This is a genomic window from Pseudomonas sp. P1_C12, from assembly GCF_056406435.1.
Genome location: NZ_JBFUAE010000014.1, coordinates 1 through 184,374, shown reverse-complemented (window position 1 = coordinate 184,374; position 184,374 = coordinate 1). Strand labels below are relative to the sequence as shown.

The following is a 184,374-nucleotide window of genomic DNA, read 5'->3' as shown; positions in this document are numbered from 1 at the left end:
GTTTTTCGGCGGCAGCGGCGACTTTGCGGGTACCGGCAACGCGCTCGACAACACGCTCGTGGGCGGTGCGGGTAACGACGTCCTGATCGGTGGCGCAGGTGCCGACACGATGGTCGGCGGTGGCGGCAACGATGTCTACGAAGTCACCGAGCTTGGGGACGTGGTGAGCGAGCTCGCCGGTGGCGGCAGCGACACGGTCTGGACCTCGCTCGCAAGCTACACCCTGGGCGCCAACGTCGAGAATCTGTTTTTCGGCGGCAGCGGCAACTTCGCGGGCACCGGTAACGTGCTCGGCAATACGATCGCGGGCGGTGCGGGTAACGACGTCATCATCGGTGGCGCAGGTGCCGACACGATGGCCGGCGGTGCTGGCAGCGATATCTACGAAGCCACCGACCTTGGGGACGTGGTGATCGAGCTCGCCGGTGCCGGCAGCGACACGGTCTGGACCTCGCTCGCGAACTACAGCCTGGGTGCCAACGTCGAAAATCTGTTTTTCGGCGGCAGCGGCAACTTTGCGGGCTCCGGCAACGTGCTCGACAACACACTCGTGGGCGGTGCTGGTAACGACCTCCTCATCGGTGGCGCAGGTGCCGACACGATGGCCGGCGGTGCTGGCAACGATATCTACGAAGTCACCGACCTTGGGGACGTGGTAGGCGAGAACGCCGGTGGCGGCAACGACACGGTCTGGACCTCGCTCGCGAGCTACACCCTGGGTGCCAACGTCGAAAATCTGTTTTTCGGCGGCAGCGGCAACTTCGCGGGCACCGGCAACGTGCTCGGCAATAATATCGTGGGTGGTGCGGGTAACGACGTTCTCACCGGCGGTGGCGGTAACGACGTGATGAGTGGCGGCGTCGCCGGCAACGATACGTTCGTGTTTGCTGCCGCGGGTTTCGGCAACGATACGATCCTGAACTTCGGAGCCAATCCGGCCGGGCAGGACTTGCTCAATATCACGGCGCTGGGGATCAACAGCGCGACGTTCGCTGCCAACGTGACCATAACGGCTAACGGGGCGGACACGGTGGTAGGGATCGGGGCGGACACCATTCACCTTGTTGGTGTCAACAGCGCGGCCGTCGATCAGACGGACTTCATTCTGGCCACTTGAGGTCCTGGTCAGTACTGTCGCAAGGAGCGTGGACAGCGGAGGGGAGGGCAATGGATGCCCTCCCTTTCTCCTTCCATTCAATTGTCCACTGGCTATCGGGATGCCAGCAGCGTACTGGAACTCATCAAGGCAAGTTGGAACCGAACTGCGAAATCAAAGAAACAATGGAAAAAGGAAACCCGGCCTTGAACATTTCAGCCATCTGCCTCTTGAGCAGCCTATTGGTTGCGGTCGCGGCTTCTGCTACCGGGATCACTTCGGTCTTCGACCTGGGCTTCACCAGGTCAGCCACAGAAACGCTGAAAAAACTGGACATCAACGACGCTTTTATTATCGCCGTCTCAAGTCCTGCAGCGTTTACCTTCTGCCGCAAAGGTTCGTCAACGCTCTGGAAGTATCAGGTGTTGGATCTAGAGCAACAGGCGGCGATCCAGATTGGCCAAAAGCGGTCTTCGACGGACTATCAACTAATTACCGTTGCGCATGTCAATAGCATTGCCTGCGAACAGGATCACCTTGCACCATTGGTTAAACCGCCTGTCAGGCGTGGACTTGTCCTCGGCCTGATCACCCTGTTTCTGTTGGTCGGCCTCCGATATACCTACCGGGCAATCATGGATTGCCGTTATGACCAAACCGGGTTTTCCAAGCCCGGCTTACAGCGCTTGAGCGAATCCCGGTTACCGCACAATTCGACAGTCATGGCGTTGGCCGCATGGGGTATAGCGGCAGCCACGGCATTTGTTTACTTCGGGTTTTGAGCATGAGCGCAGAGACTTGATTTACACCCTTATTGTTTAAGTTAATCCTGCGTTGCCATCTGCCTGAAAGGGTGGCCGAATCAGGGTGGAATTCGCAATCGGAGTTTGCTCTGGATGAGAGTCGCTCGCTATTGCGCGCGTTGTCGGATGTATAACAACTAGCGGATCCAATATGCAGTTGTAAAACTGCATGTAATCAAGCAGGCCAGTTGTGGTGGGGCATAGCGCGAAAGTTGGCTCATTACTGTCGCTTCAGGCGCACTTGCGCTACGCACCGCTTGTCGGTGGTTTGTTCGAAAAGTGAACATTGGAGCGTCTGTGGCCTCTGATTCTCAAGCACGTCAGCCATGACCTGCCCCCGCAATCGCAAAAAAAGAAGTGGAAGTTGGATCTCAAATGCAGTGAGTGCAAATTGGGGTTTTTTATCTGAAGTTCAGGGAGGTGAAAAAAAAGCCGTTCATTGATTTGCCGAGCGAATCAATGAGGTTAACAGTGCCGGGTTCATGACTTGGCTTATCTTTTAGAAGTAAGGTCGCACAGGATATTTGAATAAGTAAAAATCCTGTCAAGTAGTCGATCTGTACTGTCGAATAAGGTGGAGAGAATACCGTGGCGATAAATACAATTATGAATCTGCTGGAAAATAAAGAATTCCTGGAGTTTTTGCGTCTGGGTGTTATTTACGTTCATTTAGTGGCGTGTTGTGTAGCCATTGGTCTGGTGTTGACCAGTGATGTCGCTATGGTTAGAGACCTGTTAAGGCGAAAGGTATTGACTGAGCATGATAATGCTCACATGGAAAGTCTTCAGAAGTCTGTCATCGTTGCACTAATAGCTCTTTGGGTAACGGGTGTCGCTGTCGTCGGTATTGATTACCTGGGTAAAGGTGTCGAATACTTTATGAATCCAAAGCTTCAAGCCAAAGTCATTATTGTCGCGCTGCTGAGTTACAACGGCGTCTTGTTGCATCGCCTGGTACTGCCGGCACTGCAAAAGGCAGGCTCGTTGCTCAATCTCGGATTCAGTGCACGGATGCTGGCGTTGGCCTGCGGCTCGTTGTCGGCCGTGTCCTGGATGTATGCCGCCATGCTGGGTGTCGGGCGCCCTTTGGCCTGGAAGTATTCCCTTTCCGAACTGTTGATGGCTTATCCGGTACTGATTGTGCTGGGGTTCCTGACGATGCTGGTGTTGACCCAGCGAGCGAAACAACAGGACGACTACGTTGCGCCTGCGCGGACGGTAGCAAGCGCATGCTAAGCCGGTTCCGCGCGTAAATCTTGCGGGCTTGTCCAGAGTCCGAAAGGTAGCGACCTTCCTGGAGCAGGTTTCAACCCGGACCTGCACCGGAAGGTCGTTTTGGTTTTGAGTTGTAGCTGCTCATTTCGATCAATAAGTTGTCAGTTACGGTCATTGAGCGACAGCGGCGTGACTCTTAGTCTGTCGAACATGACTGATGGGAGCCGAAGAGCTCCCGCACTTTCCGTGATTGTTCGATGTGGAGTTTCCGATGACCGCCGCTCATTACCCGCACCTGTTGGCTCCGCTGGACCTGGGTTTCACCACGCTGCGCAACCGCACCCTGATGGGGTCGATGCATACCGGTCTTGAAGAGAAGCCAGGTGGCTTCGAACGCATGGCGGCGTACTTTGCCGAACGTGCCCGTGGCGGTGTCGGCCTGATGGTCACCGGTGGTATCGGCCCGAACGATGAAGGCGGCGTGTATTCCGGTGCGGCCAAGCTGACCACCGAAGAGGAAGCGCTGAAACACCGCATCGTGACCCGTGCCGTGCATGATGCGGGCGGCAAGATCTGCATGCAGATCCTCCATGCCGGTCGTTATGCCTACAGCCCGAAACAGGTTGCACCTAGTGCGATCCAGGCGCCGATCAACCCGTTCAAGCCCAAGGAGCTGGACGAGGAAGGCATCGAGAAGCAGATCAGCGATTTCGTCACCTGCTCGGTACTGGCGCAAACCGCCGAGTACGACGGTGTGGAAATCATGGGCTCGGAGGGTTATTTCATTAACCAGTTCCTCGCCGCCCACACCAACCACCGCACCGACCGCTGGGGCGGCAGCTACGAAAATCGTATGCGCCTGCCGGTGGAAATCGTGCGTCGCGTGCGCGAAGCGGTAGGCCCGAACTTCATCATCATTTTCCGCCTGTCGATGCTCGACCTGGTCGAAGGCGGCAGCACCTGGGAAGAAATCGTGCAGTTGGCCAAGGCCATCGAGCAGGCCGGCGCGACCATCATCAACACCGGTATCGGCTGGCACGAAGCGCGGATTCCGACCATCGCCACCAAAGTGCCACGCGCGGCCTTCAGCAAGGTCACGGCCAAGCTGCGTGGTTCGGTCACTATTCCGCTGATCACCACCAACCGTATCAACACCCCGCAAGTGGCCGAGCAGATCCTGGCCGAAGGCGATGCCGACATGGTGTCCATGGCGCGGCCGTTCCTCGCCGACCCGGATTTCGTCAACAAGGCCGCTGAAGGTCGCGCCGATGAGATCAACACTTGCATCGGTTGCAACCAGGCCTGCCTCGATCACACCTTCGGCGGCAAGCTGACCAGCTGCCTGGTCAACCCGCGTGCCTGTCACGAAACCGAACTCAATTACCTGCCCGTGCAGCAACTGAAGAAAATCGCTGTGGTCGGTGCCGGCCCGGCTGGTTTGTCTGCCGCGACCGTGGCCGCCGAGCGTGGCCATCAGGTGACGCTGTTCGATTCGGCCAGCGAAATCGGCGGTCAGTTCAACATCGCCAAGCGCGTTCCGGGCAAGGAAGAGTTCTTTGAGACCATTCGCTACTTCAACCGCAAATTGCAGACCAGCAATGTCGAGGTGTGCCTGAACACCCGCGTCGACGTGGCCGGGCTGGTCGAGGGCGGCTATGACGAGATCATTCTGGCCACCGGCATTGCGCCGCGCCTGCCGGCCATTGCGGGGGTGGAAAACGCCAAGGTGCTGAGCTACCTGGACGTGATCCTGGAGCGCAAACCGGTCGGCAAGCGCGTCGCGGTGATTGGTGCCGGTGGTATCGGTTTCGACGTCTCCGAGTTCCTTGTGCATGAAGGCGTCGCCACCAGTCAGGATCGCTCCGCGTTCTGGAAGGAGTGGGGCATCGATACGCACCTTGAAGCGCGCGGCGGTGTCGCTGGTATAAAGGCCGCGCCCCATGCCCCGGCCCGCGAGGTGTTCCTGCTGCAACGCAAGAAATCCAAGGTCGGCGACGGCTTGGGCAAGACCACCGGCTGGATTCATCGCACCGGCCTGAAGAACAAACAGGTGCAGATGCTCAACAGCGTCGAATACCTGAAGATCGACGACGAAGGCCTGCACATCCGCATCGGCGAAACCGGCGAGCCGCAGGTGCTGCCAGTGGACAACATCGTGATCTGCGCCGGGCAGGATCCACTACGTGAGTTGCATGACGGTCTGGTGGCGGCGGGGCAGAGCGTGCACCTGATCGGTGGCGCGGATGTTGCGGCAGAGCTGGATGCCAAGCGGGCGATCAATCAGGGTTCGCGGTTGGCGGCGCAGTTGTAATCCACGTCCGACAAGCTCACTCGCCACAAAGGTGCTGCTAAGATGCCGGATCACTCCAATGATCCGGCATCATGCTTTCTCCTCCTGACAACTGGCTTCCTCAAGTCCCCCTCGACCCCCTTCACCTCGACTGGCTCACTCACGCCGGCATCGAAGTGGCGATCCTGCGCCTGGACCAGATCGACCCGCTGATCAGCGGCAACAAATGGTTCAAGCTCATCGAGCACCTGAAGATCGCCGAGCGCCTCGGTGCCGAAGGCATCATCAGTCTCGGTGGCGCGCACTCCAATCACCTCCACGCGTTAGCGGCGGCAGGCAAGCGTTTCGGCTTTTCCACCGTCGGCCTGCTGCGCGGGCATCCTCAGGAAACCCCGACGGTCAAAGACTTGCAGGCGTTCGGCATGCAGTTGCACTGGCTGGGTTACGCAGGCTATCGAGCGCGGCATGACGCGGGTTTCTGGCAACCCTGGCAAACCCGCTATCCGACGTTGTATCCGGTGCCTGAAGGGGGAGGTGGTTTGCCTGGCGCCCTGGGTTGCATGCAACTGCGGGCCAGCGTTTGCGCGCAACTGGAGGGCTTGGGCTGGAGCGATTACGACGGCTGGTGGCTGGCCTGCGGAACCGGCACGACCCTGGCCGGCCTGGTGCTGGGCGAAGCGGGGGATCATCCGGTGTACGGTGCCCTGGCGGTGCCTGGTGACCACGGGGTGGCTCAGCAGGTCGAGAGGATGGTGCAGGAATCGGGTGTGGTCGATGCGGTGTATGAGCTGTTCGAGGCCAGTCGCGGCGGGTTCGCCAAGGTTGATCCACTGCTGCTCGACTTTATCGAACAGACAGAGCAGGTAGGAAATATTCCACTGGAGCCGCTGTATACCGGCAAGGCACTGCTGGCACTCAAGCACCAAGTCGAAGCGGGCCGATTCGCCCAAGGTACGCGACTGATCTTCATCCACACCGGCGGCTTGCAGGGGCGGCGGGGATTGAGCTCAAAAAGCTGAGCGGCGCTGCGATCCAGTGTGGGAGCAAGCCCGCTCCCACATTGGAATTCATTGGTCTCAGGTATCGCGGTTTACCCGCTTGGGCATCATCCGCAGCAAGGTGTTATCGCCCACCACATAGTGGTGATACAACCCGGCCACGGCATGCAGGCCGATCAGCCAATAGCCGATAGTGCCGCCGAGCTCATGCCAGCCCTGGAGTTGTTTGGCCAGGTCCTTGTTTTCTGCTATCAGCATCGGCAGGTCGAAACCGTAAAACATCACCTGATTGCCTTTGGCGCTGGTGACCAGCCACCCGAGAATCGGCGTGACGATCATGAAAATGTACAGCGCCCAGTGCATCAGCCTGGCCAGCGTCGTTTGCCAGTGTGGCGAGGCCGGGAAGATCTGCGGCGCCGGGCCGAGACTGCGCGCGAACAATCGCACCCAGACCAGAACGAATACGGTCAGGCCGAGCAGGAAGTGTGATTCGACGATCAGCGTGCGCCCGCCACTGCCCTTGGGAAAGATCCCGCGAAACTCGATACAGGCGTAAACCAGCACCAACAGGACCAGCATCAACCAATGCAGCGCGATCGATACGGTGCTGTAGCGCGATTCGGAGTTTTGCCACGGCATACGGTATTCCTCAGAGGTCCGGTTTAAAGCCACCGCTCTTGTCCGACGGTGTGCGTTAACTGTAATCCTGTTTCACCGGGTTTGCCTGAGGCGATTGGTCGCTGGATGCGCAGGTTCGGGTAATAGGCAGAAAAACACATTCCCCTGTAGGAGCGAGCTTGCTCGCGAAGGTCGCCAACGATGACGCACACCCACTGGGTAACCGCGGCATACTTGAGACCATCGCGAGCAAGCTCGCTCCTACAGGGGGAGTTGCGATTTCTTAGCTCGATTGCGGCATTTCTCCATTGGCCAGACGCTTGTTGATGTCGGCGATCACTTCCGGCAGATCAGTGATGGTGTCGATCATGTAGTGCGGGCGCGAACCTTCGAACATTGCGTGGATGCGCTTGCGCTCGCTGTCCAGTTGGTCGCTGCCCAGCGCGCGATAACCTTCGTAGTCCAGGCCCAGGGCGTTGCCCGAGCAGATCAGCGCCACGGTCCACATGCCGGCGCGGCGACCTTCGAGAATGCCCGGCACCGTGTCATCGATCTTCACGCACGCGGCGACATCGTCGATGCCCAGGGCGATGACGTTGGCCAGTGCCTGGGCGGGCCATGGGCGGCCATTCGGGACTTCGTCGGTGGCGACCACGTGATCGGCGACGTAGCCGTTGGTGGCAGCCAGTTCGACTACTTTGTCCATGACCTGTTTCGGGTAGCCGGAGCAGGAGCCGATCTTGATCCCTTGCTGGCGCAGGTTGGCGATGGTCTCCAGCGCCCCCGGAATCAGCGCCGAGTGTTCGGCGATTTTTTCGATCTGCAGCGGCATGAAGCGTTGGTAGACGGCGGTCACGTCATCGTCGGTCGGCGTGCGGCCGAACACTTTGCGATAACGCTCGGCGACTTCCGGCAGATCGCACAGGGTGCGGATGTGATCCCACTTGCCCATGCCCATCGGGCCACGGGCCTCTTCGATGGACACCTGGACGTCGAACTCGGCGAAGGCCTCGACGAAAATCTGCGTCGGGGCGAAGGAGCCGAAGTCGACCACGGTGCCGGCCCAGTCGAGGATGGCGGCTTGCAGTTTGGTTGGGTTGGAGTAGTTCATGGTGATCTGAGTCCTGTAATAACTGGCTATTGGAGAGCAGCTTTACTGTAGGAGCGACGGTGCGGCGATCCGACTTGCTCGCGATGGTCTTTCATTCAACATGTGAGTCGACTGACCGGGCCTCTTCGCGAGCAAGCTCGCTCCTACAGGGGAATGTGGTGAGGTTTAGATCTCTAACACTTCCATCTCGCGCAACACTTCAGCAATCGCCGCCACGGCTTCGCGCATTTCGGCTGGCTGGACATGGCCGATGCAGCCGACGCGGAAGGTTTCGACCTGGGTCAGTTTGCCGGGATAGAGGATGTAGCCCTTGGCCTTGACCCGTTCGTAGAACTCTTTGAACTGGTAGCGAGGATCTTTCGGGGCATGAAAGGTGGCGATGATCGGCGCCTGAATAGCCGCCGGCAGGAAGCTGCGCAGCCCCAGTTTGCCCATCTCTTCCATCAACACCTGGCAGTTGGCGGCATAGCGTTCGTGCCGGGCCGGCAAGCCACCTTCTTCGTTGTATTGCAGCAGGGCTTCGTGCAGTGCGGCGACCACATGGGTCGGCGGGGTGAAGCGCCACTGGCCGGTCTTGGCCATGTAGGCGTGCTGGTCCTGCAGGTCCATGGCCAGCGAATGCGAGTTACCGGTGGCGTTGGCCAGGGATTCTTTGCGAGCGAAGACAAAACCCATGCCTGGCACGCCCTCCAGGCATTTGCCCGAGGCGGCGATCAGTGCGTCGAACGGCACTTGCTGCGCATCCACCGGCAGGGCACCGAAGGAACTCATGGCGTCGATGATCAGGCGCTTGCCGTGTTCTGCGACGACCTGGGCGATCTGCGGCAGTGGATTGAGGATGCCGGTGCTGGTTTCGCAGTGAATCAGGGCGACGTGGGTGATGCCGGTGTCGGCACGCAGCAGGCGGTCGACGTCGGCGGCGGTGGTCGGCTCGTCTTCGGCGGTTTCGAAGGTACTGTAGGCGCGGCCGAGCACATCACAGATTTTCGCCAGGCGTTTACCGTAGGCGCCGTTGATCAATACCAGAATCTTGCCGTCCCGAGGCACCAGCGTGCCGATCGCTGCCTCGACCGCGAAGGTGCCACTGCCTTGCAGGGGCACGCAGTGGTGAGTGGCGGCGCCGTTGATGATTGCCAGCAGTTGCTCGCAGAGGCTGGCGGTCAATTGATTGAAACGGTCATCCCATGAACCCCAGTCGATCATCATCGCCTGACGGGTGCGGGCCGACGTGGTCAACGGGCCGGGGGTGAGCAGGATGGGTTCGGCAGTACTCATTCTCGTGTCCTCGCAATCGATGGGATGAAGCTACGGGACCTAAATTGCAATTTGCCGTGTTATCAATCAAATTGTTTATTGTTATGCCAGCCATCAGTGAGGGTTATTCATGAACCTGTTTCAGCTGCGCGCATTCGATGCCGTGGCGCGGGAAGGCAGCTTTACCCGGGCGGCGGCGCGGCTGTTCATCAGCCAGCCGGCGGTTACCGGGCACATCAAGGCCCTGGAGGAGCACTACCAGATCACCTTGCTGCGCCGCACCGCCCGCCGAGTGGAACTGACGGAGGAGGGCACCAAACTGGCGGCCATCACCCGGGCGATGTTCGGCCTGGCCGAAGAGGCGCAGGTGATGCTCGAAGCCAACCGGCAATTGCTGACCGGGCGTCTGGAGGTGGCGGCGGACGGTCCGCACATGGTCATGCCGATGCTCGCCAGCCTGCGGGCGCGCTATCCGGGGATCACGGTGAACCTGCGCCTGGGCAACGCCCAGGAAACCCTGGCGGCGCTGCTGTCCGAACATGCCGACGTGGCGGTACTGACCGAGGTCGAGCCGCGCAAGGGCTTGCATCTGCAGGCGCTGAACGAATCACGGATTTGCGCGCTGGTGCCCGCCGGGCATCCTTGGGCGCAGAAGGCCAAAGGCGTGCAGCTCAAGGAACTGGATCAGGTGATCATGGTGCTGCGCGAACCGGGTTCGATTACCCGGCGCACCTTCGATGAGGCTTGCGCCCAGGCCAGGGTCAATCCGCGGGTGCTGCTGGAACTGGACAGCCGCGAAGCGGTGACTGAAGCGGTGGCCGCCGAACTGGGGGTGGGGGTGGTGTCGTCGGTGGAGGTCAGCCACGACCCGCGGGTGGCGGCGGTGCCGATTATTGGCGAGGGGCTGGTGAATCGGCACATGATCGGGTGCATGGAGCGGCGACGGGATTTGCGCTTGATTCAGGCGTTTTTCGGGTTGGCGCCAGCGTAAGGTGATGGGGTCAGTTCAGACTCTCGCGCACCATCTCAAGAAACGTCGCCACCACCCGCCGCGAGCTCTGCTCGCGCAGGCAAACCAGTGTTTCAGTCAGCCGTCGTTCGCAATCGGTAATCGGCAGTGCACAAACCCTGGAGTCGGCGCCAAACTCGGCAGCCGACACCACGCCCACCCCGATCCCGACCACCACCGCTTCCCGCGCCGCCTCCCGGCCTTCGACCTGAATCGCCGGGCGAATGCGGAACCCGGCGCGTTGCATTTCTTCTTCCAGGGTCTGCCGGGTCACCGAACCGATTTCCCGCAACACCAGCGGCGTGTCGTCGAGGTCCGCGAGGGTGATGGATTCGCGATCCGCCCACGGATGATTGCGCGACACGAACGCCACCATCGGGTCGTTACGCAGGGACAGGGAGATCAGGCGTTCATCGCTGACGTCACGGCCCAGTAACGCCAGGTCGGCCTGATAGTTGAACAGTCGAAACAGCGACTCATCGGTGTTGCCGGTTTCGATCTTCACGCTGATCCCGGGGTAGCGTTCGCAGAAGCGGGCAATCTGCGGCAGCACATGCACCGGTGCATCCACCGCCAGAATCAGGCTGCCGGTCTGCAAGGCCTGGGAATCCTGCAACAGCTCCTGCGCTTGCGCCTCAATCACAAAAAGCCGCTGGGTAACGCTCAGCAGGCGCTCGCCCAGATCGGTCAGGCGCACCGAGCGCTTGTTGCGGTGAAACAGCAAGACGCCGTAGCGCTCTTCGAGTTTGCGCACCTGGTCGGAAATCGCCGGCTGCGTCAGAAAAAGCCGCTCGGCGGCTTTGGTAAAGCTTCCATGGACCGCCACGGCATGGAAGGCTTTGAGCTGGGCGTGGGACACCGACATGGAAATCTCCAGTAACAAGCTGAGCTTATTTTTGAAATACGATAAATCGATTTCACTTATTAATCAGTAATTGTTTTTATCCACCTCAGCCCCGCTGACGGGTCAGTCGAACAGCAGCGGGAGCCATGAGCCTGGGCGTGCAAAAACAGGACTCATCTGACCGGTATCCGCCGTAGGGACAGGGCGATATCGCAGTGCTCAACAATAAAAAAACAGGCGTTTTCTTCCAATTCTGCCGGCACACTCACACCCTGAGGTCAGAACCACAATGAACAAGCACATCGGCACCATCAAGCGTTGGCGCATGCAGATCTTCGCGATCACCTGGCTCGCCTACGCCGCTTTCTACTTCACCCGCAAAGCCTTCTCGGTGGCCAAGCTCGGCATCGCCGAAGACCCGACCTTCATGCTCGACAAAATGGCCATGGCCAACCTCGACGCCATCTACTTGACGGCCTACGCCGTCGGCCAATTCACCTGGGGCATCCTTGCCGACCGCTTCGGGCCGCGGGTGGTGGTGCTGGGCGGGTTGCTGATTTCCGCCTGTGCGGCGCTGGTGATGGGCAACTTTGCAACGTTACCGATTTTCGCTACCTGCATGCTGATCCAAGGGCTGGCGCAGTCCACCGGTTGGTCGGGGCTGTGCAAGAATCTCGGCAGCTTCTTTCCCTCGGAGCAACGCGGGCGGGTACTGGGCCTGTGGAGTTCCTGCTACGCCTTTGGCGGTCTCGTGGCGTCGCCGTTTGCCGGTTGGTGGGCGTATACGCTCATCGGCACCTGGCATGCGGCGTTTGTTTCCAGTGCGGCGGTGGTTGGGCTGGTCGCCGTGCTGTTTTTTATTTTTCAACGTAACAAACCGGAGGACGTCGGCTTGCCGGCGGTGGAGCCGGAACCTGAGCTGACCGCCGAACAAGCTGACGCGCAAAGCAAAATCAGCATGTGGGAGCCTTTGAAGGAAATCCTGCGCAACCGCACGGTGCTGGTGCTCGGGCTGGCGTACTTCATGCTCAAACCGGCGCGCTACGCGATTCTGCTGTGGGGGCCGGTGATCGTTTTCGAACAGATGCCTTCGGTGGGTAAGGTCGGTGCAGCAATCATTCCGACCTCGTTCGAGCTGGCCGGATTGCTCGGACCGATCATGATCGGCCTGGCCTCGGACAAACTGTTCGGCGCCCGACGCATGCCGGCTTGCGTACTCAGCCTGTTGGCGCTGACCGTGTCTTTGGCACTGTTCATGGGCGCCTTGCATACCGGTAGCGTGGTCCTGGTGGTGGCGCTGCTGTTCGTCATGGGCCTGACCCTCTACGGACCGGACTCGATGATCAGCGGCGCGGCGGCCATCGATTTCGGTACTGCCAAGGCCGGCGCCACAGCAGCCGGTTTCGTTAACGGCTGCGGCTCGGTCGGGGCGATTCTCGGTGGCCTGCTGCCTGGCTACTTCGACACCGTTACCGTGTTCATTGTCTTCGCCGGCTGCGCCATGTTCTCGGCGCTGGTGCTGATCCCGCACTGGAACAGCCGCCCGGGCGGCCTGAAAACCAACTACCCGTTCGTGCCCAATCGGACGATGACCATCAAACCCCTGCGCACCTGAATCCTGTCCCTCGTCGCCTGCTGCGTCCGCGGCAGGCTGGCGTGTGGGCCATTGACTGGAGATTTCCCATGAGACCCTTTTGGCTGGACCAGGCCTTGAAGGCTGATGCGTCCGAAACCTGTCCGCCACTGCAAGGCGACAGCCGCGCCGACGTGTGCATCGTCGGCGGCGGTTATACCGGGTTGTGGACCGCGATCATGCTCAAGGAGCAGAACCCCGAGCTGGACGTGTTGCTGGTCGAAGCGGATATCTGCGGCGCCGGGGCCAGTGGACGCAATGGCGGTTGTGCGCTGTCGTGGTCGGCCAAGTATTTCACCCTTGAGCGTTTGTTCGGCGTCGAAGAGGCCGTGCGTCTGGTCAAGGAGTCCGAGCGCAGCATCCATGCCATCGGCGCCTTCTGCGAACAGTATGCGGTGGACGCCGATTACCGCCTCGACGGTACGCTCTACACCGCCACCAACCGTGCCCAATGCGGCTCGACCGATGCGGTCATCGCAGCACTGGAGCGCCACGGCATCAACTCGTTCACCCAGCGGCCGGTGGCCGATGTGCAGCGCATGGCTGGCTCCGGCAAACACCTGGAGGGCTGGTTTTCTCCGGCCGCGGCCAGTGTGCAGCCGGGCAAGCTGGTGCGCGGTCTGCGCCGGGTTGCCTTGCAGTTGGGCGTGAGGATTCACGAAAACACCGCGATGACCGGGCTGGAAGAGGGCAAGCCGGTGGGCATTCAAACCCCCAGCGGCACCGTCCGCGCCGACCGGGTGGTGCTGGCGATGAACGCCTGGATGGCCCGAGCGTTCCCGCTGTTCGAGCGCAGCGTGGCGATCGTTTCCAGCGACATGCTGATCACCGAGCCTCGGCCGGATTTGCTCGACGAAATCGGCCTGACCAGTGGCGTCACGGTGCTCGATTCACGGATTTTCGTGCACTACTACCACAACACCCCGGACGGCCGGATCATGCTTGGCAAGGGTGGCAATACCTTCGCTTACGGTGGACGCATGCTGCCGGTGTTCGATCAACCTTCGCCTTACGCCGGTTTGTTGCAGAGCAGCCTGGCGGATTTCTTCCCGGCGTTTGCCGACGTCAAGGTCGAAGCGACCTGGAATGGTCCGTCGGACCGTTCGGTGACCGGGCTGCCGTTTTTCGGGCAGATGAGCGCCAGTGGCAATGTGTTCTACGGTTTTGGCTACTCCGGCAGCGGTGTCGGGCCCTGCCATATGGGCGGGCAGATTCTGGCGTCGATGGTCCTGGGCCTGGACAACCCCTGGACCCGTTCGCCACTGGTCAACGGACCGCTGGGTTTTTTCCCGCCGGAACCGATTCGCTACATTGGCTCGCTGATGGTGCGCAACGCCATCCGCCGCAAGGAGCGTGCAGAGGATCACGGGCGTCGGCCGCGGCATCTGGATGTGCGATTGGCGAAGTTCGCCGCAGCAGCCGGCAAGGCTGACAAGGGCTGAGTGTCAGGGCGCAAGGTCCGAGCGGCTGAGCAGCCAGTCGAACAGCAGGCGGGTATCGCCACGGGGCTCACGCGGACGAGGGCCGCGAGGTTGTGGCCGTGAGCCCATGGCCGTACAGAGCACCGGGCGATCCGGGTCACTGTCGAGGAAAATCACCAGTACCTCGCTGCCGGCCAAGGGCAGGCGGGACGGATCGATCCAGTCCTCGGCGGTGGTCAGCGCCAGCGGCAGCCACAGGCCATCGGACGCCTCTGCGACTGCTTGTGTGACGGGCCAGAGGTTCACCTGAACCCGGCCATCCTCATCCACCGTTGGCGGTTGCCCGACCAGGCCGCACACCTGGCCGGGCTGATACCCGGGAATGCTCGGCCTGGGTTGTTTGAGCGAGGGCCTGAACACTGTCGACCAGGGGATGGCGCTGAATTGATTGCAGTAGCCCGGGGTGATGCCCGGTGAGTCGTCGAACAGAATCGATGAATGACGCCCCTCATGGCGGATTTCGGTGACCAGCCATTGGTCATTGAAACTCGCCAGCGGGTGCTCGGCCACCTGTACGATCCGGCCACTGCGTAGTGCACCCTGGTTACTTTGGCCGTGGATCTGCAGGTGTCGGCAACGCAGACGTTCCAGTTGTCGACGGCTGAGCTGATCGCGATGTTGTTGTTCGTGGGCGGGAAAGTGTCTCGTCGTGGCGAACGAGTGATTGGCTGCGTCGTCGCTGGTGTCCGCTGCACCAGGATTCCTGGCACCCGGGCGCACGGGGGAGAGCGTCGCGTCATGGCGCTGGAACAGTTCGCTGATCACAGGTTCGTGATGTTCGTCGAGGGCGCCGCTGCGCATCGGCATGAGCAGCGGTTCCTGGGGGAAACTCAGGCTGTCATCGGCCAACACCAGGACATGGCCATCGCGTTGATGCTCGAAGTGGTAGTGGATGCCTTCTTCCTCGCACAGTCGTTGCAGCAACGCCAGGTCGGTTTCATCGTATTGAATGCAAAAAGGTCGCAGGGGATAGTGCCCGGCTGCCAGTTCAAAGCGATAACTGCCGGCGGGCAACCCATGTTCCTCGAGCAATTGGCGCAGGATCATGGGCACGCTGGCGCGCTGGAAGACGCGTCGGCGTCGTTGCTGCTCCAGCACTTGGACACGGGACACCAGCACCAGCTTGTAAGCGACCCGGTGCCCGCTTCGATGTTCACTACTGGCGCTGTGTAGCACGCCATGAATGCCTTGATCGTGGCCGAAGTCGAGGAACACCGGTTGGCGCAGCAATCGCTCAAGGTTCAGGGCCGGTGCCAGCCCGATAACCTCGATATCGAATCGATAGGGCTGGTTGAGTGCTTCATGACCGCTGAACCGGACCACCTGGAAACTCAGGTCGTCGTCGAGAAGCGTCAGGGTGGTGGGACTTTCCTTGTCGTTGTGCATCGAACACGCTGCCGCCGTGAAGTAGGGTGCAAAGCGTACGAAACCCCAGCGCATTGCGGGCACGTTAAAGCGACATTTCCGAATCGCCCTACAACCGCTGGTGAAGATGTCGATGCAAGTCGGGATTTTTTGGTCGATTGCCAACTTTAGGCCGTATAAACTTGCACAAAGCGTCGACCAATAGATGTCTCGGCGCCACAGATGCCACAGATAAGAGAGTGAGAAATGGGCGCACAGTGGAAGGTTAAACACAAAGAAGCGGCAGCCAATGCCAAAGGCAAGATCTTCGGCAAACTGGTGAAGGAAATCACCATTGCTGCGCGCAACGGCGCTGATATTGCTACCAACGCGCACTTGCGCCTGGTGGTTGAACAGGCCAAGAAAGCTTCGATGCCCAAGGAAACACTGGATCGCGCCATCAAGAAGGGCGCGGGCCTGCTGGGCGAAACCGTGCAATACCATCGCGTGACGTATGAAGGGTTCGCCCCGCATCAGGTGCCGTTGATCGTTGAGTGCGTGACCGACAACATCAATCGCACCGTCGCCGAGATCCGCGTGGCATTCCGCAAGGGTCAACTGGGCGCTTCCGGTTCCGTGGCCTGGGACTTCAACCACGTCGGCATGATCGAAGCGTCGCCGGACACCCCGGACGCCGATCCGGAAATGGCCGCCATCGAAGCCGGTGCACAGGATTTCGAGCCGGGTGAAGAGGGTGCAACCCTGTTCCTGACCGAGCCGACCGACCTCGATGCGGTACAGAAAGCCCTGCCGGAACAAGGCTTCACCGTGCTGTCGGCCAAACTTGGCTACCAGCCGAAAAACCCGGTCAGCGGCCTGAGCGATGAGCAGATGGCGGAAGTCGAAGCGTTCCTCGAAGGCCTCGATAACCACGACGACGTGCAGGACATGTTTGTCGGGTTGGCGGGTTGATCGAACTGGCTTTGATCTGACCTGTGGCGAGGGGCTTGTCGGAACGCCGCCTCGCCACAGGTTCTGTATTTATATCTTGAGTCCAGCCAACTCCTGGACGATCTCCTCAAACCCCGGCCGCTCCAGCACCTGCGGCTGACAGCAACTCCGTTCTAAATCTTCCAGCACCCCACGCAGTTCATCGCTCAACCCCGAGTCGATTCGCGCCAGCAACTCCCCCAACAACACCCCGAACGCCCGCACCTCGATCCGCTGCAAGGCACGGCTTTCAAGGCTGTCGGAAATCGCGTGGAACGACGCCGCACCAAAGTCCCCCAGCAAGCAATCACCCTGTTCACTCCACAGAATATTGTGCCCATAGAGGTCGCCGTGGGTGATGCCATGACCGTGCAGGTGCTCGGCCACCGAGGCAATGCCCGAGGCAATGCGCAGCGCCACCGCGGCACTGAAACGCAAATCGTCGGGGTAAATGTCGCGGCTGCACGACGCCAGGCTCGGCAGTGCGGCGAGGTTGCGGTAGCTCGGTGCGATCAGTTGCATCACCAGCCCGGCGGTTTTCTGCGGGTGATCGACAATCCGCCCTTCGACGCGGATCAGGTTCGGGTGCAGGCCAGCGGTGATGCAGGCGTTCATCTCGTGCAATGGCGAACCGTCGCTGGTCATTTCGCCCTTGTAGAGCTTCACCGCAACGACCATGGGCGGCTGGTCGCCCGGTTGCCAGACGGCCTGATGAATCACCCCGGAGGCCCCTTCGCCGAGTTTTTTCTCCAGGCGCAATGCCGACCAGTCAATACGCGGTGTGGCGTCGAGGGCCGAGGCATCGGCTTCGGTTTCCAGCGGGTTACCGGCGTACGCCAGCCAGGTCAGGCTCGGCAGCTCCAGCAGCCATTGCGGCAACCCGGTCAACCGGTTGGCGGCGATGCGGATCAGTTCCAGCCGATGGCACTGGCGCAACGACTCCGGCAGCGCTTGCAAACGGTTGCCGGCGAGCATGAGCTTTTGCAGGAACGGGCGCTCTCCCAGTTCGGTCGGCAAGGTTTCGATGCAGTTGTCGGTCAGGATCAGCCAGCGCAGCAGCGGTGGGAGCGCCGCTGCGGGCACGTGGTCGATGCGGTTGGCCTTGAAGCCGATCATCGTCAGTGCGGTGCATTGGCCCAGGCAGGCCGGCAACTCGGTGAAACGGTTATCGGAACAGAACAGCACGCGCAAACGGCTCAGGCGATGCAAGTCCTCGGGCAGGGCGCTCAAGGCATTGCCGCTGAGGTTGAGCACTTCCAGCGAGTCCGCCAGATCGAAGATCTCCCGGGGGAATTCGGTCAGGCCGTCGACCAGATCCAGCCGCGTGATGCCCGACAACTCGCCGTTACGCAATTGAGCAAGGGTATGCATGAACAGATTCGCTATTGATCAAGGAATAGGCGCGTGGCACCGCAAATGCGCGACATGATAGCGGGAAAGATGTGGCGACTGTCAGGCCGCCTTCGTCGGAACGCCGCCCGGAGCAAGCCCGCACTCACAAGGTCATGCCGATGCCCACACAGCTGTGCGTTGCCAGTGACCTAGCGCTCGATACTGCGGCTCCACCGCGCATTCCATGCCGGACGTTGTTCGTTAACCTGATCCCAATCCAGGGCAATCGCCGTATCGAGGTAATGTTTCATGGCTTCGACCTGACCATGGGTTCGCTCGGTGGTTGGGGTGTTGGGGTTGGACGGAATCTGGTCGCCATCCTCGAGTGCGACGGCCTGGGCTTGCGGGGTCAGCAAGAAGGCGGCAAGTTTTTGCGCCAGCTCCGGTTGCGTGTTATTGGCGATTGCGCATTCGGCGACGTTGAGCACCACGGCGCCTTCCTTCGGCTGTGCGTATTCCACTGGCATGCCCTTGAGCTTCAGAGCCGTCACCTGGGTCGGCGTCAACGGGAACAGCGCCGCTTCGTCGGTCTGAAGCATTTCGGAGATCTTCGCCGAGCTCGGAATGTATTCCAGTACGTTACGCCCGACGGTGTTCGGCCAGGCCTTGAAACCAGGGTCGACATTGGTTTCGGTGCCGCCCTGGATCCGGTTGAACATCAGGAAACCGTGCAATCCGAACGTCGAAGAGGCCATCGACTGGAACACCAGTTTGTCCTTGAAGCGCGGGTCGGCCATGTCCATCCAGGAGGTCGGCGCGCTCCAGCCTTTTTCTTTGAACAAGCGGGTGTTGTATGCCAGCCCGGTGACCCCGAGGCTGACCGCCACGGCCTGGTCCTTGATCCGTCCCTTGGCCGGAATCTGTTCCAGCGTCGGGCTGTCTTCGAGTTTGTCGCACAGTCCCATGGAGATCGCGCGGTACATGATGCCGTCGTCGAGGAACATCACGTGCATCTGCGGGTTGCCCTTGCTGGCCTGAACCTTGGCCAGGATATCGGATGAGGTGCCCGGTACGATCACTACTTTGACGTTGTTGGCCTTCTCGAAAGCCGGCAGCACCTTGTCGGCATAGAGCCGCTCCATGGTCCCGCCGTTCATGCCCAGATAAAGTGTTGGCTCGGCCTGGGCCTGAGTGACCGTGAGCAGGGCGCCCACGCAAGAAAAACTTAGCCAAGAGAAACCGAGCAGTGCACTGCATTTGACGTTATTCATTGGCGCGACCTTCCTCTATCAAGCTACGGAGATGGAGTGAAACCGGGTGATGGAAAACGCATCCAGCGACGTCTTTGATGCGCCGCTACAGATGATTTCGGTGAGCGCCTGGCCCACCGCGGGACCGATCTGGAAACCGGCGCCGGCAAAGCCGAACGCGTGCAACAGACCGGGTTGGGTACCACTGTGGCCGATCACCGGTTGGCGATCGGGCAGATAACCTTCGGTGCCGCTCCAGGTACGAATCGCCTGGGCACCTTCAAGAAACGGGTAGAGCTCGACGGCCTGGCGGAGTATTTCCAGCACTGCGCCTTGACCGGGGCGGGCGCGGGTCTCGTCGAGGGCATAGCCCTGGCCGCCGCCCAGTACGCAATTTCCCCGAGTAACCTGACGGGCATAAATGCCACCGCCCTCGACGCCGGTGCTGGCATCCATCACCAGCGGCAACGGTTCGGTGACCAGCATCGCCGGGTGACCTGAATGCATCGGCACCGGTTCGCCGAACTGCGTGGCCAGGCTGCCGGCCCAGGCTCCGGCGCAGTTCAACAGCCAGGGTGCACGCCATTCCAGGCCAGTTTGCGTACGGACACGAAATCGTTGTCCGTCATGTTCTACAGCGCTCACCGCGCATTGTTCGTAAACCTGCGCGCTCTGTTGCCGCGCCGCCCGAGCGAACGCCGGAGACACCAGGCGCGGGTTGGCGTGACCATCGTCAGGGCAATAGGACGCGCCTGCCGCCACGTCTCCAACCCACGGAAAACGTGCGCGCAATTGGGTTCGGTCGAGCACTTGCAGATCGAGACCGAACCCCCGACTGCTATCGGCGTAGTCTCGCAGGGCTTGCAGATCGTTGAGACTGCGGGCCAGTTTAAGGTGACCGCTGCGCTGGTATTCGCCGTCGATGCCAATCAGTTGTGGCAACTGCGCCCAGATTTCGTGGGCCTTTTGCGACAGCGGCAATTGCGCCAGGTGACGACCCTGACGCCGCACGCCGCCGTAGTTCACGCCGCTGGAATGTGAGCCGCAAAAATCCCGTTCCAGCAGCGCCACGCGCCGACCGGCCCGACTGAGAAACAGGGCGGCGCTTGCACCGACAATGCCACCGCCAATGATGACTGCATCGACTTCGTTCAAAGCTCGATCTCCAGGCCAAACGGCAGCGGTTTGATCGGTGCCTGGGCGCGCAACCGGCCGATATCGGACACAGCGCGCTGGCTCTGGGAGGCAATGATTTCTGCTGCTGCGGCACCGCACATCCGACCCTGGCAACGCCCCATGCCGACACGACAATGAGCCTTTACCCGGTTGATTTCCCAATGACCTTCGCGCACCACGTCGCGAATATCCCCGGCGCGTACTTCTTCACAGCGACAGACCATCACGTCATCGGTAAGACCAGCGGCCCAGTTGTCGGGAAATGTAAAGGCGCGTTCGAGGCCCTGACGAAATTCGCTAATGCGTTCCAGGCGGTGTTCCAACTGGGCAGGGCGCTGCGCCGAAATCAGATGACCCATGTCGTCGAGCAGTGCCAATGCGGCGCGCTCACCGGCCATTTCCGCCGCGTCCGCACCCATGATGCCGGCACCGTCGCCCGCCAGATAAACCTCGGCGACACTGCTGCGGCCCGCACGGTCACGTTGCGGTAACCAGGCGCGATTGAGCGGGTTCCAGGCGAATTCACAGCCGAGCAGATCGGCCAGTTGGGTTTCACTGCGCAGGCCGTGAGCGAAGGCCACGGCGTCGCAGTCGAGTGAGTGGTTGCCCCTGGCGTTGGACCAGCGCAGCGATTGCACGCGTTGCTCGCCGTCGATGGCTGCCAGGGTCGCGCCTTGATGCACAGGGATGCCGTGCGCGGTCAGCCAGCCGCGGTAATAAATGCCTTTGGCCAACGTGGACGGTTGCGCCAGCAGGCCGGGCAGGGCTCGGGCCTGTGCGCTGAAGGGTGAGCTGTCGAGCACCGCGACCACGTTGGCCCCAGCCTTGGCGTATTGATAGGCGACCAGGTACAGCAGCGGGCCGCTGCCGGCGAACACCACGCGTTCGCCGATGGCGCAGCCCTGGAACTTCAAGGCGATTTGCGCCGCACCGAGACTGTAGACCCCCGGCAATGTCCAGCCCGGTACGGGCAGAATCCGGTCGGTGGCGCCGGTGGCGACGATCACTCGGGAGAACTCCAAGCGTGCTGCGCGGCCGTTCTGCAAGGTGTCGAGGGCGCCGTCTTCGGCATTCCACACCAGGGTTTCGGCGCGGTAATCGATTTGTTCGCGCAGTGCGTCAATCGTCTGATGCAGCGCATTGGCTTTGCGTGCTTCAAAGCCATACAGCTTGGCCGGCGAACGTTTGAAGTTGGCCGGTTGACGCCGATAAATCTGCCCGCCGCCGCGTGCGGCTTCGTCCAGCAGCACCGGACGCACGCCATGGGCAACCAGCGTTTGAGCCGCACGAATGCCCGCCGGACCGGCGCCGACGATGACCACAGACTTCATACTCTCACCCCTGTGGGATTCGGTTTCTACAGATGGAATGTTTATTCATAACGATCGCCCCGGTTCGCGGCAGACCTGCTGCCCGGCTTCGAGCAGCGTCGAGCAGGCGCGCACCCGGCGACCATCGCCCAGTCGCACCCAGCAATCCTGACAGGCCCCCATCAGGCAGAAGCCGGCGCGGGGTTCGGCACTGAAGTCGCTGCCGCGCAGGTGTTCGCTGCAAGTCAGCACGGCGGTCAGCACGGTATCGCCGAGCAAACCGCTGGCGCGATGGCCGTCGAGGGTAAAGTCCAGGGCCGGGCGGTCAGCTTCGGCCAGTCGTTTCAGCAGAGCCATGGCGCCCTCATTGTTTACCCACCAGAACCCGATCCAGGCCGTAGACCCGATCAAGCAGAATCATCGTCAGTGCGGTCAGCGCAATCACCAGTGCCGACACCGCCGCCATCATCGGATCGATGGACTCAGTGGCGTACACGTACATGCGCACCGGCAGGGTTTGTGTGGCCGGCGAGGTGACGAAAATCGACAGCGTGACTTCGTCGAAACTGTTGATGAACGCCAGTAGCCAGCCACCGGCCACCCCCGGCAGAATCATCGGCAGGGTGATCTGGCGGAACAGCGTGAAGCGCCCGGCGCCCAAGGATTGCGCGGCGTGTTCGGCGCTGCGATCCAGGCCAATGGCCGAGGCCAGCACCAGACGCAGCACATACGGTGTAATCACCAGCACATGGGCGAAAATCAGCCAGACGAAGCTGCCATTGACACCCAGCAACGCAAACAGGTGCAGCAACGCCACACCAAGTACCAGGTGCGGAATGATGATCGGCGACAGAAACAGGCCGTTGAGAAAGTCTCGACCGGGAAACTCGAACCTGGTGATCGCCAGCGCGGCGGGCACCGCAATCAGCGTCGCCAGGGTGGCTGCACCGAACGCCAGGATCAGGCTGTTGTAGAACGCATCGACAAAATCGGCACGCTCGAACACCGCGCGAAACCAGCGTAGAGAGAACTCCGTGGTCGGCAGGCTCAGGGTGTTTTCCGGGGTGAAGGCCACAAGGCAAACCACCACCAGCGGCGCCATCATGAACACCACCACCAGGGTATGAAACAGCAGGGCGAAAGGACCGTTCCTGGACATGACGAATTATCCCAATGACTTCTTGTAGCGGCCTTCGATCATGCGATTCCACGACAGCATGATCAGCAGGTTGATGAGCAGCAGAGCCACGGCAATAGTCGCGCCCATGGGCCAATTGAGCTCCGATAGGTACTGGTCGTAGATCAGCGTGGCAACCATCTTCAGCCGACGACCGCCGAGCAGGCCGGGGATCGCGAATGAGCTGGCGGCCAGGCCAAACACGATCAATGTGCCGGACAACACACCAGGCATGACCTGTGGCAGCACGACTTGGCGAATCACCGTGAAGTGACTGGCGCCCAGCGACTGCGCGGCTTGTTCGGCGGCGGGATCGAGTTTCTGCAGCGAGGTCCAGACCGGAATGATCATGAACGGCAGCATCACGTGGACCAGCGCAATCACCACCGCGAACGGCGTGTAGAGCAGCTTCATCGGCGAGCCGCCGAGGGCTTGCAGGGTCTGGTTGACCAGGCCGTCGGCGCCGAGCAACAGGCTCCAGCCGAAGGCGCGCACCACCACCGAAATCAACAGCGGAGTGAGGATCAGAATCAGGAAAATCGAGCGCCAGGGTGTGCCCATGCGACTGAGGATGTAGGCCTCGGGCACGCCGATCAGTACGCAGAGCAAAGTGGTCAGGGCGCTGATCCACAAGGTGCGCAGAAAGATCTCGTAGAAATATGGATCGCCCAGCAGGTTGCTGTAGTGCTCGACAGTGTAGGCGTCGCCGTTGATCCCCGAGCTGTAGTCGAAGACGTTGAACGACAGCACCAGGGTCAATCCCAGCGGGATGATCAACAAGCAGAGGTACAAGGCCAGGGCCGGTGCAGACAGCCAATACCCCTGGCGTCCCTGGTGGATGGCGGTGAGCGTACTCATGCTGGCACCTCGTCGACACTCAGCACTCGCAGCAGCGCCGCGTCCCAGTCCAGACCGACTGCAGTGCCTTCGTTCAACGGCGCAGAGCCATCGTTGCGGCGCACCACGCAGAGTTCGCCCAGGCTCGTCCCGACGCCGTACAGCCATTGGCTGCCGAGGAAAAACCGACTGACGATCTTGCCTTGTAAACGACCGTGGCCGGCATCGCGCAGATCGATTTTTTCCGGCCGCAGGCTCAGGGTCAGATCGCCTTTGCCAACACCGCACACCTGAACCACACCGGCACCATTGCGCTCGCCGGGCAGCAGATTGGCCTTGCCGACGAATCCGGAAATGAACTCGGTGCGCGGGTGTTCGTAGAGGGTGTAGGGCGCGTCGATCTGGGTGATGCGACCGGCCTGCATCACCACGACACGGTCGCTGATGGACAGCGCCTCCGACTGGTCGTGGGTGACCATCAGCGTGGTGATTGCAACTTCGCGCTGGATGCGGCGGATCTCGAATTGCATCTCTTCGCGCAGATTGGCGTCGAGGTTGGACAGTGGTTCATCCAGCAAAAGTACCGGCGGCTGAATCACCAGGGCGCGGGCCAGGGCGACGCGCTGGCGCTGGCCACCGGAAAGCTCCCGCGGGTAACGCTCGGCGTGCTGATTCAGGCGCACCAGTTTCAGAACCCGGTCGACTCGCTGCTGGATATCAGCGTTCGCCACCTTGCGCATGCGCAGGCCGAAAGCGACGTTGTCCTTGACGGTCATGTGCGGGAACAGCGCGTAGCTCTGGAATACCACCCCCAAACCGCGGCTGGCGGGTTTGGCGTGGGTGATGTCGCGGCCATCGAGCACGATGCGCCCGCTGGTGACTTCGACGAAGCCGGCAATCATTTGCAGAGTGGTGGTCTTGCCGCATCCCGAGGGGCCGAGCAAAGACACGAATTCACCTTTCTCGACCGAGAGGTCGGTGGCGACGACGGCGTCGATTTCGCCGTAGCGTTTGCAGAGTTTTTCAAGTTGCACAAAAGCCATGACTGCGCTCCACCTGAGATTGTTATGCGTCACCCAAAGGCGCGCTTTTTTGTATGGGCAGATACGAAAAGATGTTGCCGGGGTGCGTGGCGCTCGACTTGAGTCGGCTGCCGCTGTTGTTCGAATCGCCCCTGTCTGGACGCAGAGTAGGACGAAGACTAGGATGGGCTCAATGGCCTATTTCACTGAGGCGATGACTATTTTAAGTTTTATTCGATCAGTAAATTAATAATCGGAAAACAAGATGCAGGATTCCATTGAGCGGAATGAAAGCAAAAGTGAAGTCGGTGTCGGCGCGGTCTCAAGACTGTTTGCGGTACTGCGAACACTGGGTGATACCGTCGAGGGCGGCGAGCGGGTGACGCAACTGGCGCAGCGCATCGGCTTATCGCAACCGACGACGCATCGGTTGCTGCGCAGCCTGATGGACGAGGGCATGGTCGAGCAGGATGGGCGCAGTAAACGCTATCGCCTGAGCCTGGATTTTTTCGCGCTGGCGGCGCGTGCGGGCAACACCGGAAACTTGCGCGAACTGGCACGGCCGGCGCTGCTGCGACTCTCGGCTTCGCTGGGTGATTCGTTGTTTTTGCTGGCGCGCTGCGGCTTTGATGCGATCTGTCTGGACCGCAGCGAAGGGCCGTTCCCGATCCGTACCTTTACCGGGGATATCGGCGGGCGTGTGGCGTTGGGCGTGGGTCAGGGCAGCCTGGCGATTCTGGCGTTCCTGCCGGAGGAAGAGCGCGACACCGTCATCCATTACAACTTGCCGCGCCTGAAAGACTTCCACCTGTATGACGAGGTGTTCCTGCGCTCGGAAGTCGACAACGTGCGCGCCCTGGGTTACGCCGGGCGCAATACCGGCGTGCTGCAGGGCATGGCCGGGGTGGCCGTGCCGATTCTCGATCGTGAAGGTCGCGCGGTGGCGGCGTTGAGTGTGGCGACCGTGAGTGACCGATTGGGCCCGGATCGCCTGCCGACGGTGGTGGACATGCTCAAGCGCGAAGCGGCGCTGATCGGGCCGCGGATCAATCCGTTCGACCCGCTACTGCGCCGGCCTTCGCAGGTGTTTGGGCAAGGATGAAAAGATCGCAGCCTGCGGCAGCTCCTACAGGTTCATGTGTACATCTGTAGGAGCTGCCGCAGGCTGCGATCGTTTGATCTGTCAGAACTGAGTGGTCTGTTTGAGCATCCGCGCCGCGGGTGTATCCGCCGGGCTGACCATCGCATAGTTGTAGCCGCTTCCCGACCAGTACTCGGCCTGCAACTCGCCATCACTGCGACTGCCCCTCGGCAACATGTAGTTTTTCGGCCCTGGCGGGCGCACGTAGAAACTGACTTTCTGCCCGCCCTGGTTCTCGTAGACCACCATCGCCGCCGGGCCTTGCTCGGTGCTCAGCAGGCGCCCGCTGACCGGTTTGAAACCGGCATCGGAAAGGTCGGGCAGGCGATTGGCCTGAGTGAAATAACGGTCGAGCCAGCCTTGCATATCACCGTCCTCGCCGACGTTGTAATCGGCCGGGAGGATGCCTTGCTGGGCAATCAGGCGATAGGCCTGTATAGCGTCGGCCATCGGTGCCGGGGCGCTGGCCAGGGTCATTTCCCGTGCTTGCCAACCGCTGAAACCGCCGACACTGACTGCGATCAACAGCACCGCCGCGCTGGCCAGGTGCCGACGGGACTGGCGTTTCAGGTGTTGGCGAATCACGGCTGGATCGAGGTTCGGATTGACCGGTTGCTGCAAGGCGCCACCGAGGGCCGCGCGCAGTTGCTGGGCGTCCAGTTGCCAGGCGCGCACTTGTGCGGACATTTGCGGATTGCTCGCCAGAAAAGTCTCTACCAGGCGTCGGTCGGCGTCGCTCAGTTGGTGATCGACATAGGCGTGCAGGTCACGCTCGCTGGGGGGCATGCTGATCATTTGAGTCTCCGCAGGGAAGGGCGGTTGATTTCGCCATCACTGAGTTGGCGCAGGGCCTGGCGAGCCCGGGACAGGCGGGACATCACGGTGCCGGTGGGTACGTCGAGAATCCCGGCGACCTCTTTGTAGCTCAGGCCTTCCACCGACACCCAGAGCAGCAGCGCGCGTTGCTCGGTGGGCAATTGATCGAAAGCGCTGAGGGTCGATTGAGCGATAACGGTGCGCTCCACCGAGGGCTGGGCATCGTCACGCCCGGTGAAGAATTCGAGCATGCGCGCATAGCGCCGGGAGCGACGGTGCGCATCGAGAAACTGCCGGTAGACAATCGAGAACAGCCAGGCGCGCAAGTCGCCCTCGGCGCGTTTGCCGCTCCAACTCGACAATGCCCGCTCCAGGCTCGCCTGCACCAGGTCGTCAGCGCTGCTGGTGTTGCGCGTCAACGACACGGCGAACCGTCGCAATCTTGGAATGATTTCCCTCAGTTGTTCGTCGATATCGTTCATGAAGTTCTGACTGGTCGCTACGCTTGGGACTAGGAAGACGTCCGGTACTGGAGGTTATTCCACGTCAGAAAAAATAAACATCGCGCGTGGGAATAAACCTGCATGCGGTTCGTCTGCTTGATTCTTCTCACTTGTGGCCGATGGCCCTGGAGTCTTTCATGGTAGATCGATCATCACCGCCAACCCGGCCACCCTTGAGTGCGGCGAGCCTGACGTTGCGTCTGGCCGGCATTGCCGTGGTCGTTGCGGCCGTGGCTGGGGCGTTTGCCTACGTCAACGGTACCTTCGACCCACAGCGCCTGACCCCGAAGAAACTGATCAACGTGCTGGAAACCAATAACGGCGTGCATCAGGGTTTCCGTCGCAACCATTCCAAAGGCGTGTGCGTGATCGGGCATTTCGAGAGCAGCTTTGATGCGCGCAGCTATTCCACCGCTCAAGTGTTCAACGAAGCGCGGACGCCGGTGGTGGGGCGTTTCGCCTTGCCGGCCGGTAACCCTTACGCGCCGGACAGTGCTGTGCCGATCCGCAGCATGGCCTTGCGCTTCACCCAGGCCAACGGCCAGCAGTGGCGCACCGGGATGAACAGCATGCCGGTGTTTCCGGTGGGCACGCCCGAGGCGTTCTATCAACTGCAAAAAGCCCAGTCGCCAGACCCGACCACCGGCAAACCGGACCCCAAGGCGGTACCGGCGTTTTTTGCTTCGCACCCGGAAGCCGCACCGTTCCTGGCCTGGATCAAGACCGCCAAGCCGTCGGCCAGTTACGTGACCGAAAACTACAACAGCGTGAATGCGTTCTACCTGGTCAACGCGGCCGGCCAACGCCAGGCCGTGCGCTGGAACATGGTGCCACTGGCCCAGGACGCACCGGGGGGCACTGCACCGGAGGGCAATGATTTCCTGGAGAAAGACCTGGTTCAGCGAATCGCCGCCGGCCCGTTGCGCTGGCAGTTGAACATCACCCTGGCCAACCCCGGCGATCCGGTCAACGACGCCAGCAAGGCCTGGCCCGAAGGGCGCAAGGTGTTGAATGCTGGCACCCTGGTGCTTGAAAAGACTCAACCGCAACTCAACGGTGAATGCCGTGACATCAACTACGATCCGCTGGTGTTGCCTGCCGGGATCGAAGGTTCCGACGACCCGTTGCTCGCCGCCCGTTCAGCCGGTTACGCCAATTCCTACCTGCGTCGCACCAGCGAAGTAAGCCAGTTGCCCGCCGCCAAACAGGAGGGCCAGCAATGAGCAACCAACCGAACCACTTCGCCCCGCTGGCGCGCCTGCTGCACTGGCTGATGGCGCTGATGATCATCGCGATGCTGTTTATCGGCGCCGGCATGGTCGCCTCGGTGTCCGAGCGTCATGAATGGCTGATTCATCTGCACAAACCCTTGGGCATCGCGATTTTGCTGTTGGTGATCGTGCGCCTGGTGGTGCGTTTCTCCACCACACAGCCACCATTGCCGGCGGACTTGCCGGGTTGGCAGGTGCGGGCGGCCAAGGCGTCGCATGTGTTGCTGTACGCCTTGATGCTGGTTCTGCCGCTGCTGGGCTGGGCGATGATTTCGGCGTCGGGCGAGCCGGTCATGCTCAGCAGTTCGCTGCAACTACCGTCAATTGTGCCGGCGAACGCGCAGGTGTTTGCGTTTTTGCGCAAGGCGCACGGGTATCTGGCGTATCTGTTGTTTCTGACTGTGTTGCTGCATTTGGCGGCGGCGTTGTTTCACGGTTGGGTGCGTCGCGATGAGGTGCTGGACAGTATGTTGCGGGGTAAGGATCGCGGATAATAGCCGGGCGAAAAAAGATCGCAGCCTGCGGCAGCTCCTACAGGGAAACGCATTCCAATGTAGGAGCTGCCGCAGGCTGCGATCTTTTGATCTTGAAGGGCAATTAACGCAGGCTATCGACCATCTCGGCCACGGTGGTCAGCACATCCTTGCCCAATTGCTTCGAACGTTTGCCCGACCAACCGGTTTCCGCGTTCGGGTGGTCGTCGTGATCCTTGAACGGCATTTCCAGGGTCAACGACAGGCAGTCGTACTTCTGCCCGACGCTGTTACAGGCCAGCGTCATGTTGGCCCGGCCCGGTTCGTCGCGGGTGTAGCCGTACTTGGTCTGGAAGTCTTTGGTGGTGTGCTTCAGATGACTGCGGAAGTGCTCCTCGAGCTTTTCGATTCGCGGCGTGTAACCGGGGTTGCCTTCGCAACCGGCGGTGAATACGTGAGGGATTTCCTCGTCACCATGGGCGTCGAGGAACATGTCGACGCCGTACTTTTCCATCTGCTGCTGAACGAACAGGACTTCCGGGCTGATTTCCTGGCTGGCGCTCTGCCAGGCGCGGTTGAGGTCCTGGCCCATGGCGTTGGTGCGCAGGTGGCCGTGGAAAGCACCGTCCGGGTTCATGTTTGGCACCAGGTACAGGTCGGCGCTGGCCAGCAGTTTATTCAGCACAGGGTCGTCGTGTTTTTCCAGGCGTTCGATCACGCCTTCCATGAACCACTCGGCCATGTGCTCGCCCGGATGTTGCTGGGCAATCATCCATATCTTGCGTCGGCCTTCGGCCCCGGTGCCTTTGCGCAACAACTGAATGTCGCGACCTTCGACACTTTTGCCGGTGGCCAACAGTTCGGTGCCGGCCTTGGTCAGTGCCTGCTCGATCAGCCAGTCGTGGCGACCACGGCTGTAGGGTTCGAAGTAGGCGAACCAGGCGTGGGTTTGCTCGGCTTCAAGGCTGAAACGCAGGCAGTCGCCTTCGAAAATGGTCGGTACGCGGAACCAGTTGACGTGATCGTAGGACGCCACCGCCTGATAACCGGTCCAGGCTTTGTTATAGGAGGATTGGCTGGCATTGTTCAGGCGAAACCAGTGCTCCTGGCCAACATGCAGGCCGCTGGCCTTGAAGTGGAACCACTGGAAATGCGGACTGCGGGTGTCCGGGCGAATGGCCAGAAGCGGTTTGAGCGGGTCGCTGATGTCGATGACTTGGATGTTGCCGCTGTCGAAATTGGCACTGATGTCGAAAGAGGATTTAGCCACGCTCATAATCGGGTCCTGAATATGATTTTTATGGCGGCTACTTTACACGCAAGAGTGGGGTGAAACCGAGGGAAATTGCGGGGTGCAGGGGTGGGGGCGTCCTCCTTGACGCTGTCGCAGCTTAGAGGCTATGCGATTGATTCTCAAGTGCTATCTGCCACTGGTTTGAACCCATGATTCCGGGCTTCTCTTGCCAACTGGCATTCTTTTGATATCATCCGCGCCATCGAATTTGCGGCACCCAAAGACTTCATTAGCCTGAAGCCAAAAGCCAGAAAACTGGCAAAAAAAGACCCGGCAAAAAGCCGGGTCAAAAACCGTGATTAGCCTGATGAGGAGATAGTCCAGGAGACCGACCTAAGGTCACCTGGTCCATCGACTGATCTCGCGATCAGCTGATGCAATAATAATCATTCTCGTTTGCAAGTCAAACGTTTTTACCTGCGCGATAGGAAAATTCTTTCCTGTCCTCTCTAATCGCCTTTTCACCTCAACCGTTTTCATACTTCTCCAGCGATCGATCGACCATCGCCTTGGCCATGTCGATCATGTGCACCGTCGAAAATGCCAGGTCGCGGTTTGCGCCTTGCAGGTGATTGGCTGATTCGTACGCGGTGGCGGCAGCACAGCGCAACAGGTCCAAAGCATGGACCAGCGCCTCTTCGCCGCTGATGTTGCGGTTCACATCAAAAAAGCGCGGTTCGGTCACTTCCTCTGAAATAGCTGGTTTCAAGTAATAGTCCAGCGCGCGTTGTGCCGCCGCTGAGCCCTGGGGCGAGGTGAGGGTGGTGTCGATTTGCATGTCCGACAGGTCATTGGTGGGTGGGTTCATGGCGATGGCAAGCTCCGTGTTAGATTCAGATCCGTGAATTGATCCTAATACGTAATGTATTTGTGACGATAATTTAAATACTACAATATGTGTTTTGATGGCCGGAGTTGCCCACGTATCGTGCCGCACATGGATAAATGGATTGAATTGGTCAAGGCCAAGATGAGTGAACTCAAAATCACTCAAGAGATACTCGCCGAGCGCCTCGGGATGTCCCAGGGCGGCATTGGCCACTGGCTCAACAAACGTCGTGAACCCGGCATCGAAGACATGAACCGTGTCCTGCAGGCGCTGGGTCTTGAGTTTCTCGAAGTGGCGCTGGTAATCCGGGAACCGCAGGCGTCAACGGACGACGAAATCCCTTTGACACAGAAGTACAATCCGTACTTCCGCTACCCGGTCAGTGACTGGCGCGAACCTGTCGAAGTGCGCGATGGCGAGGTCGCGGTGTATGGGAAAGGGCACTTTGAATTGTCCGATTATCACGCGCAGGGACCGGCATTCTGGTTGAGAGTGTCAGGTGATGCGATGACCGCACCCACTGGCATCAGTATTGCGGAAGGCATGCTGATCCTGGTGGACCCGGCGGTGGACGCCGAGCCTGGCAAACTGGTCATTGCCCAGTGGCCGGGCAGCGCCGAAGCCACGTTCCGCAAGCTCATCGAGGAGGGCGGGCAGCGTTATCTGGTACCGCTCAATCCGACGTATCCGAAAGCCTTGTACGCCGAAGATTGTCGAATCATCGGCGTAGTGGTTCAGGCAACAGCCAGGTTCTGATCAGATCGGTCCTCGCGATGCGCAGGACCGATCTTCATTTCACGCTTCTTCCAGTTCAACCAGTGCACTGCCTTCGCTGACCATCTCGCCTTCCTGACAATACAGCGCCTTGATCACCCCGGCATGGGGCGCGCGAATGCTGTGCTCCATCTTCATCGCTTCCAGTACCACCAATTGCGCCCCGGCTTCGACCGATTGCCCGGCGTCCACCAGCACGCGCACGATGCTGCCGTTCATCGGTGCGGTCAGCCCGCCATGATGGCTGTGGCTGGCCTCGACGGCGCTGATCGGGTCGTAAGCCTCGATACGGTGCAATTCGCCATCCCACTGCAAATATACGTATTCGCCACGGCGTATAGCGCGGTGTTGACGACGCACGCCAGCATGCTCGGTCAACAGTTGCTCGCCCTTGAGCAGTGCGCTGTGGGCATCGACGTCGCCCAAGGTCAACGCACGGTCCTGGCCTTCACAACTCAAGTGCAGGGTGATTTCTCTCGGCAAACCGGCACGCAGCCCGTTACGCGCCGCCCACGGTGAACTCGGGTCATCGGCGCGGGTTGCAAGCGCCTGGCTCTGGGCAAACGCCTGGGCGGCGGCTTGCCAGAACTCATCGCTGAGGTCCGCTGGCACCGGCAGCAACTGTTCCTGGTAGCGCGGAATGAATCCGGTATCCAGTTCGGCAGCGGCAAATGCCGGGTGGCCGATGATGCGCCGCAGGAAGTTGATGTTGGTCTTCAGGCCGCCGATGGCGAATTCTTCGAGCATGCTCAGCAGGCGCAAGCGCGCCTGTTCACGATCTTCGCCCCAGGCAATCAGCTTGCCGAGCATCGGGTCGTAGAAGGGCGAAATTTCATCGCCCTCTTCAACGCCGCTGTCCACCCGACGCCCAGGCCCTTGGGCGGATTCGCGATATAGCTCCAGACGACCGGTCGCCGGCAGGAAATCATTGCCCGGATCTTCGGCATACAGTCGCACTTCGATCGCGTGCCCCACCAGCGGCACCTGGTCTTGCGTCATCGGCAACGCTTCGCCGCGTGCCACGCGAATCTGCCAGGCCACCAGGTCGAGGCCGGTGATGGCTTCGGTGACCGGGTGTTCCACTTGCAGGCGGGTGTTCATTTCCATGAAGAAGAACTCGCCCCGCGCATCCAGCAAAAACTCGACGGTGCCGGCACCGACATAACCGATGGCCTGCGCTGAACGCACAGCGGCTTCGCCCATGGCGCGTCGCAGCTCCGGGCTCAGGCCAGGTGCCGGCGCTTCTTCGACGACTTTCTGGTGACGGCGCTGAATCGAGCAGTCGCGTTCGTTGAGGTACAGGCAGTTGCCGTGCTGGTCGGCGAACACCTGGATTTCCACGTGACGTGGTTTAAGCAGGTACTTCTCCACCAGCATCCGCGAGTCGCCGAACGACGATTGTGCTTCGCGCTGGGCTGAGGCCAGGGCTTCGGCCAGTTGGCTGACGTCCTCGACCACTTTCATGCCTTTGCCGCCGCCACCCGCGGTGGCCTTGAGCAGCACCGGGTAGCCGATGCGTTCGCAGGCGGCGCGGAAGGTTTCCAGGTCCTGGGCTTCGCCGTGATAACCGGGCACCAGCGGCACGCCAGCGGTTTCCATCAAGGCTTTGGCCGCGGACTTGCTGCCCATGGCGTCGATGGCCGAGGCGGGCGGGCCGAGGAAGATCAGGCCGGCGTTTTCGATGGCGCGGGCGAAACCGGCGTTCTCCGACAAGAAGCCGTAGCCGGGGTGAATCGCCTGGGCGCCGCTGGCCTTGGCGGCGGCAATCAGTTTGTCGATCTGCAGATAGCTGTCGGCGGCTTTGCTGCCACCCAGGTCGACGCGAATATCGGCTTCGCGGCTGTGCCGGGCGTCACGGTCGGTGGCGCTGTGTACGGCCACGGTGGTCAGGCCCAGGGCCTTGGCGGTGCGCATCACCCGGCAAGCGATTTCGCCACGGTTGGCCACCAGCAGGGTGGTGAGGACAGGTGCGCTCATCAGCGGGGCTCCTTGGTGGATTCGGCTTGCCAGCTCGGCGGACGTTTTTGCAGGAAGGCACGCAAGCCTTCCTGGCCTTCAGGGCTGACGCGAATGCGGGCGATGGCGTTTTCGGTGTAGCGACGCAATGCCGGGGTCAGTGAGCCGTCGCCGACTTCGCGCAGCAGATCCTTGCTGGCGCGCATGGCCGCCGGGCTGTTGAGCAGCAGATTGTCGATCCACTGTTCGACTTTCTGTTCCAGCTCGGCACTTGCATAACTCTCCGACAACAAACCGATTTCCCGAGCCCGTTGCCCGCCGAAACGCTCAGCGGTCAAGGCATAGCGACGGGTAGCGCGTTCGCCAATGGCTTGCACCACGAACGGGCTGATCACCGCCGGTGCCAGGCCGATGCGTACTTCCGAGAGGCAGAACTGCGCGTCATCGGCACCGATGGCCATGTCGCAGCAACTGATCAGGCCCAGTGCGCCACCAAAGGCTGCGCCTTGCACCACCGCCAGGGTCGGGACTTTCAGCTTGGCCAGGTTGTACATCAACTCTGCCAGTTCCCGGGCGTCATCGAGGTTGGTGGCGTAATCGAGTTCGGCCGATTGCTGCATCCAGGCCAGGTCGGCGCCGGCGCTGAAATGCTTGCCGCGACCGCGCACGATCAGAAATCGCAGGCTGGCATCGCTCGCGACTTTGTCGAGGGCGAGGATCAGTTCACGGATCATTTCGGCGTTGAAGGCGTTGTTCTTTTCTTCACGGCTGAGCCACAGGGTGGCAAAACCCCGAGGATCGCTCAGCAGTTCGAGGGTGTTGAAGTCGCTCATGTTCTTCTCCCGATCACATCCGGAACACGCCGAAGCGGCTCGGTTCGATTGGCGCGTTCAACGACGCGGACAAGGCCAGGGCCAGTACGTCGCGGGTCTGGGCCGGGTCGATGACACCGTCGTCCCACAGGCGCGCGCTGGAATAGTAGGGGTGACCCTGTTCTTCGTACTGGTCGAGGATCGGTTGCTTGATCTCGGCTTCCTGCTCGGCGCTGAAACCCTGGCCACTGCGCTCGGCCTGCTCGCGCTTGACCTGCACCAGCACGCCGGCCGCCTGTTCGGCACCCATCACGCCAATACGCGCATTTGGCCACATCCACAAAAAGCGCGGATCGTAGGCGCGACCGCACATGCCGTAGTTACCGGCACCGAAGCTGCCGCCGATGATCACCGTGAATTTCGGCACCTTGGCGCAAGCCACCGCCGTCACCAGTTTCGCGCCGTGCTTGGCGATGCCGCCGGCCTCGTACTTCTGGCCGACCATGAAACCGGTGATGTTTTGCAGGAACAGCAGCGGGATGCCGCGTTGGCACGCCAGTTCGATGAAGTGCGCGCCTTTCTGCGCCGCTTCAGCGAAGAGAATGCCGTTGTTGGCGAGGATTGCGATCGGGTAACCGTGCAGGTAGGCAAAGCCGCAAACCAGCGTGGTCCCGAACAGCGCCTTGAACTCGTCGAACACCGAACCATCCACCAGCCGCGCAATCACTTCGCGCACGTCAAACGGTTGCTTGGCGTCGGCCGGGACCACGCCGTACAACTCGTCACTGCTGTAGAGCGGGGCGATCGGAGTGCGTTGCTGAACCTCACCTTGCTTGCGCCAGTTGAGGTTGGCGACGCTGCGTCGGGCGAGCGCGAGTGCGTGCTCATCGCTCTCGGCGTAATGGTCGGCCACCCCGGAAATCTTGCAGTGCACATCGGCCCCGCCGAGATCTTCGGCACTGACCACTTCACCGGTCGCGGCTTTCACCAGCGGCGGGCCGGCGAGGAAGATCGTCGCTTGTTCGCGGACCATGATCGCTTCGTCGGCCATCGCCGGTACATAGGCGCCACCAGCGGTGCAGGAACCCATGACCACGGCAATCTGCGGAATGCCCATGGCGCTCATGTTGGCCTGATTGAAGAAGATCCGCCCGAAATGCTCGCGGTCCGGGAACACTTCATCCTGACGCGGCAGGTTGGCACCGCCCGAATCCACCAGGTAGATACACGGCAGGCGATTTTGCTGAGCGATGGTTTGCGCGCGCAGGTGTTTTTTCACCGTCAGCGGGTAGTACGAGCCGCCTTTCACGGTGGCATCGTTGGCGACGATCATGCATTCGACGCCCTCCACACGGCCGATCCCGGCAATCACGCCAGCGGCGGGGACGTCTTCGCCATACACCTCGTACGCCGCCAGTTGGCTGATTTCGAGGAACGGCGAACCCGGATCGAGCAAGCGGTTGATGCGCTCACGGGGCAGCAGTTTGCCCCGCGAGGTGTGGCGTTCTTGCGCCTTCGGGCCACCACCTTGCGCCACTTGGGCGAGCAGGGTGTGCAACGCGTCGACCTGTTTGAGCATCGCCGCGCTGTTGGTGGCGAACTCCGCTGAACGGGGGTTGAGCTGGGTATGCAGGGTAGCCATGGGCAGCTCCGTTTAGCGGGTTTCGTTGAACAGTTCGCGACCGATCAGCATGCGTCGGATCTCACTGGTGCCGGCACCGATTTCGTACAGCTTGGCATCACGCAGCAGACGACCGGCCGGGAATTCGTTGATGTAGCCGTTGCCACCGAGAATCTGGATCGCGTCGAGGGCCATTTGTGTGGCGCGTTCGGCGCTGTAGAGGATTACCCCGGCGGCGTCCTTGCGCGTGGTTTCGCCGCGCTCGCAGGCCTGGGCCACGGCGTACAGATAGGCGCGGCTGGCGTTGAGTTGGGTGTACATGTCAGCGACCTTGCCCTGGATCAGCTGGAATTCGCCGATACTTTGGCCGAACTGCTTGCGGTCGTGGATGTACGGCACGATCAGGTCCATGCACGCCTGCATGATCCCGGTCGGGCCGCCGGAGAGCACGACGCGCTCATAGTCGAGGCCGCTCATCAGTACCTTCACGCCGCCGTTGAGTACGCCGAGGATGTTTTCTTCAGGCACTTCGACGTCATCGAAAAACAGTTCGCAGGTGTTCGAACCGCGCATGCCGAGCTTGTCGAACTTGTTGCTGCGGCTGAAGCCCTTCCAGTCGCGCTCGACGATGAAGGCGGTGATGCCGTGGGGGCCCTTTTCCAGGTCGGTCTTGGCGTAGATCACGTAAGTGTTGGCGTCCGGACCGTTGGTGATCCAGGTCTTGCTGCCGTTGAGCACGTAGTGATCGCCGCGCTTGTCGGCGCGCAGTTTCATCGACACCACGTCGGAACCGGCGTTCGGCTCGCTCATGGCCAGCGCGCCGATGTGCTCGCCGCTGATCAGCTTGGGCAGGTATTTCGATTTCTGTTCGTGGTTGCCGTTGCGGTTGATCTGGTTGACGCAGAGGTTGGAGTGGGCGCCGTAGGACAACGCCACCGAGGCCGAGCCACGGCTGATTTCTTCCATGGCCACCACGTGGGCCAGGTAACCAAGGCCGGCACCGCCGTACTCTTCCGGCACGGTAATGCCCAGCAGGCCCATGTCGCCGAACTTGCGCCACAGGTCGGCGGGGAACAGGTTGTCGATGTCGATCTGAGCGGCGCGCGGGGCGATCTCTTTGGCGACGAAGGACTGAACCTGATCGCGCAGCATGTCGATGGTTTCACCGAGGGCAAAGTTCAGGGATGGATAGCTCATGGGTCACCTTTTGGCTTTTTTGTCGGTTGGTGAGACTGTCAATGGGTTCTCACCTTTACGTTAACGTAAGCCTGTGACGAATGGCTGTCAATCACCCTTTACGTTAACGTCAACTTAGGTGATTCTGTAGGAGCGAGCTTGCTCGCGATGGACGTCAACGATAACGCGTGTTGTCTGGATAAACGCGGTGCCCTGACGTTCTTCGTCGGAACGCCGCCCGGAGCAAGCTCGCTCCTACAGAATAAAGACAATAGGGGTCGTCATGGATCAACCCAGTGCAAGCCCGCAACGCAGTTACACCCGTGGTTCACAGGACAAAGCCTTGCTGGCGATGACCATCGGCCAGGCGTTCGATAACACCGTCGCGCAATACCCGGACGGGGAGGCGCTGGTGGTGCGCCATCAACAGCTGCGTTTGAGCTGGCGGCAATTGGCCGAGGTCGCGGACCTGCACGCCAGAGCGTTGCTGGCGTTGGGGCTGCAGACGGGTGACCGCCTCGGCATCTGGGCGCCGAACTGTGCGCAATGGTGCATCAGCCAGATTGCCACGGCGAAAATCGGCGTGATCCTGGTCAATATCAATCCTGCGTATCGCAGTTCCGAACTCGAATACGTACTCAAGCAATCCGGTTGCCAATGGCTGGTGTGTGCCGGGGCCTTCAAGACCTCGAACTATCACGCGATGCTGCAAGGCCTGGTGCCGGAGTTGGCCGGGCAATCCATCGGCAAGTTGCAGAGTGAGCGGTTGCCGGAGTTGCGTGGCGTCATCAGCCTGGATGCGCAGCCGCCGAGCGGTTTCCTGCCGTGGTCGCAATTGGCCGGTCTGGCGGGCAGCGTGACGGTCGAGCAACTGCATGAGCGCCAGGACAGCCTGCATTTCGATCAACCGGTGAATATCCAGTACACCTCCGGCACCACCGGTTTCCCCAAGGGCGCGACCCTCAGTCACTACAACATTCTCAACAACGGCTACATGGTCGGCGAAAGCCTGGGCCTGACGGCGGCCGATCGGCTGGTGATCCCGGTGCCGCTGTATCACTGCTTCGGCATGGTCATGGGCAACCTCGGCTGCATCACCCATGGCAGCACGATGATTTATCCAAACGACGCGTTCGATCCATTGCTGACCCTCAGCACCGTGGCCGACGAAAAAGCCACGGCGCTGTACGGCGTGCCGACCATGTTCATCGCCATGCTCGATCAGCCTCAGCGTGCCAGGTTCGACCTGTCGAGCCTGCGCACCGGGATCATGGCGGGCGCAACCTGTCCTATCGAGGTGATGCGCCGGGTCATCAGCGAAATGCACATGAGCGAAGTGCAGATTGCCTACGGCATGACGGAAACCAGTCCGGTGTCATTGCAGACCGGTCCTTCAGATGACCTGGAGCTGCGCGTGACCACCGTCGGCCGCACCCAGCCACAACTCGAAAGCAAGATCATCGACGAAGCGGGCAACCTGGTGCCACGGGGCACCATCGGTGAGCTGTGCACCCGCGGTTACAGCGTGATGCTCGGCTATTGGAACAACCCCGAAGGCACGGCGGAAGCCATCGACCAGGCCGGCTGGATGCACACCGGCGACCTGGCGAGCATGAATGACGAGGGTTACGTGTGCATTGCCGGGCGCAACAAGGACATGATCATCCGCGGTGGTGAGAATGTTTACCCGCGGGAGCTGGAAGAATTTTTCTTCACTCATCCGGCCGTTGCGGATGTTCAGGTGATCGGTATTCCTTGCTCGCGCTACGGCGAAGAGATCGTCGCCTGGATCAAGTTCCACCCCGGCCACAGCGCCACCGAGCAAGAACTGCAAGCCTGGTGCAAGGAGCGCATCGCGCACTTCAAGACGCCGCGCTACTTCAAGTTCGTCGAGGAGTTTCCGATGACGGTGACTGGCAAGATCCAGAAATTCCGGATGCGCGAGATCAGTATCGAGGAGTTGCGTAGCAAGCAGGTCTGACGAAGGCCGACTGTAGGAGCGAGCTTGCTCGCGAAGAACGTCAACGATAACGCGTGCAGTCTGGAAATGCGCGGTGCCCTTGTGTTCTTCGCGAGCGAGCTCGCTCCTACAAAGGGCTGCGGAAATCTTAAATGCCAGACAGCACAAAGGGGAGCCGAAGCTCCCCTTTAATTTCGTTGCGCGTGCTCTTTTTTTATTATTGAGGGTCGGCCTGTTGTTGTTTTTGGCAACCGTTGCCCTTTACCGCTGTTTTTGGCGATCCCCATCCGGGATCAAGAGCAAACGTATTTTTTTGAGCGCTGATCTACTTTTTCGCTGAGCGATCCAACCAGTACGGGAGCTACCTGAAGGTAGTTTTATTATTCTCTGTCTGGTTGCGGGTAACTCCGAAAAGCACCCTGAAAAGCACATCTTCTCCAAAAAAATCTGTTAGCTGCGTCTCTGCCGTGTTGTTTTTGTTATGTCAGAGTCGTTACGTCTTGTTTTTATTAGGTTTGCCGCAATTTTTTTATTCTTGTTGTGCGATAGAGATAGCAGGAGCCATGCCAACTTTTTAAAAGCCTTTAAAATCAACGATTTGGAGAGTTGTGAGGTTTTTCGCTTCAGGCAAAACCCCACATTTTGTTTCCGTGTTACTCGCTTGCGCCCACGTTTCAGACACAGCGGTAACACCCGGACACACTCAGCACACTCACTGTGCGCTGCGAGCCTTGGCCACGCGGGAACCGGTAGGGCGACCCAGTACGGTACAAATCTGTTGACCGGCAACCATCAAGGCGTCGAGGTCGATTCCGGTGTCGATGCCCAGGCCGTTGAGCAGGTAAACCACGTCTTCGGTCGCGACGTTACCGCTGGCGCCCTTGGCATAGGGGCAGCCGCCCAGGCCGGCGATGGAGCTGTCGAACACCGAGATGCCCTCCAGCAGGCTGGCGTAGATGTTGGCCACAGCCTGACCGTAGGTGTCGTGGAAGTGCCCGGCGAGTTTTTCCCGGGGCACATCCTTTGCTACGGCTTCAAACATCTTGCGGGTTGCGCCAGCGGTGCCGGTGCCGATGGTGTCCCCCAGCGAGACCTCATAGCAGCCCATGGCATACAGTTCACGTGCGACCACGGCGACTTGCTCCGGGGCGACGTTACCTTCATAGGGGCAGCCCAGCACACAGGACACATAGCCGCGCACGGTAATTCCGTGTTGTCTGGCGGCGTCCATGATCGGCGCGAAACGCTCCAGGCTTTCGCTGATCGAGCAATTGATGTTGCGTTGGGAAAACGCCTCTGAAGCCGCCGCGAACACGGCCACTTCCTTGACCCCGGCGGCGAGGGCATCTTCGAAACCGCGCAAGTTGGGAGTGAGTGCGCCGTAGACCACACCCGGTTTGCGCTGGATCTGCGCGAAGACTTCGGCGGAGCCGGCCATCTGCGGTACCCACTTGGGCGACACAAAACTGCCGACTTCTATATAGCCAAGTCCGGCTGCGGTCAGTGCATCGACCAGTTGTACCTTGTCGGTAACACTGATGGGCCGGGCTTCGTTTTGCAGGCCGTCGCGTGGGCCGACTTCGACAATGCGTACGTGGGTGGGGAGGGGCATAAGGTTCGACCTGTGCTGATTGTCTGAATGTGCAGTGATCCCTGTAAGAGTGAGCCTGCTCGCGATGGCGGTAGCAAATTCAACGCTGATGTCGACTGCCCCGGCGCTATCGCGAGCAGGCTCACTCCTACAGGGGATTTTGTAGGCCTACTGAACTGATTCCTGGCTTTTGAGCGTCTGCTCCAGCGCCTGTACGCAGCGCTCCTCGGCAGTGTCCAGTTCCAGTTTCATCTGTTCGATGTCCAGCAACTGCTGTTCAAGCTGCTCACGGCGCTCGCTGATTTTCGCCAGCATGCTGTGCAACTGCTTGGTGTTACCGCTGGACGGGTCGTAGAGCTCGATCAGTTCGCGGCATTCAGCCAGCGAGAAACCGATGCGCTTGCCCCGCAGGATCAGCTTCAGGCTGACCTTGTCGCGGGGTGAGTAAATACGTTCCTGGCCACGACGCTCAGGGCTGAGCAGGCCTTGCTCTTCATAAAAGCGAATGGCCCGGGTGGTGATGTCGAGCTCGCGGGCGAGATCGGAAATGCTGTAGGTCTGGCTGCTCATGGACGCGCTCGCAAAAGGTCATGGCGCTAAGCTAATGGCAGGTTGACGTTTACGTCAAGGGAGAAAAGATCGCAGCCTGCGGCAGCTCCTCCCCGGGATTTGTATTCACCCTGTAGGAGCTGCCGCAGGCTGCGATCTTTTGATTTTTCTCAAACCGGTTGTTTATCCAGTTTTCTCTCCTGCGCCGTCACCTGCTGGCACAACTCGATCATCTGCTCGCGCATCCAGCGGTTCGCCGGGTCCTGGTCGGTGCTTTCGTGCCAGTAAAGGTGGGTTTCCACTGGCGGCACATCGTTGACCGGCAGATAAAAGGCGTGCAGGTCGTTACGCCGGGCGAAGCGTTCCGGCACGGTCATGACCATGTCCGTCTGTTGCAGCACTTGCGAAGCCATCAGGTAATGCTGGGAGCGCAGGGCGATCTTGCGCTGGATGCCCATCTTGCCCAACGCCAGGTCGACATAGCCGAGGCCGCTGCGGCGGCTGGAAATATGGATGTGGGTCAGGCCCAGGTAATCATCCAGGGTGAGTTTCTCCTTGCCCGCCAGCGGATGCCCCTTGCGCATGGCACACACGTAGCGGTCTTCCATCAATTTGACGTGGCGCACCTGCGGGTCGGTGTTGAGCGGTGCATCGACCGCGAAGTCGAGCCGACCGGCCGCCAGCTCCTTGGTGGTTTCACGGCGTTTGGACAGGAAGCTTTCGATGATCACCGTCGGCGCCAGGCGGCGCAGGCGCTGGAACAGCGGCGGCAGGATCACCGCTTCGGTGAGGTCGGTCATGCTGATGCGGTAGGTCTTGACCGCTTGCTGCGGGTTGAAAATGCGGCTTTCCTGCACCGATACGCGCAGCAGCGAGAGGGCGTTGCGCACCGGGCCGATGATGTTCTGCGCCATCGGCGTGGGCACCATGCCCTGGGCGGTGCGCACGAATAGCGGGTCGTTGAAGGTCTCGCGCAGACGCGCCAGCGCGTTCGACACCGCCGGTTGGGTGATGCCGACGATTTGCCCGGCGCGGGTCAGGTTGGCTTCGGTGTAGATCGCGTCGAAGACGATGAAAAGGTTGAGATCGACCTTGCTCAGATTCATTACGCGGCTCTCTTATTGTGTGGGCGGACTGACCTTGACGATCAGCCGATCATATATCGGTGATGAATGTTTATACACGCCGAGAATAGGCTAGGTAAATTATCAACGCTGTTCTAGCATCGATACATGACCTAAACAACCTCCCCCAAGAAGGTATCTTGCTCATGGATTTCGCTTATTCGCCCAAGGTTCAGGAACTGCGCGAGCGCGTGACTGCGTTCATGGACACCTACGTTTATCCCGCCGAAGCCGTGTTCGAGCGCCAGGTCGCCGAAGGCGATCGCTGGCAGCCGACCGCGATCATGGAAGAACTCAAACTCAAGGCCAAGGCCGAAGGCCTGTGGAATTTGTTTCTGCCTGAGTCCGAACTGGGTGCCGGCCTGACCAACCTCGAATACGCGCCGCTGGCGGAAATCATGGGCCGCTCGCTGCTGGGGCCAGAGCCGTTCAACTGCTCGGCACCGGACACCGGCAACATGGAAGTGCTGGTGCGTTACGCCAACGAAGAGCAGAAACAACGCTGGCTCGAACCATTGCTGCGCGGCGAGATCCGCTCGGCCTTCGCCATGACCGAACCGGACGTTGCGTCCTCCGACGCCACCAACATGGCTGCCCGTGCGGTGCGCGATGGCGACGAGTGGGTGATCAACGGCAAGAAATGGTGGACCTCGGGTGCTTGCGACCCGCGCTGCAAAATCCTGATTTTCATGGGGCTGAGCAATCCTGACGCGCCACGCCACGCCCAGCACTCGATGATTCTGGTGCCGGTGGATGCTCCCGGCGTGAAGATCGTGCGCCCGCTGCCGGTGTTCGGTTACGACGATGCACCTCATGGTCACGCCGAAGTGCATTTCGAAAACGTCCGGGTGCCGTACGAAAACGTCCTGTTGGGCGAAGGACGCGGCTTCGAAATTGCTCAAGGTCGCCTTGGCCCGGGCCGGATTCACCACTGCATGCGTTCGATCGGCATGGCCGAGCGCGCACTGGAACTGATGTGCAAGCGCTCGGTGAGCCGCACCGCATTCGGCAAACCCCTGGCGCGGCTGGGCGGTAACGTCGACAAGATCGCCGACTCGCGGATGGAAATCGACATGGCACGCCTGCTGACGTTGAAAGCGGCGTACATGATGGACACCGTCGGCAACAAAGTGGCCCGTAGCGAGATCGCGCAGATCAAGGTCGTCGCGCCAAACGTTGCGTTGCGAGTGATCGACCGGGCGATCCAGATTCATGGCGGGGCAGGGGTTTCCAACGATTTCCCGCTGGCCTACATGTACGCGATGCAGCGTACCCTGCGCCTGGCCGACGGCCCGGACGAAGTGCACCGAGCGGCGATCGGCAAGTTCGAAATCGGCAAGTATGTGCCGAAGGAGATGATGCGTAGCGGGCATTAAGAAAAGTTAAAAGATCGCAGCCTTCGGCAGCTCCTACAGGATACGCGTACATCTGAAGGAGCTGCCGAAGGCTGCGATCTTTTCAGTACACCCAAACCTCAACCCGCCGATTCCTGATCCTTCCCTCATCGGCGTTATTGGCCGCCACTGGCATTTCGGCACCGAATCCACGAATCTCGCGAAACACCACGCCGCTCTTCACCAACTCCCGCCGTACCGCCATGGCCCGCAGTTTCGACAACAGATCGGCACGCGTCGGGTCGCTCTTGGCATCGCCAAACCCTACCAGCGTCACTTGCCCAGACATTTTGTCTTGCTGCTTTATATAGTCGAGCACTCGCGTCAGGTCTTGCCGCGCCTTGTTGTCCAGGCTGGCACTGCCTTCTTCGAAGCGAAAATTCACCGACAATCGCTGGGCATGCCGACTCAGCGCCTGATACCCCTCGGGCATCAACGCATTGGGGGTGACGGCCATGGCCTGGACGGTTTGTGCAATAAAACCGTTGGCCGCGACGATGGCCTGGCCATTGCTGCTTTGAGCGAAGGCCACTAGCGCGTAGGCCCAGGGATTTTTGCCGTTGGGTGGCAGGTAGAAGAACAACCGGCGGGACAGCGGATAGTCTTCCGTGGCAATCAGGCTGTTGAGCGGCAACATGGCTTGCGATTGCCCGTCGACAATGGCCACGGCTTTGGCCTGGCGCACATAGGGTAATCCGATAAATCCGATGCCTTGCGGGTCGGCGCTGACCGCATCGGACAGTTGCTCGCTGGACTCGAAGCGTTTTGCCGTGCTGCTCAGAGTTTTCCCACGGCTACTGAGGACCAGTACCTTGAAAGTGTCGAAGGTCCCGGACTGATCATCCCGTGCATACAGATGAATCGGCCCGCCGCTGCTACCTATGTCTTCCCAGGTTTTCACCTCACCACTGAAAATGCGCGCCAGTTGCACGGTGTCGAGTTGGTTCAGCGGATTGTCCGGATGAAGGATGATCGCCAGGCCATCGATGGCGATGACCTGTTCGGCGCTCGGACTTTTCAGGTCACCGAGGGATTGCAGGCTGGCCAGTTCGCTGTCCCTGATCGGGCGCGACGAGGCGGCAAGATCGGCACTGGCGGTTTTTAGCGCGGTGAAACCGGTGCTGGAACCATGGGCCGCCACCTCCACCACGACCCGCCGGCCTTGAACGGTTTCACCGACAATGCGCAGTTCGTTGGCGGTGTCCGAGACTTCGCGGTGAATCCTGCGCAGGCCTTGTTCACTCATCAGGCCCTCGACCAGCGCCGGTCCCAATGCCGCGCCAATGGTGTTGGAACCCTGGATGCGCAGCACGGTGCCGTGTTCGGGTGTCGGCAAGTCGCCGGCCGGGGCCGCCTGCGGCAAGCCCATGCACAGCATCAACAGGAACAGCACGCGCAGCATCATGCCGGCACCTTACATAGCCAAAGGAGGTGCCGGGAGATTAAGTCAGTAAGGTTTCCGAAAAATGACAGGCAAAAGATCGCGGCCTGCGGCAGCTCCTACAGATATATGTAGGAGCTGCCGCAGGCTGCGATCTTGTGCTTTTTAGCTCAATTCAAGCCAGATCGGCGCATGGTCCGAAGGTTTTTCCATGCCGCGCAGTTCGTAGTCCACCCCTGCGGCTTTCACCCGTGGCAGCAAGCCGTGGGAGGCGAGGATCAGGTCGATGCGCAGGCCACGCTTGGGCTCGTCTTCGAAGCCACGGCTGCGGTAGTCGAACCAGCTGAAGGTGTCGCTCACTTTCGGGTTCAGGTGCCGGAAACTGTCCACCAGGCCCCAGTTCTTCAGGCGGGCCATCCACTCGCGCTCTTCCGGCAGGAAGCTGCATTTGCCGGTTTTCAGCCAGCGCTTCATGTTGTCCGGGCCGATGCCGATGTCGCAGTCTTCCGGGGAAATGTTCACATCGCCCATCACCACCAGCGGCTGGTCGTTCTTGAACTGGCTTTCCAGCAATTGCTGCAAGTCGCTGTAGAAACGTTCCTTGGCCGGGAATTTGGTCGGGTGGTCGCGGTTTTCGCCCTGTGGGAAATAACCGTTCATGATGGTCACCGGCGCACCATTGGCGTCGGCGAAGGTGCCCCAGATGAAGCGTCGTTGGGCGTCTTCTTCGTCGGTGGCGAAACCCTTGTGCAGGGCCAGCGGTTCCTGGCGCGAGAGCAGGGCGACGCCGTAATGCCCCTTTTGTCCGTGGAAATACACGTGGTAGCCCAGTGCTCTGACTTCATCGAGGGGAAACTGGTCGTCGTGGACCTTGGTTTCCTGCAAGCCGATCACGTCAGGCTGGTGTTTTTCGATCAGCGCCGCCAGCTGATGGGGGCGGGCGCGCAGCCCGTTGATGTTGAAGGAGACGATCTTCATGGTCGGCAGTCCTGGCAAAAGGGCGATGCTAGCTGACATGTGGGAATCGGGCCAGTGTGGGGTGAGGGGATTTAATGTGTTCTGTCAGATCTGCGTTGACCGTCCCAACTTGCTCGCGAAGGCGATTTCATTGCCTACACTCATTTCGGATCTGTAAGGAACTGTGTCAGCGCCGATCAGCTCGTAACAACAAGAGCGCAGCCACCCGAGCTGTGCCGGGGAGATCAACCGTCATGCCCGAAACCTCGACTGCCATCGCCGATATTCACATGCTCGACAGCGGCTACGCCCGCGAAGCGCGTTCGCTGCTGTACCAGGCTTATCGACACGAGCCGACTTTCGGCTATTTGTTTGAAGCCGAACGCCCCGGTTACGAACAGCGGGTTCGCGCCACCGTGCGCGAACTGGTGAGCCAGCATTTTCTCCAGGACCTGCCTGCCATCGGCCTGTTGGTCAACGACCGCCTGATCGGCATCGCTCTGATCGCGCCGCCGCAACGTCGTCTCGGTGTCACTGAAAGTTGGGCCTGGCGCCTGCGGATGCTGCTCAGCACGGGATTTCGCTGCACCCGTCGCTACCTCGAATATCACGCTGCCGTGGAGGCCTGCGTGCCGAATGACTCGGTGCATGTCTTGCCATTGCTGGGGGTTCATCCGCAGTTCCAGGGCAAGCATTTCGGCGAGCAACTGTTGCAAGCCGTGCACAACTGGTGCGCCGTGGATGAAAACTCACAGGGCGTGATCCTCGATACCGGGAATCCTCGCTATCTGGAGTTCTATAAGCGCCAGGGCTATGAGGAAATCGGTGAAGTTGCCGTAGGACCGATTCGCGAACATGTGTTTTTTCACCCCAATCCCCAGGTGTTACAAACAGCAACGGCTTGAACGGCGAACTTTCCGGGCATGTCAGGCTCTATCACGCTCTCAAGCTCGTGATAGCATCCGCGCCTATGAAGTTTCCAGGAAGAATTACCAGCGGTGTGCTGATGCTGATGACCAGCTGCACGGCGCTGGCTCAAAGTGAATTGGATGTACGGATCAAACCGTCCAATGATGAGCTGAAGGCCAATATAGAAGGCTATATCGGCAGCCTCGGCGATCGCGACGAGCAGGCGTTGCTGCGCTTCAGCCGTGGCGCTGAAGAACAGGCGCACAAGGCCGCCCAGGCCTTGGGCTACTACCAGCCGCACATCGACAGCGAGGTGAAGGGCGGCGAAAAGCCGCGCCTGGTGCTGAAAGTCGACCCCGGCGAGCCGGTGCACTTGCGTAACGTCACGGTGCGTGTCGACGGTCCGGCAGCCTCCCTCAAGTCCTTTCGAATCCCTAAAAGCGACGCGCTCAAGCCCGGCGCTGTGCTCAATCATGGGCATTACGAGGACGCCAAGCGCCTGATCCAGAATCAGGCTTCGCGCTATGGCTTTTTCAGCGGCCGATTCACCCGTTCAAAATTGTCGGTCGACCCGCGTGCCGGCGTCGCCGATATCGAACTGATCTATGAAAGTGGCCCGCGCTATACCTTGGGCAAGGTCAGTTTCGAGGGCGATACGCCGTTCGACGACGAGCTGCTGCAACGCATGGTGCCGTTCAAGGCCGGTACGCCGTATGACTCGGAACTGATCGCCGAACTCAATCAGAACCTGCAATCGAGCGGCTACTTCGAAGGCGTGCGCGTGGACGCGGCACCCGCGGCGTCCAAGGACGATGCGATCCCGGTGGACGTCAAGCTCGAAACCCGCAAGCCGCGGACCATGGGCCTGGGCCTGGGTTTCTCCACCGACGTCGGCCCACGTGCCAAGGCCAACTGGACCCGACACTGGGTCAACGCCCAAGGGCACAGTTATGGCTGGGAGACCGAAGTCTCGGCGCCGCGGCAAAACGTCGGGTTGTTCTACGACATTCCACTGGACCCGCCACTGACCGACAAGCTGCGTTTTGCCGGCGGCTATCAGAATGAGGACATTGCCGGCACCGACACCCACAGCAAGTTGCTGACCCTCGGCCCCGAATGGCACAGCAAATTGCCCAGCGGCTGGCAGCGGGTGGTGTCGCTCAAATGGCAACGCGAGGATTACCAACTCGGCGACGACTCCGGGCTCAGTAACCTGCTGATGCCCGGCGTGAATTATTCGTACCTGAAAAGCGACAACCGCATCGACCCGCATAACGGCTATCGGCTGCAATTCGAATCCAAAGTGGCCAAGGAAGGTCTGGGTTCCGACAGCAACCTGATCTACGGCACGGCGCTGGTCAAAGGCCTGACCACGGTGTTCGACAACCATCGTTTCCTCGGGCGGGTGCAGGTCGGCGGCAGTGCCACCAACGGCTTCAAATCGGTGCCGCCATCGCTGCGCTTCTTCGCCGGTGGCGATCAGAGCGTGCGCGGTTACGACTATCAGAGCCTGTCCCCGGAAAACTCCGACGGCGACCGCATCGGTGGCCGCTACATGGTCGCCGCCAGCGCGGAATATCAGTATTCCATCGCTGAAAAATGGCGGATCGCGACCTTTGTCGATCAGGGCAACTCCTTCAACACACTCGAACTGCCGAACCTCAAGACCGGGGTCGGTATCGGCGTGCGCTGGGTATCGCCGGTGGGGCCGATCCGCCTCGACCTGGCCCACGCGCTGGACGACGATGGCGGCATTCGACTGCACTTTTCCATGGGGCCTGAGCTGTGAAGCGTGGTTTGAAAGTAACGCTGCTGGCGATAGCGGCACTGTTGATGCTGGTTGTCCTGACGCTGGCCACAGTGCTGGGCACGGCGACGGGCAGCGGCTGGGCGTTGGGCTTCGTACCGGGGTTGACCCTGGACAACTTCCAGGGCCGGCTGGGCGGGCAGTGGAGTGCCGACCGGGTGTTGTGGCAACAGGCCAACAACCGGGTTGAGCTGAGCAAGGTGATTTTTGCCTGGTCGCCGTTGTGCCTGTCCCGCAGGGCCTTGTGCATCGAGCAATTGCAGGCCGATCAGGTCAGCCTGACGTTCCCGCCGGGTGCCGAAGAGCCAGACAGCGGCCCGATCACGCTCCCGGAGCTCAAGTTACCGTTGGCCCTCGAACTGGGGGAGATCAAGGTCGGTAGCCTGTTGTTCAACGGCAGCGAGGAGCTCAAGGGCTTGCAACTGGCGGCGCACTGGACGGCGGCCGGTTTGAGGATCGATTCGGTGGCGTTGCAGCGCGATGACCTGAGCCTGAACCTGTCCGGCCTGCTGCAACCCTCCGGTAACTGGCCCCTCAGTGCCGAAGGCAAGCTGACCCTGTTGTCGACGCCTGAGCCCTTGGCGCTGGCGCTGAAAGTCGACGGCGACCTGCTCAAGACTCTGAACCTGAAAGCCGACAGCAGCGGTTACCTCAACGGGCAACTGACCGGCGAACTGCAACCGCTGGTGGAAAACCTGCCGGCCAAGGTGCGGATCACCGCCGATGGCTTCAAGCCCGGTGCCGATCTGCCGGACACCCTGCAACTCAATCAGCTTGAGCTCACGGGTGCCGGCGACTTGATGAACGGCTACGCGCTGCTCGGCAAAGCCACGCTACCCTCCGAGCAAGGGCCAGTCGCCCTGGCGCTGCAAGGCAAGGTCGACGCCAAGGGTGCGCAGATCGCCGCGCTGGACCTGACCGCCAACGACAAGCAAAGCCTCAAGCTCACAGGGCTTGTGGATTGGAGCAAGGGCCTGAGCGCCGAGGCGAAGATTGACTGGCTGGACTTCCCGTGGCACAGGCTCTATCCGCTCATCGACGAACCGCAAGTAGCGCTTCGCACGTTCACTGGCGAAGTTTCTTACACCGACGGCAAGTACCTCGGGCATTTCGCCGCCGCGGCGGATGGTCCGGCCGGCGCTTTCACCCTGGCCAGCCCTTTCGCGGGCGACCTGACGAAAATCTACCTGCAACAGATTCAACTCCAGGCCGGGCAGGGCAAGGCTGAAGGGCACCTGAACCTGCAATTCGCCGACGGCATTGCCTGGGACACCGCGCTGGACCTGTCGGCGATCAACCCCGCGTACTGGGTCGCAGAGCTGCCGGGTACGCTGGCCGGGCCGTTGCGCAGCCAGGGCGAGATGAAGAACGAAATGCTCAGCCTCAATGCCGACCTGGACCTCAAGGGCAAACTGCGCGGTCAACCGGCGGTGATCCAGGCCAAGGCCGATGGCCGTGGTGAGCAGTGGAACCTCAACGCCCTGCAAATCCGCCTCGGTGACAACAGCATCACTGGCAAGGGCAGCCTGCAACAGAAACTCGCCGGGCAGATTGACCTCAAGTTGCCGAGCCTGGCCCAGCTCTGGCCAGAACTGCGCGGCCAGCTCAATGGCCGCGTGGATGTCGCCGGCACACTCAAGGCGCCCCAGGGCAAGCTTGACCTGCAAGGCTCGCAATTGGCTTTCCAGGACAATCGCCTGCAAAGCCTCAACCTGGACGCCACGCTGGACAGCGCGCAACGGGCGAAAATCGACCTCAAGGGCAGCGGCATCCAGGCCGGCGACACCTCACTGGGAACCCTGACCGCCAGCGGCCAGGGCGATATCAAGAACCAGAAGTTGAGCCTCGATCTGCAAGGGCCGAAGCTGAAACTGGCGCTGGGTCTGGACGGTGCGCTGGACAAAGGCAATTGGCGCGGACGCCTGGCCAGCGGTGATATCCAGGCCGGTGGCCAGGACTGGAAGCTGCAAGGGCCGGCGAAACTCGAACGCCTGGCGGATGGCAAAATCAACTTTGGCGCCCATTGCTGGGCATCCGGCCAGGCCAGCCTGTGCGGTGAAGACTCACGCCTGATGCCCGAGCCGAAACTGCGTTATCACCTCAAGCAATTCCCGATTGACAGCCTCGCGCAGTGGTTGCCGAAGGATTTCGCCTGGCAGGGCCGGCTCAACGCCGACCTGCAAATGGACCTGCCGGCCAGCGGCCCGAACGGCCAGGTCAGCGTCGATGCCGGCGGCGGCACGTTGCGCATCAAGGAAAAGGACCAGTGGCTGGACTTCCCGTACCAGACCCTGAAACTCACCAGCAAACTCACGCCCAAACGCATCGACACCGAGCTCAATTTCGTCGGTGGCAAACTCGGTGAACTGATGGTGCAGGCGCAGCTCAATCCGTTGCCGAAAAACAAACCGTTGAGTGGCTCGTTCCGCTTGAGCGGGCTGGACCTGTCGGTGGCGCGGCCGTTTGTGCCAATGGTCGAAAAGCTGGCCGGGCGCCTGAATGGCAGTGGCACGATTTCCGGTGGGCTGTTGGCGCCACAGGTCAATGGCAGTCTGCAACTGAGCGACGGCGTGATTGCCGGACCTGAGCTGCCGATGGAGCTGCAAAACCTGCACGTTCAAGCGCTCATCGCCGGAGAAAGCGTGCAATTGAACGGTGGCTGGAACAGCGGCAAGGCCGGGCAGGGCAGCCTGAACGGCAACATCGCCTGGGGCCAGGCGCTGGTGGTAGACCTGGCGCTCAAGGGCTCGCAGTTACCAGTCACCGTCGAGCCTTACGCCAAGCTTGAGGTCGCTCCGGACCTGAAAATCTCGATGAAGGATGACGAGTTGGCCATCGCTGGCAAAGTGCTGGTGCCCAGGGGCGAAATCACCATTCGCGAATTGCCGCCGTCGACGGTCAAGGTCTCCGATGACACGGTGATCGTCGGCCAGCAAACCGAGGAGGGTAAACCGCCGCTGGCGATGAAGATGGACATCGAAGTGCTGGTCGGCGAGGACAAGCTGAGCTTTGCAGGATTTGGCCTGACCGCGAATGTGCAGGGGCATGTGCACATCGGTGACAACATGGACACCCGTGGCGAGCTGTGGCTAAACGATGGCCGATACCGCGCCTACGGCCAGCGGCTTTCGGTGCGCCGGGCACGCTTGCTGTTTGCCGGGCCCATCGATCAGCCGTACCTGGACATCGAGGCCATTCGCAAGACCGACGATATCATCGCCGGCATTCGCCTGAGTGGCAGCGCCGAGCAGCCGACCACGCAGATTTTTTCCGAACCGGCCATGAGCCAGGAACAGGCCTTGTCCTATCTGGTGCTCGGGCGTCCGCTGAGCAGCAATGGCGAAGACAACAACATGCTCGCCCAGGCGGCCCTCGGTCTGGGCTTGATGGGCAGTTCCGGAGTGACCAGTGGCCTGGCCAAGAACCTGGGCATTCAGGACTTCCAGCTTGACACCCAGGGCAGCGGTACTGCCACCAGTGTGGTGGCCAGCGGCAATATTTCCGAGAAGCTCAGCCTGCGCTACGGTGTCGGCGTGTTCGAACCGGCCAACACCATTGCCTTGCGCTACAAGCTGAGCAAGAAGGTCTACCTCGAAGCCGCGGGTGGCGTGGCCAGTTCGCTGGACATCTTCTACAAGCGGGATTTCTAGTCCCTTCAAAATCAAAAGATCGCAGCCTTCGGCAGCTCCTACAGGGTTTTGTGTACACCTGTAGGAGCTGCCGAAGGCTGCGATCTTTTTGCTTATATCCGATGCCTTTAGTCAACTAAATACAAAGCTTCCTAACTATTACGTTGACATTCGCTGCTTAGGCAGTAATATCTCGACATACATTCACTGCCTAGGCAGCTAATTGGTGGTCAGATGAAACATTTCTCTCCAGACGATTTCCAGAATTGCCATCTCGGTTTGTTGCTCGGACGCGCCGCGCTGCTCAAGGACCGGATCATCGACACCCACATGGAACCCCACGGCATCACTGCCGCGCAGTTCAAGGTGTTGATCATCATGGCCCAGTTCGGCGTCGATTCGCCGGGAGAGTTGTGCCGTCACCTGTCCCTGGACAGCGGTTCAATGACCCGCATGCTCGATCGTCTGGAACAGAAAGGTTTCCTCGCTCGCCAACGCTCCGAGGCGGATCGTCGCCAAGTGCAGCTTGTGCTCACGGAAGAAGGGCAGAAGCTCGCCGGGCTGCTGCCGCACATCGGCGCCGAAGCCATGAATGAACTGGCCGGTGCCATCACTCCAGAGGAGCTGAAAACCCTGGAGTTGATCCTGAAGAAAATTTTGGTGGCAGCCGGTGACGCGATCACCCTGCTGCGGGTAGGTGACAAATGAGCAGTACCCCCTTGCGTACCGGTCTGAGCCTGGTGCTGTTGGCCATGAGCGTCGCCGGTTGCGCCAGTTACAGCGGCCTGAAAACCGAAGGCGTCAGCCTCGACGCGAAAAACCTCAAGGCCGGACAATCCCTCAGCGGCGTGACGTTGTCGCCGGCCGCCTGGCCGAAAAGCGACTGGTGGAAAAGCCTCGGCGACCCGCAACTCGACGGCCTGATCCGCGAGGCCTTGCGCGATAGCCCGGACATGCAGATCGCCGACGCCCGTGCCCATCAGGCCAGCGCTGCCGCTTCCGCAGTCGACGCCGAGCGGATGCCGACCCTGGATGCCAGCGCCGGTGTCAGCCGCTCGCGCCAGGCCCGGGACCAGGATCCGCGCGGGCAGGGCGACACGTACGCCACCATTCGCAACATCAGCACCAGTTTCAATTACAACTTCGACCTGTGGGGCGGTCAGCGCGATGCCTGGGAAGCGGCCCTCGGCCAGGCCCGCGCCGCCGAAGTCGACCAGCAGGCTGCGCAATTGACGCTGGCCGCCGATGTCGCCCGGGCCTACAGCGATCTCGGCCAGGCACACATCGTCTATGACCTGTCCAACGAAGACATCAAGCGCACCCGGCAAATGCTCGACCTGAGCCAGCGGCGCCTGACTGCCGGGATCGACAGCCAGTACCAGTTCCAGCAGACCGAAAGCTTGGAAGCCACTTCCCAGGCCAACCTGATCGACGCCGAAAAGCGCTTGAACAGCGCGAAAATCGCTCTCGCGGTGCTGCTCGGCAAAGGCCCGGACCGTGGCAATGAAATTGCCCGACCCAACATTCTTCAGCCGAGTGCGGTAGCGCTACCTTCGGTGCTGCCGGCCGAGTTGCTCGGACGTCGCCCGGACCTGGTGGCCGCGCGCTGGCGGGTCGAAGCGGCGAGCAAAAACATCGACGCCGGCAAGACCCGGTTCTATCCCAACTTGAACCTCAGTGCCGCCGCCGGTGCCGAATCCCTGTTGGGGGATGCGATGTTTGGTTCGGCCAGCCGCTTCTTCAACATTGCACCGACGATCTCGGTGCCGATCTTCGACGGTGGTCGCTTGCGCGCCGACCTCGATTCGCGCGACGCCGATTACGACCTCGCCGTGGCGCAGTACAACAAAAGCCTGGTCAGGGCGTTGGGGGATGTCAGTGACAGCATCAACCAGCTACGTGATATCGGCCGGCAGATCGCTGCCCAGCAGCACGCCACCGACATCGCCCAGGATTCCTACAACACCGTGGTCCAGCGTTACGGTTCCGGCATCGGCAACTACCTGGACGTGCTCAGCATCGAGCAGCAACTGCTCCAGGCCCAGCGCCAGCTGGCCAACCTGAATGCCGAGCAGATTGACCTGTCGATCCAACTGATGCAGGCGCTGGGCGGCGGTTTCCAGCCTGAGGCCATTGCCTCGGCCACCGCCGCGCCAGCCACGCTGACCCACTAATTCAAGGTACTTGTCATGGCCACTGCCGATACAACTCAACCTCCTGAAAACACCCAGGGCAACCCCAATTCGGGCAAGCGCAAATTCATGTTGTTGATCCTGGCGGCCGTCGTCGTGCTGAGCGGCGCGGGCGTCTGGGCCTACCACGAGTTCTACGGGCGCTGGAGCGAAAGCACCGACGACGCCTATGTGAACGGCAACGTGGTGGAAATCACGCCGCTGGTCACCGGCACTGTGGTCAGCATCGGTGCCGACGACGGCGATCTGGTCCATGAAGGCCAGGTGCTGGTGAACTTCGACCCGAACGATGCCGAAATCGGCCTGCAAAACGCCCAGGCCAACCTGGCGCGCACCGTGCGTCAGGTGCGTGGCTTGTACAGCGATGTGGATGGCATGAAAGCCCAGGTCAACGCCCAGAAAGCCGAAGTGCAAAAGGCCCAGGACAACTTCAGCCGCCGCAAGAACCTCGCCGCTGGCGGGGCTATTTCCCAGGAAGAACTGTCCCATGCCCGCGACGACCTGACCTCGGCGCAAAACGCCCTGGCCAACGCCGAACAAAAGCTCAAGACCACCAGCGCGCTGGTCGATGACACCGTGGTTTCGTCGCACCCGGACGTAATGGCCGCTGCCGCACAACTGCGTCAGGCGTACTTGAATAACTCGCGCAGTACGCTGATTGCACCGGTGACCGGTTACGTGGCCAAGCGTTCTGTACAACTTGGCCAGCGCGTGCAACCAGGTACCGCGCTGATGGCGGTGATTCCGCTGGATCAACTGTGGATCGACGCCAACTTCAAGGAAACCCAGCTGCGTGACATGCGCATCGGCCAGCCGGTCGAGATCGAAACCGACCTCTACGGCAGCGACGTCAAATACAGCGGCACCATCGACAGCCTCGGCGCCGGGACCGGCAGCGCCTTTGCCCTGCTGCCGGCGCAGAACGCCACCGGTAACTGGATCAAGATCGTGCAGCGCGTGCCGGTGCGGATCCACGTCAACGCCGAAGAGCTGGCAAAACACCCGTTGCGGGTTGGCCTGTCGACCATGGTCGATGTGAATCTGCGCGACCAGAGCGGGCCGGTGTTGGCGCAACAACCGCCGCAGAAGGCTTCGTTCAGCACTAACGTCTACGACCGTCAGTTGGCCGAGGCCGACGCGATGATCACCCAGTTGATCCACGACAACAGCGCCGCGGTCAGCAAAACCGCGCAACGCTGATTCGCCAGTGTGCCATCACACCGACCTCTGTGGGAGCGAGCCTGCTCCGGGCGGCGTTCCGACGATAGCGTCCGGTCAGTCAACATTGATGTTGAATGTAATGTCGCCTTCGTCGGAACGCCGCCCGGAGTCGGCTCGCTCCCACAAGGTCAGCTGCGTCTGTAACAGGCGCAGCGCCAGCCCAGTTTCAAAGGATTCGCGATGAGCAATAACGCGTCTTTCACGCCACCCAGCCTGCTGCTCAGCACCATCGGCCTGTCGCTGGCGACCTTCATGCAAGTGCTCGACACCACCATCGCCAACGTGGCGTTGCCGACGATCTCCGGCAACCTGGGCGTGAGTTCGGAGCAGGGCACCTGGGTCATCACCTCGTTCGCCGTGAGTAACGCCATCGCCTTGCCGTTGACCGGTTGGCTCAGTCGTCGTTTTGGCGAGGTGAAGCTGTTTGTCTGGGCGACACTGCTGTTCGTGCTGGCCTCGTTTTTGTGCGGGATTTCCACCTCAATGCCCGAGCTGGTGGGCTTCCGGGTGCTGCAAGGGGTGGTGGCGGGGCCGTTGTACCCGATGACCCAGACCTTGTTGATTGCCGTTTATCCTGCAGCGAAACGGGGGATGGCACTGGCATTGCTGGCAATGGTGACGGTGGTCGCGCCGATTGCCGGGCCGATCCTCGGCGGCTGGATCACTGACAGCTATAGCTGGCCGTGGATCTTCTTTATCAATGTGCCGATCGGCCTGTTCGCGGCATGGGTGGTGACTCAGCAGATGAAAAAGCGTCCGGTGGTCACCAGCCGCCAACCGATGGATTACGTCGGTCTGATCGCGCTGATCATTGGCGTCGGGGCGCTGCAGATCGTGCTCGACAAGGGCAACGATGCCGATTGGTTCGAGTCCAGTTTCATCGTGATCGGCTCGGTGATTTCGGTGGTGGCCCTGGCGTTCTTCGTGATCTGGGAAATGACCGACGAACATCCGGTGGTCAACCTGCGCCTGTTCGCCCATCGCAACTTCCGTTACGGCACCATCGTGTTGATTCTGGGGTACGCCGGGTTCTTCGGGATCAATCTGATCCTGCCGCAATGGTTGCAGACGCGACTGGGCTACACCGCGACCTGGGCAGGTTTTGCCGTGGCGCCGCTGGGGATCCTGCCGGTGCTGCTGTCGCCGTTTGTCGGCAAGTACGCGCCGCGATTCGACATGCGCGTGCTGGCGGGCGGGGCGTTCCTGGCCATCGGCCTGAGCTGTTTCATGCGCGCAGGCTTCACCAATGAAGTGGACTTCCAGCACATCGCGCTGGTGCAGTTGTTCATGGGGATCGGCGTGGCGCTGTTCTTCATGCCGACCCTGACCATCCTGCTGTCGGACCTGCCACCGAGCCAGATTGCCGACGGTTCGGGGCTGGCGACGTTCTTGCGTACCTTGGGCGGCAGTTTCGCGGCGTCGTTGACCACCTGGATCTGGATTCGCCGGGCGGATCAGCATCACGCCTACCTGACCGAAAGCATCACCCCGTTCGATCCGGCGACCCGCGAAGCGCTGACCAACCTGGGCGGGGCAGGGGTCAAGGCCTACACGCAGCTGGAGCAGACGGTGATCAGCCAGGCGTACATCATGTCCACGGTGGATTACTTCACCTTGCTGGGCTGGATGTTCATGGGGTTGATCCTGATTGTATGGCTGGCCAAGCCGCCGTTTACTGCCAAGGCGGGGCCTGCGGCTTCAGCGGGACACTAAACACCGCACAACCCCTGTAGGAGCGAGCAGGCTCGCTCCTACAGGGGTTTGTGTTTGGTGGTTAGTTGGCGGGTGCGGCCAACTGCGGTGGCGGGGCGAAGTCGAACGGCGCCAGCGCAAACCCTTGCTCATCCACCTGCAACGCCCACCCTTGACGATCCCAATCCCCCAGCACAATGCGCCGGGCCGCTTGCTCGCCAAGCTGCAACTTGTGAATCGCGGGACGATGGGTATGCCCGTGGATCAAGGTTTTCACCCCGTACTCCTGCATGATCCGCGGAATTTCCTCGGGCGTGACATCGACGATGTCATTGGCCTTCATCCGCACCTGCGCACGGCTTTCACTGCGCAGCTTGCGTGCCAGCTTGTGCCGGGTGCTTAACGGCAGGTTGCGCAGGATAAACAGGGTGATCGGGTTACGCAGGTAGCGACGCAGCTTCATATAGCCTTCGTCGCGGGTGCACAGGCTGTCGCCGTGCATCAACAGCACCGGTTCGCCGTTGAATTGCACGACACTCGGGTCTTTCAGCAGGGTGCAGCCGGCCTTTTTGCAGAAGGCCTTGCCGAGCATGAAGTCGCGATTGCCGTGCATCAGGAAAATGGCCGTGCCGCTGTCGCTCAAATCGCGCAGGGCCTGGCAGATGGAGCGCTGGAAGGGTGTCATGGCGTCGTCGCCGATCCACACCTCGAAGAAATCGCCCAGAATGTACAACGCACTCGCCGAGCGGGCGCGTCCGGCGAGCAAATCCAGAAACGCCCGGGTAATGTCCGGGCGCTCCTCTTCCAGATGCAAGTCTGAAATCAGCAATATCACTCAATGATCTCGGCTTTCTCGATGATCACGTCGTCTGCTGGTACGTCCTGGTGGCCGGACTTGGAAGTGGTGGCCACGCCTTTGATCTTGTCGACAACGTCGGTGCCGGCGGTCACTTTACCGAATACCGCGTAGCCCCAGCCCTGAACGTTCTTGCCGCTGTGGTTGAGGAAGCTGTTGTCGGCCACGTTGATGAAGAACTGTGCGGAAGCCGAATGCGGCTCCATGGTGCGGGCCATGGCGACGGTGTACTTGTCGTTGGAAAGACCGTTGTCAGCTTCGTTCTGGATGCTTGGGCGCTTGTCTTTCTTTTCTTTCATGCCTGGCTCGAAACCGCCGCCCTGGATCATGAAGTTACCGATGACACGGTGGAAAACGGTGTTTTCGTAGTGACCGGCTTTAACGTACTCGACGAAGTTGGCCACGGTGATCGGGGCTTTGTCGGCGTTCAGTTCGAGGACGATGTCGCCATGGTTGGTAGTCAGTTTGACTTGGGTCATGATCGGGACTCTTTTAAGGAGAAGCGTTTCTAAGGAATTCGTGGTTTTGGGACATTCCGTCCCGCAACCGGTTCAGCCTGTCTCGGCCAAGGTGCGCAGTTTAGCGTGACAGGCACGAATTTCGAGGCTGTTTTTTCATTTACGGCCTATTAAATACGACGGTTTACAGAGTGCGCTCTGTCAGGTACTTGACGGCATCGGCTATGATAGCGGCTTTGTTTTGTCCGGCCTTCATTACGGCCACGCACTTGTACGTTCAAGGATCCTATGAGCAAGCCCACTGTCGACCCTACCTCGAATGCCAAGACCGGCCCTGCCGTGCCGGTCAACTTCCTGCGGCCGATCATCCAGGCAGACCTGGAATCGGGCAAGCACACGCAGATCGTCACCCGTTTTCCGCCTGAACCCAACGGCTACCTGCACATCGGCCACGCCAAGTCGATCTGCGTGAACTTCGGCCTGGCCCAGGAGTTCGGCGGCGTCACGCACCTGCGTTTCGACGACACCAACCCGGCCAAGGAAGACCAGGAATACATCGACGCGATCGAAAGCGACGTCAAATGGCTGGGCTTCGAGTGGTCCGGTGAAGTGCGCTACGCCTCGCAGTATTTCGACCAGTTGCATGACTGGGCGGTGGAGTTGATCAAATCCGGCAATGCCTACGTTGATGACCTGACCCCGGAACAAGCCAAGGAATACCGTGGCAGCCTGACCGAGCCGGGCAAGAACAGCCCGTTTCGCGAGCGCAGCGTCGAAGAGAACCTGGATCTGTTTGCCCGAATGAAAGCCGGCGAGTTCAAGGACGGCGCACGGGTGCTGCGGGCCAAGATCGACATGGCCTCGCCGAACATGAACCTGCGCGACCCGATCATGTATCGCATCCGTCACGCCCACCACCACCAGACCGGTGACAAGTGGTGCATCTACCCGAACTACGACTTCACCCACGGTCAGTCGGACGCCATCGAAGGCATTACCCATTCGATCTGCACCCTGGAGTTCGAAAGCCACCGTCCGCTGTACGAGTGGTTCCTCGAGCACTTGCCAGTGCCGGCCAACCCGCGCCAGTACGAGTTCAGCCGCCTGAACCTGAACTACACCATCACCAGCAAGCGCAAGCTCAAGCAACTGGTCGATGAAAAGCACGTCAACGGCTGGGACGACCCGCGCATGTCCACGCTGTCGGGCTTCCGCCGCCGTGGCTACACGCCGAAATCGATCCGCAATTTCTGCGAAATGATCGGCACCAACCGTTCCGACGGCGTGGTGGACTTCGGCATGCTCGAATTCAGCATCCGTGACGACCTCGACCACAGCGCCCCGCGCGCCATGTGCGTGTTGCGTCCGCTGAAAGTCGTGATCACCAACTACCCGGAAGGCCAGGTCGAGAACCTCGAACTGCCGTGCCACCCGAAAGAAGACATGGGCGTGCGCGCACTGCCGTTCGCCCGTGAAATCTACATCGACCGTGAAGACTTCATGGAAGAGCCGCCAAAAGGCTACAAGCGCCTGGAACCGGCCGGTGAAGTGCGTCTGCGCGGCAGCTACGTGATCCGCGCCGACGAAGCGATCAAGGACGCCGATGGCAACATCGTCGAACTGCGCTGCTCGTACGATCCGGACACCCTGGGCAAGAACCCGGAAGGTCGCAAGGTCAAAGGCGTGGTCCACTGGGTGCCGGCCGCGGCCAGCGTCGAGTGCGAAGTGCGCCTGTACGATCGTCTGTTCCGTTCGGCCAACCCTGAGAAGGCCGAAGACAGCGCCAGTTTCCTGGACAACATCAACCCTGATTCGCTGCAGGTACTCACCGGTTGTCGTGCCGAGCCTTCGCTGGGCAATGCACAGCCGGAAGACCGTTTCCAGTTCGAGCGCGAAGGCTACTTCGTCGCGGATATCAAGGACTCGAAACCGGGCGCTCCGGTATTCAACCGTACCGTGACCCTGCGTGACTCCTGGGGCCAGTGATTCAAGGAACATGACGTGCTGACGATCTACAACACGCTCACCAAGAGCAAAGAAGTTTTCAAGCCGCTGGATGGCAACAAGGTGCGCATGTACGTCTGCGGGATGACCGTGTACGACTATTGCCACCTGGGCCACGGCCGCAGCATGGTCGCGTTCGATCTGGTGACGCGCTGGTTGCGCTTCAGCGGCTACGACCTGACCTACGTGCGCAACATCACCGACATCGACGACAAGATCATCAACCGGGCCTGCGAGAACGGCGAGTCGTTCGAAGCGCTGACCGAGCGCATGATCGCGGCGATGCACGAAGATGAAGCGCGCCTGAACATCAAGAAGCCGGACATGGAGCCGCGTGCCACGGATCACATCCCGGGCATGCACGCGATGATCCAGACCCTGATCGACAAGGGCTATGCCTACGCCCCGGGCAACGGCGACGTGTACTACCGCGTCGGCAAGTTCATGGGCTACGGCAAGCTGTCGCGCAAGAAGATCGAAGACCTGCGCATCGGCGCCCGCATCGAAGTCGACGAGTCCAAGCAGGACCCGCTGGACTTCGTATTGTGGAAAGCAGCCAAGCCGGGCGAGCCGAGCTGGGAATCGCCGTGGGGCGCCGGGCGTCCGGGTTGGCACATCGAATGCTCGGTGATGTCCACCTGCTGCCTGGGCGAGACCTTCGACATTCATGGCGGCGGTAGCGATCTCGAGTTCCCGCACCACGAAAACGAAATCGCCCAGAGCGAAGCGGCCACCGGCAAGACCTACGCCAACGCGTGGATGCATTGCGGCATGATCCGTATCAATGGCGAGAAGATGTCCAAGTCCTTGAACAACTTCTTCACCATTCGCGACGTGCTCGACAAGTACCACCCGGAAGTCGTGCGTTACCTACTGGTGTCGAGTCACTACCGCAGCGCCATCAACTACTCGGAAGACAACCTCAAGGACGCCAAGGGCGCCCTGGAGCGTTTCTACCACGCGTTGAAAGGCCTGCCGAACGTTGCACCGGCTGGCGGCGAAGCCTTCGTCGAGCGTTTCACCCAGGTGATGAACGACGACTTCGGTACGCCGGAAGCCTGCGCGGTGCTGTTCGAGATGGTCCGCGAGATCAACCGCCTGCGCGAGAGCGATCTGAACGCAGCGGCCGGTCTGGCAGCCCGTTTGAAAGAGCTGGCCAGCGTGTTGGGTGTATTGCAGCTCGAAGCCGATGACTTCCTGCAGGCTGGCGCCGAAGGGCGCGTCGATGCAGCCGAAGTCGAGGCGCTGATTGCAGCGCGCCTGGCAGCGCGTGCCGGCAAGGACTGGGCCGAATCTGACCGCATTCGCGACCAGCTCACTGCCATGGGCGTGGTGCTGGAAGACGGCAAGGGCGGTACGACCTGGCGTTTGGCTGACTGACAGATGTAATGCTTAAAAACAAAACCCGCCAAGTGCGGGTTTTGTTTTTAAGGGCTGTTCGCTATTTCTGCGGTGACAGGGCTGGCGTCTTTCGCTGCGATGCGGCGACCCGACAAGCCAGCTCCTACAAGGTCGCGCCGTTCGCCAAAATCACATACACCACGGACACTGTAGGAGCTGGCTTGCCAGCGAAGGGGCCCGTCCGGCCAACCCATCATTCAGTCTGGCGCAACCGCTTATAAAGGGTGTTACGACTAACCCCCAACCGCCTCGCCAGATACGAAATATTCCCCCCCGCCGCCTGCAACTGCCGGTTCAAATCTTCGGCATCATTCAGATCCACGGCTAACGGTTCCGGCGTATCGACCGGCTCCATCTCCAGATCAACAAAAAAATCATCCGGCAAATGCTCTGGCCTTATCGGTTGTTCCTCGGCCATCGCCAATGCCACCTGCATCACACTGCTGACCTGGCGCAAATTCCCCGGCCACGGGTGGCGGCTGAACAACTCCATCACTTCGTGACTCAACCCAGCCCACTGACTCAGTTCGCGGTGCTGTTCCCACAAGCGTTTGAACAGTGCCTCTTTATCGCTGCGCTCTCTTAACGGTGGCAATTCCAGAGTCAGGCCGCCGATGCGGTAATACAGGTCTTCACGAAACCGCCCCAGTTGTACCTGTTCGCGCAACGAGCGATTGGTCGCGGAAATGATGCGCAAGTCCACCGGGAACAACTCGCTGCTGCCCACCGGTTGCACGCAACGCTCCTGCAACACCCGCAACAGTCGCGCCTGGGTCGGCAGCGGCATGTCACCGATTTCGTCGAGAAACAGCGTGCCTTTGTCAGCCTTGCGGATCAGCCCGATGCTGCCTTTCTGGTTGGCGCCGGTGAACGCGCCTTTCTCATAGCCGAACAACTCGGACTCCACCAGTTCGGCGGGAATCGCTGCGCAGTTGACGGCGATGAACGCTTGTTTGCTGCGAGAGCTGGCCTGATGCAGGGCTTTGACGAACACTTCCTTGCCGACCCCGGTTTCACCGTGAATCAGCAAGGGAATGTCTTTTTCCAGCAAGCGCTCGGCCTGACGCACGGCTTTTTCCACACGACTGTCGCCGAAATGCAGGGTATTGAGGCTGATGGCCGCGGGCGCAGCTACAACCGGCTCGGTGAACACTCGAGGCTGAATTGATGCCTGTTTCGGCCGCTTCAACAGGCACTGGAAGCGGTTGCGCCCCGAGGTTTGCAAGGCGAAGGGCAGGCCGTCGGGCTGGTTCAGCAATTCCAGCAGCGAGACCTTGAACAGGCTTTCGACACTGACCCGCGACAGGCTGATGCCCAGCAGGTTGTCGGCCCGGCGATTGGCCGACAACACTTGGCCAGTCTCATCGAATATCAGCAACCCCGCCCACTGACTGTCGAGGTTGTTCAGTCCGGTGTTGAACGTCAGTTGGAAATGCTGGCCATGGAACAGGTTGAGGATCAGCCGGTTTTCCACGGTCTGGCTCATCATCTTGACCATGCCCAGGGTGTGGGAGGGCGGCAGGTAGCTGTCACTGGACACATCCAGCACCGCGATCACCTTGCGCTCGGCATCGAAAATCGGCGCGGCGGAGCCGGTCATGAAGCGGTTGGCCTTGAGGAAATGTTCGTCGTGCTCGATGTGCACCGCTTGTTCACAGGCCAGGGCGGTGCCAATGGCGTTGGTGCCGCTGCAGCGTTCCATCCAGCTGGCGCCGGCGCTGAACCCCCGTGCCAGTTTGGGTTCGATAAAGCGCTGCGTTCCCCACGACGTGAGCACCTGGCCCTGATGGTCGGCGAGCATGATCAGGCAATTGGAATTGCTCAGGATGTTCTCGTAGTAGGGCAGCACTTCCTGGTGGGTGGTTTGCACCAGTGAATGTTGGCTCTCCAGCAATTGCGCAATGCCCGCTGCCGGCAATTGGTCGAATGCCGGTGTGCTCTGATGACTGAGACCGAACGTGCGGCAACGGGACCAGGAGTCCTGGATGATGGCGTCGTGGGACAGTGGCGAGGCAGGTGCGGCCATGGCGGTCGATCTCTGAACAAGCTTTTATTGTTTTTATGGTGGCTTCAACTACAAACGGTCACTGTAGGAGCGAGCTTGCTCGCGATGGACGTTAACGGTGATGAGGGCTGCCTGAATAAACGAGGCGCTCTCAAGTGCATCGCGAGCAAGCTCGCTCCTACAGGGGGGCGTGAGCAGTCCATAGAGTGTTGTTCACTATTGTTCACTGTCAATGGGTGAACTGTTCAATTGTTCATTTTCGATTGTTCATTTGTGTTCAGCAACGAACGCTGTTTGTACGTCCCGTTCGGAAATTTCAAGCTAAATCAATAGCTTGAATTTTTTGGCACGGATGTCGCTATGTAGCTCCGGTCGCTTGACTCCAAAAATAAAAAAGGCCGAGCCATGTCATTAACCCTGGAGCACGTCAGCCGCACCGTCGAGGGCCAGACCTGGATCGACGATGCCAACCTGAGTTTTGAACCCGGTTCCTTCAACGTTTTGCTGGGTCGCACCTTGTCCGGCAAAACCAGCCTGATGCGCTTGATGGCCGGTCTGGACAAGCCCGACAGCGGCCGCATCCTGATGAACGGCGTCGATGTCACCCAGCGCCCAGTGCGCCTGCGCAATGTGTCGATGGTGTATCAGCAGTTCATCAATTACCCGACCATGACCGTCTTCGAGAACATCGCCTCGCCGCTGCGCCAGGCCGGTGTATCCAGCGAGCTGATCCAGAGCAAGGTGCTGGAAACCGCGAAGATGCTGCGCATCGAGAAATTCCTCCAGCGCCATCCCCTCGAACTCTCCGGCGGCCAGCAACAGCGCACGGCCATGGCCCGAGCGCTGGTCAAGGATGCCGAGCTGATCCTGTTCGACGAACCGCTGGTCAACCTCGACTACAAGTTGCGTGAAGAGCTGCGCCAGGAAATGCGCGAGCTGTTCAAGGCGCGCCACACCATTGCGATCTACGCCACCACCGAGCCCAACGAAGCCCTGGCTCTGGGCGGTACCACGACCATTCTTCACGAAGGCCGGGTGATCCAGAGCGGCCGCTCTTCCTCGGTCTATCACCAGCCGCAAACGGTGCTGGCGGCCGAGCTGTTCTCCGAGCCGCCGATCAACCTGATGCCGGGACGCATTGCCGGCAACGAAGTGAGTTTCGCCAACTTCGTGCACTTTCCGTTGAACGTCGATTTACGTCCGGTGGGCGAGGGCGAGTTCCGTTTCGGCGTGCGGCCCAGTCATATCTCGCTGGTGCCGAGCAACGACGATGACCTCGAATTGGCGGTGACCGTCGAAGTCGCGGAAATCAGCGGCTCGGAAACCTTTCTTCACGTGCGCAACGAGCACTTCCTGCTGGTGCTGCACTTGCCGGGTGTTCACGAATACGACGTCGATGCGCCGATCCGCATCTACATCCCGACCCATAAACTGTTTGTGTTCGATACGCAGGGGCGGCTGGTCCAGGCGCCGGGCCGGCGTGTCACGAGGGTTGCCTGATGGCCGAAATCCGTTTGCACAACCTCGCCCACAGTTACACCAAAACCCCGGTGGGACCTGAGGACTACGCGATCCGCGAGATGGACCACATCTGGGAGCAGGGCGGCGCCTACGCGTTGCTCGGACCATCGGGCTGTGGGAAATCGACCTTGCTCAACATCATTTCCGGGCTGCTCAGCCCGTCCCAGGGCCATGTGCTGTTCGACGGCAAAGCGGTCAATGACCTGACCCCGGAGAAGCGCAACATCGCCCAGGTTTTCCAGTTTCCGGTGGTCTACGACACCATGACGGTGTTCGATAATCTGGCCTTTCCGTTGCGCAATCAAGGCATGGTGGAAGCGAAAATTCACAGCAAAGTGCAGGAAATCGCTGAAGTCCTCGACCTCCAGGCATTGCTTTACAAGAAGGCGCGCAACCTCACCGCCGACGAAAAACAGAAAGTCTCCATGGGCCGCGGGCTGGTGCGCGATGACGTGTCGGCGATCCTGTTCGACGAGCCGCTGACGGTGATCGACCCGCACCTGAAGTGGAAACTGCGGCGCAAGCTCAAGCAGATCCACGAGCAGTTCAACATCACCATGGTCTACGTCACCCACGATCAGCTGGAGGCCTCGACCTTCGCCGACAAGATTGCGGTGATGTACGGCGGGCAGATCGTGCAGTTCGGCACGCCAAGGGAATTGTTCGAGCGCCCGAGCCACACCTTTGTCGGCTACTTCATTGGCAGTCCGGGGATGAACCTGATCGACGTGCAGCCACAACCGGGTGGAGTCGGTTTTGCCTCGACCCATCTGCCGCTGTCCGAGGCCATGCAGCAGCGCATCGCCGAGTCCGAATGGAAAACCCTGAAGGTCGGCATTCGACCGGAGTTCGTCCATGTGTGGGACGAAGCCTTTGATGACGCGCTGCGGGCACAGGTCGTACACGTCGAAGACCTGGGCACCTACAAAATCATGACCCTCAACCTCGATGGCGTCCCCCTGAAGGTGCGCCTGGCCGAAGACAAATTGGTGCCGCAAGGCACGGCCTACATCAGTTTTCCGGCGCAATGGCTGATGGTCTATGCCGACGAATTCCTCCTGGAAACCCAAGCCAACATTGAGGTGCAGCCATGAACAAGGTGCAGAACAACAAGGCCTGGTGGCTGGTACTGCCGGTGTTCCTGCTGGTGGCGTTCAGTGCGGTGGTCCCGATGATGACCGTGGTCAACTATTCGGTGCAGGACATCTTCGACCAGTCCAGCCGTTATTTCGTCGGCGCCGACTGGTACAAGCAGGTGCTGCTCGACCCGAGGCTGCATGACTCGTTGCTGCGTCAGTTCATCTATTCCGCCTGTGTGCTACTGATCGAAATTCCGCTGGGCATCGCCATTGCCCTGACCATGCCGACCAAGGGCCGCTGGTCTTCGGTGGTGTTGATCGTGCTGGCAATCCCGTTGCTGATCCCGTGGAACGTGGTCGGCACCATCTGGCAGATCTTTGGCCGCGCCGATATCGGCCTGCTGGGGGCGAGTCTCAAGGCCATGGGCATCAGCTACAACTATGCGGCGAACACCATGGACGCCTGGGTCACGGTGCTGGTGATGGACGTCTGGCACTGGACCTCGCTGGTGGCGCTGCTGTGCTTCTCCGGGTTGCGGGCGATTCCGGATGTGTATTACCAGGCGGCGCGGATCGACCGGGCCTCGGCCTGGGCGGTGTTCCGGCATATCCAGTTGCCCAAGCTCAAGAGTGTGCTGCTGATCGCCGTGATGCTGCGCTTCATGGACAGTTTCATGATCTACACCGAGCCGTTCGTGCTCACGGGCGGCGGTCCTGGCAATGCCACGACCTTCCTCAGTCAGACCTTGACCCAGATGGCCGTAGGGCAATTCGACCTGGGGCCGGCAGCGGCATTCTCGCTGGTGTACTTCCTGATCATCCTGTTGGTGTCCTGGCTGTTCTACACCGCCATGACTCACTCTGACGCCAACCGTTGAGGACCGCGCCATGAGCAAAAGAAAACTTATCCCCTTGCTGCTCTACATCCTGTTCCTGCTGGTGCCGATCTACTGGCTGCTGAACATGTCCTTCAAGAGCAACACCGAAATCCTCGGCGGCCTGACGCTTTTCCCACAGGATTTCACCCTGGCCAACTACAAGGTGATCTTCACCGATCCGAGCTGGTACACCGGCTACATCAACTCGGCGTACTACGTGAGCCTGAACACGATCATTTCCCTGACCGTGGCGCTACCGGCGGCCTATGCCTTCTCGCGCTACCGCTTCCTCGGTGACAAGCACCTGTTCTTCTGGCTGCTGACCAACCGCATGGCGCCGCCAGCGGTGTTCCTGTTGCCGTTCTTCCAGCTGTATTCCTCGATCGGCTTGTTCGACACCCATATCGCCGTGGCCCTGGCCCATTGCCTGTTCAACGTGCCGCTGGCGGTGTGGATTCTCGAAGGCTTCATGTCCGGCGTGCCCAAGGAAATCGACGAAACCGCCTACATCGATGGCTACAGCTTTCCCAAGTTCTTCGTGAAGATTTTCATCCCGCTGATCGGCTCCGGCATCGGCGTCACGGCGTTCTTCTGCTTCATGTTTTCCTGGGTCGAACTGCTGCTGGCGCGAACCCTCACCTCGGTGAACGCCAAACCCATCGCGGCGGTAATGACCCGCACCGTCTCGGCATCCGGTATCGACTGGGGGGTACTGGCGGCGGCGGGGGTGTTGACCATCCTGCCGGGCATGCTGGTGATCTGGTTTGTTCGCAACCACGTGGCCAAGGGCTTTGCCCTGGGCCGGGTATGAGGAACTGATGATGGAATGGATGAGTTGGACCGTCCCCACGGCGGCATTCTTCAGCGTGATTGCCCTGATCCTGGTGGTCATGACCACTTGGGAATTGCGTTCGCCGAGCATCCTTCGGCGTGGTTTTCTGCCGATTGCCACCACTCGTGGCGATCGCTTGTTTATCGGTCTTCTCGGCAGCGCCTACCTGCATTTGCTGGTAATCGGCGTCACCGACTGGAGCATCTGGGTCGCCTTCGCGATGTCCCTGGTGTGGCTGTTGGCTGTGATGCGTTGGGGCTAGTCGAATCGCTCGGCAATGTTGCTCCGAAACTTAAACAGGAGGTCTCTATGTTCGACAAAAACAATAAGCTGCGACATAGCATTTCATTGGCAGCCATGCTGGCACTCAGCGGTTTGAGCGCATCTGCCTGGGCCGATGCCTACGAAGATGCCGCGAAAAAATGGATCGGCAGCGAGTTCAAGCCGTCCACCCTGACGGCCGATCAGCAGCTCGCGGAATTGAAGTGGTTCATCAAGGCCGCCGAGCCATTCCGCGGGATGGACATCAAGGTGGTGTCGGAAACCATTGCCACCCACGAGTACGAGTCCAAGGTGCTGGCCAAGGCCTTCACCGAAATCACCGGCATCAAAGTGACCCACGACTTGCTGCAAGAAGGCGACGTGGTGGAAAAATTGCAGACCGTGATGCAATCGGACAAGAGCATCTATGACGGCTGGGTCAACGACTCGGACCTGATCGGCACGCACTTTCGTTACGGCAAGACGGAATCGATCACCGACCTGATGGCCAACGAGGGCAAGAACTTCACCTCGCCGACCCTGGACATCAAGGACTTCATCGGCATCTCGTTCACCACCGCGCCGGACGGCAAGATCTACCAGTTACCTGACCAGCAGTTCGCCAACCTCTACTGGTTCCGCGCTGACTGGTTCGAACGCGCAGACCTCAAGGCCAAGTTCAAGGAAAAGTACGGCTATGAGCTGGGCGTGCCGGTGAACTGGTCAGCCTATGAAGACATCGCCAAATTCTTCAGCGAAGACGTCAAGGAAATCGACGGCAAACGCGTCTACGGGCACATGGACTACGGCAAGAAAGACCCGTCCCTGGGCTGGCGCTTCACCGATGCCTGGTTCTCCATGGCCGGTGGCGGCGACAAGGGGCTGCCCAACGGTTTGCCGGTGGACGAGTGGGGCATCCGCGTCGAGGATTGCCATCCGGTGGGTTCCAGCGTAACCCGCGGCGGCGACACCAACGGCCCGGCGGCGGTGTTCGCCACCACCAAGTATGTCGACTGGATGAAGAAGTACGCGCCACCGGAAGCGGCGGGCATGACCTTCTCCGAATCAGGTCCGGTGCCGTCCCAGGGCAACATCGCCCAGCAGATCTTCTGGTACACCGCCTTCACCGCCGACATGACCAAACCGGGTCTTGCGGTGATGAACGCCGACGGCACGCCGAAATGGCGCATGGCGCCGTCACCGCGCGGACCGTACTGGGAAGAGGGCATGAAGCTGGGCTATCAGGACGTGGGTTCCTGGACGTTCATGAAGTCCACACCTGAGAAGCAGAAACTGGCAGCCTGGCTCTATGCGCAGTTCGTGACCTCGAAAACCGTGTCGCTGAAAAAAACCATCGTCGGCCTGACGCCGATCCGCGAGTCGGACATCAACTCGCAAGCGATGACCGACCTGGCGCCGAAACTCGGTGGCCTGGTGGAGTTCTACCGCAGCCCGGCCCGCGTGCAATGGACCCCGACCGGGACCAACGTGCCTGACTATCCTCGCCTCGCGCAGTTGTGGTGGAGCCACATCGCCGAAGCCGCCAGCGGCGAGAAAACCCCGCAAGAGGCGCTGGACGGCCTGGCCAAGGATCAGGACGCAATCATGAGCCGTCTGGAACGCTCGAAGGCACAAGCCACCTGCGCCCCGAAAATGAACCCGGAACGCGATGCGCAATACTGGTTCGACCAGCCGGGCGCACCGAAGCCGAAACTGGCGAATGAGAAGCCTAAGGGCGAGACCGTGAGCTACAGCGAACTGCTGAAATCGTGGGAGGCGGCGCGTAAGTAAAATGGTTGTAATGTGAAAGGCGAGCGGCACCGGAAGGTGCCGTTTTTGTTGGAGTCTGTTCCACCGTCATCGCGAGCAAGCTCGCTCCCACAGGTTTTGTGTCATACACAAAATCTGCGGGTATCCTCGGTCACTGTGGGAGCGAGCTTGCTCGCGATGGGGGCGTTACGGTCAAAGCATGTATTACCGCAGACCTATCAGACCAAAACAGCCAAATCCGTGTACTGAGCAACCACGGAATCGGCGGTGAGGAGTCTCATGGGTTCTGTGATGGCCGTTGCAATAATCAAACGGTCGAAAGGGTCGCGATGGTGATGCTCGAGGTCTTTTACGGCAATGGCGTGTTCTGACGTTACCGGCAACTCGATGAAGCCGCTTTCGAGGCAATATTGACGGATCTCCTCCAGATCGACGTTCAGCTTTCCTAGCCCGACCTTGATTGCCATCTCCCAGAATGTCGCTGCACTGATGTAAATGTCGGCGGCGTTTTCAATGATCTTTCTGGCCTTGCCAGTTAGCCTTGGATCATCACTGAGAGTCCAAAGCAGAACATGGGTGTCAAGCAGAACCCTCATTCGTGAGTTCCCTCAAAAGCATCCAGCATGTCGTCGGGCAGGGGGGCGTCAAAGTCTTGAGGAAGAACCAGTTTGCCTTTCATCGCTCCGATACGCTGTGCGCAAGGTTTTCCCACGGGAACCAGACGAGCCAGGGCTCGACCATGTTTGGCAATCGTAATGATCTGTCCGGCTGCTGCATCATCGACGAGTTTGGACAGGTTGTTTTTTGCTTCGGCCAGCGGAACGACGATCATGGCGTTTCTCCTGAATTCTGGACAAATATAGCCAGAATTCAGAGCGCCGACAAAGGCAAGCTGACGATAGGTCAAATCGTCATGTGTCAAATTGGGTGAGTAATCAAAACTGCTGTCCCGCAACGTATAGGTTTCCCGTTTCATGGAATGCTCCGAATGGCTTTTCACGCACCATAGCGATCGGTAGCAATGATCGGATGTCAGCTATTCCATACCGTCGCTCAAGCATCTTCTTAAAATGGGTAGGGAAAAAAGCTCAAAAGATCGCAGCCTGCGGCCGCTCCTACAGGGTGTAAGCCATCCCGATGTAGGAGCTGCCGCAGGCTGCGATCTTTTGATCTTTGATCCCAAACGCAAAAACGGCACCCGAAGGTGCCGTTTCTGTTTACTACCGAGTAACGCTACGCGATCAACCCGCTAGGCCCGACTGTTGAACCAGGTTCAACAACGGTTGTGGGTACAGGCCGAGGAAGAACGCCAGTACCGCGATGGCCAGCAGCATCACGCCGCCTGCACGTTGTTCCCAGTGCAGTTGGGCGTCGACTCGACGCAGGTTCGGTTCGATCAGGTACAGGGTGACCATCACACGCAGGTAGTAGAACACGCCGATGGCGCTGCCCAGTACCAGGGAGCCGACCAGCCACCATTGGTGCGATTCGACACCGGTGGCGATGATGTAGAACTTGCCGATGAAGCCCGCGGTCAGCGGGATACCGGCCAGGGACAGCATCATCACGGTCAGTACGGCGGTCAGGTACGGACGGCGCCAGAACAGGCCGCGGTATTCGTACAGGGCGTCTGCGTCACGGCCTTTGTACGGCGAGGACATCAGGGTGATCACACCGAAAGCACCGAGGCTGGTGATCACGTAGGTGACCAGGTACACGCCGATGGCTTCCACGGCCAGACCCTTGCTCGCCACCAGGGCGATCAGCAGGTAGCCGAAGTGGGCGATGGACGAGTAACCCAGCAGACGCTTGAGGTTGCTCTGGGTCAGGGCCAGCAGGTTACCGAACAGGATCGACGCGATGGCGATGATGGTCAGCACGTTGCTCAGCACGCCGCTGCTCGCCGCTGGCGAGATCTGGAACAGACGCACCATCACCGCGAACACGGCAACCTTGGAAGCGGTAGCGAGGAACGCTGCAACCGGTGCCGGAGCACCTTCGTAGACGTCCGGAGTCCAGAGGTGGAAGGGTACCAGCGACAGCTTGAACGCCAGGCCGATCAGCATCATGCCCAGGCCCAATTGAGCCAGAGAGCTTGGCAGGCCAGTAGCCGCCAGCGCCTGGCCGATGCCGACGAAGCTCAGGGAACCGGCGTCAGCGTAGAGCAGGGCCATACCGAACAACAGGAATGCGGAACCGGCAGCCGACAGCACCATGTACTTGATGCCGGCTTCCAGCGAACGCTTGTTGAAGAAGGCATAGGCCACCAGACCGTAGACCGGTACCGAGAGCAGTTCCAGACCGACGAACAACCCGGCCAGGTGCTGCGCGCTGACCAGCACCAGGCCACCGGCGGCGGCCATCAGGATCAGCAGGTACAGTTCTTCACGGTTGCCCGGGTAACCCGTGCCGCCATCGCCGAGGTAGGCATGGGCGAGGGTCACACAGGCGAGGGTGGCGACCAGGATCAGCGCCATGTACAGGCAGGCGAAGCTGTCGATCTGCAGCAATGGGGTCACGGCCAGGGGCGCGACTTTCAGGGCAGGCAGGATCGACAGCAGTGCCAGGTTCAGACCCGCCACCGACAGCAGGAAGGTCTGGGAGTGGTTGCGGCGCCAGGCGATCGCCAGCATCACCACGATGATCGTGGCGCTGGTGATCAACAACGGCGCTAGCGCGATAAAGTGTTGAGTCGTGAATTCCATAGCGCTCTTACCGGGCCGAAGCGAGTTGAGTGAAGGCGGTGCCGAGCCATTGCTGCACGCCATGCATCGTAGCGGCAGAGGTATCGAGGAACGGTTGTGGGTACACGCCGATGTAAATCAGCAGTGCGGCCAGACCGACCACCATGATCATTTCGCGACCGTCCATGCCATGTAACACCGCGTCCGATTTCGACGGGCCGAAGTAGGCACGGTGGATCATGATCAGCGAGTAGACCGAACCGAACACCAGGCCGGACGTCGCGATGATGGTGACCCATGGAGCGATCGGGAAGGTGCCGATCAGAATCAGGAACTCACCGACAAAGTTACCGGTCGCCGGCAAGCCCAGGGAAGCTGCTGCGAAGAACAGGCTTAAGGCTGGCAGGTAAGCGATCTTCGACCACAGGCCACCCATCTCGCGCATGTCGCGGGTGTGGGTACGCTCGTACAACTGACCGGAGAGGATAAAGAGTGCCGCCGCCGACAGACCGTGCGCCAGCATCTGCATCACCGCACCCTGCAGCGCTAGTTGGCTGCCGGAGTAGATGCCGATCAGTACGAAGCCCATGTGGGAAACGGACGAGAAGGCAATCAGGCGCTTGATGTCGGTTTGCGCGAACGCCAGGAACGCACCGTAGAAAATCCCGATCAGACCCAGGGTCATCGCAAACGGCGCGAACTCGGCCGAGGCATTCGGGAACAGCGGCAGGGCGAAACGCAGCAGGCCATACGCCGCAGTCTTCAACAAGATACCGGCCAGGTCCACGGAACCCGCGGTCGGCGCCTGGGCGTGAGCGTCAGGCAGCCAGGAGTGGAACGGCACGACCGGCAACTTGACCGCGAAGGCGATGAAGAAGCCGAGCATCAGGATGTACTCGGTAGTCGTCGACATCCTGGTTTTCAACAGATCGGCGTAGTTGAAAGTAATCACGCCGGTGTCGTTGAAGTTGACCAGTACCAGACCCAGGATCGCCACCAGCATGATCAGGCCGGAAGCCTGAGTGAAGATGAAGAACTTGGTCGCCGCGTAGATCCGGGTTTTCTTGCCGTCCGAAGAACTGTGACCCCAGAGCGCGATGAGGAAGTACATCGGCACCAGCATCATTTCCCAGAAGAAGAAGAACATGAACAGGTCGAGGGCGAGGAACACGCCGACGACACCGCCCAGGATCCACATCAGGTTCAGGTGGAAGAAGCCAACGTGACGCTGGATCTCTTTCCACGAGCAGAGTACCGAGAGCACACCCAGCAGACCGGTCAGCATGATCATCAACAGCGACAGGCCGTCGAGGGCCAGGTGCACATTGATGCCGAAGCGCTGGATCCAGACGTGTTTGAACTCAAGCGCCCAGGTCGGATCGGCACCCGGTGCCGGAGCAAATGAATAGTCACCGTTGGCCCACAGCCAGAGGCCGAGGGAGAGCAGCAGGGACATGGTGATCAGCGCAATCCAGCGCGGGAGGGTGGCGCCGAAGCGCTCACCCATCCAGCACAGCAGGCCGCCGATGAAGGGGATCAGGATTAGCCAAGGCAGAATCATGACGGGTTCGTTTCCTTTCGCAAATTCGCAAGGTTCATATCAGACCGCTACCAGCACGACGGCGCCAATGACCAGCACGGCACCAGCAGCCATCGAGGCGGCGTACCAACGCAGTTGACCGGTCTCGGTACGGCTCAGGGCGGTGTGACCGCCTTTGGCCATGCGCGGGATCAGACCGATGGTCTGGTCGAGCGGGTCTTTGCGCAGGATGTGGCTGATCGCCAGGTACGGCTTGACGAACAGTTTGTCGTAGATCCAGTCGAAGCCCCAGGCAGCGAACCACCAGGCCGAGAGGATACGGCCGATGCCGCTGTTGGCGATGCCGGTGACGAAGCGACGCTTGCCGAGGAACAGCAGCGCGGCCAGCAGGATACCGGACAGGGCGATGGCGCCCGAAGCGATTTCCAGACTGTGCTTGGCTTCGCCGCCGGCATGGCCGACGCTTTCCGGCAACACACCGTGCAGCGGCGGAACGATCATCGCGCCGACGAAGGTCGACAGTACGATCAGCACCGACAGTGGCAGCCAGTGAGCGATACCGTGACCAGCGTGGGCTTCGGTCTTCGCTTCACCGTGGAACGCGATGAAGATCAGGCGGAAGGTGTACAGCGAAGTCATGAACGCGCCGACCAGACCCGCGTAAAGCAGACCGTTGTTGCCGCTGGCGAACGCTTCCCAGAGGATTTCGTCCTTGGAGTAGAAGCCTGCGGTCACCAGAGGCAGGGCCGCCAGGGCCGCGCCGCCGACGATGAAACTGGCGTAGGCCAGTGGCAGTTTCTTCCACAGGCCGCCCATCTTGAAGATGTTCTGCTCGTGGTGGCAGGCAACGATCACCGCACCGGACGCAAGGAACAGCAGGGCCTTGAAGAAGGCGTGGGTCATCAGGTGGAAGATCGCGCCATCCCAGGCACCAACGCCCAGGGCCAGGAACATGTAGCCGATCTGGCTCATGGTCGAGTAGGCGAGGATACGCTTGATGTCGGTCTGAACCAGTGCGGCGAAACCTGCGAGAACCAGGGTCACACCGCCAACGATGCCCACCAGGTGCAGGATTTCCGGCGCCAGGGTGAACAGGCCGTGGGTACGGGCAATCAGGTAGACACCGGCGGTCACCATGGTTGCGGCGTGGATCAGTGCCGAAACCGGAGTCGGGCCGGCCATCGCATCCGCCAGCCAGGTTTGCAGCGGCAGTTGCGCGGATTTACCGACAGCGCCGCCCAGCAGCATCAAGGTAGCCATGACCATCCAGAAATCGCCGGACTGGAATTTCTGCGGAGCCAGCACCAGCAGTTCCTGGATGTTCAGGGTGCCCAGTTGGGCAAACAGAATGAACAGGCCGATGGCCATGAACACGTCGCCGATACGGGTCACGATGAAGGCCTTGAGTGCGGCGTTACCGTTGTTGCGGTTGCTGTAGTAGAAACCGATCAACAGGTACGAGCACAGACCCACGCCTTCCCAACCGAAGTACACGAACAGCAGGTTATCGGCCAGGACCAGGAACAGCATGCTGGCGATAAACAGGTTGGTGTAGGCGAAGAAACGCGAGTAGCCGTCTTCACTGCGCATGTACCAGGAGGCGAACAGGTGGATCAGGAAGCCGACGCCAACCACCACACCGAGCATGGTTACGGACAGGCCATCCAGGTGCAGGGCGAAGTTCGGCGTGAAGCCTTCCACCGCCATCCACTGCCACAACACCAGGGTGTAGTGACCGCCTTCCGGCGGGGCGACGTTGAACTGCCAGATCACATAGGCCGCGACGATCGCCGACAGGCCAATGGAGCCGACGCCGATCAGCGCCGAAAGGTTTTCCGAGAGACGGCCGCGAGAAAACGCCAGCAGCACAAAACCGATCAGGGGGAACAGGAAAGTCAGATAGAGAAGGTTCATCCGCGCATCTCACTGGCAGCGTCGATATCGAGCGTGTGGAAGCGGCGATACAGTTGCAGCAGGATCGCCAGGCCAATACTGGCCTCGGCGGCTGCCAGGCTGATCACCAGGATGAACATGATCTGTCCATCCGGCTGCGCCCAGCGGCTACCGGCAACGATGAACGCCAGGGCGGAGGCATTCATCATGACCTCCAGGCTCATCAGCACGAAAAGGATGTTGCGGCGGACCATCAGGCCGACCAGACCGAGGCAGAACAGGATGCCGGCAACCGCCAGGCCATGCTCCATGGGGATAGCAGGCATCGTCATTGCTCCTTGGCTTCGTTGCGGCCCAAGTGGAACGCCGTGACGGCTGCGGCGAGCAGCAGCATCGAGGCGAGTTCGACCACCAGCAGGTAAGGACCGAACAGGCTGATGCCCACGGCCTTGGCGTCTACGGTGGTGTGGCCGATGGCTTCACCGGTCTGGTGGGAGAACAGCACATACAGCAGTTCCACCAGCAGCAGCGCAGCGAGGAGGACCGGGCCGCCCCAGATGCCGGGCTTGAGCCAGGCGCGCTCTTGCTGAGCCGAGGCCGGGCCCAGGTTCAGCATCATCACCACGAACACGAACAGCACCATGATGGCGCCAGCGTAGGCGATCACTTCCAGGACACCGGCAAACGGTGCGCCGAGGGCGAAGAACGTCATCGCCACGGCGATCAGCGAAATGATCAGGTAGAGCAGGGCGTGCACAGGGTTGGTGTTGGTGATCACGCGAAGCGTGGACACCACAGCGATACCCGATGCGAAATAGAAAGCGAATTCCATCTTTCTTCCTTAAGGCAGCAAGCTCTTCACGTTGATCGGTTCGGCTTCATTCTGCGCGGAGCCTTTCGGCTTCCCGGCAATCGCCATACCTGCAACACGATAGAAGTTGTAATCAGGGTTTTTGCCGGGGCCGGAGATCAGCAGATCTTCTTTCTCGTAAACCAGGTCCTGACGTTTGAACTCGGCCATTTCGAAATCCGGCGTCAGCTGGATCGCGGTGGTCGGGCAGGCTTCCTCGCAGAGGCCGCAGAAAATGCAGCGCGAGAAGTTGATGCGGAAGAAGTCCGGGTACCAGCGACCGTCTTCGGTTTCAGCTTTCTGCAGCGAGATGCAACCAACCGGGCAGGCCACGGCGCACAGGTTGCAGGCTACACAACGTTCTTCGCCATCAGGGTCGCGGGTCAGGACGATACGCCCACGGTAGCGCGGCGGCAGGTAGACCGGTTCTTCCGGGTACTGCAGCGTGTCGCGCTTGCGGAAGGCGTGGCTGAAAATCATCACCAGGCTACGAAGCTGGGTGTAGAAGCCATGCACGATGTCAAAAATGTACTTCATGATTCTCTATCCTCACTGAGCCGCGACGGCGGGCGTGTTGAGCAACACGATCGCAGCGGTCACCAGCATGTTGACGAGGGTCAGCGGCAGGCAGAACTTCCAGCTGAAATCCATCACTTGGTCATACCGTGGGCGCGGAATCGAGGCGCGCAGCAGGATGAAGAACATGATGAAGAACGCGGTTTTCAACGCGAACCAGATGAACGGGATCTGCGGCAGGATGCCGAACGGACCGTGCCAGCCACCGAAGAACAAGGTCACCAGCAGCGCCGAAATCAACACGATGCCGATGTACTCGCCGACGAAGAACATGCCCCATTTCATGCCGGCGTATTCAATGTGGTAACCGTCGGCCAGTTCCTGCTCCGCTTCCGGCTGGTCGAACGGGTGACGGTGAGTCACGGCCACGCCAGCGATGAAGAAGGTCAGGAAACCGAAGATCTGCGGAATGACGAACCACAGGTTCTGCGCTTGATATTCAACGATGTCGCGCATGTTGAACGAGCCGACCTGGATCACGATGCCCATCAGCGACAGGCCCATGAACACTTCGTACGACACGGTCTGCGCCGAGGCACGCAAGCTGCCCAACAGGGCGAACTTGTTGTTGCTCGACCAGCCGGCGAACAGCACCGCGTAGACCGACAGGCCAGCCATGGCGAAGAAGAACAGGATGCCGATGTTGATGTCCGCGACACCCCAGGTCGGGGTGATCGGGATGATTGCGAAGGCAATCAGCAAGGCGCTCATGGCCACGACCGGCGCCAAAGTGAAGATCACTTTGTCGGCGAACGGCGGCGTCCAGTCTTCCTTGAAGAACATCTTGATCATGTCGGCCGCGATCTGGAATGCGCCGAACGGACCGACACGGTTTGGACCGTAACGGTCCTGCCAGAGGGCGAGCAGACGACGCTCGACCCAGCTCAGCAGGGCGCCGCAAACCACCACGGCAAGCAGAATCACCACGGCCTTGAGGACCGCGATGATGATGTCGATCACTTCAGGAGTGAACAAGGTCATTGAGCTGCCTCCTGCAGACCGTCAACGGATTTGCCAAAGATCGCTGGCGGAATGCCGGCGATGCCCGCAGGCAATGCCACCAGACCGGCGCCCAGCTCTTCATTGATACGCAGTGGCAGACGCAGGGTCTGACCAGCCACGTTCAGGCTCAGCATGGCGCCATCGTTGACGCCCAAACGGTCGGCTTCGGACTTGGCCAGCGCAACATAAGCAGCCGGAATGCGTTCCTGAACCGGAGCGGCTTTCGAAGAGTTCTCTTCGCTGCCGAACAGGTGGAAGAACGGCACAACCTGCCAGGTGCCTTGGGCTGGGTTGAACGCGCGCGGAACACTGGCGAACCAGTTCAGCGAGTCACCAGTGCTTTCGATCAGGCGGGTGCCCGGGTCGCCAGCGCGGATGTGACCACCGACTTCGTCCTGGAACTTGTTCCAGGCTTGCGGCGAGTTCCAGCCCGGAGACCAGGCGAATGGCACTTGCTGACGCGGTTCGACCGAGCCCGAGTAACCTTCCATGGAGAACGAGAACGCGGTGTCGTTGTCCTGGGAAGTACGCGGTTCGTGCACGCTGATGTCGGCGCGCATGGCGGTCCGGCCGCTGTAACGCAGCGGTTCACGAGCCAGTTTCAGGCCTTTGATGCGGAACGCGGCGGACGGTGCGGCATCGACGATGCGCGCCAGTTGCGGTTTGCTCGCAGCAACGGCAGCGGTGACGTGGTCCAGTTGGGTCCAGTCGATCGGCTGGTTCAGCAGGGTCGAGCGCAGGGCATGCAGCCAGCGCCAGCCTTCGTGAACCAGAATGCTTGCGTCGAGGTAAGTCGGGTCGAAGACCTGGAAGAAACGCTGGGCGCGGCCTTCCTGGCTGACCAGCGTACCGTCGCCTTCAGCAAAGCTGGCAGCTGGCAGAACCAGGTGCGCGCGATCGCTGGTGGCGGTCTTCTGATGGTCCGCCACGATCACCACTTTCGCGGCGTTCAGGGCCGCATCGACCTTGGCTTTGTCGGTGCGGGTGTATAGATCGTTTTCCAGCACGACGATGGCGTCGGCCTTACCGTCGATCACCGCTTGCAGGGCTGCGTCGACCGAGTCACCACCAAGCATGGCCAGGCCGAGGCTGTTGGCCTCTGGCACGATCAGGCTGATGGAACCGTTCTTCTCACGCAGCTTCAGGGCCTTGGCGATGTTCGCCGCGGCTTCGATCAGCGCCTTGGAACCCAGCGAGGTACCGGCAATGATCAATGGACGCTTGGCAGCGAGCAGGGCGTTGGCGATGCGCTGAGCCAGTTCGAGGGCTTCAGCGTCCAGGCCTTCAACGGCCGGCGCGCTGGCATCGAGGGCGTGAGCCACGGCGAAACCGATGCGGGCCAGGTCGTCGGGAGCTGCGTGAACGCATTCTTCAGCCACGTCGTCGAGCTTGGTTTCAGCCAGGCTGGCGATGAACAGCGGGTTCAGCGCGTTCTGACCGATGTTCTTCACCGCGGCATCGAGCCATGGCTGAACGCGCATGGCGTCGGCCATGTCTTCGGCCTTGCCCTTGACCGATTGACGCAGGGCCAGGGCCATGCGCGCAGCGGTCTGGGTCAGGTCTTCGCCGAGGACGAAAATCGCATCGTGATCTTCGATGTCGCGCATGTTCGGGATCGGCAGCGGACTGTCTTTGAGCACCTGTACAACCAGACGAATGCGCTCAAGCTCAGCGGCTTCGATACCGGAGTAGAAGTGCTCGGCGCCGACCAGTTCAAGCAACGCGTAGTTGCTTTCGAGGCTGGCGCGCGGCGAACCGATACCAACGATGTTGCGACCGCGCAGCAGGTCAGCGGCTTTATCCAGTGCTTCGTCGAGGCCCAGCTTGGCGCCGTTGGCCAGCAGTGGCTGACGCGGGCGGTCTTCGCGGTTGACGTAGCCATAGCCGAAACGGCCACGGTCGCACAGGAAGTACTGGTTCACCGAACCGTTGAAACGGTTTTCGATGCGACGCAGTTCGCCGTAACGCTCGCCCGGGGAAATGTTGCAACCGCTGGAGCAGCCATGGCAGATGCTCGGCGAGAACTGCATGTCCCACTTACGGTTGTAGCGCTCGGAGTGAGTCTTGTCGGTGAACACACCGGTCGGGCAGACCTCGGTGAGGTTGCCGGAGAACTCGCTTTCCAGGGTGCCGTCTTCAACGCGACCGAAGTACACGTTGTCGTGGGCGCCGTATACGCCCAAGTCGGTGCCGCCGGCGTAGTCTTTATAGAAGCGCACGCAACGGTAGCAAGCGATGCAGCGGTTCATTTCGTGGGAAATGAACGGGCCCAGTTGCTGGTTCTGGTGAGTACGCTTGGTGAAGCGGTAACGGCGCTCGTTGTGGCCGGTCATTACCGTCATGTCTTGCAGGTGGCAGTGACCGCCTTCTTCACAGACCGGGCAGTCGTGAGGGTGGTTGGTCATCAACCATTCAACAACACTGGCACGGAAGGCCTTGGATTCTTCATCTTCGATGGAGATCCAGGTGCCGTCGGTGGCAGGGGTCATGCAGGACATCACGATACGACCACGGGTGTCGTTCTCGTCGGTGTACTGCTTGACCGCGCACTGGCGGCAAGCGCCAACGCTGCCAAGGGCAGGGTGCCAGCAGAAATAAGGGATATCGAGGCCTAGCGACAGACATGCCTTTAACAGGTTGTCTGCCCCATCGACTTCGAGCTCTTTGCCGTCTACGTGGATAGTGGCCATGGTTCAAAGTTCTTCGTTGGCCCGGTGTCAGCGGGCGTGGCTAATGGAATCTTGTTATCCGCGTGAATCAACACAGCCGTTAAAGGCGTCATCACACGAAAAGCGAAGGGCACGGACCCTTCGCCTTTTTTAAGCGTTTACGCGCCGACCAGGATCGGCCTTGCCAGAGGCGGGACGGCGGCGCTGACTGGCGCGATACCGGCTTCGAACTCATGGCGGAAGTATTTGATCGCGCTGCCCAACGGCTCCACGGCGCCCGGTGCGTGAGCACAGAAGGTCTTGCCTGGGCCGAGGAAGCCGACCAGACCCAGCAGGGTCTCGATGTCGCCGGCTTGCCCTTCACCGTTCTCGATGGCCATCAGGAGCTTGACGCTCCATGGCAAGCCATCGCGGCACGGGGTGCAGAAGCCACAGGACTCGCGGGCGAAGAACTGTTCCATGTTGCGCAGCAGGGACACCATGTTGACGCTGTCGTCCACCGCCATGGCCAGGCCGGTACCCATACGGGTGCCCACTTTGGCGATGCCGCCGGCGTACATTTGTGCGTCCAGGTGTTCCGGCAACAGGAAGCCGGTACCGGCGCCGCCAGGCTGCCAGCACTTGAGCTTGTAACCGTCGCGCATGCCGCCGGCGTAGTCTTCGAACAGCTCGCGAGCGGTGACGCCGAATGGCAGTTCCCACAGGCCCGGGTTCTTGACCTTACCGGAGAAGCCCATGAGCTTGGTGCCCATGTCTTCACTGCCTTCGCAGGCCAACGATTTGTACCAGTCCACGCCGTCGGCAATGATCGCCGGCACGTTGCAGAGGGTCTCGACGTTGTTCACGCAAGTCGGCTTGCCCCACACGCCAACGGCGGCCGGGAACGGCGGCTTGGAGCGCGGGTTGGCGCGGCGGCCTTCGAGGGAGTTGATCAGTGCGGTTTCTTCACCGCAGATGTAACGCCCGGCGCCAGTGTGGACGAACAGTTCGAAATCAAAACCCGAACCCAGGATGTTCTTGCCCAGCAGGCCAGCTGCCTTGGCTTCTTCCACGGCACGGTTCAAGTGCTTGGCGGCGGTGGTGTACTCGCCACGCAGGAAGATGTAGCCACGGTAGGTTTTCAGCGCGCGGGCACTGATCAGCATGCCTTCGATCAGCAGATGGGGCAGTTGCTCCATCAACATGCGGTCTTTCCAGGTGTTCGGCTCCATTTCATCCGCGTTGCACAGCAGGTAGCGGATGTTGATGGATTCGTCCTTTGGCATCAGGCCCCACTTCACGCCAGTGGGGAAGCCTGCACCGCCGCGGCCCTTGAGGCCGGAGTCTTTCACGGTCTGGACGATGTCGTCCTGAGCCATGTCGGCGAAGGCCTTGCGCGCAGCGGCGTAACCGTTCTTGGCCTGGTACTCGTCGAGCCATACGGCTTCGCCGTCGTCACGCAGACGCCAGGTCAGTGGGTGAGTCTCGGCCGAACGTTTGATGAGGTTGGCCGGACCGAAGGAAGTCAGGGTCATACGTAGCCCTCGAGCAATTTGGCAACGCCTGCTGGCTGCACATCACCGAAAGTGTCGTCGTCGATCATCAACGCCGGCGCCTTGTCGCAGTTGCCGAGGCAGCAGACCGGCAGCAGGGTGAAACGACCATCGGTGGTGGTCTGACCCAGGCCGATGCCCAGTTTGCTCTGGATTTCACTGACCACGGACTCGTGGCCGCCGATGTAGCAGACCATGCTGTCGCAGACGCGAATGATGTGACGGCCCACTGGCTGACGGAAGATCTGGCTATAGAACGTCGCCACACCTTCAACGTCGCTGGCCGGGATGCCGAGGATCTCGCCGATGGCGTACAGGGCGCCGTCCGGCACCCAGCCACGTTCCTTCTGGACGATCTTCAGGGCTTCGATCGACGCCGCTCGCGGGTCTTCGTAGTGATGCAACTCGTGCTCGATGGCCGAGCGCTCGGTTTCACTCAAGGTGAAACGGTCTGTCTGGATAAGCGTGCTGTTCATGCTTAGCGGTCCACGTCGGCCATAACGAAATCGATACTACCCAGGTACGCAATCAAGTCCGCGACCATGCTGCCTTTGATCACCGAAGGGATCTGCTGCAGGTGCGGGAAGCTTGGGGTACGAATCCGGGTGCGGTAGCTCATGGTGCCGCCATCGCTCGTCAGGTAATAACTGTTGATGCCCTTGGTCGCTTCGATCATCTGGAAGGATTCGTTGGCCGGCATGACCGGGCCCCACGAAACTTGCAGGAAGTGTGTGATCAAGGTTTCGATGTGCTGCAGGGTGCGCTCTTTCGGCGGCGGCGTGGTCAGCGGGTGATCCGCTTTGTACGGGCCTTCCGGCATGTTGCGCAGGCACTGGTCGATGATCCTGATGCTCTGGCGCATCTCCTCGACACGCACGATGCAGCGGTCATAGGCATCGCCATTGGCGGCCAGCGGCACTTCGAATTCGAAGTTCTCGTAGCCCGAGTACGGACGCGCTTTGCGCAGGTCGAAATCGCAACCGGTCGAACGCAGGCCGGCACCGGTGACGCCCCATTCCAGGGCCTCTTTGGTGTTGTAGTCGGCGACGCCGATGGTCCGGCCACGCAGGATGCTGTTGTCCAGTGCGGCTTTCTGGTATTCGTCCAGACGCTTGGGCATCCACTCGACGAAATCCTTGACCAGTTTTTCCCAGCCGCGCGGCAGGTCGTGGGCGACGCCACCGATGCGGTACCAGGCCGGGTGCAGGCGGAAACCGGTAATGGCTTCGATCACCGTGTACGCGCGCTGACGGTCGGTGAAAGTGAAGAACACCGGGGTCATGGCGCCGACGTCCTGGATGTAGGTACCCAGGAACAGCAGGTGGCTGGTGATCCGGAAGAACTCGGCCATCATGATGCGGATGACGTCGACCTTCTCCGGCACCTTGATGCCGGCCAGCTTCTCGACCGAGAGCACGTACGGCAGGTTGTTCATCACGCCGCCGAGGTAGTCGATACGGTCGGTGTACGGGATGAAGCTGTGCCAGGACTGACGCTCGGCCATCTTCTCGGCACCACGGTGGTGGTAACCGACGTCCGGTACGCAGTCGACGATCTCTTCACCGTCCAGCTGCAGGATGATGCGGAACGCACCATGCGCGGACGGGTGGTTCGGGCCGAGGTTGAGGAACATGTAGTCCTCGTTCGGGCCGGAACGCTTCATGCCCCAGTCTTCCGGCTTGAAGCGCGCGGACTCTTCCTCGAGCTGCTGCTTGGCCAGGTTCAGGGTGAACGGGTCGAACTCGGTGGCACGCGCCGGGAAGTCCTTGCGCAGCGGGTGACCTTCCCAGGTCGGCGGCATCATGATGCGCGACAGGTGAGGGTGGCCTTTGAAGTCGATGCCGAACATGTCCCAGACTTCACGCTCGTACCAGTTGGCGTTCGGCCAGATGCTGGTGACGGTCGGTAAACTGAGGTCGCTCTCGGACAAGGCGACCTTGATCATTACGTCACTATTACGTTCGATCGACATCAAGTGATAGAACACGGAGAAGTCGACGCCGTTCGGCAGCCCTTGACGCTTGGTGCGCAGACGCTCGTCCACGCCGTGCAGGTCATAGAGCATGACGTACGGCTTGGGCAGGTTGCGCAGGAAGGTCAGGACTTCGACGAGTTTGGCGCGGGCAACCCAAAGCACCGGCATGCCGGTGCGGGTAGGCTGGGCGGTGAACGCCTCCGGGCCAAAACGGTTGTTCAGTTCGACGACCACATCCTGGTCGTCTGCCTTGTAAGGCGGGATGTACAGAGCACTGCCTGTAGTCATGGTTATTTTATCGCTTTCGGTCAACGTAAAGAATGAAGCCAGGTTCTCGTTCTATGGAAAGAAGCAGATCTGGATCAGACTTCGTCGGGGCTGCGCAGGTTGGTGACTGCGATTCGCTGTTCGCGGCGCTTTTCCTTTTCGGAAGGCATCTCGGCGCGATACACGCCTTGATCGCCAACGACCCAGGAAAGTGGGCGACGCTCCTGGCCAATCGACTCCTGCAACAGCATCAGGCCTTGCAGGAAAGCTTCAGGGCGGGGCGGGCAGCCAGGCACGTAGACGTCCACGGGCAGGAACTTGTCCACCCCTTGAACGACGGAGTAGATGTCGTACATGCCACCGGAGTTGGCGCACGAACCCATGGAGATGACCCATTTAGGTTCGAGCATTTGCTCGTAGAGACGCTGAATGATCGGCGCCATCTTGATGAAGCAGGTACCGGCGATAACCATGAAATCCGCCTGGCGCGGTGATGCCCGGATAACCTCGGCGCCAAAGCGCGCGATGTCGTGGGGCGCCGTGAAGGCGGTGGTCATTTCCACGTAGCAGCACGAAAGACCGAAGTTATACGGCCACAGGGAGTTCTTGCGCCCCCAGTTGATCGTGCCGTTAAGCACGTCTTCGAGCTTGCCCATGAAAATGTTTTTGTGGACTTGATCTTCTAACGGATCGGAAACGGTTTCCCGCTGGCCAATCGGATACTGCTCGTTAGGAGCATCGGGGTCGATCCTGGTGAGATTGTATTGCATTGCCAAAGCCTCATTGTTTCAGCTTCGCTTGCCGCTTGCGCCGAGCTTCCGGAGCCCAGTCAAGGGCGCCCACTCGGAATAGGTAGACAAGGCCTGCCAACAGAATTGCTATGAAAACGAGAGCTTCGACGAATCCGGTCCAGCCGCTTTCGCGGACGGACACAGACCATGCAAAGAGAAAGAGGGCTTCGATATCGAAGATCACGAAGAGCATCGCGACCAGATAGAATTTGGCTGAGAGCCGCAAGCGGGCGCCACCTGTAGGTAGCATGCCGGACTCGAACGGTTCGTTTTTGCTGCGGCCCCAGGCTTTTGACCCGAGGAGGCTGGAAACACCGAGCATGAAGGCGCAGAGGCCGACAACGCCTAGAAGGAAAATGGCAAAGCCCCAGTTGTGGGCCATGAGTCCTGTCGCTTCGGGCATGCTGGTAATCCTTAACAGAGAGCAAAGGTCTCTGAGCTTGAAAAGAAACAAAGGCAGTGACGATATGTCGCAGCAATCAATCCCGCTGATTTTATGGCTAAACACCCGGCAAGTAAAATTCCTATAGCGAAATTATTTATAGGAATAAGGACATAGGGAGCCCTCAAGGCCCTGTAGCCCTTGGCCCGTGGGCATTAGCCGGCATTTCGTCAATTATGTTTTGTAGGGAATGTAACGAACATTGCTGCCTATAAATGATAATCAGTATTATTTGGATCGGTTTTTAAACTGCTTGTCCTTCGGATACTCGGGAAGTTGTCTTGTATGGGCGTTACTGCAAGTAGCGGAGGGGCGTGTTTTAGCGGATTTTTCTGACGCCGATGGCGCTCTGGATCAATGTTTCGTCAGGCTATCGCCGATCCCCTGTAGGAGCTGTCGAGTGAAACGAGGCTGCGATCTTTTGATCTTGTTTTTTTAGAGGCAAGATCAAAAGATCGCAGCCTGCGGCAGCTCCTACAGGAGTTTGTGGTTTTTGGGGGGGAGGGCGCAGGCAAAAAAACGCCCCGAACCAGTCGGGGCGTCAGATTTGCGGCGTTGCGGTTTCTAATTGGTCCGCAACGGCCGTTTGCTCAGGCGAAGCAGATCAGTGGAACTGTTCTTCTTCGGTCGAACCGGTCAGTGCGGTCACTGAAGACGAGCCACCCTGGATCACGGTAGTCATGTCGTCGAAGTAGCCGGTGCCCACTTCCTGCTGGTGCGCCACGAAGGTGTAACCCTTGGCGGCGTCAGCGAATTCCTGCTCTTGCAGCTTCACGTAGGCAGTCATGTCGTTGCGGGCGTAGTCGTGCGCCAGGTTGAACATGCTGTGCCACATGTTGTGAATGCCGGCCAGGGTGATGAACTGGTGCTTGTAGCCCATGGCGGACAGTTCGCGCTGGAACTTGGCGATGGTCGCGTCGTCCAGGTTTTTCTTCCAGTTGAAGGAAGGCGAGCAGTTGTACGACAGCAGTTGGTCCGGGTATTCCTTCTTGATCGCTTCAGCGAAGCGACGAGCCTCGTCCAGGTCTGGCTTGGCGGTTTCGCACCAGATCAGGTCGGCGTACGGAGCGTAGGCCAGACCGCGAGCGATGGCCTGGTCCAGGCCGGCGCGTACTTTGTAGAAGCCTTCCTGGGTACGTTCGCCAGTCACGAATGGCTGGTCGTACGGGTCGCAGTCGGAAGTCAGCAGGTCAGCGGCGTTAGCATCGGTACGGGCCAGGATGATGGTCGGAGTACCGGCAACGTCAGCAGCCAGGCGAGCAGCGGTCAGCTTCTGTACGGCTTCCTGGGTAGGAACCAGTACCTTGCCGCCCATGTGGCCGCATTTCTTCACGGAAGCCAGTTGGTCTTCGAAGTGAACGCCGGCGGCGCCTGCTTCGATCATGCTCTTCATCAGCTCGTAAGCGTTCAGTACGCCGCCGAAACCGGCTTCAGCGTCAGCCACGATTGGCGCGAAGTAGTCGATGTAGCCAGCGTCGCCCGGGTTCTTGCCGGCTTTCCACTGGATCTGGTCGGCACGACGGAACGAGTTGTTGATGCGCTTGACCACGGTTGGAACCGAGTCCACCGGGTACAGCGACTGATCCGGGTACATCGATTCGGCGGAGTTGTTGTCCGCAGCCACTTGCCAGCCCGACAGGTAGATCGCCTGGATACCGGCCTTGACTTGTTGTACAGCCTGGCCGCCGGTCAGGGCGCCCATGCAGTTGACGAAATCTTTCTCAGGACGGAAGGCCGGCTTGGCACCTTGGGTGACCAGGTTCCACAGCTTCTCGGCGCCCATTTTTGCAAAGGTGTGCTCAGGTTGAACCGAGCCACGCAGGCGGACGACGTCAGCAGCGGAGTAAGTGCGTGTCACGCCTTTCCAGCGCGGGTTTTCAGCCCAGTCTTTTTCGAGGGCTGCAATTTGCTGTTCGCGTGTCAGTGCCATGGGAGATAAACCTCGTCGCGTCTTTATGAAAAGTTGTTCTGCGGTGGAAAATTCCTGCGCTCGCTGACCAGAAGCTTAAGCGGTCAAGTCGGATTCGGCGGGGAGGGCGACGGGATGAACGATCGGCTCGAGGGGAAGTGAGCAGGTAAAGGCGAACTGCGGGCGCATTCGGGCGTCGTGGGCCTTGGTGCGAACATCAGTGTGGTGCCGGGTTACCTATTACGCTTCCGTCCCTCGGGACAACTTCGTTCCAGTCGACAACCTCGTCAAACACACCTTGTGGGCGGTACAGACACGAAGCGGTTCGCGGGGGTAGGTGCGAACATCGCCTCGAAGGCCCTTGCCAGGGCCTCTGATTAGCGGGAGCGAGGCCATCATGCCTTCGCTTTTTTGGCTCGTCAAACGTTTTGTAGTGCTTTTTTTCAAGCACTACATCTTTGGTCTAATACGACTCGTCAGTCAGTTTTTGGTGCTTTGGTCCAGGGTGTCGACTTTCACCCGCAATGTCATGTCGTTGCGGCTCTGGCTCGAGTAGCTGCGGGTCAGGCCCTGTTTGTCGGCCTGGGTCTGGCCATTCACCCCGGCCAGCAGGATCCACTCACCGAGGTGACCGGTGACGGTTGTGTCGGTGCTTTGTACGTTCACTACATCGGGACGTTCCTGGCTCATGCGGTCACGGTTGGTACTGATCGACAAGTGAACGATGTCACCGGTGACGTTTGCGGTGACGTAGAAGCCCTGGGTGACGTTGCGGTATTCAGTCTGGTTGCGGTAACCGCCATAGGAGTCGCTCTGGCTGCTGGTGATCGGCACGCTCTGGCCGACCTGGATCAGTGCCGGTGCGCCTTCGCTGGCCTGCACTTGCTGAATGCCGCCGTCGCGGCTATCGGTGCTGTAGTTGATGATGCGGGTCTGGTTTGACTTGGCGCCGTTGACCGAATAACCCTGGTCGTCCTGGAAGTTGTTGTCGCTGGTGTCGACGGTGATCAGCAGGCGCTTGGGTGCAGTGTCGAGTTGCGAAAGAAGGGCTTTAAGTTCGTCGATCTTGCGTTGATCGGCGTTGACGATGAGTTGATTGCCGTAGGCGCTGACCTGTCCGTCCTTGCCGACGAAATCCTGCGCCACGGGCAGCAGGTCGGCGCTGGTGCGGTAGTTCAGCGGCACGATTTCGGTGGCTGCCATGACCGAAAAACTGCAGACCACCAGCAGGGTGCTGAGCAGGGTGCGTAGGGACATATCCGTTATCTCCGCCATTATGATTTGTGTAGGAGCGAGCTTGCTCGCGATGGTCGTCAACGATAATGCGTGACGCCTGGCACCCCGCGGCGCTCTCAAGTCCATCGCGAGCAAGCTCGCTCCTACAAGTATTGATAGTGCCAGTTTGTCGGCCCGGGATGGGGTAAGTTGAATGGTAGACAGCAAAACGCCCCGGTATCCGAAGATAGCGGGGCGTTTTGTGGTGTGGTCGAGTGCTTTTGTGGCGAGGGAGCTTGCTCCCGCTGGACTGCGCAGCAGCCCCAATAATTTAGGGTCGCTTCGCGACCCGGCGGGAGCAAGCCCCCTCATCACAGGGTCTCAGGCCGAATGCCGCACCATGTCCACATGCGGAATCCCGGCTTCCAGGAACTCCTCACTGACCATGTGAAAGCCCAGGCGCTCATAGAACGCCGTGGCTTGCACTTGAGCGCTGAGCATCTGCTGCTTCAACCCGTGCTCTTCAGCTTCGCCAATCACCGCTTGCATCAGTGCGTCGCCGACTTTCAGGCCACGCCAGTCCTTGAGCACCGACACTCGGCCGATGTGACCATCGGGCAGCAAGCGGGCGGTGCCAATTGGAAAGTCGCCTTCGTAAGCGAGGAAATGCACTGCATCAATGTCATCGGCGTCCCATTCCAATTCTGGCGGAACGGATTGCTCGGCGACGAACACCGTCTCACGAATGCGCCGGATCTCGGCGTTGTCCTTTTGCCAGTCTGCGACACGTACGTGAATCTTATTCATCGGCAAACCCCAGGCTTCCTTGCTTGACCAGTTCGCACAGCAGGCCGCGGCCGTCTTCGTCGCTCAGCCATTCGCCGAGGTTGTCGGCGTGCAGCGAGTCGGCGGCGCAGATCATCTTCAGCAGTTCGCGCAGCTTGCCTGGCAGGTAACGGCTCTGGCCGCTGGCGAACAGCAGCAGGTCGTCATCGACTTCAGACCACGCCAGGCGTGCGCTCGGGTTGCGAATCAGGATCGCGCCTTGCTCCAGGGCGGACATGAAGTCCTCTTCTTCGACGTCTTCCGGGCCCACCACCAGTTCCGGGTAACGTGGCTCGGTCATGAACTGGCCGAACCAGGTCAGCAGCAGGCGCTCGTCGCTCATGTGCTCGGCCAGCAGGCCTTTCAAGCGGTCGAGTGCATCGCGCTGGATCTGGTGAGGGTCGGCAGTCGGCAAGGCGTCGGCGTCGGTGTAGCGTTCTTCGTCCGACAGGAACTGGCTGAGGAAGTCAGTGAAGTGGGTCAGCACTTCAGCGGCGCTCGGTGCGCGGAAGCCGACCGAGTAGGTCATGCATTCATCAACGGCAACGCCGCAATGGGCCAGGCGCGGTGGCAGGTAGAGCATATCGCCCGGTTCCAGCACCCATTCATCGGTGGCTTCGAATTCGGAGAGGATGCGCAGGTCGGCGTGGGTCAGCATCGGGCTCTCGGTGTTGCACATCTGGCCGATCTTCCAGTTGCGCTTGCCGTGGCCTTGCAGCAGGAACACGTCGTAGTTGTCGAAGTGCGGACCAACGCTGCCACCTGGCGCGGCGTAGCTGATCATCACGTCGTCGATGCGCCAGCTCGGCAGAAAGCGGAAGTTTTCCAGCAGTTCGCTGACTTCCGGCACGAATTGATCCACGGCTTGAACCAGCAGGGTCCAGTCACGTTCAGGCAGCTTGCTGAATTCATCTTCGGCGAACGGGCCGCGACGCAGTTCCCACGGACGCTCGCCATTCTCGATGATCAGTCGCGATTCGACTTCTTCTTCCAGCGCCAGGCCGGCCAGTTCGTCGGCGTCGATCGGGCTTTCGAAATCAGGAATCGCCTGGCGGATCAGCAGTGGTTTTTTCTGCCAGTAGTCGCGCAGGAATTCCCGTGCCGTGATGCCGCCCAGAAGTTGAAGAGGAATATCAGGATTCATGTGTAACCTATTGAAAAAATGCACTTTTCAGACGGGAATAAAAACGCCCGGCGCTGCCGGGCGTCTTAAAAGGGTCTAGCGGTCGATCAGATGCGTCTGGCTTGTTCTACAGCGTTGCCGATGTAGTTGGCCGGGGTGAGCAATTTCAGCTCGGCCTTGGCGGCGGCTGGCATGTCCAGGCCGTCGATGAAAGTCTGCAGCGCTTCTGGGCTGATGCCCTTGCCGCGGGTCAGTTCTTTCAGCTTTTCGTACGGGTTTTCGATGTTGTAGCGACGCATTACGGTCTGGATCGGCTCGGCCAGTACTTCCCAGCAGGCGTCCAGGTCAGCGGCAATCTTCTGCTCGTTGAGCTCAAGCTTGCTGATGCCCTTGAGGCTGGCTTCGTAGGCGATCACGCTGTGGGCGAAGCCGACACCGAGGTTGCGCAGTACGGTGGAGTCGGTCAGGTCGCGCTGCCAACGAGAGATTGGCAGTTTGCTCGCCAGGTGCTGGAACAGTGCGTTGGCGATGCCCAGGTTGCCTTCGGAGTTCTCGAAGTCGATCGGGTTGACTTTGTGCGGCATGGTCGACGAGCCGATTTCGCCAGCGATGGTGCGCTGCTTGAAATAGCCCAGGGAGATGTAGCCCCAGATGTCGCGGTCGAAGTCGATCAGGATGGTGTTGAAGCGCGCAATCGCGTCGAACAGCTCGGCGATGTAGTCGTGCGGTTCGATCTGCGTGGTGTACGGGTTGAAGCCCAGGCCCAGCTCGTCTTCGATGAAGGCGCGGGCGTTGGCTTCCCAGTCGATCTCGGGGTAGGCCGACAGGTGGGCGTTGTAGTTGCCGACAGCGCCGTTGATCTTGCCCAGCAGCGGAACGGCAGCGACTTGAGCGATCTGGCGCTCCAGGCGGTAAACCACGTTCGCCAGTTCTTTACCCAGGGTGGTCGGTGAGGCCGGTTGACCGTGGGTGCGCGACAGCATCGGTACGTCGGCGAAGCGGATCGCCAGTTCGCGGATGGCGTTGGCGGTCTGGCGCATCAGCGGCAGCATCACGTCATCACGGCCTTCGCGCAGCATCAGGGCGTGGGACAGGTTGTTGATGTCCTCACTGGTGCAGGCAAAGTGGATGAACTCGCTGACCTTGGCCAGTTCCGGCAGCTTGGCCGCCTGCTCTTTGAGCAGGTATTCAATGGCCTTGACGTCGTGGTTGGTGGTGCGCTCGATCTCTTTGACGCGCTCGGCGTGCTCCAGAGAGAAATTTTCCGCCAGGGTGTTGAGCACAGCGTTGGCTTCGGCAGAGAACGCCGGCACTTCGCTGATGGCAGGGTGAGCGGCCAGGCGCTGGAGCCAGCGCACTTCAACCAGAACGCGGGCACGGATCAGGCCGTACTCGCTGAAAATTGGGCGCAGGGCCTGGGTTTTGCCGGCGTAGCGGCCGTCAACAGGGGAAACCGCAGTGAGCGAAGAGAGCTGCATGGGGTGTTCTCGGACAGTCGGGCAACGAAATGGGGCGCGTATCATACATGAAAAAATCCGCCGGTCCGTCGCCAACTGACCGGCGTATTACGCGTATTGCTATGTTCAGTTCTGTCGATGCGGGTTATTCGTTACGCATCAACGGGTAAAGCTCTTTCAGCAATTTGCGGCGGCTGATCACCAGCTGCCAGCGATGACCGCCCAATTGCCGCCACAGGCGCGCCGAACGGATGCCGGCCAGCAGCAGGGCGCGAATTTTCGAGGCATTGCTCGGTTGCTGTAGGTTGCGCATGTCACCGTGCACCTGGATGCGTTGGCGCAGGGTGCTCAGGGTGTCCTGATACAGCGCGCCGCATGCAGCGATCACGTTTTCGTGGGCCGGGCCGAAGTGTTCGACCTGGGACTGAATCTGCGGCAGACGCTTGCCAATCACGTCGAGCATGTCGTTGCGCTTGGCCAGCTGACGTTCAAGGCCGAGCATGGCCAGGGCATAACGCAGCGGTTCGCGCTGCAGGGCGCTTGGATCGCGTTCGAGGGCGCCAATCAGCGCGCGGTAGCCTTCGCGCAGGTTGATGTCGTCGCCGCCGTAGACTTCCAAAGTGTCCTTGGGGTCGCGGATCAGCAGGCTACCGAGCATGCAGGTCAGTCCGGCTTCGTTGGTCTGGCCGGACTTGGCAATCCTGTCCACCAGCACGGCGGCGAGAAACACGCCGCCCAGTGCTGTCAGTTGCTCCTGAATCGGGTTCATAGGGCCTGGCCCTTGCTCGTCCACGGCTCGGCTACTTCAATCACGCCGCCGCCGAGGCAGATTTCACCGTCGTAGAACACCACGGACTGGCCCGGAGTGACCGCGCGTTGCGGATCATCGAAGGTCGCGCGATAACCGGTGGCGGTTTTTTCCAGGGTGCACGGCTGGTCGCTCTGGCGATAACGAACCTTGGCGGTCAGCTTGCGTGGCTGGCTCAGATCGATCGGGTTGACCCAGTAGATATCGGAAGCGAGCAGGGCGCGGGAGAACAGCCACGGGTGATCGTTGCCCTGGCCAACGATCAGCTCGTTGTGTTCCAGGTCCTTGATCAGCACGTACCACGGCTCATCGCTGGCATCTTTCAGCCCGCCAATGCCCAGGCCCTGGCGCTGGCCGATGGTGTGGTACATCAGGCCGTGGTGACGGCCGATGACTTCACCTTCGGTGGTCTTGATCTCGCCCGGTTGCGCTGGCAGGTACTGCTTGAGGAAGTCGCTGAAGCGGCGCTCGCCGATAAAGCAGATCCCGGTGGAATCCTTTTTCTTCGCGGTCGCCAGTTCGTATTTCTCGGCAATGGCGCGCACTTGCGGTTTTTCCAGCTCGCCGACCGGGAACAGGGTCTTGGCGATCTGTTCACCGCCGACGGCGTGCAGGAAGTAGCTCTGGTCCTTGTTCGGATCCAGGCCCTTGAGCAGTTCGGTGCGGCCGTCGATGTCGCGGCGACGCACGTAGTGACCGGTGGCGATCAGGTCGGCGCCGAGCATCATGGCGTAGTCGAGGAACGCCTTGAACTTGATTTCGCGGTTGCACAGGATGTCCGGGTTCGGCGTGCGTCCGGCCTTGTATTCGGCCAGGAAGTGCTCGAACACGTTGTCCCAGTACTCGGCGGCGAAGTTGGCGGTGTGCAGCTTGATGCCAATCTTGTCGCACACGGCCTGGGCATCCGCCAGATCATCCATGGCGGTGCAGTATTCCGTTCCATCGTCTTCTTCCCAGTTCTTCATGAACAGGCCTTCCACCTCATAGCCCTGCTCGATCAGCAGGAGGGCGGAAACGGAAGAGTCCACGCCGCCGGACATGCCGACAATGACGCGCTTCTTTTGTGTGTCAGAAGGGGCTGGATCACGCATAGGGATTCAATGAGTGTCTTGAAAAAGGACGCGATTCTAGCAGGCTAAGGCCCGCAAGGCTAAAGAGAAGGACGGATCAATTCGAGGCCGAAGTGTTGGCCTGTCAGATAGTCGTCGATGCAGCGGATGATCAGCTCGCTGCGCCAGTTGTCGCGCTGCTCGATTAATTCCTCGCGGGTCAACCACTTGGCGCCGATGATGCCGTCATCCAGTTGATAATCCGCGTGGTGTTTCAGTGGTTTGGCGATGAAGCAGACCCTCTGGTAGGTCACGCCGTTGCTCGGGGCGGTGTAGAGGTAAATGCCCAGCACGCCGGTGGGTTCGACGTCCCAGCCGGTTTCCTCGAGGGTTTCGCGCACGGCGGCTTCGGTCAGGGTTTCGTTCGGGTCCAGATGACCGGCGGGCTGGTTGAGTACGACGCGCCCGTGCTTGAGTTCTTCCACCATCAGGAATCGGCCGTTGTCTTCGACGATGGTAGCGACGGTGATGTGGGGTTTCCAGTCCATGTGTGTTCCCTCAATGTTGAAAGTTGAAAACCGAACCCTGTAGGAGCTGGCTTGCCAGCGAAAGCGGTGGATCAGTCAATGAAGGTTTTGAATGATAAATCGCCTTCGCTGGCAAGCCAGCTCCTACAGGGTTTTGAGCTCCAGCCATAAACACAAACCCCGGCACAGGGCCGGGGTTTGTGATGTTCCCTTACAACCTTAAACCAGCGCAGCAACTGCCGCGTTGAAGGTTGCGCTTGGGCGCATGGCCTTGCTGATCAGCTCGGCGTCGGCGTGGTAGTAACCGCCGATGTCCACTGGCTTGCCCTGAACGGCGTTGAGCTCGGCAACGATGGTCGCCTCGTTCTCGGTCAGGGTCTTGGCCAGGGTCGCGAACTGCGCTTGCAGTGCAGTGTCTTCGGTCTGGGCAGCCAGGGCTTGAGCCCAGTACAGTGCCAGGTAGAAGTGGCTGCCGCGGTTGTCGATGTTGCCGACTTTGCGCGATGGCGACTTGTTGTTGTCCAGGAACTGGCCGGTGGCCTGGTCCAGGGTCTTGGCCAGCACCAGCGCCTTAGGGTTGTTGTAGGTCACGCCCAGGTGTTCCAGGGACGCGGCCAGGGCCAGGAATTCACCCAGCGAATCCCAGCGCAGGAAGTTTTCTTCCAGCAACTGCTGAACGTGCTTCGGAGCCGAACCGCCAGCGCCGGTTTCGAACAGGCCACCGCCGTTCATCAGCGGCACGATCGACAGCATCTTGGCGCTGGTGCCCAGTTCCATGATCGGGAACAGGTCAGTCAGGTAGTCGCGCAGTACGTTACCGGTCACCGAGATGGTGTCTTTGCCTGCGCGGGTGCGCTGCAGGGTGTACTTCATGGCGTCGACTGGCGACATGATCTGGATGTCCAGGCCGGCAGTGTCGTGATCCTTCAGGTAAGCCTGAACTTTCTCGATCACCACGCCATCGTGGGCGCGCATTGGGTCCAGCCAGAAAATTGCCGGGGTCGCGCTTGCGCGAGCACGGTTGACGGCCAGTTTGACCCAGTCCTGGATCGGCGCGTCTTTGGTCTGGCACATGCGGAAGATGTCGCCGGCCTCGACAGCCTGTTCCATCAGCAGGTTGCCCTTGCTGTCGGTGACGCGAACAACGCCGTCAGCCTTGATCTGGAAAGTCTTGTCGTGGGAGCCGTACTCTTCGGCTTTCTTCGCCATCAGGCCAACGTTCGGCACGCTGCCCATGGTGGTCGGATCGAACGCGCCGTTGGCCTTGCAGTCTTCGATCACTGCCTGGTAGATGGTCGCGTAGCAGCGATCCGGGATCACGGCCTTGGTGTCGTGCAGCTGGCCGTCGGTGCCCCACATCTTGCCGGAGTCACGGATCATTGCTGGCATCGAGGCGTCGACGATGACGTCGCTCGGCACGTGCAGGTTGGTGATGCCTTTGTCGGAGTTGACCATCGCAAGCGATGGGCGAACGGCGTAGACCGCCTGGATGTCAGCTTCGATCTGCGCTTGCTGCTCGGCAGGCAAGGCCTTGATGCGAGCGTACAGGTCGCCGATGCCGTTGTTCAGGTTGAAGCCGATCTGTGCCAGCACGTCAGCGTGCTTGGCCAGTGCGTCTTTATAGAACTCGGCAACGATCTGGCCGAACATGATCGGGTCGGAGACCTTCATCATGGTGGCTTTCAAGTGAACCGACAGCAGCACGCCTTGTGCCTTGGCGTCTTCGATTTCGGCCGCGATGAAGCTGCGCAGGGCGTTTTTGCTCAATACCGCGCAATCGAGGATCTCACCGGCTTGTACGCTGGTCTTTTCTTTCAGGACGGTGGCGGTGCCGTCTTGAGCGATCAGTTCGATCTTCACGGCGTCAGCGGCGTCGATCAGGGCAGCTTTTTCGCTGCCGTAGAAATCGCCGGTGCTCATGTGTGCGATGTGGGACTTGGAGTCCTTGGCCCAGGCGCCCATTTTGTGCGGGTGCTTGCGTGCGTAGTTCTTGACCGACAGCGGAGCGCGGCGGTCGGAGTTGCCTTCACGCAGAACCGGGTTCACGGCGCTGCCCTTGATTTTGTCGTAACGCGCCTTGGCTTCTTTGTCGGCGTCGCTGGTGACGGTCTCAGGGTAGTCCGGCAGTGCGTAGCCCTGAGCTTGCAGCTCTTTGATCGCGGCTTGCAGTTGTGGAACCGAAGCGCTGATGTTCGGCAGCTTGATGATGTTGGCTTCAGGCGTAACGGCCAGGGCGCCCAGTTCGGCGAGGTGGTCGGCTACGGCTTTGTCACCCAGTTGCTCGGGGAAGCTGGCCAGGATGCGCCCTGCAAGAGAGATATCGCGGGTTTCAACGGCGATATCAGCCGAGGCGGTGAACGCCTCTACGATAGGCAACAGTGAATAGGTGGCGAGGGCAGGAGCTTCGTCGGTGAAGGTATAGATGATCTTCGAGCGGGTGGGCATATTCGGATTAACTCTCTCTTCTTTGCTAAAGCGTGCGCAGAAACTCGAGGGCGCCGGGTAAGCGCGTTCGTTCAAAGTCATCCATGAGCCGAATATCGAGGTTTCGTTGCTGTGATGTTGGGTGCATCAGTAAGGCGTCAAGTGGCCGGACTGCGATAACAGGCCGGCCTGCCAGGCGGAAAGTCTCGTCGTAGAGCACTTCAACCGTCGTGACCCTGTGGTCAGCGGCGGCATTATACATAGGTAGCTGGCAATCTGCCGATGGTTCATACGCAACGAATGTCGTCCATTGGTCTAAAGGTCGCAGGGGCAAGTCGGGCGTAGAGTCATTCGTCGTGCTTGGTTTTGGCGCTTTTCCCTTTGCTTTCAGGCTTGTAGCGCACGAGTTGCAAGGCTTTGCGCCAGATGGATGGAACATAGGGTTTGCGCGCCGATTCAACTGGGTTACGCTCGAACCAAGCCAGATGTTCAATCCAATCAATGGAGTTCAGCATGGGTTACAAGAAGATTCAGGTTCCAGCCGTCGGCGACAAAATCACCGTCAATGCAGACCATTCTCTCAATGTTCCTAATAACCCGATCATCCCCTTCATCGAAGGCGACGGCATTGGTGTCGACATCAGCCCGGTCATGATCAAGGTTGTCGATGCTGCTGTTAAGAAGGCTTACGGTGGCGAGCGCAAGATTTCCTGGATGGAAGTGTACGCCGGGGAGAAAGCGACTCAGGTTTACGATCAGGACACCTGGCTGCCTCAGGAAACCCTGGACGCGGTCAAGGATTACGTGGTTTCCATCAAAGGTCCTCTGACCACCCCGGTCGGTGGCGGCATCCGTTCCCTCAACGTGGCCCTGCGTCAGCAACTCGACCTGTACGTCTGCCTGCGCCCGGTGCGCTGGTTCGAAGGCGTGCCTAGCCCGGTCAAGAAGCCAGGCGATGTCGACATGACCATCTTCCGCGAGAACTCCGAAGACATCTACGCCGGCATCGAGTGGAAGGCCGGCACGCCGGAAGCCACCAAGGTCATCAAGTTCCTCAAAGAAGAAATGGGCGTTACCAAGATCCGTTTCGACGAAAACTGCGGTATCGGCGTCAAGCCGGTGTCCCTGCAAGGCACCAAGCGTCTGGCACGCAAGGCCCTGCAATACGTGGTCGACAACGATCGCGATTCGCTGACCATCGTGCACAAAGGCAACATCATGAAGTTCACCGAAGGTGCCTTCAAGGAATGGGCCTACGAAGTGGCGGCTGAAGAGTTCGGCGCGACCCTGCTCGACGGCGGTCCGTGGATGCAGTTCAAGAACCCGAAAACCGGCAAGAACGTCATCGTCAAGGATGCCATCGCCGACGCCATGCTCCAGCAGATCCTGCTGCGCCCGGCCGAGTACGATGTGATCGCGACCCTGAACCTGAACGGCGACTACCTCTCCGACGCCCTGGCGGCGGAAGTGGGTGGTATCGGTATCGCGCCAGGTGCCAACCTGTCCGACACCGTGGCCATGTTCGAAGCCACCCACGGTACGGCGCCGAAATACGCCGGCAAGGACCAGGTCAATCCCGGTTCGCTGATCCTGTCCGCTGAAATGATGCTGCGCCACATGGGCTGGACCGAAGCAGCCGACCTGATCATCAAGGGCACCAACGGCGCGATTTCCGCCAAGACCGTGACCTATGACTTCGAACGTCTGATGGAAGGTGCGAAGCTGGTATCGTCTTCCGGTTTCGGTGATGCGCTGATCTCGCACATGTAAGAACGCGCAGGCACACAAAAACCGCCTGATTCAATAAGTTGAGTCAGGCGGTTTTTTTATGACTGGATGACGGGTTGCGTCAGCTCGACACCGTTTCGTGCTGGGTGGCGGGCGCGGTCTGTTCGCTCGGGAGCGTGGCAGACGTGATATTCAATGCATGCAAGCCTTTGGGGCCCTGAACGATCTCGAAGCTGACGATTTGTCCGGCCTTGAGGGTTTTGTAGCCGTCCATCGCGATGGCCGAATAGTGAGCAAAGAAATCGATTTCCTTGCCGTCCTCATCACGGCCTTCTTTGGCATCGGTGTTAATGAAACCGAATCCCTTGGCATTGTTGAACCATTTCACCTTGCCAACTGACATACCCAACTCCCTCTGCAACAGACTCCATCACTGGAGTATCATCCAGTACATCCGCAGTCGAATCTGTAAATAAGATTGACTCCGCGGACCTTTTTTACCCACTGTGGGCTCTATTGGTTGTAACACCGTTTTGCCGATAGTCAAGCTGACCGGGCAGTCGGAGTTGAAAACGCTAATAGCCGCCCCCACCAATGTATTTGAACAACTGACGAACCTTTCTTTCCATGCATGCAATCAGCCAGATTCGACTAACATTCAATCAGGATCGCCCTGATTTACACGACGACGATTCCACAGGCATTGCTGTTCAGGAGGCAAAGCCTGCACTACAGGCGCCGCCGATGTACAAGGTGGTTTTGTTCAACGATGACTACACACCGATGGATTTCGTCGTCGAAGTGCTCGAGGTGTTTTTTAACCTGAATCGCGAGCTGGCGACCAAGGTCATGCTGGCCGTCCATACAGAAGGGCGGGCAGTATGTGGAGTGTTTACCCGCGACATCGCCGAGACCAAGGCCATGCAGGTCAACCAGTACGCCAGGGAAAGCCAGCATCCGCTACTCTGTGAAATCGAGAAGGACGGTTAATCGCCGACCACTTGGGTATGAGGTGAAGCTATGTTAAACCGCGAGCTCGAAGTCACCCTCAATCTTGCCTTCAAGGAGGCCCGTTCGAAGCGTCATGAGTTCATGACCGTCGAACACCTCTTGCTGGCCCTATTGGACAATGAGGCTGCCGCCACCGTTTTGCGTGCGTGCGGTGCAAACCTCGACAAACTCAAGCATGACCTGCAGGAGTTCATCGACTCCACCACGCCATTGATCCCCGTGCATGACGAGGATCGCGAAACCCAGCCAACCCTGGGCTTCCAGCGTGTCCTGCAACGTGCTGTGTTTCACGTACAGAGCTCGGGCAAACGCGAAGTGACTGGTGCCAACGTGCTGGTCGCGATCTTCAGTGAGCAAGAGAGTCAGGCGGTGTTCCTGCTGAAGCAGCAGAGCGTCGCCCGTATAGATGTCGTCAACTACATCGCCCACGGCATTTCCAAGGTGCCGGGGCATGGCGATCACTCTGAAGGTGAGCAAGATATGCAGGACGACGAGGGCGGTGAGTCTTCTTCCTCGGGTAATCCCCTGGATGCTTATGCCAGCAACCTCAACGAACTGGCGCGCCAGGGTCGTATCGATCCGTTGGTAGGTCGTGAGCTGGAAGTCGAGCGTGTCGCGCAGATCCTTGCGCGTCGTCGCAAAAACAACCCGCTGCTGGTGGGCGAGGCGGGCGTGGGTAAAACCGCGATTGCCGAAGGCCTGGCCAAGCGCATTGTCGACAACCAGGTGCCGGACCTGCTGGCCAACAGCGTGGTTTACTCCCTTGACCTGGGTGCCTTGCTGGCCGGTACCAAGTACCGTGGCGATTTCGAGAAGCGCTTCAAGGCGTTGCTCAATGAGCTGAAAAAACGTCCGCAGGCGATCCTGTTCATCGACGAGATCCACACCATCATTGGTGCGGGTGCCGCGTCCGGTGGTGTCATGGATGCCTCGAACCTGCTCAAGCCACTGCTGTCGTCCGGTGATATCCGCTGCATCGGTTCCACAACGTTCCAGGAGTTCCGCGGGATCTTCGAGAAGGACCGTGCCTTGGCTCGGCGCTTCCAGAAGGTCGATGTGTCGGAGCCTTCGGTGGAAGACACCATTGGCATTCTGCGCGGCCTGAAGGGGCGTTTCGAAAGCCATCACAATATCGAATACAGTGATGAAGCCCTGCGCGCGGCTGCCGAACTGGCCTCGCGTTACATTAATGATCGTCACATGCCGGACAAGGCCATTGATGTCATTGATGAGGCGGGTGCCTATCAGCGTCTGCAACCGGTGGAAATGCGCGTTAAACGCATCGAAGTGCCTCAGGTCGAGGACATCGTTGCGAAGATTGCGCGGATTCCGCCAAAACACGTCACCAGCTCCGATAAAGAGTTGCTGCGTAACCTTGAGCGTGACCTGAAATTGACCGTGTTCGGTCAGGATGCCGCGATCGATTCGCTGGCAACCGCGATCAAGCTGTCCCGTGCCGGCCTCAAATCCCCTGACAAACCTGTCGGTTCGTTCCTGTTCGCAGGGCCTACCGGTGTCGGTAAAACCGAAGCGGCGCGTCAGTTGGCCAAGGCCTTGGGTGTCGAGTTGATTCGCTTCGACATGTCCGAGTACATGGAGCGCCACACCGTATCGCGTCTGATCGGTGCGCCTCCGGGTTATGTCGGGTTCGATCAGGGCGGCCTGCTCACCGAAGCCATCACCAAGCAGCCACACTGCGTGCTGTTGCTCGATGAGATCGAGAAGGCGCATCCGGAAGTCTTCAACCTGCTGCTGCAGGTGATGGATCACGGTACGTTGACCGATAACAACGGGCGCAAGGCGGATTTCCGTAACGTGATCGTCATCATGACGACCAACGCCGGTGCCGAGACCGCAGCCCGCGCTTCGATCGGTTTCACCTATCAGGATCACTCGTCCGATGCGATGGAAGTGATCAAGAAGAGCTTCACGCCGGAATTCCGCAACCGTCTGGATACCATCATCCAGTTTGGTCGCCTCAGCCATGAGGTCATCAAGAGCGTGGTGGACAAGTTCCTTACCGAGCTTCAGGCGCAACTGGAAGACAAGCGTGTGTTGTTGGAAGTCACTGATGCGGCCCGCAGCTGGCTGGCCGAAAGTGGTTACGACGCGGCGATGGGTGCTCGCCCAATGGCGCGCCTGATCCAGGACAAGATCAAGCGTCCGCTGGCGGAGGAGATTCTCTTTGGCGAACTGGCCGAACATGGCGGTGTGGTGCACATCGACATCAAGGACGGCGAGCTGACCTTCGAGTTCGAGACCACAGCCGAGATGGCCTGACGTTTGGAAGCAAAGCCAAAAGGCGCTGAAAGGCGCCTTTTGGCTGTCCGTCAGATATGCACCGATCCCCTTCGGCAGCTCCTACAGGGATCAGTGGACCAGTGGATCGGCGGCGGGCAAATCGCCCACAAACAAAAACGCCCGGCATAAGCCGGGCGTCTTGTATTGACCTGATTAGCGAGCGCGGTAAGTGATGCGCCCTTTGCTCAAGTCATAGGGCGTCAGCTCGACGCGCACTTTGTCGCCGGTAAGAATACGGATGTAGTTCTTGCGCATCTTGCCGGAGATGTGCGCGGTTACGACGTGCCCATTTTCCAACTCCACACGAAACATGGTGTTGGGCAGGGTGTCGACGACAGTGCCTTCCATTTCGAAGCTGTCTTCTTTCGACATGCAGTAAAGCCCTCGGTGTCCAATGAATGGCCCGGTGCAACTGCGCCAGGCAAAAGCGGCGTGCATTGTGCCCGAAAAGTGGGGTTTAAGCCAAGGGGTTTAGGGCTGGCTCTAGTTTAGAACCACCCAGCGCTGATTAATCAGCAACTCAATGGGGCGATATTGAGTCTTGTAGTTCATCTTTTTGCAGTTTTTGATCCAGTAGCCGAGGTAGACCGCCTCCAGCCCCAGCCGGCTGGCCTCGGCGATTTGCCAGAGGATTGCGTAGCGCCCAAGGCTGCGACGCTCTTCGGCGGGCTCGTAGAAGGTGTAGACCGCCGAAAGACCGTTCGGCAGTAGATCGGTGACCGCGACGGCCAGCAGCCGGCCGTTCAGGCGAAACTCATAAAAGCGTGAAAACGGCAGGTCCCGCACCAGGAATGTCGAAAATTGGTCGCGACTTGGCGGGTACATGTCGCCATCGGCGTGACGCTGTTCGATATAGCGCTGGTAAAGGTCGAAGTACTCTTCGTTGAAGCCGGGCTTGGCGGGACGCACCTGCAAATCCGCGTTGCGCTTGAAGATGCGTTTCTGTTGCCGGTTGGGCGTGAACTGTCCCACGGGAATACGCGCCGGAACGCACGCATTGCAATTCTGGCAATGCGGCCGATAGAGATGATCGCCACTGCGACGAAAACCCATCTCCGACAGGTCTGCATAGACATGCACATCCATGGGCTGACTAGGGTCGAGGAACAGGGTTGTGGCCTGCTCATCGGGCAGATAACTGCAAGAGTGCGGCTGAGTGGCATAGAACTTCAAACGCGCCAACTCGGTCATGATCAACCCTCGGGATAATGCTTTTGAATAAGTGTAAGCCACGCGCGCAAAAGTCGCTCAGCAAACCCAGGTGGCATGGTTGGGTTGGTCAAGGTGCCTGGCCAGATAATCGGCAAACTCGCGGCGCGCAATCGCCCGGGCGCCCAGGCTATGCAGGTGGTCGGTGGGCATCTGGCAATCGATCAGTACAAAGCCCGAGTCTTTCAGATGCCGGACCAGCGTGGCAAAGCCGAATTTCGACGCGTTGTCAGCGAGGCTGAACATGGACTCGCCGAAAAACAACTGGCCCATTGCCAGGCCATACAGCCCGCCAACCAGTTCGTCCCCGTCCCATACTTCCACCGAGTGCGCGTGTCCACGCCTGTGCAGCTCGATATAAGCGTCCTGCATGGCCTCGGTGATCCAGGTGCCATCGGCGTAATCCCGGGGGGCGGCACAGGCGCGGATGACGGCGGCGAAGTCCTGATCGAAGGTCACTTGATAGCGTTGCTGACGCAGCAGTTTGTTCAGGCTGCGCGAGACGTGCAATTCGTCGGGAAACAGAACCGTGCGCGGGTCCGGAGACCACCAGAGGATCGGCTGGCCTTCGGAAAACCAAGGGAAGCAGCCGTGGCGATAAGCCGAGATCAGCCGATCGGCGGACAGATCACCACCTGCAGCCAGAAGCCCGTTGGGGTCGCGCATGGCCTTTTCCAACGGTGGGAAATGCAAGGTATTGCGTTGTAACCAAGTCAGCATGGCATCCGGACTTACAGAAGGGGAGGGCAGTGGCGGGTTTTGGCCCGCCATAAAGTTTGCCTTCAAACGGTTGGAATGTCGTCGAGGTATTTTTCGGCGTCCAGTGCCGCCATGCAACCGGCCCCGGCAGACGTAACGGCCTGGCGATAAACGTGGTCGGCCACGTCACCGGCGGCAAAAACCCCGGCAATCGCCGTAGCGGTGGCATCGCCTTCGCTGCCACCCTTGACCAGCAGATACCCGTCGCGCATTTCCAGTTGGCCCGTAAACAGGTCGGTATTGGGTTTATGGCCGATGGCGATAAACACCCCGGCCAGCGGCAGCTCTTTGGTTTCACCCGTTTGGCTGTCCCGCAGGCGGGCGCCGGTCACGCCGCGGGCATCGCCGAGCACTTCGTCCAGGTTCTGGTTCCAGTGCAGGCGGACATTGCCGTTGGCGGCTTTTTCGAAGAGTTTGTCCTGGAGGATCTTCTCCGAGCGCAGCTTGTCGCGCCGATGCACCAGGTGCACTTCCTTGGCGATGTTCGACAGGTACAAGGCTTCCTCGACCGCCGTATTACCGCCGCCGACCACCGCGACCACCTGATTGCGATAGAAAAATCCGTCACAGGTCGCACACGCTGATACCCCTTTGCCGGCAAACGTTTCCTCCGACGGCAGGCCCAGGTATTGCGCGGAGGCGCCGGTGGCAATGATCAAGGCGTCGCAGGTGTAGGTGCCGCCATCGCCGATCAATTCGAACGGCCGTTGTTGCAACTTGGCGGTGTGGATGTGGTCGTAAACGATCTCGGTGGCAAAGCGTTCGGCGTGTTTTTGCATGCGGTCCATCAGGACTGGTCCGGTCAGGCCTTCGACGTCGCCTGGCCAGTTATCCACTTCGACGGTGGTGGTGAGCTGGCCACCCGCCTGTATGCCGGTAATGACAACGGGCTTGAGGTTGGCGCGGGCGGCATAAACGGCCGCGCTGTAACCCGCAGGGCCGGAGCCCAGGATAATCAGGCGTGAATGCTTCGCTTCGCTCATAAAAACACCTCATAAGCCTTTGTCACCAAAGAGAATGCATGCTCAAATTGAACAGCATGTCATGTGCTGTTGACTATGCTACACCCAAGGGTCTCAAGCATGGCGTCGTGCGTACAAACCCGTACAATGCCCTGCGTGTTACATATATTCAGTGCGCGCCGTGTTTATAAAAACCGGGGCGCAGTGTTAAAAGTAGTCCCGGTTACGCGTGTTAACTTTTTTACCTGCCTGGATTGGGTAGTTTTTCGGCAGTTTTTATAGACATTCACCAGATGGACGCGCCATTGGCGCAGGAAAAGAAGCGTTTTGAAGAAATCCACCGCAGCACCTAAACCAGCCGTCGTTCCGCTCTGGCGTCAGCACTTGCACTACCGACTCAAGGAAGGTGCGCTGATCGCCATCGGTGCCTTGTGCCTGTTCCTGATGATGGCCTTGTTGACCTATGGCAAGGATGATCCGGGCTGGAGTCATAACAGCAAGATCGACGACGTGCAGAACTTCGGCGGGCCAGCGGGCTCCTACAGCGCCGATATCCTGTTCATGGTGCTGGGGTACTTCGCCTACATCTTCCCGTTGCTGTTGGCCGTCAAGGCGTACCAGATCTTCCGCCAGCGTCACGAACCGTGGCAGTGGAGCGGTTGGCTGTTCTCCTGGCGCCTGATCGGCCTGGTGTTCCTGGTGCTGTCGGGCGCCGCTCTGGCCCATATCCATTTCCATGCCGCGACCGGTCTGCCGGCCGGTGCGGGCGGGGCGCTGGGCGAAAGCCTTGGCGACCTGGCCAGGAACGCCTTGAATATCCAGGGCAGCACACTGTTGTTCATTGCGTTGTTCCTGTTCGGCCTGACTGTGTTTACCGACCTGTCGTGGTTCAAGGTGATGGACATCACTGGCAAGATTACCCTCGACCTGTTCGAACTGTTCCAGGGTGCGGCCAATCGCTGGTGGGCGGCCCGTACCGAGCGCAAACGACTGGTTGCCCAGTTGCGTGAAGTCGACGACCGTATGGATGAAGTGGTCGCGCCGACCGTCACCGACAAGCGCGAGCAGGCGAAGGTCAAGGAGCGGCTGATCGAGCGTGAGCAAGCCCTGAGCAAGCACATGTCCGAGCGCGAGAAACAGGTGCCGCCGGTGATTGCGCCCGCGCCGCCAAAGCCCGCCGCACCGAGCAAGCGCGTCGAGAAAGAGAAGCAGACGCCGTTGTTCGTCGACAGCGCCGTGGAAGGCACCTTGCCACCAATCTCGATTCTCGATCCCGCGGAAAAGAAACAGCTCAATTACTCGCCTGAATCCCTGGCGGCGGTCGGCCACCTGCTGGAAATCAAGCTCAAGGAATTCGGCGTTGAAGTCACGGTGGATTCGATTCACCCGGGTCCGGTGATCACCCGTTACGAAATCCAGCCGGCGGCCGGTGTCAAGGTCAGCCGCATCTCCAACCTGGCCAAAGACCTGGCCCGTTCCCTGGCCGTGACCAGCGTGCGCGTGGTGGAAGTGATTCCGGGCAAGACCACCGTCGGTATCGAGATTCCCAACGAAGACCGGCAGATCGTGCGTTTCTCCGAGGTGTTGTCGACCCCCGAATACGACAACTTCAAATCCCCGGTCACCCTGGCCCTGGGTCACGACATCGGCGGCAAGCCGGTCATCACCGACCTTGCGAAAATGCCGCACCTGCTGGTGGCCGGTACCACCGGTTCCGGTAAGTCGGTGGGTGTGAACGCGATGATCCTGTCGATCCTGTTCAAATCCGGCCCGGAAGACGCCAAGCTGATCATGATCGACCCGAAAATGTTGGAACTGTCGATCTATGAAGGCATTCCGCACCTGCTGTGCCCGGTGGTCACCGACATGAAGGACGCCGCCAACGCCCTGCGCTGGAGCGTTGCCGAGATGGAGCGACGCTACAAGCTGATGGCCAAGATGGGCGTGCGAAACCTGTCTGGCTTCAACGCCAAGGTCAAGGAAGCCCAGGACGCCGGCGAGCCGTTGAGCGATCCGCTGTACAAGCGCGAAAGCATTCACGACGAAGCGCCGCTCCTGCAAAAGCTGCCGACCATCGTGGTGGTGGTCGACGAATTCGCCGACATGATGATGATCGTCGGCAAAAAGGTTGAAGAACTGATCGCCCGTATCGCCCAGAAGGCGCGGGCGGCCGGTATCCACCTGATTCTTGCGACCCAGCGTCCGTCGGTAGACGTGATCACCGGTCTGATCAAGGCCAACATCCCGACCCGTATGGCGTTCCAGGTATCGAGCAAGATCGATTCGCGGACCATCATCGACCAGGGCGGTGCCGAACAACTGCTCGGTCACGGTGACATGCTCTACATGCCGCCGGGCACCAGCCTGCCGATTCGTGTTCACGGTGCTTTCGTGTCCGACGATGAGGTTCACCGCGTGGTGGAAGCCTGGAAACTGCGTGGCGCGCCGGAATACAACGACGACATTCTCAATGGCGTCGAAGAGGCGGGTAGCGGCTTCGAAGGCAGCAGTGGTGGCGGCGACGGTGACGATCCTGAGGCCGACGCGCTGTACGACGAAGCCGTGCAGTTCGTGCTGGAAAGCCGTCGTGCCTCCATTTCCGCGGTTCAGCGCAAGCTGAAGATCGGCTACAACCGCGCCGCGCGCATGATCGAAGCCATGGAAATGGCCGGGGTCGTGACGTCCATGAACACCAACGGTTCGCGTGAAGTCCTGGCCCCGGGCCCGGTGCGCGACTGACCCGAGCATGAAAGGGGTGGCGCCCATTGGCGTCGCCCGCACTCCCACGAATGTTATGAGGACTCCCATGCGTCTGATCCGCATGTTGTTGCTGCCGGTACTGGCTTTGACCACGCTCCAGGCTAACGCCGATGACAAGGACGTGGCGCGCCTGACCCAATTGCTGGAAAAATCCAAGACGCTGACGGCCAACTTTTCGCAGTTGACCCTCGACGGCAGCGGCACCCAGTTGCAGGAAACCACCGGCGACATGACGCTGCAGCGCCCGGGCCTGTTCTACTGGCACACTAATGCGCCGGCCGAGCAGACCATGGTATCCGACGGCAAGAAAGTCACTCTGTGGGATCCGGATCTGGAGCAGGCGACGATCAAGAAGCTGGACGAGCGTCTGACCCAGACCCCGGCTCTGCTGTTGTCCGGTGACGTGTCGAAGATCAGCCAGAGTTTCGACATCACCGCGAAAGAGGCGGGTGGCGTGATCGACTTCACCTTGAAGCCGAAAACCAAGGACACTCTGTTCGACAACCTGCGTCTGTCGTTCCGCAACGGTCTGCTCAACGACATGCAACTGATCGACAGCGTCGGCCAACGCACCAACATCCTGTTCACCGGGGTGAAGGCCAACGAAGCAGTGCCAGCGTCCAAGTTCAAGTTTGACATCCCCAAGGGTGCGGATGTGATCCAAGAGTAATACGCAAAACCCTGTAGGAGTGAGCCTGCTCGCGATAGCGTCCGGTCAGTCAACATTGATGTTGAATGTAATGCCGCCATCGTGAGCCGGCTCGCTCCTACAGTGACCTGCGGTGTTCAAATCTTGCAGTGAGGTTTCACCCGATACCATGGACCTGTTTCGCAGCACCCCCATCGCCCAGCCCTTGGCCGCCCGTTTACGCGCGGCCAATCTGGACGAGTACGTCGGTCAGGAACACGTGCTCGCTCGCGGCAAGCCCTTGCGCGAAGCGCTGGAGCAGGGTGCCCTGCATTCGATGATTTTCTGGGGGCCGCCGGGTGTGGGCAAAACCACCCTGGCGCGATTGCTCGCGGAAGTCTCGGATGCGCACTTCGAAACGGTCTCGGCGGTGCTGGCCGGGGTCAAGGAGATCCGTCAGGCGGTGGAAATCGCCAAACAGCAGGCCGGGCAATACGGCAAGCGCACCATCCTGTTCGTCGATGAAGTGCATCGCTTCAACAAGTCGCAGCAGGACGCGTTCCTGCCTTATGTCGAAGACGGCACGCTGATTTTCATCGGCGCAACCACGGAAAACCCCTCGTTCGAACTCAACAACGCCTTGCTGTCCCGGGCCCGCGTCTACGTGCTCAAAAGCCTCGACGAAGCGGCCCTGCGCAAGCTGGTGCACCGCGCATTGACCGAAGAGCGTGGCCTGGGCAAACGCAACTTGACCCTCAGCGATGAAGGGTTCCAGATGCTGCTGTCGGCCGCCGATGGGGATGGCCGGCGTTTGCTCAACTTGCTGGAAAACGCCTCGGACCTCGCCGAAGACAACGGCGAAATGGGTGTCGACCTGCTGCAAAGCCTGCTCGGCGATACCCGCCGGCGGTTCGACAAGGGTGGCGAAGCGTTCTACGACCAGATCTCCGCGCTGCATAAATCGGTGCGCGGTTCCAACCCCGACGGCGCGCTGTACTGGTTCGCGCGGATGATCGACGGCGGTTGCGACCCCTTGTACCTGGCCCGGCGCGTGGTGCGCATGGCCAGCGAAGACATCGGCAATGCCGACCCGCGTGCCTTGAGCCTGTGCCTGGCGGCGTGGGAAGTGCAGGAGCGCCTCGGCAGCCCCGAAGGCGAACTGGCCGTGGCCCAGGCCATCACGTATCTGGCCTGCGCACCGAAAAGCAACGCGGTGTACATGGGCTTCAAGACTGCATTGCGCGCCGCCGCCGAACACGGCTCGCTGGAAGTCCCGCTGCACCTGCGCAACGCGCCGACCAAGCTTATGAAGCAATTGGGCTACGGCGATGAATACCGCTATGCCCACGATGAGCCGGACGCCTACGCCGCCGGAGAAGACTATTTCCCGGAAGAACTCGACCCGATCCCGTTCTATCAGCCTGTGCCCCGTGGCCTGGAATTGAAGATCGGCGAAAAGCTCAATCACCTGGCGAAACTCGACCGTTTAAGCCCAAGGCAGCGGAGAAAATAGTGCTTCCTGTGATCGTTGCGGTTTCCGTCGGCGGGATGGCCGGCACTCTGTTGCGCTTCGCCACGGGCAACTGGATCAACGCGAATTGGCCACGGCACTTCTATACCGCGACGCTGGCCGTTAATATCGTGGGCTGTTTGCTGATCGGTGTTCTATACGGTCTGTTTTTGATACGCCCGGAGGTGCCTTTTGAGATTCGCGCCGGGTTGATCGTTGGCTTCCTCGGGGGGCTGACGACTTTTTCATCCTTTTCACTGGATACGGTGCGCCTGCTGGAAAGCGGGCAAGTGCCGCTGGCCCTGGGCTATGCGGCGCTCAGCGTATTCGGCGGGCTGCTTGCCACCTGGGCCGGCCTGTCCTTGACCAAACTTTGATAAACGAGAAACCGACATGCTCGATTCCAAACTGTTACGTAGCAACCTTCAGGACGTAGCGGACCGCCTGGCTTCCCGTGGCTATGCCCTGGATGTTGCGCGCATCGAAGCGCTGGAAGAACAGCGCAAGACCGTCCAGACCCGCACCGAAGCACTGCAGGCTGAACGTAACGCGCGCTCCAAATCCATCGGTCAGGCCAAGCAGCGCGGCGAAGACATCGCGCCGCTGATGGCGGACGTCGAGCGCATGGCGGGCGAATTGAGTGCCGGTAAAGTCGAACTGGACGCGATCCAGACCGAGCTGGACTCGATCCTGCTGGGCATCCCCAACCTGCCGCACGAATCGGTACCGGTCGGCGAAGACGAAGACGGCAACGTCGAAGTGCGCCGCTGGGGAACCCCGACGGCCTTCGATTTCCCGGTTCAGGACCACGTGGCCCTGGGCGAGAAGTTCGGCTGGCTGGACTTCGAAACCGCTGCCAAACTGTCCGGCGCCCGTTTCGCCCTGCTGCGCGGCCCTATTGCCCGTCTGCACCGCGCCCTGGCGCAGTTCATGATCAACCTGCACGTCACCGAGCACGGCTACGAAGAGGCCTACACGCCTTATCTGGTCCAGGCTCCGGCACTGCAAGGCACCGGTCAGTTGCCGAAGTTCGAAGAAGACTTGTTCAAGATTGCGCGCGAAGGCGAAGCAGACCTGTACCTGATCCCGACCGCCGAAGTGTCGCTGACAAACATCGTCGCCGGCGAAATCGTCGATTCGAAACTGCTGCCGATCAAGTTCGTTGCCCACACCCCGTGCTTTCGCAGTGAAGCCGGCGCGTCGGGTCGCGATACCCGCGGCATGATCCGCCAGCATCAGTTCGACAAGGTCGAGATGGTGCAGATCGTCGAGCCGGCGAAGTCGATGGAAGCGCTGGAAGGCCTGACCGCCAACGCCGAGAAAGTCCTGCAACTGCTGGAACTGCCTTACCGCACCCTGGCGTTGTGCACCGGCGACATGGGCTTCAGCGCGGTCAAGACCTACGACCTGGAAGTGTGGATCCCGAGCCAGGACAAATACCGCGAAATCTCGTCGTGCTCCAACTGCGGCGACTTCCAGGCCCGTCGCATGCAAGCGCGTTTCCGCAACCCGGAAACCGGCAAGCCGGAACTGGTGCACACCCTGAACGGCTCCGGTCTTGCTGTCGGCCGTACCCTGGTGGCGGTGCTCGAGAACTATCAGCAGGCCGACGGTTCGATCCGTGTGCCTGAAGTCCTCAAGCCGTACATGGGTGGCCTCGAGGTTATCGGCTAAATGAACTATCTGCCGCTGTTTCACAACCTTCGCGGCAGTCGTGTGTTGGTCGTCGGCGGGGGGGAGATTGCCTTGCGCAAATCCCGCCTGCTGGCCGATGCCGGTGCGCTGCTGCGGGTGGTTGCACCTGAAATCGAAGCACAACTGCGCGAGCTGGTTGCCGGCAGCGGTGGCGAGTGCCTGCTACGTGGCTACGCCGAAACGGACCTGGACGGTTGCGGGCTGATCATTGCCGCCACCGACGACGAAACGCTGAACGCACAAGTTTCCGCCGATGCCCATCGGCGTTGCGTGCCGGTCAACGTGGTGGACGCGCCAGCCCTGTGCAGCGTGATCTTCCCGGCGATCGTCGACCGTTCTCCGTTGATCATTGCAGTGTCCAGCGGCGGCGATGCGCCGGTGCTGGCACGTTTGATCCGCGCCAAGATCGAAACCTGGATTCCTTCCACCTACGGTCACCTGGCCGGTTTGGCGGCGCGATTCCGTCATCAGGTCAAAGGCCTGTTTCCGGATGTGCAGCAGCGTCGGGCGTTCTGGGAAGATGTTTTCCAGGGGCCGATTGCCGATCGGCAACTGGCCGGGCAGGGCGGTGAAGCCGAGCGGTTGCTCCAGGCGAAAATCGATGGCGAAGCGCCAGTGGCGACCGGTGAGGTCTATCTGGTGGGCGCAGGGCCAGGTGACCCCGACCTGCTGACGTTCAAGGCATTGCGTCTGATGCAGCAAGCCGATGTGGTGCTGTACGACCGTTTGGTGGCACCGGCAATTCTCGAACTGTGCCGTCGCGACGCCGAACGGGTTTACGTCGGCAAGCGCCGAGCCGATCACGCGGTGCCGCAGGATCAGATCAACCAGCAATTGGTGGACCTGGCCAAGCAAGGCAAGCGTGTGGTGCGATTGAAGGGCGGCGATCCGTTCATCTTCGGTCGTGGTGGTGAAGAGATCGAAGAACTGGCGGCCCAAGGCATCCCGTTCCAGGTCGTGCCGGGGATCACGGCGGCCAGTGGTTGCGCGGCTTATGCCGGGATTCCGCTGACTCACCGCGATTATGCGCAGTCGGTGCGATTCATCACCGGCCACCTCAAGGACGGTTCCAGCGATTTGCCATGGGCCGATCTGGTCGCGCCGGCGCAAACCCTGGTGTTCTACATGGGCCTGGTGGGCTTGCCGATCATCTGCGAGCAGTTGATCAAACATGGTCGCGCCGCCGATACCCCGGCGGCACTGATCCAGCAGGGCACCACGGTCAACCAGCGGGTGTTTACCGGCACCCTGGCAGACCTGCCACGACTGGTGGCGGAGCATGAAGTGCATGCGCCGACATTGGTGATCGTGGGTGAAGTGGTGCAACTGCGCGAGAAACTGGCGTGGTTTGAAGGGGCTCAGGGACAGGTCTAGGCACCGAGTCGCTCCCATCGCGAGCAGGCTCACTCCTACATCGGATTTGTGGCGTTCAAAAATCCCCTGTAGGAGCGAGCCTGCTCGCGATGAGGCCCTAAAAGACAATAAAATTTTTAGATCAAACTCAGGCCTTGCGCCAAACCCCTTTCCCGCTAAACCGCTCCCGATCATGGGCCGCGGTGAAGTCCTGTGCCGGCCCTTTCGGCACCACACCCGTCGGGTTGATGGTGCGGTGGCTGGCGTAGTAGTGGTTCTTGATATGGGTGAAGTCCACCGTCTCGGCAATCCCCGGCCACTGGTAAATTTCCCGCAGCCAGTTCGACAGGTTCGGATAATCGGCAATCCGCCGCAGGTTGCACTTGAAGTGCCCGTAGTACACCGCATCGAAGCGAATCAGCGTGGTGAACAGGCGGATGTCCGCTTCGGTCAGGTATTCGCCAGCCAGGTAACGGTTGGCACCCAGCAGCAGCTCCAGCCGATCCAGCTCGGTAAACACATCATCGAAGGCTTCTTCATAAGCCTGTTGCGAGGTGGCAAACCCGGCGCGGTACACGCCATTGTTCACCGCCGGATAAATCCGCTCGTTCAGCGCATCGATCTCTCCACGCAGCGGCGCCGGGTAGAAGTCCAGGTCGTTACCGGTCAGATCGTCGAAGGCGCCATTGAACATGCGGATGATTTCCGATGATTCATTGTTGACGATGCGATTCTGTTGTTTGTCCCACAGCACCGGTACGGTGACGCGGCCGGTGTAGTCCGCGGTGTCGGCGGTGTAGCGCTGGTGCATGAAGTCGAAGCGATCGAGCTTGTCGCCGGTCGAACCCAGGTGCTGGTCGAAGGTCCAGCCGTTTTCCAGCATCAACCAACTGACCACCGAGACGTCGATCAGGTTTTCGAGGCCTTTGAGTTTGCGCAGGATCAGTGTGCGATGAGCCCACGGACAGGCCAGGGACACGTACAGGTGATAGCGCCCAGGCTCGGCCGCAAAACCGCCGACGCCGGTCGGTCCGGGCTTGCCGTCAGCGGTCAACCAGTTGCGTCGCTGCGCCTGTTCACGCTGGAACGCGCCGTCCTTGCTGCTTTCGTACCATTTGTCCTGCCAGCGGCCATCAACTAACAAACCCATGTTCGAGACTCCCGAAACCCATAATCGATGGAGTTGAGTCTATTCCGATGAGTTCGAACAAAAAGCGCAAAGATCGGGCGCGAATGATCGATTAAATTGATTTGTCCCGCGCAGCCCAGTATTTTTCAGCGGTTTCGAAGGCCTGGTCGCGGGTCTGTCCGAGGCCACGCAGGGCCAGGGCCATGGTCGAGATCAGGGCCATTTGCGGGTAGCTGTCGACCACATCGCCACGCCAGACTGCTTTCAAATGTTCAGGTTCAAGCGAAGCAGGTTTGACGTGACGTTGCGCCGACAACTGCGGCCATTCCTCGTCCCAGCTAACGCCGCCGGTGGTGCCGTACAGGTGACTGTCGGCGTCCGGGTTGATCTCGATCTCGCCGCCATCGCCCTTGATCACGATGGCGGTGTCACCCAGCAGGCCGCTGGCATCGCGATGCACCGCCTGATAACCCGGGTGGAAAATGCTTTGCAGACCGCAACGGGCGCCCAGCGGATTGAGAATCCGCGCCAGGGAGTGGATCGGCGAGCGCAGGCCCAGGGTGTTGCGCAGGTCGATCATCCGTTGCAACTGTGGCGCCCAGTCCATCAAAGGCATGAACGCCAGGCCGCCGTTGTCCAGTGCCGAGCCGACTTGCTGCCAGTTGCGGCACAGCGGGATGTTCAATTCGCCCAGCAGTTGCTCGCTGTACAGCCGACCGGCCGTGTGGGCGCCGCCGCCGTGCATGAAAATCCGCACGCCGTTTTGTGCCAGGCACTTGGCTGCCAACAGATACCACGGCAAGTGCCGCTTCTTGCCGGCGTAGGTCGGCCAGTCCAGATCCACCGCCAGTGCCGGAGGATTCAGGCGTTCGCGCAAGGCTTCGGTGAAGCCTGCCATCTCCTCGAAGCTTTCTTCCTTGTGCCGCAACAGCATCAGGAATGCGCCGAGTTGGGTTTCCTCGATCTTTTCATCGAGCACCATGCCCATGGCCTCGCGGGCCTCGACCCGGGTCAGGTCACGGGCGCCGCGTTTGCCTTTGCCAAGGATCCGCACGAATTGGGCGAACGGATGCTCGGCTGGTGTTTCGAGGGTCAGTGCTGGGTAATCAGTCATAAGCAATTCGTCGGTTTGGGCAGGCCCGCCAGTTTCGCGGCGAGTTTGGCGGGAGTGCCTTTGAACAGTCGGTTCAGGTGCAGGCTGTTGCCTTTTTCCGGGCCGAGTTTCAGGGCGGTGTACTTGATCAGCGGACGGGTGGCCGGTGACAGCTGGAATTCGGCGTAGAAACTGCGCAGCAGCTCGAGGACTTCCCAGTGTTCGGGCGTCAACTCGATGTCTTCGGCAGCCGCCAGGGCACTGGCCACGTCGGCGGACCAGTCACTCAGTTCGACCAGGAAACCATCCTTGTCCAGCTCGATGGCGCGGGCGCCGACCGTCAATGCATTCATAGCCAACTGTTGACCTTGTCGTAGTGAATCGACAGTTCGACGAAGGCCGGGTAATCGATGGCCTTGGCCCATTCTGGAACCGCAAGCGCACGGGCCTGGGCATCTTCAGCCAGGACGAACAGCTTCAGGCCGCGTGCGCTGAGCACCGTGAAGGGCGCGGTGCCTGGCTGCAACGCATAGGCGGCATCACCGGACAACAGCAACCCGTCGTTGGCGCCGATTACGCGCAGGCAACTGGTCAGGCGTTCGTCGCCGAACGGGGAATGAGACAACACATGCAAAGTCGACATCAGAGGGTGATCACCTGGTCGTAACGGTCAATGAGGGCGGTGATTTCAGGGGCGGCCAACACTTGGGCTTCTTCCAGCGACAGGCCGCTGGGGTCCAGGCCGCGCTGGGTGATGCTGTCGCCGCAGGCAAACAGTTCCTCGACACCGAACATCGGCAGGGCTTGCAGATTGGCGCTCAGGTCTTTCAGTTGCAAGGCCTTGGCGTCCTGACTGGCGACGAGCTGGAACACGCCGTCATCGAGAAACAACAGGCCGATCGGCAGGTCGAAGGCGCCCCCGGCCAGCACGATATCCAGCGCTTCGCGCGCGCCAGGGCCGGACCATGGCGACTGGCGGCTGATGATCAACAAGGATTTGGCCATGTCATGCGCCTCCGAAACAGATCAGGCGGTCGGCATCCTGCGCGGCGTCATGCAATTGGCCGAGGCCCGACAATTCCCACGGAGCACCGACGGCAACCGCCTCGCGCTGATAGCGCTTGGCTTCTTCTTCATTCAACACGCCACGACGCAGGGCAGCGGCGATGCACACCACACCATCGAGTTGATGGTCGCTGACAAAGGTGCGCCATTGCCTGGGCAAGTCCAGTTCATCCTGGGGCGTGACCACGCTGGCAGACGCGTTGTAGACGCCGTCCTGGTAGAAAAACAGCCGGACAATCTCATGCCCGCCGGCCAGCGCCGCTTGGGCGAACAGCAAGGCGCGGCGCGAGGAGGGCGCATGGGCGGCGGAAAACACGGCGATGGCGAATTTCATGACGGACTCGATCAGCGAAACTGCGGCCATGATAAAGCTTTATCGGCGGGGCGGCGAAGGGCTTTGCCGCGAAGGTAGCCTGCCATATACACGCAAGCCCTCTGTAGGAGCTGCCGCAGGCTGCGATCTTTTGATCTTGTTTTTAATAAAATCAAAGTCAAAAGATCGCAGCCTGCGGCAGCTCCTACATGGAGATTGAGGTGTTAGCGCGGCATATACCCCAACTGCCAGCGCCGCGGGATCTTCAACGACAACACCCCGAGTCCGGCAGCCAGCAGGCCACTGGCAAACAACGCCTTGAGCCCCAGGTGGTGTTCCAGCACGGCACCGAGTACCGCGCCGGCGAACATGCCGGTCCAGGGGATCAGTTGCACGCGCCAGCCGTTACGACGCTCACCGAGCATCCAGCGGCCCAGCCCGCGGCCGAAACGCGACAGGGCGCCGGTGACGTAAGTCAGGCCCACCGGCAGGCCGTTCACTTCTTCCACCGCGGCGTTGAGCATTCCCATGGCGATGATCGCTGCCAGCAGTGCGGGCAGTTGCGCGTCGAAAGGCCAGGCCGCGGCGGCGCATAACAACGTGGCAATGCTCAGCAACAAGGGCAGGGCCCGGCGTCTGCCTAGCCGGCTGACGATAATGCCCAGCGCGTTGCCGACGATGAAGGTGGCGACGAGGATCACCAGGCGCAGGGTCAACCCAAGGTCGCCAGTACTGATGGCGACAGCCATCCGGGTGGTATTGCCGCTCATGAACGAGACGAAGTCGCCGCTGGCCATGAAGCCGATGGCGTCGGTCATGCCGGCGAGCACCGAGAGCATGGCCACCAGGCTCAGGCCTATGCGCCCGCGCCATTTCTGCGTGTGCAAGTGACCGGGGCTGGCGTGGGTCCTGGCGGTGTTGGGCAGCATCGGCGATGGTATCCCTGAACAGTGCTTAGGGTTTTATCCCATTCAACTCGCAATATTCCAGCCAGTCCATGCCGGCCATTTCCGCCACTTCCCGGTGCACTTCCAGGCGCTGCGCTTCGTAATCCTGGGGTGTGGCGGTGGTTAACTGCAACGTCAGTTCCCAAGCGAACAACTTCTGGCGTTCTGCTTCAGCTTCAAACGCTTCGTGCAGCCGTTCCTCGCGATACTGAGCCGCCGTTTCACCCTTGGCCTGAGCCAACAGCGGGTTGAGGTGGTCGAGTTCTTCGCGCAACTCGGGGCGCGCCTCGAGAAACTTCTTGAGTGCTTGCTCATGCTGCAGTTCGGTTGCCGCCATGGTTGCTCCTTGAGTGGGGATTACGAAGACTGCTTCTTGCTGGCCTTGGCCGCTGCCGCCAGGCATTCGAGGGCAAACTGTTCGGTGTAGGTCATCTGGATCGGCGTGGTTTCGCCTTTGACGGTTCTTTCGCCGTCGAGGATGTAGCGAATCCGCTTGTCGGTGACGCCGATTCGCTTGGCTATCCAGGAAGGCGTCTGGCCGATCTGGCTGATCAGCTTGTCGGCATATTCAGTGCTCGGTTTGTAGAACTCGGCATTAGGTGTCATCAGATTTCCAGTCAGGGGTGCGATGCGGCGTTATTGGCGCGACAGGGTGCGCGAATCGTTGCGCGCTGTCGCGGTATAAATGCAGTAAAGCAGAACGATACGGGCTGCCGGGGTGATAAAGTCCGCTTTTTCCTGATGAGTGAATGCAATGCGAATTCTGATGGTGGCGCTGGCCGCGACGTTGCTGGCGGGATGCGCCGGCTCGGCGATGAACGACGCCCGCACCAAGGCCCCGTACAAGACCCTGAACTCGGAAAAACCGGCAAAAGACGTCGCCCAGTGCGTGCAGTTTTCCTGGCAGGACGAGGCCGTGTTCGGCGTCGATGCCGCTGCCTATTTGCAACCAGGGGATAAGGGCGGCACGACCGTTTACACCCGTTCGGCGGAGTCCTTCGTCGACGTGACCACCGATGCCTCGGGCACGGTGTTGAGCTACTACGCACAGCACGATGATTTCGTGGCCAAGCGCCGGCTGGCGGCGCTGGCGACTTGCCTGTGATTTGAAGGTTTATTGCATACCCCTGTAGGAGCGAGCCTGCTCGCGATAGCGGTAAGTCAGTCGACATCAATGTTGAATGACAGTCCGCCATCGCGAGCAGGCTCGCTCCTACAGTGGTTTTGTGTGCTGGTCAGTAGCTCAGGCGCTTCTGGAAGAAAAAGTGCTTGTGCCCCGGCGGGTAGTCGGCAATGTGTCCGATCTCGCTGTAGCCGCATTTCTTGTAGAACTCCGGCGCCTGGAATTCAAAGGTGTCGAGCCACAGCCCGACGCAGCGTCGTTCCCGCGCCAGGTCCTCGGCCATCTGCATCAGTTTCGAACCCAGGCCCTGTCCCCGGGCCTGTTCCGGCACCACCAGCAAGTCGACGTACAGCCACTGGTAAAACAATCGGCCATGCAGGCCGCCGAGGATTTCGTCGTTGTCGTCGCGCACCAGCAAGGCGATGTGCTCAGGCACGTTACCTTCGGCCTTCGAGCCATTGTAGGCGCGCAGCGGTTTGAGGATGGCCAGGCGTTGTTCTTCCGTGGGGTTTGGCGACAGTTCGATACGCAGGTTCATGGCTATATCCATATGGCATTGAAGCCGCAGCCTATCCCGGTTGCAGCGATTGTTCCATCCCCGGAAAAGTTGAACCGTCGCCAGGGCGGCGCTTGCTTGAGGGGGCAAATGCTGTCCGTTTTCACTTAACATGTGGACCCTCAGACAAATAACAGGACGCGTTGTCATGTCGAACACAGCCGAGCGGGTCAACATCCTTGAGTCTCAGGTGTTGTCCCACGACTGGTACCTGCTCAGGAAAATCACCTTTGATTACCAACGCAACAACGGCGAGTGGCAACGCCAGACGCGAGAGGTCTACGACCGTGGCAATGGTGCGGCGATTCTGTTGTACAACCGCGAAAAGAGAACCGTGGTACTGACCCGGCAATTTCGCTTGCCGGTGTTCGTCAATGGCCACGATGGCCTGTTGATCGAAGTGGCGGCGGGGCTGCTGGAAGGCGCGGCGCCTGAAGACCGCATCCGCGATGAAGCCGAGGAAGAGACGGGTTACCGCGTGCACCATGTGCAGAAGGTGTTCGAGGCGTACATGAGCCCGGGTTCGGTGACGGAAAAGCTGCACTTTTTCATTGCCGAGTACGATGCGAAGTCGAAAGTCAGCGACGGTGGTGGACTGGAGGCGGAAACCGAGGAACTGGAAGTGCTGGAGTGGGCGTTCGAGGATGCGCTCGAAGCGTTTTACCGCGGCGAGATCTGCGACGCCAAGACCATCATGCTGTTGCAGTATGCGGCGATGAAACCCCTTTTCAATTAAACGCAATCTCCCGTAGGAGCTGCCGCAGGCTGCGATCTTTTGATCTTGCTTTTGAAAAGCACAGTCAAAAGATCGCAGCCTGCGGCAGCTCCTACAAAATCAAAAGATCAAAAGATCAAAAGCCTGGCAGGCGTGCCGTGCCGGGCCACTGCCCACCCTCCAGCGTCAGCAACAACGCCTTCGCCTCAAGCCCACCGGCAAACCCGGTGAGCTTGCCCGACGCACCAATTACCCGGTGACACGGCGCCACGATCGAAATCGGGTTCTTGCCATTCGCCGCCCCCACCGCCCTGACCGCCGCCGGGTTGCCAATCTGCTCGGCGATCTGGCTGTAGCTGCGGGTCTCGCCGAACGGGATGGTCAGCAGCGCTGCCCAGACCTTCTTCTGAAATTCCGTACCGGCAAAATCCAGTTCCAGTTCGAAGCGATCGCGGGTGCCGGAAAAATATTCGCGCAACTGCGCAGCCGTGTGAACCAGGATCGGGTTGTCCGGCGCTTCGCTCATCGGCCCCAGGCGAACCCGGCCGGGTTTGTCGTTTTCCCAGAGGATGGCCGCCAGTCGTGAACCGTTCGCGACCAGCTTCAACTGGCCCACAGGTGACGCCACGGTGGTGCAGGTATAGGTCATGCCAGGGCTCGCGCAAAATTGCTGAACAGGCGTTAAGGATACTGTCTCGACGGGGAGGCGCAATACGTAATCCCGACCATACTTGGCTACGGCTTTTGAAGCGTTTTCCTACGAAATAACAAGAAGAGACCGACTCATGAAGTACGAACCTTTTGCCAAATCGCTGATTGCGACCTCGTTGGCGCTCAGCTGCCTGACCGCCCATGCCGCCTCCGTGGCCCCGGCTACCGGGGAAAACGGCATGGTGGTCACGGCCCAGCACCTGGCTAGCCATGTGGGCGTGGATGTGCTCAAGAACGGCGGCAACGCCGTGGATGCGGCGGTCGCGGTCGGCTATGCGCTGGCGGTGGTGTACCCCGCGGCAGGCAACCTCGGCGGCGGTGGTTTCATGACCATTCAACTGGCGGACGGGCGCAAGACCTTCCTCGACTTCCGTGAAAAAGCCCCGCTGGCCGCTACCGCCAACATGTACCTGGACAAGGAGGGCAACGTCGTTCCCGATTTGAGTACCCGTGGCCACCTGGCCGTGGGCGTGCCGGGCACCGTTTCGGGCATGGAACTGGCGCTGTCCAAATACGGTACCAAACCGCGCAAGGAAATCATCGCCCCGGCCATCAAGTTGGCTGAAGACGGTTTTGAACTGGAGCAGGGCGACGTCGATCTGCTGGACTACGCCACCGACATGTTCAAGAAGGACATGAAGGATTCCGGCTCGATCTTCTTGAGCAAAGGCGAGCCGATGCAGGTCGGCCAGAAACTGGTGCAAAAGGACCTGAGCAAGACCCTGCGGGAGATCTCCGAGAAAGGCGCCGACGGTTTCTATAAGGGTTGGGTGGCCGACGCCATCGTCACCTCCAGCCAGGCCAACAAGGGCATCATCACCCAGGCCGACCTCGACAAATACAAGACCCGCGAACTGGCGCCCATCGAGTGCGACTACCGTGGCTACCACGTGGTCTCGGCACCGCCACCGAGCTCCGGCGGCGTGGTGATCTGCGAGATCATGAACATCCTCGAAGGTTATCCGATGAAGGATCTGGGCTACCACTCGGCCCAGGGCATGCACTATCAGATCGAAGCGATGCGCCACGCCTATGTGGACCGTAACAGCTACCTGGGTGACCCGGATTTCGTGAAGAACCCGATTGCCCATCTGCTGGATAAAAACTACGCGACCAAGCTGCGCGAAGCGATCAAACCACAAAAAGCCGCGGTTTCCAGCGAACTCAAGCCCGGCGTAGCGCCCCATGAAGGCAACAACACCACCCATTACTCCATCGTCGACAAGTGGGGCAACGCGGTGTCGGTGACCTACACCCTCAACGACTGGTTCGGTGCCGGCGTGATGGCGAGCAAGACCGGGGTCATCCTCAACGATGAAATGGACGACTTCACCTCGAAAATCGGCGTGCCGAACATGTACGGCCTGGTGCAGGGCGAGGCCAATGCCATCGCCCCCGGCAAGGCGCCGTTATCGTCCATGAGCCCGACCATCGTCACCAAGGACGGCAAAGTGGTGATGGTGGTCGGTACGCCGGGTGGCAGCCGGATCATCACCGCGACTTTGCTGACCATGCTCAACGTGATCGACTACGGCATGAACATCCAGGAAGCGGTGGATGCACCGCGGTTCCACCAGCAGTGGCTGCCGGAGGAAACCAACCTGGAAGCCTTCACCACCAGCCCGGACACGGTGAAAATCCTCGAAAGCTGGGGCCACAAGTTCGCCGGTCCCCAGGATGCCAACCACCTGGCGGCGATCCTGGTCGGCGCGCCATCCCTGGGTGGCAAGCCGGTAGGCAAGAACCGTTTCTACGGGGCGAACGACCCACGGCGTAACACCGGGTTGTCGCTGGGTTATTGAGGCTTGTGTCCGGAGGGGGACGGGCTTATGTTCGTCCCCTGATCCATCGACATCACAAGGAAGGAAATCATGACCACTGCGTTGTTAATCATCGACGTCCAACAGGCTTTGTGTTCCGGTGAGTACGAGTGCTTCGAGATTGGACGGGTCATCAACACCATCAATGACCTGTCTGCCCGGGCGCGCAAGGCGGGAGTGCCCGTGGTGCTGATCCAGCACGAAGAAGCGGGCAGTCCGCTGGCACATGGCGCTGCCGGCTGGCAACTGGCCGAAGGGCTGGAAACCTCGCCCAAGGACCACCGCGTGCGCAAGACCACCGGGGATTCGTTCTACCAGACCAACCTGCAAAAACTGTTGCCGAAGGAGGACTTCGAGCGCCTGGTCATCTGCGGCCTGCAGACCGATTACTGCGTCAACGCCACCGTGCGTCAGGCCCTGAAACTGGGCTACGACGTGGTGCTGGCGGGCGATGCGCATTCCACCGTCGACAACGGCAACCTGACCGCCGAAGACATCATCGCCGAGCACAACAAGGACCTGGCGCACCTGACCGGTTCCGTGGCGCGGATCGATGTGATACCGGCCAAGGACATCCATTTCTGAAACCACCACATTTACCTGTGGGAGCGAGCCTGCTCGCGATGGCGTCATTACAGCCAGCATCGGTGTTGACTGACCCACCGCTATCGCGAGCAAGCTCGCCGGTCAACTGGCCGACGGCCCGCGATCTTCAACCTGGCCTCGGCGGAGGTCTTGCGACCGCAGTTGTACGGACTGAACGGCAGTTTGTAACTGTTGATGTCACGGCAAGCTGGACGCCATTCCCGAGCCTATGGCATCGTCGAAGCACCAGACCATGCAGTGAACGGGATCGCCATGATGGAGGAGGGAAAGAAGGTCGACGATACGTCGATGGCCACGCTGAAGGCGTTCAATCATTGCGTATTGCACCTGGGCCGGCTGGCGCGGGACAGCGGGGCGTCGCGGTTCATCGCCGATGGCCTGCAGGCATTCGGTCCCCTGGTGCCGTTCGCTTCTGCCTGGTGGGGCGAGATGTCTACGCCTGGTCCTGATGTGCCCCCTCAGAGCTGGATGCATGGCAGCATCAATCTCCCCGAATCCTTTGCCGCCGAGTGGCATCCGGTGGCAGCCAATGACAAATTCTCCCACGACACGTTGAATCAGCCCGGCGAGGTATTGCGCGACAGCGGCTTCAACGACCCTTGCGAAGCGGTCAATGAGTTCGCCCGGCGCCATGACCTCTACCACCTGATGTGCATCACCTACGAGTTACCCGAAAGTGGCTTGATGTTCTTTGTCTGCCTGTACCGGGGCCGGCATGAGCAGTCGTTCAGCACAACCGAGGCCGGTTTGTTTGCGGCCTTTTGCGATCACCTGTTCCAGCTGTGGCGGTTCCAGGTGCAAGACATGATTCGCTTCGATTCCGAAAACGGCGCGAGTGATTTTGGCGTCGCGCGCATGGACGGCAGTCTGCTGTATGTGGGCGCCAGGTTGTGCACTGCGATCCAGCGCGAATTGCCTGGCTGGAGCGGTTCGACACTGCCGGTCGAAGTCGTTGCGCAATTGTCGAAAGCCCCCTGTGTGATCCGCCTGGGCCGCTGCGCCCTGACCCTCGCTCCCAACGCCGAACACGTCATCCTCTCCCTTGATGCGCCGTCAGGCGGGGATGGCCTGGCACCACGGGAGCGCACCGCAGCGATGCTGTTCGCCGCCGGCCACTCCTACAAGGAAATCGCCAAAATGCTCGCCCTGAGCCCCGCGACCGTGCGCACCTATTTGCGTAACTGCTACTTGCAACTCGGTGTGAAAAGCAAGGTGGAGCTGGGCTCCGTCCTGCGTTCGCCGGGTGCGCTGGCGGAGTCCGTGCGCCGGGATTAATCCCAGCCGTTTCAACTATTTGCCTGACCCCTCCTCATTTGCAGAGGTCCATTCGAACGCTGCGCCCTATAGGGTAGGCCCTGTCTATCAGAGGCTGGCGCAGTCGCTTCGGACCGCTTCAAAACAATAAGAACAGGGGTGAGGCATTTGAGACTTTCCAGGTTGTTTATCGCCGTTGCGGCGACGACGGCATTTTCCGGCATGGCGTTGGCGGCGACACCCGCTGACACGGTCATGCGCAATGGCTACGTCTACACCGTCGATGGCCAGAATTCCGTGCAGCAGGCCATTGCCATTTCGGGGGGCAAGATCGTCTATGTCGGCAGCGATGCCGGGGTCGACGGCTACATCGGCAAGCAAACACAACTGATCGACCTGGCCGGGCGCATGCTGATGCCGGGCTTCGTCGATGCGCACATGCACCCGGGGGATGGCGGCCGCGCCATGACGCTGTGCGACCTGAAATACCAGACCATGACCCGCGCGCAGTTTCAGGCGAACATCCAGGCTTGCCTCGATGCCGACAAGGACAAGGGGCCGGATGTCTGGCTGGAAGTCGGCAGCTGGGATCGCATGGGCATGACCGGGCTCGATGGCGACGCCGACAAATCGACCCTGGACGCGCTCAAGACCCAGCGTCCGATCCAGGTGCGCTCCACCGATTTCCACACCGTGCTGACCAACTCTCGCGGCCTGGAACTGGCCGGCATCAACAAGAACACCGCCGACCCCGAAGACGGCAAATACCGACGCGACAGCGCCGGCAACCCGAACGGCATCAGTGAAGACGGCGCCGCCGAATCGTTGGCCGCCGTGGTCCCGCCTGCGACCGACGCGGAAAAACTCAATCAGGTTCGAGCAGCCCTCGACGCCATGCGCCAGCAAGGCATCACCAGTTTCTTCGACGCGCTGTCCGGCCCGGAAAACGGCAAAGCCTTCACCAGCCTGCAAAAGTCCGGCGAGCTGACAGCCCGGGCCTTGCTGGCGATCAAGCTGGACCCGGCCGCCGCTGCCGCCGACCCGGTGAAAACCATCGCCGAGGCCAAGGCTCTGGCCAGCACCTACGACCAGGGTGAAGTGCATGTCGCGCCGGGCGTGAACATGCGCCACGTCAAACTGTTCATGGACGGCATCATCAATGCCCCGGCGGACACCGGTGCCATGTTGACCCCGTACCTGCACAACAGCGGCACCGACCAGGCGCCGAAGTGGACGCCGGGCAAGAACCTGGGCGAACTGTACTTCCCGCCGCAAGTGCTCAATCCGTTGTTGCTGCAAGCGGTCAAGGCCGGTCTCGATCCGCACCTGCACGCTACCGGCGAGCGCGCGGTGCGCGATGCACTGGACAGCGTCGCCTACGTGCGCAAGGAACTGCCCGGTACTGATTTCCGTCCGGCCATCGCGCACGCCGAGTCTGTCGATCCTGCCGACTATTCGCGCTTCAAGGCACTGGACGTCACGGCCACCATGTCGTTCCAGTGGGCACAGCAGGCACCGTCCACGGTCGACGGCACCAGTGATCACCTTGGCGCCGCGCGATTTGCGCGTATGGAACCCTCGGGCAGCATCGCCCATGCCGGCGGTCGAGTGGCGTTTGGCAGCGATTGGCCGGTCGATCCGCTGGATGAATTCCTGGCGCTGAAAGTCGGTGTCACCCGTTCCGGCGACCCCACCAATCCGCACAGCTATGGGCCGAAGTATGCCGGGCGACTCAATGCCGATCCGGCGCTGTCGCGAGCCGAAGTGCTGCGCAGCATCACCCTCGGTTCCGCCGAACAGCTGAAGCTGGACGCGGTGCTGGGTTCGGTCGAAGTCGGCAAGTTCGCGGACCTGATCGTGCTCGACAAGAACTTCATGCAGGTGCCCGAGGAGGAACTGGGCCGCAACGACGTGCTGCTGACGCTGGTCGGCGGCAAGGTCGTGTGGGCCAAGGCGCCGTTCCTCGGGCTTGCGCCACACGTGGTTTCCCAAGCGGTTACTTCCCGATCCGCCCCATAAAAACTAGAGAGCGTTCCGATGCGATTGATTCCAAACCTGTTGGCCGCCGCGCTGGCCTTGTCGTCGGTGCAGGCCATGGCCGCCGCTGACCTGGTGTTGTTCAACGGCAAAGTCTTTACCGCCGAACCCGGCCAGGCACTGGTGCAGGCTGTTGCGGTGCAAGACGGCAAGATTCTGAAAGTGGGCAGCGATGCCGAAATCAATGCCCTGGCCGATGCCAAGACCCAGCGCATCGACCTGGCGGGCAAAGTGTTGATGCCGGGCATGATCGACACCCACAGCCACCCGGTCTCGGGCGCCTTCGACAGCATGAAGGCCAACCTGCTGGACGAGGTCAAACCCTTGCCGGAACTGGAGCAATGGTTGATCGAAGAAGACAAGACCGGGCGTGCCCGCTCCGGTGATGTGATCAGCGTGGCGGGGGTCAGTTCGGCCTACTGGGAGAAAAGCCGTGAACTGGGCAAGGTGTTCAACCAGGGACGCTGGGCAGAACAACCGATTGTGTTCAGCGGCATCGACGGCCACACCGGTTGGGCCAACAACGCGATGCTCAAGCGCTTGAGCATCGACGCGGCACTGGTCAAGAGCCTGCCGGAAAAAGAACGCGGCTACATCGGCCATGAAGCAGACTTCACACCGAACGGCTACTTCGCCGAATCCCGCTGGGACGTGGTGCGCAACGGTATTCCGGCGCCCAGCCCGGAGTCCATGCTCAAGGCCGCTCGCGAGGCGGTGAAGATCAACAATCAATTCGGCGTCACCGCCTGGATGGACGCGGCGGCGAACGGCGGCAGTGAAGATTCGCTGTTCGATTTCCATGCCACCGCAGAAAGTGTCGGCGTGCTGCCGCTGTACAAGGAACTGGCGCAGAACGGCGAACTCAGCGCCCACGTCGCCGCGTTGATGGTCACCAACCCGAAGAGCAAACCTGCCGACCTGGAAGTGATCGCCACGGTGATGAAGCAATTCGAGGGCGTGCCTAACCTGACGTTCCCCGGCATCAAGGTGTTTGTCGACGGCATTCTCGAATTCCCGGGGCAGACCGCTGCGGTCATCGTGCCGTTCAAGAACAGCCATAAAAATGGTCAGTTGCTGACCGACCCAGCGCACTTTGGCGAACTGGTGGTGGCGGCGGAAAAACGCGGCTGGATCGTGCACATGCACGCCGTCGGCGACCGTGCGGTGCGTGAAGCGCTCAATGGCGTGGCCTATGCGCGCAAGCTCAGCCCGACGCCCGTGCCCCACAGCATCGCGCACCTGCAACTGGTCAATCCCAAGGAGTTTCCACGCTTCAAGCAACTGGGCGTGATCGCTTCGATGCAACTGCTGTGGGCCACCGGCGAGTCCTACACCGTCGAACTGGTCAAGCCCTACATCAGCGCCTTTGCCTACGGTTACCAGTATCCCGCGCGGTCCCTGCATAACGCCGGCGCGACGATTGCCGGTGGCAGCGACTGGCCGGTGTCGAGCGCCAACCCGTTCAACGCCATTGCCCAGGCCAGCACGCGCAAAGGTCCGTTGGGCGTACTCAATGCCAAGGAAAGCATCGACCGCCAGACCATGTTCTACGCCTACACCCTCAACGCGGCGAAAACCCTGCGCCTGGACAAACAGATCGGTTCGCTGGCACCGGGCAAACAGGCTGACCTGATCATCCTCGACCGTGATGTGTTCAAGGTCAGCGATGACGACCTGTTCGAAACCAAAGTCCTGAACACTTTCTTCGCCGGCAAGCAGGTCTACGCCCCCGCGTCCTGACCTGCGTACACCCAGCACACGCAAAAAACTGCCAGCCCCTCGTAGCGCGAGGGGCCTGGCATCGCCATGCCTGAAATTCCCCGTACGCCATAACAACAAGAGAACTGTATGAACGCATTTTCAGCATTGACCCTCGCCGCGCTGGCACTGGCCCCCCTGACCAGCCAGGCCCTGGCCCTCAACGATGATTTCAGCCTGGACATGACCCTGGGCGTCGTCAGCGACTACCGTACCCGCGGCATCTCGCAAACCCTGGGCGATCCGGCGGTGCAGGGCGGCGCAACGCTGCTGCACAGCAGCGGCCTGTACATCGGCGCCTGGACCTCCAATGTTGATTTCGGTGGCGGCTTCGATACCCGGCAGGAGCTTGAGTACTACGCGGGTTACTACTGGCAGGCGACCGACGCGATCAGCCTGGATCTGGGCTACATCAAGTACGACTACCCGAAGAATTCAGAATTCAACCTCAGTGAGGTCTACGCCGTCCTCGACCTGTACGGCGTGAAGCTGGGTGCCTATTACTCCAAGGACACGCCGAATTTCTTCGGCGAGGACCAGGACACCCTTTACACCTACCTGGGCTACAAAATCGATTTGCCGGCCGAAGTCGGTCTGGACTTGCGCTTTGGGCGCAACGATGTGAATGACCCCGCGTTCTGGTCCGCCAGTGGCGATAGCCGTGAGTCTTACTACGAGTGGGAAGCCAAGCTGACCCGCGACTTCGTCAGCGTCACCTGGGGCCTGAGCTATATCGACACGGACTTGTCGAAAAGCGAGTGCGCCAGTTGGTACGGCTATGACGACCTGTGCTCGGCCACGGTCGTTGCCAGTGCCACCAAGACCTTCTAAGTTCATCCCCGACAACAAAAACAGTTCCTCAAAGGAAACATCGTCATGAGTGCGCAACGCAGTCCCCTGATCGAGACTCGCTCGATTGATTTCATTCCCGAGGCTGAGCGTCACGGCAGCCTCTACAGCCAGTTCACCCTGTGGCTCGGCGCCAACCTGCAGATCACCGCTATCGTCACCGGTGCCCTGGCGGTGGTACTGGGTGGCGATGTGTTCTGGTCGCTGATCGGCTTGCTGATCGGGCAAGTGTTCGGCGGTGCCGTGGTGGCGCTGCACGCGGCACAAGGGCCGAAGCTCGGGCTGCCGCAGATGATCTCCAGCCGAGTGCAGTTCGGCGTGTATGGCGCGGCGATCCCGATTGTCCTGGTGTGCCTGATGTACCTGGGTTTCAGCGCCACCGGCGCAGTGTTGTCGGGGCAGGCGATTGCGCAGTTGATCAGTGTCAGCGACAGCGCCGGCATCCTGATTTTCGCCGCGTGTATCGCGTTCCTGACGATCTTCGGGTATCGGGTGATTCACCTGGTCGGGCGGGTGGCCAGCGTGCTGGGCATCATCGCGTTCGCCTACCTGTTCACCCGGTTGATGACCCTCAACGACATCGGCCTGCTGCTTGACAATCGTCATTTCGGCTGGAGCACCTTCCTGCTGGCGGTGTCGCTCTCGGCGTCCTGGCAGATCGCCTTCGGCCCTTACGTGGCGGACTACTCGCGCTACCTGCCGAGCAAGACTTCGTCGTGGAAAACCTTCGCCGCTGTCGGCCTCGGCACGGTGCTGGGAGCGCAGACTTCGATGGTGCTGGGGGTGTTCGCCGCCGCACTGGCCGGGGCGAATTTCCGTGGGCACGAAGTGGCGACCATTGTCGGCCTGGGCAGCACCGGGGTGATCGCGTCCTTGCTGTACCTGAGCATTGTGTTCGGCAAGGTCACGGTGTCCACCCTCAACGCCTACGGCAGTTTCATGTGCATCGCCACCATCATCAGTGGCTTTCGTCGTCGCCTGGAGATCACCGCCCGCCAGCGCATGTTGTTCGTGCTGCTGATTATCGCGGCATCCACCACGCTGGCATTGCTGGGGCAGTACTCGTTCCTCAGCTCGTTCAAGTACTTCATCCTGTTTTTGCTGACGTTCTTCACCCCGTGGAGCGCGATCAACCTGGTGGATTACTACTTCATCAACAAGGAGCGTTACGACATCCCGGCGCTGTCCGACCCGGCAGGGCGCTACGGTCGCTGGAACGTCTTGGGGATCAGCGTGTACGTGATTGGCGTGTTGATCCAGTTGCCCTTTGTCGATACCCATTTCTACTCCGGGCCGATGGTTGCGCAACTGGGCGGCGTGGACATTTCCTGGATCGTCGGGCTGCTGGTGCCGGGTGTGATCTATTACGCGCTGGCCAAGCCGTCAATGAGTGCGGTGGTGGTTGAGCGGGGTTAATACCAGCTTTTGTGGCGAGGGGGCCAGCGTTGACTAGCGCTTTGGTAGTTTCCAGCGCTCACGCAACCGTTCGTACTGCGCTTCAGGCAGTTGCACCAGCACCGGGGATTTACTTGGGTTGAGCCAATCGAACAACCGTGCGATGTTCGCCGGGTCCATGGCCGTACAGCCACGGGTCGGCGCCGTGGGGCCGCGCCAGATGTGGAAGAAAATGCACGAGCCGGCGGTGGGAGTGGCCGGGGTGTTGTGCTGGATGAAAATGCCCTGGTGGTACAAGTCATCGCTGCGGCGCATGCGTTCGGAACTGCTCCAGTCCTTGGCAACCACCGAGCCATCGACCAGTTGGTTGTAGCGAGCCGATTGGCTGTCATCCACGCATTCGATGGTCGGTGTCAGCGACAGATAGGGCAGGCGGGTGTCGGCGGAAGGCTCGTAGCCAAATGCCGTACCCAGCTTGAACATTCCAGCCGGTGCCTTGCCGTCGCCTTCCTGTTTGACCGGGCCTTCAGGTTGCCCGGTGTCGAGTTGGCCTTTGCCCCAGCCCATGCCGTTTTTGCCGAGCACCACTGCAAACGGCGCTTCGAACTTTTCAAAGGTCTTGCCGCGCCGTTCATAGCGCTGGGCAGTGGCCTGAACGTCATCCCAGTTTTTGCTGGTGACCACGATCAGTTGGTCGCTGCCGTCGAGTCCCTGGGCCATTGCGGCCAGCGGAAAAAACGTCACCAACAGGGTCTTGAGCAGAATGTTCATGGTGCAAGCGGCGTGATGGGGAAGTCCATGACGTCCGGCTTCTGCGGATTCCCGCTGTACGTGAAGTGCCACCACTCGGCCGAATAACCCACAAAGCCTTCCTTGGTCATGGCACTGGTCAGGCGCTGGCGATTGGCTTTGGCCGTGGCGTTGATCAGCGCCGAGTCGGTGTGGGCCCGCTCATCGAAGCAATCGAAACCGGTGCCCATGTCGAGCGCGCCGTCGTGCCAGCGCTGGCCGTAAGGGGCGGTGCAATCCACTGGCGTGACCGAAGGCGTCCAGGTGTCGGCGAGCAGGGCGTCGGGGCCGGTCAGCGTCAGGTCGACGGTGTTGCCTCGGGAGTGGTTGGACACCCGGGCCACATAACCCAGGCGCCAGAAGTCCTGCTTGTCGACCCGTGGATAGAACTCGGTCTTCAGCGGGTCGCCAGGTTCGGTGGCGAAGCGGCCCATGTCCGCCACCGCGCGCTTGGGTCGATAGCAGTCGAATACCTTCAAGCCGTAGCCTTCGGCTTTCAGTGAGCTTTGCACTCGGGCTAATGCCTTTGCAGCGTCCTCCGACAACAGACACTCCGCCGCCTGATAACCGTCGAGCGGGTGCCCGGTGAAATTGTGCGCGCTGGTGTAGCGGATGTCCTGCTCGATGCCCGGGGCGACGCTGCGCACATACACCATGTGCCCGGGTTTCGCCTCGTCGGCCATGCATGGCGTGGCGAGGCTCAGGCACAGCAGCAACAGACAGGGTGAACGCGACATCGGGAACGGCTCCATGCATGACCAGTCATTCCATCATGGCTTGAAACCGTCCGTACCTCCATGAAGTTGTTGATCGGCGTGATAGGACGAACGCACCAGCGGCCCGGACGCCACGTTCTTGAAGCCCATGCGCGTGCCTTCCTCGGCGAACCAGGCAAAGGTGTCGGGATGCACGAAGCGCTGTACCGGCAAGTGACTGCGGGACGGTTGCAGGTACTGGCCGAGGGTCAGCATGTCGATGTCGTGCTCGCGCATGCGTTGCATGACCTCGATGACTTCCTCGTCGGTTTCGCCCAGGCCCAGCATCAGGCCGGACTTGGTCGGCACATGGGGTACCGCGTGCTTGAATTTTTGCAGCAGGTCCAGCGACCACTCGAAGTCCGAACCCGGCCGCGCGGCCTTGTACAGGCGCGGTACGGTTTCCAGGTTGTGGTTGAACACATCCGGCGGCTCATGGGCGGTGATCGCCAGGGCCACGTCCATGCGTCCGCGATAGTCCGGCACCAGGGTTTCCAGTTGCACGCCGGGCGACAGCTTGCGGATTTCCCGCAGGCAATCGACAAAGTGCCGGGCGCCACCGTCGCGCAAATCGTCGCGATCCACTGAGGTGATCACCACGTATTTCAGGCGCAGTTCGGCGATGGCCACGGCCAGGTTCATTGGCTCGTTGGTGTCCAGAGGTTTGGGGCGGCCATGACCGACATCGCAGAACGGGCAACGGCGGGTGCAGATATCGCCCATGATCATGAAGGTCGCGGTGCCACCGGAGAAACATTCACCGAGGTTGGGGCACGAGGCTTCTTCGCAGACGCTGTGCAGCTTGTGCTTGCGCAACAGTTGCTTGATCCGTTCAACCTCGGGGGAGATCGGCATGCGCACGCGAATCCAGTCGGGTTTGCGCGGGAATTCATCCGTGGGAATGATCTTCACCGGAATCCGCGCGACCTTTTCCGCGCCGCGCAGTTTGGTGCCGACCTCCACTTTGGCCGGGCTGTTGCCGGCCGATTCGACAATGGCATTCATCGTTATTTCCTTGTGCACAGAACCTGTAGGAGCGAGCTTGCTCGCGAAGCACCCAAAGGCACCGCGTTAATCCTGAATGCGCGCGTAATCGTTGGCGACCATCGCGAGCAAGCTCGCTCCTACAGGGGTGTGTGTGGTGTGCTTAGTCGCGGTAGACCGGGAAGTCCGCGCACAGGGCGGCCGCTTGCCGTGCGACATTGGCTTCAATATCGGCATCGCCCAGGTGATCGAGGATGTCGCAGATCCAGCCGGCCAACGCAATGCTCTGCGCTTCCTTGAAGCCACGGCTGGTGATCGCTGGCGTACCGATGCGCAGACCGGACGTCACGAATGGCGATTGCGGATCGTTGGGCACGGCGTTCTTGTTCACGGTGATGCCGGCACGGCCGAGGGCGGCGTCGGCGTCCTTGCCGGTCAGGCCCTGGCGGATCAGGCTGACCAGGAACAGGTGGTTATCCGTGCCGCCGGACACCACGTCGTAACCGCGCTCGATAAACACCTGCGCCATGGCCTGGGCGTTACGGATCACTTGCGCCTGATAGGTCTTGAATGCCGGCTCCAGCGCTTCCTTGAAGCACACGGCCTTGGCGGCGATCACGTGCATCAGTGGGCCACCCTGACCGCCGGGGAACACCGCGGCGTTGAGCTTTTTCTCCAATTCGGGATTGGCCTTGGCCAGAATCAGACCGCCACGCGGGCCGCGCAGGGTCTTGTGCGTGGTGGTGGTGACCACATCGGCGAAGGGCAGCGGGTTCGGGTACAGACCCGTGGCCACCAGACCGGCGACGTGGGCCATGTCGACGAAGAACCAGGCGCCGACCTTGTCGGCGATCTGGCGGAAACGCGGGAAGTCCAGAGTCTTCGAATAGGCCGAGAACCCGGCGATGATCATCTTCGGCTGGTGCTCGACCGCCAGGCGCTCGACTTCGTCGTAGTCGATCAGGCCGGTGCTGGTGTCGATGCCGTACTGCACGGCGTTGTACAGCTTGCCGGAAAAACTCACCTTGGCACCGTGGGTCAGGTGACCGCCGTGGGCCAGGCTCATGCCCAGCACGGTGTCGCCGGCTTGCAGCAGGGCCAGGTAAACCGCGGCGTTGGCCTGGCTGCCGGAGTGCGGCTGGACGTTGGCATAATCGGCGCCGAACAGTTGTTTGGCGCGGTCGATGGCCAGTTGCTCGACCACATCGACGTGCTCGCAGCCGCCGTAGTAACGCTTGCCCGGATACCCTTCGGCGTACTTGTTGGTCAGGCCGCTGCCCTGGGCTTGCATCACCCGTTGGCTGGTGTAGTTTTCCGAGGCGATCAGTTCGATATGGTGTTCCTGCCGCGCATCCTCGGCGTTCATCGCCGCCAGCAGTTCGTCGTCGTAGCCTTTGATCTGGTCGTGCTTGCTGAACATGGTGTGGTCCTTTTGCGGATTCGGGGGGGCTTCAAGCGTCGGCGTGTTCTGCGGTCAGGCGTTCATAGGCGTCTTGATCGAGTAAATCGCTCAACGCCAGGGCATCGACCGGTTTGAAGCGAAAGAACCAGCCTTCGCCCAATGGGTCTTCGTTGACCAGTTCAGGGGTGCTCTCCAGCGTCGCGTTAATCTCGACCACTTCACCGTCCAGCGGCATGCCGATACTGCTGGCGGCTTTCACCGATTCCAGCACCGACACTTCAGCACCTGCATCGAAGGCGCCCAGTTCAGGCACCTGAACGAACACCACATCCCCCAGCGCCTGCTGGGCAAATGCGGTGATACCGACGGTGACCAGGCCATTGCTCTCAAGGCGCAACCATTCGTGATCGACGGTAAAACGCAATTGGCTCATATCAACTCCTTATTGTTTTAAGGCTCGTGGCGGGGCGACGAGCGGGGTTGGAGGAGTGATAGCAAGGGCGGTGCCAATGTTTTTTATTTGTTTTAAATCAACGATTTGAGATTATTTTGTGAAGTGCGAGAGATTTCATCCGTATTGAAATCAATACAGGCAAGCAGGGCTGTGGGCGCAGACGCTGTAAATGCAGGGTGGGAAAGGTTTTGTCTTGATTTCGCTACGCTGTATCGATTTGCAGACGCTGACGTCGCGCAGCTCCTACAAAGAGCCGTGTAATGGCTTCAGGGCTTGGCGGGAATCCCGTACTTGCGCAAGCGAATCGCAATGGCGCTATGGGACGTCTGCAACCGCGCCGCCAACAACCGACTGGACGGGTAGCTGCGATACAGCTGTTCCAGCAGGTTCTTTTCAAAGTCGCCCACAGCCTCTTCCAGGCTGCCGACTTCGCCGTCGTTTTGCCGCTCGACGGCGGTGCGGGCGATGTCGAGGTCATCGATGTCCACCAGCGGATTTTCGCAAATCGCCGCCGCGCGAAAGATCACGTTTTGCAGTTGCCGCACGTTGCCCGGCCAGCGGTTGCCGAGCAGGGCGCTGAAGGTACTTGGTGCCAAACGACACGCCGGTCGCTGGATCTGCGCGCAGGCCTGTTGCATGAAGTGATTGGCCATCAGCAGGATGTCGTGCCCGCGCTCGCGCAGCGGCGGCACCTGCAGGTTGAGCACGTTGAGGCGGTAGAACAGGTCTTCGCGAAAACGCCCTTCGGCGACCATTTTCTCCAGGTCGCGGTGGGTGGCGCTGAGCACCCGCACATTGACCCGGACTTCCTTGTCGCCACCGACCCGGCGGAAGCAGCCATCGCTCAAAAAGCGCAGCAATTTGGCTTGCAGGTACGGCGACATTTCCCCTACTTCATCGAGGAACACCGTGCCCTGATCGGCCAGTTCCAGCAGGCCGAGCTTGCCGCCCCGTTGCGCGCCGGTGAAGGCGCCGGGGGCGTAGCCGAACAACTCGCTCTCGGCCAGGCTCTCCGGCAGCGCCGCACAGTTGAGGGCCAGAAACGGCGCATCGTGCCGTGGGCTGATGGCATGGCAGGCGCGGGCCACCAGTTCCTTGCCGGTGCCGGTTTCACCCTGGATCAGCAACGGCGCGTCGAGGGCCGCCACCCGTTGGGCGCGGGCCTTGAGCGCACGGATCGGCGGCGATTCGCCGAGCAGCGCATCGAAGCCTTCGGCATGGTCATGGTGCAGCGCCGACAGGCGTTCGCCAATGCGATTGGGTTGATACAGGGTGAGCAGGGCGCCGGCGTCGGTGATCGGCATCGCGTCGAGGAGCAGCGTCTGGCCACCGAGGCTGACTTCGTGCATCGGCAGGCGGAAATGCTGAGCGATCAAGGTGCGCTGCAAATCGGCATCGTCGAACAGCGCGGTCAGCGATTCACCGGCCGGTTCGCGTCCGCACAGAGCGATCAGCGCCGGGTTGGCCAGCAACACGTGACCTCGGTCATCCACCGCCAGCACGGGGTCGGAACTGGCTGCCAGCAACGCGTCCAGTTGCAGGCGCCGACGCTGGCCGGGAAGGATGTCGACCATGGTCACTGCCTGCACGCCGCGCACATCAAAAAGGGCTTCGCGCAATTCTTCGAGCACCTCGGCGCCCAGGGTCGGCGCATCGATGTAGACGTTCGGCGGCACCATCTCCACGGCGTCCAGGTTGAAACTGCGACCACCGAGCAGGGCCAGCACTTCCTGGGTGATGCCGACGCGGTCGATGAAGGTGACGTGGATGCGCATGACGGGCCTGCAAGGTTGGCGAACCGAATCAGTATGCCCGGCAAAATTTGAATTTGGCGAGTGTCACATCACGGCTGTCCGGTTTTACGGGCGCTGGCGGCCAGGTCTTCAAGGAACGCCTGGAGGATCGGTGGCGGTGCCGTGCCGCGTCGGGTGATCACGTCGAACGGCGATTTCAAACGCAGACTCCCGGGGGCCAACTGGTGCATCTCACCGCTCTTGACCCACTGGGCGGCGAAGTGCTCAGGCAGAAAGCCCAGGTAGGCACCGGAAATGATCAGGATCGCCGTGGCTTCGATGTTGTCCACGGTGGCGGCCGCCTTGCTCACGCCGAGGTGTTCGAGGTCGTATTGCTGCATGTAGCCGCGCACGACGATCCGCCCGGCAGCGACTTCTTCGAGCAGTTCCTCACCTTCGGCGTGGCTGCCGTACAAGGGGTGACGCCGCCCGCAATACAAGCCCAGGGCTTCCTGGTACAGCGGCGATTGCAGCAACCCCGGCACATGGATCGGGAAGTGCCCGATGGCGAGATGAAGGCGACCGTCGAGCACCCGTTCTTCGAGTTCCGCCGGGGTGCCGACGTACACGTTCAGGTGCACGTCATGCCCGCGGGAGACGAAGCGCTGGGTGGTACGCGGGATCGGCGAGTCCGGGTCGGTGATCGTGGTGTCGATGATCCCCAGGTTGAGCTTGCCGCTGATGTGCTGCTTGAGCACGTCGGCGTCCATGCAGAAGTTTTCCACCGCCGACAGCAGGCGCTGGGTGGCTTCATGAATCGCCACCCCTTGTTCGGTCAGGCGGAAGCCACTGCGCCCGCGCTGGCAGAGTTTGACCCCGAGGCGGGTTTCCAGGTGGGTCATCTGTTCGCTGATGGTCGACTGACCGGCATTGAGCGCCGCCTGCGCGGCCGAGAACCCCCCGCAGCGCACAATCGTGGCAAACACCCTGAGCAGTTTCAGGTCGACATCGTGCAGCTGGATCATCTTGGACCTCCGGCCTGTGGATGCATCGGGAATGCCGATATGAGTATCTGATGTTTAGCATTTTTTCCACGAAAACCTGCGCCCATAGTCTTTCCAACGGCGGTCGCCTTGCAGTCCGCCAGGCCGATAACAAGAAGTGGAGAGGCTAGAAATGTCGAACAACGGTTATGAATCCGGTCGCCTGAACCTGCCATTCGTAGGTCATTGCACCTTTGGCAAATCCCCGGTGTGCACCGATTGGGATGCACTGGATGCCGACGTCGCGGTGCTCGGCGTGCCCAACGACATGGGCACCCAGTGGCGCTCCGGCGCACGCTTCGGACCACGCGGGATTCGCGAAGCATCGACGCTGTTTTCCTTCGGCCACGCCGGCGCCTACGACCACGAAGATGACGTGATGTACCTCACCGCATCGGACGTGCGCATGGTCGACGTCGGTGATGCCGACATCGTCCACACCGACATGGTCACCAGCAACAAGAACACCGAATACGCCGTGCGCAAGATCCTCGATGCCGGCGTGATGCCGGTGGTGCTCGGCGGCGATCACTCGGTGCACGCGCCAGTGATCAAGGCCTTCGAAGGCCGCGGCCCGATCCACATCATTCACTTCGATGCGCACCTGGACTTCGTCGACGAACGCCACGGTGTGCGCTACGGCCACGGCAACCCGCTGCGCCGCGCTTCGGAAATGAACCACATTGTCGGCATGACCCAGATGGGCATCCGCAACGTGTCGTCGTCCAACCGCGACGACTACGAAGCGGCCCACGAAGCCGGCTCGAAAATCCTCTCGGTGCGCGATGTGCGCCGCCTCGGTGTCGAGGGTGTGCTGGCGCTGATCCCGCAGAACATCAACTACTACATCACCATCGACATCGACGGTTTCGACCCGTCCATCGCCCCTGGCACCGGCACCCCGAGCCACGGCGGCTTCCTCTACTACGAAGTGCTGGAAATCATCCAGGCCCTGGCCAAGCGCAGCAAAGGCAACATCGTCGGCATGGACCTGGTGGAAGTGGCACCGGTCTACGACCCGACCGGCATGACCTCGATCCTGGCCGCGCAACTGCTGCTCAACAGCATCGGTTTCATCTTCCACGAGCGTGGCAAGGTGCGGGCAGCCGCCGAGAGCGAAGCCGCATCAGCCTGATCATCGAAACCAGTGACCCGGCAGGCTCTGACTGCCGGGCAGAGAGAACAAAAATGGACACGATCGTCAAAAGTTACCTGCAGAAATTCGGCGTCAGCGAAGCCACTCAGACCTTCCTTAGCAAGGTCCAGAAAATGTTCATCGGCGGTGCCTGGGTCGAAGCCAGCGACGGCCAGACTTCCGATGTGATCGAACCTTCGACTGAAGGCCTGATCACCCGCATTCCCATGGGCACCACCGATGACCTGGACCGCGCCGTGCAAGCCGCACGCGCGCAGTTCGACGGCGGCGCCTGGCGCCAGGCCAAACCGGCCGAGCGCGAGCGCATGATGCAGCGCCTGGCTGACCTGATCGAACAGAACGCCGCCGAGCTGGCTGAAATCGAATCCATCGACATGGGCAAGTCCGTGGCCTTCGCCAAGGACGTGGACATCCAGGGCACCGTCGATACCCTGCGTTACTTCGCCGGCTGGGCCACCAAGCTGCACGGCCGTACCGTCGAGCCTTCGCTGCCGGGCAATTACCTGGCCTATACCCGCAAGGAAGCGGTGGGCGTAGTCGGCGCCATCGTGCCGTGGAACTTCCCGCTGCAAACCATGGCCTGGAAGCTCGGCGCGGCGCTGGCGACCGGTTGCACCGTGGTGGTCAAGCCTGCCGAACTGACTTCGTTGTCGGCCCTGCGTTTCGCTGAACTGGTGCAGGAAGCGGGCATTCCCGACGGCGTGATCAACATCGTCACCGGGCGCGGCAGCGTGGTCGGTGCGGCCATGGCCACCCACCCGGGCATCGACAAACTGACCTTCACCGGTTCTACCCCGGTCGGCCAGACTGTCGGCCGCGCAGCGCTGGATGACATGAAGCGCCTGACCCTCGAACTCGGTGGTAAATCACCGGTCATCGTCTGCGCCGACGCCGACATCCCGGCCGCCGCCCAAGCGGTCGCCAATGGCGTGTTTTTCAACTCCGGGCAGGTATGCGACGCCGGTACACGGGCCTATATTCATAGCAGTGTCTACGACGAATTCCTGCGTGAGCTGATCGCCTACACGCGCACCTTGAAAATGGCCCCGGGCCTGGATCCTGATTGCTTCATCGGCCCGCTGGTTTCTGCCCTGCAAAAGCAGCGCGTGACCGAGTACATCGAAACCGGCAAGGCTGAAGGCGCCGAACTGGTCTACGGCGGCCAACCGGTCGATGGCCCTGGCTTCTTCGTCGAGCCGACCATCTTCGCCAACTGCCGCAATGACATGCGCATCGTCCAGGAAGAAATCTTCGGCCCGGTGCTGGTCACCGCACCGTTCGACGATGAAGAAGACGCACTGGCCCTGGCCAATGACTCGCCCTACGGCCTGGCGGCGGCACTGTATTCCAACGACCTGGGCAAGGTGCACAGCCTGATTCCACGCTTGAAAGCAGGCTCGGTCTACGTCAACGCCCACGGCACCCTCGATCCGTCGATGCCGTTCGGTGGCTACAAACAGTCCGGTTTCGGCAAGGATCTGGGCGCCGAGCAGCTCGATTACCTGCTCGAAACCAAGGCGGTGTGGATCACGCTGCCAAGCTGACGCCACCCCTTTGTAGGAGCGAGCTTGCTCGCGAAGGTCGTTAACGAAAACGCGTGCTTGCCGGTTAAACGCGGCGCTCTTGAGACCATCGCGAGCAGGCTCGCTCCTACAGTCCTGTACGGTTCCAGCAACAACGCCAGGTAGGCACGCGTGAGCTCAGCCCTTGTAGGAGCGAGCTCGCTCGCGAAAGACGTCAGAGCGCCGCGCTCACCCAGGCAGCCCTCGTCATCGTTAACGTTTTTTCGCGAGCAGGCTCGCTCCCACAGGGGAGTCGTTCACCCGAAAGAACGCGGTTATCTCGTCATGATCTTCCAACAATAAGAGTCCATCATGAACACTAACGCCAAGTCCGCCACGAGCGTGTCCAGCCTCGACGAAAAATCCGTCGTCGAGGGGCATTCGATTGACTTCATCCCCGAGAACGAGCGCACTGACAAGCTGGCCAGTCAGGGCCCGTTCTGGTTCCTCGGCAATTTCACCTTCTTCACCATGACCATCGGCTTCGTTGGCCCAAGCGTCGGCCTGACCGCGCTGTGGACTACGCTCGCCGGTACGCTGGGCATCATGTTCGGCACACTGTTCATGGCGTTTCACGGCTCCCAGGGCCCGCACCTTGGCCTGCCGCAGATGATCCAGTCCCGCGCGCAGTTCGGCTATCGCGGGGTGATTTTGGTACTGCTCGCAACGCTGTTCGTGTTCGCCGGCTTCAACATCGTCAACCTGGTGCTGATGATGCAGGGGCTGCATACGCTATTCGGGTTCAACCCGGCGGTGATCGCGGTGGCGGTGACCATACCGGCGGCGGTGCTGGCGATTCTCGGCCATGACTGGATGCACCGCAGCTTCAAATGGGCGCTGTACCTGTCGTTGCCGCTGTATGGCCTGGTGACCGTGGCGGTGGTGATGGGCTGGGTGCCGGATGCAGTGCTGCCGGCGCTAGCGGAGGGCGAAGTGGCCCGGGAGCCGCTGGGTTTCAACTGGACCGGTTTCATCGCGCAGTTTGCGGCGGCCGCCAGCTACAACATCGCCTATGCGCCTTATGTGTCGGACTACTCGCGCTACCTGCCGAAAAACACCTCCAGCGGCAAGTTGATCGCTGTGGTGTTCCTCGGGGCTTCGCTGTCTGGCGCGTGGATGATTTCCGTGGGTGGCTGGCTGGCCGATCACCTGCACTCCACAGACGTGCTGGTGGCCCTGGGGCAAGTCGGCAACACCGTGTCGCCGCTGGTGGGCACGGCGGTGGTGATCGTCACCATCCTGGCGTTCCTGCCGGTGATCGCGATGAACATCTACAGCGCCAAACTGACCACGCTGACCTGCGTCGATTCGATCAAGCACATCGAACCCACCCGCAAGGCGCGCATCCTGGCCATCGGCTTCGTGATCCTGCTGCAGCTGGGCGTGGCCCTGAGCATCCAGAGTTCCGGCAAAGGCCTGTCGGTGCTGGGGATCTACCTGGTGGTGATGCTGTATTTCCTGGTGCCCTGGACCTCGGTCAACCTCACCGACTACTTCTTCGTGCGCAAGGGCCGCTACGCCATCCCGCACTTCTTCATGCCCCACGGCAACATCTACGGCAGCTGGGGCCTGCGCGGTATCGCCGCCTATGCCATCGGTTTTATCTCGATGATCCCGTTCTTCTACATCTTCGACGGCGTTGAACAGCGCGAGGTGTATGTCGGCCCGCTCGCCAAGGCGCTGGGCAGCATCGACATCGCCTGGCTGGTCGGGCTGATCGTGTCGGGCCTGGCGTACTACTGGCTGAGCCGCTCGATCGATCTGAAACGCGAAGAAGCGGTGATCCAGCAGATCGAGAAAACCTCCCCGCAATACACCACCGGCGACACGCTGACCCACAAACAGCAGCCACTGCCGGTATTCACTGAATCGACGGTCGGGAGATGACCATGGCTACGCAAAAATACGACTACATCATCATTGGCGCAGGCTCGGCAGGTTGTGTGTTGGCCAACCGTCTGAGCGAAGACCCGGCCACCTCGGTGCTGGTCCTGGAATTCGGCGGCAGTGACAAGAGCGTAGTGATCCAGATGCCGAGCGCATTCTCGATCCCGATGAACACCAAGAAGTACAACTGGCGCTACGAAACCGAGCCGGAGACCCACCTCAACGGCCGACGCATTCACTGCCCACGGGGCAAGGTGCTGGGCGGTTCGTCGTCGATCAACGGCCTGGTGTACATCCGTGGCCACGCGCTGGACTTTGACGAGTGGGAATCCCTGGGTGCCGAAGGCTGGGGTTATCGCAACTGCCTGCCGTACTTCAAGCGCGCCGAAAGCTATGAGTCGGGTGGCGACAGCTATCGCGGGCAAACCGGGCCGCTGCACACCACCAACGGCAACCACATGAAAAACCCGCTGTACGGTGCCTGGGTCGAAGCCGGTGCGGAGGCGGGCTACATCAAGACCGAAGACTGCAACGGCTACATGCAGGAAGGTTTCGGCGCCATGCACATGACCGTGAAGAACGGCGTGCGCTGCTCCACGGCCAACGCCTATCTGCGCCCGGCCATGGGCCGTCCGAACCTGACGGTGATCACCCACGCGATGACGCGCCAGATCATTCTTGAAGGCAAGCGCGCGGTGGGGGTCATGTATGACCACGGTGGCCAGACCCACCAGGTGTATTGCAATCGCGAAGTGCTGATCTCGTCCGGGCCAATCGGCTCGCCGCACCTGCTGCAACGCTCGGGCATCGGCCCGGCGGACGTCCTGCGCAAGGCCGGGATCGGCGTAAGCCATGATCTGCCGGGAGTAGGGGAGAACCTGCAGGATCACGCCGAGGTGTACATCCAGTTCGGCTGCAAGGAACCGGTGACCCTCAACAGCAAGATGGACCCGCTGAGCAAGCTGATGATCGGTCTGCGCTGGCTGCTGTTCAAGGACGGCCTGGGCGCCACCAACCACTTCGAAGCCGGTGGTTTCATCCGCTCCGAGAAGGGCCTGCGCTGGCCGGACATCCAGTTTCACTTCCTGCCGGCGGCGATGCGCTACGACGGCAACAAACCGATCAAGGGCCATGGCTTCATGGTGCTCACCGGGCCGAACAAACCGAAAAGTCGTGGTTATGTGCGGGTGCGCTCGGCGGATCCGTACGAGCATCCGGAAATCCGCTTCAACTACCTTGAGCGGGAAGAGGACCGCGAAGGCTTCCGCCGCTGCATTCGCCTGACCCGCGAGATCATCGGCCAGAAAGCCATGGACCGCTTCCGAGACGGCGAAATCGCCCCGGGCGCGCAGGTGACCAGCGATGAAGACCTCGACGCCTTCGTGCGCGACAACCTGGAAAGCACCTACCATCCCTGCGGTTCGTGCCGCATGGGCGAGGACGACATGGCGGTGGTCGATTCCGAGCTGCGCGTGCGCGGTATCGCCGGTCTGCGGGTGATCGATTCGTCGGTGTTCCCGACCGAGCCGAACGGCAACCTCAATGCACCGACCATCATGCTCGCCGAGCGCGCCTCGGATCTGGTGCGTGGCGTGAAGATGCTGCCGGCGTCGGATGTGCCGGTGGGTCTGGTCGAGGGCTGGGAGAGCAGCCAACGTACTTCGTTGCCGGGTCGGAACGTGCGGGTCTGATCCAAAAGCAAAGATCGCAGCCTGCGGCAGCTCCTACAGGGAAACACATTCCAATGTAGGAGCTGCCGCAGGCTGCGATCTTTTGATCTTGCCTGGAAAAATATCCCTTCCTAATCCACACCATTGCTAGTCTGTAATTCCTCGAGACCGCAATGGAGCACCCTCATGGCTATTCAGGCCCTGCGCGCCGACGCATCGCACATCGACCAGATCGCCCCCTTGTTTGACGCCTACCGGATGTTCTACAAGCAGCCGTCGAACCTTGCGCAATCGCGCGCCTTCATCGCTGAGCGACTCGCCCGGGATGAATCGGTGATTTTTCTTGCCCGGGACCCCGGCGGTGAAAACCTCGGCTTCGTCCAACTGTTCCCGACTTTTTCCTCTATCGACGCCCATCGCACCTGGCTGCTTGGTGATCTGTTCACCACGCCCGCCGCCCGGGGCAAAGGGGTCGGTAAGTTGCTGATGAACACCGCCCGGGATTTTGCGAAGCTGGCCGGCGGCAAAGGCATGACCCTGGAAACCGCCACCGACAACTTCACTGCCCAACGCCTGTATGAATCCCTGGGCTGGGTGCGCGACCCCGGTTACTACACCTATTGCCTGGATCTGAAAAAAGTCTGACTCAGCGATCCTGTTCGCCAAATACCGGGCGCATGAATGAACGCTCGTAGCTGAAGATGAACTTCCTCTCTTCGGCGTACTTGAACGCCGCGATGCACTCCGGATCGTTCATCGACTGCTGCCGGTAATGTTCGTACGCCGCCAGGCTGGGGAAGGTGAACAGCGCCAGGGCGATGTTGTTGGCGCCCTCCGACGGCAAAAAGTAGCCGTGGTGCTGGCCGCCGAACTTTTCCACCAAGGGAATCCACAACTTGCCGTAGTGCTCGAACGCTTCGAGCTGGTAGGGATCGAGCACGTATTTCAGGTAGCAGGTCACCATTGTTTCGTTCCTTGATCAGGTTTTGAGGGCAGTCGCCACTGTAATCAACCGTGGGCGCCCGGCACAGCCGCTTGTTCGACATTGACCGGTAACTTTGCGCCAGAGGCATGCGCTGGCGTCGCCGCACTATTGGTTCAGTCAATAGTCACCATCAAGAATCGCAAGTTCTGTTTTTTGCGCAAAGGCGGAAAATTGCCTGCATTGAACACGCTGCTCAAGGAACCTGCGCGATGAAAATCTTGACCCGACTGGCTGTGATTGCCCTGTTGCTGGGCAGTGTTGCATCCACCGCATCGGCCTACGCCGAGGACGCACGCGCCTGCCATCTGCCGCCCATAACCGGGAGCCAGGGCGGGTTGCAATACGGACAGACGGTCGGGGTGCTCTACAGCGAGAACACCGTGGAAAACCTGCAATACCTTGCGCAATACCACTCGGTGGCCGTGAATGGTGCGAAAAACGCACTGGATGCGCGGATTCGCCAAGCCTTCGTCAACAGCTCCGATCCGGACCTGGCCATCGACTGGCTGATGAGTTCGCTGCACCACACCTTTGTGTCGGTGACGGTCTACGACAACCTCGAAGCCCTGGTGCAGGCCCACCCGGACGTGGTGGTGATGCTCGATACCCACAACCAGTTGCTGACCCAGCGTAACGATCGGGTTGAGGCGCGTTTCGCCGCGCGGTTCTACGACGCCAACCTGCAGTACATCGGCAAGGCCGAAGGCGCGGTGGAAAAACAACTGCCGTCGGTGTGGGTGCATGACAAGGCCGCACCCGAGATCGCCGCACAAATCGAACAACAACGCGACCTGCAACTAAGTGCATTGAAACAGTTCGATGTGTCGTTGAAGGCGCTGGTAACCGCCGGATTAACCGCAGCAACCAATTAACAAGCCCGACGTCCGTTGAACGGCGGGCAACCCAATCCATCGTCGATTTCTTTTCAGGACCTGATTCATGCGCACTTTTTTTGCCCCGACCCTGGCCTTCGCTTCGCTGCTGCTGGCCGGTTGTGCCACGCCGAACGATCCGACGCTGACCTTGCAGACCAGCAAGTCGCCCGAGGAGTACACCCATTGCGTGGTGCCGAAGTTGCAGCACGATGCGCTGGTGCCCACGGTATCGCAGACCCAGCGCAGCTACCGGATCGTCGTCCCGAGCAAAGTGGCGGCGGACAATGTGCTTGAAACCTACAAAGCCTCGAATGGCGGCAAGGTGTTCCTGTACGAGCGCAAGCTGCTGGCCTCGGCGTTCGTGCCGTCGACGTTCGAGCGTGCGGCGCAGGAGTGTCTGTAAGCAGAATTTCAGGCAAAAAAAAGCCACCAGAATTGGCAGCAGAAAAGTAAAGCACGCATTGAATGACTTGATTATGCCGCCCGGTTCATGACGATTCGATGACGGTTTGATGGCCATTCATCCGGATGCCGCAAATCCTGCCACTTGTGGTGTGGGTCAGATCTCCAGGCGGTGTCATCTGGGTGTCATCGAAGCAATGGCAAGATCCTCGCAATCCGTCTTGAGTGCCCGACGGCCGCCAGTCCGCCGGCAGATGAATGTGCAAGGAACCCCCTATGAAAGACGCCCCGCTGTTTGCCGCCATCGACCTGGGTTCCAATGCGTTTCGCCTGATGATTGGCCAGTCGGTAAGACGGAACCAGCAGATGGTCATCCAGGAAGTGAAAACCCTGCGTGAACCGGTACGTCTGGCCGAAGGCCTGCAGGGTGGGGCACTCGATGAGTTGGCGCTGGACCGTGGCTGGCAGGCGCTGGCGCGGTTCGGCAAAAAGTTGCGCGGCTTCGAGGCCGGGCGCGTGCGGGCGGTGGCCACCAGTGCCGTGCGCGAAGCGGACAACGCGCCGCTGTTCCTGGCCAGTGCCGAGCGCCACCTGGGCTTTCGCATCGACGTCATTTCCGGTCACGAAGAGGCGCAACTGGTTTACGCCGGCGTGGCCCACACCTTGCCGGCGCAAAGCACACGGCTGGTGGTGGACATCGGCGGTGGCTCCACGGAAATGATCATTGGCCGTGGCGACCAATTGCTGGTCACCGAGAGCATTGCCATCGGCAGCGGCACCTTCGGTGCGCATTATTTCCACGGCGGGCGGATCATGGCCGAAGCGCTGCTGGAGGCCGAACGCGCGGCCACCGTGCAGTTCGAGCGCATTGCCCGCCGTTACCGCGCCATGGGCTGGCAGCAGGCGATCGGTTCTTCCGGGACGGCGCGGATGCTGGCCAAGGTGCTCAAGGCCAATGGCTTGAATGATGACGACCAGAGCGGCATCACCTACGGTGGCCTGTTGCGCCTGTCGTTGCGCCTGCTGGAAGTCAAACATGTGAAACACCTCAAGCTGGCGGGGTTGCCCACCCATCGCCTGAGCATTTTGCCCGGCGGCCTGGTGTTGATGCTGGCAGCGTTCAAGGTGTTTGGCATCACGCATATGATTGCGTCGGAACCGGGTTTGCGGTTCGGCGTGCTGCATGGATTGATGAGCAAACACTGAAACCCTGCCAGCCGAGGTAACCCCATGACCGACCCACGTCGCGTGCTGTTCGTCTGCGCCAGAAACGATGTCCGCTCACTCATGGCCGAAGCCCTGCTGCGCCATACCGATCCTGCCGATTTCCAGGCCTTCAGCGCCGGGCTTGAGGCCACCGGGATCGATCCACGCACCTTCGAATCCCTCGATCACATCGGCGTCGATGCCAGCGGTCTGCGCAGCAAGTCCCTCGAAGATTTCGAAGGTCAGGCGTTCGACTACGTCATCACCCTGTGCGACAAGTCCTCCGAAGAGGTCTCGCGCATACCGTTTACCGGTGAAGTGATGGTCTGGAGCTTCGAAGACCCGACCACCAGCGAAAGACACGACCCATTCCGTCATACCCTCCAGGAAATCGGCGACCGCATCAAAATGTTTGTCACCGTGAAAACCCGCCCCGTGCCCCAGGCGCCGTCAGTCAGCGATTCCTGAAAACTTTGGAGCACCGTCTACCCTCATCGGTCACAACCATCTTGATGAGGGTCGAAACGGTGATGAAAACGGACAAGGTTGACCCAAACGAAGCTTCGGCGCTGATCGACGAGCGAATCCGGGAGCTGGCCGACTGGCGCGGCGAAACCCTGGCCCACGTCCGCCAGATCATCCGCCAGGCCGACCCCGAAGTGATCGAAGAGTGGAAGTGGCGCGGCGTGCCGGTGTGGTCCCATGCCGGCATCATCTGCACCGGCGAGACCTACAAGCAGGTGGTGAAGATGACCTTCGCCAAGGGCGCTTCACTGGACGATCCGTCGAAGTTGTTCAACTCAAGCCTGGAAGGCAATACCCGGCGTGCCATCGATATCCACGAGGGCGAGCAGATCGATGAAAAGGCGCTGAAAGCGTTGATTCAGGCAGCCGTGGCGCTCAATACATCTCGCACCAAAAAATAAACCAGTGCGCATAACCCCTGTAGGAGCTGGCTTGCCAGCGAAGAGACCATCACATCCAGCAGAGAAGGTGACTGATCCATCGCATTCGTCGGAACGCCGCCCGGAGCAAGCCCGCTCCTACAGAATGCACAGGGCTGGCGGACATGTTCCAATAGCGAGCACTCGCAGACTGGAAACGCAACATGAAGAAAATCGCCGCCCTGACCCTCGCCCTGGCGCTCACCGCTGGCCTGTTCAGCACTCCCTCCCTAGCTGCGGGCGATGCACAAGCCGGGGAAAAACTGTTCAAGCGCCTCTGCAGCGGCTGCCATCAGATCGGCGAGTCGGCCCGTGCGTCCTTCGGTCCGCAACTCAATGGCGTGATCGGTCGCCACTCCGCCGTCACCACGGACTACGTGTATTCCGACGCGATGAAATCCGCCCACCTGGTCTGGGACCGCGAAACCCTGATCGCCTACCTCGAAGCGCCGAAGAAAGTTGTCCCTGGCACCCGCATGATTTTCTGGGGCCTCAGCGACCCGGAAAAAATCGAAGACTTGCTGGCCTACCTGCAAACCTTCCCGGCGCAGTAATCACGCCGTGGTCTGCGGCTCGGCCGCCAGGTTGTCGGCCAGCCACTCGGTGAAGGCCCGGGCCATCGGGATGTTCTCGCTGTCGCGGTGGGTGAGCAGTGCCCAGTTCGGGCCACGGATGGTTTGCTCCACCATCGGCAGCAACAGCCCGGTGGCCCGCGCCTGCCGACTCAGCAACTGGCTCACCAGCGCAATGCCCAGCCCGGTGCAGGCCGCGTCCAGCAGCAACCCCGGATCGGAAAAATTCAGCCCCTGATCCATCTGCCCCACATCAATGCCGGACTCCACCGCCCAGTGGCTCCAGTCCATTTCCCGCTCGCCATGCAGGGTGGTGCGCTGTTCCACGGGCACGGCCAACAGGCTCGGGTGACACGCCGGGTAGAGGCGGTCGGCGTGCAGCACCTTGAAGCTGCATTCGGCCTGGGAACCGATGTCGTCGCGCACCGCCAGGTCGATGGTCTGGCTGGCCATGTCCGGCACTTCATCGGTACTGAAAATCCACAGATCGACCTGCGGATGCTGGCGACGGAAATCCCCCAGGCGCGGCAACAACCAGTGCCGGGCAAACGCCGGGGTGGTGTTGAGCACCAGTTGATTGGGTTTCTGGTATTGCCCCAACCGGCGAATGCCCACCGCCAGTTGCTGCAACAGCGCCTGGGTGGTGCTCAGCAGATCGTGCCCGGCATCGGTCAGGCTGACGCTGCGCCCGCTGCGATGGAACAGCGGTTGTTCCAGGTAGGCCTCAAGGCTGCGGATCTGCTGGCTGATCGCCGATTGGGTGAGGTGCAACTCATCGGCAGCCTTGTGAAAACTGCCCAGCCGGGCGGCGGCTTCGAAGCCGCGCAGGGTGCTCAGGGGCGGCCAGTGTTTGAGCATATCGATAAGTTCCTCTAATCAGTTGCCTGCAAAATCCATCGTTTGTTTGCCTGTTTTTCCAGCCGTAGCATGCATGCCAAGACCGCCAAGGCCGTTTTCATTGAACACAATGACTTAACTCAGAGGTGCTTGTCATGCAGCAGAACGAAATTCAAAACAGCGGTTGGAGGATGCCGGCCGAGTGGGTCACCCACGCCGCCACCTGGATGGTCTGGCCGCATAACAAGACCCTTTGGGAGTCAGGCTGGCGGGTGACGCTGCCACAGGTTCAAGAGGACTTCGCCCGGGTGGCCAACGCCATCGCCCGTTTTGAGCCGGTGAAACTGGTGGTCGATCCGTCATCCGTCGCCAGCGCCAAGGCCTTGTGCGGGCCGAACATCGAGTTGATCGAACTGGCGGTCAACGACAGCTGGTGCCGTGACTCCGGCCCGAGCTTCGTTTGCCATCCACAGCAAGGTCTGGCTGGTGTGAGCTGGCGCTTCAACGCCTGGGGCGGCAAGTCGGCCCACGATCTGGACGAAAGCCTGGCCCGCCGTGCGCTCAACCATTTGGGCCTGGAGTGTTTTGGCACCGCGCTGAGCAACGAGGGCGGCGCCATTCACGTGGACGGCGAGGGCACGCTGATCACCACCGAGTCGGTGCTGCTCAACCCCAACCGTAACCCGGGCGTGACCAAGGCCGAGATCGAAGAGATCTTCAGCCGCCTGCTGGGCGTGAAGAAAACCATCTGGCTGCCGGGCGATCCGGACTACGTGACCGGCGACATGACCGATGGCCACGTCGACGGCGTGTGCGCCTTTGCCCGCCCCGGCGTGTTGCTGGTGGACGCCACCCACGACCAGGACTCTGTGTATGCCGCAGTCGCACGGGAAAACCGTCGCGCTCTTGAACTGGCCACCGATGCCCAAGGCCGCAAGTTCGAGCTGATCGAACTCTATGAAGCCTCCGATGCGGTGGACACCGAGGCCGAAGTGTTCTGCGCCTCCTACACCAACTTCTACATCGCCAACGGCGCGATCATCATGCCGGCCTATGGCATCGATGCCGACAAGGTCGCTGCCGAAGTATTGGCGCAGGCATTCCCGGGGCGCGAAGTGGTGCCGGTGCGGATCAACCATCTGGCTCATGGCGGTGGCGGAGTGCATTGCATCACCCAGCAACAGCCGGCCTGGCCGGTGCGGGGTTGATGCCATGACCTTACTCACCATCGCCACCACCCAGATGCCGTGCACCTGGGACTTGAAACACAACCTCGACCAGGCCGAGCAACTGGTCCGCGAAGCCGCAGCCAAGGGCGCGCAGGTCATCCTGTTGCAGGAACTGTTCGCCACGCCGTATTTCTGCATCGAGCAACACCACAAGCACCTGGCACTGGCCGAGGAGTATCGCGACAGCCACGTGCTCCAGCGCTTTGCCGCATTGGCCAAAGAGTTGGGCGTGGTGCTGCCGCTGAGCTGGTACGAGAAGGCCGGCAATGCCTACTTCAACTCACTGAGCGTGGCCGACGCCGACGGGCGCCTGTTGGGGGTGTACCGCAAGACCCACATCCCCAACGCCATCGGCTATCAGGAGAAGGAATACTTCAGCCCCGGCGACAGCGGGTTCCGGGTCTGGGACACCGCGTTCGGACGCATCGGTCTGGGCATCTGCTGGGACCAGTGGTTCCCCGAAACCGCTCGCTGCCTGGCCTTGATGGGCGCCGAAGTGCTGCTGTTCCCCACGGCCATCGGCTCCGAGCCGGGTTGCGCCACGCTCGATTCCCGGGATCACTGGCAAATGACCATGCGCGGCCACGCCGCCGCCAACCTGCTACCTGTAGTGGTGGCCAACCGTGTCGGCCGGGAAGCGGCGACCACCGACCCGACCCTGCAAATGAGCTTCTACGGCTCGTCGTTCATCTGCAATCACAAGGGCAAATTGCTCGCCGAAGCCGACCGCGACAGCACCGGCGTGCTGGTCCACAGCCTGGACCTGGCGGCCATGCGCGAAGACCGCCTGACCTGGGGCATCTACCGCGATCGCCGTCCGGAAATGTACGGCGCCTTGTTGACCCAGGACGGTCGTCAGATCCACTCACGCTGGGCAACCCAAGGGGTGTGACATGAACATGATCAACAGGCTGTGTCTGGCCATGGGGCTGGCGCTGAGCTGTGCGGTGCCTGCGCTGCACGCCGAGGAGAAAACCCTGCGGCTGTACAACTGGGCCGATTATTTTGCCGAGGACACCCTCAGCAAGTTCACCGCCGAAACCGGGATCAAGGTGATCTACGACGTCATGGACGGCAGTGAAACCCTGGAAGCCAAGATGCTTGCCGGTGGCAGTGGCTACGACCTGATCTTCCCCGGCGACACCGTGGCCGAACGCCTGATGCGCGCCGGCAGCCTGCAACCGCTGGATCAGTCCAGAATCACCGCCATCAACGACGTCGAGCCCGGTTTGCAAAAGCTGCGCTCGCACTATGAGCATTCGAGCAAAGCCACGGTCCCGTATACCTGGGGCACCATAGGCCTGACCTACAACGCCGAGCAGATTACCCAGCGTGCGCCGGACGCGCCGGTCAACAGCCTGGACATGCTGTTCAAACCGGAACTGGCGGCGAAATTCGCCGACTGCGGCATCTCGATGATCGACTCGCCGGACGAAGTGCTGGCGGTGGTGCTCAACTACCTCGGCCGCGATCCGCGCAGCGCCAAACCGGCGGACCTGGCGGCGGCCAGTGACTTGCTGATGAAGTTGCGGCCGTACATCCGCAAGTTCCAGTCGCAACCGGTGACCGACCTGGTCAACGGCAACCTGTGCGTGTCCCTGGGCTACAGCGGCGACATGACCCAGGCGCAACGCACGTCGGACAGTGCCGGCAAGAAAACCACCTTCCACTACCGCATTCCCCGCGAAGGCACCACGGTGTGGATGGACACCATGGCCATTCCCGTCGACGCCCGGCACCCGGAGTACGCCTACGCCTTCATCAACTTTGTCATGCGCCCGCAGAACATGGCAGCCATCAGCAACTTCACCGGCTACCCGACCTCCAACGCCAAGGCCCGCCCGGACGTCGATGCCGCGATGCGCAACAACCCGGACATCTACCTCGATGACGCCACCTACGCACGGCTGATTCCCGGCAAGGACATTCCCCAGGCCGACATGCGGGCACGCATGCGCACCTGGACCAAATTCAAGACCGCTACAGTCAAATGATCACCGGCCGGCCCGAGGGCCGGCCAAACCCCGGATTTCAGGAAAACACATGCCGACACGTCGAACATTCATCAAGCAGGTATCGGTCATCGCCGGACTGGGCGCGGTGGCGTCCATGGGACTGGGCTTCGGGTCCATGTCGGCGCGAGCGGCCGGTAAAGGCAATTGGTACATGCCCGATGAAGGTGACAAACACCAGCGAGCCTTCATCGCCTTCGGGGCACAGGCCGCGATCTGGGAGGACTTCACGCCCCACGTGCAAGACGCCCTTGGCCGGATCGCCCGCACCATCGCCGAATACGAGCCGGTCACCGTGTTCTGTCGCCAGAGCGAGCGGCGCCTGGCCGAAGCCAAATGCGGCAGCCACAACACCACCTTCGTGATCGCCGATCTGGATGACATCTGGATGCGCGACATCGGCGCCAATTTTGTCGTCGATGGCAACGGCGACCTCGGTGCCGTGGATTTCAACTTCAACGGCTGGGGCAACAAACAGCAGCATGCGGACGATGCGCAACTGGCCGCCCTGGTCGCTGAAAACGCCAAGGCGGATTACCTGCGCAGCGAACTGGTGGGCGAGGGCGGTGGCATCGAAGTCGATGGCCACGGCACCGGGATCATGACCGAAAGCAGCTGGATCAACCGCAATCGCAATCCCGACTGGAGCAAGGCCGAGGTCGAAGCAGAACTGAAAGAACGGCTGGGCCTGCGTAAAATCATCTGGCTGCCGGGCATCAAGGGCAAGGACATCACCGACGCCCATGTCGACTTCTATGCGCGTTTCGTCAAGCCTGGTGTGGTGATCGCCAACCTCGACAACGACCCTGAGTCCTACGACTACAAGGTCACCCGCGCCCATCTGAAAGTCCTGGAAAACGCCACGGATGCCGATGGCCGCAAATTGCAGGTGCATACCGTGTCGCCGCCGCTCAACCCGCGCAACAGCCAGTTCAGCAAAGACAATCAGGACTTCGCCGCCGGCTACATCAACTACTTCGTGATCAACGGCGCGATCATCGCTGCGCAGTTCGGTGACAAGGAAGCGGATGCCAAAGCCTTCGACCTGTTGTCCAAACTCTACCCGGACCGCGAGGTGGTGCAGGTCGACATCGACGCGATCTCCGCCGGTGGTGGAGGGATTCACTGCGTGACCAGTCATCAACCGATGGTGTGAAGTTTCCAGGCTATACACAAAACCTGTAGGAGCGGCGGTGCGGCGATCCGACTTGCCCGCGAAGGCGGAGTGTCAGACGACATTGATGCTGAATGTGCCGGCCCCTTCGCGGGCAAGCCCGCTCCCACAGGGTAATTTGCTGAGTCAGGCTTTTGTGGCCTTCAGATAAGCCCCCAACCGCCGCCCCATTTCCTCACCCAACGCCTGCAAGCCACTCAACGGTCGCACCATCACTTCAAACTCGACAATCTTGCCTTGTTCATTGAAGCGGATCATGTCGATGCCCTTCAGCTCTTTCCCGCCGACCTTGGCGCTGAATTCGAGAATCACGTTCAAGCCATCCGCCGTCGCCAACTCGCGGAGATAGGCAAAGTCCTCGAACACGTTCATGACCGTGTTGAGGATCATCGACACCACCGGCGCTCCCGGATACGGCGTGTGCGCCATCGGCGAACGGAACACCGCCTGCGGATTGAGCAGTTCGGGCAAGGCGCTCAAGTCGCGCTTGCCGATCATCGCGTGCCACTGCTTAAGGGACGCTGCGACATTGGGGTTCAGGTTCAGCTCAGACATCTTCAACTCCTGTTTTTATTGTTGTGGTGCGAAAGCGTTGGTCGATAGCCCTGGCAGCATCGTCGGCCCATTGACGGTAGAGCATCGGCCCCGGATGAAAACCATCGCTGGCCATCAAGCCCGGTTCGGGTGCCAACGGGGTGGTGAGCATCGTACATTGATCCAGGCGTGCGGCCAGATCCGCCAAATGTGCATTGAAACGACGCGCCCTGAACCCCAGAAACCAGCGCAAGGGTTGCGGCAGCGCGGGGAACAGATGCATCGGCGGAAGCGGCGACATCACGATCTGCCTCACCGCGAACTTGTCGCACAGCAGCGCGATCAAGCGCCGTTGCCGGGCGAGCCACTGATCCAGGTTTAGTGAGCTGGTGACATCGTTGACGCCAATCGACAACAGCACCACATCGAACGGCTCGGGGGCGTGCTGTTCGAGCAGCTCCAGCAACCCTTGCGAATCCAGGCCCGAGCGCGCCCAGAGTTTCCACGCCACCTGATAATCATCGGCCAGGCGCTCCACCAACCGACCGCTGAGGGCCTCACCTTGAGTCGCCGCACCCACGCCTGCAGCGGCGCTGTCGCCGACAATCAACAACCGCAGAACGTCGCCGCTGCCGGCATCGCCCTGACGTTCGCCTTCGGCCTCCGGCAACCTCGGCGTCACCCGCCTGGTGTAGAGACCTTGCGCCAGCAACACCGGGCCGAGGAAGATTTTAGCGAGGATTTCAGTATGGCTCATGGACGGGCGCCTGATTGAAGAGGGAGATTATCCAGCGAACTCATCATCGAAAATGCTCTCAATAGGCAGCGCAAATGCCCGGGCAATCTCAAACGCCAAGGGCAGGCTCGGATCATAGCGGCCATTTTCGATGGCATTGATGGTCTGCCGCGAAACATTCAGCAACGCCGCCAGATCGACCTGAGACCACTTGCGTTCGGCACGCAGTTCCTTGAGACGGTTTTTCATTGGTAGCGCCGCTTGGCAAGTCTGAGCCCGATCATCCACATCAGGCCCATCACTGGCCACACACAGACCCAGGACACGTGCGCAAAGCCGACATTCTCCAGAAAACCGTAAGTGAAGGTCAGCAATGCCGAAGCGGCAAAGGCAAAACCGAGAGCTTCGTACTGAATACGCAAATGCATTTCGTCCAGCGCGCGCATATTGCGCACCACCGCCCAACACATCAGCCCCGCAGGAATCACAGGCAACAGCGTGATGATGATCTTCAGCATCATTGCCATTTCTTGCTGGTCTTTAAGCAAGATCACCGACACCAGCAACAACACGGCGTACAACGTAATCGCGACGCCCATTTCGATGTAGTAGCGTTTCAATGCATCCTCCTGATGTAAAAGCCCCTTTACATATTCGCCGGAGATTTCACGAATGTAAAGGGTGTTTTACATTGTTAGGCCAGCCCATGAAAAAGCCCGGCTGATTGGGCCGGGCTCTTCGTCTGGATCACTTCGCTGTGATCGACTCACAACACACAACTCGCCCGTTGCGCGAGGTAGGCACAGAATAGAGCGTACACAGGTTGGCGGTCAGCCGACTGTCTCCGGTTGCCGCGCAGGCGGAGCCTCTTGTGTACGCAACTGATGGCTCATGTCGTTGCAGTTACGCGACCAGTCCGTCAGCCATGGCGGCATCGACGGCGATTGCTCTGGCAAACCCAGTTCCAGCGCGAATTCACCGGGTGCCACCGTGCCTCTGCCCGCGCGGAACAGACCGCGCATCACCACCACGCCGACCACCCGGCCCTTGCTCACGAAACGGTGCTCCATAAAGGTCCACTTGTCGTCCCAGCCAAGCATGCGGGTATGTATTTCAAAGGCTTCGAACAGGCGCAACTCTCGGCGGAACTTGCCCCAGGTATCGCCGACAATCGGCACGGCCTTATGACGAAGCGCCACGCGAAAGGCGCCGCTGCGCAGTACGTAATCCATTCGCCCGATGTCTGCCAGCGTGAAATAGCGACCGTTGGTGACGTGCCGGTTGAGGTCCAGATCCAGCGGCCACACGCGCATGCACACAACGGTGGTCGCCGAGGCGTCCACGGGGTTGCGCCACGGGCGACGCAACAGCATAAGGAAAAGTCGAAACCAGAGATTCATAAGTGCGCCACCGTTGGGTTGATGGCTGCACTTTAGGCCATGGAAATCGGCTAAGGTAGGTGCGCAAATGACATTTTTCATGCGGAAAGTGCAATGGAGTCGCTATGCACATCACCTTGTTACTGGCCGATCAATGCTCCGCCGCCAGCGCAACCATGGCCCTGGAAGTGCTCAGTGCCGCCAACCTGTTCGCCGATAGCGACCCACCACCGTTCAGGGTGGTCAGCGCTTCGCTCGATGGCGCCGATGTGGCCGCCTGGGGTGGGCAGCGCTTGCATGTGAACCGTTCCACTCGCGAGATCCCGCGAACCGATCTGGTCCTGATCCCGGGATTCCTCTTCACCCTCAAGGACGCCTTACCGGCGTTTTGCGCCTATGGACCTTGGCTGCGTGAGCAGCACGCCCAAGGCGCGGTGGTGGCTTCCATGTGCACGGCGGCGTTCATGTTGGGTGAGGCCGGGCTATTGAACGGCACCCGTGCGACCACGCACTGGGCTTTTGCCGAGCTTTTCCGTCGCCGCTATACCGAAGCGTTGCTGGACGAAGGGCAAATCATTTGCGAGGACAATCGCGTGGTCACCAGTGGCGGCGCGAGTGCGGCCATGGACCTGTTGCTGCACCTGGTGCGTCGCTTTGCGTCACTGGAACTGGCGCAAAAGTGTGGCAAGTACCTGTTGGTCGACTCGGTGCGCAGCGAGCAGTCGGTGTATGTGATGTGGTCAATGCCCAAGAGCCATGGTGATGGCGACATCCTGCGGGTGCAAAACTGGCTGGAAGAACGCTTCGATCAGCCGTTGTTGATCGATGATGTGGCCCAACAATTCGGCTTCGGCGTGCGCAACTTCAAGCGACGTTTCAAGGACGCCACCGGCTACACGCCGATTACCTACCTGCAGACCTTGCGTCTGGAAAAGGCCAAACAGTTGCTTGAATCCACACGCATGACGCTGGACAGCATCACCTATGCCGTGGGCTACGAGGATGGCAACTCGTTTCGCAGGCTGTTTCAACAACGCGTCGGGCTACTGCCGGCGGCTTACCGCAAGCGGTTTCAAGCGGCGGCGAACTGAAGAAGAAAGAGCGTCCATGAAAGCCCGGCCGATTGGGCCGGGCTCTTCGTCTGGATCACTTCGCTGTCATCGACCTACAACGCACAGCTCTCCGGTCGCACGAATCATCGCCTGGCCATGCAGGTAATCCTTGATCAGCGCGGAGCGTTCGGTGGCCAGCCATTGCGGGCAGTTCGGGTCTTTGCGGTAGGGCAGGAAATCGGCGTACTGCTGGAGCAGCAGGTTTTGCAACTTGTCGAGCTTGGGCCGGATGTCGTTAATGAGGTCCGGCCGTGGTGTGTCCGGCGCCTTGTGCGCCGCTTGCCATTGCGCGAGCCGGCCGTATTGCACCAGTTTGCTGGCTTCGATCTGCGCAGCGATGAGGTCGGCGACATCGTCGGGGTCGAGTTGGTGCTGGGGGGCTTGCTGGCGGGCGTTGGCGATGACTTGCGCTTCCCGGGCGTTGTCCTGGACCGGTTTGCCGCTGTCCCACTTGGTCAGCGCCACCAGCTCACTGATGTACAGCCGCTCATTCATCGTTGCCAGCAAGGGTTGCAAGGCATCGGGCGCCGGGGGCGTCGCGCTGGCCTGGGCACCGCCAGCGAACAAACCGAGCAGGGCGCAGGTCAGCCAGTGCGACAGGCGTGGGAAACGGGGCATGGGCAGAACCTCCTTGGACGCAGAAATCACTGCGGCTTGTGTATCACAAGTGCGGCCAGGGAACGACAGGTTGCGAAGGATTCAGGCCAGCAACCGTTCAATCTGCGCCAGTTCCCAGGTGCTGAGCAAACTCACCGGGTCGGTGCCGAAGCGCTGCCCGTTGTCGAACGCATACTCGCGACCATCGGGACTTTGGCCGTGCAGGCAGTGGCGCAAGTGACCGGCATCGACGTCGAGCGTCAGGCGCCAGCCGTTGATGTCGACCCGAACATGGCCAGACTCGCAAGCGTCGTCGACTCGCTTGAAGGTGCAAATGCCCTGGGCGGCATCGCGCAACGGCTGGTAAACCTCGCGGGCGGTGAGGGCGGGCACAGGTGACTCCGGTGTGAAATCGGGGGGCACAGGATAGATCATCGCCATAAAAAACCGACACACCGCAATTCCTGTAGGAGCTGGCTTGCCAGCGAAGGGGCCGGCACGTTCAGCATCAATGTCGCCTGACATACCGCCTTCGCGGGCAAGCCCGCTCCTACAGGCCCTTTATTTGCTGTTCAATGCCGCTTCCGCCGCGGCGATTTCGGCCTGGCGCTTGACGATCATGTCGCCCACCGGTGGCCCCTGGAAGCGCCGCGCTTCAAAACCAAACCAGACGATGGCCGTCAGGATCAGGAAACCGATGGTGATGTACAGCGCCCAATCGTTCGGTGGCTGGATGCCGATGATGAAGATGATCACCATCGACAAGACCGAGAGAATGGCGAACACCGAGTACCAGAATCGCCCCATGTTCCACGGTCCCATGGTCGGCCACTTCGACGTCCCATAGGTAAACAGGCCGAGCACGATGGGAATGGCGAAGGAGAAGAACAGGAAGATCACCGTGCAGGACACCACGATCGTATAGACCGGCGTTGCCCCGACCGAGATCACCGACGAGCCCCAGTCGAACAGGACGGCAAGGGTGGCACCGGTCCAGATGGCTGCCACCGGGCTGCGAAAGGTCGGCGAGACGGAGGCCAGGGCTTTGGAACAGGGCAGGCCGCCGTCACGTGAGAACGCGAAGATCATCCGTGAAACCGAGGTCACGGTGGCCAGCCCGCAGAGCACCTGCGAGATGAAAATCGCCACGTGAAGCACCAGTTTCAAGGTCGGGTTGACCTGGGTGTTCATGGCCCAGAAAAACACGTTCCAGCCTTGCTTGGCCGCCTCATCCATGTTCGGCAGCATCAGCACGAACGCGCTGAGCATCAGCCAGCCGAACAGCAACGACCAGACCACCGACATGACCATGCCGCGCGGCACCGACATGGCCGCGTTGCGGGTTTCTTCGGAGGTGTGCGCGGAGGCGTCATAGCCGGTGATGGTGTAGATCGGCAACAGCAGGCCGAGCATGAACACCCAGCCATTGGAGACCTGCGGCCAGACGCTGCCACCCGCCTCACCGGAATAGTTGCTGAAGGTCCACAACCGCGCGAATTCATAGCTGGGTGCCGACATCAGGCAGACGATGGTCAGTGCCAGCGCGGTGGCGAAGATCAGGTAGCCGGAGAAGTCGGTGAGCTTGGCCGTCAGGCCGATGCCCAAGTGGTTACACAAGGCCTGCAAGCCCGTGAGGATCGCCAGGAAAATCACCCTGACCGTGGTCGTATCCTCCATGCCCAGTGCCGGTCCGAAGGCGCCGAAAAAGAAGTAGTAGGTGCCGACGTTGATCGCGCCCAGCACCGTGACCAGTCCCAGCAGGTTGAACCAGGCGGTCAGCCAGCCAGTGAAGCGGTTACCGAGAATCGAGCCCCAGTGGTACAGGCCGCCAGCGGTGGGATAGGCCGAGGAAATCTGCGCCATGGCCATGGCGAACACCCCGGAGATCAGGCAGCCGATCGGCCAGCCGATGCCGATGGATATACCCCCCGCGCCCGAAGTGCCTTGGGCCAGCGAGTTGATGCCACCCGAGAGGATGCAGATGATCGAAAAGGAAATCGCAAAGTTGGAGAAAACCCCCATTCGTCGTGAGAGTTGCTGGGCATAGCCCATGCTGTGCAGCACCTTGACGTCATCGTCGTGCGTTTCGATGCCCGGCTGGCTTGCTGGGTTCATGATGTGTGCCCCTTCAGGTTTTGGACAGGTCGAACTGAGCCGCCGTAGGCTCGACCTTGGTTTTCTGTAGGAGCAAGCTCGCTCCTACAGACGGCCGTGAAACGCCGCGTCGAAAATCTTTGCCACGCCGTCCCGGGTCAATGGCAGCGGGTTACCGCTGGCGCAGGGGTCGACAACCGCCATGTCCGCGATCAGGTCGGCCTGCCGGTCATCCACGCCCAGTTCAAACAGGGTATGGGGCACGCCGATGTCCTTGCGCAGCTTGAGGACGAAGGCCATGAAACTGTCGAAGCCGGGTGAGGGCAGGCGCAGGTACGCCGCCAGGCGGGTGATGCGCTCCTCGATGGCCGTGCGATTGAACTGCAGGACATAGGGCATGAAGGTGGCATTGGTCATGCCGTGATGGGTGTCGTACAGCGCACCCACCGGATGCGAGAGCGCATGCATCCCGCCCAGGCCTTTCTGGAATGCCGTGGCGCCCATCGCCGCCGCCGCGAGCATTTGTGCGCGCGCCTCGAGGTCCGACGGCGTGTGTACCGCCTTCACCAGTGAATTGGCTACCAGGCGCATGCCTTCCACGGCAATGCCGTCGGCCAGGGGGTGAAAACCGGGGGCGCAGTAGGCTTCCAGGCAATGGGATAACGCGTCCATGCCAGTGCCGGCGGTGATTTTCGCCGGCATGCCGACGGTGAGGGCCGGGTCGCTGATCACCACGCGCGGCATCATTTTCGGGTGGAAGATGATGCGTTTGGTGTGGGTACGCTCGTCGATGATCACCGCCGCACGACCGACTTCGGAGCCGGTTCCCGCCGTGGTCGGCACGGCAATGATCGGGGCGATGCGGCTGTCGTCGGCGCGGGTCCAGTAGTCACCGATGTCTTCGAAATCCCAGACCGGGCGGGTCTGGCCGCTCATGAAGGCAATCAGCTTGCCCATGTCCAGGCCACTGCCGCCGCCGAACGCGATCACGCCATCGTGCTGGCCGGCACGCCAGGCGTCGAGCCCGCCGGCCAGGTTGGCTTCCACCGGGTTGGGCTTGAGGTCGCAAAACAGCGCCACGCCAAGACCGGCGGCGCGCAACGCATCCAGTGCCGCTGTGGTGATCGGCGCGCGCGCCAGGCCGCTGTCGGTCACCAGCAAGGGGCGCTGGATGCCCTGGCTGCGACAGACGTCGGCCAGCTCGGCGATGCGCCCGACACCGAACCGAACGCTCGTGGGGTAGCTCCAGTTTCCTGTCAGGTTCATGGTCTACACCTCGTGACGCAGATGAAAGGATTTGGCCCGGGTCAGGTGCTCGTAGCCCAATGGCGACAGGGTGACGCCGCGCCCGCTGTTTTTCACGCCGGTCCAGGCCAGAGCCGGGTCCAGGTAATCGCAGCGGTTCATGAACACCGTGCCGGTGGCGATCTCGTTGCCCAGGCGTTCGGCCGCTGCGAGGTCCTGGGTCCAGATGGAAGCGCTGAGCCCGAACTCACTGTCGTTCATCAAGGCGATGGCTTCTTCATCGCTGTCCACCGGCATGATGCCGACCACGGGGCCAAAGCTTTCGTCGCGCATGACCGACATTTGATGGGTCACGTCCACCAGCACTTGCGGCGCGAGGTAGGCGCTGCCCTGCACGTCGGCGGGAAAGGACTTCGGATCGATCAGCGCTTTGGCGCCCTGGGCCATAGCTTCGGCGATCTGGCCACGAACGAAGAATGCGGCGCCCGGTGTCACCAGCGGGCCGAGGGTGGTGGCTTCGTCCAGCGGGTTGCCCAGCACGTATTGGCGGGTCAATTCGGCGAAGCGCTCGACAAACACCGGGAAGATTTTCTGGTCGACATAAATGCGTTCCACGGCACAGCAACTCTGCCCGGAATTGAAGAAGCTGCCGTCCACCAGATTTTCCACCGCATGTTCAAGGTTGGCGTCTGCCCGGACATAGGCTGGGTCTTTTCCGCCGAGCTCCAGGCCCATGCCGAGAAATTGTCCGCTGGCGACGCTTTCCATGACTTTGCCAGCCTCCACGGAACCGGTGAAGTTCACTTGCTGCACGCGCCCGGAAGTAATGATCGCCCCGGTCGACACATGGTTGAGCAGCAGATTCTGAAACAGCCCTTCGGGCAGTTTTGCGCGACGCATGGCCTCGGCGAAACGCTCGCCCACCAGCAGGGTTTGCGACGCGTGCTTGAGGATCACGCTGTTGCCGGCCATCAGCGCCGGGATGATCGTGTTCACCGCCGTCAGATAGGGGTAGTTCCACGGGGCGACCACCAGCACCGTGCCCAGCGGCTCGCGTTTGATGTAGCGTCGAAAACCCGCCTTGGGCGCAGGCTCTACAGCGGCCAGGGCCCGTGGAGCGATGGCGATCATGTGCCGGGCGCGTTCGGCAAAACCGCGCAGCTCGCCGGCGCCGTAACGCACCGGGCGGCCCATCTGCCAGGCCAGCTCCGGCACGATGTCCGCCTGCATCGACAGCATCGCGTCCACCGCGGCACTGCAATAAGCCGCACGCTCGCTCAGTGAGCGGCGTTGCCATGACGCCTGTGCATTGGCAGCGGCCGTCAGTGCCTGCTCGACCTGCTCCGCATCGGCCACCTCGCGTTCGACATACACCCGGCCATCGACCGGGGAGATCAGTTGTACCTTCTCAGTCATGATGTTCTCAGTAGCGCTCGAAACCGCGCTGCAATTCCCAGTCGGTGATTCGCCGGTCGTACTCCTTCTGCTCCCACTCGGCGGTGTGCACGTAATGGTCGACAATCTCGTCGCCAAACGCCTCGCGCAACATGCTTGAGCTCTTGAGGGCGGCGCTTGCCTCGCGCAGAGTCTTGGACACTTCCGGCAAATGCTCATCGAGGTAGGCGTCGCCTTCGAACGGCGGCGCCAGATCGAGCTTCTCGTCGATACCCGCCAAACCCGCCGCGATCAATGCGGCGAAGGCCAGATAGGGGTTGAGGTCGGCACCGCCGATGCGGCATTCGATGCGAATGGCCTTGCTGCCTTCAGCACACAAGCGAAAGCCGGCGGTGCGATTGTCGCGGCTCCACACCGCCCGTGTCGGCGCAAAAGTGCCAGCCTGAAAGCGCTTGTAGGAGTTGATATAGGGCGCGAGAAAGCAGGTGATGTCGTTGGCGTACTTGAGCTGCCCGGCGACCCAGGCACGCATCAGTTTCGACATACCGAACTCGGCTTTCGCGTCGAAGAACAGCGGCTTTTTGGCGTTCTTGTCCCACAGCGAATTATGGATATGACTGCTGGAACCGGCGGCGTCGTAGCGCCACTTGGCCATGAAGGTGATCGCCTTGCCCTGCAACTGCGCGATCTCTTTGCAGGCGTGCTTGATGATGACGTGGTGGTCGGCCATGGTCATGGCGTCGGCGTAGCGGATGTTGATCTCTTCCTGGCCCGGGCCCCATTCACCCTTGGAGTTTTCCACGGGAATGCCCGAGGCCTGCAAGTGCTTGCGAATCGCCCGCAGCACCGGCTCTTCGCGGGTGGTCTGCAGGATGTTGTAGTCCTCGATGTAATGGCCGGCGGTTTTCGGTTTGTGATAGTTGCGCTCGTGGATCGCTTCGTAACTCTCATCGAACAGATAGAACTCGAGTTCCGAGGCAAACATGCCGGTATAGCCGCGCTCGCGCAGGCGCTCGACCTGCTTTTTCAGAATCGCCCGCGGGCTGTGGGGCAGGTCCTGGCGATGGTGATGATCGAGCACGTCGCACAGCACCAGTGCCGTGCATTCAAGCCAGGGCACGCGCCGCAGGGTGGACATGTCGGGCTTGAGCACGAAATCGCCGTAGCCCTTGCTCCAACTGGCCGCGGCGTAACCCGGCACCGGCTCCATGTCGATGTCATCGGCCAGCAGGTAGTTGCAGCAGTGGGTTTCTTCGTGGCCGCTGTCGATGAAAAACTCGACCTGGAAGCGCTTGCCGACCAGGCGTCCCTGCATGTCGACCATGCAGACCAGCACGGTATCGATTTCGCCGGCAGCCGCGGCGCGCTTGAGTGCATCAAAACTGAGAAGGGGCTCGGTCATCACGGCAATCCTGCGTGAAAGGTTGGGGCCTGTCTGGGATAGCTGTTGCAGACGCTCTCCAGAAAAACCCAAAACCTGCAGAACCGAGCATCATGAGCAACGAGTTGCTCAAAGCTTAGCCTACCGTTGCAATTGTAGGAGCGAGCTTGCTCGCGATGGACTTGAAGACACCGCGATTAATCAGAACCCCCGCGTCATCGTTGACGACCATCGCGAGCAAGCTCGCTCCTACAGGGTTGGTCGCCTTCACTCCGGCAACCCGGCCAGCCGCAGTCCGTCGACGAAACGGGCGAAGTCTTCAGGCCGTTGAATGGGTAGCCAGTCCTTGAGGGTGCCCAGGCGCAAAGAAGAATCCAGCTTTTGCAGACGTTGCATCGCCCACTTCGCTTTATCCATTCGTCCGCCGAGCGCATGACTGGCCGCCACCAGCGCCGCCGCAACCAGCAGACTGGGCAGGTTGCCCAGTCCCTTTTCCGCCCAGTCCGCAGCGGCATTGAAGTGCCCGGCGAAGAAATGCGCGAGCGCCATCCCGACCTGCATCCTGAACATTTCCGGATCCAGCGGACTCAAGCGAACGGCATGGTTCAAATGCTCGATGGCAGCGTCTGTTTCACCGTGCAGCGCCCGCAGGATACCGCCCAGGAACCAGGCGGGGGCGAGGTTGGGATTGAGCAGGCGCGCCCGGTCGAGCAGTGCAATGCCGCCGTCGACTTCGCCGGCGAGGTGAGCCAGCGCATGTCCGCCTCGGGTCAACGCGACGGCATCATCGCGACCGAGGGTCACCGCCAGCCGCGCCAGCCGTATGCCCTCGGCGATTTCTGCAGGCCGATCGACCATCCAGCCATTGAGCTTGCGCCAGAAGTGGCACCAGGCGGCCATGCCATAGGCCGAGGCAAACTCCGGATCGAGTTCGATGGCCTGGTAGAACATCGGCAGCGCCTGCTCGATGGCTTCCCGGGTGCCGCTGTGCAGTTTGGCCATGGCGCGCAGGTAATAGTCGTAGGCGTCCAGGCTGTCCGTCGGCTTACGCTTGGCGCGTTCGATTTCTGCCCGCTCCAGCTGCGGCGCGATCGCGCCGACGACGCTTTCGGCGATCTGGTCCTGCAGTTCGAAGATATCGTCGAGCAGGCCTTCGAAGCGCTCTGCCCAGATGTGCGCCCCGCTTGTCGCGTCGATCAGTTGTCCGGTAATGCGCACCTTGTTCCCGCACTTGCGCACGCTGCCTTCGAGCACGTAGCGAACGCCCAGCTCCAGGCCAACGCCCTGGGCGTCCACGGCCTGGCCCTTGTAGGTGAAGCTCGAATTGCGCGCGATGACGAACAGCCAGCGAATCCGCGACAGGGCGGCGATGATGTCCTCCACGACGCCGTCGGCGAAGTACTCCTGCTCCGGATCGCCGCTCAGGTTCTGGAACGGCAGGACGGTAATCGAGGGTTTATCCGGCAGGGCGAGCGTAGAGGAGGGGATTTGTTTCGGGGTAGCGGTCGAGCGTTCGTCGATGTCAGGCTGTCGCGCTTCCCCGGTCATGGCGCCGTTGATCCGGCCAACGAAACGGTAGCCCTTGCGGGCGACGGTACGCACCAGGCGCTGCTCCTCACCGGTATCACCGATGGCCTTGCGCACCGCATTGATGTGACTGGTGATCGTCGATTCGGAAACGATCCGGCCGCTCCACACTGAATTGAGCAATTCGTCCTTGCTGAGGACTCGATCGGGATTGTTGACGAACAGCAGCAACAGGTCGAAGACCTGCGGGCCGACGGCTACGACCTGCCCGCGCAAGGTCAGCTCCCGGCGCTCCTGATCGAGTACGTAGTCTTCAAACGCAAATGGCAAGTTGAGCATCCCCTGGCAAAGCGCCCTCAACTCCGTGTCCCAGGCGGCGGGTGGTTGGTAACTGAGGCAGATGATACGGCAGCTCGACACCCGCTGCACCGTCAGCGGCAAGGGAGCCTGGAAGAACCTCAGTAGCTTTGGACATAAATCCAAGCGCTCGCCAAGGTAAACCCAAGCCCGGCGCAAGGACTTGCCTGATGCGCGCAGGCAATCTCTCTACACCGACGCAATGGTTGCAGTCGACAAGTGGAGAAAAGTCATGAAGATCGTCGTCATCGGAGGCTCCGGCCTCATCGGATCGAAACTTGTGAATACACTCCGCGAGCGCGGCCATGACGCGCTCGCCGCCAGCCCCAGCACCGGCGTGAACAGCATCACCCGCGAAGGCCTGGCCGAAGCGATGGATGGTGCTGATGTGGTGGTCGACGTGGCGAACGCGCCGTCGTGGGAGGACCAGGCCGTTCTCGATTTCTTTGAAACGTCGAGCCGTAACCTGCTGGCCGCCGAAGCCGCTGCCGGGGTTCGTCATCATGTTGCCCTGTCGATTGTCGGCAGCGAACGGCTTCCCGATACCGGCTATTTCCGCGCCAAGGTCGCGCAGGAAGCCCTTATCAAGGCGTCCGGCATGCCTTACACCATTCTGCGTGCCACGCAGTTCTCCGAGTTTGCCGGCGGCATTGTCCAGTCGTTCGCCGTTGGCGAGGAAATTCATGCTTCGCCGGCGCTGATCCAGCCGATTGCGTCCGACGATGTGGTAGCGGCGCTGGCCGATGTCGTGCTGGCAGCACCGGTCAATGGCACGGTGGAAGTCGGCGGCCCGGAAGCCATGCCGATCGACGAACTGGCCAGGCGTTATCTGCGGGCGACCCAGGACAACCGCAAGGTCGTGCCGGACGTGCATGCGCGTTACTTCGGTGCCGTGCTCAACGATCAATCGCTGGTCACCGGCAAGAACGCACGCCTGGGGGCGATCCGCTTCGACGACTGGCTGGCCCGGTCGACGGCGCAGTAACGGATCGCACCCTCACATATCCCTACGAATCCAGGAGAAATCCCATGGTTACCCGATTGCTGATGGCTGCTGTTTTCGCCGCGCTCTCGATCAGCGCAGCGGCGGCCGCCGAGCCACCTCCCGGCAAGGTGACGGTGGTGTTTGACCGTCCCATTCCCAACATCCCTGGCAAGAGCATGAGAGGCGTGGTCGTCGAGTATGGGCCGGGTGCCGCGTCGCCGGCTCACACCCATCCGAAAACGGCCTTCATCTATGCAACGGTGCTGGAGGGCTCGTTTCGCATCCAGGTCAAAGGCCAGCCGGAAAAGATCTACAAGGCCGGCGAAAACTTCGTAGAAGAGCCGGGTTCCGTGCACCTGGTCAGCGCCAACGCCAGCGACACCCAACCTGCACGCCTGTTGGCGGTGTTCGTCCTCGACACCGAGGAAAAGGTACTCGTCACACCGATCAAACAGTGAGCCGGTCAACCCGCTCATGAAGGCTCGACAGCCGGGCGGCAGACCCTGCCGCCCAGTGGCTGCGTCAGTTCTTGGCACTGAACAGGAAATGAAAAAATGAACTCGCTCCTGGACAAGGCCGCCATTGCAGCCAGTCCCCCAAGCGTCGTGGCACGACGAAACCTGCACAAAACCATCGGCCTGATGCTGTGCGTCGGTGCCCTGGTGGTCGTGGCAGCCTGGGGGGCGCTGGCGTTTTCAAGTGCTGTGACCTCGACCGACAACGCCTATGTCCGCGGGGATGTCACCTCGCTCGCCGCCAAGGTCGCCGGCTATGTCACAGCGGTCGAGGTCGAGGACAACCAGGCCGTGCACGCCGGTGATGTGCTGTTTCGTATCGATGACAGCGACTATCGCGCCAGACTTGCGCAAGCCGAGGCCAATGTCAGCGCCGCCCAGGCGCGCCTGACCCATGTCGATGCGCAGATCCAGCTTCAGCATGCGCTGATCAGGCAGGCCGAAGCCCAAAGGCGCTCGGCCACCGCCGACATGAGCCTGGCGGCCAAGACCCACGACCGCAGCCGCAAACTGATCGTCAGCAACGCGGTCAGCCAGGCCCTGGTCGATGAAACCGGCACGGCGCAATCCAGAGCCGTGGCCTCGGTGTCGGCCGCTTCGGCCACGGTCGAGGCACAACAGCAACGCATCGCGGTGTTTGTGGCCGAGCGCGAGGCTGCCGTGGCCGCCGTGACCCAGGCACAGGCCGCGCGGGATCTCGCCCGGATCGATCTCGATCACACCGTGGTGCACGCGCCGGTGGATGGCGTGGTCGGCAACCGTCAGGTTCGCCTCGGTCGTTTCGTCACGCCGGGCGTCTCCCTGCTCGATATCGTCCCGGTCAACGATGTGTGGGTGGTGGCGAATTTCAAGGAAACCCAGCTCGAACGGATTCGCCCCGGTCAGCCCGTGCGCGTCACGGTCGATGGCTACCCCGATACAGCACTGGCTGGCGTGGTCGACAGCTTTGCACCGGGCAGTGGCTCGGCGTTCAGCCTGCTGCCGCCCGACAACGCCACCGGGAACTTTGTGCGTGTCGTGCAGCGCGTGCCGGTGAAGATTCGCCTGGCCCACAATCCGTTGCCGGGGCGCATCGTGCCGGGCCTGTCCGCGCGGGTGGAGGTTGCGCAAGGGGCCGGTTCATGAGCAGCGTTGCCTGTGCCACGCCGAGCAGCGCCAGAACGACGAACGGCGTCCTGCTCATGGTGGGCATCGTGCTGGCGACGTTGACGGAAGCGATCGCCAGCACCGTGCTGGCCCTCGGCCGCAGCGACATCATCGGCGACACCTATGCCACGCCTGACGAGTTCGCCTGGCTGGATGTCGGCTACATCGCGTTCAAGCTGATCGGGTTCATGATTGCCCCTTGGCTGATGCAGCGATTTTCTGCGCGCAACGTGATCATCGGCGCCACCCTGGTCATGGGCCTGGCGAGCTGCGTGGCCGCCGTTACCGCCCGGCTGGAGCTGCTGATCGCACTGCGTATCCTGCAAGGCTTCGCCGGCGGTGCTCTGCTGGTGGCGGGCCAGGCAATCATTTTCCGCGGCTATCCGCGTGCCCTTCAGCCGGTCCTGCAAGCCCTGTTCGCCATGGCGGCCGTGGTCGCGTCGGCGACCCTCGCGCCAGCCCTTCAAGGGTGGTTGATCGACAGCCAGTCCTGGACCTGGATTTTCTTCAGCGTGGTGCCGCTGGCCCTGGCGGCGACGGGGCTCTTGCTCATCGCTGACCACCCCGTGCCCGCCAGGGTCCGGCAACGTTCGTTCGACTGGCTCGGCTGTGCACTGATCGGTGCTGTGCTGTTCTGCTTCACTTACGTGCTCAGCCAGGGCAGCCGCTGGGACTGGTTCGAGGAGCCGCGCATCCTGATACTGACGGTGATCGGCGGCGCCGCGCTGCTGGCCTTTCTCGGCCAACAGGTCTTGGCCAACGGCCAGGGGCTGCTCGACTTCAGCCTGTTCAAAACTAGCGATTTCACCTTTGCCTTTATCGTCAGTTTCGTCGCCGGAGCCGCGCTGTTCGGCAGTGCCTACCTGATCCCGGCGTTCGCCCTGTCGGTACTCGCATTCACACCGACCGATGCCGGCCTGCTCCTGTTGCCCAGTGGCGTTTTTTTTGTCGGCTCGCTGCTCATCGCTGCCTGGTTGATCAAGGTCCGCCGCGTACCACCGGTGGCGACCGTGCCCTTGGGCATCCTGCTGATCATGGCGGCGATGTGGATGCTGTCCGGTGCCACCAGCGAAAGCGGCAGCGACGACATGATGGCGGCCATCCTGTTGCGCGGCCTGGGCCTTGGCTTGCTGTTTCTGTCGATCACCCTGATTGCTTTCACCCACCTCAACAGCCGCAACCTGGCCAGCGGCATCGGCCTGTTCAATACGGGGCGGCAACTGGGTGGCTTGATGGGCGTCGCCGGGCTGCAGACCTTGATCGACCATCAGGTTGTCAGCAATGGCGTGGTCCTCGGCGCCAACGTCACCCCGGGAGGAAACGCGCTCATCGAACGGCTGATGACCACAACCGCGATGCTGGCGGGAAAGGGTATGGATCAGGTGGCCGCTGGCCGCGCAGCCACGAGCCTGCTGGGCAAAGCGGTGTCAGGTCAGGCCACGGTAATTGCCTTCGATACGGCGTTCTTCGCCGTGGCCCTGTTGTTCGTCTTTGCCGCGCCCATGCTGGTTGGCATCAAGATCGGCCTCTCTCGACACGCGAAAGTGCACGAACAACCGACCCATTGATGACCCACACGAAAAAGCCCGGCGGGTGAGGCCGGGCTTTTCGTTGAGTCCTGCGGTCAAGCACTGCATTCAGACAGCGCGGCTTTCGATCAGGCGGTCGGAGCCACCTTCGGCGACGCGGTTTTGCAGGAGCTTGTCGGAGCCACCTTCGGCGACGCGGTTTTGCAGGAGCTTGTCGGAGCCGCCTTCAGCGACGCGGTTTTGCAGGAGCTTGTCGGAGCCACCTTCGGCGACGCGGTTCTGCAGGAGCTTGTCGGAACCGCCTTCAGCGACGCGGTTCTGCAGGAGCTTGTCGGAGCCACCTTCGGCAACGCGGTTTTCCAGCAGCTTGTCGGAACCGCCTTCAGCGACGCGGTTTTGCAGCAGTTTGTCGGAACCGCCTTCGGCAACACGTTTTTCCAGCAGGCGATCCGAACCACCTTCGGCCACACGGCTTTCAATCAGACGATCCGAGCCGCCTTCAGCGACCACAGATTGAGCAGAGTTTGCGGCGAAAGCGTTAACTGCGAAAACCGAGAAAGCGATGCTGAGGAGGGTCTGGCGTTTCATGATGGTGTGCTCCGGGGTGCTTATGGGTTGGTATGGAGCAGATGTTACGCCGGGGATTTTTTAAGAGAACTTCATTGAAATGATGGTGACTATCGACGCAGTCAATGGATCGAACACCGTGTGTGCGAGCACAACTTTTTTGTGGCGAGGTGGTCAGGCTTCACTGATCTGGCTGACACTGGTGATCTGCCCATTCCACACCATCTCGTAATGAGCCGCCTGCACAATCGACGAAACCGGCCTCGGCGTCATCAACGCCCAGCAATGACTGCCCGGCATCCGCACCGAGTGATAACGCAACCCGGGACAACCGGCATCCCGCACCGCCCGCCCCAGAACACGGGAATGGCTGTAGTCGTCCGGAGCATAAACTGGATCAGTCAGCGGCAGGGCGGTGGCGTCCTTCATCCCGCCATCGCCGAAGGCACAGGCCAACCCGCGAAACACAAACCGTTCATAGTTCAGGCTCGGCACCTTCGACCAATACAGAGCCTGGTGATGCCGCACCTCGGCCAACGCCGCTTCCATCGAATCCGCAAGGTACAACACGCCAAAACTGCCGTCACTGAAGCGCGAACCCGCCGGATTGACGTGGGTGAATGGCGCAATCGCGTAGGAGCAACCCGCAATGCCAAACGGAATCTCGCTGCGCGCAATCAACTCAAGCTGTCCCACTTCATTCTTCAACCGCGGATTGGTCAGCGCCTGAATCTCGAACAACAGCTCAAACTCATCCGCGTCCGCCACATCATCAAACAACGCAATGGGCGGAAACTTCGAATTGACCAGGCGATAAGCCTGCAACGACTGACCGGCAAACGCGGCCAGCTCATTCGCCATCACCATAACGCACCCCGCAGCATGTCGATGCGGCGGAAGGTTTCATACAGCGCAATCATGTCGCCCTGCGCCATGATCTCCAGCGGCGAACGCCCGTTGAAAAACTCGTTGTCATTGGCCATTGAGGCAAAGCCATACACGTTGTCCGGGTTGTCGAACACCAGCCGCAACGTCGCGTGAATGTTCAGCACAAAACTGATGCGCTGCATCTGGTCCGCATCCAGCGCCACCGCCCACTCCACATCACGCTGCCGCGCGCGGGTGTAGGTGCTGCGGGAAATGCGCAGGATGCGACAGGCCTGATCGCTGGTGGCTTTCCACTTCTCCATAATGCTCACGGCGGCGCGCAGGCCGGTGACGCATTGGTTTTTGCTGAAGGATTGGGGTTGCAGGGGGACGGCCATGTTCGTGTCCTTGGGTTGCATCTATAGATTCAAATGTAGATTTATTGAGTCTGTAGAGCAATGTTGGTGCGACGGGTGGGCCTAACATGCCAATGCAATAGGGCCGCGATCTTGCTGAAGCTATGTGTTACTGAAACCGACGATGCAGGTCTGGAAAGACATCCTGGGCAAACCAGGCGGGCAGGTCGGGGGTCACGATTCTGGATTTTGGCGTCCGGCTTTCTACCAGGCCGACTTTTATAAGCCTGGATAACTCGTTATCAATGATCGATGGAGGCAACGACTCCGGGGGGAGCCGGGTTCAGCCAGGGTTTCGATGTGATTAAGGACACGGCAGTTTGTATCGTCAGAATTGTCTTCACATTTTATTTCATATAGATAATCGTTTAAAAAGCCTTACTTTGTTGGTTTTTGTATGGCTTTGTGGAGCTTTTTAACTGAGTTGCCTTCGCGTTTTATTTCACATTTTTATTTAAAAAACTCCAGGATTCTGGAATGCCGATCGCCAGCAAATACAAATCAGGCGCCCGTATTCAATTACTTCGCTGCGACGCCCTCAAGTAGCGCCTGCACTTGCCTGGCCTGCGGGTTGCCCGCCGTTTTTCCATTGGGAATAAACGCCGCGCCCACGACTGCATCACTGATGAAACGTCCGCCCCAGTGCATTCAGCCGAGTCGCAATAGGCGGCAAACGCCGACTGCTCAACGCCAGCGTCTGCACATCATCCGCCGTGTTCTGCGCAATGCTCTGCACCGACTGCAAGCGCCCGACAAGCTCCCTCGCCACAGGTCTTTTAACGCTGAACCATTTAAGCAAATCGATTTCCGGCGTGGTCGAGGTGTATTTGAGAAACAGTGGAGGGCGTAGCCCTTGGCCGTCATTCCAGGCGGGTACGACGCCGCTTGTGGAAAAACAATGTCCGATATAGAGGCAGTAATGCCGAATTGACGGGGGGAGTACGACAGACTCCAGTGCAAAGCCTGCCGTACATCCGAGGCAATTACGATTTCTTCGGCGGATAGTTGCTGCGCAAGCGACCGGACTTTTTGCCGGTGGTTTTGCTCGGCAGGTTCGGCACCAGCGGACGGGATCTGGGTTGGGGGTTGGAGCGGCTTTGGGGTTGAGGTTGTTTGCTCATGGTTCGCCTCCTGAATTTTCAGGGATTCGCGAAGTGGTTTACTGATGAAGTTTAGCTAATTGACTGTGGGTTGGGTCGATTGGCTCTTGGGGCGTGTGTTGTGAGCGATCGGCTTTTGTTTTCAGCCCCATTGATAGACCCCCTTACGCAATCCTCGGATTTTGCCTACAACTTCGGCAGGAGTATCCCGCTATTCCAAAGATGAAAAACGGGAAATATTGACGGCGTAGAAAGGGGGGATCACCGGCTGTTCGGGGAGAACCTTTTGAACAGCAAAGCGCGAAGGGATGAGCCATGCTACAAAACGACCGCGACAATCTGGAACTCGATAAGCTGCAACTCGAAATCCGAAGGTCCATGGCCGAAACCCGAAAACTCACGGCAGAAGAACGCAAGCTCAGGCAAGAGACCTTCTGGTACCCGATCGCGGTAGGGGCTGGTATGGTGACCGCTATCGTCGCTGCTGTCAGCCTCTGGGCGAAGTTTTGAGCATTCGTACCCGCCACAACAGATACGACTCGTGACCCACACAGGAAGTAGCAGCATGTCCACACAACCTACGAATCAAGCCAGCATTGAACAACTGCACCGCGACGTTGCAGCTTTTGTCGAGGAGATGCGTAGTCCCGCCCCGAACGCGATCCGCTCTACTGTGGTGCCGTTCGGCATCGGTGCCGCCCTGGCACTGGCAATCTTTGTTGTCGCCGCCCTGGTAGTCCGACTGGTCTAGTCTTTTACCCTTGCGCCGATGGTTGGGGCGTTTGGGTGAAACAGGTGTAAATCTGTTTCAGGACTAGACCAAAAGAAGAATACAGGCGCCCTCGGCGCCCAAATGTAGTCACTCTCCCACCTGCGCCCGCAACTGCCGCCCATCATCTTTCGTGCGCGACGTATACAGTAAATATTGAAGTATTGAAAATGCTACGTTGTTGCGGCATAACTTTTGCTCTGTCTATTTTATGGAATTGATATTGTGCATGGAGCGCTATATGCAAGAACCAATTACACATTATTCACCTTTAATAACGCCTGAGTCTCGACAGGTTCAAGCTACAGAAGCCCAAGTTTTTCCTTCAAGCTTCGATAGTGTTTTGTTTTGGGATGGGACTGTCCCGGCAGTTACTACGCCCCATAGTATTGAGAGTACCAAAAACCCCAGTAACGCATACCAAAAGTTGGAGGCGATAGGACTTTCGGTGCACGATCAGATAACGAGTGTTTTTTCTGGTGCTACACCGAATGTTCGAGATTATCTAGAAAGACGCATAGTCGCAGCCATTGACGGGCAGGGGTTCAATGCGTTGGAAGCTGCCTTAAAAAAGAAAGCGATCATTGTAGAACTTCTGCAAAGAGCCAGAATCCATAGATGTTGGCTCGATGCACTACTATATAATGGTTTAGACGCATTGTCGCTAGACAGAAAAAATGAGTGCCGCGGTATTTGCATCGAATGCGGATGCAGAAGACGATATGGCAGTGCGACAAAGCTTTTATGAAGAATATCTATTATCGCTAACTGCCGCCTACGTTAAACGAATCCTTGTCGAAGCCATCTCCATTCTGGAGGACGCTTCCACAACTGCAGACGCGGCAATCCATAGCGCCTTGGCAAGGGGCGAAGTCGCTTACACCTACAGGTTACACATTGGTAATGGCATAGAGGCGGGCACTGTGGCGGGTGCCATTGCCATCCATGTCGCCGAAGGTTGGACCTTCGGGGCAGTGATCCATGAAGGCATTAAGTTGTTGGCAGGGTTGGGGGAGGCACTTATCAGTCGGGCCGCTGCTGTTGGGATCGGGGCCTTGTTCTATTCACCTGCTCTTGCTAACGGCGAACGCTTTCCTCAAACCGTTCTCACACTTCCCGGTAGCAATTTTTTGCCAAAGCCGCCGTCAAACCTGAATGAAATCGCCGCTACCGAAGGAACCATTGACCTTCCTTATAGGATTTTTGGCGACCTTAACCAATACACACTCGTTGCAACCCCAGCTGGAGGGAGTGTCTCGGCAAAAGTGCCAGTGCGAGCATTGGCATTCGATCCAACGGCCAGCAGCTACAGTTTCACGTCAAACGATACACCGCCCATTATCCTCAGTTTTCCCATTATGCACTTGGGAAACGGATCGACAACTTCGCCCGCCCGACCTGCGCAAGTACCGACTTACACTGGAGTTACGCTGTCGCCATTGCTTGTGCAGCCTGAAACCTTACCCGCGGTCGAATTGCCTGATTTCAGGGATTGCATTTACTGCTTTCCGATTGAAAGCGGTCTACCGCCAATCTACGTTGTTTTTAATAGTCCTTATGAAGGAGCAACCACGAGGGGAAAATACAGCGGTCGATTTTACAATCTCGCAAAAGCTGGAGGCCCAATACTCGATCTCGAATGGACAAGTGCTGCCGTGACCCAAACGGGTATTGACCTGGTCAAATTACATACGGGACGTTTCAGGTCTTCGGATGCCAATGCCATCATGATTGATCGCTTGAAAAAAATTCTGCTGGGTGAATTGGTCATCACAGATGTGGACAAACGCTTCTATACTCATGAAATCAGAGAGCTCGAACGTTTCAGAGCATTAGGTGTAGCTGACGGTGTAAACTCGGATGACGGTGTTATTTGGAACAATACTCACGCCGCGACGCTGGAGGACTACAAAGTCAAAGATGCTTTTGAACTGCTCTATACGCCTGATGCTATAGAAGCGGATCGAAAACAAAGTGAACGAGAGTACAAGGAACTTGGAGGGGTAAAATAATGAGCGTCATTGCAACCATCGTACTTAACGAAAAACCTGAAGAGGTAATTCTATTTCTTACCAAAAATGAATTAGGCATCTCCTTTCCTCGGCTTGATGGCCTTTATAATCTGGCTAACTGGGCGCATGTGGAGAACAACATAGGGTTATTGAACCTTGTCCATAAAATGTGTGATGCCGGTTTTATCAAATATAGTGGGGGCGGAGTTGTGAGAGGGCCCAACTGGAGAGAGCCGGCATTCATGCTAGAAGGCAAATATACCTTTGACTGACAGCACCAAGTGCCTGAACGCAGGTGCCAGAGAACGGTGACAGTCGCCATCATTTCGTGGTCGTCCGGTTCCCTTGTCCGGTCGTTTAAATCATCGAAGGTTTCCCGGGTTGAGCCGCTGCTGCAGCGGCTCTTCTCTTTGTTGCGGGCATATTGAGAAACTCACCTGATTGGTTTTCGCAGCCTCGAATCAAGAAGAGGGGCAACTTTTTCTGGAGTAGCAACAAAACGGGCGCGAGAGCACCCGTTTATCTTTACTCCGCAACCTGCGCCCGCAACCGCCGGCCAATCACATCCATCAAATCACAACCATCGCGTAACGGAATGACCAGCAGTTTGCAGAAGTCCTCCAGCACCACCGTGTCGCAACCGAGTTCGGATCGGTAGGCGATGTTTTCCAGCACCTGCGTGACTGTCCGAATTCGGTAGTCGGCCATGGCTTGTAGGACGTCGAGTGGGGCTTGGGTGTCGATTAGCAGGGAAGCCGGTTTCATGTCGATTCCGGTAAGAGGCATGTATCTTTCCATAGATGAAACTCCGATCAGTGCAAAGGTTGACTGTCCCTCACTCGTCGCCAAACGAATGGGTGACAGCTGTACGCAGGTTGGCGAACCGGGATCGGAAAACCGGCAGACCCGAAGGTCTCCCGCGCACAGCTGCCATAAAGACAGCTTTGCGAAGGTGCAACAGCATCTGCAAAAAAGCACAGTGCTTTTGCATCCGATCGAACAGGTCGCCAAACCTGGTCGCCATTTGGGCGACGGGGCGGACTATAAGCTTCATCAAGGTCATGGGCAAGGTGAGGAATTCCGAGGCTGACGTAAGATCCGCGACGATGAAACCTCAGACCTTTCACCTCACGTCGCTGGAAATATAAACACAGACCTGAGATGTTCACCGCCCCTTGGATTCAGCCACCCACGCTATCCTCAATCATCGCTCCTGCCGTCGAGATGGATCTTCGCCCATGCAAACCCCAAACCCCCAACGCCCCCTCTGGAAAACCTACCTCTTGTTCCTCGCCCCAATGGTCCTGTCGAACTTCCTGCAATCCATGTCCGGCACGGTCAACAGCATCTACATCGGCCAGATGCTCGGCACCCAGGCGCTGGCGGCGGTGTCGGGGATGTTCCCCATCGTGTTTTTCTTCATCGCCCTGGTCATCGGCCTCGGCGCTGGCGCGGGTGTGTTGATCGGGCAGGCATGGGGTGCGCGGGAGACGCATCTGGTGAAGGCGATTGCCGGGGCGACGGTGTTGTTGGGGCTGTTGATCGGGTTGGTGGCGGCGTTGGTGGGGAGTGTGTTTGCGCGGTCGGCGTTGGTGGGGTTGGGGACGCCGGCGGATGTGCTGGACGATGCGGTGGCGTATGCCCATGTGATGTTGTGGATCATGCCGTCGCTGTTGGTGTTTGTGTTGTTCACGCAGTTGCTGCGTGGGGTGAGTGATACGTTGTCGCCGTTGTTGGCGCTGGTGGTGTCGACCATTGTCGGGCTGGCGCTGACGCCGGCGTTGATTCGCGGGTGGTTGGGTTTTGCGCCGATGGGGATTCAGAGTGCGGCGTTTGCCGGGTTGGTGGGTAACCTGGTGGCGATGGGGTTGCTGGCGTGGCGCTTGATTGGCAAGGGCCATCCACTTGCGCCGGACCGGGAGTTCTTTGCCGCGATGAAGCTGGACATGGCGATTCTCGGCAAGGTGCTGCGCATCGGTTTGCCCACCGGCTTGCAGATGGTGGTGTTGTCGCTGTCGGAGCTGGTGATTCTGGCGCTGGTGAACCAGCACGGTTCCCAGGCGACGGCGGCGTATGGTGCGGTGACGCAGATCGTCAATTACGTGCAGTTCCCGGCGCTGTCGATTGCGATTACCGCGTCGATCCTCGGGGCGCAGGCGATCGGGGCCGGGCGCATCGAGCGCATGGGGCCGATTTTGAAGACCGGGCTGATGATCAATGTGTGCCTGACCGGTGGTCTGGTGGTGCTCGGGTATTTGCTGTCGCACTGGTTGCTGGCGTCGTTCCTCACCGAAGAGGCGACGCGAACCATGGCCCAGCACCTGTTGCACATCATGCTCTGGAGCCTGTTGGTGTTTGGTTTCCAGGCGATCATCGGCGGCATCATGCGCGCCAGTGGCACGGTGATGGTGCCGGTGGCGATTTCCATTGTCTGCGTGGTGGGGATTCAGTTGCCGGCGGCGTATCTGCTGGATGCGAAGTTCGGGTTGCAGGGGGTGTGGATGGCGTTTCCGGTGGCGTATCTGGGGATGCTGGTGTTGCAGACGCTGTATTACAAACTGGTGTGGCAGCATCAGAAGATTGAGCGGTTGGTTTAGTGGTTTTTTTGATTGCCTGTTCGCGATTGTGGTGGTTCAGTTGATGTAGAGGTTGACTGTACTGACGTCTTCGCGGGCAAGTCGGATCGCCGCATCGCCGCTCCCACAGGGGTAGCGGTGTTCGTAGTACTTGTGCACGACAGGCATGCCTGCCTGGGGAGGTTTTCATATGAACCCCTTGTCCCATTCCATCCTGCAAGACCGGCCAGCGGCCGGGCGGCGTTTGGTAGAGCCGCTGCAGCCTTACGCTAACCGCCCCGATGTGATCGTTCTGGCCTTGCCCCGTGGCGGCGTGCCGGTGGCTTATGAGGTGGCCACGGCGCTGAAGGTTCGCCTGGACCTGATGCTGGTGCGCAAGCTCGGCGTGCCGTCCCACCCGGAGTACGCCATGGGCGCAATTGCCAGCGGCGGTATCCAGATTCGTAATGAAGAGGCACTGCGGGTGCACCCGATTGATCGCGCTGCGTTCGACGCCGTGGTCGAACGTGAAACCGGCGAACTGCTGCGCCGCGAGAAGGTCTACCGCGGCACGCGGCCGCCGGTGCAGCTCAAGGATCAGGTGGTGATCCTGATCGACGACGGCCTGGCCACCGGCGCTTCAATGAGGGCGGCGATCCAGGCGCTGCGGGTGCAGGCGCCTTCGCGCATCGTGGTGGCGGTGCCGGTGGCACCGATCGAGACGGTGCAGGCGCTGCGCGGCGAGGTGGATGAACTGGTCTGCCCGCTGCTGCCCGAGTGGTTCACTTCGATTGGGCATTGGTACATGGATTTTACCCAGACCTCGGATGCCGAGGTGATCGAGCTGTTGCAGCGGGCGTGGCAACGCGGGGAGTGCGGGTAGCGCTGGCGGCCATCTGCAGGTGGTCGCAAATCGCCGCGTGAGGTGGAATAAAGGCCGGTTGTTTGCTTTAGTCAACTGATGCCACCCCTCGTGTGCGGCACGCCAACTCAACACGGGAGCCCTCCCGGAGAGTGTCATGAACCTTCGATCCGCGCGTTGTGTCGCTCTGGCCGGCACGTTGGTGTTCGGCCTGGTGCCGTTCAGCCTGGTGCCGTTCGCTGAAGCCGTGGAATACAAGAAAGTGAACGCCAAGGCCAGCACCTTGAGTTTCACCTATCAGCAGATGGGTTCGCGAAGCTACGGCACTTTCGGCAAGTTCGAGGCCAATCTCGACTTCGACACCGATAACCCTGGCGCCGCCCATGCCGCGCTGACCATCTACCTGAAGAGCATCGACGCCGGCAGCAGCGACGCCAACACCGAGCTGCAAAAAACGGCGTGGTTTGACACCGCGACTTATCCGGTGGCGACGTTCGAGTCGACATCCATCAAGGCCCTGGGCAATAACCGCTACACCATCACCGGCAAACTGTCCCTGCGGGGGCTCACTCGGGAAGTGAGTGTACCGGTGCTGCTGAAATCGGAGAGCGCCATCGGCATCTTCGAGGGCCAACTGGTGCTCAAGCGTGACGACTTCAAGATCGGCGATGGCGAGTGGGCGGACAGTGTGGTGTCCAACGAGATCAATATCCGCTTTCGGATGGTGGCGCCGCAGCGGTGACTCGGGCTGAACGTTAACTTCCGGTCGACGACATTCCTCCTGTGGGCGCGAGCCTGCTCGCGAAGACGGCAGAACTGTCGAAGAGATGTCGCCTGACACTCCGCCATCGCGAGCAGGCTCGCTCCCACATTTGATCCTTGGTGAATGCCAAATCTGTGTACGACGCCGATTCAATGGTGGGAGCGAGTACGCCGGACAAAAAAAGCGCCCGATCCACATTGCATGGACCGGGCGCTGATCAATCCGCTCTAGTTCGCCACTATTGGCACCGTCACGGTTTTGCCGAAGGCTGATTTGATAGTCGCCGTCGGGCTAGCCGACGGGCCACTGCCGACGGTCGTCACCGCTATATTCCAGCGCGCGCCTGTCGCCGTAGGCGTCAGGGTGGCGGTGCCAAGGTTCGCCGTACCGGTTGCGACCGTGGCAGTCGCCGTGATGGTATTGCCCGTGCCACGCGAGGTGGTGCCGGACAGGACCCAATACCAGCGGCTGTTGCTGCGGGCGGTGACGGTAGCGCTGGTGACGATCAGGCTCTCGTTGACCGCTGCCGAGACCGCCACGGACACCGTCGCCGGTGCCGACTCCGCGCCCTTGGTATCTGCGGCCATATAGGTAAAGGTCGCGGTGAACGGCGCGGCGACCGTGGTCGGTGGTGTGTAGGTCACGCGCAGACCATCGGTGGTGACCGTGCCCTTGCCGGAATCCGGTTGCGCCAGGCCCACCACTTTAAGTGGCACGTTACCGTCAGGGTCGCTGTCGTTGGCCAGGACGTTGATGGTCAGTGGTTGGCCGTTGTCGCTGACGGCGCTGTCGGGGTTGGCGATCGGGTTTTTGTTATCGCCATCGTTGACACGGGTATCGCCAGTGCGGAAGGTCGGCAGCGCAGCGGAGTTGACATAGGTGACGCCGTCCCAACCTGGGAGGGGCGTTGGCATCAACTGGAACTGGCCGGGGTGCTCGATATCCCAGCGCAGCAGCATGGCGTTGTCCTCGTGCTGGGTGTTGTGGCAGTGCTCCATGTAGGTCCCGGCAAATTCACGGAAGTGGATCGCCATTTCCACTTCCTGCGAGCTGTCGATGCCCTCGCCGATACGATAGACGTCCTTGCGGGCCCATTTTTCCCATTCTGGTGGCTCCTTGCCATCACGGTGGAGGACGATCCCCTCTTCGAAGTGCACGTGCACCGGGTGGCTCCAGCCGTTGCCGCCGTTCTTGATTTTCCACACTTCCAGGGTGCCGTCGCCGGAGAACCCGGCATCGGTCGGGCCGTTGGCCAGTTGCGGAGCGGCGCTGATCCGGCGTGGGTCCATTGTGTAGCCGAAACCGCCGTCGGTCTTGATGGTCCAGGGGGCTGCGTCGGTGCCGTCGGAGCGACCGAAGATGAACTCACGATGCCGCGCTGCCTTGAGCGTGGCCTGCACCACCGGATCGTCGCGGTTGAGAGTCAGCGGGATCATGACCTTGCCGGCCGCTTTACCCGGTTTGGCGGGTTCGTAGTCGGCGGGGTTCATGCTCACGTCCTGGCCGGCATAAGGCTTGACCACCAGCTGCAGGAACTTGCCCACCACCGGGTCGCCGTTGTCCCATTCCAGTCCTTTGCTGCCCGACTTGAGCACCGCTTTGTACTTCCCGGACAGCACATCGGCCAGGCTCAGCGGTGTAATCTCCGGACCCTTGCCGGTCTGGTGCTCCATCAGGTTGACGAAGTACAGCTTGTCACCGGTGTTGATCCCGTTTTTCGCAAAGTTGACGATGATGTCGTAACGTTCGGCGATGCCTATGGTGGGCAGGATGGCGTTGTGGTCCTGCAGGTCGCCGTCACCGTCCAGGTCCATGCTGCCGTCGAACGGCACGGCGTGTTCCATGAGGTTGCCGTCGTTGGCAATCATGTGGAACGGCACGCGGGTATAGGACAGGCCGGAACCTGCCGGGCCGGGGAATTCGCCGCCGGTGCCAACGATTTCACGCACCAGCGCGATCCTGAAGAAACGCGACACCGAGCCGTTGAGGATGCGGAAGCGATAGCTGCGCGCCCGCACGTTCAGGCGCGGTTGGTACTGCCAGTTGACCAGCAGTTGATCGCCGAGAAAGCCATCGGTGTTGAACGGGTTGAACCACAGCTGGCCGCTGGCGTCCCAGGCCTTGTCGGCCAGCATCAGGTTGACGTCATAGTCGCGGTTGCCCCAGGGCAGCGCCGAACCGCTGGGCAGGCGCAGGTTGACGCCGTCTTCGAGGGCTTCGTTACCGCGATCCATGGCGCTGTAGTAATTCATCATCACCGCGTTGCCCTTGTAGACGTTCTGCGCAGTGAAATCGAGCATGTGGTCGTGGAACCAGTGGGTGCTCATGGTTTCGCGCCAGTCGCCACGGATCTTGATGCTGCCGTTGTTACAGGTCTTGAGGCCCGGCGTGGCATCGTTGACATACAGGGTTTCGCCCGGGGCGCAGGGGAACGCCGCGCGCGGATCCTGGGCGCTGGTGTTGATGGTGTCGTAACTGGTGTCGTAAC

Annotated in this window: 172 protein-coding genes; 75 read left to right on the top strand and 97 right to left on the bottom strand. The window is 60.5% G+C overall.

The window, feature by feature from the left end; genetic code table 11:
- The 5 genes from AC1D19_RS22685 to AC1D19_RS22665 all read left to right on the top strand — a co-directional run.
- Positions 1-1,117 (top strand): calcium-binding protein (locus AC1D19_RS22685; RefSeq protein WP_477764614.1); only part of this gene is annotated, 1,117 nt, incomplete at its 5' end.
- 50 nt (positions 1,118-1,167) lie between these two features.
- Complete coding sequence (locus tag AC1D19_RS22680) at positions 1,168-1,878, top strand: hypothetical protein (RefSeq protein WP_477754903.1); 711 nt, start codon at positions 1,168-1,170, stop codon at positions 1,876-1,878.
- Positions 1,879-2,487: 609 nt separating this feature from the next.
- Positions 2,488-3,135: a hypothetical protein gene (locus AC1D19_RS22675; RefSeq protein WP_477764613.1), complete on the top strand. Its 648-nt coding sequence runs from the start codon at positions 2,488-2,490 to the stop codon at positions 3,133-3,135.
- Positions 3,136-3,385: 250 nt separating this feature from the next.
- Positions 3,386-5,425 (top strand): oxidoreductase, encoded by a 2,040-nt coding sequence (locus AC1D19_RS22670; RefSeq protein WP_477764612.1) that lies wholly within the window; start codon positions 3,386-3,388, stop codon positions 5,423-5,425.
- A 71-nt stretch (positions 5,426-5,496) separates the two neighbouring features.
- On the top strand, positions 5,497-6,423 hold the full coding sequence (locus tag AC1D19_RS22665; protein WP_477764611.1) for a 1-aminocyclopropane-1-carboxylate deaminase/D-cysteine desulfhydrase: 927 nt from the start codon (positions 5,497-5,499) through the stop codon (positions 6,421-6,423).
- Positions 6,424-6,480: 57 nt separating this feature from the next.
- Here AC1D19_RS22665 and AC1D19_RS22660 read toward each other — a convergent pair whose 3' ends face one another.
- The 3 genes from AC1D19_RS22660 to AC1D19_RS22650 form a co-directional block, all read right to left on the bottom strand.
- Complete coding sequence (locus AC1D19_RS22660) at positions 6,481-7,041, bottom strand: cytochrome b (RefSeq protein WP_477764610.1); 561 nt, start codon at positions 7,039-7,041, stop codon at positions 6,481-6,483.
- A 262-nt stretch (positions 7,042-7,303) separates the two neighbouring features.
- The gene (phnX, locus tag AC1D19_RS22655; RefSeq protein ID WP_477764609.1) at positions 7,304-8,131 is read right to left on the bottom strand and encodes a phosphonoacetaldehyde hydrolase; all 828 of its coding nucleotides are present in this window, start codon (positions 8,129-8,131) and stop codon (positions 7,304-7,306) included.
- A 165-nt stretch (positions 8,132-8,296) separates the two neighbouring features.
- Positions 8,297-9,406: a 2-aminoethylphosphonate--pyruvate transaminase gene (locus tag AC1D19_RS22650; RefSeq protein ID WP_477764608.1), complete on the bottom strand. Its 1,110-nt coding sequence runs from the start codon at positions 9,404-9,406 to the stop codon at positions 8,297-8,299.
- 109 nt (positions 9,407-9,515) lie between these two features.
- On the opposite strand from AC1D19_RS22650, the gene AC1D19_RS22645 reads away from it, so the two are divergent.
- On the top strand, positions 9,516-10,376 hold the full coding sequence (locus tag AC1D19_RS22645; protein WP_477764607.1) for a LysR substrate-binding domain-containing protein: 861 nt from the start codon (positions 9,516-9,518) through the stop codon (positions 10,374-10,376).
- Positions 10,377-10,386: 10 nt separating this feature from the next.
- Here AC1D19_RS22645 and AC1D19_RS22640 read toward each other — a convergent pair whose 3' ends face one another.
- Positions 10,387-11,259, bottom strand: coding sequence for a LysR family transcriptional regulator (locus tag AC1D19_RS22640; protein WP_477764606.1), 873 nt, complete (start codon positions 11,257-11,259; stop codon positions 10,387-10,389).
- A gap of 268 nt (positions 11,260-11,527) precedes the next feature.
- Here AC1D19_RS22640 and AC1D19_RS22635 point away from each other — a divergent pair, with 268 nt between their 5' ends.
- Together AC1D19_RS22635 and AC1D19_RS22630 are read left to right on the top strand one after the other, a co-directional pair.
- A complete protein-coding gene (locus AC1D19_RS22635) occupies positions 11,528-12,853 on the top strand; it encodes an MFS transporter (RefSeq protein ID WP_477764605.1) in 1,326 nt (441 codons plus the stop codon).
- Between the two features lie 68 nt (positions 12,854-12,921).
- A complete protein-coding gene (locus tag AC1D19_RS22630) occupies positions 12,922-14,313 on the top strand; it encodes an FAD-dependent oxidoreductase (RefSeq protein WP_477764604.1) in 1,392 nt (463 codons plus the stop codon).
- A 3-nt stretch (positions 14,314-14,316) separates the two neighbouring features.
- Here AC1D19_RS22630 and AC1D19_RS22625 read toward each other — a convergent pair whose 3' ends face one another.
- Positions 14,317-15,738: a type VI secretion system Vgr family protein gene (locus tag AC1D19_RS22625; protein ID WP_477764617.1), complete on the bottom strand. Its 1,422-nt coding sequence runs from the start codon at positions 15,736-15,738 to the stop codon at positions 14,317-14,319.
- Between the two features lie 225 nt (positions 15,739-15,963).
- Between AC1D19_RS22625 and AC1D19_RS22620 the strand changes: the two genes are divergently transcribed.
- Positions 15,964-16,668 carry a YebC/PmpR family DNA-binding transcriptional regulator gene (locus AC1D19_RS22620; protein WP_008051121.1) on the top strand — a complete coding sequence of 235 codons (705 nt, stop codon included), beginning with the start codon at positions 15,964-15,966 and terminating at the stop codon, positions 16,666-16,668.
- Positions 16,669-16,737: 69 nt separating this feature from the next.
- On the opposite strand, the gene AC1D19_RS22615 is transcribed toward AC1D19_RS22620, so the two are convergent.
- The 8 genes from AC1D19_RS22615 to AC1D19_RS22580 form a co-directional block, all read right to left on the bottom strand.
- Positions 16,738-18,057, bottom strand: coding sequence for a leucine-rich repeat-containing protein kinase family protein (locus AC1D19_RS22615; RefSeq protein ID WP_477764603.1), 1,320 nt, complete (start codon positions 18,055-18,057; stop codon positions 16,738-16,740).
- 170 nt (positions 18,058-18,227) lie between these two features.
- Positions 18,228-19,289: an ABC transporter substrate-binding protein gene (locus AC1D19_RS22610; RefSeq protein ID WP_477764602.1), complete on the bottom strand. Its 1,062-nt coding sequence runs from the start codon at positions 19,287-19,289 to the stop codon at positions 18,228-18,230.
- An 18-nt stretch (positions 19,290-19,307) separates the two neighbouring features.
- Positions 19,308-20,423 (bottom strand): NAD(P)/FAD-dependent oxidoreductase, encoded by a 1,116-nt coding sequence (locus AC1D19_RS22605; protein WP_477764601.1) that lies wholly within the window; start codon positions 20,421-20,423, stop codon positions 19,308-19,310.
- The gene (locus tag AC1D19_RS22600; protein ID WP_477764600.1) at positions 20,420-21,775 is read right to left on the bottom strand and encodes an FAD/NAD(P)-dependent oxidoreductase; all 1,356 of its coding nucleotides are present in this window, start codon (positions 21,773-21,775) and stop codon (positions 20,420-20,422) included. The genes AC1D19_RS22605 and AC1D19_RS22600 overlap by 4 nt, the downstream gene beginning before the upstream one ends.
- Before the next feature lie 45 nt (positions 21,776-21,820).
- On the bottom strand, positions 21,821-22,111 hold the full coding sequence (locus tag AC1D19_RS22595) for a (2Fe-2S)-binding protein (protein ID WP_477764599.1): 291 nt from the start codon (positions 22,109-22,111) through the stop codon (positions 21,821-21,823).
- A gap of 7 nt (positions 22,112-22,118) precedes the next feature.
- Complete coding sequence (locus tag AC1D19_RS22590; RefSeq protein WP_477755132.1) at positions 22,119-22,913, bottom strand: ABC transporter permease; 795 nt, start codon at positions 22,911-22,913, stop codon at positions 22,119-22,121.
- Positions 22,914-22,919: 6 nt separating this feature from the next.
- Complete coding sequence (locus AC1D19_RS22585) at positions 22,920-23,789, bottom strand: ABC transporter permease (RefSeq protein WP_477755131.1); 870 nt, start codon at positions 23,787-23,789, stop codon at positions 22,920-22,922.
- On the bottom strand, positions 23,786-24,811 hold the full coding sequence (locus AC1D19_RS22580; protein ID WP_477755130.1) for an ABC transporter ATP-binding protein: 1,026 nt from the start codon (positions 24,809-24,811) through the stop codon (positions 23,786-23,788). The genes AC1D19_RS22585 and AC1D19_RS22580 overlap by 4 nt, the downstream gene beginning before the upstream one ends.
- A gap of 244 nt (positions 24,812-25,055) precedes the next feature.
- Here AC1D19_RS22580 and AC1D19_RS22575 point away from each other — a divergent pair, with 244 nt between their 5' ends.
- Entirely contained in the window at positions 25,056-25,892 is an 837-nt protein-coding gene (locus AC1D19_RS22575) for an IclR family transcriptional regulator (protein WP_477764598.1), read from the top strand.
- 81 nt (positions 25,893-25,973) lie between these two features.
- Here the strand turns inward: AC1D19_RS22575 and AC1D19_RS22570 are convergent, their stop codons facing one another.
- Both AC1D19_RS22570 and AC1D19_RS22565 read right to left on the bottom strand, forming a co-directional pair.
- Entirely contained in the window at positions 25,974-26,726 is a 753-nt protein-coding gene (locus tag AC1D19_RS22570; RefSeq protein ID WP_477764597.1) for an anti-sigma factor family protein, read from the bottom strand.
- Positions 26,723-27,229 (bottom strand): RNA polymerase sigma factor, encoded by a 507-nt coding sequence (locus AC1D19_RS22565; RefSeq protein WP_151214457.1) that lies wholly within the window; start codon positions 27,227-27,229, stop codon positions 26,723-26,725. Before AC1D19_RS22565 ends, AC1D19_RS22570 begins: the two co-directional genes overlap by 4 nt.
- A 158-nt stretch (positions 27,230-27,387) precedes the next feature.
- Between AC1D19_RS22565 and AC1D19_RS22560 the strand changes: the two genes are divergently transcribed.
- Positions 27,388-28,473 carry a catalase family peroxidase gene (locus AC1D19_RS22560; protein ID WP_477764596.1) on the top strand — a complete coding sequence of 362 codons (1,086 nt, stop codon included), beginning with the start codon at positions 27,388-27,390 and terminating at the stop codon, positions 28,471-28,473.
- Positions 28,470-29,015, top strand: coding sequence for a cytochrome b (locus tag AC1D19_RS22555; protein WP_477755125.1), 546 nt, complete (start codon positions 28,470-28,472; stop codon positions 29,013-29,015). Before AC1D19_RS22560 ends, AC1D19_RS22555 begins: the two co-directional genes overlap by 4 nt.
- Positions 29,016-29,118: 103 nt before the next feature.
- Here the strand turns inward: AC1D19_RS22555 and AC1D19_RS22550 are convergent, their stop codons facing one another.
- Together AC1D19_RS22550 and AC1D19_RS22545 are read right to left on the bottom strand one after the other, a co-directional pair.
- Positions 29,119-30,270: a M14 family metallopeptidase gene (locus AC1D19_RS22550; RefSeq protein WP_477755124.1), complete on the bottom strand. Its 1,152-nt coding sequence runs from the start codon at positions 30,268-30,270 to the stop codon at positions 29,119-29,121.
- A 484-nt stretch (positions 30,271-30,754) separates the two neighbouring features.
- The gene (locus tag AC1D19_RS22545; protein WP_477755123.1) at positions 30,755-31,096 is read right to left on the bottom strand and encodes a DUF6124 family protein; all 342 of its coding nucleotides are present in this window, start codon (positions 31,094-31,096) and stop codon (positions 30,755-30,757) included.
- Positions 31,097-31,225: 129 nt separating this feature from the next.
- Here AC1D19_RS22545 and AC1D19_RS22540 point away from each other — a divergent pair, with 129 nt between their 5' ends.
- A complete protein-coding gene (locus tag AC1D19_RS22540; RefSeq protein ID WP_477755122.1) occupies positions 31,226-31,873 on the top strand; it encodes a LexA family protein in 648 nt (215 codons plus the stop codon).
- Between the two features lie 39 nt (positions 31,874-31,912).
- Here the strand turns inward: AC1D19_RS22540 and AC1D19_RS22535 are convergent, their stop codons facing one another.
- From AC1D19_RS22535 to AC1D19_RS22520, 4 genes are read right to left on the bottom strand one after another with little or no spacing between them, the layout of a single operon-like run.
- Positions 31,913-33,868, bottom strand: a complete 1,956-nt coding sequence (locus tag AC1D19_RS22535; RefSeq protein ID WP_477764595.1) for an acetyl/propionyl/methylcrotonyl-CoA carboxylase subunit alpha — start codon at positions 33,866-33,868, stop codon at positions 31,913-31,915.
- The gene (locus AC1D19_RS22530; protein WP_108219087.1) at positions 33,868-34,680 is read right to left on the bottom strand and encodes a gamma-carboxygeranoyl-CoA hydratase; all 813 of its coding nucleotides are present in this window, start codon (positions 34,678-34,680) and stop codon (positions 33,868-33,870) included. Before AC1D19_RS22530 ends, AC1D19_RS22535 begins: the two co-directional genes overlap by 1 nt.
- Before the next feature lie 13 nt (positions 34,681-34,693).
- Positions 34,694-36,301, bottom strand: a complete 1,608-nt coding sequence (locus AC1D19_RS22525) for a carboxyl transferase domain-containing protein (RefSeq protein WP_056724065.1) — start codon at positions 36,299-36,301, stop codon at positions 34,694-34,696.
- A gap of 12 nt (positions 36,302-36,313) precedes the next feature.
- Positions 36,314-37,477 (bottom strand): isovaleryl-CoA dehydrogenase, encoded by a 1,164-nt coding sequence (locus AC1D19_RS22520; protein WP_008031893.1) that lies wholly within the window; start codon positions 37,475-37,477, stop codon positions 36,314-36,316.
- Between the two features lie 262 nt (positions 37,478-37,739).
- On the opposite strand from AC1D19_RS22520, the gene AC1D19_RS22515 reads away from it, so the two are divergent.
- Complete coding sequence (locus AC1D19_RS22515; RefSeq protein ID WP_477764594.1) at positions 37,740-39,437, top strand: AMP-binding protein; 1,698 nt, start codon at positions 37,740-37,742, stop codon at positions 39,435-39,437.
- A gap of 691 nt (positions 39,438-40,128) precedes the next feature.
- Here AC1D19_RS22515 and AC1D19_RS22510 read toward each other — a convergent pair.
- From AC1D19_RS22510 to AC1D19_RS22500, 3 genes are all read right to left on the bottom strand, one after another.
- A complete protein-coding gene (locus AC1D19_RS22510; protein ID WP_477764593.1) occupies positions 40,129-41,028 on the bottom strand; it encodes a hydroxymethylglutaryl-CoA lyase in 900 nt (299 codons plus the stop codon).
- 147 nt (positions 41,029-41,175) lie between these two features.
- The gene (locus AC1D19_RS22505; protein ID WP_007992801.1) at positions 41,176-41,577 is read right to left on the bottom strand and encodes a MerR family transcriptional regulator; all 402 of its coding nucleotides are present in this window, start codon (positions 41,575-41,577) and stop codon (positions 41,176-41,178) included.
- Positions 41,578-41,726: 149 nt separating this feature from the next.
- Positions 41,727-42,662 carry a LysR family transcriptional regulator gene (locus AC1D19_RS22500; protein WP_477755012.1) on the bottom strand — a complete coding sequence of 312 codons (936 nt, stop codon included), beginning with the start codon at positions 42,660-42,662 and terminating at the stop codon, positions 41,727-41,729.
- A gap of 164 nt (positions 42,663-42,826) precedes the next feature.
- Here AC1D19_RS22500 and AC1D19_RS22495 point away from each other — a divergent pair, with 164 nt between their 5' ends.
- Complete coding sequence (locus AC1D19_RS22495) at positions 42,827-44,056, top strand: acyl-CoA dehydrogenase (protein WP_477764592.1); 1,230 nt, start codon at positions 42,827-42,829, stop codon at positions 44,054-44,056.
- An 82-nt stretch (positions 44,057-44,138) separates the two neighbouring features.
- Here AC1D19_RS22495 and AC1D19_RS22490 read toward each other — a convergent pair whose 3' ends face one another.
- Both AC1D19_RS22490 and xthA read right to left on the bottom strand, forming a co-directional pair.
- Positions 44,139-45,479 (bottom strand): substrate-binding domain-containing protein, encoded by a 1,341-nt coding sequence (locus AC1D19_RS22490; protein WP_477764591.1) that lies wholly within the window; start codon positions 45,477-45,479, stop codon positions 44,139-44,141.
- Between the two features lie 141 nt (positions 45,480-45,620).
- A complete protein-coding gene (xthA, locus tag AC1D19_RS22485; RefSeq protein WP_477764590.1) occupies positions 45,621-46,433 on the bottom strand; it encodes an exodeoxyribonuclease III in 813 nt (270 codons plus the stop codon).
- Positions 46,434-46,666: 233 nt separating this feature from the next.
- Between xthA and AC1D19_RS22480 the strand changes: the two genes are divergently transcribed.
- The 7 genes from AC1D19_RS22480 to AC1D19_RS22450 all read left to right on the top strand — a co-directional run bounded on the left by AC1D19_RS22480 (position 46,667) and on the right by AC1D19_RS22450 (position 57,883).
- On the top strand, positions 46,667-47,317 hold the full coding sequence (locus AC1D19_RS22480; protein WP_477755008.1) for a GNAT family N-acetyltransferase: 651 nt from the start codon (positions 46,667-46,669) through the stop codon (positions 47,315-47,317).
- A gap of 65 nt (positions 47,318-47,382) precedes the next feature.
- Complete coding sequence (locus AC1D19_RS22475; protein WP_477755007.1) at positions 47,383-49,110, top strand: autotransporter assembly complex protein TamA; 1,728 nt, start codon at positions 47,383-47,385, stop codon at positions 49,108-49,110.
- A complete protein-coding gene (locus AC1D19_RS22470) occupies positions 49,107-52,778 on the top strand; it encodes a translocation/assembly module TamB domain-containing protein (protein WP_477764589.1) in 3,672 nt (1,223 codons plus the stop codon). The genes AC1D19_RS22475 and AC1D19_RS22470 overlap by 4 nt, the downstream gene beginning before the upstream one ends.
- A gap of 213 nt (positions 52,779-52,991) precedes the next feature.
- Positions 52,992-53,465, top strand: coding sequence for a MarR family winged helix-turn-helix transcriptional regulator (locus tag AC1D19_RS22465; protein WP_477755444.1), 474 nt, complete (start codon positions 52,992-52,994; stop codon positions 53,463-53,465).
- The gene (locus AC1D19_RS22460; RefSeq protein WP_477764588.1) at positions 53,462-54,931 is read left to right on the top strand and encodes an efflux transporter outer membrane subunit; all 1,470 of its coding nucleotides are present in this window, start codon (positions 53,462-53,464) and stop codon (positions 54,929-54,931) included. The genes AC1D19_RS22465 and AC1D19_RS22460 overlap by 4 nt, the downstream gene beginning before the upstream one ends.
- A 15-nt stretch (positions 54,932-54,946) precedes the next feature.
- Positions 54,947-56,149: an EmrA/EmrK family multidrug efflux transporter periplasmic adaptor subunit gene (locus tag AC1D19_RS22455; protein WP_477764587.1), complete on the top strand. Its 1,203-nt coding sequence runs from the start codon at positions 54,947-54,949 to the stop codon at positions 56,147-56,149.
- Positions 56,150-56,350: 201 nt separating this feature from the next.
- A complete protein-coding gene (locus tag AC1D19_RS22450) occupies positions 56,351-57,883 on the top strand; it encodes a DHA2 family efflux MFS transporter permease subunit (protein WP_477764586.1) in 1,533 nt (510 codons plus the stop codon).
- 61 nt (positions 57,884-57,944) lie between these two features.
- On the opposite strand, the gene lpxH is transcribed toward AC1D19_RS22450, so the two are convergent.
- Both lpxH and AC1D19_RS22440 read right to left on the bottom strand, forming a co-directional pair.
- Complete coding sequence (gene lpxH, locus AC1D19_RS22445; protein WP_477764585.1) at positions 57,945-58,697, bottom strand: UDP-2,3-diacylglucosamine diphosphatase; 753 nt, start codon at positions 58,695-58,697, stop codon at positions 57,945-57,947.
- Positions 58,694-59,197 carry a peptidylprolyl isomerase gene (locus tag AC1D19_RS22440; protein WP_046037821.1) on the bottom strand — a complete coding sequence of 168 codons (504 nt, stop codon included), beginning with the start codon at positions 59,195-59,197 and terminating at the stop codon, positions 58,694-58,696. The genes lpxH and AC1D19_RS22440 overlap by 4 nt, the downstream gene beginning before the upstream one ends.
- Before the next feature lie 267 nt (positions 59,198-59,464).
- Between AC1D19_RS22440 and AC1D19_RS22435 the strand changes: the two genes are divergently transcribed.
- Positions 59,465-61,162 carry a glutamine--tRNA ligase/YqeY domain fusion protein gene (locus tag AC1D19_RS22435; protein ID WP_477764584.1) on the top strand — a complete coding sequence of 566 codons (1,698 nt, stop codon included), beginning with the start codon at positions 59,465-59,467 and terminating at the stop codon, positions 61,160-61,162.
- A 15-nt stretch (positions 61,163-61,177) separates the two neighbouring features.
- A complete protein-coding gene (gene cysS, locus AC1D19_RS22430) occupies positions 61,178-62,560 on the top strand; it encodes a cysteine--tRNA ligase (RefSeq protein WP_477764583.1) in 1,383 nt (460 codons plus the stop codon).
- Positions 62,561-62,774: 214 nt separating this feature from the next.
- Here cysS and AC1D19_RS22425 read toward each other — a convergent pair whose 3' ends face one another.
- The gene (locus tag AC1D19_RS22425; RefSeq protein WP_477764582.1) at positions 62,775-64,607 is read right to left on the bottom strand and encodes a sigma-54-dependent Fis family transcriptional regulator; all 1,833 of its coding nucleotides are present in this window, start codon (positions 64,605-64,607) and stop codon (positions 62,775-62,777) included.
- Positions 64,608-64,991: 384 nt separating this feature from the next.
- On the opposite strand from AC1D19_RS22425, the gene AC1D19_RS22420 reads away from it, so the two are divergent.
- From AC1D19_RS22420 to AC1D19_RS22395, 6 genes are read left to right on the top strand one after another with little or no spacing between them, the layout of a single operon-like run.
- Entirely contained in the window at positions 64,992-66,086 is a 1,095-nt protein-coding gene (locus tag AC1D19_RS22420; RefSeq protein WP_477753962.1) for an ABC transporter ATP-binding protein, read from the top strand.
- Positions 66,086-67,201: an ABC transporter ATP-binding protein gene (locus AC1D19_RS22415; protein ID WP_477764581.1), complete on the top strand. Its 1,116-nt coding sequence runs from the start codon at positions 66,086-66,088 to the stop codon at positions 67,199-67,201. The genes AC1D19_RS22420 and AC1D19_RS22415 overlap by 1 nt, the downstream gene beginning before the upstream one ends.
- Positions 67,198-68,064, top strand: a complete 867-nt coding sequence (locus AC1D19_RS22410) for a carbohydrate ABC transporter permease (RefSeq protein WP_477753960.1) — start codon at positions 67,198-67,200, stop codon at positions 68,062-68,064. Before AC1D19_RS22415 ends, AC1D19_RS22410 begins: the two co-directional genes overlap by 4 nt.
- 10 nt (positions 68,065-68,074) lie before the next feature.
- On the top strand, positions 68,075-68,875 hold the full coding sequence (locus AC1D19_RS22405; protein ID WP_110662253.1) for a carbohydrate ABC transporter permease: 801 nt from the start codon (positions 68,075-68,077) through the stop codon (positions 68,873-68,875).
- A gap of 10 nt (positions 68,876-68,885) precedes the next feature.
- Positions 68,886-69,158 (top strand): DUF2160 domain-containing protein, encoded by a 273-nt coding sequence (locus AC1D19_RS22400; RefSeq protein ID WP_095943787.1) that lies wholly within the window; start codon positions 68,886-68,888, stop codon positions 69,156-69,158.
- Between the two features lie 47 nt (positions 69,159-69,205).
- Positions 69,206-70,948, top strand: a complete 1,743-nt coding sequence (locus tag AC1D19_RS22395; RefSeq protein ID WP_477764580.1) for an ABC transporter substrate-binding protein — start codon at positions 69,206-69,208, stop codon at positions 70,946-70,948.
- A 197-nt stretch (positions 70,949-71,145) separates the two neighbouring features.
- Here AC1D19_RS22395 and AC1D19_RS22390 read toward each other — a convergent pair whose 3' ends face one another.
- From AC1D19_RS22390 to AC1D19_RS22270, 25 genes are all read right to left on the bottom strand, one after another.
- On the bottom strand, positions 71,146-71,523 hold the full coding sequence (locus AC1D19_RS22390) for a type II toxin-antitoxin system VapC family toxin (protein ID WP_477764579.1): 378 nt from the start codon (positions 71,521-71,523) through the stop codon (positions 71,146-71,148).
- Complete coding sequence (locus AC1D19_RS22385) at positions 71,520-71,903, bottom strand: type II toxin-antitoxin system Phd/YefM family antitoxin (protein ID WP_477753957.1); 384 nt, start codon at positions 71,901-71,903, stop codon at positions 71,520-71,522. The genes AC1D19_RS22390 and AC1D19_RS22385 overlap by 4 nt, the downstream gene beginning before the upstream one ends.
- A gap of 265 nt (positions 71,904-72,168) precedes the next feature.
- Complete coding sequence (gene nuoN / locus AC1D19_RS22380) at positions 72,169-73,632, bottom strand: NADH-quinone oxidoreductase subunit NuoN (RefSeq protein WP_108217843.1); 1,464 nt, start codon at positions 73,630-73,632, stop codon at positions 72,169-72,171.
- Between the two features lie 7 nt (positions 73,633-73,639).
- Positions 73,640-75,172, bottom strand: a complete 1,533-nt coding sequence (gene nuoM, locus AC1D19_RS22375; protein WP_477753956.1) for an NADH-quinone oxidoreductase subunit M — start codon at positions 75,170-75,172, stop codon at positions 73,640-73,642.
- Between the two features lie 39 nt (positions 75,173-75,211).
- The gene (gene nuoL / locus AC1D19_RS22370; RefSeq protein WP_477764578.1) at positions 75,212-77,065 is read right to left on the bottom strand and encodes an NADH-quinone oxidoreductase subunit L; all 1,854 of its coding nucleotides are present in this window, start codon (positions 77,063-77,065) and stop codon (positions 75,212-75,214) included.
- Positions 77,062-77,370, bottom strand: coding sequence for an NADH-quinone oxidoreductase subunit NuoK (gene nuoK, locus AC1D19_RS22365; protein WP_007946416.1), 309 nt, complete (start codon positions 77,368-77,370; stop codon positions 77,062-77,064). Before nuoK ends, nuoL begins: the two co-directional genes overlap by 4 nt.
- A gap of 2 nt (positions 77,371-77,372) precedes the next feature.
- Positions 77,373-77,876 (bottom strand): NADH-quinone oxidoreductase subunit J, encoded by a 504-nt coding sequence (nuoJ, locus tag AC1D19_RS22360; protein ID WP_046037836.1) that lies wholly within the window; start codon positions 77,874-77,876, stop codon positions 77,373-77,375.
- A gap of 9 nt (positions 77,877-77,885) precedes the next feature.
- Positions 77,886-78,431 carry an NADH-quinone oxidoreductase subunit NuoI gene (gene nuoI / locus AC1D19_RS22355; protein WP_223444746.1) on the bottom strand — a complete coding sequence of 182 codons (546 nt, stop codon included), beginning with the start codon at positions 78,429-78,431 and terminating at the stop codon, positions 77,886-77,888.
- 12 nt (positions 78,432-78,443) lie between these two features.
- Entirely contained in the window at positions 78,444-79,451 is a 1,008-nt protein-coding gene (gene nuoH / locus AC1D19_RS22350; RefSeq protein ID WP_046037838.1) for an NADH-quinone oxidoreductase subunit NuoH, read from the bottom strand.
- A complete protein-coding gene (gene nuoG / locus AC1D19_RS22345) occupies positions 79,448-82,162 on the bottom strand; it encodes an NADH-quinone oxidoreductase subunit NuoG (RefSeq protein WP_477764577.1) in 2,715 nt (904 codons plus the stop codon). Before nuoG ends, nuoH begins: the two co-directional genes overlap by 4 nt.
- A gap of 137 nt (positions 82,163-82,299) precedes the next feature.
- Positions 82,300-83,655: an NADH-quinone oxidoreductase subunit NuoF gene (gene nuoF, locus AC1D19_RS22340; protein WP_477753952.1), complete on the bottom strand. Its 1,356-nt coding sequence runs from the start codon at positions 83,653-83,655 to the stop codon at positions 82,300-82,302.
- Complete coding sequence (nuoE, locus tag AC1D19_RS22335) at positions 83,652-84,149, bottom strand: NADH-quinone oxidoreductase subunit NuoE (protein WP_008053447.1); 498 nt, start codon at positions 84,147-84,149, stop codon at positions 83,652-83,654. Before nuoE ends, nuoF begins: the two co-directional genes overlap by 4 nt.
- A gap of 2 nt (positions 84,150-84,151) precedes the next feature.
- A complete protein-coding gene (gene nuoC / locus AC1D19_RS22330; RefSeq protein WP_007981273.1) occupies positions 84,152-85,936 on the bottom strand; it encodes an NADH-quinone oxidoreductase subunit C/D in 1,785 nt (594 codons plus the stop codon).
- A gap of 74 nt (positions 85,937-86,010) precedes the next feature.
- Entirely contained in the window at positions 86,011-86,685 is a 675-nt protein-coding gene (locus tag AC1D19_RS22325; protein ID WP_046037844.1) for a NuoB/complex I 20 kDa subunit family protein, read from the bottom strand.
- A 10-nt stretch (positions 86,686-86,695) separates the two neighbouring features.
- Positions 86,696-87,109 (bottom strand): NADH-quinone oxidoreductase subunit A, encoded by a 414-nt coding sequence (locus AC1D19_RS22320; RefSeq protein WP_003223812.1) that lies wholly within the window; start codon positions 87,107-87,109, stop codon positions 86,696-86,698.
- A gap of 643 nt (positions 87,110-87,752) precedes the next feature.
- Entirely contained in the window at positions 87,753-89,078 is a 1,326-nt protein-coding gene (gene aceA, locus AC1D19_RS22315) for an isocitrate lyase (RefSeq protein ID WP_007970439.1), read from the bottom strand.
- Between the two features lie 459 nt (positions 89,079-89,537).
- Complete coding sequence (locus AC1D19_RS22310; protein WP_477764576.1) at positions 89,538-90,314, bottom strand: secretin N-terminal domain-containing protein; 777 nt, start codon at positions 90,312-90,314, stop codon at positions 89,538-89,540.
- Positions 90,315-90,653: 339 nt separating this feature from the next.
- Positions 90,654-91,079 carry a GNAT family N-acetyltransferase gene (locus tag AC1D19_RS22305; protein ID WP_477757067.1) on the bottom strand — a complete coding sequence of 142 codons (426 nt, stop codon included), beginning with the start codon at positions 91,077-91,079 and terminating at the stop codon, positions 90,654-90,656.
- Entirely contained in the window at positions 91,072-92,241 is a 1,170-nt protein-coding gene (locus tag AC1D19_RS22300; protein WP_477759982.1) for a ribosomal protein uL16 3-hydroxylase, read from the bottom strand. The genes AC1D19_RS22305 and AC1D19_RS22300 overlap by 8 nt, the downstream gene beginning before the upstream one ends.
- Before the next feature lie 86 nt (positions 92,242-92,327).
- Complete coding sequence (gene purB / locus AC1D19_RS22295) at positions 92,328-93,698, bottom strand: adenylosuccinate lyase (protein WP_007981277.1); 1,371 nt, start codon at positions 93,696-93,698, stop codon at positions 92,328-92,330.
- A gap of 124 nt (positions 93,699-93,822) precedes the next feature.
- Positions 93,823-94,446 carry a high frequency lysogenization protein HflD gene (gene hflD, locus AC1D19_RS22290; RefSeq protein ID WP_108217855.1) on the bottom strand — a complete coding sequence of 208 codons (624 nt, stop codon included), beginning with the start codon at positions 94,444-94,446 and terminating at the stop codon, positions 93,823-93,825.
- A complete protein-coding gene (mnmA, locus tag AC1D19_RS22285; protein ID WP_477764575.1) occupies positions 94,443-95,576 on the bottom strand; it encodes a tRNA 2-thiouridine(34) synthase MnmA in 1,134 nt (377 codons plus the stop codon). The genes hflD and mnmA overlap by 4 nt, the downstream gene beginning before the upstream one ends.
- Positions 95,577-95,635: 59 nt before the next feature.
- On the bottom strand, positions 95,636-96,082 hold the full coding sequence (locus AC1D19_RS22280; protein WP_477764574.1) for an NUDIX hydrolase: 447 nt from the start codon (positions 96,080-96,082) through the stop codon (positions 95,636-95,638).
- A 198-nt stretch (positions 96,083-96,280) separates the two neighbouring features.
- Complete coding sequence (locus tag AC1D19_RS22275) at positions 96,281-98,506, bottom strand: NADP-dependent isocitrate dehydrogenase (RefSeq protein ID WP_477764573.1); 2,226 nt, start codon at positions 98,504-98,506, stop codon at positions 96,281-96,283.
- A 326-nt stretch (positions 98,507-98,832) separates the two neighbouring features.
- Positions 98,833-99,000, bottom strand: a complete 168-nt coding sequence (locus AC1D19_RS22270; protein ID WP_191628038.1) for a hypothetical protein — start codon at positions 98,998-99,000, stop codon at positions 98,833-98,835.
- Here AC1D19_RS22270 and icd point away from each other — a divergent pair.
- Positions 98,999-100,255, top strand: a complete 1,257-nt coding sequence (gene icd / locus AC1D19_RS22265; RefSeq protein WP_007972065.1) for an NADP-dependent isocitrate dehydrogenase — start codon at positions 98,999-99,001, stop codon at positions 100,253-100,255. The two genes, AC1D19_RS22270 and icd, sit on opposite strands and share 2 nt — an antisense overlap.
- Before the next feature lie 79 nt (positions 100,256-100,334).
- Here the strand turns inward: icd and AC1D19_RS22260 are convergent, their stop codons facing one another.
- Positions 100,335-100,616, bottom strand: a complete 282-nt coding sequence (locus AC1D19_RS22260; RefSeq protein WP_477755246.1) for a cold shock domain-containing protein — start codon at positions 100,614-100,616, stop codon at positions 100,335-100,337.
- Between the two features lie 224 nt (positions 100,617-100,840).
- Between AC1D19_RS22260 and clpS the strand changes: the two genes are divergently transcribed.
- Together clpS and clpA are read left to right on the top strand one after the other, a co-directional pair.
- Positions 100,841-101,203, top strand: a complete 363-nt coding sequence (clpS, locus tag AC1D19_RS22255) for an ATP-dependent Clp protease adapter ClpS (protein WP_032829596.1) — start codon at positions 100,841-100,843, stop codon at positions 101,201-101,203.
- 30 nt (positions 101,204-101,233) lie between these two features.
- A complete protein-coding gene (gene clpA / locus AC1D19_RS22250) occupies positions 101,234-103,504 on the top strand; it encodes an ATP-dependent Clp protease ATP-binding subunit ClpA (RefSeq protein ID WP_477759981.1) in 2,271 nt (756 codons plus the stop codon).
- A gap of 174 nt (positions 103,505-103,678) precedes the next feature.
- On the opposite strand, the gene infA is transcribed toward clpA, so the two are convergent.
- The 4 genes from infA to trxB form a co-directional block, all read right to left on the bottom strand.
- A complete protein-coding gene (infA, locus tag AC1D19_RS22245) occupies positions 103,679-103,897 on the bottom strand; it encodes a translation initiation factor IF-1 (protein ID WP_002553999.1) in 219 nt (72 codons plus the stop codon).
- A 111-nt stretch (positions 103,898-104,008) separates the two neighbouring features.
- Complete coding sequence (locus tag AC1D19_RS22240) at positions 104,009-104,716, bottom strand: arginyltransferase (protein WP_111287927.1); 708 nt, start codon at positions 104,714-104,716, stop codon at positions 104,009-104,011.
- A gap of 57 nt (positions 104,717-104,773) precedes the next feature.
- On the bottom strand, positions 104,774-105,454 hold the full coding sequence (aat, locus tag AC1D19_RS22235; RefSeq protein WP_108217862.1) for a leucyl/phenylalanyl-tRNA--protein transferase: 681 nt from the start codon (positions 105,452-105,454) through the stop codon (positions 104,774-104,776).
- A 62-nt stretch (positions 105,455-105,516) separates the two neighbouring features.
- Positions 105,517-106,476 carry a thioredoxin-disulfide reductase gene (trxB, locus tag AC1D19_RS22230; protein WP_477755029.1) on the bottom strand — a complete coding sequence of 320 codons (960 nt, stop codon included), beginning with the start codon at positions 106,474-106,476 and terminating at the stop codon, positions 105,517-105,519.
- A gap of 306 nt (positions 106,477-106,782) precedes the next feature.
- On the opposite strand from trxB, the gene AC1D19_RS22225 reads away from it, so the two are divergent.
- The 6 genes from AC1D19_RS22225 to cysG all read left to right on the top strand — a co-directional run bounded on the left by AC1D19_RS22225 (position 106,783) and on the right by cysG (position 114,422).
- Complete coding sequence (locus tag AC1D19_RS22225) at positions 106,783-109,194, top strand: DNA translocase FtsK (protein WP_477759980.1); 2,412 nt, start codon at positions 106,783-106,785, stop codon at positions 109,192-109,194.
- 67 nt (positions 109,195-109,261) lie between these two features.
- A complete protein-coding gene (lolA, locus tag AC1D19_RS22220; protein ID WP_477755027.1) occupies positions 109,262-109,885 on the top strand; it encodes an outer membrane lipoprotein periplasmic chaperone LolA in 624 nt (207 codons plus the stop codon).
- A gap of 148 nt (positions 109,886-110,033) precedes the next feature.
- Positions 110,034-111,356 (top strand): replication-associated recombination protein A, encoded by a 1,323-nt coding sequence (locus tag AC1D19_RS22215; protein WP_477764572.1) that lies wholly within the window; start codon positions 110,034-110,036, stop codon positions 111,354-111,356.
- Positions 111,356-111,730: a fluoride efflux transporter CrcB gene (gene crcB, locus AC1D19_RS22210; RefSeq protein WP_477764571.1), complete on the top strand. Its 375-nt coding sequence runs from the start codon at positions 111,356-111,358 to the stop codon at positions 111,728-111,730. The genes AC1D19_RS22215 and crcB overlap by 1 nt, the downstream gene beginning before the upstream one ends.
- 16 nt (positions 111,731-111,746) lie before the next feature.
- Positions 111,747-113,027: a serine--tRNA ligase gene (serS, locus tag AC1D19_RS22205; protein WP_477764570.1), complete on the top strand. Its 1,281-nt coding sequence runs from the start codon at positions 111,747-111,749 to the stop codon at positions 113,025-113,027.
- Entirely contained in the window at positions 113,028-114,422 is a 1,395-nt protein-coding gene (gene cysG, locus AC1D19_RS22200) for a siroheme synthase CysG (RefSeq protein WP_477755023.1), read from the top strand.
- Between the two features lie 127 nt (positions 114,423-114,549).
- Here the strand turns inward: cysG and AC1D19_RS22195 are convergent, their stop codons facing one another.
- From AC1D19_RS22195 to AC1D19_RS22155, 9 genes are all read right to left on the bottom strand, one after another.
- Complete coding sequence (locus AC1D19_RS22195) at positions 114,550-115,551, bottom strand: glutathione S-transferase family protein (RefSeq protein WP_477764569.1); 1,002 nt, start codon at positions 115,549-115,551, stop codon at positions 114,550-114,552.
- 91 nt (positions 115,552-115,642) lie between these two features.
- Positions 115,643-116,644 (bottom strand): glycosyl transferase family protein, encoded by a 1,002-nt coding sequence (locus AC1D19_RS22190; protein WP_477759978.1) that lies wholly within the window; start codon positions 116,642-116,644, stop codon positions 115,643-115,645.
- Complete coding sequence (locus AC1D19_RS22185; RefSeq protein ID WP_046037873.1) at positions 116,641-116,976, bottom strand: TusE/DsrC/DsvC family sulfur relay protein; 336 nt, start codon at positions 116,974-116,976, stop codon at positions 116,641-116,643. Before AC1D19_RS22185 ends, AC1D19_RS22190 begins: the two co-directional genes overlap by 4 nt.
- Complete coding sequence (gene tusB / locus AC1D19_RS22180; protein WP_477755019.1) at positions 116,973-117,266, bottom strand: sulfurtransferase complex subunit TusB; 294 nt, start codon at positions 117,264-117,266, stop codon at positions 116,973-116,975. Before tusB ends, AC1D19_RS22185 begins: the two co-directional genes overlap by 4 nt.
- Positions 117,266-117,628, bottom strand: coding sequence for a sulfurtransferase complex subunit TusC (tusC, locus tag AC1D19_RS22175; RefSeq protein WP_477755018.1), 363 nt, complete (start codon positions 117,626-117,628; stop codon positions 117,266-117,268). The genes tusB and tusC overlap by 1 nt, the downstream gene beginning before the upstream one ends.
- Position 117,629: 1 nt before the next feature.
- Positions 117,630-118,022 carry a sulfurtransferase complex subunit TusD gene (gene tusD, locus AC1D19_RS22170; RefSeq protein WP_477764568.1) on the bottom strand — a complete coding sequence of 131 codons (393 nt, stop codon included), beginning with the start codon at positions 118,020-118,022 and terminating at the stop codon, positions 117,630-117,632.
- A 203-nt stretch (positions 118,023-118,225) separates the two neighbouring features.
- Complete coding sequence (locus AC1D19_RS22165) at positions 118,226-118,930, bottom strand: YoaK family protein (protein ID WP_477756586.1); 705 nt, start codon at positions 118,928-118,930, stop codon at positions 118,226-118,228.
- A gap of 25 nt (positions 118,931-118,955) precedes the next feature.
- Positions 118,956-119,285, bottom strand: coding sequence for a DUF6388 family protein (locus AC1D19_RS22160; protein ID WP_477756587.1), 330 nt, complete (start codon positions 119,283-119,285; stop codon positions 118,956-118,958).
- Between the two features lie 20 nt (positions 119,286-119,305).
- A complete protein-coding gene (locus tag AC1D19_RS22155) occupies positions 119,306-119,554 on the bottom strand; it encodes a hypothetical protein (protein WP_008015571.1) in 249 nt (82 codons plus the stop codon).
- A gap of 148 nt (positions 119,555-119,702) precedes the next feature.
- On the opposite strand from AC1D19_RS22155, the gene AC1D19_RS22150 reads away from it, so the two are divergent.
- A complete protein-coding gene (locus tag AC1D19_RS22150; RefSeq protein ID WP_477764567.1) occupies positions 119,703-120,053 on the top strand; it encodes a hypothetical protein in 351 nt (116 codons plus the stop codon).
- A gap of 130 nt (positions 120,054-120,183) precedes the next feature.
- Here the strand turns inward: AC1D19_RS22150 and AC1D19_RS22145 are convergent, their stop codons facing one another.
- Entirely contained in the window at positions 120,184-120,609 is a 426-nt protein-coding gene (locus tag AC1D19_RS22145; RefSeq protein WP_477764566.1) for a GNAT family N-acetyltransferase, read from the bottom strand.
- A 166-nt stretch (positions 120,610-120,775) separates the two neighbouring features.
- On the opposite strand from AC1D19_RS22145, the gene AC1D19_RS22140 reads away from it, so the two are divergent.
- A complete protein-coding gene (locus AC1D19_RS22140; RefSeq protein ID WP_477756589.1) occupies positions 120,776-121,363 on the top strand; it encodes an NUDIX domain-containing protein in 588 nt (195 codons plus the stop codon).
- 115 nt (positions 121,364-121,478) lie between these two features.
- Here the strand turns inward: AC1D19_RS22140 and AC1D19_RS22135 are convergent, their stop codons facing one another.
- Positions 121,479-121,991, bottom strand: coding sequence for a methylated-DNA--[protein]-cysteine S-methyltransferase (locus AC1D19_RS22135; RefSeq protein WP_477764565.1), 513 nt, complete (start codon positions 121,989-121,991; stop codon positions 121,479-121,481).
- A gap of 136 nt (positions 121,992-122,127) precedes the next feature.
- On the opposite strand from AC1D19_RS22135, the gene ggt reads away from it, so the two are divergent.
- From ggt to AC1D19_RS22100, 7 genes are all read left to right on the top strand, one after another.
- Positions 122,128-123,855: a gamma-glutamyltransferase gene (gene ggt, locus AC1D19_RS22130; RefSeq protein ID WP_477754224.1), complete on the top strand. Its 1,728-nt coding sequence runs from the start codon at positions 122,128-122,130 to the stop codon at positions 123,853-123,855.
- A gap of 69 nt (positions 123,856-123,924) precedes the next feature.
- Entirely contained in the window at positions 123,925-124,458 is a 534-nt protein-coding gene (locus AC1D19_RS22125; protein ID WP_477764564.1) for a cysteine hydrolase family protein, read from the top strand.
- A gap of 276 nt (positions 124,459-124,734) precedes the next feature.
- The gene (locus tag AC1D19_RS22120; RefSeq protein WP_477764616.1) at positions 124,735-125,754 is read left to right on the top strand and encodes a helix-turn-helix transcriptional regulator; all 1,020 of its coding nucleotides are present in this window, start codon (positions 124,735-124,737) and stop codon (positions 125,752-125,754) included.
- A 201-nt stretch (positions 125,755-125,955) separates the two neighbouring features.
- Complete coding sequence (locus AC1D19_RS22115) at positions 125,956-127,752, top strand: amidohydrolase (protein ID WP_477764615.1); 1,797 nt, start codon at positions 125,956-125,958, stop codon at positions 127,750-127,752.
- Positions 127,753-127,770: 18 nt separating this feature from the next.
- Positions 127,771-129,510, top strand: a complete 1,740-nt coding sequence (locus AC1D19_RS22110) for an amidohydrolase (protein ID WP_477764563.1) — start codon at positions 127,771-127,773, stop codon at positions 129,508-129,510.
- A gap of 108 nt (positions 129,511-129,618) precedes the next feature.
- A complete protein-coding gene (locus tag AC1D19_RS22105) occupies positions 129,619-130,359 on the top strand; it encodes a TorF family putative porin (RefSeq protein WP_477764562.1) in 741 nt (246 codons plus the stop codon).
- Positions 130,360-130,404: 45 nt separating this feature from the next.
- Positions 130,405-131,793 carry a purine-cytosine permease family protein gene (locus AC1D19_RS22100; protein WP_477764561.1) on the top strand — a complete coding sequence of 463 codons (1,389 nt, stop codon included), beginning with the start codon at positions 130,405-130,407 and terminating at the stop codon, positions 131,791-131,793.
- A 33-nt stretch (positions 131,794-131,826) separates the two neighbouring features.
- On the opposite strand, the gene AC1D19_RS22095 is transcribed toward AC1D19_RS22100, so the two are convergent.
- The 7 genes from AC1D19_RS22095 to AC1D19_RS22065 all read right to left on the bottom strand — a co-directional run bounded on the left by AC1D19_RS22095 (position 131,827) and on the right by AC1D19_RS22065 (position 138,914).
- A complete protein-coding gene (locus AC1D19_RS22095) occupies positions 131,827-132,543 on the bottom strand; it encodes a L,D-transpeptidase family protein (protein WP_477754218.1) in 717 nt (238 codons plus the stop codon).
- Positions 132,540-133,298: a M15 family metallopeptidase gene (locus tag AC1D19_RS22090; protein ID WP_477764560.1), complete on the bottom strand. Its 759-nt coding sequence runs from the start codon at positions 133,296-133,298 to the stop codon at positions 132,540-132,542. Before AC1D19_RS22090 ends, AC1D19_RS22095 begins: the two co-directional genes overlap by 4 nt.
- A gap of 33 nt (positions 133,299-133,331) precedes the next feature.
- Positions 133,332-134,321, bottom strand: coding sequence for a lipoyl synthase (gene lipA / locus AC1D19_RS22085; RefSeq protein ID WP_477764559.1), 990 nt, complete (start codon positions 134,319-134,321; stop codon positions 133,332-133,334).
- A 142-nt stretch (positions 134,322-134,463) separates the two neighbouring features.
- Positions 134,464-135,720: a serine hydroxymethyltransferase gene (glyA, locus tag AC1D19_RS22080; protein ID WP_477754216.1), complete on the bottom strand. Its 1,257-nt coding sequence runs from the start codon at positions 135,718-135,720 to the stop codon at positions 134,464-134,466.
- Positions 135,721-135,751: 31 nt separating this feature from the next.
- Positions 135,752-136,135, bottom strand: coding sequence for a glycine cleavage system protein GcvH (gene gcvH, locus AC1D19_RS22075; protein WP_150725972.1), 384 nt, complete (start codon positions 136,133-136,135; stop codon positions 135,752-135,754).
- A gap of 287 nt (positions 136,136-136,422) precedes the next feature.
- Entirely contained in the window at positions 136,423-137,931 is a 1,509-nt protein-coding gene (locus AC1D19_RS22070) for a sigma-54-dependent transcriptional regulator (RefSeq protein ID WP_056723748.1), read from the bottom strand.
- Positions 137,932-137,999: 68 nt separating this feature from the next.
- A complete protein-coding gene (locus AC1D19_RS22065) occupies positions 138,000-138,914 on the bottom strand; it encodes a LysR family transcriptional regulator (protein WP_056723746.1) in 915 nt (304 codons plus the stop codon).
- Positions 138,915-139,065: 151 nt separating this feature from the next.
- Here AC1D19_RS22065 and speB point away from each other — a divergent pair, with 151 nt between their 5' ends.
- From speB to AC1D19_RS22040, 5 genes are all read left to right on the top strand, one after another.
- Positions 139,066-140,067, top strand: a complete 1,002-nt coding sequence (gene speB / locus AC1D19_RS22060) for an agmatinase (protein WP_095943760.1) — start codon at positions 139,066-139,068, stop codon at positions 140,065-140,067.
- Between the two features lie 53 nt (positions 140,068-140,120).
- Positions 140,121-141,632, top strand: coding sequence for an aldehyde dehydrogenase family protein (locus AC1D19_RS22055; protein WP_477764558.1), 1,512 nt, complete (start codon positions 140,121-140,123; stop codon positions 141,630-141,632).
- Positions 141,633-141,962: 330 nt separating this feature from the next.
- Positions 141,963-143,537 carry a purine-cytosine permease family protein gene (locus tag AC1D19_RS22050; protein WP_477764557.1) on the top strand — a complete coding sequence of 525 codons (1,575 nt, stop codon included), beginning with the start codon at positions 141,963-141,965 and terminating at the stop codon, positions 143,535-143,537.
- A 2-nt stretch (positions 143,538-143,539) separates the two neighbouring features.
- On the top strand, positions 143,540-145,228 hold the full coding sequence (gene betA, locus AC1D19_RS22045) for a choline dehydrogenase (RefSeq protein ID WP_477764556.1): 1,689 nt from the start codon (positions 143,540-143,542) through the stop codon (positions 145,226-145,228).
- 165 nt (positions 145,229-145,393) lie between these two features.
- Positions 145,394-145,852, top strand: a complete 459-nt coding sequence (locus AC1D19_RS22040) for a GNAT family N-acetyltransferase (RefSeq protein ID WP_477764555.1) — start codon at positions 145,394-145,396, stop codon at positions 145,850-145,852.
- Position 145,853: 1 nt separating this feature from the next.
- Here the strand turns inward: AC1D19_RS22040 and AC1D19_RS22035 are convergent, their stop codons facing one another.
- Complete coding sequence (locus AC1D19_RS22035) at positions 145,854-146,171, bottom strand: NIPSNAP family protein (protein ID WP_477764554.1); 318 nt, start codon at positions 146,169-146,171, stop codon at positions 145,854-145,856.
- A 230-nt stretch (positions 146,172-146,401) separates the two neighbouring features.
- Between AC1D19_RS22035 and AC1D19_RS22030 the strand changes: the two genes are divergently transcribed.
- The 6 genes from AC1D19_RS22030 (at position 146,402) to AC1D19_RS22005 (ending at position 150,173) form a co-directional block, all read left to right on the top strand.
- Positions 146,402-147,064, top strand: a complete 663-nt coding sequence (locus AC1D19_RS22030) for an ATPase (protein ID WP_477764553.1) — start codon at positions 146,402-146,404, stop codon at positions 147,062-147,064.
- A gap of 67 nt (positions 147,065-147,131) precedes the next feature.
- Positions 147,132-147,470: a hypothetical protein gene (locus tag AC1D19_RS22025; RefSeq protein ID WP_477764552.1), complete on the top strand. Its 339-nt coding sequence runs from the start codon at positions 147,132-147,134 to the stop codon at positions 147,468-147,470.
- Positions 147,471-147,745: 275 nt separating this feature from the next.
- The gene (locus AC1D19_RS22020; RefSeq protein WP_477764551.1) at positions 147,746-148,675 is read left to right on the top strand and encodes a Ppx/GppA phosphatase family protein; all 930 of its coding nucleotides are present in this window, start codon (positions 147,746-147,748) and stop codon (positions 148,673-148,675) included.
- Between the two features lie 24 nt (positions 148,676-148,699).
- Positions 148,700-149,143 carry an arsenate reductase ArsC gene (locus AC1D19_RS22015; RefSeq protein ID WP_477764550.1) on the top strand — a complete coding sequence of 148 codons (444 nt, stop codon included), beginning with the start codon at positions 148,700-148,702 and terminating at the stop codon, positions 149,141-149,143.
- Positions 149,144-149,205: 62 nt separating this feature from the next.
- Complete coding sequence (locus AC1D19_RS22010; RefSeq protein WP_477764549.1) at positions 149,206-149,601, top strand: DUF1801 domain-containing protein; 396 nt, start codon at positions 149,206-149,208, stop codon at positions 149,599-149,601.
- A gap of 182 nt (positions 149,602-149,783) precedes the next feature.
- The gene (locus AC1D19_RS22005) at positions 149,784-150,173 is read left to right on the top strand and encodes a c-type cytochrome (RefSeq protein WP_477764548.1); all 390 of its coding nucleotides are present in this window, start codon (positions 149,784-149,786) and stop codon (positions 150,171-150,173) included.
- On the opposite strand, the gene AC1D19_RS22000 is transcribed toward AC1D19_RS22005, so the two are convergent.
- Positions 150,174-151,049, bottom strand: coding sequence for a LysR substrate-binding domain-containing protein (locus tag AC1D19_RS22000; RefSeq protein ID WP_477764547.1), 876 nt, complete (start codon positions 151,047-151,049; stop codon positions 150,174-150,176).
- A gap of 134 nt (positions 151,050-151,183) precedes the next feature.
- Here AC1D19_RS22000 and AC1D19_RS21995 point away from each other — a divergent pair, with 134 nt between their 5' ends.
- Genes AC1D19_RS21995 through AC1D19_RS21980 form a run of 4 tightly spaced genes read left to right on the top strand, consistent with a single transcriptional unit; the run spans position 151,184 to position 155,425 of the window.
- Positions 151,184-152,236 (top strand): agmatine deiminase family protein, encoded by a 1,053-nt coding sequence (locus AC1D19_RS21995; protein ID WP_477764546.1) that lies wholly within the window; start codon positions 151,184-151,186, stop codon positions 152,234-152,236.
- A gap of 4 nt (positions 152,237-152,240) precedes the next feature.
- A complete protein-coding gene (gene aguB / locus AC1D19_RS21990) occupies positions 152,241-153,149 on the top strand; it encodes an N-carbamoylputrescine amidase (RefSeq protein WP_477764545.1) in 909 nt (302 codons plus the stop codon).
- A 1-nt stretch (position 153,150) separates the two neighbouring features.
- Complete coding sequence (locus tag AC1D19_RS21985) at positions 153,151-154,251, top strand: extracellular solute-binding protein (protein WP_477764544.1); 1,101 nt, start codon at positions 153,151-153,153, stop codon at positions 154,249-154,251.
- Positions 154,252-154,300: 49 nt separating this feature from the next.
- Positions 154,301-155,425, top strand: coding sequence for an agmatine deiminase family protein (locus tag AC1D19_RS21980; protein ID WP_477764543.1), 1,125 nt, complete (start codon positions 154,301-154,303; stop codon positions 155,423-155,425).
- Positions 155,426-155,569: 144 nt separating this feature from the next.
- Here the strand turns inward: AC1D19_RS21980 and AC1D19_RS21975 are convergent, their stop codons facing one another.
- The 5 genes from AC1D19_RS21975 to AC1D19_RS21955 form a co-directional block, all read right to left on the bottom strand.
- Complete coding sequence (locus tag AC1D19_RS21975; protein WP_477764542.1) at positions 155,570-155,998, bottom strand: nuclear transport factor 2 family protein; 429 nt, start codon at positions 155,996-155,998, stop codon at positions 155,570-155,572.
- Positions 155,991-156,734, bottom strand: a complete 744-nt coding sequence (locus tag AC1D19_RS21970) for an SGNH/GDSL hydrolase family protein (RefSeq protein ID WP_477764541.1) — start codon at positions 156,732-156,734, stop codon at positions 155,991-155,993. Before AC1D19_RS21970 ends, AC1D19_RS21975 begins: the two co-directional genes overlap by 8 nt.
- A 27-nt stretch (positions 156,735-156,761) precedes the next feature.
- Positions 156,762-156,962, bottom strand: a complete 201-nt coding sequence (locus tag AC1D19_RS21965) for a helix-turn-helix transcriptional regulator (protein WP_477764540.1) — start codon at positions 156,960-156,962, stop codon at positions 156,762-156,764.
- Positions 156,959-157,333 (bottom strand): hypothetical protein, encoded by a 375-nt coding sequence (locus AC1D19_RS21960; protein ID WP_477754273.1) that lies wholly within the window; start codon positions 157,331-157,333, stop codon positions 156,959-156,961. Before AC1D19_RS21960 ends, AC1D19_RS21965 begins: the two co-directional genes overlap by 4 nt.
- Before the next feature lie 210 nt (positions 157,334-157,543).
- Entirely contained in the window at positions 157,544-158,113 is a 570-nt protein-coding gene (locus AC1D19_RS21955; RefSeq protein WP_347911767.1) for a thioesterase family protein, read from the bottom strand.
- Positions 158,114-158,217: 104 nt separating this feature from the next.
- On the opposite strand from AC1D19_RS21955, the gene AC1D19_RS21950 reads away from it, so the two are divergent.
- The gene (locus tag AC1D19_RS21950) at positions 158,218-159,183 is read left to right on the top strand and encodes a GlxA family transcriptional regulator (protein ID WP_347911768.1); all 966 of its coding nucleotides are present in this window, start codon (positions 158,218-158,220) and stop codon (positions 159,181-159,183) included.
- 66 nt (positions 159,184-159,249) lie between these two features.
- Here AC1D19_RS21950 and AC1D19_RS21945 read toward each other — a convergent pair whose 3' ends face one another.
- From AC1D19_RS21945 to AC1D19_RS21915, 7 genes are all read right to left on the bottom strand, one after another.
- The gene (locus tag AC1D19_RS21945; RefSeq protein WP_477764539.1) at positions 159,250-159,822 is read right to left on the bottom strand and encodes a chorismate mutase; all 573 of its coding nucleotides are present in this window, start codon (positions 159,820-159,822) and stop codon (positions 159,250-159,252) included.
- Between the two features lie 81 nt (positions 159,823-159,903).
- Entirely contained in the window at positions 159,904-160,194 is a 291-nt protein-coding gene (locus AC1D19_RS21940; RefSeq protein WP_477764538.1) for a DUF7693 family protein, read from the bottom strand.
- Between the two features lie 168 nt (positions 160,195-160,362).
- Complete coding sequence (locus tag AC1D19_RS21935) at positions 160,363-161,916, bottom strand: amino acid permease (protein WP_477764537.1); 1,554 nt, start codon at positions 161,914-161,916, stop codon at positions 160,363-160,365.
- 84 nt (positions 161,917-162,000) lie between these two features.
- Positions 162,001-163,161 carry an iron-containing alcohol dehydrogenase gene (locus AC1D19_RS21930; protein WP_477764536.1) on the bottom strand — a complete coding sequence of 387 codons (1,161 nt, stop codon included), beginning with the start codon at positions 163,159-163,161 and terminating at the stop codon, positions 162,001-162,003.
- A gap of 3 nt (positions 163,162-163,164) precedes the next feature.
- The gene (locus AC1D19_RS21925; protein WP_477764535.1) at positions 163,165-164,556 is read right to left on the bottom strand and encodes an aldehyde dehydrogenase family protein; all 1,392 of its coding nucleotides are present in this window, start codon (positions 164,554-164,556) and stop codon (positions 163,165-163,167) included.
- Between the two features lie 7 nt (positions 164,557-164,563).
- Positions 164,564-165,937 (bottom strand): glutamine synthetase family protein, encoded by a 1,374-nt coding sequence (locus AC1D19_RS21920; RefSeq protein WP_477754281.1) that lies wholly within the window; start codon positions 165,935-165,937, stop codon positions 164,564-164,566.
- Between the two features lie 246 nt (positions 165,938-166,183).
- On the bottom strand, positions 166,184-167,773 hold the full coding sequence (locus AC1D19_RS21915; RefSeq protein WP_477754282.1) for a winged helix-turn-helix domain-containing tetratricopeptide repeat protein: 1,590 nt from the start codon (positions 167,771-167,773) through the stop codon (positions 166,184-166,186).
- Between the two features lie 259 nt (positions 167,774-168,032).
- On the opposite strand from AC1D19_RS21915, the gene AC1D19_RS21910 reads away from it, so the two are divergent.
- From AC1D19_RS21910 to AC1D19_RS21895, 4 genes are all read left to right on the top strand, one after another.
- Positions 168,033-168,785: an SDR family oxidoreductase gene (locus AC1D19_RS21910; protein WP_477764534.1), complete on the top strand. Its 753-nt coding sequence runs from the start codon at positions 168,033-168,035 to the stop codon at positions 168,783-168,785.
- Positions 168,786-168,829: 44 nt separating this feature from the next.
- Positions 168,830-169,243, top strand: a complete 414-nt coding sequence (locus AC1D19_RS21905; RefSeq protein WP_477754284.1) for a cupin domain-containing protein — start codon at positions 168,830-168,832, stop codon at positions 169,241-169,243.
- A 96-nt stretch (positions 169,244-169,339) separates the two neighbouring features.
- A complete protein-coding gene (locus AC1D19_RS21900; RefSeq protein ID WP_477764533.1) occupies positions 169,340-170,425 on the top strand; it encodes an HlyD family secretion protein in 1,086 nt (361 codons plus the stop codon).
- Positions 170,422-172,014, top strand: a complete 1,593-nt coding sequence (locus AC1D19_RS21895; protein ID WP_477764532.1) for a DHA2 family efflux MFS transporter permease subunit — start codon at positions 170,422-170,424, stop codon at positions 172,012-172,014. The genes AC1D19_RS21900 and AC1D19_RS21895 overlap by 4 nt, the downstream gene beginning before the upstream one ends.
- A 69-nt stretch (positions 172,015-172,083) precedes the next feature.
- Here AC1D19_RS21895 and AC1D19_RS21890 read toward each other — a convergent pair whose 3' ends face one another.
- From AC1D19_RS21890 to AC1D19_RS21875, 4 genes are all read right to left on the bottom strand, one after another.
- The gene (locus AC1D19_RS21890) at positions 172,084-172,563 is read right to left on the bottom strand and encodes a phage infection protein (RefSeq protein ID WP_477764531.1); all 480 of its coding nucleotides are present in this window, start codon (positions 172,561-172,563) and stop codon (positions 172,084-172,086) included.
- Between the two features lie 153 nt (positions 172,564-172,716).
- Positions 172,717-173,409 carry an RES family NAD+ phosphorylase gene (locus tag AC1D19_RS21885; RefSeq protein WP_477764530.1) on the bottom strand — a complete coding sequence of 231 codons (693 nt, stop codon included), beginning with the start codon at positions 173,407-173,409 and terminating at the stop codon, positions 172,717-172,719.
- Positions 173,403-173,807 (bottom strand): hypothetical protein, encoded by a 405-nt coding sequence (locus AC1D19_RS21880; protein ID WP_477764529.1) that lies wholly within the window; start codon positions 173,805-173,807, stop codon positions 173,403-173,405. Before AC1D19_RS21880 ends, AC1D19_RS21885 begins: the two co-directional genes overlap by 7 nt.
- A 1,001-nt stretch (positions 173,808-174,808) precedes the next feature.
- Positions 174,809-174,946: a hypothetical protein gene (locus tag AC1D19_RS21875; protein WP_177413232.1), complete on the bottom strand. Its 138-nt coding sequence runs from the start codon at positions 174,944-174,946 to the stop codon at positions 174,809-174,811.
- Between the two features lie 294 nt (positions 174,947-175,240).
- Between AC1D19_RS21875 and AC1D19_RS21870 the strand changes: the two genes are divergently transcribed.
- From AC1D19_RS21870 to AC1D19_RS21855, 4 genes are all read left to right on the top strand, one after another.
- Entirely contained in the window at positions 175,241-175,435 is a 195-nt protein-coding gene (locus AC1D19_RS21870) for a hypothetical protein (RefSeq protein ID WP_477753159.1), read from the top strand.
- Positions 175,436-175,490: 55 nt separating this feature from the next.
- Complete coding sequence (locus tag AC1D19_RS21865; protein WP_477764528.1) at positions 175,491-175,676, top strand: hypothetical protein; 186 nt, start codon at positions 175,491-175,493, stop codon at positions 175,674-175,676.
- Positions 175,677-176,371: 695 nt separating this feature from the next.
- Positions 176,372-177,706, top strand: coding sequence for an S-type pyocin domain-containing protein (locus tag AC1D19_RS21860; protein ID WP_477764527.1), 1,335 nt, complete (start codon positions 176,372-176,374; stop codon positions 177,704-177,706).
- Positions 177,706-177,978: a hypothetical protein gene (locus AC1D19_RS21855; RefSeq protein ID WP_102670468.1), complete on the top strand. Its 273-nt coding sequence runs from the start codon at positions 177,706-177,708 to the stop codon at positions 177,976-177,978. Before AC1D19_RS21860 ends, AC1D19_RS21855 begins: the two co-directional genes overlap by 1 nt.
- A gap of 253 nt (positions 177,979-178,231) precedes the next feature.
- Here the strand turns inward: AC1D19_RS21855 and AC1D19_RS21850 are convergent, their stop codons facing one another.
- Positions 178,232-178,504 (bottom strand): hypothetical protein, encoded by a 273-nt coding sequence (locus AC1D19_RS21850; protein ID WP_477764526.1) that lies wholly within the window; start codon positions 178,502-178,504, stop codon positions 178,232-178,234.
- 440 nt (positions 178,505-178,944) lie between these two features.
- Here AC1D19_RS21850 and AC1D19_RS21845 point away from each other — a divergent pair, with 440 nt between their 5' ends.
- The 3 genes from AC1D19_RS21845 to AC1D19_RS21835 all read left to right on the top strand — a co-directional run bounded on the left by AC1D19_RS21845 (position 178,945) and on the right by AC1D19_RS21835 (position 181,865).
- Positions 178,945-180,303, top strand: a complete 1,359-nt coding sequence (locus AC1D19_RS21845; protein ID WP_477764525.1) for an MATE family efflux transporter — start codon at positions 178,945-178,947, stop codon at positions 180,301-180,303.
- A 169-nt stretch (positions 180,304-180,472) separates the two neighbouring features.
- Positions 180,473-181,144 carry a phosphoribosyltransferase gene (locus tag AC1D19_RS21840; RefSeq protein ID WP_477764524.1) on the top strand — a complete coding sequence of 224 codons (672 nt, stop codon included), beginning with the start codon at positions 180,473-180,475 and terminating at the stop codon, positions 181,142-181,144.
- A 136-nt stretch (positions 181,145-181,280) separates the two neighbouring features.
- Positions 181,281-181,865 (top strand): YceI family protein, encoded by a 585-nt coding sequence (locus AC1D19_RS21835; RefSeq protein ID WP_477764523.1) that lies wholly within the window; start codon positions 181,281-181,283, stop codon positions 181,863-181,865.
- A gap of 248 nt (positions 181,866-182,113) precedes the next feature.
- Here AC1D19_RS21835 and AC1D19_RS21830 read toward each other — a convergent pair.
- On the bottom strand, positions 182,114-184,374 hold a 2,261-nt coding region (locus tag AC1D19_RS21830; RefSeq protein WP_477764522.1), incomplete at its 5' end, for an Ig-like domain-containing protein.

Coding starts and splice junctions, on each gene's coding strand:
- AC1D19_RS22500 (WP_477755012.1), bottom strand. CDS start 42,662: ATGAATCTGAGCAAGGTCGATCTCAACCTTTTCATCGTCTTCGACGCG.
- AC1D19_RS21910 (WP_477764534.1), top strand. CDS start 168,033: ATGAAGATCGTCGTCATCGGAGGCTCCGGCCTCATCGGATCGAAACTT.
- AC1D19_RS22195 (WP_477764569.1), bottom strand. CDS start 115,551: ATGGGTTTGTTAGTTGATGGCCGCTGGCAGGACAAATGGTACGAAAGC.
- AC1D19_RS22515 (WP_477764594.1), top strand. CDS start 37,740: ATGGATCAACCCAGTGCAAGCCCGCAACGCAGTTACACCCGTGGTTCA.
- AC1D19_RS22135 (WP_477764565.1), bottom strand. CDS start 121,991: ATGACCTATACCTGCACCACCGTGGCGTCACCTGTGGGCCAGTTGAAG.
- AC1D19_RS22680 (WP_477754903.1), top strand. CDS start 1,168: ATGGATGCCCTCCCTTTCTCCTTCCATTCAATTGTCCACTGGCTATCG.
- AC1D19_RS22385 (WP_477753957.1), bottom strand. CDS start 71,903: ATGAAACGGGAAACCTATACGTTGCGGGACAGCAGTTTTGATTACTCA.
- lipA (WP_477764559.1), bottom strand. CDS start 134,321: ATGAATGCCATTGTCGAATCGGCCGGCAACAGCCCGGCCAAAGTGGAG.
- lolA (WP_477755027.1), top strand. CDS start 109,262: ATGCGTCTGATCCGCATGTTGTTGCTGCCGGTACTGGCTTTGACCACG.
- AC1D19_RS22300 (WP_477759982.1), bottom strand. CDS start 92,241: ATGAATCCTGATATTCCTCTTCAACTTCTGGGCGGCATCACGGCACGG.
- AC1D19_RS22165 (WP_477756586.1), bottom strand. CDS start 118,930: ATGCTGCCCAACACCGCCAGGACCCACGCCAGCCCCGGTCACTTGCAC.
- AC1D19_RS22495 (WP_477764592.1), top strand. CDS start 42,827: ATGGATTTCGCTTATTCGCCCAAGGTTCAGGAACTGCGCGAGCGCGTG.
- AC1D19_RS22645 (WP_477764607.1), top strand. CDS start 9,516: ATGAACCTGTTTCAGCTGCGCGCATTCGATGCCGTGGCGCGGGAAGGC.
- phnX (WP_477764609.1), bottom strand. CDS start 8,131: ATGAACTACTCCAACCCAACCAAACTGCAAGCCGCCATCCTCGACTGG.
- AC1D19_RS22435 (WP_477764584.1), top strand. CDS start 59,465: ATGAGCAAGCCCACTGTCGACCCTACCTCGAATGCCAAGACCGGCCCT.
- AC1D19_RS22510 (WP_477764593.1), bottom strand. CDS start 41,028: ATGCCCCTCCCCACCCACGTACGCATTGTCGAAGTCGGCCCACGCGAC.
- AC1D19_RS22120 (WP_477764616.1), top strand. CDS start 124,735: ATGGAGGAGGGAAAGAAGGTCGACGATACGTCGATGGCCACGCTGAAG.
- hflD (WP_108217855.1), bottom strand. CDS start 94,446: ATGAACCCGATTCAGGAGCAACTGACAGCACTGGGCGGCGTGTTTCTC.
- AC1D19_RS22530 (WP_108219087.1), bottom strand. CDS start 34,680: ATGAGCGACTTCAACACCCTCGAACTGCTGAGCGATCCTCGGGGTTTT.
- AC1D19_RS21905 (WP_477754284.1), top strand. CDS start 168,830: ATGGTTACCCGATTGCTGATGGCTGCTGTTTTCGCCGCGCTCTCGATC.
- AC1D19_RS22125 (WP_477764564.1), top strand. CDS start 123,925: ATGACCACTGCGTTGTTAATCATCGACGTCCAACAGGCTTTGTGTTCC.
- AC1D19_RS22640 (WP_477764606.1), bottom strand. CDS start 11,259: ATGTCGGTGTCCCACGCCCAGCTCAAAGCCTTCCATGCCGTGGCGGTC.
- AC1D19_RS22660 (WP_477764610.1), bottom strand. CDS start 7,041: ATGCCGTGGCAAAACTCCGAATCGCGCTACAGCACCGTATCGATCGCG.
- nuoE (WP_008053447.1), bottom strand. CDS start 84,149: ATGAACAGCACGCTTATCCAGACAGACCGTTTCACCTTGAGTGAAACC.
- AC1D19_RS22535 (WP_477764595.1), bottom strand. CDS start 33,868: ATGAGCGCACCTGTCCTCACCACCCTGCTGGTGGCCAACCGTGGCGAA.
- AC1D19_RS21935 (WP_477764537.1), bottom strand. CDS start 161,916: ATGAACCCAGCAAGCCAGCCGGGCATCGAAACGCACGACGATGACGTC.
- AC1D19_RS22475 (WP_477755007.1), top strand. CDS start 47,383: ATGAAGTTTCCAGGAAGAATTACCAGCGGTGTGCTGATGCTGATGACC.
- AC1D19_RS22615 (WP_477764603.1), bottom strand. CDS start 18,057: ATGCATACCCTTGCTCAATTGCGTAACGGCGAGTTGTCGGGCATCACG.
- clpS (WP_032829596.1), top strand. CDS start 100,841: ATGCATGCAATCAGCCAGATTCGACTAACATTCAATCAGGATCGCCCT.
- AC1D19_RS22580 (WP_477755130.1), bottom strand. CDS start 24,811: ATGGCTTTTGTGCAACTTGAAAAACTCTGCAAACGCTACGGCGAAATC.
- AC1D19_RS22185 (WP_046037873.1), bottom strand. CDS start 116,976: ATGAATGCATTGACGGTCGGCGCCCGCGCCATCGAGCTGGACAAGGAT.
- aceA (WP_007970439.1), bottom strand. CDS start 89,078: ATGGCACTGACACGCGAACAGCAAATTGCAGCCCTCGAAAAAGACTGG.
- AC1D19_RS22215 (WP_477764572.1), top strand. CDS start 110,034: ATGGACCTGTTTCGCAGCACCCCCATCGCCCAGCCCTTGGCCGCCCGT.
- AC1D19_RS22575 (WP_477764598.1), top strand. CDS start 25,056: ATGCAGGATTCCATTGAGCGGAATGAAAGCAAAAGTGAAGTCGGTGTC.
- nuoK (WP_007946416.1), bottom strand. CDS start 77,370: ATGCCTGCTATCCCCATGGAGCATGGCCTGGCGGTTGCCGGCATCCTG.
- AC1D19_RS21890 (WP_477764531.1), bottom strand. CDS start 172,563: ATGAAACGCCAGACCCTCCTCAGCATCGCTTTCTCGGTTTTCGCAGTT.
- AC1D19_RS22670 (WP_477764612.1), top strand. CDS start 3,386: ATGACCGCCGCTCATTACCCGCACCTGTTGGCTCCGCTGGACCTGGGT.
- AC1D19_RS22420 (WP_477753962.1), top strand. CDS start 64,992: ATGTCATTAACCCTGGAGCACGTCAGCCGCACCGTCGAGGGCCAGACC.
- AC1D19_RS22465 (WP_477755444.1), top strand. CDS start 52,992: ATGAAACATTTCTCTCCAGACGATTTCCAGAATTGCCATCTCGGTTTG.
- AC1D19_RS22415 (WP_477764581.1), top strand. CDS start 66,086: ATGGCCGAAATCCGTTTGCACAACCTCGCCCACAGTTACACCAAAACC.
- AC1D19_RS21995 (WP_477764546.1), top strand. CDS start 151,184: ATGCAGCAGAACGAAATTCAAAACAGCGGTTGGAGGATGCCGGCCGAG.
- AC1D19_RS22585 (WP_477755131.1), bottom strand. CDS start 23,789: ATGAGTACGCTCACCGCCATCCACCAGGGACGCCAGGGGTATTGGCTG.
- AC1D19_RS22105 (WP_477764562.1), top strand. CDS start 129,619: ATGAACGCATTTTCAGCATTGACCCTCGCCGCGCTGGCACTGGCCCCC.
- AC1D19_RS21855 (WP_102670468.1), top strand. CDS start 177,706: ATGAGCGTCATTGCAACCATCGTACTTAACGAAAAACCTGAAGAGGTA.
- AC1D19_RS22040 (WP_477764555.1), top strand. CDS start 145,394: ATGGCTATTCAGGCCCTGCGCGCCGACGCATCGCACATCGACCAGATC.
- AC1D19_RS21875 (WP_177413232.1), bottom strand. CDS start 174,946: ATGAGCAAACAACCTCAACCCCAAAGCCGCTCCAACCCCCAACCCAGA.
- AC1D19_RS22000 (WP_477764547.1), bottom strand. CDS start 151,049: ATGCTCAAACACTGGCCGCCCCTGAGCACCCTGCGCGGCTTCGAAGCC.
- AC1D19_RS22545 (WP_477755123.1), bottom strand. CDS start 31,096: ATGAACCCACCCACCAATGACCTGTCGGACATGCAAATCGACACCACC.
- AC1D19_RS22505 (WP_007992801.1), bottom strand. CDS start 41,577: ATGAGCAGCCAGACCTACAGCATTTCCGATCTCGCCCGCGAGCTCGAC.
- AC1D19_RS22520 (WP_008031893.1), bottom strand. CDS start 37,477: ATGAGCTATCCATCCCTGAACTTTGCCCTCGGTGAAACCATCGACATG.
- AC1D19_RS21860 (WP_477764527.1), top strand. CDS start 176,372: ATGAGTGCCGCGGTATTTGCATCGAATGCGGATGCAGAAGACGATATG.
- AC1D19_RS22145 (WP_477764566.1), bottom strand. CDS start 120,609: ATGAACCTGCGTATCGAACTGTCGCCAAACCCCACGGAAGAACAACGC.
- AC1D19_RS21950 (WP_347911768.1), top strand. CDS start 158,218: ATGCACATCACCTTGTTACTGGCCGATCAATGCTCCGCCGCCAGCGCA.
- aat (WP_108217862.1), bottom strand. CDS start 105,454: ATGCTGACTTGGTTACAACGCAATACCTTGCATTTCCCACCGTTGGAA.
- AC1D19_RS22090 (WP_477764560.1), bottom strand. CDS start 133,298: ATGTCGCGTTCACCCTGTCTGTTGCTGCTGTGCCTGAGCCTCGCCACG.
- AC1D19_RS21870 (WP_477753159.1), top strand. CDS start 175,241: ATGCTACAAAACGACCGCGACAATCTGGAACTCGATAAGCTGCAACTC.
- aguB (WP_477764545.1), top strand. CDS start 152,241: ATGACCTTACTCACCATCGCCACCACCCAGATGCCGTGCACCTGGGAC.
- AC1D19_RS21975 (WP_477764542.1), bottom strand. CDS start 155,998: ATGTCTGAGCTGAACCTGAACCCCAATGTCGCAGCGTCCCTTAAGCAG.
- speB (WP_095943760.1), top strand. CDS start 139,066: ATGTCGAACAACGGTTATGAATCCGGTCGCCTGAACCTGCCATTCGTA.
- infA (WP_002553999.1), bottom strand. CDS start 103,897: ATGTCGAAAGAAGACAGCTTCGAAATGGAAGGCACTGTCGTCGACACC.
- AC1D19_RS22590 (WP_477755132.1), bottom strand. CDS start 22,913: ATGTCCAGGAACGGTCCTTTCGCCCTGCTGTTTCATACCCTGGTGGTG.
- AC1D19_RS21980 (WP_477764543.1), top strand. CDS start 154,301: ATGCCGACACGTCGAACATTCATCAAGCAGGTATCGGTCATCGCCGGA.
- AC1D19_RS22020 (WP_477764551.1), top strand. CDS start 147,746: ATGAAAGACGCCCCGCTGTTTGCCGCCATCGACCTGGGTTCCAATGCG.
- gcvH (WP_150725972.1), bottom strand. CDS start 136,135: ATGAGCCAATTGCGTTTTACCGTCGATCACGAATGGTTGCGCCTTGAG.
- AC1D19_RS22025 (WP_477764552.1), top strand. CDS start 147,132: ATGCGCACTTTTTTTGCCCCGACCCTGGCCTTCGCTTCGCTGCTGCTG.
- AC1D19_RS22310 (WP_477764576.1), bottom strand. CDS start 90,314: ATGTCCCTACGCACCCTGCTCAGCACCCTGCTGGTGGTCTGCAGTTTT.
- AC1D19_RS21885 (WP_477764530.1), bottom strand. CDS start 173,409: ATGGTGATGGCGAATGAGCTGGCCGCGTTTGCCGGTCAGTCGTTGCAG.
- betA (WP_477764556.1), top strand. CDS start 143,540: ATGGCTACGCAAAAATACGACTACATCATCATTGGCGCAGGCTCGGCA.
- AC1D19_RS22110 (WP_477764563.1), top strand. CDS start 127,771: ATGCGATTGATTCCAAACCTGTTGGCCGCCGCGCTGGCCTTGTCGTCG.
- AC1D19_RS21920 (WP_477754281.1), bottom strand. CDS start 165,937: ATGACCGAGCCCCTTCTCAGTTTTGATGCACTCAAGCGCGCCGCGGCT.
- AC1D19_RS21930 (WP_477764536.1), bottom strand. CDS start 163,161: ATGAACCTGACAGGAAACTGGAGCTACCCCACGAGCGTTCGGTTCGGT.
- AC1D19_RS21840 (WP_477764524.1), top strand. CDS start 180,473: ATGAACCCCTTGTCCCATTCCATCCTGCAAGACCGGCCAGCGGCCGGG.
- AC1D19_RS22540 (WP_477755122.1), top strand. CDS start 31,226: ATGGATAAATGGATTGAATTGGTCAAGGCCAAGATGAGTGAACTCAAA.
- clpA (WP_477759981.1), top strand. CDS start 101,234: ATGTTAAACCGCGAGCTCGAAGTCACCCTCAATCTTGCCTTCAAGGAG.
- ggt (WP_477754224.1), top strand. CDS start 122,128: ATGAAGTACGAACCTTTTGCCAAATCGCTGATTGCGACCTCGTTGGCG.
- AC1D19_RS21895 (WP_477764532.1), top strand. CDS start 170,422: ATGAGCAGCGTTGCCTGTGCCACGCCGAGCAGCGCCAGAACGACGAAC.
- nuoH (WP_046037838.1), bottom strand. CDS start 79,451: ATGACCTTGTTCACTCCTGAAGTGATCGACATCATCATCGCGGTCCTC.
- serS (WP_477764570.1), top strand. CDS start 111,747: ATGCTCGATTCCAAACTGTTACGTAGCAACCTTCAGGACGTAGCGGAC.
- AC1D19_RS22400 (WP_095943787.1), top strand. CDS start 68,886: ATGGAATGGATGAGTTGGACCGTCCCCACGGCGGCATTCTTCAGCGTG.
- AC1D19_RS22665 (WP_477764611.1), top strand. CDS start 5,497: ATGCTTTCTCCTCCTGACAACTGGCTTCCTCAAGTCCCCCTCGACCCC.
- nuoN (WP_108217843.1), bottom strand. CDS start 73,632: ATGGAATTCACGACTCAACACTTTATCGCGCTAGCGCCGTTGTTGATC.
- AC1D19_RS22070 (WP_056723748.1), bottom strand. CDS start 137,931: ATGCGCATCCACGTCACCTTCATCGACCGCGTCGGCATCACCCAGGAA.
- tusC (WP_477755018.1), bottom strand. CDS start 117,628: ATGGCCAAATCCTTGTTGATCATCAGCCGCCAGTCGCCATGGTCCGGC.
- AC1D19_RS21835 (WP_477764523.1), top strand. CDS start 181,281: ATGAACCTTCGATCCGCGCGTTGTGTCGCTCTGGCCGGCACGTTGGTG.
- AC1D19_RS22620 (WP_008051121.1), top strand. CDS start 15,964: ATGGGCGCACAGTGGAAGGTTAAACACAAAGAAGCGGCAGCCAATGCC.
- AC1D19_RS22260 (WP_477755246.1), bottom strand. CDS start 100,616: ATGTCAGTTGGCAAGGTGAAATGGTTCAACAATGCCAAGGGATTCGGT.
- tusD (WP_477764568.1), bottom strand. CDS start 118,022: ATGAAATTCGCCATCGCCGTGTTTTCCGCCGCCCATGCGCCCTCCTCG.
- AC1D19_RS22490 (WP_477764591.1), bottom strand. CDS start 45,479: ATGATGCTGCGCGTGCTGTTCCTGTTGATGCTGTGCATGGGCTTGCCG.
- trxB (WP_477755029.1), bottom strand. CDS start 106,476: ATGAGCGAAGCGAAGCATTCACGCCTGATTATCCTGGGCTCCGGCCCT.
- AC1D19_RS22405 (WP_110662253.1), top strand. CDS start 68,075: ATGAGCAAAAGAAAACTTATCCCCTTGCTGCTCTACATCCTGTTCCTG.
- AC1D19_RS22100 (WP_477764561.1), top strand. CDS start 130,405: ATGAGTGCGCAACGCAGTCCCCTGATCGAGACTCGCTCGATTGATTTC.
- nuoJ (WP_046037836.1), bottom strand. CDS start 77,876: ATGGAATTCGCTTTCTATTTCGCATCGGGTATCGCTGTGGTGTCCACG.
- AC1D19_RS21850 (WP_477764526.1), bottom strand. CDS start 178,504: ATGGAAAGATACATGCCTCTTACCGGAATCGACATGAAACCGGCTTCC.
- glyA (WP_477754216.1), bottom strand. CDS start 135,720: ATGTTCAGCAAGCACGACCAGATCAAAGGCTACGACGACGAACTGCTG.
- tusB (WP_477755019.1), bottom strand. CDS start 117,266: ATGTCGACTTTGCATGTGTTGTCTCATTCCCCGTTCGGCGACGAACGC.
- AC1D19_RS21880 (WP_477764529.1), bottom strand. CDS start 173,807: ATGGCCGTCCCCCTGCAACCCCAATCCTTCAGCAAAAACCAATGCGTC.
- AC1D19_RS22280 (WP_477764574.1), bottom strand. CDS start 96,082: ATGGACTGGAAACCCCACATCACCGTCGCTACCATCGTCGAAGACAAC.
- AC1D19_RS22480 (WP_477755008.1), top strand. CDS start 46,667: ATGCCCGAAACCTCGACTGCCATCGCCGATATTCACATGCTCGACAGC.
- nuoG (WP_477764577.1), bottom strand. CDS start 82,162: ATGGCCACTATCCACGTAGACGGCAAAGAGCTCGAAGTCGATGGGGCA.
- AC1D19_RS21955 (WP_347911767.1), bottom strand. CDS start 158,113: ATGAATCTCTGGTTTCGACTTTTCCTTATGCTGTTGCGTCGCCCGTGG.
- xthA (WP_477764590.1), bottom strand. CDS start 46,433: ATGAAGATCGTCTCCTTCAACATCAACGGGCTGCGCGCCCGCCCCCAT.
- AC1D19_RS22425 (WP_477764582.1), bottom strand. CDS start 64,607: ATGGCCGCACCTGCCTCGCCACTGTCCCACGACGCCATCATCCAGGAC.
- nuoF (WP_477753952.1), bottom strand. CDS start 83,655: ATGACCCTGACTTCCTTCGGTCCGGCCAACCTCATCAAACGTTCGGCC.
- AC1D19_RS22570 (WP_477764597.1), bottom strand. CDS start 26,726: ATGATCAGCATGCCCCCCAGCGAGCGTGACCTGCACGCCTATGTCGAT.
- AC1D19_RS21865 (WP_477764528.1), top strand. CDS start 175,491: ATGTCCACACAACCTACGAATCAAGCCAGCATTGAACAACTGCACCGC.
- AC1D19_RS22560 (WP_477764596.1), top strand. CDS start 27,388: ATGGTAGATCGATCATCACCGCCAACCCGGCCACCCTTGAGTGCGGCG.
- nuoI (WP_223444746.1), bottom strand. CDS start 78,431: ATGAAGTACATTTTTGACATCGTGCATGGCTTCTACACCCAGCTTCGT.
- AC1D19_RS22440 (WP_046037821.1), bottom strand. CDS start 59,197: ATGACCCAAGTCAAACTGACTACCAACCATGGCGACATCGTCCTCGAA.
- AC1D19_RS22155 (WP_008015571.1), bottom strand. CDS start 119,554: ATGACACCTAATGCCGAGTTCTACAAACCGAGCACTGAATATGCCGAC.
- AC1D19_RS22115 (WP_477764615.1), top strand. CDS start 125,956: ATGGCGTTGGCGGCGACACCCGCTGACACGGTCATGCGCAATGGCTAC.
- AC1D19_RS22190 (WP_477759978.1), bottom strand. CDS start 116,644: ATGACTGATTACCCAGCACTGACCCTCGAAACACCAGCCGAGCATCCG.
- AC1D19_RS22610 (WP_477764602.1), bottom strand. CDS start 19,289: ATGAATAACGTCAAATGCAGTGCACTGCTCGGTTTCTCTTGGCTAAGT.
- AC1D19_RS22305 (WP_477757067.1), bottom strand. CDS start 91,079: ATGAATAAGATTCACGTACGTGTCGCAGACTGGCAAAAGGACAACGCC.
- AC1D19_RS22160 (WP_477756587.1), bottom strand. CDS start 119,285: ATGGCGGCAACCGAACTGCAGCATGAGCAAGCACTCAAGAAGTTTCTC.
- mnmA (WP_477764575.1), bottom strand. CDS start 95,576: ATGCGTGATCCAGCCCCTTCTGACACACAAAAGAAGCGCGTCATTGTC.
- AC1D19_RS21900 (WP_477764533.1), top strand. CDS start 169,340: ATGAACTCGCTCCTGGACAAGGCCGCCATTGCAGCCAGTCCCCCAAGC.
- AC1D19_RS22650 (WP_477764608.1), bottom strand. CDS start 9,406: ATGAGTACTGCCGAACCCATCCTGCTCACCCCCGGCCCGTTGACCACG.
- AC1D19_RS22150 (WP_477764567.1), top strand. CDS start 119,703: ATGCGAATTCTGATGGTGGCGCTGGCCGCGACGTTGCTGGCGGGATGC.
- AC1D19_RS22320 (WP_003223812.1), bottom strand. CDS start 87,109: ATGCCCGAAGCGACAGGACTCATGGCCCACAACTGGGGCTTTGCCATT.
- AC1D19_RS22565 (WP_151214457.1), bottom strand. CDS start 27,229: ATGAACGATATCGACGAACAACTGAGGGAAATCATTCCAAGATTGCGA.
- AC1D19_RS22390 (WP_477764579.1), bottom strand. CDS start 71,523: ATGAGGGTTCTGCTTGACACCCATGTTCTGCTTTGGACTCTCAGTGAT.
- AC1D19_RS21925 (WP_477764535.1), bottom strand. CDS start 164,556: ATGACTGAGAAGGTACAACTGATCTCCCCGGTCGATGGCCGGGTGTAT.
- AC1D19_RS22460 (WP_477764588.1), top strand. CDS start 53,462: ATGAGCAGTACCCCCTTGCGTACCGGTCTGAGCCTGGTGCTGTTGGCC.
- AC1D19_RS21985 (WP_477764544.1), top strand. CDS start 153,151: ATGAACATGATCAACAGGCTGTGTCTGGCCATGGGGCTGGCGCTGAGC.
- AC1D19_RS22095 (WP_477754218.1), bottom strand. CDS start 132,543: ATGAACATTCTGCTCAAGACCCTGTTGGTGACGTTTTTTCCGCTGGCC.
- AC1D19_RS22030 (WP_477764553.1), top strand. CDS start 146,402: ATGAAAATCTTGACCCGACTGGCTGTGATTGCCCTGTTGCTGGGCAGT.
- AC1D19_RS22055 (WP_477764558.1), top strand. CDS start 140,121: ATGGACACGATCGTCAAAAGTTACCTGCAGAAATTCGGCGTCAGCGAA.
- AC1D19_RS22600 (WP_477764600.1), bottom strand. CDS start 21,775: ATGAAGTCTGTGGTCATCGTCGGCGCCGGTCCGGCGGGCATTCGTGCG.
- AC1D19_RS22625 (WP_477764617.1), bottom strand. CDS start 15,738: ATGCACAACGACAAGGAAAGTCCCACCACCCTGACGCTTCTCGACGAC.
- AC1D19_RS21965 (WP_477764540.1), bottom strand. CDS start 156,962: ATGAAAAACCGTCTCAAGGAACTGCGTGCCGAACGCAAGTGGTCTCAG.
- AC1D19_RS22325 (WP_046037844.1), bottom strand. CDS start 86,685: ATGCAATACAATCTCACCAGGATCGACCCCGATGCTCCTAACGAGCAG.
- AC1D19_RS22450 (WP_477764586.1), top strand. CDS start 56,351: ATGAGCAATAACGCGTCTTTCACGCCACCCAGCCTGCTGCTCAGCACC.
- AC1D19_RS22525 (WP_056724065.1), bottom strand. CDS start 36,301: ATGGCTACCCTGCATACCCAGCTCAACCCCCGTTCAGCGGAGTTCGCC.
- AC1D19_RS22555 (WP_477755125.1), top strand. CDS start 28,470: ATGAGCAACCAACCGAACCACTTCGCCCCGCTGGCGCGCCTGCTGCAC.
- nuoC (WP_007981273.1), bottom strand. CDS start 85,936: ATGACTACAGGCAGTGCTCTGTACATCCCGCCTTACAAGGCAGACGAC.
- AC1D19_RS22240 (WP_111287927.1), bottom strand. CDS start 104,716: ATGACCGAGTTGGCGCGTTTGAAGTTCTATGCCACTCAGCCGCACTCT.
- AC1D19_RS22015 (WP_477764550.1), top strand. CDS start 148,700: ATGACCGACCCACGTCGCGTGCTGTTCGTCTGCGCCAGAAACGATGTC.
- AC1D19_RS22550 (WP_477755124.1), bottom strand. CDS start 30,270: ATGAGCGTGGCTAAATCCTCTTTCGACATCAGTGCCAATTTCGACAGC.
- AC1D19_RS22275 (WP_477764573.1), bottom strand. CDS start 98,506: ATGCCCACCCGCTCGAAGATCATCTATACCTTCACCGACGAAGCTCCT.
- AC1D19_RS22410 (WP_477753960.1), top strand. CDS start 67,198: ATGAACAAGGTGCAGAACAACAAGGCCTGGTGGCTGGTACTGCCGGTG.
- AC1D19_RS22595 (WP_477764599.1), bottom strand. CDS start 22,111: ATGGCTCTGCTGAAACGACTGGCCGAAGCTGACCGCCCGGCCCTGGAC.
- AC1D19_RS21945 (WP_477764539.1), bottom strand. CDS start 159,822: ATGCCCCGTTTCCCACGCCTGTCGCACTGGCTGACCTGCGCCCTGCTC.
- AC1D19_RS22455 (WP_477764587.1), top strand. CDS start 54,947: ATGGCCACTGCCGATACAACTCAACCTCCTGAAAACACCCAGGGCAAC.
- AC1D19_RS21970 (WP_477764541.1), bottom strand. CDS start 156,734: ATGAGCCATACTGAAATCCTCGCTAAAATCTTCCTCGGCCCGGTGTTG.
- AC1D19_RS22050 (WP_477764557.1), top strand. CDS start 141,963: ATGAACACTAACGCCAAGTCCGCCACGAGCGTGTCCAGCCTCGACGAA.
- purB (WP_007981277.1), bottom strand. CDS start 93,698: ATGCAGCTCTCTTCGCTCACTGCGGTTTCCCCTGTTGACGGCCGCTAC.
- cysG (WP_477755023.1), top strand. CDS start 113,028: ATGAACTATCTGCCGCTGTTTCACAACCTTCGCGGCAGTCGTGTGTTG.
- AC1D19_RS22635 (WP_477764605.1), top strand. CDS start 11,528: ATGAACAAGCACATCGGCACCATCAAGCGTTGGCGCATGCAGATCTTC.
- AC1D19_RS22395 (WP_477764580.1), top strand. CDS start 69,206: ATGTTCGACAAAAACAATAAGCTGCGACATAGCATTTCATTGGCAGCC.
- nuoL (WP_477764578.1), bottom strand. CDS start 77,065: ATGAACCTTCTCTATCTGACTTTCCTGTTCCCCCTGATCGGTTTTGTG.
- AC1D19_RS22630 (WP_477764604.1), top strand. CDS start 12,922: ATGAGACCCTTTTGGCTGGACCAGGCCTTGAAGGCTGATGCGTCCGAA.
- icd (WP_007972065.1), top strand. CDS start 98,999: ATGGGTTACAAGAAGATTCAGGTTCCAGCCGTCGGCGACAAAATCACC.
- AC1D19_RS22035 (WP_477764554.1), bottom strand. CDS start 146,171: ATGGTGACCTGCTACCTGAAATACGTGCTCGATCCCTACCAGCTCGAA.
- AC1D19_RS22010 (WP_477764549.1), top strand. CDS start 149,206: ATGAAAACGGACAAGGTTGACCCAAACGAAGCTTCGGCGCTGATCGAC.
- AC1D19_RS21845 (WP_477764525.1), top strand. CDS start 178,945: ATGCAAACCCCAAACCCCCAACGCCCCCTCTGGAAAACCTACCTCTTG.
- AC1D19_RS22065 (WP_056723746.1), bottom strand. CDS start 138,914: ATGATCCAGCTGCACGATGTCGACCTGAAACTGCTCAGGGTGTTTGCC.
- AC1D19_RS22270 (WP_191628038.1), bottom strand. CDS start 99,000: ATGCTGAACTCCATTGATTGGATTGAACATCTGGCTTGGTTCGAGCGT.
- nuoM (WP_477753956.1), bottom strand. CDS start 75,172: ATGATTCTGCCTTGGCTAATCCTGATCCCCTTCATCGGCGGCCTGCTG.
- AC1D19_RS22140 (WP_477756589.1), top strand. CDS start 120,776: ATGTCGAACACAGCCGAGCGGGTCAACATCCTTGAGTCTCAGGTGTTG.
- AC1D19_RS22005 (WP_477764548.1), top strand. CDS start 149,784: ATGAAGAAAATCGCCGCCCTGACCCTCGCCCTGGCGCTCACCGCTGGC.